This is a genomic window from Brumimicrobium mesophilum (genome assembly GCF_003025005.1).
GTDB classification, from domain to species: Bacteria; Bacteroidota; Bacteroidia; order Flavobacteriales_D; family Crocinitomicaceae; genus Brumimicrobium; species Brumimicrobium mesophilum.
In genome coordinates, this window is the sequence record NZ_PVSS01000002.1 from 57672 (window position 1) to 288357 (window position 230686).

Genomic DNA, 230686 nt, shown 5'->3' on the forward strand with positions numbered 1-230686 from the left:
AAAAGCGAATGCCATTATTACATAAACAAAAAACTATTTTACAATTCTGTAAATAGGTCTTTTAATTACAGGTTTAACATTAATAAAAGGGACAATTCTAGTTTCATCCAAATTATTGGTTGTAATCACCACTAATCTACCAGAAATCTTTATCATTTGACCCAAAAGTTTTTGATTCCAATCCTTTAGTTTTCCTACATAATAAATTGAATCTTGCTCTGTTTCGATAATCGCTCCACCTTTTGCATTTTCAGCTTTTCCAATTACCGTAATTCTATTTTTTCGTTCTGTTGTTATTTCAAAATCATTGTATATCACTTTACTGGGTTTACAACCAACAATTAAGAACAAAACTAAAATACAATACATAATAAATTTCAACATTTCATTCTAAAATTAGCCTATTGATTAAAACTACACTTCTTTGTGTATTGAAAAATACGCAAAAAGAAGAGATACAACTATAGTAACAATTGGCACAATTGGGAAGCTGATAAATAGTGATAAACCAATAGAACTATAGAGGTCATTGTCTAAATGATCCGAATCAAAATGTTCCTGTAGCAAAATATAACCAACTGTAAAAAGAATATAACAAAGGTAGCCAATCCAAATCAAGCCTACTACATTCCTATTTTTCCTAATAAGAAGAAAAGGCATACCATAACACATAAGTATTATGAGGATTAGCATGAACAGTACGGAGAAACTCATTTTACAATTTTAATTCAAAAAACAAATTCATCATGAAACCTTTGCCCATAAAAAAAGGCTTTCCAATTACGGAAAACCTTTTTTTAATCCTTGAATGGATATTATTTCTTTTTTGCTGCTTTAGAGTCCTTTTTATTAACCCATTTGTCATTTTTCAACTCACCTAAAACAGTAACATCTTTAATTCTGTTGTAATCTTCGATAGCCATTTGCATTTCTTCTTTAGTATCACGTCTAATTTTAATACCGTTTGCTTTTGAACCTTCGTTTCTTACTTCTATATAAAAACCATCTTTTAGCTTCGCTGGTCTTGTTGGCGGTCTACCCATAATATTTATTTATCTAAATTATTAAAAAAACACCGAGATTTCTCGATTTTACTAAGATAGAGAACTAAAATTGGAATACCAAACTTTAATTGAAAAAGTTTCATTAAAATCAAAATGAAACCTAAAAATTGAAAGAACAATACCGCAGTTCAATCAATTCAACAACTTTAATTCCTTTCTTAAATATGAATCTTCTTTGTTGTTCATCCTCCAATAAGGCATTACTTCCACTCCTTTCATTTCATAAATAGATTTTCGTAACGTCCCGTCAAAAACAGTTGGATAAGTTTCCTCCCATTTCATTATTCTGTTTTGATTATCATTAGAAACATGAATCTTAACAGACCTTTTTATTTCTGGAATAGTGTATTCATAAATAAAACCATTTTCTCCTGAAGAAATAGAACCATTGGCTAAATAACTTTTTACTTCTATATGAGATGACCTTAAATAAGATATACTAGGTAAGATTTCAAATTCACCAATGGGCAATAAATCCTTAGAAATCCGTATAAGGTTTAGCATATTATCTTCAGTTAAAACATAATCTAAATTGAATATTGTATCACCTTCCGATTCAAAATATGATTTTTGATTGAATTCAAATCCATTCCTGTTGTTGACTTGGTAAAATGATTGACCACACCAATCTTGACTTCCCATCGTAATTTTTATAGGATACTTAGCATCGTATTTTTGATAAGGAGTGAAAACAGACGTGAACTGAGAATAGTCATAAACTCCAGTTGAAAACCTATCTATCCTATTCATTTTTAAGACTTTCACGCTATTATCGGAATTAGGGCGATCTGCCTTCACTTGCTTTTCGCTTAAAAATGGTTCAGAAACAAACACTAAAACAGCTTCTCCGGGATGAATATCCTGATACCTCGCCTTTTTAAGTGTGTAAGTTGCAATTTCTGCTTGACCTGAGAAATAACTCATGTCATAATTTTCATCGCTTAAATTTATATCCTCTTTGAATTCTAAATCACCACCAACTTCGCTATTCTTTATATTAGAATCAGCTGTTTCAGGATTGATATGATTCGATTCTATATTTTCAGAATTGCAACTTAACAACAATGTAAATACACTAAATACTAAAATTTTTGCATTCATATCATGAGTTTTAATACTTAAAGCTAAGGAAATCTTAAGAATAAACACTTTAAAGATTTCAATAATTGCTAACTTTTATCATTAATCAATAGTGAGTATCACTCCTAAACCTAAAAAATTTCTATTTTTGATAAAAATACCAAAACGTCAAATATGACCGATTTTTATAACAATTTCTCAACATCTACCGAGGAGGAATGGCTTGAAAAAGTCAAAACTGATTTAAAAGGAAAAAATGTTGAAGATGCACTTCATAGGTTTCATCCAATTGAAGAAATAGACTATGCTTTTTATGGCCTAGCAAATGATAAAAATGATAATCATGGGATTCCAGGGCAATCAGATTTCTCTAGAGGAGGACAAATAAAAAACAACGATTGGATCAACAATGTGTATGTTCCAAATGATTCTCCTAAAAACATGAACGCTTTTGCATTAAAGCAATTGATGAATGGCGCCACAGGATTAACCATTGATTTAGCACAATTTGACACGAATGAATGTGAAATGATTGCAAACCAAATTGGTTTCGAACATATTGTTGCTAATTTTTATTACTCTACGAAAGAGCAACACGATTGGTTGAATACATTATCATCAACTAAAGGTTTAAACGGATCTATCATAAACACTAGTAATGAAGAATTTGTACACATATCCAGCTTACGAAATAATATTGTAAAAGGAATTGATGTTCAATACGCTGGAGGTAATATTCATCAAGAAATTGGTTACGCGTTACACAAAGGCCATGAACTTTTATTTGAATTAATGGATAGTGGATTATCAGTAGATGATGCAGCTGCTCAAATTAAGTTTAAATTAGGTTTAGGAAGTAATTTCTTCTTTGAAGTGAATAAATTCAAAGCCTTTCGTGCTTTGTGGTATTCTATTGTAAAATCTTACAACCCTGAACACAGTTGCTCTACAATTCCTTATGTTGAAGCAGAGACTGGATTTTTAAACAAATCTCTAAAAGACCCTCACAACAATTTATTACGACAAACAACTGAAGCTCTTTCTGCGGTTTTGGGAGGTATAGATGAACTCACTATTCGTCCATACAATACTTGGTCGACAGATGAAAATATTGAAAGAGAACAACGTTTAGCTTTAAACATTGCACTTTTATTGAAAGAAGAATCGTATTTGGATAAAGTAATAGATCCTGCTGGAGGAGCTTATATTTTAGATCAATTAATGAGTTCCATTAAAGATAAAGCTTGGAAAACATTTCAAAAGTTAGAAAGTGAAGGATTAGAATTCTTAAAGTCAGACATTCAAAGAATAGCAAAATTAAGAATTCAAAATACTGAAAACAAAAACGATACACACATCGGTATAAACAAATACTTTAATGACAATCCAAGTAAATCTTCTTGGAAAATTGTTGTAGAAACACCATTTGGGGCACCGATTATATTAGAAAAGGAAAGTAAAATTGAAGTTGGATTATGAAGAAAATAGATTTTAGTAATGTTTCTCCATTGGAGGCCAAAGCATCTGAAACTCATGAAGCAGTTAAAACTCATGACACAGCGGAAAAGATTGATTTGAAATCATTTTATCAATTCAAGGACATTTCTGCATTAAAACAACGACACTTTGTATCTGGAATCCCTCCTTATCTAAGAGGTCCGTACACTACAATGTACACTGCACGCCCGTGGACAATTCGTCAATATGCAGGATTTTCAACAGCTGAAGAATCGAATGCTTTTTATAGACGAAATCTAAAAGCAGGTCAAAAAGGACTTTCAGTTGCCTTTGATTTAGCGACACATAGAGGTTATGATTCTGATCACGAACGTGTTGAAGGTGATGTCGGAAAAGCAGGTGTAGCTATAGATTCTATCATGGATATGAAACTTTTGTTTGATGAAATTCCATTGGATAAAATGTCAGTTTCAATGACTATGAACGGTGCGGTAATTCCAATAATGGCTTTCTACATTGTCGCTGCAGAAGAACAAGGTGTAGATAAAAGCCTACTCTCAGGAACAATACAAAACGATATTCTGAAGGAATTCATGGTTAGAAATACGTACATCTATCCTCCACTTCCTTCAATGAAGATAATATCGGATATTTTTGAATATACATCTCAAAACATGCCAAAATTCAACTCGATTTCAATTTCGGGTTATCACATGCAGGAAGCCGGAGCGACAGCATCTATTGAGCTTGCCTATACCCTAGCAGATGGTTTAGAGTATTTGCGAGCTGGAATAAATGCCAGCCTAAAAATAGATGAATTCGCACCTCGCTTGAGTTTCTTTTGGGGAATTGGTATGAATCAATTCATGGAGATTGCAAAAATGCGGGCTGGAAGATTGCTGTGGTCAAAAATTGTAAAACAATTCAATCCTAAAAGTGATAAATCATTAGCCTTGAGAACCCATTGTCAAACTTCTGGTTGGAGTTTAACGGAACAAGATCCTTTCAATAATGTTGGAAGAACTTGTATTGAAGCAATGGCAGCTGTTTTTGGAGGAACACAATCTTTACATACAAACGCTTTAGACGAAGCAATTGCGTTACCAACAGATTTCTCTGCAAGAATAGCCAGAAATACACAAATTTATCTTCAAACTGAAACAGGAATTACCGACTTTATTGATCCTTGGGGAGGAAGTTATTATGTTGAGAAATTAACAGACGAACTCGTTGAAAAAGCTTGGGAATTAATTGAAGAAGTTGAAGGACTAGGCGGAATGGCAAAAGCCATTGAAACAGGTGTTCCAAAAATGAGAATTGAAGAAGCTGCGGCTCGAAAACAAGCACGTTTAGATTCAGGAAAAGATGTTTTAGTTGGTGTCAACAAGTACCAACTTGACAAGGAAGAGGAAATGGATATTTTAGAGGTAGACAATACGAAAGTTCGTTTATCCCAAATTGAAAGACTCAACGAACTGCGTAAAAACAGAGACGATGAGAAAGTTCAAGCGACTTTGAGGAATTTAGAAAAAATTGCCGAGTCAGGAAAGGGTAATATTCTAGAAGCTGCTGTTGATTGTGCTCGAGAGAGAGCTAGTTTAGGTGAAATATCTTCTTCATTAGAAAAGTCTTTTGGAAGATATCAAGCTACAATTCGTTCAATTAGTGGTGTTTATTCAAGTGAGTCTATGAAAGATAATGATTTCAATACAGCTAAAGAAAAGGCAGAAGAATTTTCCAAGCTCGAAGGAAGAAGGCCTAGAATTATGGTTGCAAAAATGGGTCAGGATGGCCATGATCGAGGAGCTAAAGTAATTTCTACTTCATTTGCAGACATTGGTTTTGATGTAGATATAGGTCCATTATTCCAAACACCTCAAGAAGCGGCCAAACAAGCAGTAGAGAATGACGTTCACGTTTTAGGAGTTTCATCCTTAGCAGCTGGTCATAAGACACTTGTGCCATTGGTGATTGCAGAATTAGAACGTTTGGGAAGAGGAGATATCATGGTTGTTGCAGGAGGTGTAATTCCTCAACAGGATTACGATTACTTGTACAATGCTGGTGTTTTCGGTGTGTTTGGGCCAGGAACAAAAATTTCTTCCTCTGCTATTAAAATTTTAAATTTATTAATAGAAAGTGCTAAGTAATTTATTTAGATATTTACATATTCAATTTCATGGGGAATTGAATCACCAATAACTAGATTAATTTTATAACTTTCTTATGACTAAAAAATTTAATGTAGATAGAGTAGCAAAAAGTCTTTTTATCGTAACGTTTATCGTGCTTGCACTTTATTTTTTCACGAATGTATTAATGCCAATTATTTTTTCTGGTATTGCCTCATTAATTTTATTGCCAATTGTTAAGTTTTTCGACAGAATCGGTATTAACAAATCTGTATCCGTTCTGTTAACAGTGCTAGTAATGCTTATTTTAACTTCTGGAATTATTTTCATTCTTGTTTTTCAAAGTCAGTCTATTGTAGTAGAATTGCCAAAATTAATGAATGAAAATGAGAATTTTTTAAAGATTGATCCTGACGACTTTTCAGCATCAAAAATTAGCGATATGATTTCCATTAAGACTGAATCTTTACAAGAATATCTATCTGCTATTAAAGGAGGTTTAATTTCGATGTTAGAAGGAGGATACAAAGGGTTATCTAATATGTTAATGTTCCTGGTTACATGCCCAGTATATATATTTTTCATGTTATTATATAGAAATAATGTTTACAGATTTATTAAGGAGTATCAGCGAAAAAGTAGCGGAAATAAAGACAGTGATGAAGTAATTGATGATGTTAAACACAATTTATATCAATATATCAAAGGAATGTTGATTGTAATGCTTGTTGTTGGTACATTAACCTATATAGGCCTCCTTTTCTTAGGAATTAAATACGCATTATTCTTAGGTATTTTGACAGCATTACTTACTCCTCTACCCTATATTGGTGTAATCATCAGTGCTTCAATTCCAATAATCATTGCGGTTTTAACCAAAGATTCTGCATGGTATATATTTGGTGTGGTTGCAGTATTTGCATTTGTACAATTTTTAGAAGGAAATGTAATTACTCCAAAAATAATGGGGAACAATGTAAATATAAATCCACTTATGATTATCTTAAGTTTAGTAGTCTTTGGAGCAATTTCTGGATTAGTTGGTATGATTCTAACTGTTCCAATCCTAGCTGTCATTAAAGTTATTGTGGACCATTCTCCTAACTTAACTCAATGGCAATATTTAATGGAAGATAAAAAAACATAATAATATGTCTCACTCTTTCACTATGTCTATAAAAATATGTATTATTAGACACTTAGGGAAATGTGTTAAATAGGATAATTATGAATTTAGGCACAGTTCTTGAATTTAGATCATTAAAATATAAAATGGATATGAGAAAATTGATTACAGTATTTGCAACGTTATTTCTAACATTAAGTGTTTTTTCACAAGAAACTTATGAGGATCTACTTATTGTTAAAGCTGATGCAGATTGGGAAAAACTAATAAAACAAGCCGAAAAATACACAGTTAAAGGCTCAACGAGTAAAGATGCTGAACCGTATTACTACATGGCTTATGGTTTGTATAAAATCTCATTTGAAGCAGAAAGAGATGATCAATATAAAAATGCTTACAAAGATGCCTTCACCTCTATCGGTAAAATGTTACGTTATGACAAATCAGGAGATATCCAAAGTAAATACAGTGAATTCATTGATGAAATGAAACTTTCATTACTTGAAATCATTCAAAATGAAGTTGGCAATGAAGAATACCGTCGGGCTTTCGGATGGTCTATGCGATTATATAAATTCGGTAGAGACTATATACCAGCATTGTATTTAGAAGGAGCATTGAGAAGTAGAAACAATGACCTTACGACTGCAAGAATTAAATGGGCTGAAGCTGATAAGTTAGTTCAAGAAGCGAATATCAAATCTTGGTCTGAAGCTGACAAGAAATTAATGATGTTGGCCTTATATCAATCAGCAAAAGCTCTAGTAGATGTTAGACAAGTAGACGCTGCTAAAGAAATAATGGATATTGGGGCTCCATATTTTGAAGACGACAAAAGATGGCAAGAAAATTATGATGAGATTGTAAACTAAGGTTTACCCATAAAATTTAATAATCCCGTAGCGAAAGTTACGGGATTTTTTATTTAATTGCAGTTTCTAATGGAAACTATACAAAATAAGTAAAACTAGAAATTTACGCCTAACAATACACAAGTATTTCTCTTAGTGATAATAAAACGCTTATGGAATTCATCAAATTAGTTAAAAGCCTATGCTGAATGAACCAAGAATTGAATTACACTAGCTCAATTTATTACAAAAAAAAGCTCACTCCTAGGAGCAAGCCTTAATAAAAAATATTAGAAAATAATTACAACTGTTCAGATGTAACTTCTTCGTTTTTTCTTTCTATCACATCCTTCCAAATTGTGTCGAGTGAAGCTTCTAAAGCTCTCTTCTCTTCTTCTTGGGCTGTATTCATAATAGAAGGCTCAGAGAAATAATGTTTTACAAAGTTAGTATCAAATTCACCACTTCTAAAAGCAGGGTGTTTCATCACATATTTCCCAAAATCAAGCGTTGTTCTTAATCCTGAAATTTCGTATCCATCTATAGCTTCAATCATTCTATCAATAGACTCTTCTCTATTTTCTCCCCAAGTAACAAGTTTTGCAATCATTGGATCATAATAAATTGGAATCTCCATCCCTTCTTCGAATGCATCATCAATTCTAATATAGTCAGCGACTGGTTTTTTATATCGTCTTAATGTACCAATGTCTGGCATGAAATTACTCAATGCATCTTCAGCATAAACGCGCACTTCCATTGCATGACCTTTCAATTTTACATCTTCTTGTTTGATTGGTAAAACTTCATTGTTGGCCACACGAATTTGCATTTCAACTAAATCTAATCCCGTAATTTCTTCTGTAACTGGATGCTCAACTTGCAAACGTGTATTCATTTCTAAGAAATAGAATTTTAGGTCTCCATCCAATAAGAATTCGACAGTTCCAGCACCAGAATAATCACAAGCTTTGGCAACTGCACATGCAGCTTCACCCATTTCTTTTCTTAATTCTGGAGTTAAAACAGCACTTGGTGCTTCCTCTATTACTTTTTGGTGACGACGTTGAATAGAACATTCACGTTCATGTAAATGAATTACATTCCCATGATTATCAGCGAAAATTTGAATTTCGATATGACGCGGTTTTGTTACAAATTTCTCAACAAACACAGCATCGTTTCCAAAAGATGAACGCGCTTCAGATTGTGCAAGTCCCATTTGTTCTTCCATGTCTTCCGCTTTTTCCACCAAACGCATTCCTTTACCTCCACCACCGGCAGAAGCTTTAATCAGCACAGGGAAACCGATTTCAATTGCTATTTCTTTCGCTTCAGCAAAATCAACAACCGCTTTATCGATTCCAGGAACTAAAGGAACATCATAAGCTTTTACAGCTTGTTTTGCACTTAATTTATCTCCCATCAGCTGCATTGCTTCAGCAGAAGGACCAATTAAAATAATACCTTCTTTTTTCAATCGTTGTGCAAAATCTGCATTTTCCGATAAAAAACCATAACCAGGGTGAATTCCATCAACTTTCAGATCTTTCGCAACCTGAATAATTTTATCTTGTACCAGATAACTTTCAGCAGATGGTGCTGGACCAATAAGCACTGCTTCATCAGCCTCATGGACAAAAGGAGCATTTTTATCTGCTTCTGAATAGACAGCTACAGATTTGATGTTCATTTTTTTTAAAGTACGGATTACCCTTCTGGCAATTTCTCCTCGATTTGCAATTAATACCTTCTTCATTCGTCGTTTTTTATTGCTTTTTCTTGTATATATTCTTTTGGGATAGGAACTCGTTTGTCTTTACTATCCTTTAAATCTACCCAGTCTTCCCTTTTTCTAAAAATATTCGCAAAAAACTGGAATAACTTAAAGTCCTCTAAAGTATGAAAATCTTCTTTATAACTAACCCCTACACCCTGAGTAAATTGTCCTCTTCCTTCATTTTGAAGAACAGTATGGTTATTTGACTCGTTGAAAACGTTCATTCTGAATGTTCCTGGTTCATTTAATAAATATTCAACTTTCACGTCACCTATTAAAGTATTTTGACTAGAATAATTTGTGTTTCCACTTGACGTAGAAGACATTGTACCCACTCCAAATGAACCTGAAATCAATAGTCTATCATCTAAAAACCCTTTAGACACACCAAATTCACCAGAAAACTGGCCAGAATATTCATCATTTTCTAAATTCACATTCATTATATAATCTTCAGAAATTTTCCCCAACAGAGCGTTAATTTGAGTAGCAGCTAGATCCAAGAACGCTCCACCACCTCCACCTGTTCCACTACCAGAACCCGAAAGTTGCATAAAAGATTTTGAAATCAAAATAGAAAAGAACTGTTTGTTCAGCTCATCCGGATCACTTCGAATTCTATTGATTACGGCCTTTCCTGATTCCGTTGCCCTAGGAGCTTCAAGGTCAAATGAGATTTCAGGACTCATCATACTCCCCTTTAAAGTTAAATAAGAATAAATTTCTTCATTATTAGAGGATGAATTTTCCACAACATTAGGCATAACAACGGATAAATTTGCTGTTGTTTTATAATAGGCATTAATGTCTAAGATGGCTTCAAATGGGTCTCCAGCCCATTGAACAGAACCTCCAGGTTGTATGTTGAAATTTTGCTTATAAGGGCCCAACGCAAAATTGTAAACCCCACTTGCCACAGTATAAGTACCATCCATGGCCAAATCATTAAATTGATCAACGCTTAGACTTATCTTACCATTACCGCGCGCTGAAATCTCATCTCCAATTTTTTCATCAAAGATTAATTTAGCTTCTGCATCTTCTGTAACATCAAAATTCAGTTGTAAATTAACTCCTGTTAAATCAACTTTTTTCTCGTTCTCTTCTTCATTTCCTTCTTTTTTGAATGAGATAAATCCATCTTCTTCAATTGTAGTTGGACCATACATGGGAAGTACAAATTTGGTTCCCCTGCGTGTTTTGGCATTTACAATTATAGATAAATCATCTAAGGTTCCAGAAATATTAGCAATTCCTGTTACGTAGGCATCTCCATAATAAGCGCTATTTATATCATATTTAGTATTCATAATTTTAAAACGATCTACGGGAAGTGCCCTAGAACGATCATTTGGCATACGGAGAGTTGGATGCTCTTCTAAATTCACGATAATTTCAAAAAGAAAATCTTTAAAGTTATTATGGAATAAAGATCCGGTGACAAAACCTGTGTTTCCTTCAACATCCTTAATGGGCATAAGGTCAATATAGAAACCATCTTTTACCGATTCTATTTCACCATTAAAAAACATGTCAGAACCTAAGATTGCCAAGTTTACCATTCCGTCATGGAAATCAATTGTACCGAGTAGTTGAGGCTCTTGGAATGTACCAGTCAATTTCAATTTTCCTTTTAATTTTCCTTGTAAATTACTTATGACATCTGGGTCCATAAATTCATTTACCGCACTAATATCTGTTGACTTAAATATCATGTCAAAATCTAGACGACCAATATTCTCATCTTCTTTCAATAGGTAATTTCCGTCAAAAGCGAATGTTTGTTCATTGCGATAGAAAATATCTCCGAACATTTTAATTTTATCTTCATCCGCCTGATAATTGGCACCAAAACTCACATTTCCAACCTCGGTATCATTGATGAAGAACTCTTCAACAATGGCTTCTCCAAAGAATTGAAGATTTGTAAGCGGTGTGGTAATGTACCCAGCTAGGTTAGCAATTCCGGACAAACTAATATCTGGTCCTAGAATATTTCCAAATTCATCTAAATTTAAGTCCATTATATCAACATATAATTTGTCATAAATAGAACTTGAAAGGTTTCCCTGAGCCGAAATATATTGATTTTCGTGTTCTAATTTTAATCCTTCAACCACAAAACAGCTATCAGCATAACTAATTGTGGCCATTTTCTTTAAATTCCATAAATGTTCATTGACATTGATATATGAAGGTAAAATATCAATGATAAAGCCACCTTCCTCTCTTAAATTTGTTAACCATTCTACATTAGACCTTGAGTCGGTTGGATCTTCAAAAAGTAATTGCGAATCAATTTCTCCATCTGCAGCTAAACCAGTAAAGTGAATGTCTTTAAAAGCCAAAGAATCATTGATTGTTATCGTGTCGATATCAATTAATGCCAAAAGTTCTTGGTTAGATACTTCCTGTAGTGCTCTAATATTTTTTATTCTAATCGAGTCATAAGAAATATAATCTGCATTAATATTTAATCCAAGGTTATTATCTTTTCCATTATAATAGCCGTCAATCTCTGCCAAATCTGCAATTTGAACAGCTGGATAGAAAATATCCAATAAGTCGTTCAATTTCTTAATTTGAATATCATAATCGAAATAAGTTAATTCATCAACAACTTCGGTATCCGAATCAAGACTAAATAGAGGAATAATTTGAGCGATTTGATAACTAATATTTTCAACCACATTAGAATAATCTACTTTTCCATAGAGCTCGGCATCAACTAAATCAGACTTTATAGAAATTGAATCTTTATTTGCTGATCTATCCATGAATGCATAGAAATTTGTTGTAGAAAAAGACTCCTCTCCCTCTTGGTAGAATAAGGTATCAATTAATAAATTTCCTTTAAAATCATCAAAATCTTTTCCTGAGATATCAAACTGAACATTAGTATTTAACTCACCTCTTTTAGCAAAAACTGGATTAATTTCTTCAAGCATTGCACACTCTAAATTAACTTGAGCCTTAATATCTAAAGTTTTACCTAGGCTAGCAAATCCTTTGAATGTCAAATCAAAATTCTCATCCCTTACATAAATATTTCCTTTAACTTCATTCTGCGATACTCCATATTTAGTAATCATATTATATGATAAGCGGTCTAAAGTGATATAGTCATAAGGATATCCAAAAAGTGTGGTTTCATTTAAAACTCCAGATAAATCAGTCGCTGAAAAGTCACCGTTTTTAATCACAGCAGACTTCATTCCAATATATCCATTTAAATTACCATAATCATTGCTTTTCAATAATAGATTCAAATCAAAATCTTTAATTATTATTTGATCTTCAATACCATTTTTAGGAATAATCCGCATGGTTACAAAGTTAGTATCTGATATAATTCTGAATTGATCCTTGAAGGTTAAAGAACCAACATTGGTAAATAGTTCATCCATACTAATATAAATATCAGTAATCGAACCTTGAGCAGTTATATTCGTTCCACTAATAGAGTTCAAACCATTTAAGGATTCAGGCCATTTTATGTGGTCCATTGAGGCGCTTTCCGGTAACTTAAAACTTTCTAGATCATAAATATTTAAAGCTATAAGTCCGATGTGTTGATTTATTTCAGCGTTAGAAATATTCATAAAATCAGGCAAAGAAAAATCTCCTTTTAATTTTGACCCAGTACCATATTGAAGATAAATTCCATCCATTTCCAATTGTGAAACAGAATTTTTAGTTGAACCAGTTAATAGGACCACATCATCCATACCTTTCAATTGTGGAGCAAAATATGAAACGTCTTTAAGTGAAACATAAGAGGTGTCGAAAAAACTTTCCATTTGCACCAAATCCACAAATTCAGCAAATTCTGACAAATCATTCGCTTTTAAAAGAAAACTATCGACTGCTAAATTTGAATTATTTGTATGAATAATAGTTTCTCTTAAATCTAATCCGTTAGTATTGAAAAGTGCATCAGCTGATAATCGTTGAATTTCAAATCCACTTTTTTCAATCAGAGATAAGGAATTGATTTTAGCGCTATAGCTTTCAGGAGTTATTACTACATTTTCTGCTTGTAAGTTTATTTTTCTACCGTTAATATTGTTAAAATCTACACCATAAGGAAGTAATTCGGCATTCTCATTTTCCATTGAAAAATGAGAATTTACAATATTGACTTTATAAGCATTAATATTAAAATCAGGAGATTCAGATGCTGTAGTGTCAGACTTAAAAGCATCCAAAACAAATTGTAAATTAAAATCTTCTTCACCTTCATAGGTCTTTAAAGCGAATCGGGCATCCTTCACTCCTACTTCATCAAGATGAAAATCCAATAACATTGCTCCTGCAAGATTAAAGTTTACAAAAAATTCATCTACATAAATTAAAGTATCATTGTGTTGATCTTCCACATACAATTTATCGAAATAAAGTCTATCCAAAAAGGTGATATCCACTTTACCAATTGAAACTTTTGTGTCTAGTTTTTCTGAGAGATATTTTGCTCCTTTATGGGCTAAATACGTTTGAAAATTTGAGGTTCTGATTAGAAATGCAAAAACTATGATTAAGATTAGTGAAATCTCAATCAACATAAGGGTGAAATTCCCTAGTATTTTCAGTAATTTTGCCATCAGTAACTAACAAAGATATTCAAAGTTGTCAAAAAAAGATATAATCATTCTAGGTATTGAGTCATCATGTGATGATACCTCTGCAGCAATCATCAAAAATGAGACCATTCTAAGTAATGAAATTGCTGGTCAAAAGGTTCATGAAGCCTATGGTGGCGTGGTTCCTGAGTTAGCGTCACGAGCTCATCAACAAAATATTTTACCAGTAGTTGATACAGCAATAAAAAATGCAAAAATCGAGCTTAAAGATATTGATGCAATTGCATTTACTCGAGGTCCTGGATTATTAGGAAGTTTAATTGTTGGTACTTCATTTGCGAAATCACTTGCATTAGGATTAGACATTCCAATAATTGAAGTTAATCACATGCACGGACATGTTTTAGCACATTTCATTGATGAATTAGAAAATGATGAGTTAAAAGAAAAACCATCCTTTCCATTTATCTGTTTGACAGTTTCAGGAGGGCATACACAAATCGTTTTAGTTAGAGACTATTTAGACATGGAAGTTGTAGGTACAACAAAAGACGATGCAGCCGGAGAAGCATTTGATAAAACTGCGAAATTACTAGGCCTACCTTACCCTGGAGGACCATTAATTGACAAATATGCTAAGTTAGGAAATCCTGAAAAATTCAAATTCACCAAACCTGAAATGGCGGATTTTAATTACAGTTTTAGCGGTCTTAAAACGAATGTGCTCCAATTCTTACAACGTGAAACCAAGAAAGACAAAGATTTCGTTGAAAATAATCTAAACGATATTTGCGCAAGTCTACAAAAAACAATTATTGATATTCTTTTCGATAAATTAATTAAAGCTACAAGACACTTCGACATCCATGAAGTTGCAATAGCTGGAGGAGTTTCAGCAAATTCTGGAATAAGACAGCGATTATCCGAAGAAGGAAAAAAAATGAAATGGAAAACCTACATTCCAAAATTTGAATACTGTACAGATAACGCCGCCATGATTGCAATAACCGGACGATTCCATTACTTAAATGGAACTTTTGCCGAACAAAACATCAGTCCAATGGCAAGGTTAAAGATTTAATATATAATTACGAATTTAGGGCTTCGTTAACAGGCCACGATAAACCTGATGCAACTTTTTACTTGCGAATCTATTTCACAAAAAGAGGAGGTGAATTCAATCAATTCGTAATTAACTAAACCAACTCAATCCCAGCATTAATCGCATTTGCAATGTTATTTCTCAAAGTAATCAAATCAGATTTCATCATATAACAAGGTGCTGTAACAATTTTATTTACTCTGTCTACATTAATTTCGTTATTCAGTTTCATTGTTGTTGCTACACCAGTTTTGGATAAACCATCAACAAATCCTCCAATATCATAATCAGATTCTGCTTTATCTGAACCTATCGTCATGAATGTTTTTACATCGGAACCTTCAAAAGCTTTCGCTACTACAACTGGACTCACACAAAGGGCTATCAACGGCTTTCCTACGTTTACCATATTAACCAAAAGTAATTTTACTTCGGGAAGAATAGATCCATCAGGTCCATCAAACGCCCAAGAAGTGAAGTTTTTTGCGCTTCCAAAACCACCAGGAATGATTAGCATATCGATATCTGCAGGAGAAACATCATTAATTTCAGTTACTTCTCCTCTCGCAATTCTAGCAGCTTCCACCATCATATTGCGTTTTTCATTTTGTTCTTCACCGTTCAAATGGTTTACCACATGATGTTGATCTTTATCTACACTTATACAAACTGCTTCATGACCTGCCTCAGCAATAGCCAATAAAGCAAACACTGATTCGTGAATTTCTGCTCCATCATAAACACCACATCCCGATAATAAAACTCCTATTTTCATATTTAACTTTTTTGTTCTTAAAATTTCTTCAAGTCTTCTAAGATAATCCATTAAATTTGTTTTCAAACAGAAATGATCTATGAATTTTGATGAGATTTTAAAATTAGAACGAATTGTTTTCTATGATGGCGATTGTGGATTTTGTAACACCTCCGTTCAGCTTATCCTCAAAAATCGTAAGAAAGATTTCTATTTCATTCCTTTACAAGCTGATATCTCACAGAAAATAATGTCGAAATTTAATGAGGAAATCAAAATGAATACTTTGTATTTATTTGAACACGGAAAACTATATAAAAAATCTACTGCAGCAATTCGCATAGCTAAAAACTTAAAAAGTGCTTATCCAGTTGTATTTTATTTAGGAATGATAGTACCTCGCGCTATTAGAGACTTAATTTATGACCAGATTGCGAAAAGAAGACACAGTATTCGACCAGGTTTTTGTGCGATGCCGCTAGAAGAAGAAAAAGTGTTCTTCTTAAAATAGATGAGCCTTTTTTGGGGAATTACCACGGCTTTTCTTTTCAAGGTAACCCGGTTCAACCTCAATTCAAAAATGATAAATTCTTAAAATAAGTAACTTGAATTTCAACGCCGGGTCGGGCTCCCCTTAAGCTGTCGGGATTGCTATATCATTTTAAAAAAAAGGATTCCGCTACAACTGCGAAGCATTCACGAGTACAAAATTTGTATTTTAGAAATAACGAGTAATCCCTAATGCGAAAGATCACTGTTGCAAGAATACCTTAAGCAAAAAATACATCCATTTTACTATCATTTTAATAACTTTAGCGTTAAATTTTATTTAAATCATGAAATACATTCTATTCTTCATTTTAGTGCTTCCTTGTTTTATTAACGCACAAGAAAAAAGCTGGCACCACCTCGACCCTATCGATGATGATGTGTTGGGAATTAGTACTCAAAAAGCCAATGAATTTCTAGCATCCAAAAAAGCAGACACAGTAATTGTGGCTATTATTGACAATGGTGTTGAGTTGACACATGAAGATTTACAAGGAACATTTTGGGTAAATCCATATGAAATTCCTGGAAATGGCATTGATGATGACCAAAATGGATACATCGACGATATTCATGGCTGGAATTTTATAGGAAATCAGAATGGTGAAAACCTTAAAATGGAAACAACTGGTTTGACAAGAATGTATGCCTTATTATCTAAAGAATTTGAAGGGAAATCAGAGGAAGAAATTGATTCAGAAAAAATGGATGATTTCAGGAAGTTTCAAACCGTAAAGGAAGTATATGAAGCAGAAGTAGAATCTAAAAAAGTGGATATTGCTTATTACAATAAAGTTTTAATGATACTTTCCCTTTCAGAAGAAGTCATGACGAAGTATTTTAATAAATCTGATTACACGGAAAATGAGGTGCGAAAAATTAAAACTAAGGACCAAGATGTTTTAGATTTTAAGGAATTTCTAATTCAAGTTTATGACAGTAATCTGGATAGAAAATCGATTGAAAAGAAAATTGAAGATTTAAATAAAGAATTAGAAACACGATTAAATCCAAATTTCAAAAACAGAGAAAATATTGTAGGAGATAATCCAGATGATCTAACTGATTCGATTTATGGAAATAATATGGTACATGTTAAAGGACCTTATCACGGAACTGGTGTTGCTAGTATTGTTGGGGCGCTCAACAATGATTTCGGAATAGATGGCGTTGCTAAGCACGTTAAATTAATGATTATTCGCATAGTGCCCAATGGAGATGAAAGAGACAAAGACATCGCTTTAGCTTTTCGCTATGCTGTTAAAAATGGTGCTGACATCATCAGTTGTAGTTTTGCTAAGAAATATTCAATGCATCCTGAATTCGTTGAAAAGGCAGTTGATGAAGCTGAAAAAGCTGGTGTTTTGATTGTTTTGGCCGCTGGAAACAATGGAAATAACAATGATGAAACACCGTATTACCCTACTGGCCTCAATGAAAGAGGGTCAAAAGCAAAGAATTTCATCACAGTCGGGGCATCTCGAGAAAATGATGATGAAGACTTAGCTGCCTTCTTTTCTAATTATGGCAAAAAGACGGTTGATATTTTCGCACCCGGTTACAACATAGACAATTGCGTGCTCAGCAATGGATATGGGAAAGGAAGTGGAACGAGCACCGCGGCACCTGTTGTAGCAGGAATGGCGGCAGTCTTAAAATCGTATTACCCACATCTATCAGCTCAAGAATTGAAAGAAATCATTATGAAATCAGCCTATATTCCCAAAACAAAAAAAGTAAATCTTCCCAATCTAAGTAAAAAAGAATTTATTGATTTTAAAGAATTATCTGTAGCTGGAGGAATAGCCAATTTGTATCGAGCAGTGATGTTAGTGGAAAAGGAATATCAAGACAATTAAAAACTTTCAAGAAAGATTACCTCCAATCTTTTTCAACCTCACCTTCCATGGCATTAATCCTTCTATTAATTTGGATTAAAACCAACTCTATCGTTTCGTATTCGTTATTTGGTCTTGGAGTTAGCGCTGGAGCAGCAACTACAACTCCTTGAGCATCCATAAGCAAGTAATGTGGATAAGTTGATACATTCAGTTTTTTCAAAATGTCATTGTCTTTCGAAATCACAGAAAAATCCCAAGCGATATTGTGCTGTTTTACGAAAGGAGTTGGATCTTCTAATAAGTCATCATTTTTTTCAACTACTAAAACCGTTAAAAACTGCGTATTTTTTGAGTATTTCTGCTGTAACTTATAGAGTAAAGGCATATCCTCAATTGAATTTTTCATGTCCTTGTTGACAAATTGAATGTAGACATGTTTCCCACTGTAATCACTCTGATATTTCTTTTCACCGTTTATCTTTAAACTGAAATCAGGCATTTTAGTTCCAGGAACTAAGTCAAGTAAACGGTATTTCAAATTTGAAGAAACAATTTTATTTTCATGAAATAACGCATGATTGGAGACACTATCCAACATTGTAAGAATATTTGTCTTCGGATAATCGTCTGTATAAAACACTTCTGAAAGCATTTTTAACATTATTAGTTCTCGTAACCTTATATTTTTCAGGGAATAATCTCCTCCTAAAGCATTTATTGCTAAACTTGGGCTACTTTGAATTACTGCTTCATAGAATTTTTCGTTTACCTTATTCGGGAGTTGTCTTTCATACATTTTAAAATAATGCAATATATAAGACATGTACCTATCATTCTGATACCAAACGGTTTCTGGTTTAATGTAAAAGTCAAATTTTTCATATTCATTTCTTTGACCCACAAAGGCTAAATCATCTAAGGAAGCAATAGAAAATTTCACATAGGTTTTGAAAAAATTACTTGTATCTCCTTTATATTTTTCGGTCACTCTTACCTTAAAAGTGTCTAGTTTACCCACGAAATTTGTAGATTTTACAGCTCTAGGGTTGTAATTGGCCTCAAGAAAATTGAACTGAAGGTCTTCAAACATTAAAATTTTATAATTAATATCCGTTGAATCCAGGTCTAAGAAATAAAACTCTACCTCTACTGCTTTTGCATTTTGATCTACATATGGTGAATTCTCTCCTACAAATAAGTTGTAATCGGCCTTTGGTTGAGCATAAATATGAAAATAATTCTCATCAACTTCTATTCTAATTTTTCGAGTTTGAGTATTATAGAAGCTTAATTCAAAACTAGAATCAGCTTGAACAACAGAACTTGCTATTTGAGTACGTATTTGGCTCAAGTAATCTTCTATGATAAAGACTTTCACCTCTTTCCCAACATAAGTATTTGCGACACCTTGAAGTGTTGTAACAGGTTGTGCAACTACAAATAAACTCAATGTTATGAAAAATAAAAATGCAAATACTTTGAACATAGTAATAAATTTAATCCCTTTAATATTGGGTATACTTACTTAACGAGTTTCCCAGCATTGGTTACAAACAAATCGATTTTACCTCCGCTTTTATGAATTTCTCTAACGATAGTTGAATTAATTGGCGTAAACTCAGGGTCAGTCATAAAGAAAACACTTTCTATGCCAGAAATCTCAAAATTCATTTGGGCAATACTTCTTTCATAACCGAAATCTTTAGAATCTCTCAATCCACGAACTATAAAATCAGCGTTTATTTTCTTACAATATTCTACAGTTAAACCACTATAGACATCAACTATTACGTTGTCATTTTCTGAAAAAATTGATTTTATGTGCTCTAATCTTTGCTCTAAATCAAACAAATAATTCTTAGAAGTATTTTGGCCTATAGCAATAATAACTTCATCAAAAAGCTTTGAAGCTTTATCGATTATACATTCATGACCTTTTGTGAAAGGATCAAAGGAACCGGGAAAAACTGCTGTCTTTTTCATAAAAAATTATTATTTGAATAGAATATTATTCACTGTGTTCGAAGAAACTAAACATCACATGTCCATATCTTCTGGAATGCTTAAATCCCTTTTGGTCTTCAAACTTGTTATGCTTACTATGTTCTAAGATAAACATACCATCTTTTGCCAATAGTTCTCCTTCCATTACTGCCTTGATTAAATCAACGTGTAATTTATCTTCAAAAGGAGGATCTGCAAATATCAAATCATACGATTGATTACTATTTTTAATAAATTTAAAAACATCTGCTTTCACCACATTCATTGATTTCTCAATGCCATGTTCTTTAATGAAGTCTTTAATAAATTTGGTACATCTAAAATTTTTATCCACAGAAGTCACCATTCCAGCTTCACGAGATGCAAATTCAAATGAAATATTTCCTGTTCCTGCACAGAGATCTAATATTTTTAGGTCTTGCAATGTGATTTCATTGTCCAAAATATTAAACAAACCTTCCTTCGCAAAATCAGTTGTTGGACGTGATGGAAATCCTTTTGGGGGATTGAATCGTTGTTTTTGTAATATACCACTAATTATACGCACAGTGTCTGAAGTTTAAGTATTGAATCAATAGTACTCGTTTTTATATTCTTAAATGGATTAATTTTATCGATGAGGTCTATTGTTTGCTTAGCAGCCAATTGTGTTTTATCATCAGTAAAATAGAAATTCAAATCTCCCTCTTCATGAGTAATTCCTTGCTGTTCTAAAACAAATAGTAAATGGTAAAGTACATCTTCCGCAGTTTGGTATTCAAACACATTACAAAAAATCAATTCATTTTTCTGAATTATTAATATGTTAACGTACTCATCATTAAAACTAACTGTAATTTTCCTTTTAAAAGTTCCCATTTGAAACAAGGCGCGCAAGGTAATTGCTTGTTCATGTTTAATTACGACTTGAGGGAATTTAATAATAAAGAAAGATTTCACCCAATCTGGAATTTCAAAAATGCTTACCATATTTAATTCCATCAACCGATTAAAATCTATAGTTTTTTCATCTGCCGACTCTCCAAACATCAATTGATGAATAGATTTTGCAGAGGATTCATTGAAAACGCTTAATGGAACTAATGTTTGTTTGGAAGTTGACCAAGCAACTGTATACTCAAGATATTCCTCTTTCAGCGTGGTTAACGATTCAAAAATCGATTTTAATTTAATATTGTAGGCAGTAGGTGAGCTTTCAAGCAATTCGAAGTGATGTTCTTGAATAATTTCTTGATTAGAACGAAGAACCTCAGCAACATGTACTGAGGTTCTTGAAATATGTATGGCAAGTTGTGTATTACTCACTTTAGTTTTTTATTACTATTCCCATGTCCCCTTATCTGAACTGGTATTAATATTTCCAAATCCAACTTCATTTCTTTGACCTTCCTCAAATCTAGAAACAGCTTCTTTTCCATAAACATGGATAGTAGAAATTGTATCATTTTGTAAATAAGGTACATTTTTACGTGTTTCCATTGTCCATTCCTCTCTTGGATCTGTCATTGGAATATATTTTATCTCATCGATATTAAAAGCTCCTAATCCTAATTGCTCACGGTCTCTTTTTCTCGTTCTTGAATTTAAAAATTCATCTTTATAGAAAACTTGAACTGTATCACGTTTAAAACCAGCTAAATCTTGAGCGTTTGCAGGATTACCCATTTCAGACAATAATGCAGCTTCTCTTTCAGTCATGTTTTGATCCAACGATCGTTTGTCATCATACAAAGCATCACGCTCAACAATTGTCAACCTACGAGAAGGAACAGAACCTAAAGACTCAATTTTTTGGATTTTATCATTTTCAAAGAAATTTTTTAATTCCGCAAAATCTTCCGCGTAATGCCCATTTTTCGCCTTATAAGCACGTTGAATATCTCTAATTTGAGTTAAAGAATGACGCATTAAAGTTTCAGAAGAAGCATAATCTAATTGGTGTTTTTGAGTTCTTTCTACAGACTTCACTGATTTGTAAATGAAGAAAACAGACAAACCTATACACAATACTCCTATTCCAAGAACAATATTTCGGCCGAGAATTCCAGCACTAAATAACATTGCCAATATTCCACCTATCAATAAGTTGATGGCAGCCATCATAAATAGAGAATCTTGATTGGAACTCAATCCAACACTAATCATTACTACACCAAATACGGCGATAACTGCTGCTATTAAGTAACGCTTTACAAATACAGAAAACTGATTATTCATTTTTCAATCTTATTTAAATTCATTTTAGTATCTCTACAAATCTACAATAATTTTGAAATGACGTGGGATTAAAACATAGATTTTTTCTACAGTTTAATCAACAGATTGACGTTAATAGAAAATTTAGAAGGATTTTCATAAAAATATTGAATGATAAATTATCAAATATGAATGTTTTGGACTGAAATCATTTCATGAATGCATCATAAAAAACACAAAGGATAAGGAATAATATGGGAATAAGCTTCTCGCCTCTACATCTTCTTCCACACCTTTGTATATTGTAGGGCAAAGTTGAAGTAGTATTTCGAAGAAAGTTTTGTTATCCTTAATCAAGGAAGTAAATATTGATTTTTCAGCTTTGACAGATTAAAGTCTCCTTTAAAAGCATTAAGAAATGAAAGACTTGATTCTCCTACTTTACCATAAACTTAAAAATACCATTAAATTAGCCACATGGCTATATATAAGGAACTATATAAATCTACTTTAAATCATTTTGAATTTGAAATTTCATCAAGTCAAGATGAATTACTAACGCAACTTTGTGATTTTTATGTTCAACCAAATAATCAGTCACTTTATATTCTAAAAGGATATGCTGGAACGGGGAAAACTACCTTATTAAGTGCTTTTGTAAAAGCTTTAGACGAATTGAAACGAAAATCAGTACTCCTAGCCCCTACTGGTCGTGCTGCAAAAGTCTTTGCGCAACGTTCAAATAAGTTGGCATTTACTATTCACAAGAAGATATACAGACGAGAAAAAGTTCCAGGCGGCGGAATTGTGCTTGCAGTAGCACCAAATTTACACACCAACACTTTGTTTTTGGTGGATGAAGCTTCAATGATTGGTGACTACACACAAAGTAATGATGGCGCAATCAGTTCTCAGAATTTATTACAAGACCTTGTAAATTTTGTTTACAATGGAAAGAATTGTAAACTAGTTTTAATTGGAGATGAAGGGCAGCTTCCTCCTGTAGGTTCAGATTTTAGTCCTGCACTAAATTTTGAATACATGTCCAATCATTATCCTCAATTGGATATTTCGGGATACCAACTTTCGGAAGTATTACGGCAAGCTGAAGGTTCAGACATTCTTAAAAATGCTACAGCTCTCCGCTCTGCACCAGAAAACTCTTATCCTTCATTTGATCTAAGTGGTAAAAATGACCTCATTCGTTTAGAAGGTGGCGATCTTGAGGATTTATTGGATTCCTCAATTTCAAATTATGGAGTGAATAATACTTTAGTGATTACGAGAAGTAACAAAAGAGCCAATTTATTCAATCAACAAATTAGATCTCGCATTTTTTGGTATGAAGAAAAAGTTGTTGCAAATGACTTATTAATGGTAGTAAGGAACAATTATTTCTGGTTGGGAGATAATTCAAAACTTGGTTTTATTGCAAACGGAGAAACAATCAGAGTAGTGAGGATACGTAATCGAGAAACGCTTTATGGTTTTGACTTTGTAGATGCGGTTGTTGAATTAATTGATTATCCCGAAGCTGATACTTTTGAAGTAAAAATTATGCTTGAAGTCTTGGATGAAGAAGGTCCTAATCTTCCAAGAAATAGGATGAAAGAATTGTTTTATGCCGTTGAAAGGGATTATTCGCACGAAAGAAACAAGAAAAAGCGCTACGAAATGATAATGGCCGACCAATATTTTAATGCACTTCAAGTCAAGTATGCATATGCCGTAACTTGTCATAAATCTCAAGGTGGTCAATGGGCATGTGTTTTTGTAGACCAAGGATTTTTAACTGAGGAAATGCTGGATAAATCTTATTTTAGATGGTTGTACACTGCGTTAACAAGAGCAACAGACAAGTTATATTTGGTCAATTTCAATGGTCAGTTTTTTGGAGATGATAAGGAAGAGTATTGAGTTTCGATCATGGCGTTTTGAGTTTGAAGTTTTTCAAATTGGAATATCATTGCTCTATTTTTCATAATAGTAGAAAGCTAGAATAATTGAAATAAAGCCTAATTCAACTATTCTAGCTCAATAAATTAACTTTTAATGAATGAATAACTTACAGCGCTAAATCACCTTCATTCCCCATATCCGGTTGTTTTCCAGTGATCGCACTCACCCCCATTTTCACTAATGATACTAGCTTTCCGCTTTTTGCTTCCCAATAATGTGCATCTTCTGGTTTAACGCAGATTGCAGTTAGATTTGGATCCTCAACACCTTCAAACCAGGCATCATCAGCTTTTCCATATAAATCCTCAAGAATTGCCATGTCATTTACGATAGATGCTTTTCCATAAACAGTTAAAAACTCAAAATCTTTACTGTTCGCATAGTTCAACAATACATTTTCATCTATTTGAATATTGATATTGTGTTGACTTGTTCGGCTGCTCAAAAACCATAAATTCCCATTAATATCCACCTTTTTGGTTGTCATTGGAATGGTGTGAAAAGGAGGTTTACTTAAATTAGAGGTAAACATTGCAAAATTAATGGTTTCAACTATCTCCTTCAGTTTCTGTCTTGATTCGTTTGAATTTAAATTTTTCTCGCTCATAATCTTTTTTACAGATAAGATATAAATTAGAAACGGATTTCATAATGGTGTTTTTATTTTCTTAACAAGTAATTTTGATAAAGGTCTAATTGATTACAATTATTAATGAATATAGTTTGTTATTTCTTATGAGCACATAATGAATTTATTTCTCAAACTTTTCATTGTTTTCAACCCACTTCACATGATTTCCTGCAGCTTTTTCCGCCCATTTACGTGGGCGATCCCCAAGACATTCCAAAATAGCATCCACTCCTATTACAGTTCCTTTTGCTAATCTTCCCAACAATGCAATTGGAATACTTCTGTCCTTATTTTCTGGAATTAAATATCCGTTTTCATCTGTTGCGACACCCAATTTATCATGCACAGCTTTGATAATTCCATCAGATAGCAAATTATTCACTACTGAAGTTTTTACAGATTTTATTCTGGGAGCATCCAAGACACAATCAATCATCATTGTAACAATACTAGATTTCTTGGAGTTACTTAACTCCCATCCATTTTGAGTCAACTCGATATTTGGATCAGTAACCAGATTTAAGTTCAAAACTTTGGCTTCAACTAATGCTATAATTTGCTGAATACTTTCGACTGGAGGACCGTAAGAATACCTTTTTGTAGATTCATCCAAAGCAATAATTTCTTCGAACACATCATCCGAACATTCATTATACGATAATTTCTTGTAAATCGAAGGCTGAAAGTGACGCCAAACTTGGCCAATACAAAAATCCAAACTGATTTCCTCCTCTCCTGTTGCCATTCCAACGAAATCACGCATACTTTTTTCTGCGGATTGAATTTTAGAAGTAATCGTGGCATGTTCAAAAGATTGATCCCTTAACCAATTCACAATTAGTTTTTCAACCTCAGTTTTCGAAATTTCTTGTGGCTTATTTGAATTAGACAATTCAAAATATATTTTCGAAGCAGTATCAGCAAAAGCTGTTAATAAAAAACGTGGGCTTTCAGCTGCTTTTTGGATTTGCTTATCACCTATTCTATTTTCAAATTCTTCGAGGTCAGATGATGTAGGTTGAAAAATTTTATCCACTTGTCCATTTATTGGTTTAGGAACAAGCGGTAATCCATCCAAAGAAAATGGCACTAGCATTCCTTCAATTGAATGTTTTGTTTTGTAAGTTATCAACTGAGTTTTCTCATTTTCGACAATAAATTCGCCAAACTCTTTAGCAATAGCGCGCATAACATCAACAAAAGCCAATCCAAAACCTCGAATTCCAATTTTAACATCCTTGTTAAAGCTTTTATGCGTTAGAAAATCTGATAAAGGATAAGGATATTTATATAAGTTGACACCCGCTAAGTTTTTTGCATAATTGTCCCATTCTTTTATTTGATCAGATAATTTAGTTTTTTGGTGACCAATGGTTAACAAAACTTCTTCGAAATCATCATAAACTTCTTTATTTGAAACAATTTGTATTTTATTGCTATTTAATAATTTAACATCAAGGACTTCCTCAACATGCAATGAAACAATTCCTTTTAGAATTAAAGGTTGAACTAAAGATTGAAAACGTTGAGTTAAAAACTCACCCATCTTTATTCTTGGAGGGTAAGAATCCTTGATTTCCTTCATAAAAGAAGCCTCATCCTTTTGAAGCCATTCATGATAGGAAGGGAAAGATGGGATTTTGAGATTATCAATTTCTATTGATTTTCGACCTTTTATATCCAAAACCCGCTCTGTAATATTGATCCAATTCGCTGGATTTTGGTTTAGGTTATAAACATGTCCATTCCCGAAATAACCTGTCGCTTCAAACAGTGAAATGTGAATATTCGTTAGCGATCTTTGTTTTGCTAATTCAAGAATTAATCTCTCTAATGCATAACCTCCTCTTGGTCCTACACCTACTATTCCAACTTTTCTGATTTCCATTAATTGATGTTTTAATCTTAATTTACTTCAAAGCAAACAGGTTTTATCTTTGATAGAAAATTGAACATTCGAAAATACAAACTTTTGGAATTTCAGGTTTCTAAAATAGATTTTTTTGTGAATTGAGATAATTAATGATATCAGGATTAAGAAATCGTGGTGAAATCTCGAAAATTACTTCAATTTATCTTTCTATTCACCAAAAGTTATAACTATAAGTGATTGTATTCACCAAAAGTTATTACTATAAGTGATTATATTCACCAAAAAGCATAACTAAAAGTGAATAAATGAATGATTTAGAAATAAAATTTAGAACATTCCTATGCTCTCAAAATTTGGTCTCACCTGTAATTCTAAATCTGATAACGCTCTATATTCTTTCAAATTCCCATGAATATCAAATATTTTCAAGGAATCTGTATCGTAATTGATAATTGCCCTGATTTCCTGATTTTCATAATAAACAAAATGCTCACCTATTGGTATTCCATCCTTTATAATTGAACCTTTGGAAAGTGTTTTACCTGAAACATAAGGCACTATTACATTTATTGTATCTTCCCCGATATAAATAAAGCCTTTAATAGGAACCAAATCTCGTTCAATCATATTTGGAAATGTGGACCAATTTTTTTCGTCATTTTCCCAATAGGTAACAAATTTTGAAACTGTGCTTTTTGGCTCGTAATGAAACGAGTAACCATTTTTAACTCCTTTCTCATAAAAAGTTTCGAAAACGTTTCCATTCGCTTGATATTCCAAACACTTACCATTTAATTCTCCTTTGTCATAATTCTCTAATTTCCACAATTTATGATGCAGGTATTCAATCCAGACTCCTTGTTTTAGTCCATTAGAATCAATTTTATTGAGTGTATCTTCAGTTTGAACGACATCATTTACCAAAAGACTGGTAATTACTGAATCCTTTGATAATATTTTACCTTTGGACTGCTTGGTTATTTCAGGTTTAACCTCTTCTATTCTATCAATACAAGCTGTCAGGGTAATTACAAGTAAGAAAAGAGAGGCAATTGATTTCATTTCTATAGTTATTCGGTTGTATGACAATATTTGTAATTGGATTTATGTTATTCCTGGATTTTTGAGGGTCCAAATTTTAGCCATCTCAACATGGTTATAAAACATAACCCAATTGGTTTCCTCAGAAATGATTGTGACATCATCTGAACTAGGATAACAAAAGTCATCCCAATATTTTAAGAATAATTCTTTTGTTGTTTTTAATGTAGTCCCTCTATTCCATGTAATTAAAACATTTTCTGTCCATGGTTCTAAGATTGAAGTAATTTTTTTACGAAATAATGCAATGTTATCTTCATGATCACTTGTGGCTCTAATCCAATCATGATTAATAAATTTTTTACTCAAATCATCCTCTAATTCAAAAAAATCTATCACCTTATTTAACCTTTTTGATTCCATTTCACTTACCGGTATAATTTGGTCTTTTTCAAAGTCAGAAATAATAGAATTATGACTTTTTTCCCAGCGCCAACTTAATTCAAAGTCACTCAGGGCAATAATTTCATTTTTATCTATCTCTATTCTCAAATCTTTGTTTGTTTGATCAAAAAGGAAAATTATTTTCAATCTGAATCGTGATTAATTATACACTTCTCATGGTAGCAGATGAGAAGTTTTAAATATAACTAAATTCTTTTAGATGTAAATAAGAATAACATATATAACAAAACAACTTTGAACAAAAAAGCAAGCAACTAAAATTTAGTTACTTGCTTAATCGATCAAACTAAGTATTTATTCTACTATTCTGAATCAATTATCCCCACAACTTCATATGCTCTGGTACCATCTATTTGAATTTTTTCATATAAAATATTAGCGTACTCATAGTAGATTACATTATTAATCACAACCTTTTCGTAATCATCAGGCAGCTCATAAACCACTGACCCGATTTCAGGGTTTACAACTTCATATTCGGTATTAATTTGTTTATAGAAAACTCCATTTGCATTATAATAGACATAGTTATTGTATTGGATTTTTCTATAATTGTTTGGTAAAAAGCCTATTCTAAATCCAACTATCGGGGCAATTCTTATGTAATGACCTCTGGATTGAGTATAGTATTTATTGATTGAATAATAATAATTATTACCTCTATGCACTATTACCTTTATGCACTATTACCTTTTTAGATGGTAATGTTCGAACGGAAACCACCTTTTTAGTTGGCTTTTTATAGACCACACGATTACTTTTAACCACTTTAATAGGCTGAGACTTTTCACAACTTTTCCCTTTCACTTGTGATTAATCTGAGCGTTAACTTGTGCTGTAAATGCTACCAAAAACAAAGTTGGCAGTACAAATGCTTTAATTAATGTTCTCATAATTTCTATTATGAATGATTCAACTTAATTATTAAAATCGTTTATTTTGATTCAAATTCTTTTCTTGACCTAAATATATATCATTGGGTAGATAAAAAAAAAAAACGATATACGATTGAGGAGATCCAATCTATGAATGAAGGGATTTTATAGATATGGTTTTATGGTAAGAAATAAATCTAATCATTAATTCCATTATCAGTCATTTTTCTATAGTCAATAAACTAACCTAAATCCTATCTTTGCCACATGAGAGGAATGGAAAGTCAAGATGCAAAAAAGGAGAAAAATAAAAACGTTTCGTTTAAATGGGCGTTCAAAGAATATATTTGGCCACGAAAGAAATTGATTTTCCTAGGACTATTTTTAATCTTGGTTAAAAGTGGAGCCGGTATAGTTTTACCCTATTCAACGAAATTTTTCTTGGATGATGTGATACCAAGTAAGAATATGGATAATTTAATGATTCTAGTTGGAATTGTATCCGCGGCAGTACTTGTTCAAGCGGTTACCTCCTATTTGCTTACTTTAATATTGAGTGTAGAAGCACAACGATTAATTTCTATTTTGAGAGCAGAGGTTCAACGAAAATTATTAAAACTACCGATTAGTTTCTTCGATAACAATAAATCTGGAGCTTTGGTTTCACGCGTAATGAATGACGTAGAAGGTGTAAGAAATCTAGTTGGAACGGGCTTGGTACAATTAATTGGAGGTTCACTCACAGCAATTTTGTCATTAATTATTCTTTTGAATATGAATTGGGTAATGACATTATTTACAATAGTTCCTGTTGCAATATTCGGAATCGTAGCATTGAAATCTTTTAAGAAAATCAGGCCTATTTTTAGAGCAAGAGGAAAAATAAATGCGGAAGTTACTGGTCGATTAACGGAAACTTTAAATGGAGTTCGTGTAATTAAAGGATTTAATGCCGAAGAGCAAGAAAGCGAAATTTTCGAAAATGGTGTTGAGCGTTTATTTCAAAATGTAAAGAAAAGCTTAACCACCACTTCATTCATAACAAGTTCTTCTACTTTTTTACTTGGTTTGGCTTCTGCTGGAATAATTGGTTTAAGTGGATATTACATGATGTTTGGAGATATGACCGCGGGAGATTTCATCATGTTTACATTGTTCCTTGGATTCATGATTGCACCAATTGTTCAAATGAGCAATATTGGTTCTCAGCTTACAGATGCAATGGCTGGTCTAGACAGAACTCAAGAACTCATGAAAATGAAAGAGGAAGACGACAACGAATTACGCACACATATTATGCAAAATTTAGTTGGTGATGTCGTTTTTAAAGATGTTCGTTTTAGTTACGAAGAAGAAAAAGAGGTTTTGCATTCAATCAATTTTGAAGCTGCTGCTGGAACTGTCACTGCTTTAGTAGGTTCTTCTGGATCTGGAAAGTCTACAATTGCTGGATTAGTCGCTACATTTTTGAATCCTTCAGAAGGAAAAGTAACAATTGACGGAATTGATTTGGCTACAGTAAATTTGTCTTCTTATCGTGCAAATTTAGGAGTTGTTTTACAAGATGACTTCCTTTATGAAGGAACGATTAGAGAGAATATCTTATTCCCACGCCCAAATGCTACGGAAGAAGAATTACAAAACGCTGTAATTGGTGCCTATGTAAATGAATTCACGGATAGATTTGAACTCGGATTGGACACTGTGATCGGAGAAAGAGGTGTGAAATTATCGGGTGGGCAAAGACAACGAATTTCTATTGCCCGAGCGTTATTGGCGAATCCTAAAATCATCATTTTAGATGAAGCAACTTCTAACTTAGACACACAAAGTGAAACATTTATTCAAAAAAGTTTAAATGAATTAATGAAGGACAGAACTACCTTTGTAATTGCCCACAGACTAAGTACAATTCAACAAGCAGATCAAATTTTAGTAATTGAAAAAGGAAATATCGTTGAAAGAGGAAAACATAGGGAATTGCTGGACAAAGAAGGTAGATATTATGAATTGTATACTTATCAAAGTAGGATTTAGGAGCTGGTAATCACCATATTTTCCACCACTTATTATTTGGCGACTTATTTTCAATGGTCTTATTCTGATTAATTTCAGTTATCTCCTCTTTAGGTCTAAAATCATCAAATTCAAGATATCCAAATTCACTTTCACTTATTTTTAGAACTATTTCTCCATTATTTAACCAGCGCAGTACCTTATCAATTTCACTGATGATATTTGGATAAAAGCGACCGATAATCGTTTCACGCTGTGACATAGTTAATTCCTCAAAGCTCTCGACACCATAAATGGTATAAGGGCAATCAAGAGTTAAACCATATTCAATGCCTAAGGTATACATGAAACCAAGTCCCTTACAATAGAGATCATAAAAATCGAGAATTGATTGATGAAAATCACCATTTTTGTATTTGACATTTTCAAGACTTGTTTTCAATTTCCAGTTGAGAAAATCCTCCATATCAATCTGGTTTCCAATTAACTTTTTTAGTTCATGGTATGCTCCACTTTTATGATAATTCAATGAGATAAAATCGATATATGCTTCTTCTACTAAAAGTATTTCTAACTCTTTTGAAGCATAAACCCATTCTTCAAACTCTTTTAGGTCTTGTTTCCTAAGCAATATTTCATAGAATTTAGATTTTATGTCATCTGGTAGATTCTTCATTCTTTTAAACCATAAAATTTTGGTTAATTTCTGTAATTCTTAACACTTTGAAATAATCATTCTTTAAAGCAATACTCTCATTTATTAAATCTATTTTTTTCCTACTCTTGAACTTGCTCCGGCTTTTACTTTTTCCTCAAGAACTAATATTACAGTCTTTTTCAAATCCTCATAATCGAAATCTTCCTCAAAACCATATAAGAACGTTGAATGTGTTCCATCTTTATCCATTCCAAGCATATATTTTGGACCACCTAGTTCAACGGACATAGGTGAATTTTCTGTTTGAATTGTAAATTCTGTTTCCCCCTTTTCATTTGTAATGAAAAAAATGTGTTTGTAATATAGTTCTCCCTCTTTTTCTTCAAACCTTTCGTACACGTAGATTAATTTTTCATTCCAATCAAATTGATCAAAACAAAACATATTTGTAAGATTGCCTGGTAATTTATCTTGTTCATATCCTTTATACAGTTTTTCTTTAAGTGGTATCGCTTTTTTATACTCCTTCCTTCCATAATAAATTTGAATTAATTTCACATAAGAATTGTAGTCACCTGGTGCTAATTCAATCAATTCTTTAAATGCAATTTCTGATTTATCATAGTCCTTTTTAAGGAACTCATAAACCCCAATATTATAAATTGCATTGAGATAAGAAGGAGATTCTTTTGAAACAGTTTCTTTCGCTATGTAATAGGCAATTAAAGCTTTTTCAGGTTGATTTAGTTCAGCATACATCTGAGGAATCATGGCGAAAGGTCTATCTATGGATTCACCTTTTTCAGTAGCAGTTAAATACGCAGAAAGTGCTTTTTCAAATTTGTCTTGGCTAAAATAAGCATCTCCTAATCCAACAAAATAAGTGGTTCTACTCGCGTCAAGCTTGATGGCCTCTTCGAAGGATTCAATTGCATGATCATATTCTCCCATAAAATTTAAAGTCATCCCTTTAAAGTAATGCGCATCTGGATCAGTCCGATTCTTTTTAATCGATAAATTCATGAGTTTAAGTGCATTATTATCATCAGCCTTCATATAATAAGCCAAACCAACATAGTAAATTGCTTTTGCGGGATATTCACTTACATTTTCGGAAAATTCAGAAATAATCTGTTCATATTTCTCCTCTGCGTAAGCTTTTTCTAACTGAACTATGATCTTATCTTGAGCATAATAATTTAAACTCAAAAGGATGAAAATTAAGGTATTTAGAATTTTTCTCATAAATATTAAATATAGTAGCGAATCTTAACGTTGCCTGATTAATTGATAAATCTAAGAATAATTATTTAGGTAATTCACCAAAATGCAAGTCATAAATTTTAAACAACCCTAATAGCATTGGAGTACACACCAACAATTGTCAAAGTTTTTGTCCATTAGATCTTGTTTTCTGATCCAGAAATAAAGTTTTCCATCATCTCCCCACATCATTCCTGTAGAATCTTCGTCGGAATCAATTTGAAAAAGTAAAATCCAATCTTCTTTCCCTGATTCAAGTTCCTTTCTTTTTGGGTCATTATAGCCGGTTGAATCTCCACAAAACAATCCATTAGTTACCAATTGACACTCCAATTCCATTGCACCTTGAACACAATCTGCATAACCTAGAATTTGATGTTCTATGTCACCACTAATTTCCATATATTCATCCAACTCATCGTCAGAAAGTAATCCATCAATACTATAATGTTCCCAACCAGGTAAACTTAAACTATTGTCAAATTCTATTTCGTTGGCTCGAAAAATAGAATGTTCTTCCAAATCACTTGGAAAATCGTGTCTCACGAGATCTGTATCTAAAGTTGTAAAAATTACTTTAAATCGGTCTTTATCTTCTGGGTCAAAACCCCAAGCTTCCTGATTAGCACAATAAAAAAATGAAATCAGTCCCTTTTCAGGAAGTAATTTAGATGCATCATAATTACGAATTTCATCGCAATTGATTTGTCCTATAAATGAAAGCGATTTGTTCGCATTATTAGTTGGCCAGTTTATGCCTGTTGCTAGGTCCGGCTTCCCTCCCATTTTGGAATTTCCAATTGGAATTTTAGCCTCATCACTTTCAACCAATTCAACATCAATTTTAGGTCTAATTAAGGATTCAAACAAATGAAACTTCGATCCTAAATCAAAAGTCTTAAATAGAGTTTCTATTTCTTTATTGGTTTTTGGCTCGCCTTCCAAAACATAACCAATATTCAATTCATTTTCTTCTTTATTGTTGTTTTCCATGTTGCTTGATTTAAAGTTATAATGTTGTCATGAAATTAATCATTTTTAAACCATTTCCTAATCGCTGATAATGACCATATTTTCCACCATTTTTTATTTTCACCTCTATTTTCTTTTGATACTGCTAAAAGGTTTATTGAAATTCTAGATTCACTTTCAATTATTTCTAAGGATATCAAACCTAATATTTCGTTTTTATCCTTTATTTGAATTTTATAGATATTGTTGTCCTTTTCTTCATTCTAATTGAACCAAAATTTAGATTTCGTGATTAAGTCAAAAATATCTGAATGAGCATAAGATTTTCCATCCTAAACATTAGATTTAATTATTTCTTTTGATAAACACGCAAGCCAAAACAAGGAGTAATATCACTTCCAAATACAGATTCAAATGGATGCCATATTTTATCAAGCTTGATTTTATCATTTTTGGTGATGAAAATGTATGATTTAGATTTCTCAATACGAGCGGTTGAATTGAAGTTGATACCTTCATTATTCATAGAATCCAATTCATCAATTGCACTAAAACTTTCTAATCCTATGAAAATACCGTTTTCAGGCACTCTAATGTTCTGACCTCCAACTTTGATTACACCTTCTTTCTTTAGACTATCGACAGATATCTTTCTGTGATATAATATTTTACTTGGCAATCCCATTGAGTCAGGTTCATATAAATAAACTCCATAATTCTCAGCATGTTGCTTTCTTTTTAATTCCAACAAGATTTCACCAACAAAGGTGTTTTGTGAATGATAGGGTATAAATACTGTTAATATTGAAGAGTTAATTAAAGCACTTTTGCTTTTACTTTTATTACGAATATTGAAATAACCTATATCAAATAGCTCATAAGAACTATAAGGTTTAATAATCATTTCTTCTATCTCTTGTGGTTTTCTTTGCATAAAAACCGTATCAATTTTCGAATCATATTGTATGAATTTCGGGAAATAATTGAAATGAAAAAGTGAAATTAAATCAGAGGAGTAATTTTTGATGATAATCTCTCCTTTCGAACTAGAAAGTAAAGTGTCCTTTTGCGATAAAATTAAAACTTGAGAAATAGGTGCTAGTGTAAGTGAATCCAAAACCAAAATTCGTTTGATTTGTGAATCTACAAATTGAGAGAGGGAAAAAAGAATAACAGTCGTGATTATATATTTCATGTGGAACTTTAATAAAGGTGCAAAAATGAGGCTCTTTCAGAAGGAAGAAATAGCCTCATTTATTGAATTTACCTTTTAGTATTTAAATTTTGAACCATGCAACATTAACAAGGATGTCCATATGTAGTAGATGAACACGCTTCTGATAAATTTAGGAGTAACAGAAACTAGCAATATTGCCATCTTCTCCTCGTTAGTCGCATACTTCTTACTCATTAACTTAAGCCTAAAGTTGGCTCTACTTTACCAAGTTTCTATTTCGTTATTTGCTCATAACTAAATTATAATGTTTAAACTTAGTAATTAAATTCAATTTTGCAAACAACTTCAACATTGTATTTCTCTTTAAATTCAAGTTTTATGCCTTCTGAGTCCACACCTATTCCAGTAGAAAAATAGACGAATTTATTTTGAGTTTTATCAAATTCGAATCGTTCTAACAATTCATCACAACTCTTGCCATGATAATTATTAGTAAAAACAGTTCTATTGTAAACTTCTAATGAATTGTAAGCCAAAATCATTTCGGATGAAATTAGTAGAATAGAAATAACCAATATGGACTTTATAAATTTAGGTTTCCGCAGTTTTGGAATCAAGGATAACAAGGTTAAAATCAAAATAACTCCCAATCCGATAAGCTGAATATCCATTATTAAAGCATCACTGTCGAAAATATAAAGATATTTTCTATTGAAAGCTAATAATGCAAGTCCAAGAAGTAGAAATAAAAGGATAAATATGTATTTTCTCATTTAGGTTACTTTATTAGCTTCTCTTCTTTCCTCCATCGTTCCCAAGACATCATTTGCATGGTGTCAGTGAATTTCTTTTCATTACTTAAATTTGGAGAAATATTTTCAACTGAACCATAAAAACTTCCGAATTCATATTTGTATATGTGGAGAGCAAAAATATTTGGAACACCGGTTATTGCACTGCGTGGTTCAATAAATTTTATTACCAATGTTCCAGCACTGTCAGAAAGATGGTAAGTTTTTAGCAAACTATCAGAAGAAAATCCATCATCGTAAAGCGAATCATTTTTAAATTTAATAAATCCCAAACCACCTTTTTTAAAAATCAACAGTACCGTGCTATCTCCCCATACTCGGATTTTATTCTTTAATAACTCTTTGTTTAAAACAATAGAATCTTTTGCTTGAACTGAAGAATATTCAGATTCTAAGGTTTGAACGTTATCATTAGTGCAGCATAAGATAATTATTAATAAACCCAGAAATAAAGGAAGGAATTTCATCTAAAGGCGCTTAATATGTTGAGGTATAATATTATTGATATATCATGTAATGAAGTAAATATACATTATTAATAAATCATAACATCAATTTTTCAATTACCAATTCTATATCAGTCATGAAAGAATCATATTTTGATGCGAAAAATTTTTGATAGAATTTTATTTGGGTTAATTTTTCTTGACGATGCTTAGGAAGTAAATCGAATAGTTTACTCAAAAGTCTTAAACTTCACTGATCTGGCCCCAACAGTGATCCTAGATTTATCAATTGCTTTGTTTAATTTATCAATCACTTTCGTTGCTTCTTCTCTTGGCAAATACTTACCTGCTAAGATATTCAATTCGCTTTTTAAAGTCTTCAAAGTCGTGTATGCTCGATAGGCACTCAACATTTGGTTTCCACTGAATTTATTTGAATTCATAAAGGAAAGTAAGTCGGGATTCGTGGGTTTGAAATTGCTTCTTACAGGATCGGTGAAACTGTTGACTTGTAATTCTACATTTCTTTCGATGTGAATGATTACTTCCGTCATTCTTAAACTTTTGAAAACAGAATCTTCTCTTGCAGCTTGACGTTCTTCGGCTGAATTACCAGGATAATCTGAAAGTTCATCTGGTGAATAATTGATCACCACTTTGTCATTTTTAAATTTCCCTACTCCTCCACCTCGGACAATGATATTGAAGTTTTTCTTTTTATCTACCAATGCCTCAAAAAATTCAACTACTGCAATAGAATCTTGCTGCTGAAATAGCGTAGCTTGATTCAGTTCATATTTGTCAACATCAAACAAATCATTAATGCGCAATTGAACTTGCGAAGTATATAATGGAATGGCATCAGTAATATTAATATGCAACATCACTTCATCGTGCTGACTGCTTAAATATGAAATAGGCATTGCCAAAAGAGTAACATCAAAACTTTCTTTATCTTCTGTAGCTGGAAAAACGAATTCTTGAGTAACTATATTGAATGTTGTTGAATCTGCGAAAAGGAAATATCCATCTTTCTCTACGTATGGAACCCACTTTGCTCCAATCTTATCATACATTTTTTGCGCTCGCGTAGAAAGTTCCATTTTTAACATCAAAGCATTTTCCTTATCTGCTTTTAACTTGGTAATTCTAGCTTCTATGCGTTTTAATCTATTGTAAGATTGAACAACCTTTTCCTGCCTGACCTTACGTTTATCACGTTTGGAATCCGTTTTATACTTCGTGTGATTTGTGGTAATTGTGCTGTAGCGAATGTCGTTTAATTCTTTTTCCGTTTTATCAATTTCTAGTTTGGTTTCATCACGTTTTTCTTCTAAAACTTTTATTTGATAATCAAAACCTTTTTTACCCGTGATCATCTCCTCCAATTCAGCAATATCCTTGTTTACTTGATTAATTAAAGAGTAGTAAGTCACACCACCTCCAAAAGCAGAATCAGGAGATAGAAATCGGGTATTGCTTGCACCAAACAAAGGGTAATAATCTCTCCCCTTTCTAACAACTACGGTAGTTTGTTTTTCTGAATTATATCCCCAAACATCCAAGTGAATATTTGTTTCTCTTCCCGCACCAGGAGTTTGAAAACTATGAGAAGTATATCCCATTGGAAGCACTTCAGGTTTTTTCTTTTTAGAATTGGGTTTTATTCCGATATAAGCATCATAAGGAAAAAGTCCTACTGCTTTTGGTAAGCCTCTATTCCATCTTCCGCGTTCATCTTTTTCTCTTTCTTCAAATAAACCAGAAGTAGTAGAACCATCTCCAGCAGCTGTTAAGATATTTTTAAAATAATCTGCTTTTCCACCCAATTGATAAAATATTTGCTCTGTTCTGTCTGAAACCCATTTATTCACCGCTGAATTATAGGCTAAAATCACTTGTAGCTTTTCTTCCTCTGTCCAACTACCAAAGCCATCAAGTATTGCGACTTTATCTTTAAAAGTTAAAGTTGGATTGGTTAATTTTTCAATTCTTTTATTTAGAACGACTTCATCTTTTTTTTCTCTTTTGGCTTGTTCTGGCAATTCATCCATCAACAATCCTTCAAACTGCTCATAATCTGACAAATTACCGTCTTTAATCAGGGTATTACTTCTATAAGATTGAAGCAATTGATTCAATTCCCATATCGCCATTTTATTGGACAATTCAGCAAGTAAACCTTTTGGGGAACGGCTAATTTCTTGTGAATAAATGACCAATAAATCGGGTTGATTGATAATTTTTTGTTCGGTAGAATCATAATTGATATCTCCGTTTGGCAGTCTCACCTCTTCTCCTTTAAAGTCAATATAACGACCGATATTTAATTCTAAAATCGGACTTTTTCTAACGGTATGATAGAGATAGGCTTTACTTTGAGGAGTTAGAAAGTAGTCTTCTTGCGCTTCAACTGAAAAGCTAGAAATAAGCATAAGAAGTAAAATCGTGCGAAAGTTATTCATATTACAAATATGGAAAAAAGTTTTAGGATTTTTTAAGGCATTTTAAGGAGTTATCAACAACTGTATGGTGGGTATAACGCTTAAAATTGCTGTGTGTTACATGAAAATATTGAATGAATAAATCTTTCTTTGCTCAAAATTTTTATTTGTGGTGGCACAATTTTTTATTTGTAGAGGCACAATGCATTGCACCTCTACAATAAATCACTATTTTCGCAGTTGAATTAAAAGAATGAAAAAACTCAGTATTTTTTTCATAAAATCATTTGTGGGGCCGTTTTTAGCGACCTTTTTCATTTCCATGTTTATGCTTGTAATGCAATTCTTGTGGAAATATATCGATGATTTGATGGGTAAAGGTTTGGAAATAAGCATTATTCTCGAACTCTTGTTCTATGTTTCTGCTAGTTTATTGCCATTAGCCCTTCCGTTGGCCATTTTACTTTCTTCATTAATAGTAATGGGAAATCTAGGTGAATCTAATGAATTAACAGCGCTAAAATCAAGTGGCCTCTCAATTTATAGAATCTTAAGACCACTCACAGGAGTAGTGATTTTAATTGCCATTGGAACATTTTATTTTTCCAACTACGTAATTCCAATTGCAAATTACAAATGGCATTCAATCATTTGGGATATTCAAGAAAAGAAAATGACTTCCTTCCTTAAACCTGGAACCTATACTCAGGAAATTGATGGATTTAGTATAAAAATTAAAGAAGGAAAAGACAACAGCTTTAAAGATATCATCATTCACGATAGAAGGGTGAGCAGCGAATTAAAAACCATAAGGGCTGATTCAGGTGAATTTTACCAATCTGAAAATGGAGAATTCTTATTCTTCAAACTTTTTAATGGAGATGTAATTGAAGAGTTAAGAAATGTTGCAAATTTTCAAGGAAAAAGCAGTTCTAAAGGAGGTGTTTTTCCAGGTAGGAAATCCGATTTTAAAACCGCAACCTATAAAATGGACATGACTGGTTTTAAATTACAACGCACTAAAGATGACATGTTCAAAAATGATTATGAAATGCTGAATGTATTTCAAATTAATGAAACAGTTGACTCTATGAAGATTCGCTATAGGGAGTTGATTGATGTGTTGGCAGAAAACACCAAAGTGAAACATGCATATTTCCAAGCCTTGAATTATGCAAATAAAGTTAAGCTTGACACGGCTAATCTACTTGCTGACATGCCAAATTATAATTCAATAAAAAAATATAAAGAGAATACTGCCAGAAATGACTCAGCAAATATTAAAAAATCTAAGCGTGATTCTGCAAACATCATAATCCCAGTTTATAACTTCGACGACATGACTGATGAAAATAGTGAAAACACTATCAATCACATGAAAACGCAATTAAGAAACAATATTAAATCAGCTGAAAGTCAAATCAGTATAGATGAAAACAGACATCGAAACTTAAGAAGATATGAAATTGAATTTCATCGAAAATTCGCTTTGTCCTTTTCAATTATTGTCTTGTTTTTTGTTGGTGCACCGCTAGGAGCTATTGTAAAACGTGGTGGATTTGGAGCTCCAGTTGTTATCGCTGCTCTTCTCTTTATGGTATACTTTGTATTGATCACAATTGGAGATGGGATGGCTAATAATGGGGTGATTACGCCTTTCTTCGGAATGTGGGGACCAAATATAATTTTGACACCTGTGGCTATCTTATTAATGATGAGTGCAGCAAGAGATAGAAGTGTTGTGACTATTCCTAAGATATTCAAAAAGAAGAAAAAGATTAAAAAGACTAATTAAATGCTTAAGGTTTTCCATTTTTCAAATAAGCCTCCATTTCCACTTAGAGACGGTGGTTGTATTGCGATTTCAAGCATTTTGAAGTCATTATTGTCTGCACCGAATGTAGAAGTTACACATTTTACACTTTCAACTCATAAACATTCCTTTAACATTGAGCACTATCCTGAATCATGGATAAAAAGAATGAAAATTGATTCGAGTAGAATTGATACAAAAACAAATTTATTAGATGCTATTATTCATTTAATAAAGAATAAATCTTACAATGTTACACGGTTTTATGATAAGAAAGTAGCTGCTAAAATCAAATTAGAACTAGATAAAGGAGAATACAATATTGCTATACTTGAAAGTATTTACCTCCTTCCCTATTTACAATTATTCAAGGACAAAGGCATAAAGGTAATTGCAAGAACTCACAATGTTGAATACCAAATTTGGTCTTCAATGAGTGAAAATACAAATTCGTTCATTAAGAAATGGTATTTTCAAAAACTAGCCAAGCAGTTAATGAAATTTGAAATTCAAGAACTTTCTAAGGTGAATGGGATTATTTCAATTACTGAGGAAGATGCAAAATTCTTCCAACAATTTGAACCAGAAGTAATGACAACTGCTATTCCAACAGCGGTAAAAACGAATTTTCCAGAAGCAGATTATTCAAAGTCTGACTTTTACTTTTTAGGTGCTATGGATTGGAAACCCAATCAAGAAGGAATTCAGTGGATGACGGAAAAAGTGATTCCAGAAGGTTTAAAGGGTACAAAATTCTATGTCGGAGGAAAAAGTTTGAAAAAAGAGGATTTGCATCATCCATCAGTAGAAAATTGTGGTGAAATCAAGAATGCAATTGATTTTATTACGAATCATGGAATTTGCATTATACCCATGCAATCTGGAAGTGGTTTAAAAATCAAATTATTAGAGAACATGGCCATGGGAAAACCTATCGTTACAACAACGGAGGGAGTTCGTGGAGTAAATATCACTCACAACAAAGAGGTGCTTATAGCAGATGATCCAAATGAATTTAGGGAATTAATGTACAAACTTCATTTGGATGAAAAATTGAGAAAAAAGTTGGGAACACAATCCAAATTGTATATTCGCAACAATTACAGTGAAGAAAAAATTACGAGAAGACTCCTTGCATTCCTTAAAGACATATAAAAAATTAGTGGTGATCACTTCTAGATTTCCTTTTCCTCTGGAAAAAGGAGATAAATTGCGTGCTTATCATCAAATTAAAGAATTATCTAAGCATTTCGAAGTTCATTTAATAAGTACATCTGAAATTAAGGTTGAAGAAGATCATATTCAAGAGTTAAATCCTTATTGCAAATCGATTAATATTTTCCCGATAAGTATTCTACAAAAAGTTTGGGGAGCAGGAACGAAATTATTCAACAGAAAACCCATTCAAGTTGGTTATTTCCATCATTATTCAATTCAATTAAAAATCAATAAATTATTATCTGAAATTAAACCAGATCATATTTATTGTCAATTGGTTCGTTCTTCAGAATACGTAAAAAACTATCATGATTGTCCAAAAACAATAGACTATATGGACGCATTATCGAAAGGATTAGAAAGACGTTCTTTGAATGCGAAAAGGTTGAGTAAATTTGTTTTTGAAAGTGAATACAAGCGTTTGATGAATTACGAAAATTCAATTTTTGAATACTTTGAGCATCATACTATAATTTCAAAACAGGACAAACAATACATTTTTCATAAGAACAGAGATGAGATTGTTATTATTCCAAATGGAGTTGATGATTCATTCCTCGAAATAAAAAACCAACATCCAAAAACTGTTGATTTAGTTTTCATAGGAAACATGTCTTACCCACCTAATGTTACGGCATCACAATTTATCGTCAATGACATTTTGCCTTTACTTTCAAATAATCTAAAGGTGAAAATCGCAGGATCTAATCCTTCCAAGGAAGTAATGAAATTAGCTAACACTCAAGTGGAAATTACAGGATACGTTGACGACATAAAAGAAGCCTACCGCAGCGCCAAAATATTTGTTGCTCCAATGTTTTTAGGAACAGGACTTCAAAACAAATTGCTAGAAGCCATGGCATTAGGAATCCCGTGTATAACAACTAGCATGGCTAACAATGCATTAGGAGCGAAACCGGAGAAAGAAATTTTGATAGCAGACAGTGCTGAATCATTTGCAAATCAAATAAAGCGTTTACAGGATAATCCAGAATTATACCAATTAATTTTAGAAAATGGTAGAACATTCATTATGGAAAACTATGAATGGAGTAAGGTAACAGACAAACTCATTCAACTAATACGTCAATGAGTTTATTATCCGGCTTAATTATCGTAATTTTGCAATAAATTTTAGAACACAGCAATGCAATATAAATTGAATACGATAGAAGAAGCGCTTGAAGACATCAAAGCAGGAAAAGTTATTATTGTTATTGATGATGAAGACCGTGAAAACGAAGGTGATTTTCTTACAGCAGCAGAAAATGTTACACCTGAAATAATTAATTTCATGGCTACACATGGTCGCGGATTAATCTGCACACCACTCGTTGAAGATAGGTGTGACGAATTAGGTTTAGACTTAATGGTGAGATCAAATTCAGCAGCGTATGAAACACCTTTCACAGTATCTGTAGATTTAATAGGTCACGGATGTACAACTGGTATTTCTGCGATGGACCGTTACAAAACAGTAAAAGCATTAATTGATCCAAATATTAGACCTGAAGAATTAGGTAAACCTGGACATATCTTTCCATTACGTGCAAAGCGTGGCGGAGTATTAAGAAGAGCTGGACATACTGAAGCAGCAATTGATTTGGCGAGACTTGCAGGATTCCAACCTGCTGGTTTAATCGTAGAAATTTTAAATGAAGATGGTTCAATGGCGCGTTTGCCTCAATTGGTTGAAATCGGGGAGAAATTCGGTATTAAAATCGTCACAATTGAAGACTTAATCAAATACCGTTTACAGAAAGAAACATTGGTTGAGCGCCAAGTTCAGATTAAATTGCCAACAGAATTTGGTGATTTTGACATGGTAGCCTACGAAGATAAAAACAGTGGAGAAGAGCATTTGGCCTTAATAAAAGGTGAATGGAATCCTGACGAAGCAGTTTTAGTAAGGGTACATAGTTCATGCATGACAGGGGACATTTTTGGATCGTGTAGATGTGATTGTGGACCTCAATTGCATGAAGCAATGCGCATGATTCAAGAAGAAGGAAAAGGTGCAATTGTTTACATGAATCAAGAAGGTCGTGGTATCGGAATGATGAATAAATTGAGAGCCTACAAGCTTCAAGAAGAAGGTTACGATACCATTCAAGCAAATGAAAAACTTGGATTTAAAGGTGATCAAAGAGACTATGGAATTGGAGCACAAATTTTACGTGATTTAAACGTAAGAAAAATGCGATTGATGTCTAATAACCCAACAAAAAGAACTGGACTAATTGGTTATGGTTTGGAAGTTGTTGAGAATGTGTCTTTAGAAATCGATAGCAATAAACACAATAAGTTTTATTTGGAAACAAAACGTGACCGAATGGGTCATACGATTGATGTGAAGGATAAAAAGTAATTGATAACAACAAATTATCAACGGATTCACTTGAAAATATTAAATCCGAAATTTATTTCGAAGTCACTAAGAATATAAATTAGAGCATATTTTAAAAGTCCGCCAATTGGTGGGCTTTTTTTAGTTTTAAAGGGTTTATACTTACTTACATAAATTCATTCCAGTGGCATCCTCTTCTAAGATTTATCGATAATTTATACATAGGAATATTCTCGTAAATCATTTTATATTTTCACCTTAGCGTGTAGCTTCAGAAAATATTATTTAAGATTTTGAATTCTGATTAATTAAGGTACAAACCGATATTGTCGTAAATCACAAAGAATTATAATATCTTAAAAATTGAAAATTAAATCTGTATATTAGTTTATCAGCACAAGTTTTACGAATTACGGAATTAGTATTTTTCATTGAGAATTACCGCAATAATTCCATCTTCAGTATTTGTTGATTTCACAAATTTCTTAAACTAAAAACCAAAACATGTCAGATAAAAAGATACAATTCAGTTCAGAAAAGCTTAAAAAATTCAAATCGATTATTGATGAGGAAATCAAAATTATTGATGAAGAGCTCACTAAATTGAAAAAAGAAAGAGAAATACAGAAACAAAAACGAGCAAATACAAACGTTGCATTTAATCAAAGCAGTAAGCATTTTCAAGAGCAAGCTAAAAACAAGCAATTAATGAATAGACTTCAATCTAAATCAAGGGAACTACACTCTGCATTGGAAAGAATTGAAGATAAATCTTATGGAGTTTGTGAAAGGACAGGTGAACTAATTCAAGAAGCTAGACTTAAAGCAAAACCGACCGCACGCTTTGATATTTTAAAGAAATGATTAAAATATTCTATACAAAGGCCAAGTTTAAAACAAGAATTAATTCTGATCTAAATTCACCCCACAGCAACAGTCTTCGCCATTCCTTCATTTAAAAAACCTTCAATTAAATCATTAGGATGGTCGGTTGAAGCTACTGGAAATTCGAACCAATGTTGCATTTCTTTATCATAACCTGAATTATTCAAATAGGAATTCAAAGCTAGATTTAATCCTTTAGAGTATTTTCTATGGTCTGCTCCTGTTGGATCTTCGTGGTATAAGTCGTTTTGTGCAAAACCTTTAAATGATGGACCTATAATTTTAATTCCAAAATCATCTGGATTTTTACCCACCGGACTGTGAATTGTCGTCGTGAATTGGTGCCAATAAGCCGATTGAATACAATTTTTCTCAAATAATTGCTTGACAACTTCAAGAGAATCAATGGTTTCTTGTTCATTTTGAGTTGGAAATCCGAACATTAAATAAGCATGAACCATTACTTTTGCTCGAGAAAAATTATTGGTTACCCTTGTGACCTGAGCAATGTCCACTCCTTTTTTCATTTTCGCCAGAAGTCTGTCAGAAGCTACTTCAAGTCCTCCAGTTACGGCAATACAACCAGAATCTGCCATTAATTGACACAATTCGGCGCTAAAAGTTTTTTCGAATCGAATGTTTGTCCACCAAGTAATCTTTACATTTCTCTCAATTAATTTAAGCGATAATGCACGACACATTTTCGGCGGAGCAGCTTCATCTACAAAATGAAATCCTGTGATTCCGGTATCTTTTATAATCTTCTCGATTTTATCTACCAAAGCATCGGCAGTGGTGTTTTGATAATTTGCAATGTAATCTAAATTCACATCACAAAACGAACATTGTTTCCAATAACAACCATGCGAAATTGTCAATTTATTCCACCTTGCATCCGTCCACATGCGGTGCATAGGATTTACAACATCTAAGAATGAAATGTACTTTTCGTATGGTAAATCAGCATAATTGGGAGCAGGTAAATTCTTGTGATGATAAATTGTATTTGGTGTTTTATCCTTGTAAACAACCCGACCATTTTCTAAAATGAAAGTTCTTTCCAAATCTTCTATTTCGACATTGCCTTCAAGATATTTTACAATTTTCAACAAAGGCCCTTCCCCATCGTCCAAAGTAATAAAGTCAACACTTTCAAAAATTCTTGGATCTTCAAGTGAGCGCAATTCTGTATTACAATATCCTCCACCAATCGCAATTTTAATATGTGGATAAAATTGTTTTATGAATTGAGAACAGCGCAAAGCAGCAAACAAATTCCCTGGGAAAGGAATAGTAAAACAAACCAAAGTTGGTGAATGCTTTTGAATAAGTTCCTCAAATATTTCCAGCATCTTGTCTTCTATAAGTGTTGGCTCATAGTTCAAAAATTCATCCAATTGATCGTAACTGCATGAATCATTTGAAATCTGTTCGGCATATTTAGTAAAAGCAAAAAACTCATCTACATTTGACTGAATAAAATCACCGATTTCCTCTATAAACAGCGTTGCATAGTGTTTTGCCTTGTCAATAACTCCAATTTCTCCCTTTTCCCATTGGATTTCGGTATTCACTTTTGACAAACGGTGTCCGCGTGGTAGAAAATTGTTTTCAAGAATTTTATTTGCTGTTACTAGATCACTTTTTTGGAGAAAAGCGATAACCGTTTCAACGCGCGAAATGTAAAGTTTCTTCAATTTTCTCACCAAAGGATAATTAAAACTCTGCATATCTTCCGCTTCTTGAAAAATAGCGCGAAGAAAGTCACTGGTGAAAATTTCAGTAAAAAGTTCAATACTTAAGTCACAATGAGCAGTGGCAATGTTGCGTTCCTCCAGAAATCCTCTAAGATATGCGGTTGCCGGATAAGCAGTATTTAACTGAGTAAATGGCGGAGTTATTAAAAGGAGTTTCGACTGCATTGTGCAAAGATAGGATACTCTATTCACATATTTATTGAATTAGAACTCAAATAATATAGTTGTATGATTAAATCTAATTCAATTCACATCTTATGGCTAAAAAGATTACTTTTAAATTATTAAAATTCACGAATATGAAATCAACAAGAATATTTTTAAAGCTATTAATAGTCCTGATATTCGCTGGTTGTGCTGAAAACGAAAATAATTCATTTGATGAACTAGCCATCCCTTCTTATGAAACTGCGCAGCAAGAAAAATCCTCAATGGATGAAAGCGATGATATAACTACCAACAGAAAATTAATCAAAAAGGGGAATGTAGAATATAAAACGGATGACATTTCCAAGACTAGAAAATTAATTTTTGAATCTGTAAAAAAACACAAAGGCTATATTTCTTACGAGGATGAACATAAATCTACCGGAAGATTAAGCAATACATTTGAAATTCGTGTTCCAGCAGAAAATTTTGATCAATTATTGCAAGATGCTACGGAAGATGTATCAAATTTTGATAGTAAAAACATAGAAGTTAAAGACGTTACAGAAGAATTTTTAGATATCGAAGCAAGACTTAAAACCAAAAAAGAGCTGGAGAATAGATATCTAGAGATTCTAAAAAAGGCAGTTGATGTTAAAGAAATCTTGCAGGTGGAAGAGCAAATTGGCAATTTACGATCTGAAATCGAATCAATTGAAGGCCGATTAAGGTATTTAAAAAGTAGAATTTCACTTTCGACCTTAAAAATTACGATTTATGAAACTAAAACAACCACCAACCAATTTGGTAATAAATTCTCAGATGGATTTAAAAACGGATGGGATAATTTGGTTTGGTTCTTTGTTTACTTGATTAATATTTGGCCTTTTATATTAATTGCTTTACTCGTTTTATTAGGAGTTAAAGGATTAAAAAGAGGAAAGAAATAGAGATGAATAATTTATAAATTAATGTTTCAATGATTGGAAATCATTTTTGTCGAATACATTTTTTGATTTCATCAATATCTTTTATTTTGACAAACCCTCCAAGCTTTTATGTACCTTTGTGGCTATAATTTTAACACATTTGTTTTGAAAAAATTTGAGGGATTAGGAATTAGCACAGGAATAGTAAAAGGACTTACAGAATTAAATATAGTTACACCAACTGATATTCAGAAGAAGGTAATCCCTATTCTTTTGGCTGGAAAAACGGATATTGTTGCACAGGCTCAAACTGGAACAGGAAAAACAGCAGCCTATGGACTTCCATTATTGAAACAAATTGATCCAAAACTAGAATCAGTTCAAGGCTTGATTTTATGTCCAACTCGAGAATTGGCAAAACAAGTAGCAAAGCAATTATTCAAATTCATCAAATATTCAGATAAGATTTTCATCGAAGCAGTTTATGGTGGTGAAAAAATTGATAGACAAATTTCAGCTTTACAGCGACCAACGCACATTATAGTAGCTACTCCAGGTCGACTAATTGATCTAGTTAATAAAAAAGCAGTTGATTTACGAAAAGTCAAGACCGTTGTTTTAGATGAAGCGGATGAAATGTTGAGCATGGGATTCAAAAAAGAATTGGATGAAATTTTAAGTTTTGTGCATTCAATTGATAACAAATGGTTGTTTTCCGCGACGATTCCTCATGGAATTCAACAAATTATATCAAAGCATATGTCCAAGGATGCTGTGAAAATTGAAGTAAAAAAGGCAGATGTTGTCAATAAAAATATCTCTCATCAATATTTAGTTTGTGATGAATCTGAAAAATTAGAAGCTTTACTCCTATTCTTAAAATCTCAACATAAAAACCGAGGCGTAGTTTTCTGTAAAACAAAAGCCGCTACTCAGAAATTAGCCAAGCAACTAATAGCGAAAAACATAGCTGCGGACGCAATTCATGGAGATTTACTTCAAAAGGAACGCGACAAAGTAATGCGCGCCTTCAAAAATGAAACTTTACGTATTCTAGTAGCCACAGATGTTTCAGCAAGAGGAATTGATGTTTCTGGTTTAACTTTCGTAGCGCATTATCAACTTCCTGAAAACGATGAATATTATACACACCGAAGTGGTAGAACTGCTCGTGCAGGAAAAGAAGGTGTATCAATCAGTTTTGTGAATAATGCCGAAGCTAAAACTTTGAAGAATTACGAACGAAATTTAGGAATTAGCTTTACAAAGATTAAGAAGACACGTTAGGAATGGAATGTTGTTCATTCAATTTAGCTTTATATAACTTGAGAAATAATGAATGTAAAAATTATTATATTATTTTTAATCGGTTTAGTTACTTTCGGATGCAATTCGATTGAAAGAGAAATGACTGAAGTCGAACAATATTTAGCCAATAAATATGACGCAGAAAGATTATCTATTGACTTTACAACTTTACAATCTCAAACTAATGGTGAAATGATGGAAGACCGAAAATTTATCAATATCGAAATTATAAATCCAATTGATATTGAAAAAATTATGTCTGATATTGAATATTCTAATAATCTTGGAGTAGCAATCACAAGCTTTGTGTTGGATTCAGTTCAATTTGACACAATACCTTTTCAGCCAAAAGAAATACAAGTTGACTTTATAAATGAAAGCGGTTTTTTGATCTTTAATAGTGAGAATAGAAAGACAATAAATTTGGAATTGAACTAAATACACTTGAATAATTTTAATGTTCAAAAAAATCTAAACTTCTCATATCCATTCAAAACAAAACCATAGCCGTTTATAACGGTTAAGTAACGACTAGTTATCAACAGAACGTCAAAAACTAAATTCATTCCTGAAAATGCAAACCTTCTACACCTCAATCATAGCAATACCATAGCCGTTTATAACGGTTAAGTAACGCCTAGTTATCAACAGCAAGTCAAAAACTAAATTCATTCCTGAAAATGTAAATCTTCTACACCTGAGTCATAGCAACTCCATAGCCGATTATAACGGTTAAGTAACGACTAGTTATCAACAGCAAGTCAAAAACTAAATTCATTCCTGAAAATGCAAAACTTCTACACCTCAGTCATAGCAATACCATAGCCGTTTATAACGGTTAAGTAACGACTAGTTATCAACAGCAAGTCAAAAACTAAATTCATTTCTGAAAATGCAGACCTTCTACACCTCAGTCATAGCAACTCCATAGCCGATAATAACGGTTAAGTAACGACTAGTTATTACCTGAAAGTCAAAAACCAAGTTCTTTCCTGAAAACATAAAACCGTTCATAACGACTAAATCCTATCGTCGATTATCAATATTTAATCGATAACGTGAAGAAAAATTTACCTAATAATTGGTAAATTTAAACCATAAATAACTATCCGTTGGTAGGTTTAGACTTATAAAATTTTATTTATGAAACCCTTTTCAACTGTTCTATTCTTTTTATTTCTTCTTATGAGTTGTTCTATTCAAAAAGATATAAGTGAAATGAAATCAAATGTTTTGAGACTTCCAATTCATCAAGCTGACTTAAATTCTCATTTCAAAAATGGAAATTACATCTTATCGATTCATGACAGTATTGGAATTTCTTTAAAGGAAAGATTTAAAAATGTACCAGATTCGGAATTCTTTAAAAAGGACACCATAGAATTATCGCTTCTTAATCAATTTTTCGCAGCGCATCAGATCAAAAGAGAATTGAGAATATGCTTCGAAAGCAAAAAAATAAATGTCTATTCATTATCAAATTCTGAATATTTATATAAAATAAAAAGAACCGTTTCTAAAACTAAATTTAACGATATTCACTCCTTTTACTTTTACTCAAACCCCGATGATAATGAAGAAATTCTAAATTCTCACTCCTTTAATACAGGAACACCTTCTTTTTAAGGAATTCAAATTTAATTAATATGAAATTTCAACTAATTTTGCTCATACTCATTCTTTGCAGCTGTGTATCAACAAAGAAATTAGAAAAATTAGGTCCGAACGAAGAATCTTACTCCGATTTTGAAAATTTGATTTACTCAAATTGCCCTAATTATTTAGATAATTCTTGTGATTATCGCTTTAACTTGGTTGATCAATTAAGACTGGAAGTTTTCTCCAAGGATACATTACCGAATTGGAATCATCTCTTAGTCGAAATTCGAAAAAATAAAAAATCACTTTCCATTAATGTTATTGATGGTGATCGATTAGTAGAAAATTTCGAATTAAAGGGAAAATGGAAAAACGATTCTTTTTATGTTCGTCGTTTTATTCGACCTATTGGAATTCCACTTTTGTTCTTCATTTATTACGAAAAAAAATTGATCTTAAAATTCCTAGAGGATGAATTATTGGTTATAAATGGAAGATTTGAAGCTATAATTGTACTTTTTATAAGCGGGGGAATAGATCCATATTCTAGCATGAAATACGAAAGGACATCCTGTTTTTCAACCGAATAGAATGTAATTAATCGAATAATTTTGGTCTTAATAAAAGAAAAGTGAATCCTACTTAATAATAAATTCTATTTCTTAATTTTAAGATGTCAAATTACACGGAGAGAAAAAATTAAAAATAAGAGAAAACTTAACTTATGAATTCAAGATTTCAGATTACTCAATTTCAAAAAAGCAATATTCGAATCAAAAGCTTAGTGATTAAAAATGATGTAATTTGTGAATTCTACGTCAGACTTTACTCCTTTCTTGGCGCAAACCCTGCAATACATTTCGAAGGATTTACTTTTCAAATTTTAGATAATAAAAATGATTTCTCTTTTGAAGCTAGTTTAACAGGATTCGGTGCTGGTTATTTTGCAGAAGAAGACAATCCAAAAACTAAACGGATCTTAAACGAATTCCATGAAGCACTTTATGCTAAAGATTTAGAATTAAAAGAATGTTCTTTTACCTATGAACATGATTTTGGTGAAACTAACTTTGGATATCAGAATGGTCAATTTTTAATTAATTAGGTCAAAAAAAATTATTAACTATCATGAAAATACTAATCGTTGGTGCAAGTGGAGCAACAGGAAAACATTTGGTTAGCCAACTCTTGTCTAAAAATAATAGCGTAAAAATTGTTGTTAGATCTCCTGAGAAGCTTCCTGTTTCCTGGAAAAACAATCTAAATCTAGAAATTATTACAGCAAGTATTTTGGACCTCAGTGATGTACAAATGAGAGATTTAACTTCAGATATCGATGCTATTGCATCTTGCTTGGGACACACTTTGAGCTTTAAAGGTATTTACGGTAAACCTAGAAAATTAGTCACAGAGGCAGTGAGAAGATTGTGTGAATCTGTAATTTCGAACAATCCAAAAACTCAGGTTAAATTTGTTCTAATGAATACTTCTGGTAATCGGAACAGAGATTTAGACGAAACTATTGGTTTTGCAGAGAAACTCGTTGTTGGAACTTTGAGGCTTTTGCTTCCTCCACATAGTGATAATGAAAATGCAGCTGATTATCTTAGAACGAAAATTGGTCAGGAGAATAAAAATATAGAATGGACAGCTGTTCGTCCAGATAGTTTGATTAATGATGATAAAATCACACCTTATCAAATTCACCCTTCTCCAATTCGAAGTGCCATTTTTAACGCTGGAAAAGTCAGTAGAATAAATGTTGCACATTTTATGTCACTTTTAATCCTAGAAAATGCTTTATGGAATAAATGGAAAGGAAAAATGCCTTTGATTTACAATAAATAAAATTAAAATGAAGTTTTGTAGTCTGTTTACCGCTAGAAATCAATTTTAAAATAGATAAATACGATGAAAATAAAGTTTTTTATAATTGCTCTTCTTATTGCAACTAACGTAGCTTGTAATGGGATTCCTGAAACACAAAACAATGTAGGTGCAGCAGAAGTAGTTCAAAATCAAACTCCAGAGGTTTTGGATGAAAAAGCTGATTATGGACTTAGTTCTATTTCTAGAAAGAAGAATTATGACATCATTTCTAAATTGTATAATGAAGCAATGGAGAAAAATTCAAAGTTGAATCAAGTCAATGAGAAAATTCTTAAAATGTATAATTATGAAAATGATAGCCTCAAACCATATTCAAAATATACTGCCACAAATGAGCGCTATTGGTTGTCAGTTAAGCAGCTAATCAGAAATATTCATGATTCAATTTTAAGGGAATCAACAGAAGAAACCTTCGAGTTGCTTGAAAGAAATTATCAATCAAAAATGGCTACTTACGAACAAAAATTGGAAACGATAAATGAAAAATCTATTTCACTGAAGGATCAACTTTTGTTAATGAAACTGTTTATTACAGCGCCAATGATGAAGAATTATCAAGTAAATGAACTTCCGCCAATAAAAGCTTTGGAAAATATTATCCAAGAATATGATAGTTTGATTAATGAATCTGAAGAAATTATTCACCCAAAGAAATAAGCCGCTATACTTTACTTTAACACCTATAAACATGAAAATTGCTTTAACCCTTTTCTTAGCGATATTTATTACTTCTACTCGAGTTATCGCACAGGAATACGAAAGTTATAATAAGCTTTTGGATACAACCATTTCCTCTAAGTTTCTTGGTTTCGATAAAAACATTTCAATCACTGTTCCTTATGAATGGCAGAAAAATATGGATCGTAAATTTCCTTTGATTGTAATTTTTGATCGTCAAAATCCAAGAAGTCATAATTACATCATCAACACCATTGACTATTTGACAAGCAATGACCAAATGCCTTCTTCAATTATAATCAGCATTGAATCTGAGCACATATTTAGATATAACGAAACTTCTCACTCTAATTACAATAGCGAAGCACAAGCTTCAGACAACGAAAAATTCATATTTGATGAAATTATTCCAATGGCGGAAAATGATTTAAACGCTTCGGATTATAGGATTTTAATTGGACATTCAAGATATGGCTATTTTACAACTTCTTTATTATTTTCTCAATTAGACGATGTTGATGCAATCATTTCACTAAGTCCATTTTTCACTCAAAAAAACGTAGATTTCACCGATTCTATTCAAAATTTAGCTGATTATCAATCTAAATCCACTAAATATTACCGATTTGGAATTGGAGGAGATTACCCAGCAGATTATCATAAAATGGACTCTTCACTTCAAGGGTTTCAAAACGCTTCCATTAATTCAAAAGGATTGTTGTTTAAGGAAGCGGGTCATAACGCTACACCAGGTTTAATAATTGCTCCAGCATTATACGAAATTTTTGAAGAATGGGCCAAAAGTCAAAACAAGTACTTTTCTAATGACTATGACAAAATTGAAGAATTCAACAAGTTTGAAAATGAAGTAATCGATCATTATGGAAGTAAAATCGATTTTTCTTTGGGAATTTTGAATGGTAAAGGTTGGTTTTTCTATAACGAGGAAAGATACAACAAAGCCATTGAAGCATGGGAAATTCAATTAAAATCGTATCCTAATTTTTCTGAAACTCATCTTTATATTTTAGATGCAAAAATGATGATGAACAAAGATTTACCAAAGGAAGAAATCGATGAAAGCATTCATTTTTTTAAAAATGAACTGGAAAAATCAGAGTTCTATTCTAATGAAGAAAAAATTAAACTTTTAAAGGAAGTTGAAACAGAATTTAAGTAGAGCAAGAATTTAATTTACTGAACATAAAGAACATGACAGAAATTTGGGAATCGATTTTTCAAAATAATAAAGAAATGTGGGGATTAGAACCCACTCCTTCTACTCTAATGGCTAAAGATTTTTTCGTGGCAAAAGAAATCAAAAACATTCTTATTCCTGGATTTGGTTATGGTAGAAATGCGCAAGTATTCATCGAAAATGGAATAAAAGTTACAGGAATTGAAATTTCCAAAACAGCCATAGAGAAATCGAAAATTCACTTTGGTTCCGACACAATAATCTATCATGGATCAGTAGCTGAAATGCCTTTTGATGATAAGAAATATCAAGGGATTTACAGTTATTCCTTGATTCATTTATTGGATAAGTCTGCAAGGCAAAAGTTAATCCGAGATTGCTATAATCAACTTGAAGCTGGTGGAATTATGATGTTCGTGGCAATTTCAAAAAAAGCCACGACCTACAAAACGGGAACTTTCATAAGTACCGATAGATATGAAATTCACAAAGGAATAAAAATGTTTTTCTATGATGAAGAATCAATCAAAATAGAATTTGAAAATTATGGACTAATTGAAATCAGTGAAATTGAAGAAGATTTTCCTTTTTATATAGTAAAATGCATGAAAAAATCCAGTTGAGATTAAAAATCACTCAATCATCCTTAAATTTGAAGTATGAAAATAGAATCGATTGCTACCATTAAAAAAGAATTAAAACATCTTTCTAAGGATGAACTTTTGGAGTTGTGCTTGCGTTTGGGGAAATTCAAAAAAGAGAATAAGGCAATGTTAACGTATTTGCTTTTTCTTTCTGAAAATGAAAACAGTTATATCGAAAGTGTTAAATCTACTTTGGATGAACTATTTGAAGAAATGAACACAAATAGTTATTTCTTCATGAAGAAGACTATTCGAAAAATCTTAAGACAAATTAGAGTTTATAGTAAATATTCATCTGAAAAATCAACCGAAGTTGAACTCCTCCTCTATTTTTGTGATCGTTTGTCGACCTTAAAACCATCGATTTTTTATAACACCACTTTAACCAATTTATATGAAAGACAAATTGAATCCATCCGTAAAAAAGTGAGTGTTTTACACGAGGATTTACAATTTGACTATAATGAGAAATTGGATGAGTTGGATGAAAAGTATGAGGAGTAGCCTTAAAAGGAGAATTTTAAACTCATATAAAAAAACACTTTTAATCCTGCCATAATTGAAACTTTTACTACGTAGAGCAAAATATCGACATGAACAACCTCATGGATTCACAAATCAATATTCATAATAGATCTGAAAATGAGCAGAATATGATTTGGGCCGAAGAAAGATTAATAGAATGAATAATTTCGAGAATATTTTCAGTTTAATACAAGTAATTTTTCATCCAACTATAACATCAAAACAATAAAACATGAAAAACCTATTGAATACAGTTTTTATGAGTATTTTCTTCATTGGAATATCTTCCAGCCAAGACGAATTGAAAATCGCTGAATTTGAAAAACTATGTAATTCCAATGGCTTGCAGTTTAAAATGCCAGATGGCTACAAGGTGGCAGATGTGAAAACCAATGGAGACTTAAACTACTCTTTTGCTGTAATAAATGCTGACTCTTCGATGGAAATTAGATATACCATTTGGTCATTAAAACCTGCCATTGAAGAATATGAAAAATCCTTAAAAGATGAAAACTCTATTATGATTCCGCCCAATAATATTTATAAAGGGCGAATTCAAGCCAATGTTTTAAATATGACAGGTGGAAAAATGTACAATATTGGTGCTTTTCCTCCTCTGGCAGTTCAAGAAGAATTTAATGCTAATAATGGAGGTTCTTGTTTTTTAGAATTTAACAGCGAGTTCGGAAAAGGATACAAATATGGTCAATTTATTTACCTCCACAAAGATGATAAAGCCGATGCAATTGTAACATTTATGAGCAACAATAAAGAAACTCATGCTGATTTAATGATGGTTGGATTTCATTCATTGACATTTAAGTAAAACGCAAACCAAAATATCGAAACAAAACCATTTAATCCACAAATTTAAAGTATGCACATCAATCGAATAACAATTCTAATAACTTGCCTAATTCTCATTAATAATATTGTCTTCGCTCAAGAAAATGTAATTTTTTTTGAAGGTCAAATTGTTTATGATATTGATTACAAGCCATACGAGCAAAATTTTTCTTCCGAAAGATTAAAAGAAATGATCGGATCAAGAATGATTCTCACATTTAAAGATGGAAACTTCAAAAAAGAATTCTTCTCTTCTGATGGAAGTAAATTAAGCGAAAGAACATTAAGCTTAAAGGATAAAAAACTTTACTCGAAAAGTAATGATTCAGACACAGTGTTATGGATAGATATTACAGTAACCTCCACGAAAGTCACTTTTGAAAAATTGAAAGATAGCGTTGTATTCGAGTATCCTTGTACAATTATCAGTACAAAGACTGTCGTTACCTTCGATAATGAAATCTATAATGTTGCTGCTTTATATAATTACGCTAAGGATTTACCTATTAATCCTGAATGGTATGTTGATTTCAAGGAAGGAAATTTTTATGAAATAATGAAAGTTGGAAAAGGAATAGCTGTAAGAGAAGTAAATAAAGGTTTATTTTGGGAACAAAAATTAGAAATGCGTTCAATTTCCCATAGAAAAGTAAAAAATTCAGAAATTAAGGTGAAATTGAATAAGAAATCGGCATTAAAAGAGTTAAAATAATGTTCATTTAAAACAATTAATTCCAACTAAAAATTATCAATCACAAAATATATAATTTGAACGTTTTTAAAATAGTTATTGGGTTTATTTTGCTTATTTCTTCCGGAGCTGAATATGTAAATGCAGGAAGACAAATTGGATCTTTCTATTCTCCCGTGATAATCTTCATGTGTCTTTTATCAATTTTAGCGGGAACCTGGCTAATAGGAAGTGGTTTTACAATTAAAAAGTTTAAATTTAAGTCTGTCAATTTCATAAAATTCTTAATTATTTCAATTGTTACTTTTGCTTCTTCTGCAATTTTCAATTTAGGTTCAGAAAGAACTCCATCTCATTTTATTAAGATCAATGGGCTTGAAATTCCTCTAGGAAATTGTATAATTGGAAACAAAAACATAATTCCTGATTTAGAGGAAAGAAAAGAGTATTGTAAATGTTTCGTTGAAAAAATTACAAATCAGCCTGAATTGAGGCAAAAATTCAAAAATCAGCTTGAAAACAATAAGGTTTTAGATGTTATCCAAGATGTGTATTCCAAGCCGAGTTACTCCTATTTAAAAATTGAGGATTGTATTAAATCAATCGAAATGAAATGGACAGACAAGCTTGTCAATTCAATGAAAAGTAACTGGAAAAAGCAGTTAACTGGAACTGAATTCGAAGAAACTAATGATATAGATTTATATTGCGATTGCTTAGCAGATGAATATCAAAAGTTTCCTTTAGATGTTGTAACAAAAGACAATTTTTTCGAAAGCGACAAAGCTAGCGATATAATGGATAAGTGTTCAGATCAATCCATTCGGTAATTTTGGATATTGTAACGAAGCCAGATCATGCTTTACTTAGAAGACATTTCTCATCAAGAATAAAACAAACATTATCTTAGTACTATTATGAGTGAACATTGAATCAAAATAGCTACTGAAATAGCGCTTTCAAACCTGATGTTTGAAAGCCATGATAAATCAGAACAAATTCTAATTGAATAAAAAATATATTAATGAAACAATTAACCAACAGAAATCTAATTATTATCAATTTTTCAATAGTGCTTTATTTCCTATTGCTATGGTTAATAGCACATTATGAAATTCATCATGTATTAATAGGAGTTTTTAGCGAACTATTGACAATGCCATTTTTAATAGCGCAAATAATATTTCTATTTCTAAGCATAAAATATTTGATCAACAATGAAATCCGTATTCTTTTAGTAGGGAGTATTCTGCTGCTCCTCATTTGTTCTACTTTAACAATTGGAAGCTTGTTTTAAACTCAGGAATATCTCACTATAAATAAATAGTAGATTAATTCTTCCCAATTTTCAATTTCAAAACTTATTAACTACTTTTAATTACCAAACGTTTAATTATGAATTCGGAAGTAGATAAATATCTCGATAAACTCAAAAATTGGAATGAGGAAATAACACTTCTTCGCTCTTTTGTGTTAGAATGCGGATTAACTGAAGAATTCAAATGGAAGCATCCTTGTTATTCACTAGGCAAGAAAAACATCTTATTGATTCATGAATTCAAAGATTATTGCGCAGTACTTTTTATGAAAGGAGCATTATTGAATGACGGTTCAAATATTTTAGTTCAGCAAACTAAGAACACCCAAACCGGTAGACAAATTCGATTTACAAATACTTCGGAAATCATAAAACTTAAGAAAGTCATTAAAGAATATATTTTTGAAGCAATTGAGGTAGAAAAAGAAGGTTTAAAGGTTAAAAAGAAAAAAACAACTGATTATGAGGTTCCTGAAGAACTTAAACTGGCTTTTAAGGATAATCCCCAATTTGAGATTGCTTTCAAAAATTTAACTCCAGGAAGACAACGTGGTTACCTTTTACATTTTGGAGGTGCAAAACAATCAAAAACAAGAACTTCTAGAATTGAAAAAAATAAAGACAGAATTTTAAAGAATTTTGGATTAAACGATTGCATTTGCGGCAGGTCCAAAAGAATGCCTAATTGTGATGGATCTCATAAATACATCAATAATTGAATAATAGAAGCGCTTTTAAAAATATATTCATGTAATTTATCCTTCGAAAATATTAAAAGACTAATAAATGAAATTTGGAGCAATAATATTAATCACATTCCTCATCTATGGATGTATTGACAATAGTTTAACTCAATCAAATTTTAATCAAAACGCATACAATCACGTTAGATCTATCACCTCATGTGATTCATTAATTGTTGATTCGGTTTTTATAGCGAATGAATCATTTACATTAGATAGTAAAACTCCAATTCCACAATCGATATTCGAAGCTGTAGTTCTTCTAGATGAAAATTCAAATTTATTCACAAAACATAAATTTTCAGTATGCAACCCTATTGAATTTCATCATGGATTAGGAACCTGGATAAGAAACAATTGGGGACTTTGGTCAGGTGGAAATTTGGCGGAGGAATTAATGACTACATTTGAAATAGAACATCCTGATGACATGTCCATGAGAATACTTGTTTTGAATTATATTTGTCAACAAAAAGACAAATACGCTATTACAGACTTCTTTAATGAATACGGCAGTCGTAAAAAAAACAGTTTAGCAGATTCAAAGCAAAAAGAACTAGAAATAAAATTACTTCGATGGAAAGAAGACAATTAGACTGAACATTATATGACTTTCCTTAAAGACTACAATTCAAAATTTTACGATTACTTTAACGAAGTTGGGGACAAAATTGTTTACAAGAGAAAAGGCAAAGACAGCATTCATATCATTCAAAATAAGAGGCATGATATTAAATGGGGTCTAATTTTTATCGCAATCGGCTTCGCTCTGTTCTTTTATCTAGGTAGAAATTTAATGCACAAACTTGATTTTGGAATCGTTTCCATGCTACTTTGTGTAACATTCTCTCCTTTCGCACTGGGAATTTATTACTTATTGAAATCAAGGTCAAAATATAACATTCAATTCGATTTAAAAAATTCAACCATGAGGATCAACAAAGATTCTCCTATTGATTTCAAGTTTATCCAAGAATTTTCCTTCACTCATTTATATGGAGTCAAAAACAATTATTCATATCAGTTAAATTTAATTCACGGATTTAAAGAAATCACTTTATTTACTGACGAAAAGCAAGCTTTAATTACAGAAACAGGAGAAAAATTGGCTAAACTTACAGGAATTCCATTGAACACTGAGTTTAAACCAGCTTAAATAATAATGATAATGCAATATCAAATAACTGAAAACCAAATCATTCTAAATGTAAAAAAATCAAATTTATTTGTTAGAGGAACGATGTTCTTATTTGCGTTTTTATTCTTTTTGTTTCCTTTAATATCCATAATTCTAAGTATTTCTTTAGGATTTGGTATGCACATTGGTTACTTCATTATCCTTTTTATCTTCGGAATTCTTGGGTTCTACCTTTTGAGAATAGCATTATGGAATACATTTGGGAAAGAAGTAATTGAAATCTCAAATACACAAATCAATTATATTGCTGATTATGGCTGGTTTAAAGATGGTAAAAAGCACATCGACATATTAGAAAGTAAATCAGACCCCATTGTATTTGAAATTCGAAAAATTGGATATGAAGAGGAACTTAAAGGAGCTTTGACAATCACATTGAATGAAAAAAGTATATTTTGTGTTACAAAAATGGATATTCCTGAAATAGAAGAAGTAATAGACCATTTGAAAAATCATAAAAAATTACAATAAAAAATAATATGGAAATTAAACCAAGAATTGGCTTCGATCATATAAAATTCGGAATGAACCGAAATGAAATTACCGAAATTTTAGGTGAACCGGACCAAATCATTGAAGATGCTTATGATGATGGTGAATTTATTCTGATTTGGAATAAATGGAAGATCAGCTTAACTTTTCAATCTGACGATAAATTTACTTTCTACTCTTCTAAAAACCGCGATTTAAAATTCAATGGAAAAACTTTTATGGATGCTGAAATTGAAATAGTTAAAAGGGAAGTTTTTGGTGATTTGAAAGATAATTGGGCCATTGAAAATTATGAAACCTTTCAAACTCATTTTTATGAAGAAATTTGGCTTACTTTACACTGTGAATATGGTGTTGTGAGTAATTTCGAATTGGGAGTTCCGTTCAAAAATGAAACAGAATTCGATTTCCCAAGCTAATTGTAATTTAAAAAAGTTTAAAATCAACAAAATACGATGGGCATTTTTAGTAATCTATTAAAAAGAAAGAACCTTCAAAAATTGGATCCTGATTTTGGTGAAATTGAAAGTATAAGCACCATTCGAAGAACCATTGTTTGGCGAGTAAAGTATCTGTTTTTAGAACAAAAAATTGAAATAAGAATCCATGGAAATAAGAATGGTTTAGCTAAACAACAAAAGGAAGTATTACTCAACGCGATAAAAAACGAAAAAAAAATTAAATCTGAGTCGGAGAAAATTCTAAAAGAACAGTTTAAAGATTCCGTATTGAAATTTGAATCTCTTGAAAAACACTTTGATGTTATCGGAATAACCATGGATAAGAAAGGGTTTGAGTTAACATTTCAAGAGAAGGATGGTCAATTTAGATTTTTCAATGTTTATTTCGAAAACAATATTCAACGTGGATTAACTATTGAAGAATTTTGATAGAAACCATGTCAAATTTCCAATTTGTAAATATTGATTTTAATTTATATCTTTATTTCAAACATCAAAAATATGACTAAAAAGAGAAAAAGAAATATTGTAATTATTGTTGTATTTGGTGTTATAGTAGCTTGGCAATTCGGACTTTTTAATCGCTTTAATTATTTAACTGCAAAAATTGCCATCATGCGAGACAACCCTCGAATGATCATTGTTGGAGAAGCGGATTCTTGTGGTCAACCCTGTATTGATTTAAGAGCAAAATACGGCTTTGAAGAGAAACACTTTGGTTATAAAGCAACTGGAGCTCAATTGAGAGGAATCAACGATTATAATTATGAAATTGAAAATCACTTAATTAAACGAAACGGTGAAGGTTGGAAGGAAAAATATGAAGCAGAACTTGCGGAATTAAAAGCGAATTAACTCCTCAATCCCTTTGAAGCATTATATTTTAACCTGACAAATGATGAAAATTTGTTAGCTTAGTTGAACTCGCCAACGCTATATCTGCTTTTAGCAAAATTCTTTGTTAAATTAAAAATTTACCTTTGAACTAGAATAGATTATATTACTTTTAAAGTATTTAAATCACAGTTCTACTTATTGATTAGTAGAATATTGTAAACCTAACATATCAAAACTAAATCATGTTCAACCGCAAAAACAATCAGTATAAACAATTTCTAAAAGATTATCCTCAATACAATGAAACCAAAAATTTAGACAAGCTAAGAAAGAAAGAATATAAGAGAATCGATCAAAAAAAACATGTTTATTTAGACTATACTGGTGGCAACTTATATGCTGAAAGTCAAATCAATAAACATTTGGAAATTTTAAAGCAAGAAACTTTTGGAAATCCGCATTCAACAAATCCTACTTCTCAATTAGCAACTAAACTATGTGAAGAATCTAGAAGTGCTATTTTAGATTTTTTCAATGCAAAAGATGAATATTTTTGTGTTTTCACACCAAATGCATCAGGTTCTTTAAAAATTATTGGTGAAAGCTATCCTTTTTGCAAAGAATCTTTTTTATTGTTGTCGCTTGACAATCACAATTCTGTAAGCGGAATAAGGGAATTTGCCAAAAATAAAGGATCTAAATTTTGCTACACCCCCATTCAAACAGAAGATTTAAAATTGGATGAAAAAGAATTGTTGAAACACCTCGATTCACATTCTGAATCTAAAAATAAATTGTTTGCTTTTCCTGCTCAATCTAATGTTTCAGGTATTAAACATCCTTTAGAATATATCAAATTAGCGCAAGAAAAAGGATGGGATGTTCTACTTGATGCGGCTGCATTTGCACCTTCAAATCGCTTAGATTTAAAAGAAATAAAACCTGATTTTGTAAGTATCTCATTTTATAAAATATTTGGATACCCAACTGGCCTTGGTTGTTTGCTCATTAAAAAAGATAAGTTCAACAAACTTATAAAACCTTGGTATGCAGGTGGAACAGTGACTTTAGCATCTTCTACTATCGACGCACATTATTTACAACCAAATCATGAACGGTTTGAAGAAGGTACAATCAATTACCTAGATATTCCAGCTATAAAAATAGGATTAGAACACATTAAAAACATTAAAATTGAAAACATATCAAAACGTGTTAAAACCCTTACACATTGGATGTTAGAAAACCTATCTCAATTAAAGCATAAAAATGGAAAAAAGCTAATTCATATATTCGGGTCTCATGATGTAAATGAACGAGGCGGAACACTTGTTATGAATTTTTATAATCAGAATGGAGAAATAATTCCATTTCAGCAAGTCGAAAAAGAAGCAAATAATCGGAACATTTCAATCAGAACTGGGTGTTTTTGTAATCCGGGAATAGATGAAACAAATTATGCTATTCCTTCATCAGAATTGGAAAAATATTTTTCAAATCATAAAATTGGAAATTATACAGAAATGGTTAATTTCACAGGAAAGTTAAGAGGTTCAATCAGAATTTCTGTTGGATTAGTAAGTAATTATGAAGATGTAGCTACTTTTAAAAATTTCGCAGAAACGTTTTTGGACAAATAGAAATATGCAACTTACATTATTTAAAAAGCTTAATAAATAATTTAAAATAATGAAAGCAGTTATTTGCACAAAATACGGAAAACCTGAAGTTTTAAAAGTTCAAGAAATTGAAAAACCAACTGCGAATAAGAATGAAATTCTTGTCAAGATTCATTCAACGTCAGTTAATTCCGCTGATGTAAGAGTGAGAAGTCTGGATGCAAAGGGAATTATGAAAACCTTTATGAAATTAGCCCTGGGCTTTTCTAAACCTAGAAACCCCATACTAGGTACAGTATTTTCTGGAATTATTGAAGAAGTTGGCGAAAAAGTAACCCGATTTAAATTAGGTGATAAAGTGTTTGGAATGACAGGCTTCAAATTCGGCACCTATTCAGAATATATTGCATTAAATGAAAAAAGTCTTACCTATGCAATGCCTGAAAACGCAAATTTTAATGAAGCCGTATCTTTAATTTTTGGTGGACAAACAGCAATTTACTTTTTAGAAAAAGCTAAAATTAGAAATCTCAAGAAACCTAAAGTCTTGATCATTGGTGCTACCGGTTCTGTAGGAGTAGCGGCGACTCAATTGTGTTTACATTATGGTCATGATGTCACGGTAGTCTGTAGTTCTAAAGGACTAGAATTAGTTCAAAAACTTGGAGTTAAAAACATAATTCTTTACGACAAACAAGATTTTACTAAAATGGATTTAAAATTTGATTTCATTTTTGATGCGCATGGAAAGTCAAATAAAAAACAATGTAAAAACCTGCTTAAAAATAATGGCGTGTTCAAAACAGTTGGAGGTTTAGAAATGGCATCAGAATCATTACAACAGCTGGAGTCATTGAAAAACTTATTTGAGACTGGAGCAATAAAATCAATTATTGATAGAACTTATTTAATGAAAGATGTGGTTGAAGCCCACCAATATGTAGATTCAGGGAGGAAAAAAGGAAATGTAATTTTGAAAATTCATAAATAATTAATCTTTTGATTTTTATGCCAATAATTCAGCTTAACACTAAAATCAACGCTCCAATTGATAGAGTTTTTGATCTCTCAAGAAGTATTGATTTACACAAATTATCAACTGCCCATACAAATGAAGAAGCAATAGCTGGAAGAATTAACGGTTTAATTGAATTGCACGAATGCGTTGTTTGGAGAGCAAAACATTTTGGAATTACACAGAAGCTCACTTCGAAAATTACAGAATTTAATGCTCCATTTAAATTTACCGACGAAATGCAAAAAGGCGCATTCAAAAGTTTCAAACACGAACATTTTTTTAAGGAAATATCTGGTATCACAGAAATGACAGACATTTTCAACTTTACCTCTCCATTTGGAATTCTAGGAAGAATGGCTGATAAATTATTTTTAAAAAATTACATGACCAAATTATTAGAGCAACGTAATAAAATGATAATGGAATTTTCAGAATCAGATAAATGGAAAGAAATTTTAACTTAATTATTTCATACAGATCATTTTTGAACATTTGAACATTTGAACCTAGTTAGAATGCTAATTCAAAGCATATAATAGATTTCAAGAAATTCAGAAAAAGTTAAGGAGTAAAAATCGATATAAGATATTAAAGATTAGATTTTTAGGCAAGAGTTCGACAATAAAAACTAAAAAAATAAGCACATAAATATTTGACATTTATTGACCAAATTCGCAAGTTAAAGCACTACTTTTGATCAGATTTAAATCAAGATGACTAAATGTTAAAAAACTGATTACTCCTAATTAATTTTAATGATTCTAAACAATTCTGCTACATTTATGTTTTCTAAGTATCAATTTAAATCAATAATTATTTAAACCGTATGATAGACACCCAAAAAAAAGAGAAATTAAAATCTCTAAAGCGTAGAAAAAGTTATTTATCTGAAGCCCAAAACCAGATAATTCTGCTTGAAAAAGATCAATTAGTTGGTACAAGATTCGTAGACAAACTAAGAGAAAACAACCAATTTCCTTTAAAAGCTAGAACAATAAATATTCTACAATTGAATTTGGGTTATATGTGTGACTTAACTTGCGAACATTGTCACGTTGATGCTGGTCCAGACAGAAAGGAAATTATGACCAAAGAGACCCTTCAACAGGTTTTAGACGTTATTGATATAACAGATGTACATACGGTGGATTTGACTGGTGGAGCTCCAGAAATGAATCCAAATTTTTTGTGGTTGGTGGAAGAGTTAACCAAACGAAACGTTAAAACTATAGTACGTAGTAATTTAACCATTTTAGTTTCTAATAAGCGTTACAGGACTTATGCAGAGTTTTTTAAGCAGAATAAAGTTGAAGTAATAGCATCTATGCCTTGTTATACTCAAGACAACGTTGATAAACAAAGAGGAGATGGCGTTTTTAATAAATCAATTGAATCCTTAATTATTTTAAATAAATTAGGATACGGAATGGAAGGTACAGGTTTAAACTTGCATTTAGTTTTTAATCCTGGTGGTGCAAGCTTACCTCCAGAGCAATCTGCATTGGAAAGAGATTATAAAGTAAGATTAAAAGCAGATTGGAACATTGAATTCAATTCCTTGTACACAATAACCAATTTACCAATTTCAAGATACTTAGACTTCCTTTTAGCTGCAAATAAATATGAAAGCTATATGGAAACTTTAATCAGTGCTTATAATCCAGTTGCTGCGGAAAACGTAATGTGTAAAGATACCGTTTCAGTAGATTGGGAAGGATATTTATATGATTGCGATTTCAATCAAATGTTACAATTGAAAGTACAGGGTGAACGTCAACACATCAGTGAATTTGATGAAGCAGAACTCTTAAAAAGAAATATAAAGATTGGACAACATTGTTATGGTTGTACTGCAGGAGCAGGATCAAGCTGTCAAGGAACTACAACTTAAAATAACACTTAACACCTTAGTAAACAAATATTTAAATCAAATCATTAAAACAATTACTTCACCAAATAATTTAAAAGAATGAATTCTAATAATGCCCTCATTATAATGACAAAAAACCCTGAATTAGGGAAATGCAAAACAAGATTAGCAAAAACATTAGGTGATGAAAAGGCATTGGAGATTTACATTCAATTGATCGATTACACAGCTGAAATTTCAAAAGAAATTAAAGCTGATAAATTTATTTATTCCACTGATATATTAACTGATAAAGGACGCTGGGAAAGTTCTAATACTTTCTTCAGCATCCAAAGTCAGGGTGATTTAGGTGATAGAATGAATAATGCAATTCAGAACGTTTTGGGTCTAGGCTATGAGAAAGTAATAGTTTTGGGATCCGATTGTGCTGAGATAAATGCAGACGATATCAGCAATGCATTCGAACAGCTTTCCAATGAGGATTTTATTTTAGGCCCTGCTTTAGATGGAGGGTACTATTTAATTGGAATGAAGAAAGTTAGCCCTACTCTATTTAAAGAAATGAATTGGAGTACCGAGACTGTTTTGGAGGATACAATTACAAGAATTAATGATAAAAATTCATCCTATTCTTTACTCGAAAGCAAATCCGATATAGATTTCGAGGAAGATTTAATGCGTGAAGGCTATGTAGATTTCCAATTGACAATTGATAAATCGTAATTTAAGAAGGGTCTACGTCAATTATCAACCTTACAGATTTATTATGAGCTAGACTATAAAATTCATCAATCTTCTTTTGCAATAGCTTTTTCACCTTCTTATTTGAAGCATCCCGCTCTACTTTCAATCGAATTACCTTCAAATAACTGTTTTGAATCCTTTTTACAACAGGAAACTCAGGTCCCAAAACACGACTTCCAAAGACTTGTTTCATTCGATCAGCTAAATCAGCAGCCATCATATCCAACTTATTTGGATCCTTATGCTTTAGAGTCAAATTAATCATTTTATAAAATGGTGGATAAAAATAATTCTTTCGCTCAATTAGTTCATTTTTATATAACCCCATGTAATCGTGATTGATCACATGTTGAATAATCCAATGATCTGGATCGTAAGTCTGAATTACTACAGTACCCCGCTTAGTTTTTCTACCGGACCTACCAGCAACTTGTGACATCAATTGATAACTGCGTTCAAACGCTCTAAAATCTGGTCTGTTCAACATCATGTCTGCATCCAAAATACCCACAAGACTTACATTATCGAAATCCAAACCTTTGGTAACCATCTGTGTACCAACAAGAATATCAATTTTTCTTTCATCGAAGTCATTCAAAATATTTTCATAACTATTTTTCTGTCTCGTTGTATCTAAATCCAAACGTTGAACACGAACTCCTGGTAATATTATTGATAATTCATCTTCGATTTTCTCTGTACCAAAACCAATCATTTTAAGTCGATTACTTTGGCATTTCGGACAAGCACCAACAGGTGGAGTGAAATAACTACAGTAATGACATTTTAAAATATTCGTATTCTTGTGATACGTCAATGAAACATCACAATTTTTACAATTTGGATTCCAACCACAAACTTCACAAGCCCAAACGGGATTATATCCTCTCCTATTTTGAAAAAGAATGATTTGCTCCTTGTTTTCGAGCGCCTTTTTCATGTGTTCAACCAAGAAACCTGAGAAATCTGATTGCATGGTTTTCTGCTGCTTCTCCTTCTTAATATTTGCAGTAAAAATTTCAGGCATTTGCAAATCTCCAAAACGTTTATCAAGTTTCACCAAACCATATTTACCTTCTTCGGCATTAAAATAGGTTTCCATTGCAGGAGTGGCAGAACCTAAAAGCACTTTTGCATCGTGAAAAGCACGTAAAACAATCGCTGTATCTCGACCATTGTATCTTGGACTTGGGTCATATTGCTTAAATGAGGATTCATGTTCCTCATCAACGATTATCAATCCTAAATTTTTAAAAGGAAGAAAAACAGAACTTCTTGCTCCTAAAACTATTTGAAATTTTGTGGTATCGTTATTCAATAAAGAATTCCAAATTTCAACGCGTTCATTTTGATTAAATCGAGAATGATAAACACCAATTTTATCACCAAAATATTTTTGCAAACGTTGAATCAATTGAGTTGTTAAAGCTATTTCTGGAAGTAAGAACAAAACTTGTTGACCTTTATCCAATTGTTCTTGAATTAGCTCTACATAAACTTCTGTCTTTCCAGATCCCGTAACACCATGCAATAATGTTACATCTTTTTCAATAAATGATTCTCGAATTTCATCTAAAGCACGTTGCTGATCTGGAGATAATTTTTTAAACGCGGAATCAGCTTCATCTCTCTCCGTTAAACGAGAAATTTCCAAGCGTTTTATTTCCAGAATCCCATCTTTATCCAAAGTATTAAATGACGAAGCTGAAGCTCCTTTCTCAACTAATTCTGATCTTAAAACTGGTTTAGAAACACCTTGTTTAAAACCGCCCATCTGCATGTAAGTCAGGATTGCATCCAATTGCTTCTTCTTGCGTTTGTCTTCGCTGTAAACTTCAATAAGCGCTTTGAGCTGTTCGTCAGACTGATATTCTTTTGCTAATTCAACAAAAAGTTGTGTTTTAGGAGCGTATTTTTGCTTTAAATCTTCCTGTGTAATTACCACGCGTTTTTCAATAAGGGCTTTTATTACAGGTTGGATAGTTTTTATTCCTAAGATTTCAGAAATCTCCTTTAAATCTAATTCACTTTGAACTTCAAGAGCTTCCACAACTTGATATTCTTTATCTGTCAAGATATCAAGATTTCCTTCGTATTCCGGATGAATCAAGACCTTAGTTTCACTTCCTAATTTGAAATTAGAAGGTAAAGCGGCGTTCATCACATCTCCAAGTGGTGCCATGTAATATTCTGAAATCCAATTCCATAATTTAAATTGTTTCCCCGTAATTATTGGGAATTCATCCAAAACAGCTTCAACATATTTTGATTGATATCCAACAGGAACAACCTCGTGAATTTTCACAATAATACCTGTTTGCAGTTTTGATCTTCCAAACGGTACTACTACCCTAACACCCGTTTTAATGTGGTCATTCATCTCGAATGGAACACGGTAGGTAAAAGCATTATTAATTGGAACTGGTAGAATCACGTCTACAAAATATGTCTTTCTTTCTTCCACGATTCAAAGTTAAGAATGAAGCGGGGATATCGAGGCGAATGATTGAAAAATTTATTTAATTAGAACATTATCGATGATTAAACTTTAATTGAAAAAATAACATTTATTTTAAATTCTTATTCATTGAATATCTCTCAAACTTCCTTATCTTTGTAGAACTAAATTAAATGGGGCTGACCTGGATTTGACAGCAACTGCATCTAATTAGTATAAGCATGTCGAGCCATGTGGTGAGTCTCGTTAATCTCTGGTCACACACGATAATTGACAACACGTCATATAATCTTGCAGCATAATAACCTCAGGTTATTAGCTTAATCCACTCCGAAGCACAGTAAGAGGGACAAGTTTCTCGCCAGTTCTCCCGTCTCATGAGCGCTGGACCCCGAGAAATCAACAATTTGAGAATAGTTTGTAAACGGCTTCTGTTTACTTGCGAATTTTAACGAAGATAAGTTATGGCAAGGGTGTTTGTGTCCGTTCCATAATCGAAAACCCAATCATAAACTAAACATGTAGAAGGCTGACTATTTCATTGTTTGGACGAGGGTTCGAACCCCTCCAGCTCCACAAGATTAAATTAGAAAATGAACTCTCCAATTTTATGGGGAGTTTTTTTTTGAAAGGAAACTGGGTGAGAAGTTTATGCTGAGCGACTTTAGGAGTCGAAGTAAACCCCTCCAGCTCCACAAAACAAAATTGAAAAGAAACTCTCTGAACTCAGGGAGTTTTTTTTTGTTAAGAATATCTCGGTGAGAAGTTTGCACTGAGTAACGACAAGAGTCGAATGTGACAATTAGTGGGAAATACTTGTATCGTTCCACGTCAGCTCGAGTGAATATCACAGTAAAACGGAGATATTTGTATCGAGAACACCCTACCTCCTTCAAACCAGCAATGCTTTTCAATAAACTTAAGAAAAAATAAAACAGCTTTAAACAAGAGCTATTTCAATTTTGAACTAGTGTAAATTTCTGTCTCCTTTTTACGCTTAATCAAAACTGTGTTCTTCATTTTATGAGGAGTTTTTTGGATGAAAATCGGAGTAAGCAATATAGAATTAATTTCTCTGTAAACAAAAAGCCAATTCACTACTCGAAACCTACTCTAGTTCTCCAAATAAAAAGGATTATCCTCCAAATCTGTTACTATCGAACTAAAATGGAATTTAAAAAACTTCGTAAATAACTCCCAAGTTAATTCCATTGGCCAATCTTCGTCATCTGTTGAGATATCAAAAAGCTCACTTTCGAATATAAATTCCCAATAATTTTCTAAAGCTTCTTTTGCATCTCCTTGAAAACTTTCTTCAGCAATTAAATATGTGTTGTATTCTTGGTAATGGTCCTCATTTGTTGGATCCTCTGGGAACACTGTGTTTGCCCAGTCAAAAAATGCTTGTTTCGGAATGATTAAAACTGCATTCCTATTTATTGTGATTGGCTCGTTCATATTTTACTCGGTCTTTATCAGTAATTAAAACGTAAATCTACTTATTATTTTTCTACAACTCTGACAATCCAATCACAATTCTCAACCAATTATAACCTACTCCAATCATTATGGCAAACCCGAAACTCAAAAGTGTTCCGATCAAAACATATTCTGTAAGATTTCTATCTTTTGAATTGGTTAAATCTCCAAATCTGAAAATTGATTTTGCTCCCAACAGAAATCCTATACCCGCCCAGAAATTTAATATGATAAATCCAAAGATGAATAAACGCTCTAACATTCCGATATATGCTCCAGCATTTTTAAGAGATTTTCCATCTTTCTGCATCGGTCCCCATTTCGAAATGAGCACGCGCATTAAGATTGAAGTGACCACAGTAACCAATAAAACAGCTACTGCCAAGAGTAATATTTGAGGATAGTATATTTCAAGTTTATTAAAATTGTAGGGCGCATAATATTGAACAACACCCAAAATTACAGCTAAATGCAAAAATTGATCGATAAAAAAGAGGGAGATATTATTCCATTTCTTTTCGGCATACAACTTTCCAATATCTATCACAAAATGTGAAAGCAAAACGATTAATATTCCCAACCAATAGCTAAAATCAAATTGTAAAGCAAGAATTAAAAATAATCCATGTATCAAAATATGTAAATACAATTTTGGCGATTTTAACTTGAACTTTCTTTTATTCTTCACCCATTTATCCGACTGAAAAACAAAATCTCCCAAAATATGCGCCAATAAAAATTTTAGTGTCAGTACAATCATAACTTAGTTATTTCATCTTTATAATAATTTAGTAATTTTTGTATCTCGTCAAACCCTCCTCTTTTTAACGCTATACTAATATTACTTTGACTTTTATCTAAAATTCTCGCCATCTCCAATTGAGTCATTTCAGGATTTTCTATACTTATTTGAATAATTTCTGAAGAAAGAGGTGTCCAATCATTCATCGATAATCCAGCAAGAGAAAACATCACATTCATTGTTTTATCAAAACTTTTTGAAGCTGATTTTATCATTAAAAGATCTTTCTTCAAATTCTCAAAACATTCTCCTGAGCGTAAAAATGCAGAGCCATTCGATTCTGTAATCTTTGGAGCATCGTACTCTACTTCACCTATTCCAATTGACATTCGAACATCTAATTCTTTAAATTTCTTGATCTGTGACTTTAGAAGAATTGTTGCAGTTAATGCATTCTCAGGTTCAACTTTCAATTGAAAACTATCTCCTCTATAAATTTCCCAATCCTTGGGTTCTTGGCCAAATAAGTTTAATTTTTGCTTGAGCTCCAATATCCACTTTTCAGCTTCTACAGCCCTAGAATTAACAATATCCCCTGTTATTACTGCTTTCATTTCTAATTCATCATTGTGTTCAAATATACTCAAATTTAAGTATATTGACCAATATACTCATTTTTAGGTATATTGTCAATTATACTCATTTTCGGGTATATTTACAAATATACTCGTTTTTAGGTATATTCACGATTATACTCATTTTTGAGAATATTATTTATCGAGAAACGATTCGCAAATAAATAAACCTAAGAATGACGAATTAAATATACTCAAACTAAAGCATACTGAACTAAATCTTCATTAAAAAGAGATAAAAAGAAAGCGGTGCTTTGACATCACACCACACTATTAACTGCTAAAAAATTTTTATGTTTGTAATATGGAATTTAAACTCGTTTCCCCTTTCGAGCCAATGGGCGATCAACCACAGGCAATCAAAGAATTATCAGCTGGTGTAAAAAGTAATATTGAGCACCAAACCTTACTTGGAGTTACAGGAAGTGGAAAAACATTCACTGTTGCAAACGTAATCCAACAAGTGAATAAACCCACGCTGATCCTTTCCCACAACAAAACATTGGCCGCTCAATTATACAACGAGTTTAAACAGTTTTTTCCAGAGAATTCAGTGGAATATTTCGTTTCCTACTACGATTATTATCAACCGGAAGCATACTTGCCAATTACAGATACATTTATTGAAAAAGATTTAGCCATCAATGATGAGATTGAAAAACTCAGACTATCTGCTACTTCAGCTCTACTTTCGGGGCGTCGAGATGTAATCGTCGTTTCCTCTGTTTCTTGTATTTATGGTATCGGAAACCCGAATGAATTCGAAAAAAGTATTATTCCTATTTCGGTTGGTGACACCATTCTACGAAATAAATTCCTTTTTAAACTCGTTGAGAATCTTTATTCCCGCGCTGGAGATGAATTTAAAAGAGGTACTTTTCGAGTAACAGGTGATACAGTTGATGTGCATTTAGCCTATGCCGATTATGCATTACGAATAGAGTTTTGGGATGATGATATAGAAGGAATTTATACCATCGATCCTGAAAGTAACGATGTAATTGACACATTAACTTCTATCAATATTTATCCTGCAAATATCTTTGTGAGTTCACCCGAAACCACCAAAGCGGCAATTGAATTCATTCAAGACGACATGGTAATTCAAGTAGAGAAATTTAAAGAAGAAGGAAAACATGTTGAAGCAAAAAGATTATTAGAAAGAACAGAATATGACTTAGAAATGATCCGTGAACTGGGATATTGCCAAGGAATTGAGAACTATTCACGTTATTTCGATAAAAGGCTACCTGGAACAAGACCTTTCTGCTTATTGGACTACTTTCCCGATGATTTCTTATTAGTTGTAGATGAAAGCCATGTTACCTTACCCCAAATCAGAGCGATGTATGGCGGCGACAGAGCCAGAAAAATTAACCTAGTTGAATTTGGATTTAGGCTTCAAGCAGCAATGGATAACCGTCCATTAAAATTTGAAGAATTTCAATCCATTGTGAATCAAATAATATACGTGAGCGCCACTCCAGCAGATTTTGAGATTGAAATGTCAGATGGGGTTGTTGTCGAACAAGTTATTAGACCGACAGGATTATTGGATCCAAAAATAGAAGTTCGACCAAGCTTAAACCAAATTGATGATTTAATAGAAGAAATTCAAAATCGAATTCTAATAAAAGAAAGAACTTTAGTAACCACTTTGACAAAAAGAATGGCAGAGGAATTACAGAAGTACTTGGATAGAATGGGAATTCTTTGTCGCTATATTCACAGTGAAGTGGATACCTTAGAACGTGTTGAAATTTTACAACAATTGAGAGAAGGAGTTTTCGACGTACTTATTGGTGTGAATTTACTCCGAGAAGGACTGGATTTACCCGAAGTGAGTTTAGTGGCAATCCTTGATGCTGACAAAGAAGGATTCCTGAGAAATGAACGCTCACTGGTTCAAACCGTTGGTCGCGCAGCAAGAAATGTCAACGGAATGGTAATCATGTACGCAGATAAAATAACTAAATCAATGGAACGTACAATAGACGAAACCAATAGAAGACGCGCTATTCAAGAAGCTTACAATGAAGCACATGGAATGGTTCCTACAGCATTAAACAAGACCAATCAGAATGCTTTCCAATATAGAACTGAAGAAGAAGACAACGGAATGATAGCGGCTGACCCTGTTGAGCAATACATGGATGTAAGGGAGCTAGAAAAAAGCATGAAAAATGCAGAACGTCAAATGAAAAAAGCAGCAAAAGATTTAGATTTTATGGAAGCAGCGCGATTACGTGACGAAATGTACCGTTTGCAAAAATTAGTTGACGGTAAAAAAGACTAGATTGAACAACTGAAATAAACTAAGGCACTCCGAGTGCCGAAGACAAACGCAGATGTATCTCGAAGAACTGCGAATGCACAGATGACAAATCTTGTTCTCGTTACAAATCCCTCCATTCTATTTCGAAAATCACTCGAACTGAAGAGAAAACGACACAAGCACTCTACTTCATTTCATAATATTAAGAACTGTAGCTTCTTATTTAGATAGCTGTAGTAAAACAAAAGTTTAAGGAGAACAAACCTTACTCAATCGCATTATTTCAATCAAAAAAAGCTAATTCCAAAGGAAAACAATTAAATTTGTAATAAAAATCGGCAATGATGTCTGCCCAAAACCGTCTTAATTGGACTGATGACTTCTATTTAAACTATAATCAAGGTCATAAATATGAAGTTGAAACTATTTAAAATCAGCCAATGGATCCTCATTACTCTCTTAATCTCTTTTGCCGCAGGATGTATTTCTGCGTTATTCTTAGGCAGCTTAACTGCCGTAACTCAAATTAGAACGAGTAACTCTATTTTCATTTACCTTCTCCCAATCGGCGGATTATTGATTGGCTTAATGTATTATTTTGGGGCAAAGGGAGTTGAAGGCGGAAACAATTATTTAATTCGTGAAATGAATAGTCCCAAAAAACCAATTCACTGGAAAATTATACCCTTGGTTTTTATTGGAACAGTGGCTACTCACCTATTTGGTGGATCTGCAGGTCGTGAAGGAACGGCAGTACAAATGGGAGGAGCTGTAGGTGATGCTATTCCGCAATTATTTAGTTGGACAAAAAAATATAGAAAACGCTTATTACGAATGGGTGTTGCAGCAGGATTTGCAGGAGTTTTTGGAACTCCTATTGCCGGTGCTATCTTCGCATTTGAATTAGCAAGAGATAAAAAATTCAAAATAGCTGACACAATTTGGGTAATTATCTCCTCATTTGGTGGGCACTTTTTCTGCATAGTATGGGGAATCCACCATTCTAAATATTCAATTGAGGATTTCCCTGCCATTTCATTTTATTCTGTTTTATCGACTTTAGTCGCAGGAATAGCTTTTGGAATAGCGGCCTATTCATTTATAAAATTTAAACATTTATTTACCCAACTATTCAGTAAAATCTCAATACCCTACTTGCGACCAATGATTGGTGGGATTACGCTTTTAATTTTATTTCTATGCTTTGAAATTGAACCCTATTTAGGATTGGGGATTCCAGAAATACAAAGTGCATTCAATGAGCAAATGAATGAATATGGTTTTTTAATAAAAATCTTACTAACTGCGTTAACTTTAGGAGCCGGATTTAAGGGTGGAGAAGCAACTCCACTATTTTTCATTGGTGCAATGTTGGGAAACCTCCTTTTCCTGATCATCCCCCTACCAATTGATGTTCTGGCTGGAATTGGATTTGTAGCAGTATTTGGTGCTGCAACAAACACCCCGATTGCAAGCACTTTAATTGGAGCAGAACTTTTTGGATTTAATGGAATTCTGTTTTATGGAATAGCAAATGGAATAGCCTATTTAATTAGTGGAAATTCCAGTGTATATAGTGTTCAACAAATATTACTCAAAAAAATTACAATTTTTAAAAGTGAAAAATCACTCAAATAAAAACGCCCTATTCAATGAAGAATAGGACGTTTTAAGAATTTCGGAATAAGAAATTAATCTTATTGCATTTTATTCAAACGGTTTGTCCAATCAATTCTTGTTTGTTCAACCTTAGCTTCGATAGCTTTGAAATCTTTTTTACTTTCAGCTCTTTTAATTTCACCCATTATTTCTTCTTGGAAATCTGCAGCATCATCGATAAAACTATCAGATTCAGCTGTTTTTGCGTCATTAAAAAGTTGAACGCTATAACATTCATCAACAACATCATATATCATTCCGTTGATGTTCTTCTTTAAATTTCTAACATTTGCCATTATTCACATTTTTTAAAGTGCAGAAGCACCATTATTAAATCGAAGTAAAGATAAACCTAATGTTTTAGTATTCAACATATTTTCTTAAAATGAATTAAATCATTTCGCAACAAGCAATACAATAGACTAAAAAACAGCGCATTACAATAAATACAACAACAATAGAATTATTCGCAGATAAAATGGATTTAATATCATGATATAGACTGCAAAAAATAAGTTGAATGGAAATTCAAAATTCTCCAATATTTAATTGGAGACTATAGTAAATGGTATTATTTTTGGAACGATTAAGAGAAAAATTATGAAAGGATTTTTATCAGATGATTTGTTATTAAATTTAAAGAATATTACTGAATCGAATATTTCATTAATATCGAAGAAATGTACTCATCTGGGTGAAAATCAAATGAATTGGAAGCCTTCAAAAGACAGTTGGAATATTCAAGAAGTGCTATCTCATCTCAATAGTTACTCCTCTTATTATCATCAAATTTTTGTTGACAAAATCCAAAACTCAAAGTTCTTGAACGTAAAAGAAAACTTCGTGCCGTCTCCACTCGGTAGAAGTGCCTGGAAATCAATGAAACTTGGCCGATTAAACAATATCAAAAGAAAGTTTCGCGCTCCTAAGAACATGAATCCGTCAATTAATCCAGAACTATTGGACCATGACCCAACAAACAATTTTATAAAGTATCAAACTCAACTTATAGACATATTAAAAGATGCTGAAAAAGTGAATTTGAAAAAAGTTAAAATTCCTATTTCAATTAGTAAGATTGTAAGACTTAGATTAGGAGATGCGTTGATGTTTGTCATTTATCACAATGAAAGACATATTCAACAAGTAAAAAACATATTGGCTCATCCAAATTTCCCTAAAAAACAATGAATATTGGATTAAATGCAATTTGCTGTCTAACCGTAATTCCCGTAAGAGATCAACATGATGATACTTCTGAAATAGTCACTCAATTACTCTTTGGAGAACTCGTATCAATAGTAGACATTCACAATCAATGGGTGAAAATTAAAATTTACCACGATAATTATGAAGGTTGGGTTGACAATAAACAATTATTGAAAATTACGGACCACGAATTGCACCTATTTCAAGATAAAAATAGACATCAACAAGAAGCTCTATTGGAGTTAAATACACCATGGGGAATACAAAACATTTTACAAGGGTCTCCAATTTTAACAAATGAAGTGAGTTTTACAGTTAATAATTTAGAGTTTTCATGGAAGGATAATCTACCCATGAAATCTAACCAAACTGTTTCTGAATTGGCGCTAAGCTATCTTAATGCTCCATATTTATGGGGAGGAAGAACTCATTTTGGAATAGATTGCTCTGGATTTACTCAATCAGTTTTTCATCAATTGGGCCATTATTTGCCAAGAGATGCTTCGCAACAATACCTTGAGGGAATAGAAGTTGGATTTGAACAACAAAAAGTTGGAGATTTAGCCTTTTTTAAATCTAAAAGAACAGGAAACATTCATCATGTTGGAATTATTTTACCTAATCAGCAAATAATTCATGCCCACGGAAGAGTCAGAATAGACACATTGACAAATGAGGGTATTTATAATGAAGATGAAAAATATTACTCACATCAACTTGACAGAATAAATAGCTTTGCTGATTAATTCAAATTACCATCACACTATTTTTTGAAAGTTCAAAATAAGAACAACTCTAGTTTGAATGTAAATAGATAAAGAAATAGCTGCTATTTCAATATCTGACTTAAAATTTGATTATATTGACCCTCCAAAAAGAATTACACTAAATGGAGTAATTGTAAACTCCATATGTATAGATAATTAAGTACTATTTATAATTTGAATAAAAAAAATAAGAATGAAAAGAGATAAGGAGATCTTTAATCTAATTGGGCTTGAGAAAGAACGTCAAATCAATGGAATTGAATTAATTGCCTCAGAGAATTTTGTGAGTGACGAAGTAATGGAAGCGATGGGTTCTGTGTTAACAAACAAATATGCTGAAGGTCTTCCCGGTAAAAGATATTACGGAGGTTGTGAAGTTGTTGATCAAGTTGAGCAACTGGCGATCGACAGAATATGCAAACTCTTTGGTGCCGAATGGGCAAATGTCCAGCCACATTCAGGTTCTCAAGCTAATGCTGCTGTAATGTTGGCGTGTTTAAAACCAGGTGATAATATTCTTGGTTTTGACTTATCTCATGGTGGTCATTTAACTCATGGTTCATCCGTAAATTTTTCAGGTAAACTATATAATCCGCATTTCTATGGTGTTGACAAAGAAACCGGTCGTATTGATTATGATGCTTTAGAGAAAAAAGCAGAAGAAGTAAAACCTAAAATGATTATTGTTGGCGCTTCTGCCTACAGTAGAGATTGGGATTATGCAAGAATTCGTAAAGTAGCAGATAAAATTGGTGCATTAATTTTAGCTGATATCTCCCACCCTGCTGGATTAATTGCGACTAACCAATTGGCTAATCCAATGGAGCATTGCCACATTATTACTTCAACTACTCATAAAACACTGCGCGGTCCTCGTGGAGGAATTATTATGTTAGGAAAGAATTTTGACAATCCTTTTGGTATCCGTTGGAACAATGGTAACTTAAGATCAATGGCATCCTTGTTAGACGCTGCAGTTTTCCCAGGAACACAAGGTGGACCACTAGAACATGTAATTGCTGCTAAAGCAGTTGCATTTGGTGAAGCTTTGGACCCAAAATTCACTGATTACCAAAAACAAGTAGCGAAAAACGCTAAAGTAATGGCTTCAGAATTTGTAAAATTAGGATATAAGATTATCTCAGAAGGAACAGACAATCATAGCATGTTGATTGATTTGCGTTCAAAAGGCATCACAGGAAAAGATGCTGAAATCGCCTTGAATGATGCTCATATCACAGTAAATAAAAACATGGTTCCTTTTGATACAGAATCACCGTTTGTGACCTCTGGAATTCGTATTGGAACACCTGCTATCACAACAAGAGGTCTAAAAGAAAATGATATTCCTAAAATTGTAGAATTAATGGATAAGGTTATGACAAACATGAATAACGAATCAGTTACCAAAGAAGTAATTGCAGAAGTTAAACAAATCATGTCAGGTTATCCGCTATTTAAATATTAGAGTTTATTAAAACTATTGAAAAGAGTAATTGAGCAATCGGTTACTCTTTTTTTTTCATGTTTTCACGTTTTAGATTCGAATATCCTTGCTAAGAATTCAGCACTATACAATTTAAATCAACTTATTTTCTCTTAATTCAAATTAACTTCCTATTCCGCTCAAAACACTTCCGTCTCTGCTTTGATGAGTCAAAAGACTTTAGTATTTTTGCTTGAAACAATATCAAAGCAAAATATAAAATGATTAAAGCAAACGACCCGTCATTAAAATCGTGGATTGAAGTAGATAAAAATTCAGATTTCCCAATTCAAAACTTGCCTTTTGGAATATTCAAAACAGAAAATAATAAACCTTCTGTTGGAAGTAGAATTGGTGACAAAGTAATTGACCTTTCTGCACTATATGTCTTAGGTTACTTTAAGAATTTACCTTTCGAACAATCTGATTTTAAATCTGATGCGCTTAACACAATAATGAAAAAAGGTAAAGAAGCTACCACAGACTTAAGAAATCGTTTGTCAAAGTTATTCAATATAGAGAACAAAGATTTATCAAACAACAATCATCATGTAGAGCAAGTTTTAATTGATGTTGAACAAGTGGAAATGTTAATGCCTGTTCAAGTTGGAGACTATACAGATTTTTATTCTTCTAGAGGACATGCTACAAATGTTGGAACTTTATTTAGAGATCCAGCAAATGCACTTTTACCTAACTGGTTATGGATTCCAGTAGGATACCACGGTAGAGCAAGTTCAATTATTCCAAGTGATCAAATGATTAAGCGTCCAAAAGGTCAAACAAGACCAAACGATGATCAAGACCCAATTTTTGGACCTTCGAAACTATTGGATTTTGAATTAGAGATGGCATTTGTAACATTTGATGGAAAACCATTAGGTGAAAATATTACAACTGAAGAAGCAAACGATTATATTTTCGGTATGTGTATCATGAATGATTGGTCAGCTCGTGATATCCAAAAATGGGAATATATTCCATTAGGACCTTTCCTAGCGAAAAATTTTGCATCTTCAATCTCTCCTTGGATAGTAACAATGGATGCTTTGGAGCCATTTAAAACAAAAGGTCCGGTTCAAGATCCAAAAGTACTTTCCTATTTAGAGTACAAAGGAGATTTCCATTATGATATTGATTTAGAGGTTGGAATTATACCTGAAAACAGCGAAGAAACTGTAGTTTCTAAATCAAACTACAAATACATGTATTGGAATATGGCGCAGCAATTGGCACATCATACTGTAAACGGATGTAACATTCGATGTGGTGATATGATGGCTTCTGGAACAATTTCAGGAGATGAACCAAGTTCTTTTGGTTCGATGCTAGAACTATCATGGAGAGGTACAAAGCCAATCAAAATGAAGGATGGATCAGAAAGAAAGTTTATCAATGACAATGACACTGTAGTAATGCGTGGTCATTGTAATGCCAATGGGGTAAGAATAGGTTTTGGAGAAGTTTCTACAAAAGTATTACCAGCAGAATAATTATTATACAGGAATTGAGTGGAAAATAAGCCGGAAATTGATTTAGAAAAAGAACGCAAAGAAATTCTAAATGCGTTCAGAAGTTTGTTACGTGTTACTAAAAATGATAGAACACGAGAAGAAACGAAGCAAATTCGTAAAGCATTTGACGTAGCTGTTGAAGCTCATAAAGATATGCGACGCAAATCGGGTGAACCATATATTTATCACCCGATTGCCGTTGCTAAAATTTGTGCTGAGGAAATGGAGTTGGGAACAACAGCCATTATTGCAGCATTACTCCACGATACTGTGGAAGACACCTACATTACTTTAGAGGATATTGAAGAATCTTTTGGAGAAACCGTTCGAAAGGTAATCGATGGTTTAACTAAGATTCCTGAAGTATTTGATGAAAATATTTCAATTCAAGCTGAGAATTTTAGAAAAATGATTCTTACAATCTCAGATGATTTAAGGGTTGTTTTAATAAAATTAGCAGATCGTTTACACAACATGCGTACTTTGGATAGTATGCGTCCTGACAAACAACTAAAAATTGCATCGGAAACAAATTTCTTGTATGCACCACTCGCCCATCGTTTAGGACTTTACACCATAAAGAGTGAACTAGAAGACTTGTGTCTGCGTTACATGAATCCTCAGGCATATCGTGAAATTAGCAGTAAATTGAAATCAACACACGCTGTTCGACAAAGATTTATTAGGCGATTTACACACCCTATTAAAGAAGCATTATCTAATGAAGGTTATGTTTTTGATTTAAAAGCAAGAACTAAATCTATCGCTTCTATTTATCGTAAAATGAAAAACAAAGAAATTCCTTTTGAGGAAGTTTTTGATCTTTTTGCGATTAGAATTATTTTGGATACTCCTGAAGAATTAGAAAAACCTGATTGTTGGAGAGTTTACAGTATTGTTACAGATTTTTATCAGCCAAATCCAGACCGACTTAGAGATTGGGTTTCCACTCCTAGAGCAAATGGTTATGAATCATTGCATACAACTGTGATGAGTCCCCAAGGAAAATGGGTTGAAGTTCAAATTCGTTCTGAAAGGATGGATCAAATCGCTGAAAAAGGTCTAGCTGCACACTATAATTACAAAGAGTCTAAAAGTGGTGAAAACAAATTTGATCGTTGGATTGGAGAAATTCGCGAATTAATTGGCAACCACTCTGAAGACGCTATGGATTTCGTAGATGAATTCAAACTGAATTTATTCAATGATGAAATCTATGTATTTACTCCAAATGGAGAATTGCGTGTACTTCCAACTGGCGCAACAACCTTAGATTTTGCTTTTGACATTCATACTGATATCGGATTGACCTGTATTGGTGCGAAAGTGAATAAAAAACTTGTTCCGTTAAGTCATCAATTAAAAAGTGGACATCAGGTTGAAATTATAACTTCTAGCAAGCAACGACCTAATGAAGAATGGTTAAAATTTGCTGTTACTGGTCGTGCAAAGCAAAAAATAAAGGCTGCATTAAACGAAGAACGAAATAAAATTGCTGATGATGGTAAGGAAATTCTTGACCGAAAATTCAAGCAACATAACATTCGATTTACAAGTGAAAACATTTCCATTTTAGAGAAATACTATAATGTAGCTGCTGCGACGGAATTATATATTCGAATTGCTAAGGGTAAAGTTGACTTATCGAAACTCCGAAAAATTAAAAATATTGGAGGAAACCTGCAAGTTGAAAAAGAAGTTAAGACGAATAAAGTTAAAAAAGCAACGGATATTTCTAAACGTATCGATGGAAAGAAAGATACCTTAGTGATTGGGGATGACTTTAAAGATATAGATTACGATTTTGCCAAATGTTGTAATCCTTTACCTGGTGATAGCGTTTTTGGATTTATTACTGTGAGTAGTGGAATAAAAATTCATCGAAATGATTGTCCGAATGCTGAAAACTTAATGGGGAAAATGAATTACAGATGTATTTCTGCTCAGTGGAAAAATCAAGCTGTTAAAGAACACCTTGCAAAATTGAGATTAATTGGAATTGATGACATTGGAATAGTAAACAAAATTACTCAAATTGTTTCCTACCAACACAATGTAAACATGCGATCAATCAGTTTCGAATCAAAAGACGGAATATTTGAAGGTAAAATTCAAGTCTTAGTAATGGATAAATATCACTTGGATGAATTGATTGAGAAATTTGAAATGACTGAAGGTATTCAGCGTGTTGAAAGATGGGATGATATTACGCAAGAAATTGAAGAAGATTACACCGAAGATGACAAATAACATTCAATTAAGAACTTTCTTAATTTTAAAGTGTTATTAAGTTCTTATTCAATTCCTAAATATGAGTTATCGCTATATAATGTTCTTTTCTATAATCTTAACCATTTTTTTGGTTCTTGATATTTATATTTGGAAAGCATTTAAAAGAACAGTCAACACAAGGTATTTTAAAGTATTGAAATGGTTAATACCTTTCTCTTCAGTTTTGTTTTTAACTGGATTCACTATTAATTTGTATCGCGGTTCTTTAGGAATTTACAACGCCAATCAATTCATCAATATATTCTTCGGAATCTCATTGGGGTTCTTTATTGCTAAACTAATTGCTGCCGCTTTTTTATTTACGGAAGATTTTGTAAGAGCTATATTATATATTAAGAATAAATTATTTTCTAGAAAAGATAAATCAAAGCATTTTCCGAGTAGAAGAAATTTTGTTAGGAATATTTCATTAGGAGTCGCTGCCATTCCCGTTTTAGGATCCATATATGCCGTGACCAAAGGGAAATACAATTTTCATGTAAAGAGATTAGACTTATCCATGAAAAGACTACCAGCATCTTTTGATGGACTAAAGGTTGTCCAATTCTCTGACTTTCACGCTGGTAGTTTTGATGATAAAGCAGCCGTTGAGGAAGGATTATCATTAATTAATGAGGCCAAGCCAGATATTATCATGTTTACTGGAGATTTAGTAAATAATCGCTCCACAGAAATGTTACCTTATATAGATGCCCTTAAAAATTTATCCGCTAAATATGGGAAATTTGCAATTTTAGGAAATCATGACTATGGTGATTATATCCAATTTGATAAGCTTGAAGACAGACAAACCAATTTAGATGATCTATATGCTATATTTAAAGAAACAGGTTTTCAGCTTTTAAGAAATGAAAATATTCAAATCAATAATGGGACGGACACCATTGATATAATAGGTGTTGAAAATTGGGGACAAGGACCATTTCCGAAATATGGAGATATTGATTTAGCCACTCAATCGACTTCAGATGAAAGATTCAATATTTTGATGAGTCATGACCCTGACCATTGGGAAAATATAATTAGAAAACATCCGAAACAATTCGACCTAACCTTAAGTGGTCATACACACGGATCTCAAGTAGGAGTTGATATTCCAGGCTGGCAATGGAGTCCAGTAAAGTATCGATACAAAAGATGGCTTGGTCTATACACTGAAAATGAACAGCATTTATTCGTTAGTAAAGGTTTTGGTTTCCTTGGTTTTCCAGGAAGAATTGGTATGTCGCCTGAAATCATTAGTTTCAAACTTCACAGTCAAGAAGCTTAGAGATTAAATCTAAATTGCTTATGTAGAAATAATGAAGAAATTCAAATTTTTGTTATTTTTCAGGGTAAAAATCTTTTAAACATTTCAATAACCTACACTTTTATATAATTTTGTATCTTATTTTTAAATTGAATCGTTAAAACAGCTATTTTGCGACAAATTTCCAAAATGAACAAAAACATAATATTTTTAGCAGCCTTATTCATTGGTATTAGTTTTAACGGCATAAGTCAAGATGAAGACAAAATCAATACTATTGAAGCACAATTCCAAGATTTAATTGAAAGTTCTAATGATTATCAAGCTTACAAAGTTATTGAGAAATCAAAACTGAAATCTCTTCAAAAAAACATTCAAGATTCAATAATAGTTTTTGAATCAGAAATTTTAGAATCATCTAAAAAAATCCAGGAACAAAAGAGTGATATCGATAGCAGTCATCAAGAAATTGAATCTTTGAACGCTGAATTAAAAGAGACCCAATCAAAAGTTGATAATATTGATTTTATGGGTATTTCTACTCAAAAATCTACTTTTACAACGATAATGTTAAGCATTATCCTCGTTTTATTAATAATTTCTCTAGTTATGTTCTTTGTATTTAAAAAAGGTCAGAAGAGCACAAAATTAGCAAAAGAAAAACTTACCGAGACCCAACTTGAATTAGACAATCACAGAAAACGATCATTAGAGCGTGAACAAAAAGTGCGTAGAGAATTGCAAGACGAATTAAACAAAAGGAGTACGAGAAAAGATTAGCAATGGAATAAATTTAACCATAACGGTTAAGTTTTACATTTCTAATAAAAGTAAAGAAACTGAATTATTGTAAATTTCTTATTCTTTTAACCAGAAATTAAAGAATACAATTTTCTCTGTGCATAACTTATTTATAAATCTATCGAAAACAATGGAACAGTCTTACTTTTTCCTTATTTTTGCCTTTTAAGGAATTGAATGCATGGAAAGCGTACAAGAAACAGTTAAGAATATTTTTTCGGCTTATTTAGAAAAAAACGGACACAGAAAAACACCTGAACGTTTTGCTATACTTGAAGAAATATACAATTACGAAGGTCATTTTGATATAGAGTCTCTTTATATTAAAATGAAAAACAAAAATTATCGCGTATCACGCGCTACTTTGTATAATACTATTGATTTGCTATTGGCTTGTAACCTTGTTCGTAAACATCAATTCGGGAAAAACATTGCTCAATTTGAAAAATCTCATGGATTTAAACAACATGACCATTTGGTATTAACAGATACCGGAGAATTAATTGAATTTTGTGACCCACGCATTCAAAATATTAAATCAACTATTGAAGAAGTACTAGGTGTAAAAATCAACCATCACTCCCTATATTTTTATGGAGTGAGAGATGAAGATGCAGCTAAAAATTCAACCGATAAATCTTAAATAGTGAGCTTTTCTATCCAATTAGATATACAATCTACAGTATGTATCCTTGATTTTTCAGGGACCATTCTGACGAAAAACAAAGTGGATGAAACGCTAGAAATGGTAGATTTTGAATTGGAAGATGGAAAAAGGAAATTCATAATTGACTTAAAAGAATTAAAACAAATCAACAGTAGTGGTTTGAATTTAATATTGCGAATTTTTACACATATAAGAAATAAAGGAGGAGAATTAATTCTTGTTCAGCCTAACAAATCAGTTAGCGAAATTTTTAAAATATCTAAGTTAAATACAGTTTTTAATATTTCGGCAGATAAACAAACTGCCATTAACCAATTAAATGCACCAGAGGCATGAGTAAAGTAGACGTATTATTAGGATTACAATGGGGTGATGAAGGAAAAGGGAAAATAGTCGATGTTTTGACTCCCAAGTATGACATCATTGCTCGATTTCAAGGAGGACCAAACGCTGGTCACACCTTAGAATTTGACGGAATTAAGCATGTTTTACACACAATTCCTTCAGGAATTTTTAGAAAAGACACTTTAAACATCGTTGGAAATGGGGTGGTAATTGATCCAGTTATTTTTCAAAAAGAAATTGAAAATTTAGCTAAATTCAACTTACCAATTAAAGAGACTTTATTGATTTCAAATAAAGCTCACTTAATTTTACCAACGCACCGTTTACTGGATGCTGCTTCTGAGCAAGCCAAAGGGAAATCTAAAATTGGTTCAACATTAAAAGGAATTGGTCCAACTTATATGGACAAAACTGGTCGTAATGGAATCAGAGTTGGAGATATAGCAACTGCTTCTTTTAGAGAAAAATATGACAATCTTGTAGCGAAACACAAAGGAATGCTAGATCATTACGAAGGTTTTGAATACAACGTTGAGGAGTTAGAAGCTGCTTTCTTTGAAGGAATTGAACTTTTGAGATCATTGACTACGATTGATAGTGAGCACTACATCAACCAAGCAATGAAAGAAGGAAAATCTATCTTGGCTGAAGGTGCACAAGGAACCTTATTGGATATCGATTTTGGTAGTTACCCGTTTGTAACATCTTCAAACACGATAACTGCTGGTACTTGTACTGGTTTAGGTGTTGCTCCAACGAAAATCGGTGACGTAATCGGAATTTTTAAGGCATATTGTACACGAGTTGGTTCTGGACCTTTCCCTACTGAGTTATTTGATGAAGTTGGCGAAGAAATCCGTAAAGCAGGTGGAGAATTTGGTGCAACAACAGGAAGACCAAGACGTTGTGGTTGGATTGACTTACCAGCATTGAAATACGCAATCATGATTAATGGTGCTTCTGAACTTTCTATGATGAAATCTGATGTTTTGGATGATTTCGAAGAAATTAAAGTTTGTACGCATTATATCATTGATGGCAAGAAAGTTGATTATCTTCCGTTTGATATTACAGATATCGAGATTGAACCAGTATATGAATCTTTCAAAGGATGGAATACTGATACAACAAAATTGACATCTTTTGCAGATGCTCCGAAAGAATTGAAGGAATATGTTGCATACTTGGAAAAAGAATTAGAAGTTCCAATTACAACTGTTTCTGTCGGTCCAGATCGAAGCCAAACTTTGAACAATAGAAAATAATTGAAAACAAAATTCAACATATTACAAATTGCGCTTCTCATTGGGAGCGCAATTTTTTTGTCAATGGGATCTTCCTTTTGTCAAGAATATATTGAATTATTAGAAGGATCTGAAGACATCAAAATTGATGGGAAAACGGGAAACTATATTGTTAAAGGAAATGTAGTTTTCAAAAAAGAAGAAACTAAACTCTACTGCGATTCAGCTTATTACAACCTGGTGCACAATACCGTTCGAGCATTTGGAAACATTCATCTCAACAAGGAAGACACCTTAAATATGTTTTGCGATTCCTTGTTCTTTGATACCAAAAAGGATTATGCCAAACTCTATGGCAATGTGAGAATACGTGACAACGAATATAAGCTCACAACAGATTCAATGGATTATGATTTAAAGAATAATGTTGGAATTTACAAAAACAAAGGTGTGATCACCAGTATTTCGTCAAGTGACCAATTAAGCAGTGATATCGGCTACTTCTATCCCAATTCAAAACAGTTCAATTTTAGAAAAAACGTAGTTTATACCAGCAATGATTTTACAGTAAAATCCGACACTTTACAGTTTAATGCAAATTCTAAGAAAGCTTATTTCTTTGGACCAACTTATATCACCAATCAAGATATAAAAATGTATTGCGAAAAAGGTTGGTATGACTTGAATGAAGATGAAGGAGTATTAGAAAATAATGCTTCAATTGAAAATGAAAACTTAAATATTGGAGCCGATAGTTTGTTCTACTCTTCAAAGGACAGTTTATATATTGCAAAAAAGAACGTATTGATAACCGATACCACGAACAAAATTGGTTTTCAAGGAGATTATGCAATCAATGACGAACGAAATAAATTTGCTTTTATCACCGGTCATGCGCTTGCAAAAAGATTTGAAGAGAAAGACACACTTTATATTCATGCAGACACATTGTACAATTATTCCGATTCTTTGGGAAAACCAATGTTAATGCAAGCTCATAAAAAGGTAAAACTATTCCGTGGTGATATGCAAGGAATATGTGATTCATTGATTTATGATAAAACCATTGGGGAAATGAACATGTTCACAAATCCTACTTTGTGGGCCCAAAATGCTCAATTAACAAGCGATACGATTACCATTTATGAAAAAGATAACCGAATACATCGTGCATTTTTACGGAAAAATGGTTTGGTAGCTACTCCAGTTGATTCAACGAATTATTATAATCAGGTTGCTGGAACCTTGCTGAATGCGTACTTTGATAGTACTCAAATTCGTAGAGTTGACATTGAAGGAAACGCTAAAACACTTTATTTTTTAGAAGATGAAGATGAAAGTGACACTGCCATAGTTGTCAATCGACAAGGAATGAATCGTATTTTCTCGTCAAATATTACTTTGAGATTTGTGGATGGAGATATAGAAACAGCAACTTATAGAGATAGTCCTGATGGGTTGGTTTACCCTATTTCTGATATCGATAAAAAAGAAGAACGCGTTGAACAATTCAAATGGAATGAGGAAAATCGACCTTTAAGTTGGCAGGACATGATTTATTCTGAAGATGAAAAGAAGATTATACTTGAACTTTATAGTCGAATATTTAGAAATATATAATTATTATTCAGGATATTCTTTCCTTTCAAAAAATCAAAAAACCTCCGATTTCATTGAAAAGTTTTAAATTTTCAAATCCAAAGTTTTCACAATCTTCAACATCCAAATCGTACTTCCCCAAAAAAGGACAAACATTATCCAAGAAATGATTTCAAACATTTCGATTTCAGAAAGCTCGAACCATTCCATAATATCTGGAAATAATGCAAAGCAAGATAATTGAATTGCAGTAATCAAATTACCAACCCAAAAGAACCATTTTAATTTACCGATAATGTTTGGAACCATAGAAATTGAAGAAGCAACAAAATTAGCCATTAACCACGGCGCAAGAGCTGCAGCAATCTCACCTGATAGTCTCCACTCCTCACCAAATACAAATGCAAAAATTGAATCTCCCCAAATGTAAATTATTGAAAATGGGACTATTCCTATCAAAGTCAAAAGAATCACGGAACGCTTTAAAATAGGATAAATCACTTTTTTTTGTGAAAAGTCAGCTGATATACGGTTATATAACACTTGTCCAACTGCCACTCCAATCAATAAAAGTGGAATTTTTAGCATTCTGAATGAATGATCATAAGAACCAAAAAGTGCGGTACTTAAATATAGAGTTAGGAAGAAAGCAATAAGTAATTCCCTACTTGCATCAATTAAAGAATGTGGAAGATTAACCTTAGGAAATTCTTTAAATTGCCTGGCTACAACTGCCCTTCTTAAATTTGAATTTTTATTATTTATTTTATAAATTCCAAAAGCGTCGAAAACATAAACTAAACTTCCTACTATCAGTCCGAGCAATGTAGAGACAGCTAAACCAACTACACCTAAACCTGCTAATCCTGCGAGTAATTTTGCAGTATTGGAAGTTGCTGAAGTTAACAAAGTAGAAATAGTAATGTTTTTGAACCATTTCATTCGAATAGCCCAATGTCGGCCAATACTCATAAAAACAGTAAAACCACTAATTGCGCTTATGAGAACAATGTAAAAAAGCAAATTATCTGCATCTGCTTTGAACAACCAAAAAATTCCACCCGCCAATAACGTTAGACCCACAGTCCATATTAAAATTCTAAGTGAAAGGCGATATATGTGAAAAGCGTGCTCATTTTTTTTAGGTAATGGAATGGCATATTCATATCTCGCTGCCCCAATAACAGATAGAAAGGCAACAATTCTCATGATAATTCCAAATTCACCAAAATCTTCCGGTGAATACAAACGTGTGATAAACGGAGTCAGTAAATAACTTATTCCTTGCGCCAAAACCGTTCCGGAAGAAAGCACGAGTGCCGACTTGATCAACTCAGACTTTAAATTGATTTTGGATCGCATTTATTGTTTGTTTAAGAATTTAAGTAGTTGTGAAAAGATAATTTACTCGAACCAAATGTCATTGATTACTTCAGAACCAGCAAATTGATTTACTCTTTGAATAATCACACTTCTTCCATAATGCAATTCATCACGCATAACTGATGAATTCAATTTTATGTGTAGCACTTTATTTCTGATATAAATCTTCTCTGTTCGATTGGCAATTCCTTGCCCCATCATTTCTGGCCAAGCATTGATGATGTCCATTTCCTTCATCTTTCCTTCTAAACCCCAAGCTTTCATCATTTTATCAATGATTTTATCTATTCCTTGGTCCTTTTGATTGCGTTCTTTATCACTCATACAGTAGTTTTAACTTCACTTTCTACAATTGAATTTCCTTCAATCTGAAATGCTTTATAATCAATTTGATTGTTTTCAAAAATAGATGCAATTCGTTCTTTATCAGTGTCTGTAATCAAAACTTGACCAAAATCTTGATCATTGACCATTTGCATTAATCGCTCAACTCTTCCATTGTCTAACTTATCGAAAATATCATCCAACAAAAGTATTGGCTTCCGATTTAATCGAGACAACAACCACTCATATTGTGCTAATCTTAAAGCTATTAAGTAGGATTTCTGTTGACCTTGAGAACCAAATTTTTTAATTGGGTGTCCTTTAATCGTAAAAATAAAATCATCCTTGTGGGTTCCAACAGTTGTATATTGCTTTCTCTGATCGTTGCGTTTAGCACCTTCCAACAACTCTTCGAAAGAATGATCGAATAATTGAGACCGGTATTCTAAACTCACCTCTTCCCTATTATCAGAAAGCCATTGATAGTATTTTTGAAATATTGGAATAAATTCTTCAACAATTTTCTTTCTTGCAACATGAATGCTTTTTCCACAAGCCACCAATTGTTCATCCCAAACACTGATACTTTCTTGGTCAAAAAAACCATAGCTCCCCATGTTTTTCAACAAAGCGTTTCTTTGGGCTAAAACCTTACCATACTTGATCAAATCCTGAAGAAAATCTCTATCAAATTGTGCAATTATTCCATCCATCCATTTTCTTCTGACTTCACTTCCTTCGAGTATTAAGTTTCTATCATATGGCGAAATCATTACTGCAGGAAAAAGCCCAATATGATCAGCTAACTTTTCATAAGTCACTTTGTTTTTCTTAAAAACCTTCTTTTGGCCTTTTTTTACCCCACAATAAACAGATTCTTGAACATCATCTTTATTCCAAATACTCTGAATAACAAAAAATGATTCATCAAATAAGATATTTTGACTATCAATTGGATTTAAGTAGGATTTACACATACTTAAATAATAAATAGCGTCTAAAATATTGGTTTTACCTGCGCCATTTGGTCCAATAAAACAATTAATATCGGGTGAAAGCGATACATCGGCCTGCTTATAATTTTTAAAATTAATCAAGCTTAACTTCGAAAGAAAAATATGATTGCCCACATTACAAAGATAGAGAAATTGTAAAGTATTTGCATGTTTAAATTGTAATACTTAGCACAATTTTCTTTTTATAAAATACATGAAGTCGCCATATGAAACAAATTTGTAATTTCGTAAAACTTAAATTCATAATAGTTGTTCATTTTTCATTGTCATCAACTGAATTTTGATTTTAATGTATACTTACTCTAAAACTTTTTATATGAACAGTTATTCTCCTAAAGAAGAAAAATTAAATGTGATTACCCATGCATTTGGATTTATATTAAGTTTTGTTGCTGTTATATTATTAATTCTAAAAGCATCGTTTTATGGTGGTATTTTGGCAACGGTTAGTGTTTCAATTTTTGGTGCAAGTTTAATTGTCTTGTACGCTGCATCAACAATGTATCACAATGCTAAAACAATAGAGTTAAGGATTAAATTGAAAATTTTTGACCATGCGGCGATATTTGTCCTCATAGCTGGTACTTATACTCCATTTACTTTAATAACCCTAGAAGGGAGTGTTGGTTGGTTAGTTTTTAGCGTGATTTGGGGAATGGCCTTAATTGGAATTACCTTGAAGCTCTTTTTTACAGGGAGATATAAAATCCTTTCTACTATTATGTATATTTTGATGGGTTGGGTCATTATTTTCGCCGTTAAACCATTGGTTGAAAGTTTATCTTCTGAAGGATTATTTTGGCTATTCGCTGGTGGTTTCTTCTATACAATAGGTGCAATAATATACAGCATCAAGAAAATAAAATTCAATCACGCGATTTTTCACTTATTCGTTTTAGGAGGCAGTTTCTGTCATTTTTATTCAGTTTATAACTATGTTTTACCTGGAGAATAAATAATTTAGATTGATTTTATTAGCCAAATAAAAGTCTATAAGAAACTTATTATAAATCCGTTAAAGTGCAGTACATTAAAAGTTGCACTACATTATTATTCAATATCTATTTCCTAAAAAGCCATATAAAATCATTAGTTTACAGACGGAATGAATACATTTATTGGATTATCACTTTTCACTAGATAGATATAGTTTTAAAAATCAAACAATTACAAATATATGTTCAAGAAAACATTGAAATTTCTAAAGAAAAATTATCACGATATTGTACAAAGTATTGCCTTCTACCCTATATTAATAAGTTTAGCCTTTCTTATTTTAGCATTGATTAGTATTAAAATTGAGAATATTGAAATAGTAACCAACGTTAAAAAAAATCTTCCATTTTTATTCATAGAAGATTATGAAACGGCTAGATCAATTCTTTCTACTATTATTGGTGGAATTTTATCCCTTACCGTTTTTAGCTTTTCAATGGTTATGGTCGTTCTTAATCAAGCTTCTTCCAACTTTTCACCTCGATTATTACCTAATTTAATTTCGAATAAAAGACATCAAATAATCTTAGGTTTTTATATTGGAACATTGCTATTCTGTATCATTATTCTTACTGCATTAGGTGCTTACGGAGCAGATTCTGAATCTATTAGTTTATCTACTATGATTTCTGCAATAGCTAGCTTGGTATGCATAGCACTGTTTGTCTATTTTATTAATAGTATTTCAGTTGCCATACAAATTCACAATATCATTGATAAAATCTATTTCACAACAGAGAAATATCTCAAGAAGGAAATTTCAGAACATAAAGAGGATAATGTTGAAATAAACACTGTTAATTCAGAAGATTGGACTACAATCAACATTAATAGAACAGGCTATTATAGAAATTTTGATATTTCTTTAATGAAGGATTCGATAAAAAACAAAGAAAATCATTTCATCATACTTCCTTATGTGAATCAACACATATGGGAAGACACTCCAGTTTTAAAAATTAGAGAATTTATTTCAGAAGAAGATTTGGAAAACATTCTTTTCTGCTTTGATATTTCTTCTGACCGTCATGAATCTGATAAAAATGTAACAGGTATGATAAAACTGATGGAAATTGCAGTTAAAGCTATGTCTCCTGGAATAAACGATCCCGGAACAGCAATAAATTCAATCAATAAAATTGGTCAATTACTGAATAAGTTTCTTGAATTCCCAGCGAAAACCACAAAAATTTCAGCCAATAATAAATTAGTCATAACCGATTATATAATAACAACTGAAGAAATCATGAGGTTAGTCATTCAACCCATTCGATTATACTCGAAATGTGATAACTCCGTATTGTTTGTTTTAATAAAATCACTTCAATTCATAAAAGAGAATCCTAAAATTTCTCTTCAAAACATAGCTGCAATAAATGTTGAACTTGAAGCTTTAAGATATGATATTGAACAAAATATTGACAATCCTTTTGATAGAAAAAGCCTGATTGATTTACTGGAGGAATAATAATTTAAGGTTTATTAGATATTTCTTTAATTATTCAACCGTCAAATCCACGTGAAAACCACTATATTTAAGGAAACTATTTTTAACCAAAAATTAGAACTTATGAAATTAAATAGAAAGTGGTTAACTGCAATTTATATAGTCGCAACAATTTTAATTATTATTGGAATAACGCTAAGATTAACTGAACAAGGAAATGGATTCATTGTAGGGTTTATCGGTATTACCATTGGAATTATTGCACTAATTGCAAATGGTATGGTGCCGAAAATTAAAAAATAGAATTTATAGGGAAATCAAATAAGTACTACGGTGATTGATAAAATGTAGTATGTCTTGGATTTAATTCTATATTTGTTGTAGATTCTTGACTAAATTTTTAGGCAATTCACATATTCGATTAAAATACTATTTACGATATATTACTCCCATGAAAAACACTATTCTATTATGCTTAATCCTACTTTTCATCAACTTTAATGGCACTTCTCAAGAAGAATCCCAGACAAAAGAATATTTAGAATATGACCAGGGCTTTAGTGCTGAAGTTTTTAATCAAGGAGCTTTTGGATTTGGAATTGGTGGTATAATTGGAAAAAATCTCGGTCACAAATCAAAACCTAACTTTTCAATGGGTATTTACACGGATGTTATTTTAGCTGATTCACCTATTTTTAGTCCACGTTTGAAATTCCTACTTAATCATTCCGGAATCTTAGGTCTTGGTGTGAATTTAGCCAGCAATTATAGAGAAGGTGAAACTGACCTGAGAATCACACCAGAAATCAATTTTTCCTTATTTGGGATAGTTAATCTATGCTTAGGCTATAGCATAAATGTTAATAATAATTCCTTCACAGATTTATCCGAATACAGAATTGGAGTGAATATAAATTTCATCTCCAAGAAGTAGAATTCACTTTTAAGTTAACTCCTCTATTCCATAAAGAAATCTAAATCCAGCCCAATCCACTATTTTCAACCTTGAAATTCAGATAATTAGAAACCTTTAATACTTCTTCATATTTCAAATAATTGATGCGTTCTTTACCTGAAGCAGTATAAATTACTAAATCTGCATGCTCATTTCTCTGTTGAAAAACATTTCTTTCGATAGCGATGGATTGTATCTTATGAACAGCAATATACTTTCTGTTCGTATGAATTGAACCCGATTGAATTTCTATTAAATCTTCATTCACTCCAACATGACTCTTTTTCACTTTACTAAAGGAGATGAAAATTAAAATAATCATCATAAAAATAGAAACAATTAGACTTAAAATCAATCCTTGTAAATAATACACAGCTATCCCAATTGAGGCAGAAATAATGATATTGGCTACCATCATTCTAATTATCAAACGCATGCTACTATTAATTTTTATAAAGGTTTGAGGATATGATAAATCAAAAATTGAATTGAAAAGAATCTTCATATTTTGATCCGTGATGCCGATAACACCAATCTTCTTTTTATTATTCAAATCTTGAGATGAAGCTTGACTAATAAATACGTTTCTGATATTAAAAAGATTTTTTATAGGATTCTCTTCAATTTCAAAAACTTGAGCTTTGTTTTTCTTAATTACCTGAATAACACGTTTCAAAAGTCCATGCTCCACTTCATATTCATGATCCACTTTCGTGACTTTTAAATCGAAATATTTAAAAACAGTTCTTCCTACAGTAACAACAAATGTCGCTGCCAGCAAAAGGACGATAAGGCTTAGAATAAACGCGAAAGTTCCTTGGATTTGACTTAAATACATCTCATCGAAATCTACATCAAACAAATTCTTAAAAACATCCTGAAGGTATTGAAAAAGAGTACTTATAATAAGCAGAACCAGTCCAAAACCTTTAAAATAATTTGAACTTATACCAACCTTCAATAATTGAATAAAATCAAGTTTGAATAAAACTTTTGATTTCTGTGGAATTGGAGATGCTGAAGGATCATTTTCTAAGACATCACTATTCTCAACAAAACCTTCAGCAATAAACTGGTCACCAGTTGACTTCTTCAGCAAAACCTCCTTCAACTCAATTGCAACTTCTTCAGTAAGCGCTTTTATTTTAATTTCCGCAGCCTTTTGTCCAGCGGTTTCAATCTCTAATCCTACAACATTTAAAACTTTTTGAATAAGATTCTGATTGATGTTTATGTTCTGTATCCGATCGAAAGGAATATCCGTGTCAGTTGAATTAAAAACACCTTGTTTTAAGAAAAAGCGTTGATTCTGAACATGAAACTTAAAATTCAAATAACTTTTATAGGAATAAAGTAATTGTAGAATTAGCAAAACTATGACAACAATAACGACCGTCCCGAGGTAATTCTCTCTTACTTTGCTGCTCAACAATGGCAATAAAACATAAAAATTCTGTCTTAAGCTTTTAAAAAGATCCATGAAAAATACTACAAGGATACCTCTTAGGTTTTGACGTCTAGGAATAGAAAAATCAGTTTTCATCAAGGTCTGCTACTTTTAGAATTTGAGCTTTAATTTTATCGGCTTCTATTTGATTCAATCCTTTTATACTTAAATCTCCAGTTGATGAACCAGCGGTATAGATTTTTAAACTAAAAATTTTAAACGCTTTGAAAATTAGATTTTGACGAAGTTCCACATGCTGAATTCTTTTATAGGGTACAATGGTTTGTTTAAAAACAAAAAATCCTCGTTGAAAAAGGATATCCTTTTCTCTTATTCCATATTTTCTTCTTTTAAACCCTTTTTCAATTTCAATCAATACAAGAGAAAATAAGAGAACTAAAACACCTGTCAATAAGTAAACAGTAGGAAAAGGTGGGTTTTTAAAGATGTGCAAAAAGATAATTCCACAGGATAAAACGACAAACCAAAAAATATAGATCAAGCGCAATAATTTGAGGTATTGAGTAGCAATAAAATGACCATCAACCGTTTCAAACTGCGGTAAATCATCAACATTTAATGTATTATTTTGAAAATCTAACATTTATTGTTTGTTTTAAATAGAAATCAAATTTAAGAAACAAATGATAAAAAGTTAGAATAGTTTGATTATTATAAAACAGGCTAGGTTAAAAAATGTGATCAATTGTTTTTTGTACATTAGCATACAAAATGTTGAAATATTTAACTTACATGAAAATCAATAACTACTTAATCTTCACATTCATTGCTATACTCACACTATTATGTTTTTCTGCTTGTTCTAAAAAAACAGAACCCAAAATTGCACGATTGTTAACTTATGAACAGCAGGTTGAAATTTTGGATGAATCGAAGAATGAAAATGTAAAAAACTACCTTTTACAAAAATATGGTGACAGTACTGCAGTAATTTATGACAGTCGTGGAAATATTCGAATGAATTATTATGGCTCTGGTAAAATGGGTATGGAGTATAACTTCTATAATGCCAACAAACATATCAATTGTGCAAAATGGAAAAATATGGATACAATTTTCTATCATGATGCATCTATTAATGAGTTCGATCTCGATTCAACTTCCCGAAAGGAAACCTTGAATGGTTTTTCGTTAATCTATTATTCAAAAAATCCGTCTGATACGAATGGCATAATTCAAGAGTTCCATTTTATCAATGACTCTTTAAAAGTTGACGCATCATTATATAAGAATTTTAAGGACATTTCCTTTAATGAAATCATCTTTGAAGCAGGCTTACTCCCCGTGAAAACCATTGTTACAGTTGAAGGAATTCGGATTTCACGTACTCTAATTCGAATGAAAAATATAACCGACCCTAGGGCATCCTATTTTGAATTAGATCCAAATCTACCTGCCAAGAAAAATTAGCTAGCTAATTGAGTGCAAAGATTAAATTCAATTCAAAAAATTCGTATTTACAAAACCATTAAATGCTAAAGGTTAAGAATTTACTTTATATGATATATTTGAGAATTCAAAATTCTTTAATCGTTGCAGTTAGCATGATGCCGATAAGACATGAAAAATGTTGGACCAGTAAAGAATAGGTTTTGAAGGTCCGTCGAAAGAAGGTGAAGACAAATTGAAGAATAAACATTAACTTTCAACATTATAAGGCTTCTCTATTTTAATAAAACTCAATTATGAATCCTGAAGAAAATTACAAAGAAATCAATCGAGAATCTTGGAACAACAGAACTGATTCCCATTTAAACTCAGAATTCTATGACATGGAAGGTTTTATGAAAGGAAACACTTCTTTGAATAGCATTGAATTGAATTTGCTAGGTGACGTAAAAGGAAAAACAATTCTTCATTTACAATGTCATTTTGGTCAAGATTCAATTTCTTTGGGTAGACTTGGAGCGGATGTTATTGGAGTGGATTTATCTGACAAAGCAATAGAAAATGCAAAACGAATTGCGAAAGAAACGAAATCAAACGCTCAATTTATTTGCTATGATATTTATGATTTACCGAATCATTTGGACAAGCAATTTGATATTGTTTACACAAGTTATGGAACAATTGGTTGGTTACCAGATTTGAATAAATGGGCTAAGGTTATATCCAAATTTTTAAAACCTAAAGGTAAATTTGTTTTTGTTGAATTCCATCCTGTAGTTTGGATGTTTGATGATAATTTCGAAAAGATCGCATATACTTATTCTAACTCAGGAGCCATCATTGAAACAGAAAATGGAACCTACGCAGATAAAAAAGCAAACATATCTCAAGAATATGTCATGTGGAATCATGGTTTGGCGGAAGTAATTACCAGTCTAATAAAAAATGGACTTGAAATGAAGGCTTTAGAAGAAATTGATTATTCCCCATATAATTGTTTCAATAAAACTGTGGAAATAGCGCCCAACAAGTATAGAATTAAACATTTAGACAACAAAATCCCAATGGTTTATTCTCTTGTTGCAACAATGAAATAATATAAGATTCACAAATTACATTTTTCGAATCTCATAAATTACATTATTCAAATTATCTTCATCAACTCTATCTTTCAGCAAATAGAACCCATTTTTTTCCAATAGTTTTCTAGAGTTCAGATTTTCTTTATGTGTACAAGCTTCTATTAATTCAAATTCTAAATCCGTGAAAGCATATTTGAGAACCGCACTAATAGCATTCGACATTATTCCTTTATTCTGAAATTCCGGTAATAACTCATAACCCAATTCTGCCTGCTTGTTAACTCTATCAATGTTCCAAATCGTAATTGTGCCAGCAAATTCATTATTATCAATTGTAGATATTAAATACAAATAGTTTTCTTTTCGCCATCTTACTATTGACCTGTCAATATCTTCTAAGGTAATGTTCAGATTTCGTTTTATATATTTTGTGACTACCGGGTGAGTTCTAAGCGTCAACAATTTCTCAGCATCAGATGATTGAACCATATTTAGATTAAGACGGTCTGTTTTGATGTTATGATTCATGTCCATATTGTTTAGCGAATGATATTTTTTTGTTGGTATTCGAAAATAAAGTAATATTTAGTTCTCATTCTAAGGTAGAAAATTATTAAAAATAGCTAATAAACAATGTTAACAGCACTATTGAACTCAACATTAAAATGAAGAATCTTTTCTTTTTTTTACTCTTTGCATATATTAAAACGAAAGGACTAAGAAAGATAGCAAATCCAATGAAAAAAAAGATATAATACAAGAGAATAAAAATAGATGCGTCACCGGCATACGCTAATCCATAAGGTATAACGTGAAATACAAATAAGAATTCGGACAAGTTTGATCCAGTATGATAAAATGATAACCAACCAGTCAATAGAATGAATAAAGCTGAAATCACGCAACTTATAACAATTACAGATTTTTCTTTCATATAATTTTATTCACTCAACAGCTTTAATTATCTGACATAAATAGACGGTACATCCTCTTTGGAAAATTGATTATTAATGCAAGCCGTTAAACATTAAAAATCATTCTTCCTCCTTCTTATTAATCACATCATCGCGTTTTTTATGAACTCTTTTTGACCAAGTTCTGGCGATGATTAAAATTAATATTAAAGCTCCACCAATAATCATTGCTGTAGGTGATTCCCAAAAATTGACCTGCTCACTGTCTGTTTGTTTAACGTGTTGTGGAGATTGAGCGAAAGTCATTAAACTCATTAATAATACTGCTAATACTGAATATACTTTTATCATTTTATAATAATTTAATCTGTGAAAATTCAAAATTGAATTTCTGGGTTTCAATCCAATAAATAGTTGTGCATTCCATCACTATACGCTCTTTCAATGCGACCTTGTTTATTCTCAAACAATAAATAAGCGTCTATGTTTAGCTCTGGGTGCTCTTTTATAAATTCTAAGGAAGATTCCAATCCCATAACCATGAATGCTGTGGCATAACCATCTGCTCTGGCTGCATCATCTGCAATTACAGTTGCACTCAATAAATTATGTCTCAATGGCTTACCACTAATTGGACTAATTGTGTGACTGTATTTTTTCCCATCTAATTCGTAGAATTTTCTGTAGTTTCCTGATGTTGCAACTGCCTTGTTAGTAATTTCAACATAGTTTTCTAACTCTCTTTTGTCTGCACCTTCAACACCCGTGTTAGATTCAACTGGTTCATCAATTCCAATTACCCAACTCTTCTTTTGGTCGTTCTTCCCTTTTACCCGAATTTCACCTCCAATTTCAATGAAGTAATTCTCTTGGCCTTTTTCATCAAGGTAATTTGCCACAACATCTATACATTGTCCTTTAGCTATTGCATTAAAAACCAATTTTAATCTCGGTTCCTTTTTGGTGAATACACCTTCTTCGTAAGAATAATTTTCTTCATTTAGTCCTACGAAACCTAAAACACTGTCAATTTCAGCTTCAGATGGTGCATTTTCAATGTCAGTAAAGAATCCCCATAAACTCACTAATGGATATACTGTGGGGTCAAATGAACCATTGGTTTTTTGATAAATTTCTAAACTTAGTTCGAAACATTTTTTAAAGAATTCACTTGAATTTAAATCAATGACTGAATCATTTTCATTAAAATTTGAAATCATTGAATTAGGAATATATGTTGACAATTCAAGATTAAATGACTCAATTAAATAATCTATCTCCTGAGGAATAGTTTTAAGAGAATCATCACTTGTCTTGATAATGAATGTTGTCCCTAAGGCATTTCCTGAAACAGATTTCACATCATTCCACCAAACGTTTTCTGTGTTATTTGGCAGCACAACATCCGCTTCTTCTTTTAAAGAAACTTCTTCATTAGGACTACATGAAAAGAGAATTATCGCTAACCCTCCAGCAATTATTTTTCTAGTAGTGCTTTTCCAATTTTGCATTCTCTGTGCCATAAATCCAAGTTTGTTCTGTTACTGGTGAACCGTTTTTACTGTAAGTTAGTCCAACTTTTGTTTGTGTTCTTATATAAACTTCTCCTCTTCCATCAGTAACAACAATTCTTCTTGTTACAATTTTTACAGGAATTCCCTTACTGTCTTTACGAACGTAATTCTCTTGTGTTACTCCTTCCGGATAATCATCTCCTATTGTGTTGGCAATTGTTTCGTTAAACTTAACCTTATTACTTTCTAAAGCATCAACATATTTTTGAGTTGCCTGCTTTTTCTTACTGGCTTGATCACCGCTCATTAAGTCAGCATTTTCTCTTCTAATTTCTTGATTTTTTAATTCATCATAATTCTCTTTAACGCTTTCCACTTTTTCTGAATGTAAGATGGCTTCTTTATTTTCAATTCTTAAAAGTTCATTTTCTGTGGCTTCAATCTCTTGGCGTTTTTCATTCGACAATTCTTTTCTTCCCCTTTCAAAAGTTTCCTCACGATTTTTGACATCGTTATCAATAACCGTTAAATCCTTTTCATTTTGTCGCGCTTTCTCTGCTTGAAGATCCAAAACAGCTTCAACCTCTTGGGAGTTTTCCTGTGCTTTATTAACTTGCTCAGTACTTCTTTCTACAACTTGATTGTATTGATCTTGGTCTACTTCCTTTAATTGTTCAACGGCTCTAAGTCTTTCGTCATCTTTACCAATTTGGGATTCTGTAAATTGTTTTTCAGCATCCGTTAATTGATCATCTATTTTTATTTGTTGTGCATGAACAGTTCCCGCTTCATCCGATAGTTTTCGTTGCAGCTCAGCCTCATAAGCAATAATATCTTCCTTTAATTGTTGTTGAACCACGGCCTTAGCTTTAGTAGATTCAGCAACTTTAATTTCGGCTAAAATAGATTCATCTTGCATTTCAACAACCTTATTGTATTCTTCTCTGGAATCCGTTGAAGGATTATACCCATCTTCAATTTTTTCTAATTCTTGATTGGTTGAAGTTACTTTAACTGCATTATGTGCTGCTTCAGTCAAATCATTGACATCTTTTTCATATTCAACCTCTTTGATTTGTTCTATAGCATCTTTATGCATTGACCTATAGTCAGCTTTCTCCTGGTCAAAATCGTCATTTATAAATACTAGGTCTTGACTCGCTCTTGAAAGTTCTCCTTCTTTATATTTATTCATCTGAGCTGATTTCTGTTCAAAACTGTACATTTGACCATCCACCTGATTCACAATTGTACTTTTCATTTCTTGCTCACCTTGATTGGCTTTTTCTCTTAGATCTTTCAAAGAAGTTACTTGATTTTCATATTGTAATCTTTCATCAAAATCACTTAAGGCACGATTGGCAGCCTCTCCCTCGTATTGGGTTAATTGTTTTGAAACTATTCCTTGTTTCAATCGCTCTCTATCAATTTCTCCTTGTTGCAATAATGCAGCTCCTTCAAGTATTGAAATATTTGATTGCTCACCTAAATATTCCACACTTCCTTGAGCCTTAGCATTGGCATTCTTTATAGATTCTATTTCAGCTAATTTTGTTTTTGGATATTGCTCATAGTCACGCAAACTAATAGCTCTTTTATATGCTTCAATCGCTTTTTCATATTCCTGACTGTTGAAAAATCCATCAGCTGTAGTTATGGTCTGATTGTAACGTTTTTCCTTATTTGCTGCAGCTTTTGCTTGCGCTCTCTCAATACTTAGTTTTATTTGCTTATTTGTGTAGGCATCATTAACATCAATATTTAAAGCTTTTTCGTATACCGACTTTGCTTCCAAATATTTCTCACCTTTAAACAACTGATCTGCTTCGGCAATAAATTGATTAAATTGTTCTTTTTGAGATTCGTTTTCTCTTTTTAATTTTAATAAATTATCAAGAATTTGACGAATTTCATCCGACTTATCTTTAGCATAAATATCATCTTCCTTTACTGACAATGCCGATTGATATGAATTTAATGCTTTGTCGTATTCTTTATTTAAGAATTGTGCATCTCCTTTATCCACAAAATTTTGGTATTCCTTATCCAAACTATTTGCTGCTAAATTTTTAATAGCCTCTTCTGCTTTTGCAATTTGAGTTTTAGGATAATTCTCAGCCGATTTCAACCCTAAAGCTTCATTGTAAAGTTGGATACTGTTTTCAAACTCTCCATTCTCGAAAGCTAAATCTGCTTTTAAAACAGTTGCTGTATAATTTGCATTTAATTCTTTTTCAGCTGAAGCATTGTCAATTATTGCTTGGAATTTCAAAATTTCATTCGATGGGAATGTTTCATTTGGTTTAATTTTTTGTGCTTCTTTTAAATATTCTATGGCATTTGCGTATTTACCATCAATCGCAGCAACACTGGCCAATTGCAATTGATCTTGATAATTTTGCTCAATTTCGGCTTCGTTACTTGAAGCTTTCTCCTCCTCTATTTTTCGCAGTAAATCATCTATTTCAACAATCTTATTTTGAGGCAAAGAGGCTTGTGGTCTAACATTTTGAGCCGATTCATAAATAGTTTTAGCTTCGCCCAAAGTTGCTGTATTGTTTCCATCTGCAATGGCTTCATCATATTTAATCTTCGCTGCTTCAATAAAAGCATTGTATTCTAATTCTTCCTCCTGAAGTTCTTTAATTTTAGACAATGCTTCTTCTTTCAAACGAGTAGCTTCTGGATCAGCTGGGATTTCAATTAAGGCATCATCAAATGCTTTCACAGCAAGTGAATAATCTTCATTAGTCATAGCAGATTTACCTTGAGCCATTGTTTCTTCATATTGCTCATTCTTACTATTTGCCAAAGCAAGTTCTTCAATTTTTTGCTGCATATCTTCAATTCGACTCATCGCCACTGGGTCGTTTTCCTTGATGTTTAAAGCCTCCTTGAATGAATTTAAGGCCGTTTGGAAATCCTCATTTGTTGCAGATTCTTCACCAGCGCTCATTTTCGTATTGTACTCTTCTTCTTTATTTTTTGAAGCCACAGCTAATGCCAACTTTTCTTCAATAATTTCTAAGTTGGCAGTAATTTCCTCATCCGATTGAATTTCAAGTGCTGATTCGTATTTAATTTTAGCCTCACTCCAATTTTCTTGAGTTAACAATTCATTTCCTTCAGCTTTTAACTCTTCAAATTGAACGCCTTGAGATTGAGCTGCATCAAATTCAGATTTACTTGCTTTAGCAGCAGCCAGCATGTCTGAGACATCTTGACGTTCTGTGTCAAGGGCCAATGCAGCTTCATACTTTGAAATCACATCATTCCATTTATTCTCTGGTTTTAATGCATCAGCTTCATCCAATAAAGTTTGAATTTGAGCCGAACTTTCTGCTTGTGATTGTTCTGCTTCCCAAGCTGTTTTACTTTCTTTTGCGGCAGCTAACATGTCAGAAACATCTTTTCTTTCTGAATCAATTGCCAAAGCAGCTTCGTATTTTGAAATGACATCATTCCATTTGTTTTCTGGTTTTAATGCATCAGCTTCATCCAATAAAGTTTGAATTTGAGCTAAACTTTCTTCCTGAGCAGCTGCGTTTTTTAATGCTGCTTCAACCTCTGTTAAACGGGTATTCACATGTTCTCTATCATCAAAAATTGCTTTTGCGGCTGTATACTTTTCCTTAGCTTCTGCCCAATTTTCTTGATCAAAAGCTTTATCTGCTTCTGCTACAACCTCATTAAAGGCTGATTCTTGCTGTTGTTGAGATTCTTTATCGGCCATCAACTGTTCAGCGTTCTTTTTACCTTCGATTGCTTCTTTTTGGTCTTCTTTCAATGCCAGTACAGCATCATAGTCTGTAATTGCACCAGAATAATTTTCTGATCCTACTTTCTCAGTAGCACTAGCCAGCAATTCTCCAATTTGCTCCTCCACCCCTGCTTGAGCAATCATGGCTTCCACTTCTATAATTCTATTATTTACATGTTCTCTGTCATCATAAATCGCTTTAGCCTCTGTATACTTTTCTTTAGCTTCTTGCCATGTTTTAGCTGTAAAGGCCTTATCCGCGGCAGTAACTAATTCATTAAACTGATTATCTTTTTCCTCTTGCGCTTGATTTTTGGCAAGTAATTCTTCTGCTTTTTTCTTTCCTTCAATGGCTGCTGGAAATTTGTCATTCAAGGCTAAAACTGCTGTATAGTCTTCAATTGCTTTTGCATATGTTTCAGCGTCCATATTCGTTTTAGCACTTGCCATTAAAGCATCAATTTGCTCTTTTTGTTCAGCATTCTTTTTTTGTTCAGCTAAAAGACTTTTCGCGTTATCCAATTTTGTTTGCACCGCTGGATCTTCAATTAAAGCAATAGCTTCGGTATATTTAGTTACTGCATTTTCAAATTCTGTAGCCACAACATGCGCATCCGCTTCGGCAACCAACTTATTAAAAGATTCAATTTTAGCAGCTTCGGCAGCTTTTCCATCAATAATTTCTTGCGCCATTTTGATTCTACCCGCAGGATAAGTGGCAGCGCTTTCAAAAGTTAAGGCCTCTTCATATTTCAAAATTGCTTCTTCAAAATTCTCTGCGGTATAAAGAATATCCGCCTCTTTAATTGCAGCGTTGTATTTATCTTTCTGCTCTTCAAGTGCTTTTTGTGCATCCAATTTCTCAGTCATATCTGCCAACTGCTTTGCTGGATATTCTTCTTTTGGGAAAATTTTAAGTGCAGCTTGATAAGCATCACGCGCAGCTTTTAAACTGTTTTGTTTCAAAAAACCATCCGCTCGTTTAACGATTTTATCATATTCTGCCCTTTTCTTAGCATTCGCCACCTCTTCCTTAAGTTCAGCTACTTTATCTTTAGGATATTGCTCATCTCCTTTCACAGCAATAGCTTCCTCATATTTAGCCATTGCTTTTACATAATCTTTAGCACTTGCAAAATTGTCCGCAGCTTCAATTAAATTCAGATAAACTTGATTTTCTTGCTTATAAGCCAATTCTTTTTCGTCTTGCTTTTGCAATAAATCTTCAATTTCTAGTAATCGAGAATTCGGGTGAGCTTCTTTTTGTTTGCCTGGCACTTGTAAAGCAGCAACATATTTATTCAATGCCTCTTTGTATTTTTTGCCAGAATACAAGGCATCAGCTTCTGAAATCAATTTGTTGTATTCGGCATCTGAGTTCTTCGCTTGATTGGCAGATTCAGCAAGTTTTTCCTCAATTTTTGACTTCATTGCCTGCATTTGACCTTTGTTGTAGGTCATATTTCCATTATCAAAAGACCAACTCACTACTGGCTGTGTTTCTAAAAAAGAAAAATCAATTCCAGGGCGTTCGGTAAACAAATCCAAGTTAATTGGAGGAAAAATTTTCCCCCCAGCAGGCATTTCTTCTCCGTTAACATCAGTTACATCAAGTGCTATAATTTTCGTGACATAACCAGATTTGGTGTATTTCACGGTATATTTTTTCCCTGGTGTAAAGCTAACTGTATAATCCCCATTCGAAGAAGTGCTTGCACTTGTCACAGTTGAACCTCCAGAAAGTACAGATACCTTTACGCCTGAAACGCTAGCTTTACTGTCCATATCAGAGATTTTTCCATAATAATTTATGTTTTGTCCAAATGAAAAAGCAGTGGAAACAATCAAAAAAGTTATAATCGAGAAAAAATTCTTCATTTTGAATATGTGTATATATTGTAACGCCAATAAGTATAATCTGTTACACCAGACGTTTATAGTTCTTTGTTTAACTCACAAATATCAGTAAAAATAAAATAAATCCATAGAATACTGATGGTTCAAATGGCTTCAATTATCAGACCATAATAAACATACTGTAATTCAGTAGATTAGCTCTACTTCAAATAACATTTACTATAAGGTTGTGAAAAGTGGAAAAAGTGAAACGAGAATATCCGAAAAATACTGAGTTGTGAAGATCATTAATAATGACAAATAATTAATGATTTTTCGGGTAGCTTCTCAGTTAAGCAAGCTTGGTTGAAATTAGCTTTACTGAGATTCAACTCACCTATTGAAAAACTTATTTTTTATTAGGGTTACCTCTGAAGTTGCCGATTGTAACAGCCAAATTACCTCCCTGCCAAGTTCACCACTTTACACTGATAATGAAAGCTTTGCCTTCTACTTATCAATTAGAATAAATCAAAACAGATCCTTCGGACAAAAAAACTGAGTTATTTTTATTTTCCGAAGGAAAGGATTTCTTCTAATCCATTTATTATCAAAGATTTTTACATTAAAAGATAAATAAATTTAAACAAAATTGCTTATTGCAATTTAAATGGATAACCCTTTTTTTTTTATAAAAACCCTACTAGTTATTCATCAAAACTCTAAAATTTGTTGCAATATTGATATCGTTACGCATAAAATTATAGAAAATCATTAAATTCGCCCTATGCAGAAAAATATTATTGAAGTTTGTTTCACCCCTAGCGACTATGATTATTTCAAAGGTCGATTTGAAATCGTTGTTGTAATAGATGTACTTCGCGCAACATCAGCAATTTGCTCGGCTATTCATAATGGAGTTAACAGCGTTATTCCTGTTTCTACAATTGAAGAAGCCAAGGAATATCAAGACAAAGGTTATTTGGTTGGTGCAGAAAGACAAGGTGAAATTGTTGAGGGTTTCGATTTTGGAAATTCACCGTATAGTTATATGAAACCTGAATTAGTAGGAAAGGATGTCGTACTTTCTACAACAAATGGTACAAGAGCAATTAATATAGCAAAGGAAGCTCCAATAGTTGTTATTGGTGCTTTAACGAATATAGATTTTCTTTGCGAATGGCTTATAAAACAAGAGAAAAATGTTTTATGCCTTTGTTCTGGTTGGAAAGATAAATTCAATTTAGAAGATACAATTTGTGGTGGAGCAATTGCAGATATTTTAATTAAATCTGGAAAATTCACATCGGATGAAGACACTTCTGTAGGTGCAAAATATCTTTTTCAAGGAGCAAAAGATAATTATTTTGGTTTTCTTAAATCAAGCTCTCATAGAAGAAGATTGAAAAGACTAAACTTGAATGAAGATATTAAATTCTGCCTTACTCCGAATCAAATGGATGTTATTCCGATTCTAAGGAATGGTAGAATTGAAAAATTAGAATTCTAAAATGAAAAATTTACTTTTATTCATTACGCTATTCATCCTATCTTCTTCCTTAATTGCGCAGAAAGATACAAGTAAAGTAGAATGGATAAAAGTGTATTTTAACAGCACTTCAGATCATAGTTTTGCTTTGCCTAACAATGAATCAAACGATTTGTTTGATATGATTCAACCACTTATCGACCGCATTGATAGCGCAAAATTTAGTATAGATTTAGTAGCTTATGATTTACAAAACATGCGGGTTGGACATGCTTTAGCAAACGCTTCTCGCCGAGGAGTTCGGGTGCGTGTAATTACGGATATTATTCACCGAAATCACGCGCCAAGATTCACTCAACCGATGTGGGACTCTTTAAGAGCTGCTGGAATTTATAACATTGATGACAGTGGAACGATTTATCACCCCGACGGTCAGATAATTGAACTTTACGAAAGCCTACCAAACTCTGGAGCAAATATGCACCACAAATTTGCCGTTTTTGATTTGTTAAATGAAGATCCTGAAGACGATTATTTATGGACAGGAACGATGAATATTACCTACACTGGGCCATGGAATACGAATGCCACTTTATTGATTAAAGACAGTGGATTGGCCGGAATTTATGGGGAAGAATTCCAACAAATGTGGGGAAGTAAAACCGAAATCCCTAACGCGAATAAAGCTCGTTTCCATAAAGATAAAAAGAATGTTTCTCAAAACATACACTTTGTAAATAACACCAAGGTTGAAGCTTATTTTGGACCTCTTGATAGAGATAATCGGAAGCCGAGTATTTCAAATAGAATTACTGAACTAATTAATGATTATGCAAGGCACGATGTTCATTTCTTGGCGTTTGCCATAAGTCCGAACATACCAATTAGTGAAGCTTTAATCGATAGATCAGGAAGAGGTGAAATTAATCTTCAAGGAATAATTGACCCTGCATTTTATGCCAGATACCGAAACAATGATCAAATCTGGGCCAAACCTGAAATGAATTTTGGTAATCGTAAAATAATGTCTGGTCGAGAAGTGAGAAAACTGCACTCCAAAACAATGATTATTGATACACAATATCCTTATCCTGAAAAACACAAATCTATAACCATCGTGGGTTCGTACAATTTTTCAGCCGCTGCTGAAATTGCGAATGATGAGAATATTCTAATGATTTATGACAATAAGATAGCAAATCAATTCTTACAAGACTTTAAAGGTGTTTTAAGTCGAGCAGAAGGAAAAACATACCATCACTACCCTGCAATTGACACCAGTGTTTGGTATGAAAATTATAGATTTGGAAGAAATGGAAATATTGAAATTGAATTGGAGACAAATATCTTTTATCCAGTTGAACTTTTAGGTGTTAAAATTCCAAGAAGTTGGGCCGGACACAAAGATTCAAGTTATTTTTACTCTGAAGAGTCTAATTCATATTTAGCAGAATTAATTGATGGAGCGAAATTAAAAGTTTCATCAGGAAATGAAATTCCATCGCATAGATTTAGCCGATATACTGCTTATATCAAGGCAAAAACCGATTCGGGAATTATTGATGTGAATCGTAATATGTTAGCTTCTGGACATGCCTCCTACTCTTCTTATGATCGTCAACCAATGGATTCAATCATGAGTTTTAAAGTTGCAGAATTAAAAGCAAAAGACAATAAATTTGGAATGTGGGCTTTTCCAGAATTATTCGAAACTAAAGTTTTGACACCGGATGCTAAAAAAATGATTGACCTATTTCCATTAGACTTGAATTTAGCAACTGTAGAGGAGTTAACTTTCATTCCTTCGATTGGATCAAAAACTGCAGAGATTATTATTGAATACCGAAATAAACATAAAGGATTCAATAGATTAGAAGAATTAACTCGTATTCCTGGTATTGGTGAAGCGACTTTAGAGAAGTTGAGACCTTTTCTTTTTGTAGAACTAGAATAGTCTTTTTTAGCAAACGTTAAAATGCCTATGATAATTAAAACAGTATTTAAACCTACTTTAAAGACTTTTTAAATAGTTTTGCTTTATCAAGAATTAAAGATTAAAATAAATAGAAAATGACAAACAACGATATATTACGCCAAATACGCTTCGCTTTTGATTACAACGACGATAAAATGATGGAACTTTTTGCATCAGCAGGACTTGAAGCAACACGTTCAGAAGTTTGTAACTGGTTAAAAAAAGAAGAAGATGAGTTATATGTAAAAATGGTCGATAAAGAAATGGCGACCTTCTTGAACGGATTCATTAACGAAAAAAGAGGTAAAAAAGAAGGTGCTCCAATGCGACCTGAAGATAACCTGAACAACAACATTATCTTTCGAAAATTAAAAATTGCTTTGAATTTGAATGATGTTGACATTCTAGATATTTTAGATTTGGCCAACATGCGTGTAAGTAAACACGAGTTAAGTGCGTTCTTCAGAAAACCAACCCAAAGACAATACAGAAAATGTAATGACCAGTTTTTAAGAAATTTCCTTTATGGAATGCAATTGAAATACAGGAGCGATATGAAACCTACCAAGAATACAGATTCTTGAACCAAAGACAATTCTATAAATTGAAATAAGTTTTCCTTTCAGGACATGTATAGATTAGTATTTCTCAACCCAACTCGGCACCTTGGGTTGAAATAAAATGTCTTTTAAGGACAAAAACAACCATAACGCAAACCCATCACAGGCTGAAAGACTTATTGAACTTAGCATAATGCTAGGGTATGCCGAATAACGTACATCCTCTTCTCGTTCTAGAAAAGGCTATTCAACAAGAACATGGAAAACAATGTTCATGAGAAAATAATAAATCAAAACAAAAATCTTATTTTAGCTCAGATTTAGAAATTGATAGATTACAAGAATATTATCTTATATAAAAACTTATGATTCAAGTACAGAACATACGCAAGGAGTTCGAATTGACAAAAAAGCAGCAGAAAGAAAACAATACTACTGATAAAGTAGCTTTGGCTGTTAAAGATGTTAGTTTTGAATGTCAACCAGGGCGAATTTTTTCATTGTTGGGACCTAACGGAGCAGGGAAAACTACAACATTACGTATGTTGGCTGGAATTCTGAAACCTACACAAGGCTCTATTAGAATTAATGATATTGATATTCAGAAAAATCCGAACGAAGCTAAAAAAGACATCGGTTTTTTAACAGGTTCAACAGGGTTGTACGAAAGATTGACTGCAAATGAAATCATTGAATATTTCGCCAAGCTTTACGGAGTTTCTAAAAGCGATTATGAAGAACGAAAGGAACATTTGTACACTTTGCTGGGAATGCATGATTTTCAAGAGAAGCGAATTGGTCGATTAAGCACTGGAATGAAACAAAAGGTTTCAATTGCCAGAACAATGATTCATGATCCTAAAGTTGTGATTTTTGATGAACCGACAAGTGGTTTAGATGTAATTACTGCTGAAAACATCATCAAACTCATTAGCGATTGTAAAACTCAAGGAAAAACTGTCATTTTTTCATCTCACATTATGAGTGAAGTTGATTTGTTGTGTGATGATTTAGCCATTATTCACAAAGGAAAAATTGTTCTTCGCAATACAATGCAAGAATTCCGAGACAATATGCAAACGGATAGTTTAACTGCAGAATTCATCCGTGTAATCAACGAAAATAATTAAGCCATGATATTTACAATATTTAAGAAAGAATTAAAAGACACGTTGCGTGATCGCAGAACGATTATCGCAATGATTGTTGTACCTGTTTTGGTGTTCCCTATTCTATTGGGATTGTCAACAACTGTTACAAAGTATTTTGCCGAAAAACAAAAAGAAGAAGTTTTAAATATCGCCGTTATTTCTTCAGATTCCGATAATCAATTTACCCAAAGACTTTCTGGCATGCCAGAGGAAATGGGGCCAAAAACATTGGTTTTTCGTGAAGACACTCTAGGGTTAAAAGAAGAAATCCAGGACGATTCAATTCAATTGGCTTTTGTTATTCCATCAGATTTTGATGCGCAACAAGATTCAAATCAACAATCTACAATTCAAGTTTATCATAAGGGTGTAAATGTAGGAAATAAGGACCGTGTGCGAACATATCTTTCTGAAATTGAGAATTCTTTCCTACTCGAACGTTTTGACAGATTAAATCTCGATAAAACTTTAATTGAACCTATTAATGAAGAATATATTGACATTTCCAGTCGAAAAGAGGTGATTGGTAAATTAGCTGGTGGTTTCCTCCCTTACCTTTTCATTATTTTTGGATTTATTGGGTGTATGTACCCAGCGATTGATTTATTTACAGGTGAAAAAGAAAGAAAAACTCTTGAAACATTATTAACAACCCCTGTTCCAAGATGGAAAATATTGGTAGGTAAAATGCTAGTAATTGTTCTTTCAGGAATAGCCGCAGCCAGTTTTGCTTTATTAGGAATGTTTGTTGGCTTGCGAGTATTTGATGTTGCATCAAATCCAGAAATTAAGGCGATAATTGATGGAATTCTTACACCAACATTCATTTTAGCGCTTTTAATATTGTTGCTGCCATTAACCATTTTCTTCGCAGGAATTATGATTCCAGCAACCATTTATGCGAAGTCATTTAAAGAAGCTCAAAGTGTTTTAACACCAGTAAATTTCATCATCATAATGCCAACATTTGTAGGTTTCCTTCCAAACATTGAATTGGATTACACCACAGCATTTATTCCGATTGTAAATATCGTTTTAGCGACTAAAGAAATCGTAGCAGGAACAATAGATCCAATCTTGATGGTTATAAGTTTCATGACCATGGTTGCAGTAGCAGCTATTTCTGTGTTATTTTCCTATAAAAGGTTTGGAAAAGAAAGTAATATAATAAGTTAAGGCTAATAAAATTGAAAATAATAAAGCACAACTCTGGTTGTGCTTTTATTATTATAAAATAATTTTGATTCTCGGGAGTCTTCAAAAAACTGTGTCATCTGACTTTTCACTACAAATATAGTTTTCTGTTTCCATATCTTAAACACCTCAAAGGTAATTTTTGGATTTGTCAAGTGCACCGGAGTGAAACGGAGGTGTTTATACACCCTTGATACTTCCAAAAATTGGACACCTTTGTGTTTTAGATTTGGATTACAGATACTGTTCATACCTATCACCGTATACATCCAGCAGATCCCTTTGAACAGCTACCCAGCTAAAAGCTTTCCGTTTCCAGCTTTTCTCATTATGCATTAAAGTTAAATAAAGTTGCTTAATGAGTGCGTTATCGGAGTTCCATGCACCTTTTGCTTTTGTAGTTTTTCGCATTACTCTGTGTACTGCTTCTACAGGATTAGTTGTATAAATCATACGTCTTATGTCTTTTTTGAAGTTCATAAACATCATTAACTCTTCCCAGTTGGCATTCCATTTCTTTGCTATTTCCGGATACTTTTTATTCCATTTTTCGCCAAAATTTTCCAACGCTAATAAAGCTTGGTGCTCATCAGCTGAAGTGTATATCGTTCGCAGGTCTTTACAGACAACTTTATAATCTTTGTAATGAACAAAACGCACAGAAGTCCTTACCATATGAACGATACAACGTTGTACGCTCGCCTTTGGGTAGACTTCGTCTATAACTTCTTTAAAGCCCTTTAATCCGTCTACACAAAAGATAATAACATCTTCAACACCTCTTCTTTGAAGGTCTTCAAGTACAAATCCCCATTGACGAGAACCTTCGCTTTGTTTTAGATATAAACCTAAAATATCTCTGTCTCCATGTTGATTAATGCCGTAAACTGTGTAAATAGCTTTTGATATAATTTGTCCATCTTCTCGAACTCGATAGTGTGTAGCATCAAGGTAAACAATAGGATAACATCTAGATAAGGTGCGTTCTTGCCAGGCTTGGATATCAACCCATACCTTATCAGTTATTGTACTGATGGTTCCTGCACTCACTTCTAAGCCATAAATGACTTTAAGTTGTTTACGAATGTCTTCTACTGACTGACCTTGCGCATAAAAACTTAATATCACTTCATCAAGACCAGTAGTAAGTTCTCGTTGCCATTTATTAACTAAAACGGGTTCAAAGCTTCCGTCTCGATCACGAGGAGTCTCAATGCTTAACTCTCCAGCTTGACTTCGTACTTTCTTTTGGCTCTTACCATTTCTTCGGTTTGTTTTGGATTTATTTTCTTGTAAATGAGCCTCTGCTTCACCATCCAAAGCTGTATTTACAAAGCCTTGGAGTAAGTCACGAAAAATACTTCCTTCACTATAGAGGTTTTCTTTTTTGTAAAGCTGTTTTATAAACTTTTCTCTAATTTTTTCATCAGGTATAATCTCTTCTAGATTATGACCCAAAATCTTGTTGTCTTTCTTTTTACTCATATGTCAAATTTAAAAGTTACTTATTAAACTTTCAAATGACACACTTTTCTGAACACACTCTGATTCTCGATCTAATTGTCCTAATGAACACGTTTTAACTTATAGGGCTTCTTTTAAAATCTATTTTAAACTCATCATACTTCCTTCATCCCAATTCCCTTCATAAATTATTTTCCCGTTTTTATTATAAAGAATTCCTATTCCGTTACGCTTATTGCTTTTCCAACCACCGACATATTTTTCACCATTTTCCCACATATAAGTTCCCTGACCTTCTCGTTCATCATTAATATATTCCCCAATATAGCGATGTCCATCCTTCCAATTGTATGATCCTTTTCCGTGTCGTTTATTGTTTTTCCAATCCCCTTTATAAACTCCTCCTGTATTAAAGATACCAATTCCAAAACCATTTGCTTTTTCATTTTTAACTTCTCCTAAATAGAAAATTGAATTTCCGTTCCCATTCACGAAAGTCAACATCTCTTTTTCCACCTTATTGGCTAATTGCTCTTCCTTCTCTACGTTGATTAATTGAAGATTTCTAATTTCATTCTCCAATTTCACAATTCCTGTTGAATAAATAGTTTCCAATAATTCTATTTTAGAAAGCAAAGAATCTTTGTCATGAGTGGCATTATCGTATGATGAAATATATGTATTTAAGCTATTTACCATCGAATCTCGTACTGAATTAACCTCTACAACTCTAGATTTTCTTAAGGCAATATTTGAGGGAATTGCTTTATTTATATACTCTTTTTCTATTTTATTATAAAAAAGTGATGCAGTATCATATTTTCCCTCTATAAAATACTTATCAGCTTTCATCAAGTCACTTTTAAAATCATTGTCTGCTTTCAAACTATCAATCATCAATTGATTATTTACGATTTCATTTCTAACTTCCTTAATTTCCGAATTCCCATTTTGGAAAATGATGTAAAACAAAATCCCTGAGATGACTAAATAACCCCAAAATAAATACTTGAAAACTCTCTTTTTGCTATTTGATTTTGATGTTGTCATAAAATTTTAATCTGTTAAATTTATCTGTGGCAATTTGTTTTCGAACTTACGGAAATCTAAAGAGACATATGCATTGATTCTCACAACATAGCGTCTTCGGTATTGAAAACCACCTGGATTTGATCGTTGCCCAGTGGTATACATTAAGCCCCCTCCTATTTTCAATTTCTTACTAAAAATATATCCTATTTGAGGATAAATACGAAGGTCTTCTAAAGGATTGTCAACTATAGACTTACCACTTTGAAGGATAACCTCGACATCCGGTGTAAAATAAAAGGCTCCAGGTTCTAAAGTCGGTTTATTCAATGGAATTGAAGCATATATTTTATACCTAAATCGATTTCTAAAAGAGTATTCTGAATCAAAATCAAATCCCCGTGACCATCGGTGTTCAATTCTTAACCTATGCGCCAAAACCATTCTTCCAAAAGGCATAATAAACATGTATTGATGCCAAATTCGCGGTTCGAGAATTAAATTTTCTATTGATTCATCACCTGGAGTTGGAGTAAAATCTAACCTCAAAACTCCACCAAGTGAAGCATTAAAAGCTTGATTAAAGATATAAGTTAATGCATGCCTATTATAGATTTGTGCCATTCGTCCAACGAAAGGAACATCTTTGTAATTTCCACGTCTATAATGTAATTGTGCATCCCAAACCAATCGCTCACCAATTCTTATTTTATTATATGATCCAACCCATAGGTACGAACCTAAATCTTCTTGAATTGCTTGATCTGGTATAGAATATTCTACTTCTTGAGACCTTACATTAAACCCGATAAGGATTGAAAGGAAAACGACTAAGTTAAAGGTTGTTTTATTGCTATTCATTTTTACTTCCACTCCGAAAATCTTACTTCAGATAATATTAGTTTGTTTCTATTTATTCCTCGTTAAGAAAAAATTTGAAATAATTCAGTTCATCCTTTAAATAAAAATAATCATCTAATGTATTCCAACCTACATCCTAACCTCAACAAAATTTGAGATGGCGAAAATAATAAAAACCGAAAAAAGCAGAGAATATGGAATAATAAATTGTTCCTATTTTTTGTTAACAAAAAAATAGAATATGAATTGAGTTTAGGCACGTGTCAATGAAATCAATTTTGGTTATTTAAACTTCTATAAACGCTAGAAAACTATGGTAGACACGGCAATTAAATTCAACACCCTGCTAATTTATGCGCATTTAAATTCAAAGCTCTTAACCTCCAAATACACTCTTCATAATTGCTTCAAATTCAACCAAACTTTTACAAGAATAATACTCCTTATTCCCTTCCTGAGAGATGAAAACATTCACCATTCCGGCATTTTTTCCAAATTCCATATCACTCGGCGAGTCTCCCACCATGATGGACTTATGGAATTCAACAGTTGGAAAATCTGCTTTGGCTTTTTCTGCCATTCCAATGTTTGGCTTTCTTAACTTATTACTTGGACCGGCCAAATCTGGAGCGAAATACACTTCGTCTATGCTTCCTCCGTTTTCTTCTATTCTGGAAATAACTTTTTCATGGACTATTTTAAGGTCTTCCTCCGACATTAGTCCTTTGCCAATACCTTGTTGATTAGTAACAATAAATACTTTATGGAAGTATTTGTATAATGTTGAGATGGCTTCCAAAGCACCTGGCAAAAATTCTAGTTCATCAAGGTTTTTTACATAGTCATTATCCCGCTTTTTATTAATAACTCCATCTCTGTCTAAGAATAAAGTCCATGATTTATCTATTTTGAAGAAGGATCCTATTTCTGTTTGTGCTCTTTGAAAGTCAGCCGGAATTCCAATATCGAGAAAGTAGCCATTCATCAAGAATCCCAGCATTTTTACTTCCTTCACATAGGCTTCGAAATAATCTCTTTCTACTGAGAATTTCTGTGGCCATTTTCTTTCTATAAAAGTTTTTACATTAAAAATATAGAGTCCAGCGTTGATAATGCCTTCTTTAATGGGTTGTTTTTCAATGAAATTTGTAATTCTTGAATTTGCATCCAAATTTACGGTGCCATAACGTTCGAAATCTTTCATTTCTTTCAAAGCCAACGTAACATCTGCTTTATTCTCGATATGAAAATTCAATTGTTTTTTGAGGTCAGTAACAACAAGAGAATCTCCATTGGCCACAATTACGTTTTCAGTAGTAGTAAAACGCATCGCATTTTTGATTGCTCCTCCTGTACCTAAAAGTTCTTTTTCAACCGCATATTGAACACTACAATTCTTGTAAGATTCCTTGAAATGTTTTTGAATTTGCTCAGATTTATACCCTATTGAAAGCACGAATTTATCCACTCCTTGTGCGATCAATAAATCCATTTGATATTCCAAAAATGGCCTATTCTGTATTAAAGCCATAGACTTCGGCATTTGCTTTGAAACGTCCTTTAAACGTGTTCCAAGTCCTCCCGCTAAAATAATTGCTTCCATAAATCTATTTATTTTTAATCTTGTGGAAAAAGTCCTTGTTCAACGATTTCACAAATTGAATGACCAATTAACATATGACATTCTTGAATTCGAGGCGTATTGGTAGATGGAACTTCAATCAGAATATCGCAAAGATCTTTCATCTTTCCACCACCTTCTCCTGTGAAACCTACGGTTAACATATCCGCTTTCTTGGCTTGAATAAGTGCATTCACCACATTTGTTGAATTTCCGGAAGTAGACAATGCGATTAAAACATCTCCTTTTCGCCCCATCGCTTTAATCAAGCGTTCGTAAACAACATCATATGAATAATCGTTTGCTACAGCCGTCATGTAAGAAGTATTCACGTTTAAGGCTTCGGAAAACAGTGGTGGGCGATCATAATAATATCTTCCAGAAAATTCAGCAGCTAAATGTTGAGCATCGGCAGCTGAACCACCATTTCCACAGAATAAAACTTTACCGTCTTTCTTGTAGACTTCGATAATTTTACCAGATAAATCAGTGATTTTTGTAAGAATTTCGTCGTCATTAAATAATTTCTGTTTGACTTCTATTGAAGCTTTTAAATTCTCTTTTATTGTTGACTTGTCCATGATTCTAATCCATTATTTTGAAAGCGATAACGTTGCCATTTCACACCAATTTCTCCCATTGCCTTTATAACATCAAAACGGCTGTTGAACGGACAATAGAAAATCATAAATCCTCCACCTCCGGCACCAGAAATCTTACCTCCCGTTGCCCCAGCTTTTATTGCGGTGTCATAAATTGTATTGATAGCATCGTTAGAAATTCCATTGGCTAATTTCTTTTTATTCTCCCAACTTACTTGTAAAGGTTCTTCAATTTTGGATAAATTTCCTTTCAGAATTGCTTCCTTCATTTTGAAAGCCTGCTCTTTTAATTGGTGTGAAGCTAAAATTGCATCAGAACCTTTCTTCTCGAAATTGGAACGCTGAACATCAATAATACTTGAAGATTCCCTTTGTGTTTCAGTATAAAACAGTAAAAGATGAAACTCTAAATCTCTTAATACTTCAGATTTAATTCTTAGCGGATTTACTACTACTCTATTTTCTTCGAAGAATTCCATAAAATTCATTCCACCGAAAGTAGCAGCATATTGATCTTGCTTTCCTCCGGTCATTTCTAAATCCTCACGTTCTATTTGAACCGCCAACTGAGCAATATCATATTCTCCCAAAGGTAATCCTAACCATTCAACAAAAGCACCAATGCACGCAACAACTAAAGTTGAAGAAGTTCCTAATCCTGAACCAGTTGGCACATCCATTGTCGTAATAATTTCACAAGGTAATGGCTTTTTAATAAAGTCCTTAACTATGCGATTATACACACCGATTTGCAATTTTAAATCAGAAAACTCCTCTAATTCATCCGTTGCTTTGAACTCATGTTTTACACCATTATTTATGGCATTGATTATTACTTTATCATCTTCTCTCGGAATAATTACAACTGTTGCATGTAAATCAATGGAGGCATTTAAAACTGCACCACCAAATTCGTCTGAATAGGGCGAAACATCAGTTCCTCCACCTGCAATTCCGATTCTAAAAGGGGCTTTACTAATATATTTCATTGTCCTTAAAGTTATTGATTTGATTGAATTTTATCCATTAAAGAGAAAGTATTTTGTACCAAAATAGCCCAACTGTATTTCTTTTTCTCTTCAATTATGTGCGCTATCATATTCTGTTGTTGGTCTCCATCGAAGAATTTTAATATCGCTTCAGAAAGCAAAGATTTATCTACTGGTACAACATATCCGACTTTTCCATCTGGACACATTTCTTTTAAACCACCGACATCTGTTACGATCATGGGTTTATTGAAATGATAAGCAATTTGAGTTACACCACTTTGAGTAGCTGTTTTATAAGGTTGAACAACGACATCCGAAGCACAGAAATAATATTTCACTTCCGAATCTTGTATGAATTGCTCAACATGTATAATTTTATCTTCCAATTGATATTTTTCAATCAACTCTAAATAAGGAGTTTTATCTGTATAATATTCCCCTGCGATAATCAACTTAATATTCTTGTCCTTCAATGTTTTTTCTGCGAAGGCTTCCAACAATAAATCGAGTCCTTTATAATCTCGAATCAAACCAAAGAAAAGCATGTATTTGAAATTCGGATCTAATTTAAGATGCTTTAGCGCTATCTCCTTACTCACCTCTTCACCGAAATTATCAAAAATCGGGTGAGGAGAAATCAATCTTGGTTTCTGTGTATCAAAAAACGATAAGTCATCATGAACCTTTTTAGACATAGCAACAAACCCGTCGATAGGCTTTACAAAATATTTGGTGAATTGTTTGTCTCCTATTCGAGATTCATGCGGAATAATATTGTCAAGAATTGAAATGACTTTTGAATGTTTATTCTTTTTAATACGATTAAGAATAGTTCCAAAAGCTGGTCCCATAAAAGGAAGCCAAAATTTACAAATAACAAGATCTGGTTTAGAATTTTTAATTTCATTCCCAACTTTCAACCAATTCAGTGGATTCACGGAATTAACAGCTCGAACAATATTGAGATTGTAAAGGGGGGCTTCTTCAACGAATTGACTTTTTCCTGGAAATAAAAATTTTGGATATTGTAAACTAAAGGTGTAAATTTTCACTGTGTGTCCTTTCTCTTCAAATGCTCTTGCCAAACGTTCGTTGTATGCAGCCAAACCACCTCGATAAGGATGTGCAGGACCAATAATTACAATATTCATAGAAATTTAAGTATACTTATTCATTTATTAATCAAGAGAAATACGCAAGCGCATACTCCATTGACAAACTTCATGATTTTTTTTCAGAAAAGGGCTAAAATAAGCACGAAATTAAGCTAGTCATCATCAAAACACACTACTCAAACAAGAATACTCCTTACTCATTTATGAATTATCCCCTAAATCCCATCATAAATCAATGAATATCCTTAATTTTAGCCCACGAAAAAAAATTATAAAACAATATGATAAAGAAAGTAGCGGTAATTGGTGCAGGTACAATGGGAAATGGAATTGCTCACGTTTTTGCACAGTTTGGGTATGAAGTTTCTATAGTTGATATTTCACAAGATTCACTAGACCGAGGAATGGCTACGATTGAGAAAAATCTTGATCGTATGGTGAGTAAGGAAAAAATTAGTGCAGATGATAAAGCTGCGACTTTGGGTAGATTAACAACTTTTACTTCAACAGAAGAAGGTGTTAAAACAGCAGATTTAATCGTTGAGGCAGCAACTGAAAACGAAAGTTTAAAGTACAAAATCTTTGAACAAATTGACAAAGCAGCAAAACCAGAAGCTATTCTTGCAACAAATACTTCTTCTATCTCAATTACAAAAATTGCAGCTGTGACTTCTCGTCCGGATAAAGTAATTGGAATGCACTTTATGAATCCAGTTCCGGTAATGAAATTGGTTGAAATTATTCGTGGTTACTCTACTTCTGATGAAGTAACAGAATTAATCATGGAGACTTCAAAATCATTAAAGAAAATTCCAGTTGAAGTAAACGATTACCCAGGATTCGTAGCCAACCGTATTTTAATGCCAATGATTAACGAAGCAATCATTACATTAAACGAAGGTGTTGCTGGAGTTGAAGAAATTGACACAGTTATGAAATTAGGTATGGCTCACCCAATGGGACCATTACAATTAGCTGATTTTATTGGTTTAGATGTTTGTTTGGCAATTATGGAAGTATTGTACAGCGGATTAGGTAATGACAAATACGCTCCTTGCCCACTACTTGTAAACATGGTAGCTGCAGGTAAAAAAGGTGTTAAATCTGGAGAAGGTTTTTATGACTGGAGTCATGGAACGAAGGATTTAGTAGTTGCAAGCAACTTTAAAAAATAGGCTGTATATAAATCTCGTTATCTGCGTTGCACCCTGTTTTTAAAGCAGTCATTGACAAAATCATAATCTGAAATTAGATTTTATAAAATAAATCCAATTCAAGCACCTTTTAATCGAGGTGCTTGTTTTTTTGGTAGATTTTCATCCGTTTACGTTGTGGACGATTGCCAATTGTCCCTTCATAATTCTTTATAAATAATTGGAATAAATTTTGTGTAACAAAACCCATCATTAAACGTTATATAATTATGAGATATACTGTTTTACTTTTTATCCTTGTATTATTCTCCTCCACTGGTTTTTCTCAGAAGAACGAAACAAAGCTGCGCGAGAAAGAGCAAGAGCTTTCATTGCTACTTAATGAATTGCGTTCCACAAAAGGAGATGATAAAATAGATGAGCTAAATGCAAAGTTCAAAAAAGAATTCGCTAAAGCTTTAGATATTGATGGAGCTTTTGACTTTCCATTCCTTTCCTTACGCTCCATTGGAAAAATTCATTCTCAAGATAAATTAGTGCGTGTAATTTCTTGGAATATTCAATATGAAGATTTGTCACACAACTATTTCTCTTTTATTATGAAGAAAGATGAAAGGAGAGACAAAGTTTACATCACTGAATTACAACGTGTAAAACAACCTTTCAGCATGATTCAAGACGAAAGTGTGACCTATGAAAATTGGTATGGAGCCTTGTACTACGAAATTATAGATATTGAACGTAGGAATAGAAAATTCTACACGCTTTTGGGGTATGACGCTAACAATCAAGCAAGTTCTATAAAATTAATTGATGTTCTTTATTTCACAGGAAGCAAACCAAACTTTGGCTACCCTTTCTTTTCAACAAATGAAGGGCGAGAAAGGCGTGTTATTTTTGAGCATTCTAACAAAGCTACGATGTCCTTAAAGTATGATGAACAAAGAGACAAGATAATTTTTGATCATTTAACTCCAGAGTCACCAGGTTTGAGAGAGTTTCGTTCGCACTACATTCCTGACATGTCTTACGATGCGTTAAGTTGGGATGGAAAGCAATGGGTTTTAGAAGAAGACATTATTGCTATTAACAAAGAAGAATCAAATAAGGTTAACTTAAAAGCATACGATTCTAAATTGGACTCTGTAGTAACTGTCACTGTAAAAAGAAAATGGATTGCTCCAGAAGGAAATGGCGAACATCAAGCAATTACTCCGAGTGATATAGACGGAAAAGAAAAAGGCAGAAAAAAGAAAAGCGAATTTGAATCAGTAAAGCAGTCAGAGAAAAATGTTGAAGGTGTAAGCTTTTCTAATATTAAGCGCAATAATAAAAAGCGAAAAAATAAAAAAGTTAAGCTTCCAGATGAGAATAAATAATTAAATCTTGTTTTATTTTGCTCAATTTTCGATCTTCAATGTTCATAAATTGTGAATTTTCAATTCCCTATCCCCCTACTTGTTTTGCTCAGCGTTCAGGTAGGTAAAATCAAATATAATACTTATCTTTGCACTCTAAAATTTTAACCTTATGTCAAAAAGCACAGTCCTTAAAGAGGAAACCAATAAAATAGATTTCGAAGGCTTCAAAAATGAAGTAATTGCTGATTATGAATTGGCTTGTGTTTCGCGTGAAGCATCTTTATTAGGAAGACGTGAAGTGCTAACTGGAAAAGCGAAATTTGGTATTTTCGGTGATGGTAAAGAAATCGCACAAATTGCTCTAGCTAAACAATTTAAAGATGGTGATTTTAGATCTGGTTATTACCGTGATCAAACCATCATGATGGCCATAGATCAATTAAATGTTCAACAGTATTTCGCTGCTTTATATGCAGAAACTGATGAAACATTAGAACCAGCTTCAGCAGGTCGCCAAATGGGTGGACACTACTCTACACGTAACATTGACGAAAATGGTGAATGGAAAAACTTGATGGCTCAGAAAAACAGTTCTGCTGACATCTCTCCTACTGCTGGTCAAATGGCGAGATTATTAGGTTTAGCGCAAGCTTCTAAAGTTTACCGTAATCACGACGAATTAAAAAACATAGAAAAATTTAAATCATTTTCAAATGGTGGAAATGAGGTAGCATTTGGTACAATTGGTGACGCAAGTACATCTGAAGGTCAATTCTGGGAAGCAATGAATGCTGCCGGAGTTCTTCAAGTACCAATGGTAATGTCAGTTTGGGATGATGGATACGGAATTTCTGTTTCTAAAAAATTCCAAACGATTAAAGAAAATATATCTGAAGCGTTATCTGGATTCCAAAGAACAGATGAAAAAGTTGGATTTGAGATATTCAAAACGAAAGGTTGGGATTACCCACATCTTTGTGCAACTTATGAAAAAGCTGTAAAAATTGCTCGTGAAGAGCATATACCAGTTTTAGTTCACGTTGAAGAAGTGAATCAACCACAAGGTCACTCTACTTCTGGTTCACACGAAAGATATAAAAACCCAGAGCGTTTACAATGGGAAAAAGATTTCGATGCGATTACAAAATTTAAAGAATTCATTCTTGGATTTAAAGGAGAAAATGGAGAAACTTTAGCAACAGCTGAAGAATTAGAAGCAATTGAAAAAGCAGCGAAAAAATCTGTTATGGCTCAGAAAAAAGCAGCATGGGCTGACTTTAGAGCTGGAACTGGTGCTGATTTCGATGTGGCCATCCAATTGATGAAAAATGTAGCGAATGAAAGTCCAAATGGAACTTTCATCAACAAAGAAATTGAAACCTTAGAAAAAGCATTTGAACCAATCAGAAAAGATGTGTTCAATACTTTGAATAAAATATTACGTTTGGTTAGAGGAGAAAACGGTACTGCCCGTACTCAATTAATCAATTGGTATAAAGGAAAATTAGCTGAAAATAAAGAACGTTATGGATCTCACCTCCACTCTGCTTCTAAATATGCCGTGGAGAATATTGAGGGAATCGCACCAACTTATGATGATGATGCGAAAATGGAAGATGGACGATTAATTTTACGTGACAACTTCATGAAGTTATTCGAAAAGCATCCAGAAATCATAACATTTGGAGAGGATACTGGAAAAATTGGTGGTGTAAACCAATCCATGGAAGGTATGCAAGAAAAGTTTGGTGAAGTTCGAGTTTCAGATACTGGAATCCGTGAAAACACTATTCTTGGTCAAGGAATTGGAATGGCAATGCGTGGATTACGTCCAATTGCAGAAATTCAATATTTAGATTACTTATTGTATGCAATTCAGGTCATTTCTGATGATTTAGCCACTTTACAGTACAGAACAAAAGGAGGTCAAAAAGCGCCAGTAATTATTCGTACACGTGGACACCGTTTAGAGGGAATTTGGCACTCTGGAAGTCCAATGGGAATGATCATTAATGCTGCCCGTGGAGTTCATGTTTGTGTTCCAAGAAATATGACACAAGCTGCTGGAATGTACAACACATTAATTGAAGCAGATGAACCTGCCTTGGTAATTGAGCCATTGAACGGTTACCGTGTGAAAGAAGCAGTTCCAACGAATTTAGGTGAATACAAAATTCAATTGGGTAAAGTGGACATCGTTAAAGAAGGAACAGATTTAACTTTAGTGAGTTATGGTTCTACATTTAACCTTGCAGCTGAAGCAGTAAAAGAACTTGAAAAATCAGGAATTAGTGTTGAATTAATTGATGTTCAAACATTGTTACCTTTCGATTTAGACCACGAAATTTCTAAATCTTTAGAAAAAACAAGTCGTTTAATGATTGTTGATGAAGACGTTTCAAGTGGAGCTTCGGCTTACATCTTAGATCAAATTTTGGTGAAGCAAAAAGCTTATTACTTATTAGACAGCGAACCTGTTACAGTAAGTGCAAACGACCACCGTCCAGCGTATGGAACGGATGGAGATTACTTCTCTAAACCAAATATTGACGACATTTATGCAGCTGCTTACAAAATTATGAATGAGGCAGATCCAAAAGAGTTTCCTTCTTTTTTGGACTAATAAATAGTTAAAGAATAAGTTATAATTAAGAGCGTTTCGAATGGAACGCTCTTTTTTTTTGCTTGAATTTTGAGGATAACGCTGAGTATACGGATAAGTTGATTATTATATGAATAATAAAGTGGTTGAAACCACTTTTGGATAGAAGTTCGCTTCTATTAGTGAGGAATGGATCCCTCACCAATAGCACGTTCAAAAATAATATCAATTATTTATCAGATATTTATCCTTTACATATTTCTATCTGATTTTAAAATTTCATTAATCATAAATAACTATTCGATTCCATTGTTGCGGGATTTATCCCGCATTCAATAAATTCAAGCTATACTTTAGCCGTTTCAACGGCTTTAAATATTAAGCTATATTGATTTTGAAAGAGGTTGAAACCACTTTTGGATAGAAGTTCGCTTCTATTAATGAGGGATAATCCCAAAATTTTCAAGACCTAACTGATAGGATGCTCAGAAAAAGAAATAATCTAAGAATTAGAATCTTTCACGCATTTATCCAAATTGATTACCTTTAAAGATTAAGTAAATAAGTTATCGTAATAAGAATAATTGTGGATCTTCTAATATTACATTGAACCCACTACCAATCAAACTGTACATCTTTAAAAAAGAACAATAGAACGCTAAAATGAAAACCCTACAAAAGTTAATTCTTCTACTCCCTTTCCTCCTCTTCTTTTCAGTTTCTTCCTTTTCACAACAAGGAAAAAATTCTCATTTGGCCTTTAAAACATTAGCCGGAAAAGACACTATTTTTAACAAAAAGGAAATTATTATTCGCAACACAAATAAAGATACTTTAGAAATTAGTGGATTTAAAAATGGAGTATTGCATGGAGAGAAAAGACTGTTTTATAACGACGGAAAAATAAAACTCATTGCGAATTACAAGAAAGGTTTACTCCATGGTAAAGTAGAGAGTTTCACACCACGAACTGAGCAAATTAGCAGAACTGAACATTATCTTGCCTTACCTGAAGAAAATATTTCAGTTATACATGGTAAAGTTATTATTTACTACATGGGAGGAGAAATTCAAGAAGAACTTAACTATGAAAAAGGATATAAAAATGGAAAGTACACAGTTTATCATTCCAACGGAGAAATCCGAGAAAGAGGTACTTTCCAAAATGATTTGCACATTGGAAATAAAATTGTCTATCAAAAAAATGGTAGACTTCGAAGTAATGAGAATTTCATAATAATTGAAAATCCTAATTATGTAAAAATCTTTGGAGAAAATAACAAAGAAAAAAAATCTTCTAATTTAAGAAAGGAAGTTCAGAACGTTCCTAAAAAGTTATCTGTGTTGGATGGGAATGCTAAATATTATCATTATAACGGGGATCTTTCATCTGATTTACAGTTCAAAAAAGGTAAAAAGGATGGATTATGTAAGGAATATCATCAAGACAAAATCAATTCATTAAAGTCTGAAGTTGAATTCAAAGATGGATTCGAACATGGTTCATTTATCCGCTATAACCAAAATGGTCAAATTGAACGACAAGGGATTTATTACAGGTTAATTACCGTTGACGACACTCTTTACAAAAATGTTTATGATGGTAAAATCACGATTTACAATTCTGGGAAACTCCAGCGCATCGAAAATTGGGAGAACTTCATGAGAAACGGTGTTCAAGAAGATTATTCTTATCACACAGGAGAGTTGACTACCAGAACTCATTTTAAAGACAATCTAAAATTCGGAATTGAAGAAAGATTTGATGCCGAGGGATTAAAAAGCTACGAAGCACATTTTGAAATCGTAAATCTTGATGGTAGGAAAGGTTCTCAGAAAACGGGAATTGAAACGTACTGGAATAAAGGAAAAATCAGTAGTAAAACAACTTGGATCGACGGAAAGAAAGAAGGTAAAACCATGACTTACTATGCAAACGGTCAAATTGAAAAAGTAATGTATTTCAAAAATGGCGAACTCGATGGGAAATATTTGACTTATTATGAAAACGGAAAATTGAGAGAAGATTATAACTATCACCTCATGTATAATTCTCGGAAATTTATTGGATGGAACCGAACTTATGACGAACAGGGAAATCTAACAAGAATATTCAATGCTCTAGGGAATGATAAAAACAGCTTAGACCTAAACTTTGAAAAGGGTAATTTAATTGACCTTGCCATTCATGATGCTTTTCAACTGTCTATTTCGAATGACCAAAATATTAAATCAATTCACCTACTAAAGCATTCTCGACCACTTTTTGGATATAAAACGTTTACGAATCAACAACTGAGAAGAATTCATTTTGTAGCGGACAAACATCATTCCAATACTGCGAATTTCACTACAAATGGTGAACTAAATCAAATTTATACAAGCACAGGTAATTCAATTGATGAACCTAAAATAAATAAAATTGCCGAAATTATTGCTGCTCAATACAATCCAGAGTGGAATGATGAAAAGTTAGTTAAAGAAGGTTTTAAAGACGGGAAACATCAATGGAAGTATAAAGATGGTTCAATATTTTTTGAAATGGAATTTAAAGACAGTCTGCCCAATGGAAAATGGATTTCTTACAACCCAATTGATGGTGACACTTTAATTCATGCTGAATATAAACATGGTTTACCAATTGGAAATTGGGTTGAGAAATCAGTTGATGGAGTAGTTAAATTACGAATTTCGTATTACCCTAATCACCAAATAAAAGAAAACTACAGTTTTGCTAACGAAGAAATGCTCAGAGAAGTAAGAAAATATGATAGTCAAGGAAAAGAAACTTATTATGCCGATTTCTACGAAAATGGAAATTTAAAAAGTATGCGAGAACCCGAGCTAAGCAACAGCATTTACATGTGGGATAATGGAGATACTTCAAACTTTAACATCTTATACACAGATGAGGATTCAATAAGAATAGAACGTCAATTTTATAAAGGGAATATCTTAAAATTACAACGAAAAACCAACTACTCCACTGGATTAGGAACTGTAGAAACATATTTTGAAAATGGACAATTAAAGACTTCTCACAAAATGAAAGATGGAAAGTCGAATGGAGCTTATCAACAATTCGATGAAAACGGTAAACTTTTGAATCAAGGCCAATTCAAGGATGGTAAGCGACATGGACAATGGATTAAATATGATGAAAATGGACTTGCAGAGATTAGTTTGTTTGACAATGGTGAATTTATAATTGACCGAAGTCAGGAAGACCCCAACGCATGTGTATGTTACGATAAATCCCTACAAAGTGGGAAAATAGGCTATGCCGGAGGACTTTATCATTTTGAAGAATTTGAAAATGTTAAAGCTTTTATTCCTAAGAAGGTAATTCCAATTGACGACTTTAACTACGGAAACATCTTTTATCTCAACTTACAAACTGATAATAACAGAGATGGTGGATATACGAGCATGAAACTTTTGATGTTTAAGGAATTTGCTTTTCATTACCCAGCGGTAGATTATCTAAAATTCAACCTAAATCCGTGTAAAACGGAAGGATACATTAGCAATATTGAGGGAAGTTTTAGATATGGTTTTAATGGAGAAGGAACAGTTTATGCTACTCTCATCACCAAGAAAATTGCTGTTACTTTACAAAACAATCCATTGGTCCAAATCAATAATGAGACTCCTTTTAAAGTGCTTTTCGACACCAAGGGAATGGATTTTGACAAAAATGGAATCAAAAATATTCAATTTGTAAATGAAGACAGCACTTGTTACCCGAAAGGGATAATAAATAATGTTTTTGAAATTGATATTCTGAATGCAAAATTAAATTTCAGACCATATTTGAGTGGATTTTATAATCTTCCTCTATTAACTAAAGAGTCAGAACGATTCTATGGACTTGTAATTAGTAAAGCAGATCTTTCTTTTGATTTTATAAATGGTAGTGATACGACTAAAATTGAAGCAACTTCAAACAACATTCTTGCAGGAGCGAATTATGTTGCCGCTAGAATTAACGTTGAAGGAGAATTAATTAATGACAAATCATTCAAACCTAAAAACAGTACTATTCCAATTGACATTGATGTTCTACAGCGATTTTTAGAGGAAAAAGGATTCTATCGCGTGAAAATAGAAATCGTAGAAGGAAACATGGCCATTGAATTTTTTACAGAAAAATAGTTTAAAGACAAAAAAATGAAAAAATTATCAACAATATTGACTTTAGGCTTATTCTCTATCATAGGTCATTCGCAGATTTTAGACGTTTATCAAAATAAAGAATATTCAGTTTCATCTTATGTTTTAAGCGCTGAGATAGAAAAGGATTACTCTCCAAGGAAATTGGAAATCGTTCATGACCAGAAAAAAGACAAGAACGAGGTTTGGTCAAAAATTGAAGATCAATTCTTCGCTATCGCAACAAAAACGGTAAATGATGAAGTTTCCTTCTTTCAGTTAAACAATAAAGCACTGAAATATCAAAGTCAGATTGAAAAATGGAACCGATTACAAGGAAATGAAAATAGGTATTCTGTTAATCCAAAATTCAAATCCGTTGACATCAGACTGATCAGTGTACTGAATAATTGCGGAATTTATTCCATCAATTATAATTTTGAATTCAACAATGGAGATCGTTATGGAAAAGATGAAATCCCAATGACAAAATATTATTTAGCTGACTTCGAGAAAAACAAAATAACTGAAATCAACGACGCTCCTACTCCTATTCAACAAAGTCAACTAAAGAAATTAACCCTTTCAAAATTCAAGACTTTATATTTGTTACAAACTCAAAAAATAGATTTAGATAATTTAGAAAGAATTGAAAGCATTAGCAAGAATGAAGAAAAAGGGGTAGAAATTGGAACTAAACTCTATTTCTCAGAAGCAGTGGTATATCCCTTTACAAATGGAGTTATTGTGGAATTCCCTCAAAATTCAAACTCAGCAGAACTCTTCAATAATGAATCTTTTCGTGTATACTTAAAAGGAGATGAAGTTGAGCAATTACTTTCTGTTTATCCAGAATTCAAATCTGCATTTAAAGATAAATTAGTTCAGCCTTCCAAAGAAAAAATTGAAGAATTGACAAATGACGATAATTTCGATTTGGCTAGATTCCAGCGTCATCCAAAAGAATTACAAATGCTTGATATTCTTGATTTCAACAGAAAAATTTACTCTATGGGAATCACGAGTTATCAACTCAATGACACTAACAGGAGATTTATGGGAACAAAGAAAATATTCCTAAACAAGTCGCAACAGGTTGATAAAATTGAACATCTTGGAGAAAACAAGAAGATCAGACGAGAAGAAATATATAATTACAATTCTGATAATCAGATAATAAGAAGAAACACAACGGATCGTGAAAAGTCGCTAAAACTATATCATTACAAAAACGACCTTTTAGATTATATTGAAGATTATGAATTAGATATTGAACCAAATTATGAAGGGAATCATGTCGATTTATATATTCAACAAGAGCATGTTGTTTACAGTAATAATTATAAATATGTCGTGAGAATAAATTTGGTTGGAGAGTTTAACACGCGAGGATACACGCACTATCGATTTGTCGAAAAGAATAAATTTTGCACCAATTCCTATTGTATTTTGACAGATGACGACCAAAATATCATTGGCGTCACACAGAAAAGGTCTGGATTAATCGATATTCTCACCAATGAAAGAAATCAACCGCTTGAATCATACATTGACAATGACAGGCACCAACATTTCTTTACTTATGATGCACAAGGAAGAATTATAGAACTAGACTCAAAATCTGACTCACGAAGTTCTTATTTAGTTACTTACAAATATCATTTAGATAAAACTAAAGCTTTAATAATTAAAGAAGTTAGACATTCTTATTCCAATGAAACTGTTATTGAGCATGTTTATGAATTTGAGTTTTGGGAGTAAATGGAAATAATTCTAAAAGAAAATGACCACGAGATAAAATCTCACGGCAGCATTTTATTTAGAATTCTATTAGGAAGAACAATAGTTTTTCAATTCCAAAATTATTCTTAAATTAATATCAGTTAACATTAATTGATTGTTCGGAGCAACTCTCCCTTTGGAGGGAGATACAGAGGGAGGATATGCAAAAATAAATCTTAATCTGAAACTCCGTGTTTTTCAATTCCAAATTAAAACCCTAAATTTAATCATCACAACAAAACACACAAACATGAAATCACTTCTAGTTTTCTCATTTCTACTTCCTACACTCCTATTTAGTCAAATCACGCATCACTTTTCGAATCAAGATTCAAAATGGAACGTAGCAAAATCATTCACTGCAGCCACCCAGGAACATCCGAGTTTTGTAGCAACTACAACAACAGTTTTTGGAATACAAGGAGACAGCACGATAAATAGCGAAGTTTGGTCAAAAATTTATTCTACAAGTGATTCTTTCTTCCAAAACAATCTAGTTTTTGAAGGATTAACAAGGGTTGATAATGATTTGATTTTGTACAAAAACGGAACAAACCCAATTGATACGCTTTATAATTTTGATTTAGTAATTGGAGATAGTGTATTTTATGATTTTGACTACTTCACTTCATGGATTCATGTAGATGAAATTGAAACCGTTCAGTTGAACGGAGAAAGTTATAGAAAATTCATTTTTACTGAACCAACTGGTCCCACAGCTTTTGATCACTTAAGTGAAGTTTGGATTGAAGGAATTGGGAGTGTTCATGGGCCACTTTTTCCAAATACACCAACTAAATTTAGTGGAGAAGTTCCAGATTCAATGTTAATGACTTGTTCTTTTTCAAACAATCAAGATTTCTTTCAGCATCCATCCTATTCTGATTGTTATGTAAATATCACTTTAGGAATTGAAAATCAAGATGCTTTAGATTTTAGCATATATCCAAATCCGGTAAGTTCGATTCTGACGATTGAGAGTTCACAAAATATAAATGGAGAAATCGAGTTTTTTGATGTGAATGGGAAGTTGGTAAAAACGATGGAATCTTTTGGTGAAAAGGTTACAATTGATGTTTCTGGTTTTGAGAATGGAATTTACTTTTTGCATTTTGATGTTGGTTCTGGGAAAGTTGTGAGGAAGGTATTAGTTGATTGAAAAACGAATTAAAAGCCTAAGCCAAAATTATTTATGGATTTTATCAATTTCTTCGTATTTTCATTAATGATAAAGGAACAAATTTAAATAACCCTCTCTAAATCAATAATTTTATGACTGGAAAAAAGAAACAAATTGAAGTTGAACAAAAGATCATTGCAATCACATCTCATAATGATGATGATTATATTTGTTTAACTGATATGGTGCGTGGAGAAGAAGGAAATGATCATATTAGAAATTGGATGAGAAATAGAAATACTGTAGAATATTTGGGCATCTGGGAACAATTAAATAATCCAAGTTTTAAAGGTGTCGAATTCGACACCTTTAAAAAAGAAGCAGGATTAAACTCATTTAATTTGACACCAAAAAAATGGGTAGACAACACTGATGCAATAGGGATTATATCTAAAAGTGGAAGATACGGTGGCACTTATGCTCATAAAGATATTGCTTTTGAATTTGGTGCTTGGATTAGTCCGATGTTTAAACTTTTACTAATAAAAGAATTTCAAAGGTTAAAGAAAATAGAATCTAATCAATATAATTTAGAGTGGGATGTGAAAAGAGTTCTTAGTAAAGTAAATTATCAAATTCATACTGATGCAGTTAAAAATCATATTATCCCTAAATCAACTCAAAAATTTGATAATTTATGGATTGAATATGCTGAAGAAGCAGACTTATTAAATGTCGCTTTATTTGGTTGCACAGCCAAGCAATGGAAAGAGGCTAATCCGAGTCTTTCTTTAAATGGTCAGAACATGAGAGATTTTGCGAGTATAAATGAATTAGCGGTTCTTTCTAATCTTGAATCTATAAATTCCGAATTAATTAGAAATGAAATAAGCAAAGAAAATAGGTTTGAGAACTTGAAAAGGATTGCTATTCATCAGTTAAGTATAATCGATAAACTAGACATAATAAAATCAATCAAAAAACAATCGGACTCAACCTTTTTGGATGCTCAAAATAAATTTAATAAATAGATTTTTTTTAAATTGAATAAATTATGAGATGGTCTTATTTTTTCAAACATTGGATAACAACTGTTCTAATAGGATCTTTGATTTACATCTTTCTCAATAATATTACTGTTCCATTTTTCTCTACCTCTATTGAATGGTTTTTAATCTTAATCTTGTTTAGCGCAGTATTTTCATTTCCAACATTTATAGTTTTAGCTTTTGTTTTCAATTACCTTGAAAATTTTGAAATCGAAATCAAAAAAGTAAAAGTAATTCAAATTTTATCCACAATTTCAGGAGTGGTTTTATCGGAGTTAGTAATAGTGCAAAATATTACTTTGGAGACAACTTTAGGCTATTCTCTTCCAGCAGTTATTTCAGGAATGTTCTTTAAATTAAAAAAGAAAGAAACTGAAAATATATCTTAATTTTAAATTTATGAGATGGTCTTATTACTTCAAACATTGGTTTACCACGGTAGTTTTGGGCTCTATGATTTTCATGTTTCTCAATGATTCGACAGTACCCTTTTCCTCTTCCTCTTTTGAATGGTTTTTAATCTATATCCTTTTTAGCGCTGCATTTTCATTTCCAACATTCACTATTCTAGCAGTAATATTCCAATATTTTGATGATATAGAGGTTGATTTAAAAACAGCAAAAGCCGTTCTAATTTCATTAACAAGTTTAGGGGTTGTTTTAACACAATTAATAATGACGAATGATATTTCTTTTGTTATATCGTTCAGTTATTCTATTGCTGCAATTATTTCGGGAATGCTCTTTAAATTAAGAAGAAAAGTCAATCAAGAAGATATTCCAAACCAATCAAAAATTACTCAAAATGAAGATTAGCAATAAAATTTGGAAGATTTTAAACATTCTAAGCATCTCAGCCATCCTAATAAATGCCATTTTATTGATTTTCAGAATCAAAGATCATATACAAAATCTCGATTCTCCATTATTACCAAAATACGTTTCAATTTATATGTATGGATCTGAGATAAACCTCACCTGTTTTACTTTAGGCGCTCTGATTCCTGCGCTATTTCTGACATTTAGAAAACTATACATCTTTTCAATTCTTGTGATGACTTTGTTTCTTATCGTAGGATTTCTAATTAAAGAAAAGGTCTTAATCCATGAGCACTTCTATTTTCTAACTCAATTTAATTAATTAACAGAAAGAAAAGTTATTTTTTTTATTCTACATAAAACTAATTTTTCCACTTCTTGAAAAAAGTCCGAAATGAAACCACTCTTCCTAAAGGTTACAATTTCCCTTGCAATATTATTGTGAACCTTAAAATATATTGATAGTAGAACATTTCGTTATGATGTTTTTAAAGAAATTTAAATAATTACGATGACACTCTAACATCCTTCTAATAATCAAAACCTTACCCTACTTCTCAACAATTTTTGTTCATAACTCCAAAATTATTTTCCTTCCTCCTCTTACATTCTTATCTATATTTGACCAAAATCCATTTGTTAAGACAACTTGATATTTCTATTAAGAATATTAAATGGAAAATGAGGAATCATGTGAAATTCATGAGCTGTTGCGCAACTGTAAGTGGTACAAAACCATAAGCCAGATACTCAATCTTAACAAGTAGAATTTTGTTTTCGCATGAAAAACAAGGTTCCGAAGCGAGTTAATTCTCCATCTTCTCTCCTATTTTTTATGCAATTGTTTTAACTATTTAAAAACTATTTGCAATGGGAATTTTCGACAAACGTATCAATTACAAGCCATTTGAATATCCAGAGGTAATGGATTTCATTGAAAACATCAACAGAACTTTTTGGGTTCATTCTGAAGTAGATTTTACTGCAGACACTCAAGATTTCCACTCTCACCTTCAGGAAAAAGAAAAACAAGCAATCAAGAAAAGTCTTCTGGCAATAGCTCAAATTGAAGTGGCTGTAAAATCATTTTGGGGAAATCTTTATGAACACATGCCAAAGCCCGAGTTTAATGGATTGGGAAGTACTTTTGCGGAATGTGAATTTCGTCATTCTGAAGCTTATTCTCGGCTTTTAGCTGTTTTAGGGTATGATGAAGAATTTGAACATATAATCGAAATTCCAACCATCAAAAAGAGATTAGAATATTTGGAAGATGCGCTCCAACATTCGAAATCAGACGATAAAAAGAAGTACATTTTCTCATTAATTTTATTCTCTATTCTAATAGAAAACGTTTCTCTTTTCAGTCAATTTGCAATTATTCTTTCATTCACAAGGTTTAAAGGATTAATGAAAAACGTGAGTAATATCATCTCATGGACTTCAATTGACGAGCAAGTTCACGCCAAAGCTGGAATTTTCCTTGTCAATAAAATCAAAGAAGAATATCCAGACTTTTTCGATGCAGAAACAATAGAGGAGATCAAAAATATCGTTAGACAATCAATTACCGTTGAATCAGAGATTCTAGATTGGATTTTTGAAGATGGAGAAATTGATTCGGTCAGTAAAGAAAACTTAATTCACTTTATGAAATTTAGAGTAGATGAAAGCTTAGATCAAATCGGTATTGGGAAATTATATCACATCAGCACAGAACAATATCGCCCAATGGCATGGTTCGAAGAAGAAATTTTCGCCAATTCTTTGGACGATTTCTTTGCTAAACGTCCTACAGAATATACAAAGCATGATAAAAGTATTAGCGCTGCAGACTTGTTCTAAAATGAGAATAATAATTGATGCCTGATTAAAAATCATATCATTAATTAAATTAGTATAAAGATTATTTTAAGCTATTGGATGGATTATCTTAAGTTTCATAATCGAAGGGTTCGGGGTTTCCAAGTGAAAGTGAGTTATCATGTGGAATTGCATTTCTCTTGCAGAGAAATATAGCATGGAGCATAGATAATCTCATGTTGCATAGCATTCACCTAGGAAATCACCTTGATTTTTTGTTTCGTTTTTTATCAAGAAAAAATGAAAAAGAAGAAAGAAGAAAGTTTAGAGGCTAGTCTATATATGTGAAACTTATTTTAATCAGAAAACATTTATAAAAATATACAACTATGGAAAACTTGTGGTGGCTCAATGATGAAAGTGAGCAAATTTTAAACCGAGGATATTTACTTAAAGGAGAAACAGTAAAAGGTGCAATAGAACGTGTTGCAACTGCGGCAAGTAAGCGCCTGTACAAACCTGAATTAAAAGAACCATTTATCGATCTTATTGAAAAAGGATGGATGAGTTTGAGTTCTCCAATTTGGGCGAATATGGGAACAGAGCGTGGTTTACCTATTTCTTGTTTCAATGTGCATGTTCCAGATGGAATTGAAGAAATCACACACAAACTAGGTGAAGTCATCATGCAAACCAAAATTGGTGGAGGAACTTCGGGTTATTTCGGTGAATTGAGAGCACGTGGTAGTGCTGTAACTGACAACGGACAAAGTAGCGGCGCAGTTTCTTTTATGAAACTTTTTGACACAGCAATGGACACAATTTCTCAAGGTGGTGTTCGTCGTGGTGCTTTTGCTGCTTATTTAGACATTGATCATCCAGATATTAAAGAATTCCTTCAAATTAAAGACATCGGGAGTCCCTTACAAAACCTATTTTCTGGTGTTTGTGTCTCAGATTATTGGATGGTTGAAATGATAGATGGTGATATGGAAAAACGTGAAATTTGGGCCAAAGTTCTAGAATCACGTCAACAAAAAGGATTGCCATACTTGTTTTTCACAGACAATGTAAATAAGAACAAACCTCAAGTTTATAAAGATAAAAGCATGAGCATAAATTCAAGTAATTTATGTTCTGAAATTATGTTGCCATCAAGCGAAGAAGAGTCATTCATTTGCTGCCTTTCTTCAATGAATTTGGAGCTTTATGACGAATGGAAGGATACAAATGCGGTTCAATTGGCTATATTTTTCTTAGATGCAGTTCTTCAAGAATTCATCGCAAAAACAGAAAACAATTATTATCTAGCTTCAGCAAATAGATTTGCAAAACGCCACCGCGCACTGGGATTAGGTGCAATGGGTTGGCATTCTTACCTTCAAAAAAACATGATTCCATTTGAAGGAATGCAAGCGAAGCAATTAACCTCATCAATATTCTCACACATAAAAAATGAAGCCGAAAAAGCGTCAAGAGAATTGGCTGATATTTACGGTGAACCAGAATTATTGAAAGATTATGGAATGAGAAACACAACGCTACTTGCGATTGCTCCCACTACATCATCTTCTGCTATTTTGGGACAAACTTCTCCAGGAATTGAACCTTTGAGCAGCAATTACTATAAAGCTGGATTAGCGAAAGGAAACTTTGTAAGAAAAAACAAATACCTTAAGAATCTGCTTGTTGAAAAAGACCTTGATAATGAAGAAACATGGAGAAGTATCATGTTGAACCAAGGAAGTATTCAGCATTTAAAAGAATTAACTGCTGAAGAAAAAGCTGTTTTCAAAACATTTAAAGAAATTAGTCAATTGGAAATTATCCAACAAGCTTCAATAAGACAGAAATTTATTGATCAATCTCAAAGTTTAAACCTAAATATCCCTTCAAATTTGCCAGTTAAGGATATCAATAAATTAATTATTGAATCATGGAAATTAGGTGTAAAAACTTTATACTACCAAAGAAGCCAAAGTGTTGGTAAAGAATTTGTGGTGAAGAACTTGGTGGAATGTGTTAGCTGCGAGGGTTAATTAATTTCGAATTTTTGAATTACGAATTACGAATTGAACACATTCGTAATTCGTAATTAATTTTACCATTCATTTCCTTTACCCGTTCTCTTTTCTTCTTCGGCCATCAATTTCCTCCAATCATTCGTTCCGTCTTCAGAATCTTCTAAAATGGCGCTATAATCTTGTTTTGAAAGATCATAAATTGCAATTTCAGTCCCATTGTAAGCCTCAATTGCTGATAATAAAATCTTTTCCCCTTCACTGCAAAATGAAATAGCGACACCTTTTTCTTTTCCACGTCCTGTTCTACCTACACGGTGAACATAATTTTCTGGTTCATCTGGTAAATCGTAGTTAATTACTGCTCCAATTCCAGGAATATCAATTCCACGAGCTGCAACGTCTGTCGCTACAAGAATTGAAACTTCATTGTCTTTGAATTTTCTTAAAACCTCAAATCGGTCTTTTTGCTCCACATCTCCATGAATTGTCACCGCTTCAATTGCCACACGCTCCAATGCCTTAACTACTCGTTCTGCACGAACTTTCGTTCTAACAAAAACCATAATTTTCAAACCTTCATTTTCTTTTACGATGTTCTCTAAAAAGAAACGTTTATCGTCCATTTCAACAAATGTAACGGCGTGTTCAATATTTTTAGCAACAGGATCTTTTGGTGAAATTTGAATACGAATGGCATTTCTCACCAAGTTATAAGCGATTTTCTTAATGTTCTTGTCAATTGTAGCTGAAAAGAACAAAGTTTGACGTTTCTGAGGAATATGACGCATCAAATCTTGAATGTCCTTGATAAAACCTAAATCCAACATGTGATCGGCTTCATCTAAAACCAAAGTCTGTAAGCGATCAACCTTTAAAACACCTTGTGAAATCAAGTCGAACATTCGTCCAGGCGTAGAAATAACAACATCAATTCCGTTGTCCAAATCTGCTATTTGATCATCTTGTGAAACACCTCCCATTAAAGAGCGAGAACGAACATCAATTCCTTTTCCTACTTCAGCAAATACCTTTTGAACTTGTTCAGCCAATTCTCTTGTTGGAACCATCACCAAAGCACGAACAAAATGCTCAGAATTCTTTTCTAATTGATTGTGAATTGAATTTAAAATAGGAATCACAAAACTCGCTGTTTTACCAGTTCCCGTTTGTGCGATTGCCAAAACATCCTCTCCATTCAAAATCGGTTGAATTGCCTTAAACTGAATATCTGTGGGCCTTGCCCAACCTAGATTCTTAATTTCAGTTTTTATAACTTTCGCTATTTTATAATCTTCAAATTTCATGGTGCAAAATTACGATTTAAAGTTGGGATTGGGATTGTATGGTTGAATATAAATGTAGCGCTGTAAAGGAACGCGGATGACACGAATCTCCGAACGCGGATTGGTCGCGGATTTAAAAAATCAAAGAATGTAATAATTACATCTAAAATTTCGATTCGAAGCCTTTCCTTCTTTGAAGAGGGATTAAGGAAGAGGACTCTAGTTTCTAAATCTATTTAAATTCATGTAATCCTAAAACTCAATTTACTAAAATAAATAATTTCGATTTTTTTTTGTGTATTTGATAATATGGGAGTTCAAGTAAAAATAGGATTTAAAGAATTACTGAAAATAGTAAAAACACTGCCTAAAAATCAGTTGGATAAACTTTTGGATGAAATTGAAAAAGGAAAAATGACTAAAAAATCAGAATCTATTCTTGAAGAACTACTTTTAATAGGACCTGTTGCAACTAAAAAACCTTAAGTTTCTTACTAAGATTCGGAAATAAATTAATTTTACTGCCAAATCAAAGTAGAATAACTTAATCGACTAAAACATAGTATCTAATTCACTTTACCCTTTAAATAAACTCATAAAAAAATCCGTGTATATCCGCGTTGCTTGCATCCGCGTCATCCGCGTGCCATCATCCACAAAAAAAATAGCGCAGAACTTCCGTCCTACGCTATTAAAATATATATAACGTTTTTATCTACTGATCCAACAAGTAAGCAAACACCAACGGCGCTACAATCGTAGCATCCGATTCAATAATGAATTTTGGTGTATCGATTCCTAATTTACCCCAAGTAATTTTCTCGTTTGGAACTGCTCCAGAGTATGAACCAAAACTTGTTGTAGAATCAGAAATCTGACAGAAGTAACTCCAGAATGGTGTATCCTCACGTTCTAAATCTTGCGCCAACATCGGCACAACACAAATTGGGAAATCTCCTGCGATACCTCCACCGATTTGGAAGAAACCAATTCCTTCTTCACCAGCGTTGTTTGTGTAGTAATCTGCCAACCACATCATGTACTCAATTCCTGACTTCATTGTCGAAGGTTTCAACTCTCCTGTGATGCAGTAAGAAGCGAAAATATTACCTAAGGTTGAATCTTCCCAACCTGGAACGATAATCGGTAAATTTTTCTGCGCAGCTGCAACCATCCATGAATTTTTAGGATCAATCTCATAGTATTGCTCTAAAACTCCAGATAAAACCAATTTGTATAAAAATTCATGCGGAAAATAACGTTCTCCTTTATCTTCAGCATCTTTCCAAATATCAAAAACATGTTGTTGTAAACGACGGAATGCTTCTTCTTCAGGAATACATGTATCCGTAACACGATTTAAACCTCTTTCTAATAATGCCCATTCGTCTTCAGCAGTTAAATCACGGTAATGTGGTACACGTTCGTAACTGTCGTGAGCTACTAAATTCATTAAATCTTCCTCCAAGTTTGCACCTGTAGTTGAAATCATGTGAATTTTGTCCTGACGAATCATTTCTGCTAATGAAATTCCTAACTCAGCTGTACTCATTGCACCAGCAAGTGAAACCAACATTTTCTTTCCTTCTGCAAGGTGTTTTTCATACCCTTTTGCCGCATCTACAAGCGCTGCAGAGTTGAAATGTCTGTAATTGTACTCGATAAACTCTCTAACTTTCCCCATTATGAATTAAATTTATAGGATAATATTTTATATAATAATTTTGCTGCCATAAAATCTGGCGCTGGAACTCCTTCTACTGGAGCCAACTCTACAATATCAAAACCAACTAAGGTTTTCTCTTCTATTACTCTTCTCACTAAAGTGATTACATCATACCAATACAGTCCTCCTGGTTCAGGCGTTCCTGTTGATGGCATAATTGACGGATCAAAAACATCCAAATCAATTGTTAAGTAAACTTCTTCCCCTAGCTGATTGATTACCTCATCCATCCAGTTTGAAGTTGAATTAATGCGGTACATGTCAAAGAAATTCTCCTCTTTTACGAATGGTAATTCTACTGAATCCATACTGCGAATTCCAACTTGAACAAGATTCGTATTTTTTGAAGCTGCGTGTAAAGCACAAGCGTGATTACAAGCTGATCCATGAAATTCAGGTCTTAAATCTGAATGTGCATCCAACTGTAAAACGGAAAGATTCTCGTATTTCTTTTTGAATGAACGAATCGCTCCAATTGAAATAGAATGTTCTCCTCCGAATAAACTGACAAATTTCCCAGTTTCGATATATTCATCTGTTGATTTTTCAACGGCGTCACACATCGCTTCTGGTGAAGATTCTTCTGTTACTGTGGGAGCAATGAAAATTCCTTGTTCATAAACTTCAGAATTCGTTTCAATGTCATACAACTCCATGTTTTCAGAAGCATCCATCAATGCTTCAAACCCTTTGTCAGCTCCTTTTCCATAAGTCGAAGTTCCGTCATAAGGCACAGGGATAATCACTACCGCTGCGTTTTCTAATTTCCCTAATTCTTCAGGGATTCCTCCAAATGTTCTCATTAGTATCCTAATATTTTAAGCATTTCTTCACTCGTTTGTTGTGGAGCAAATAGTTCATCAACTAATTCTCCGTTTTCATCATGACTCAATAATATATGTTTTGGACTTGGAATCAAACAGTGCTTAATTCCTCCATACCCTGAAATTGATTCTTGATACGCTCCACAGTTAAAGAATCCAACATGCATTGGCTCTTTTTTATTATAAACCGGCAAATAAATCGCGTTTGTATGTTGCTCTGAGTTATAATAATCATCACTATCACATGTCAATCCACCAAGGAAAACACGTTCGTATTTCTCATTCCAGCGGTTAATTGGCAACATAATAAATCGTTTGTTAATCGCCCAAGAATCTGGAAGTGTAGTCATGAAAGAACTGTTAATCATATTCCATTTCTCTCTATCGTTTTGCTTCTTTTGATCGAGAATAGTGTACACCATACCTCCTGCTTCAGCGACTGTGAAAGAACCAAATTCCGTAAAAATATCTGGGTGACGTGCATCTACATGATCTGCTGACAATTTAATTTGCCCAATAATTTCATCTACTAAATATTCATAATCGAAGTCAAAAGCTAATGAGTTTTTCACTGGAAATCCTCCTCCAACATTTAAATACGTAATGTCAGCGTCATTCTTTATCAAATTTTCATAAACGCTCAAGAATTTATGTAATTCGTTCCAATAATAGGCATTATCACGAATCCCTGTATTCACGAAGAAGTGTAACATGGAAAGTTTAAACTTCTTGTGATCTTTTAGTTTCCAGTTGTAAAATGAAACAACGTCTTTATATCCGATTCCTAAACGAGAAGTATAGAATTCAAATTTTGGATCTTCCTCAGAAGCGATACGAATTCCTATTTCTAACTCAGCATCAATTTGCTCATCTAGAATATCAAACTCTTGAAAGTTATCAATTACAGGAATTACTTTAGTAAATCCAAGCTCCAATAACTCTTTGATTTTCTTAATGTACACTTCGGTTTTGTAACCATTACATAGAATGTAAGCGTTCTTATCTAGCTTTCCTTTCTTGTGTAAAGCAATCAAAATATCGATATCAAAAGCAGAACTCGTTTCAATATTGGTTTTGTGTTTTGTGCACTCCTCTAACACAAAATTAAAGTGTGAACTTTTTGTACAATAACAGTATTCGTATTTTCCTTTATAATCCTGTTTTTTGATACTTGTATTGAACCAATTTCGACAGCGTTCAATTTGCTTCCCAATTACAGGAAGGTATGTAAATCGAAATGGAGTTCCGTATTTTTCAATCAATGCATTCATGTCAATACCTCTGTATGACAATTCACCATTTTCAACACTAAATTCCTCTTGTGGAAAGTCAAACGTTTGCTCTATAAGATCTTGATATTTGTTCTTCATTTTATATTTTAGAAATTAAACTTTTCATTTAAAGTTTTGATTTTGTAAAAGATTAAATCGCTGCAAATTTGATTCAAAAAAGTGATATAAAATACTAATAGATAAAAATTAGTATATTTTACTACTTAACCTTATTTTTACAGCTAAAAACACTAAACATGGATAATATTGATCAAAGAATCCTTGAAATTCTCCAAACGGACTGTTTAAAGACCGCTAAAGAAATGGCTTCAGAGCTTTCCCTAACCACTACTCCTATATATGAACGGATAAAGAAACTAGAAAAAGCTGGATATATCAAGGAATATGTTGCTTTATTGGATGCTGATTTACTCGGGAAATCAATTGTTGTTTTCCTTAACCTTACTGTGAAAGACCATCACGCATCTAAACGAACAGAATTCATTCAACAAATGGAATCTTTAGAATCAATCACTGAATTTTATCACATTTCTGGGTCTTATGACTTCTTGGCCAAAGCTAGATTTTCAAACATTAAAGAATACCGTGACTTCTTGGTAAATGATGTCGCTTCGATTTCTAATATTAGTGATATTGAATCTCAGATTGTGTTGGAAGAGTTGAAGTATACGACTAAGGTGATTATATAGAATTAACCGCGGAGGACGCCAAGATTTCGCTGAGGTGACACCTTTGGTGTTGAGGACACTGAGGATAAGCCTCTGCACACTTCGCGAAAACTCTGTTCCCTCTGCGGTAAAAACGGTTAAAACTTCCCATTAAAAACAAAATCAAACAAACATTTCCCTCAGGTGAATCCTTTGTGAACTCAATTCCCTGTGAACTTCGCGTATAACTCTGCGCCCTCTGCGGTTAAACAGTTAAAACTACAATAACATAATTTTTNATTCCAAACAAACATTTGCCTCAGGTGAATCCTTTGCGAACTCAATTCTCTGCTTACTTTGCGTATAACTCTGTTCCCTCTGCGGTAAAATCAGTCAAAACTTCCCATTCAAAACAAAATCAAACTAATATTTACCGCAGGTGAATCCTTTGCGAACTCAATTCTCTGCGTATAACTCTGCGCCCTCTGCGGTTAAACAGTTAAAACTACAATAACATAATTTTTTACCGCGAAGAACGCCAAGGTTTCGCTGAGGTTACACCTTTGGTGTTGAGGACACTGAGGATAAGCCTCTGCGGTTAAGTTAAATCACAACATACCAAACCAATATTCAACGAACTTGAACTCTTTGTGAACTCAACTCTCTGCTTACTTTGCGAATAACTCTGCGCCCTCTGCGGTTAAACAGTTAAAACTACAATAACATAATTTTTTTACCGCGAAGAACGCCAAGGTTTCGCTGAGGTTACACCTTTGGTGTTGAGGACACTGAGGATAAGCCTCTGCGGTTAAGTTAAATCACAACATACCAAACCAATATTCAACGAAGTTGAATTCTTTGTGAACTCAACTCTCTGCTTACTTTGCGAATAACTCTGCGCCCTCTGCGGTTAAACAGTTAAAACTACAATAACATATTTTTTACCGCGAAGAACGCCAAGGTTTCGCTGAGGTTACACCTTTGGTGTTGAGGACACTGAGGATAAGCCTCTGCGGTTAAGTTAAATCACAACATACCAAACCAATATTCAACGAAGTTGAATTCTTGGTGAACTCAACTCTCTGCTTACTTTGCGAATAACTCTGCGCCCTCTGCGGTTAAAACTGAACTCAATTCTCTGTGAACTCTGCGGTAAAAACTACTTCAAACTCTTCTTCAAAGCCTCCAACTCCACTCCCAGCCCATTAAACATTTGAATAATACTACTCAATTTCAACTCATGTTCTTCATACTCCTGTGTATTGATACTACATGTAAATTTCCACAATTCTAAAACCTCCGAAACAGGTACTTCATAAGGTGGGTAGCTTGGGTTATCTGGCTTCAATAAAAAGGATTGCTTCTCTTCTACCAAATTCACCAATCGCTTATAAGTCATTCCGTCATCTTTTGTGACTACAATATAGGACAACCCGCTTTTTGCTTCTTTGATATTCTCTACAAATTCTGCCACTACATAAGAACCATCTTTCATCGGTAACATGGAATCTCCTTTAATGGGAAAAGCCCTGTGTTTTCCTGTGGGTAAAAATGGCAACTTTATCTTCTCCAATTGCTCGATATATTCAGGATCGTCATACCCCAACAAATATCCTGCAGAGGCTTTTGAAGATATAACCTCAATCAGATTCTCGTTATCATTATCTACAGTAATCGGAAACAAAACCCTTTTATTTCCCACTTCGATGAATGAAACATCTTTCGCTTTTGTTAAATCATTTTTAATGATAATATCAATTGGAATTTTAAAATAAGCCGAAAAATCAATCAAAAACTCAATGGTTGGCGAAGATCTGTTTTCTTCATAAGAACTTATTCTTGATCTTGTTACAGACAATTCCTCAGCCAAGACTTCTTGTGTTAACTTCTTTAAGCGCCTTAAATGTTTTATGTTTTTTGATAAATTATTCATAATGCTACAATATTGAGCAACAAATGTATGAATTTGTAGCTAATTTTGCACTATGGAAAAGAATATTTTACATCTTGATTTAGACACTTTCTTTGTTTCCTGCGAACGACTGATTGATAGTAGGTTACAAAAAAAACCACTATTGGTTGGCGGAACTGGAGACAGAGGTGTTGTGGCAGCTTGTAGTTATGAAACAAGAAGATTTGGTGTGCATTCTGGTATGTCAATGAAGATTGCTAGAAGGTTGTGCCCAGAAGCAATTATCATTCGAGGAAACACCGGTACCTATTCTAAATACTCCAATATTGTTACAGATATCATTAAAGAAAGTGTTCCCATTTTTGAAAAAGCAAGTATCGATGAATTCTATGCAGACCTTTCTGGAATGGACACCTATTTTGGGAGCTATAAATATGCTTCTGAATTGCGTCAGCAAATTATCAAAGAAAGCGGATTACCAATTTCTTTTGGGATGTCTCAAAATAAAATTGTTTCTAAAGTAGCCACTGGCGAAGCAAAACCAAATAACCAATTATTGATCAACGCAGGTTTTGAAAAAGACTTCTTAGCGCCTTTATCTATCAAGAAAATACCTTCTGTTGGTTCAAAGACCTATACTATTTTAAGAAATCTTGGAGTAGATAAAGTAAGGGTAGTTCAAGAAATGCCTTTAGAAATGATGATTAGTGTCTTAGGTAAAAATGGAAAAACGATTTGGAAACGAGCGAACGGAATTGACAACCCACCAATTATCGCCTTTCACGAACGTAAATCTTTATCAACCGAAAGAACGTACAGTAAAGACACCATTGATATGGTAAAACTAAAAACAACCATTTTTGCAATGGCGGAAAACCTAGCCTATCAATTAAGAAAAGGGAATAAACTAGCAGGAACAATTAGTGTGAAAATTAGATATTCGGATTTCAACACCTACAACAAACAAATAAAGATACCTTATACAAGCGCAGACCATATTATCATTCCTAAGGTTTTAGAATTATTTAAAAATTTATATCAAAGAAGGTTACTCATTCGGTTGGTAGGTGTTAAGGTTTCTGACATTGTAAGTGGAAATTATCAAATCAACCTTTTTGATGATACAGAGCAAATGCTCAAACTGTACAACGCCATGGATACTGTTCGCGATAAATATGGAGAATTAAGCATTATGAGAGCTTCTTCTATGGGCGCAAAATCTATAGGAAGATTTAAAAATCCCTTTAATGGTGAACCACCTTTAGTTTTAGCCCACAGAAAACAGTAAGTGTATGTATATCAATTGTCATACATATTACTCTTTGCGTTACGGAACATTTTCCGAAATTGAATTGCTGCAGCTTGCAATCGATAATGATATTGATTCTATTGCGCTGACAGACATTAATAATACGTCTGCTTGTATGAATTTCATACAGGAAGCAAAAAAGCTGAACATAAAACCCGTAATTGGCATCGATTTTAGAAACGGTAACAAGCAGCAATTTGTGGCACTTGCGAAAAGTAATGCTGGCTTTGAAAACATCAATCGTTATTTGTCCTCTTTTTTAGAATCTAAAACCGCTATTCCAGAAAAACCAAAACAATTAGAAGACGTTCTTATTATTTATCCCTTCGAGAAAGTTTTAGAACTCAATCTCAACACTTTCTCAGAAAATGAATTTATTGGTATTTCTATTGCTGAAATAAATAAACTTCGGTTTTCCTACGTGAGAAAATTTGAAGATAAACTCGTCATTCAGCAACAAGTTACGATTAGAGATAAAAAAGATTTCAATGCACACCGATTACTGAGAGCAATTGACAACAATACTTTATTGAGTAAACTCCCTACTTCCGAGGAATGTTTGCAAACCGATAAAATACATTCTAAATCAGAATTAAAGGAGTATTTTAAAGAATTTCCTTCTATTATTTCAAATACTGAATCACTACTCCAACAATGCAATGTCAGTTTTGGATTTAATGATAAACGTGAAAATCAAAATAAAAACCTATACCTGAATAGTTTTGAAGAAGACTGTAAAATGTTGTTGGACTTGTGTGATGAAAAAATTCACGAACGCTATAAAAATCCGACTCAAAAAGTACTTGATCGTCTTCAGAAAGAATTGAAAGTCATCATTGATTTAAAATTTGTTTCTTTTTTCTTGATCAATTATGATATCATTCAATATGCAAAAAGGAATAACTTCTTTCATGTGGGAAGAGGAAGTGGTGCAAATAGTATAGTTGCTTACATTATGGGAATTACAGATGTAGATCCTGTAGAACTCGATTTATATTTCGAAAGATTCATCAATCCTTTTAGGGCTTCCCCACCCGATTTTGATATTGATTTTTCATGGAAAGATAGAAATACCGTTACCCAATATATTTTTGATCGCTTTGATCATGTGGCATTGATGGCAACTTACGTTACTTTCAAATATAGAGCTGTAGTTCGAGAATTGGGAAAAGTGTTTGGCTTACCGAAAGAAGAAATTGATAAATTAAGCAAAGGCACCGTAGAAGGTCAACTAGATGACGTTTCTAAACTTGTTTTAAAATACGGAAAGTTAATTGAAGGTTTCCCAAATTATGTGAGTGTGCATTCTGCCGGAGTTCTAATCTTAGACAAACCTGTTCATTATTATTCTGCCACAAGCCTCCCTCCAAAGGATTTTCCAACAGTTCAATTTGATATGAATATTGCTGATGATGTAGGTATTTTCAAATTTGACATTTTAGGTCAACGTGGATTAGCGAAAATCAAAGATGCTTTAGAAATAATTAAAGAAAACAATCCGAATGCGCCAGAAATTGACATCACAGATGTTGAGCGTTTCAAAAACGATGAGAAAATAAATAATCTTTTAAAAACGGGTGGAGCAATTGGAGCATATTATGTTGAATCTCCTGCCATGCGCGGATTAATGCAAAAACTAAAAACCGAAGATTACATTGGTTTGGTCGCTGCGAGTTCTATCGTTAGGCCTGGTGTTTCAGGTTCTGGAATGAAAGATGAATTTATAAAAAGACATCGTTATCCTGAAAAAAGGAAAGAAGCCCATCCTATTTTATTAGAAATTATGCCTGAAACTTATGGCGTGATGGTGTATCAAGAAGACGTCATGAAAGTAGCCAGTAAATTCGCGGATTTAACTTTAAGTGAAGCAGATGTTCTCAGAAGAGGAATGAGTGGTAAATCACGCTCAGCTTCTGAATTTAAAGCTGTAGAGGATAAATTCATTGCTAATAGTAGAAAGAAAGGACATGAAGACAAGCTGATTTTTGAAATTTGGAATCAAATCAAAAGCTTTGCAGGATATGCATTTGCTAAAGGCCACTCGGCTTCTTATGCTGTGGAAAGCTACCAAAGTTTATTCTTAAAATGTTATTATCCAATTGAATTTATGGTAGCTGTATTAAATAATGGTGGTGGTTTTTACTCCGCTGAACATTATATCCACGAAGCAAAAATGTGTGGTGCCAAAATTGAATTACCATGTATAAATACCAGTGAACATGTAAATAGAGTAATCGGTAAAACTATTTACTTAGGTTTTGGATATTTAAAAAGTCTAGAACAATTGGTTATTCAACGGATTTTAAATGAAAGACAAGTATTTGGAGAATTCAAATCTTTAGATGATTTCATGGATCGTATTACCATATCCATAGAGCAAATAACCATTTTAATTCGCATTAATGCTTTTCGATTTCTCTTAACACCAAAAACAGAACTACTCTGGAAAGCTACTTTTAGATTAAATGCAACGAAACAACGTCAAGTTCAAGAGCAAGTACAATTATTTCGTGTGCAAAATCAAGATTTTACAATTCCAAAATTGAATTCACATTGGTTAGAGAATGTTTACGATGAAATGGAGTTATTAGACTTCACCATTCACGATTACTTTTCTTTAGTAACAGAAGAATTTAAATCACATATAAAAGCCAGAGAGATGAACCTGCATGTAAATAAAAAAGTGCTTTTATATGGAAAATTAGTGACTACTCGTTTCAATAAAACATCACAAGGCAAAATCATGCGATTAAGCACTTTTATTGATCAAGAGGGTAATTATTTTGACGCAGTTCATTTTACAGATGTAGTTCATCAATACCCAATTGTAGGGATGGGAATTTATGGTTGTTATGGTGAAATTACAGATCGTTTTGGTTTTTGCAGTATGAATGTAATTCAATCTAAAAAAATGAGCATTGCAGGTGATCCTCGATTAGGAAAATAAAAATATAGACAACACAATCTTCAACCCTCTAAGAGACACTTTTACTGAAACTAAAAGTAAAACCTGAAATTGTAAAAAAACTTAAAAAATAGGTGTGACGCTAGAATATATGTATATTTGAGCAAATTAAAAAAATAATATTATGAATAAAATTTACTTATCTGCATTGGCTTTATTAGCAAGTGCTGCAATTAGTGCTCAAATTTCAAATCCAAGTTTTGAAAACTGGACAGCTGGAGAACCAGATAGTTGGGTTACAAACCAAGCTTTTTCTTCAAATGGAGATGTAACTGATGGATCTATGACTGTTGAACCATCAACAGAAATGACAAGTGGATCTACAAATGGATCAAGTCACATTAAATTGACTTCATTCAACATGGCAAACACAACAGACGCTACAAACTTTCCAAACGGAGATTACGGTGCGTATGCAATCCAAACAGTAGCAACTTCAGATAAATTTGTTGATTTCACTTTTGATGTGATGTACGACGTGGCAATGAATGACACAGCAATCATCTTGGTTCAAGCATATAATGCAAATGGATCTTTGATAGGTCAAGGGTTCGAAACATTCGCCGGAATTCAAGCTAACTTCGCAACAAGCACCGTTACAATGCAATACCTTGCAGGAGCAGTTGCTGAATACGATATCTTTATCGCTAGTAGTGAAGGTGAAATTTTTACAACAGTAAATTCAACACTTACTCCTGGTTCTGTATTAGAAGTTGATAACATTACAACTGGAGCAGTAATTCCAGATGCACCAAATGTAACAAATGTGGCTGCAAATGACGTTTCTGATAATGGAAATGGTTCAGATTTAGAAGTTTCTTTCGACACTCCAGACGAAACAAACGTTGCTAGTTATTATGTTCTTGCAATGGAATCAAGTGTTACTCCTAACATGTTGAATAGTCCATTAGGATTTTTACAAGGAAGTGGTGTTCAAATAGCTACAACTGGTGCATCTCAAACTTATAATTTCACAGCAGGAGGTGTTTACTTTAGATTAAATGCAGCAGGAACTGCAGTTGAAAGCGCTCCAATCGAAGAGAATGTTGAAATGATAGTTTATGTTCTTGTTGAAGGTGCTACTGGATATTCTAGTGTATTTGGAGAGTCAAATCCAATCATATTAACTTCTCCAGTTTCTGTAACTGATCAATATAAAGAAATTAGCATCTACCCTAACCCAGCAAACAATTTTGTAAACTTCAAAATTGATGGTTTAGAGAATGGTACTGTTATCATTAACTCTGTTACAGGTCAACAAGTTGTAAATACAACTATTGCAAACGGAATGAAGAAAGTAGATGTAAGTCACCTAAACAATGGTGTATACATTTATACTGTACGTAATCAAAACAATGAAGTTGTTAAAACTAACAAACTAGTTGTTCGTAAATAATTGAAATTTACATTTCATTTTAAAGGAGAGATCACCAATGGTGGTCTCTTTTTTTTGCCATATATTAAGCGACACAATTAATAACTACTTAAAATATACTATTATAATTGTTATAAATGATCAAGTATAAAACTAAAACCTACTCGAAGATTAAATTAATCATAAGGTTATTATAACATTTTATTACACCGCGAAAGCCTGTGCTTTGAAATAATAATACATTAAATCCACCTAAATGATTTTAATTTTTTTTGTGATTTTCAACTTTGAATAGCATGTTTAATTACGTACCTTTAATAAAACAGTATTAACAAAAAAATATATTATTATGGACGAAAAATCAAAAATCATTGTAGCAGCATTAGCAGGAGCAGTTGTTGGAGCAGGAGTATCATTATTATTAGCACCGCAAAGTGGTAAAGATACACGCGACGTAATTGCTAAGAAATTTGGTGAAGCATCAGATGCAACGAGAGACGCATTATTAAGCGCTAAAGATGCAGTAGTAGAAAAAGGAGACGAACTGTTAAAGAAAGCGCATATCAAATCGTAAGCATAGAATACAAGGCTTTCACTAACTACACAGAACTATGAGGGAAAAGAACATAACCAAAGAAGGAATACAAGAAGTTAAAAACCTAGCTGAGTCATATTTTGAATTGGGAAGAATAAAGAGCGTACAAAAAACCTCTCAACTTCTATCAAGAGCAACTCATGGGTTACTTACTGTCATACTTATAATGATAGGAATGTCTTTTTTTGGTTTTGCTTTGGCAATATATTTAGGTGGAGTGCTTGATTCTTATTCTCTAGGTTTTTTAATAGTTGGTGCTATTCCGCTATTAACAATTCTACTCATGCGAATATTCTATAAAGGAACACTCGGATATTTACTTAATTTTTTCACACGTGCAATGACAAGAAAGATATGAAGACAATTAACAGTTATAAGGATTTATTAGAGGAAGAAGAGCGAATCAAAAAAGAGATCGAAATCTCTAAAGGAATCATTGAAGTCTATGGTAAAGAATACATTAAACCTAAAAATCTTTTTGGATTTATAGAAAGTAAGGTAGAGAAAACCGTAGATCATCAATTTTCTGGTGAGTTCGAATTCAATAAATACCTTGTAGGGTTATCGTTAGACTATCTTTATGATAAAGCGGGACAGAAAATTATGGAAAATTCTCCTAAACAATCTTCTGGCATGGACTGGAAGTTGATTGGGAAATCTTTGATCGACAAACTATACATTAACAATAAGGTGGCCTTAACTGATGCAGTTTCAGGTCTTATTGACAAAGGATTAGAAAAAATAAAAAAATAAGGGTTTTCAATTTATTAATGATACAAAAGCGGCGCAATTAAAATTGCGCCGCTTTTGTATTTATATTATCTTAAATTTCTCATTGACTCATGTAATCGTCAAATGGACTTAAATATTAATCTGCTAATTTTCCATATAGATCGTAATGATCAGCTGATGTAATTAGAATTGGTGCAAAATCTCCAATTCTCACATAATTATCTTTGGCCTTAATCAAAACCTCATTATCAACCTCAGGAGAATCAAATTCTGTTCTACCAATAAAGTATTCTCCCTCTGCTTTATCAAACAAAACCTTTCTTACTTGTCCCACATGTGTTTGATTCAAATCATAGCTAATTCCAGATTGTAATTCCATGATTTCATCAGCTCGTTGTTGTTTAATGGCAGCTGGGACATTGTCTTCGAAATTGAAAGCATGCGTGTTTTCCTCATGAGAGTAAGTAAAGATTCCTAAACGCTCAAACCTAGATTTTTCAACCCAATCGTACATTTCTTGGAAATCAGCATCTGTTTCACCAGGATAACCTGAAATCAAAGTAGTTCTAATTGCAATTCCTGGTACTCTATCGCGAATATCAGATATAAGTCTTTCTGTCTTTTCTCTTGTAGTTCCTCTTCTCATGGCTTTCAACATATTCGTTGAACCATGTTGTAATGGCATATCTAAGTAATTACAAACATTACTTCTTTCTCTCATTACATCTAAGACATCCATTGGGAATCCAGTTGGAAAGGCATAATGCAATTTAATCCATTCAATTCCTTCAACATCCGCAAGTCGATCTACAAGTTCAGCTAAGGCACGTTTTTTATATAAATCTAACCCATAATAAGTTAAATCCTGTGCAATCAACATCAACTCCTTTACTCCTTTTGCAGCTAATCCTTGTGCTTGTTTCATCAAGTCCTCAATTGGAGTAGATCTATGATTCCCTCTCATGATAGGAATAGCACAAAAAGAACATGGTCGATCACAACCTTCTGCTATTTTAAAATAAGCATAATGAGATGGCGTTGTCAATAACCTTTCACCAACTAATTCATGTTTATAATCCGCTTTTAAAGTTTTTAGCATTCGTGGCAATTCACGTGTACCAAAATAAGCATCAACTTCTGGAATTTCTTGTTCTAGCTCATCTTTATATCTTTGAGATAAACAACCTGTTACGTAAACTTTATCAACTTGACCTTCCTTTTTTGCTTGAGCATAACGCAAAATAGTATCTATAGATTCTTGTTTTGCATTATCAATAAATCCACAAGTATTAATGATTACTATCTCAGAATCATCCTGCTTTGCTTCATGCTCAACTTCAAATTTATTGGCTTTCAATTGTGCCATTAGCACTTCTGAATCATAAATATTCTTTGAACACCCTAAAGTGACAACATTCACTTTGTTTTTCTTCAGCGTTTTTGTCTTCATGCCGCAAAGTTACAGCTTAAAAAAGATTTACAAGCAATCCGGTCTAAAAAGAATGTGAAAGTTAGGAATCTATTTATTATACTTTTCTAAATTGGATAAGTTGATAGTGATTCAAACAAATTTTTATCTTTGTTGTAATTGAAAGCAATCCAACTATGTAATTCATAAACTATGACAAAAATTAAAGCTTTTAAAGCTATCCGTCCTGTGCGTAGTAAAGCTCATTTAGTAGCTTCTCGTGCAGTGTCAACCTACAAACATTCAATTCTTGAAGCCAAGTTAGAATCAAATCCATTTTCATTTATTCATATTATTCACCCAGAATTTTTTGAAAATGACAATACGAGAACTTTACCCAATACTATAGAACGATTTTTAAAGGTTAAAGATAAGTATGAAGAGTTTTCTGCCAGAGGAATTCTACTTCAAGATGAAGATGAGGCATTTTATGTTTATAGACAATCAACTCCAAATCACTCCTACCTCGGAGTTATTGGCGGGGCAAGTGTTCAAGAATATAAGGACAATAAAATAAAAAAACACGAAGCTACATTGGCATCTAGAGAAGCTATGTTTACAAATTACCTTGACATAGTAGGATTTAATGCAGAACCTGTGCTTTTAAGTCATAAGAAAAGCGATGAATTAGATTTAATTCTTACGAAAATTGTAAAGAAACGTCCTGAATATGAATTTGCAACAACCGATGAATCAGTACATGAATTATGGATCACTACGCGTGAAGAAGTAAAGCAAATTCAAGATGCTTATGCGAATATAGAAACTTGTTACATCGCAGATGGTCATCATAGATCTGCATCATCAGTACGTTTACATGACTTGATAGCGGCCAAAGGAGATTATAACAAAGATAAAAATTACAACTCCTTTTTGAGCTTTTTTATTGATGAAGAGAGATTAAATATTATGCCTTTCAATCGTTTATGTAGCACCTTAAATGGTCATTCGAAAAAGGAATTAATAAAGTTAGTTGAAAATCATTTTGAAGTGAAAGAATTAGAACGACCAAAAGCTCCAGAGCAACTTCATGATATTCACATGTTCATTGATAGAAGTTGGTACAGATTAAGGTTAAGAACAGAAAAACACAGTAAATTAGATGCCGTAAGCAGCATTGATGCTGAAATTTTAACACGTTACATCTTATCTCCTGTTTTAGGAATTCATGATTTAACTACGGATGAAAATATTTCCTTTCAAAGCGGTGAAGATGGAATTTTAGCCTTAGAACATTCTGTTAATTCTGGTGAAAATCAAGTGGGATTCTTATTGTACCCCGTTACAATGGAACAGCTAAAAGCAGTTGCTGACGAAAATGCAATTATGCCTCCTAAGTCTACATTTATTGAACCTAAAATGCGTAGTGGATTAACTATTTATAGAATTGACGAATGATTGCAGTAAATTTATTAAAGGTTAAAGGCAGTATTCCTACGGATGTAACACTTGTTGCTGTTTCTAAAACCAAGCCTAATGAGGCAATTTTGGAAGCTTATCTAACTGGTCAACGTATATTTGGAGAAAATCGTGTTCAAGAATTAGTAGACAAACATGAAGAGCTTCCTAAGGATATAGAATGGCATTTTATTGGTCATTTACAAACCAAAAAAGTAAAATACATCGCTCCTTTCGTGTCTCTTATACATGGAGTAGACAGCTTTAAACTTCTTTTAGAAATTAATAAACGTGCAAAAAATGAGGACAGAATAATTGATGTTTTAATCCAATTTCATATTGCACAAGAAGAAAGTAAATTTGGTTTCGATTTCGAAGAAGCCAAAGAAATGTTCGAAAAGAAAGAATTTGCTGATCTTGAAAATGTTAATGTTCGTGGAGTTATGGGAATGGCGACATTTACTGAAAATAAAGAAAAAGTTCAAGATGAATTCAGAACATTAAATAACTATTTCGAAGTTTTTAGAAGCCATTTCTTTAAATATAATGAGGATTTCTCTATCATTTCCATGGGAATGAGCGGAGATTACGAAATCGCCATTGGTGAAGGAAGTAATATGGTAAGAATTGGAAGTACAATTTTTGGGGCAAGAAACACTTAAGTTCAATAGAAAAAGAAATAATCAATCAATTAATAGATTCCAATATGAAAACCATAACATTAGCTCTTCTACTATTCTTGCCTACAATGGTTGCATTTACCCAAGTCAATTATATAGAATCGATTCAAACCGAAAGAGATAAATTTGAAAATAAATTATTAGCTACAGATTCAATTTTAAATTCAGAAGAACAGGAAAAAATAAATCAATTGAATCATTTCAAAATAGATTCAAGTTGGGTTTTAACTGCAGAATTCGAAAAGAAAAAAGGTAGAAAATTTGAAATGCCTACTACCACAAGTAGGACTCCAAAATATCAACGTTTAGGATATCTTCATTTTAATCACTCCGGGAAAAAATTCAAATTAGCCGTATATAAAAACCTTGGATTGAAAGGTTCGGATTACAAAAACTATGTATTTGTTCCATTTAAAGATGCCAATGCCCCAGAATTAACCTATGGCGGAGGAAGATATTTGGATATCGAAATGTCTATCAAAAGCAAAGAAGTAAGAGTGGATTTTAACAAAGCGTATAACCCTTACTGCGTATATTCCTATCGCTACTCTTGCCCAATAACTCCAGAAGAAAATCACATAGATGTGAAGGTGAATGCTGGCATCATGAATCCTGATAAAAAATTGTAGACTTGCCAAATTGGATAAACCTACTACATTTTTTTATTCACATTCTAATTTGTAATCCCAATCAAAATCTTTAAAAGTGATTCTTGATTCGAACCAAATTGTTTTTGCGTTTACTTCGACAGTATCGCTTTGCACAAACTGTATTTGCTGAACTGCTTTTGTTAGCATTAAATCGCTTCTAGAGAAATCAACTCTTCCTGTTGATTTCAATGCTTTTACAATATCTTGCTGTTCAGTTGAAGCCAGCCCTCTGGATTTACATTGAGTATAATTTGATTTATCAATAAAAACCAAAGCTGAATCTTTAGGTAAACGCACCATTGTTCCCCACCCCTCTAACTGCTCATATCTTTTCGGTTTTTCATTCTTATCTAAAACATGAGCGATTGTGATATAACTATCTTCGTACAGTGAGAATTGTAATCGTCTATCTATCGAGTCATTTTCTTCAACAATATAAACCTTAGGAAACTTATCTTTTAAACTATTTGAAAAATCAACATCTGCCTCTACTAAAAATTTATAAATGCTTTCTTTATTCAATCCTAATGCATCGAACGATTTAATCTGATTTTCTGGAAACACAATAATCTTATCTTGAATGGAATTTTTAACTCTATTGGTTGGAGTCCAAGAACACCCTCTGTCTCTGAATAAAATACTTACGAAAATAGTTCCAATAAGAAAACCAATTAAATAATACCTAAGTCTTTTCCAAATTCCTTTCATAATCACAATTATTAGAATGCAAAAATAGGAGGAATATTAATAAGTTCTTCAAAAGCCTAATAAGATTCTGAATTATCTTTAACTTTTAGAATAAATAAATTGGACGCCTATCATCTTCTCATTCCTATGATTATTTCAGCTGATAAATTCGAGAACAGATATGCAGGTAGACCAAGAAAAAAAGCATTTTTCCTGTGCTCATTCTATTTAAAAAAGAAATTGGACACAGGCAAGTATTTTGAATTCATGTCATCCTTAGAAGTGCAAAAGCTAATCGATTACATTCCCATCAACAAAAGCTCAATTTCTTTGTAATTAAGATCAAACACCTTACCCAATACTTCACTAGTTAAAGTACCTTTGTACATATACACACCACTTCTAAAACCATGATCTCTTTTAATTAATTCTTTATCACCTCCTTTGTCACCCATTTTAATTAAAACAGGAGCAAAAATATTCGAAATAGCGAAAGAGGCCGTTCTAGAAACACGTGAAGCAATGTTAGGCACACAATAATGTGTTACACCATATTTGTCAAATGTTGGCATTTCATGATTTGTTAACTCAGAAGTTTCAAAACATCCTCCTTGATCTATACTTACATCAATAATTATGGAACCTGATTTCATATTGCTTACCATATCGGCAGAAACGATGCAAGGAGTTTTTCCAAATGGTGACCTTACGGCACCTATTACTACATCAGCTCTCATTAAGGCCTTATTCAAAACTTTTGGTTGAATAATAGATGTGAATATTCTATGTCCTATAGCTGTTTGAAGTCGTCTAAGTTTTCCTAATGAATTATCAAATACTTTCACAGAACACCCTAATCCTAAGGCAGAACGAGCAGCAAATTCCCCTACTGTTCCTGCGCCTAAAATAACCACTTCCGTCGGTTGAACACCAGCAATTCCTCCTAGCATTACACCTTTTCCATTTTTAAATGCATTAAGTAACTCTGCAGCAATATGAATTGATGTATTACCTGCAATTTCTCCCATCGCTCTAACCACAGGAAAATGCCCTTCATCATCGCGCATATAATCCCAAGCGATAGCAGTAATTTTCTTTTGCATCATTTTTTGCAAAATCTGTTTAGGTTGTAGATTAATTTGAAGCGCAGAGATTAAAGTTTGACCTGTTCCCATCATATCCACCTCTTCCTCTATTGGAGGTGAAACCTTAAAAACAATATCGCATTGAAAAACCTCTTTTCGATCGTAAACAATTTCGGCTCCAGCTTCAGAATAAGCCCTATCAGAGAAATTAGCATTTTCACCAGCTTTCGTTTCAACTCTAATATCATGACCATTGGCCACCAATAAAGAAACAGCTTCGGGAACAAGCGCTACCCGTCTTTCTTGATAAGAATACTCTCTTGGAATCCCAATTTTCAAATTACCTTTTTTACGGGCAATTTCTAACATTTCCTCTTGAGGAAGAAGTCTACCCTCCTTCATTAGGCTTTTAATTATCTCTGGATCTGTCTTCATATATCTACTTCAATCTCACGACCGTCTTGATCATTCTTAGTAATATTAACCCATACGCAATCTTCAGGTAAAAGGTTCTCAATATTTTCTGCCCACTCAATCAAAATAATGTTATCGTCATAAATATATTCCTCAATTCCTATATCATAGGCTTCATTTTCATCTTCAATTCTATACAAATCAAAATGATAAATTGTACCGAAATAAGGACTTTCATATTCGTTAACATAACCATAAGTAGGGGAACTAACTTGATCAACAATTCCCATTGCCTTAGCAAGATAAGAAATAAATGTGGTTTTTCCGGCACCCATTTCACCTTTAAAGGCAAAGCAATTATATTCCTGCATTAAATCAATAAATTCTTTACTGATATTAATTAAATCTTCTTCGGTTCTTGCAACAAACTTCATATTTGAGGATTTTAACCAATTAACATTGCTGTAGTCAATTGATATTTTGATTAAAAAAGAATACGAAGATACTAAATTAGCAGCTTCGTATTCAAATTCTAAATCCTATTTTTTTCCTCTCATCTCAACATATGGAATCAAAATCTCCTCTAAAGAAATTCCACCATGTTGGAAAGTTTCCGAGTAATATTTAGAGTAATGGTTATAGTTGTTTGGATAGACAAAGAAATCATTATTGCGACTAAAAACGTAGAGGTCTGAAATATTGTCCTTCGGTAGATATGCTTCATCAGGATTTTTTACTTCAAATACTTCTTTATCCTTATAATTCAAATTCTTTCCAATTTTATATCTCAAATTGGTATTTGTTTCTTTAGGACCAACAACTTTTATAGCATTATTCACTTTCACGGTACCATGATCAGTAGTTAAAATAACTTTTGCACCCGTTTTAGCGATCTCTTTCATTATATCTTGCAAAGGTGAATGTTCAAACCAACTCGAAGTTAATGAGCGATATGCAGCTTCATCATCAGCTAATTCACGTATCACCTTCATATCCGTACGAGCATGAGAAAGCATATCCACGAAATTGTACACAATCACATTTAAATCGTTATTTTTTAATTGATTAAGGTTTTCATATAATTTCTTACCAGCCTCTAAATTTGTGATTTTTCTATATCCAACTTTAGCTTCAATTCCAAGACGTTTCAATTGTTTTTTCAACAGATCTTCCTCATGAACATTTTTACCTCCTTCTTCCTCTTCTCCTACCCATAGATTAGGATATTTCTTTTTTATTTCACTCGGCATTAAACCAGCAAAAAGTGCATTTCTCGCATATTGAGTGGCTGTAGGTAAAATCGAATAAACAATTTCTTCCTTATCAAAAGAAAAATATTTACTTAATGCAGGACGAAGCATTTGATATTGATCATAACGTAAATTATCAACCACCAGCAAATAAACTGGTTCTTTCATGTGCGGAGCTATCCTATCCTTAAATAAAGTATGTAGCATTTGAGGCCCCTCTTCAACCCCATTCAACCAATCCAAATAATTTTCTTCAATAAATTTAGAAAATGAGGAATTGGCCTCTTTCAATTGCATATCAAAAACCTCCTGCATTCCTTGATCCTCCATTTTGGAGAATTCTAAATCCCAATTGACCAATTTTTTATACATGCTACTCCACTCCTGCGCATCTAAACGATCACTTAAGTCCATTCCAATTTGCCTAAATTCTCTTTGGTAATTGGTATTTAATTTTTCAGAGACCAATTTACTTTGATCAAGATTCTTTTTTAAACTCAAAAGAATTTGATTTGGGTTTACAGGTTTAATTAAATAATCGGCAATTTTTCCACCTATGGCCTCCTCCATAATGCTTTCTTCCTCACTTTTGGTAATCATCACCACAGGAACCATTGGTCTGAGCTCTTTTATTTTCGCCAAAGCGTCTAAACCAGAAATTCCCGGCATATTTTCATCTAAAAAAACGATATCATAAGCCGTTTCTTCGCATTTTTCAATTGCTTCCCCTCCACTGCGAACGGGTTCTACCTCGTACCCTTTCTGTGTTAAGAATATAATATGTGGCTTTAATAAGTCGATTTCGTCATCTGCCCAAAGAATTTTCACTTGCATTGTCTGATTATTTTTAAATTTACATGATATTCATAAAAGTAAAGATTTGCGTCCAAACCTCAACATAAATAACAAGAAGAAAATTATAAACGACCCTGTGTATGGTTTTATTTCCTTACCCAAGGATATAATTTTCGATTTAATTGAACATCCATTTTACCAAAGACTAAGAAGGATAAAGCAATTAGGAATGTCACACCTCGTATATCCAGGGGCTTTGCACACTCGTTTTCACCATGCAATTGGAGCCACACACCTAATGACAAAGGCTATTCAAGCACTGCGGTATAAAGGGATTGAAATTACTGAAGAAGAAGAAACAGCCGTTTTAATCGCCATTTTGTTGCATGATATTGGTCATGGACCTTTCAGTCACACTTTAGAAAGAGACATTGTGAAAGGAGTTAGTCATGAGGAAATTTCTTTACTTTTTATGCAACGTTTGTCTAAAGAATTTGGAGGAAAACTTGATTTAGCGATTGAAATTTTTGAAGATAAATATTCCAAGTCGTTTTTACATCAATTGGTTTCCAGCCAATTGGATATGGACAGAATGGATTATTTGAATAGAGACAGTTTTTACACAGGTGTTTCGGAAGGCGTGATCGGAAGTGATAGAATAATTGCCATGCTTGATGTTGTAGATAATCAACTAGTTGTGGAACAAAAAGGCGTTTATTCAATCGAGAAATTTTTGGTTGCACGTCGTTTAATGTATTGGCAAGTATATATGCACAAAACAGTGGTGTCATCAGAGGTGATGCTAACCTATTTATTAAGACGGGCTAAAACACTAGTTAAATCGGGAAAAGATTTATTTGCTAGTCCACCTTTCAAAATATTTTTAGAAAGAGATATTGAATTAACTGATTTTGAAAATGACGATAACCTTTTAAATCAATTTGCTTTACTTGATGATTTCGACATCATGGGGGCCGTTAAAGTTTGGCAATTTAATGATGATAAAGTATTGTCACTGTTAGCAAAACAACTTATTAATAGAAAATTATTCAAGATTGAAATTTCATCTACACCTTTTTCAGAAGAGAGGATTCAATATGAAATCGATTTAGTTAAAGACCATTTTAAATTAAATCAAGAGGAGGCCGAAAATTTTATTAAAACCGACATTTTAAGAAACAATGCTTATAATGAGCAAAGAGAAAACATAAATCTTTTAATGAAAGACGGTAGTGTTAAAGATATAAGTCAAGCAGCAGATAATTTAAACATTCACGCTTTATCAGAACCTGTAGAAAAGTACTTTTTATGTTACCCAGCTCCAAATTTACACTTATAAATGTTGAATTGTGAATAAATAAAGCTAATCTAAGGGGTTTGAACAAACTCTTTTTATATTTTTGAGGAATGGAATTTTCAGCAGAACAAATTGCAGGCATTTTAGAAGGAGAGGTTCATGGAAATGAACAAGTTACCGTTTCAGGACTCTCCAAAATTGAAGAAGGTCAGCCAAACACACTTACTTTTCTATCAAATATGAAGTATGAACCTCATATTTATGAAACTAAGGCTTCGATAGCCATTGTTGCCAAAACTTTTATTCCAACAAAATCAATTCCTTCTACTCTTACTTTAGTAAAAGTTGAGGATCCATATAGTTGTTTTGCTAAACTTTTGGAAGTGTACAATCAGATGCATCAAAAAGCACCTCAGATTGAAAGAAATGCATTTATTGCAGATTCAGCAAAGATTGGTGAAGAAGTTTACATTGGTGCAAATGCCTATATTGGTGAAAATGCTGTAATTGGAAACAATGTTAAAATCTATCCTAATTCATTTATTGGAGACAATGTTAAAGTAGGAGACGGAACAACTATTCATCCAAATGTTTCAATTTATCATGAATGTGTGATTGGAAAATCATGTTTAATTCATGCAGGCGCAGTGATAGGATCGGATGGATTTGGATTTGCACCTAATGAAAAGGGTGAGTTTCAAAAAGTTCCACAAATTGGAAATGTAATTTTAGAAGACCATGTTGATGTTGGTGCAAATGCAACCATTGACAGGGCCACATTAGGATCTACAGTTTTACGCAGAGGTGTAAAAATTGATAATTTAGTTCAAATTGCACATAATGTTGAGATTGGAATTAATTCTGCGATGGCAGCTCAGGCTGGAGTAGCTGGTTCTACTAAAATTGGTAAAAGTGTTCTTGTAGGTGGTCAAGTAGGAATAAGTGGACACATCAAAATTTCAGATTACACACAAATTGTTGCCCAATCAGGAGTACCGGGAAGTGTCAAAAAACCAAATACCACTTTAATGGGATCTCCTGCAATTCCAATGGACGATTATAAAAAATCATTTGTTGGATTTAGAAGATTGCCTTCTATATTGAAACGTTTACAAGAAATTGAAGAAAAACTTAAATAAAATTCATCTGAATCAGATAATAAAAAACTATGGTTGAGAATCAAAGAACATTAAAAAGTGAAGTAAAACTTATCGGTATAGGGTTGCATACTGGTGAAAAAGTTACATTAGAATTATGTCCAGCACCAGATAATCATGGATACAAATTCCAGAGGATTGATTTGGAAGGAGAGCCAACTATTGATGCAGATGCAGATTTAGTCGTTTCTACGGAAAGAGGTACAACATTAGAGCAAAATGGTGCTAAAGTTTATACAACTGAACATGTTTTAGCTGCATTATATGGAATGCAAGTTGATAATGCTTTAATAAAAATCTCTGGTCCTGAAATTCCAATTATGGATGGTAGTTCGTACCCTTTTGTTCAAGCCATAGAGTCAGTAGGATATGAAGAACAAAAATCTGTTAGAGAATATCTGGAGTTAGACGAGGTTATTCCATGGGAGGACACTGAAAAAGGAATTGAATTTTTAGCAGTTCCTGATAGCGTGTATCGTTTAACTGTTATGGTAGATTATAAATCTCCAGTTTTAGGTACTCAACATGCTACTATTTATAAAATTGAAGAATTTAAAGAAGAAATTTCTACCTGTAAAACATTTGTTTTTCTTAAAGAACTAGAATATTTAGCTACAAATGGTTTAATAAAAGGTGGAGACATCGACAATGCTATAATTTTAGTTGAACGTGAAGATGTAAAACAAGAGGAACTTGACCGATTAGCAAAAATATTAGGGAAAGAAGGATTAGAAGTTAAATATAAGGGAATTGGAACGCTGAATAACTATCAGATGAAATTTCAAAATGAACCTGCTCGTCACAAATTATTAGACATTGTAGGAGATTTAGCTTTGGTTGGAAAACCTATTAAAGCGCATATTTTAGCAGCACGACCTGGACATTCAGGAAACACGCGTTTTGCAAAAGTTTTAAAGGATCAAATTAAGAAGCAAAAAAATGCACCACGCAAATTTGATTTAAGTAAAGCACCTTTGTATGACATCAATGACATTGAGAAAATGTTACCTCACCGTTATCCATTTTTGTTGGTAGACAAAGTGATGGAGATTTCTGAGGATACAATCGTTGGTGTAAAAAACATCACAATGAATGAGCCTCAATTTACTGGACATTTCCCTGGGAATCCAATTTTCCCTGGAGTTCTGCAAGTTGAAGCAATGGCACAATGTGGTGGAATATTTGCATTAAGCAAAGTAGATGAGCCACACCTCTACTCCACTTACTTTATGAAAATTGACAATGTTAAGTTCAAACAAAAAGTGATACCTGGAGATACTATCGTTTTTGAACTGAAATTATTATCTCCAATGCGCCGTGGTTTAGTAAATATGGGCGGAAAAGGTTATATTAACGGTGTTTTGGCGGTAGAAGCAGAAATGTTGGCACAAGTAATTAAAGACAAAGTAGAACATGATAAGTAATCTAGCATCTGTTTCTTCTGAAGCTCAGATTGGATCTGATGTTACAATTGAAGCTTTTACATCCATTTATGATGATGTTGTCATTGGTGATGGTACTCACATTGGACCTAATGTCACGATTTTTCCAGGAACACGAATTGGAAATAATTGTAAAATTTATCCAGGAGCCGTTATTGGTGCAATTCCTCAAGACCTGAAGTTTGATGGAGAATATACAACCGTTGAAATTGGAAACAATACTACTATTCGTGAATGTGTAACTATACACAGAGGTACGACAGATAAAATGAAGACATCTGTAGGAGACAATTGTCTTTTAATGGGCTATGTTCATGTCGCACATGATTGTACTTTAGGTAACAATGTAATTCTTGCCAATTATGTTGGATTATCAGGACATGTAACCATAGATGATTATGCTATCATTGAAGGAAAAGCAGCAGCTCAACAGTTTGTTCACATTGGAGCACACTCTTTTATTGGAGGAGCAAGTTTAATTAGAAAAGATGTACCTCCGTTTGTTCGTGCAGCGCGTGAACCTTTAAGCTATGCTGGAATTAATGCAGTTGGACTACGACGCAGAAACTTTTCAGACCAAGATGTAAAAACGATTGAAGATATATATAGAATTCTATTCGTTCAAAACAACAATGTAACGAACGGATTGGCAAGTTTAGCGGCTGAAATGCCGGATCATCCTTTAAGAACTCAAGTTATAGAGTTTGTAAAAAGTAGTGAAAAAGGAATAATTCGTGGATTAATGTAATCCATTTTTTACTCATTCACTTTCATAAATTAAAATTTCAAAATAAATTGGTAAAACGCGGTCAAACCATAGAACTAACCATCGAAGATTTAGCCTTTGGTGGTAAAGGAATAGCTCGTCTTAAAGATGAAAATGGTTCCTTTGTTCTTTTCGTCCAAAATTCATTTCCCGGTCAAAAAGTACTTGCAAGAGTAACTAAAAAAAGAAAGAAACATGCCGAATGCAGTTTACTGAAAGTTTTAGAAAGATCTCCTCAAGAAGTAACATCTGAATATCAAGAAATTAGTGGTGCACCATATATCCATGTTCCACCTTCAATTCAGGAGGACCACAAAGAAAAAGTAACTCTAGAAGTATACCGTAGGTTAGCTAACCTTCAAAATATCGATGAATTATTTGATGAGTTTATTCCTTCTCCTGAGCATTATCACTATAGAAATAAAATGGAATATTCTTTTTCTTGTATTGAACACGATATTCATACAGACGAAGAAATTGATGATGCTTTTGCATTAGGGTTTAAACACCGTGGAACATGGTGGAAAGTTGAAAGTCTAGATAAGGCATCAGGATTGTTTGACGAGCAATGGGAAAACTTCTTAAAAGAATTTAGAGAATTTCTATTCAACACAGGATTACCGGCTTGGCATCCACCGAGAAAAGATGGTTTTTTCAGACATATAGTTGTGAGAAAATCTTTCTATGAAGACAAATTATTAATAAATCTTGTCACTTCTTCTGAAGGCCTTGAGAACTTTGACTTACAAGCAGTTGCTAATTATCTTCAAGAAAAAATGGGCGATAGAATTGCCGGTTTTCAACATACAATTAATGACAATGTTGCAGATAGAGCGAAGATTGAAAACGGAGATTGCAAATTAGCATTTGGAAAAGACCATGTTATAGAAGAACTCAATGGGTTGTTCTTTGAAATAAGCATGGAAAGTTTTTTCCAAACAAACCCAAAAAGCGCAGAACGTTTATACAACAAAGCTTTGGACTATGTTTTTGAAGGTAATCGTTCTTTGAAAGGAAAAGTTGTAATGGATTTATTCTGTGGAACTGGAACTATTGGACAACTGCTCACTCAACGCACAGTAGATACTAAAATTGTTGGAGTTGATATAGTCGCAGAGGCTATTTCTGATGCTAAAAGAAATGCTAAGAGGAACAATATTACTGGTGTTGAATTTTACGCTGCAGATGTCGGTAAGTTCTTAAAAGCTTATCCAGATTATGAAGGGAAAATAGATACCATTGTGTTAGACCCACCAAGAGCAGGTATTGCTCCAAAAACATTGCTCAAAGTAATTCAATTGGGTGCTGAAAGAATTGTATATATTTCATGTAATCCTGCAACTCAGGCAAGAGATATTAAAACATTGGAAGAGAATGGCTACAAGACGAAAAAAATCAGTTTAGTTGATCAATTCCCACACACTAGTCATATTGAAGCTATTGGCCTTTTTGAAAGGTAACGAATAAATTAATAAAAAAAACCAGGTAAAAGCTACTCTTCTGGAGTAGCTTTTACTATTTATACATTTTCCAATCAGCTATAAGTCGGTCAAAAATTATTTTATTTTCTTTAATATAAGATTCTCCATCTACAATTAAAGATGCAATATTTTCAGGTAAAGCATTGTCCATCTGAGGATTCGCCTTAACAATATCAGGTTGAAACCTATAGTAAATTAAATTATCATTTAATTCTGATTTCTGTAAGAGCTTTTCATCAACAGCATCAACATCTTTCTCAATAGAATCATACATAGCTCCTTTCAAATTTCCTGTTCCGAAACTTAACAATAAATAAACATCATCTGGAAAATAAGTTCTTGCCTGCTGATAAGCGATATGTGCAGGGTTTTTAGCAGCCATAATTCCATCAATCAATTCGTACTCATTAATTTTCACTGGATCAAAATACCCTGGTACAGCACTACATGCTGCAAGTGCCGTGCTTAAATCTACACCTGATAAAGATCTCCTATGACGACCAAAAACAAAAGGTAATTTGGATGTCTTGTCATAACTAACAAAAGCGAATTTAGTATTTAAATCAGACAGCATAATCCCTTTAAACTTTCTTTTTAAAACTAATCTAAGACCTTCAGATCTTCGGTTTGATGGATTTGCTAAATTGAATAATTGAGGACCTCTGGCAACATATAGTCCCAGAAGGTCATTAATCGAATAAATGTTCTTTTTGTCTTTTGTAACAATTAATCCAGCAGAAATTATTGCACCTGTTGAAGTCCCTGAAATTAAATCAATATTACTTGATAAATCATCACCAAGCCCATGCCGTTGAATCAGGGAATTGATATGGTTCAGTATTAAAAGGGGTAAAACACCTCTTATCCCACCACCATCAATTGAAACTATAACTTTCAGTTTTCTTTTATTCATTTGATTAAGATAAATAAAAGATATTATAAAACTAAGTTAATTACTGATTTTTCAAACTATTTCACTCTTAGCCTACGACCAATTTTTAAAGTTGTAGTACTCCTGATGTTGTTCAACTTACACAACCTAGAAACAGTAGTATGATTTTTTCGTGCAATGTGACCTAAAGTATCTCCACCTTTTACGCGGTAATACACTGCATTAGAAGCGATTGCTGATGAAGCGACAGCGGTATGACTTGTTGTGGTAGCCAAAGGAGAATGGCTTGGTGCAGCTCCAGGTCTAAACAATCCATTATGTACAAATAAATTTTGGTCTCTAACTTTCTTTGTTTTGAAATCTATAACTTCTTCAGGATTCATAGGTGCATCATAAAAGCGCATTTCGAAATGCAGATGAGAACCATAAGAATTTCCAGTATTTCCTCCCAATCCAATTAAATCACCAGCTTTTACAAATTGATTAGGCACCACATTTAACTCAGAAAGATGAGCATAAAAAGTTTCCAAACCATTATAGTGACGAATGATCACCAAATTTCCGAAACCCGATGAATTGTATTTAGAATATCTAACCTTTCCGTCGAAGGCTGCCACCACAGGGTCTCCTGTATTTAAATTAATATCTATTCCATTGTGATATCGTCCTCTTCTATAGCCATACCTTGAAGTTACTTTACCATCAAAAGGCATTACGAACTCTGAATTTGTTGAATCTGTAACACACAACCAAAGCGTATCTTTTAACAGTGATAAATCGTTTGTTCTATTTGATGAATAGCAAGACTCACTATCCCAAGGCCATTTATAATCAATTAATGAATCTTTTAAAAAGTATTCATGAACAAAATCATTTAAAACACCATCGAAAGCTAAATCTTCCAAGTACTCCCACGTGTGATTATCGTACATTAAAATTTTCCCATTTGGAGAATCAATTGTGTCCCTAACTGTCTGAGAAGACAAAGGTTTAACCATTGCAAAAAGAACAGTCACGAAAAAAAGATACTTCATTAAATGCTTTATTTCTCAATTTTCAATAATTAAAAACTGAAATTAGTGAGACAAATTTAAAACATAAATTATTGGATTAATTAAACTAATGTTAAAGTTTTAAACAGTTTATTTATGAAAACTAAATATTAACAATAAATTAAGTTTTGCTCTTAATTTAAAGAATACTCATCAATAGCATATTGTAATTTCATTTGTGTTCCATCTTGAGAACCAAAAAACGAATAGAGAATATCGCTTTTGCCATTCATCAAAATCCAATGAGGTGTCCCTTCACAATTAAAAAAATCGTAAAGCTTATGATGGTCCTCTTTATAAATTTCAATTGGGCTATACTGCTCTGTAAAAATAGATAAAATCTCTTCTTGTGTAACGAGTTTCTTTCCAAAATTAGAATGAATTACGGATAAAGCAATAAATGAATGTTGTTTAAGTAAATTGTATGCCAAAGGAATTGCCCTTCCCGTACAACCCAAACAATTTGAATTATAAAAGAGTATTAAGTTAAGTTTATCTGATTTTATCAAATCAGAAAGTATATGTTTGTTTCCACTTAAATTGGTTAATGAAATATTCGGAATTTTCATGTTGAATTTTTCAAATTATAAATTAAATCATGGAGAAAACAAAAATCAATTAGAACATCCTATTTTACCTGAACAGTAATTTTGGAGGACGCTGCTGCAGAAAGACTTAACATTTTATCGTTAATGAGTACTTCTGTAGAATGATCGAATTCGAACCTATCTATTACCTTAACTGCTACTCCCAATTGAATACCATGTTTGTCTAAATATTTCAAAAAAGAAGCAGAACTATCTGAAACCCCAATAATAATTGCCGGAACATTAACTTCCAAATCAATTAACTTAAACGACTCTTCTCGTTGTGCGAGCTTTCCATTTTGATCTGGAATAGGGTCTCCATGTGGATCAAATTTCGGAAAATCTAAAAATTCATCCAACTTATTTGTCAACTTAACAGACTGAATATGTTCTAGTTGTTCTGCAATTTCATGAACCTCTTCCCATCCAAAATTAAGTTTTTCTACTAAAAAGGTTTCCCAAAGTCTATGTTTTCTAATGGTTTTCAAAGCAGCTTCTTGACCAGTAATAGTCAATTCACATCCCTTATATTTTTCATATATTATCAAATCCTTCTCAGAAAGTCGACGCACCATATCAGTAACAGAACTGGCTTTTGTGTCCATCCTATTCGCTAAATCATTCGTTCCAACAGGCTTATCCATTACTTTCTGAAGATAGTAAATGGCTTTTATATAATTTTCTTCGCTTTGAGTTAGCTCTTTCATTTGTCACAATTAATTCCACAACAAATATAAATATGTATTTAGATTAATCTAATCATTTATTAGCTAATCTTGAAAAGAACGATATTTTACTATCAACTGAGATTAAAGAAAAAAAAAGACCGTTATAATAACGGTCTTCAGTAGTTAGAATTATATCATCTTATTTCAAAATCAGGACATTTCCTTTAAATTCATATTTGTTATCAGTTTCAAAATCGAAAGCTTTTATTGTCCATATATATGTCCCATCTTTTACAACTTTACCTCCATAAGTCCCATCCCATTCACCATTTGGGTTAAAAGATTCAAATACTTTTTCTCCCCACCTATTGTAAACTTGAAGGTGAAAATTTTGAACATCTATACCTTGAATGTTTACTCTCCATGTGTCATTTGTTCCATCTCCATCCGGTGTAAATGTATTAGGTGAGAAAATTAAAACTTCATTTTCTATTCTCACTATCTTCGTTAAAGTATCAGTACAACCATAAACATTTTCCACAACTAAAATCAATGGATAATTTTCAATTACATTTGGATATTCAAATGATGGATCTTGTAGCGAAGAAAACTCAGGTTTAGCTCCTTCTGCAAGCCAATTATGAGAAACAATATCACTAGAAGTTTGACTATATGCCTTAACTTTTGGTTCGAATATAGAAGCAGGATTTGGAGTTACATAAAAGTCTGCCTCTGGATAAGGATAACCTTCAATTAAACTAGGAAAGTCAGTTATATATCTACATCCTCTGGCAGTGACTACTTCCATTTGTATATCATAAACTCCTAAACCAAATTCATGAGTTGTAGGGTTTTCTCCTGCAATTGTATCCACCTCACCGTCACTATAAGTCCAAATTGTATAATTAATAGTTTCTGTAGTATTCGTGATGTTTTCAAAGACAACCTCAACTGGGAAACATGCACCTGTTTTATCAGGTGATAAGTTTGGAATTACTTCAGCTGGATAGTCTACAGTTACGCATTCTACAGCCACTGGGGATCCACAAACCTCACTTACCGTAACGCAATATTCCGTACTTGCCGAAGTAGGCGTTACATTAATTATACTGCCATTACCGACAACAACATTGTTTTCTGTCCATGTATAAATATAAGGACTACTTCCACCCGCTCCTTGTGCAAAAAGTTGAACAGGATCACCAATACATATAATGGTATCTTTCGACATATCCCCTACACTTAAAGCAACTGGTTGTCCTAAAGTTACATCTTGAGTAACAATACAACCATTAGCATCTGTAACCGTAACTGTGGTAGTACCAACAAACAAATCATCGGCAATTTCTGTTGTAGAACTTGAACCAGTCCAACTATATGAGTAAGGTCCAGTTCCATCTGTAACAGCAATCTCTACTATTCCATCATTTCCACTATTGCAAGTAACATCAACTTGATTAACAACTTGAACAACCATGCCCGGAATTTCAGTTACAACAACGGTAACTGTGTTAGTACAACCAACACTAGATGTAATAACACAATCATAAGTTCCAGCAGCTAATCCTGTTGCTGTACTTGTAGTTTGATTATTAGGGTCATTCCATTGATAAGTCACAGTCCCAATCACTGGAAGCATTTGTGCGGTAGCTGTTCCATCAGAACCTCCTGGACAAGAAACTGGAGTTGTATTTGTAGGATATGTTGCAGGTGTATCACCAACCACAACTGTTCCTGATGATGTACATCCATTTCCATCAGTCATTTGAACAATGTATGTTCCTGCTGAAACATTATTTACAGTTTGCGTAGTTGCGTTCCCCAACCCAGGCCACAAGTAGGTATAAGGTGCGACTCCAGTATTTGGAGTTGCTGTTACACTTCCAACACCTGCAGAACACAAATCATCAACCGCGGTTGCAGAAACACTAGAAGTTAAGCCTGTAATAAAAGTAGTGTCAGAAATTGCACCCACTTGTGAGTTACAACTTGTTCCTTGAACCGTTAAAAAATAACCAACCGTTCCAGCCGCAGCACTCGGAATATTTAAAGTACCGTTATTATATGGAAATGTTTGACCTAGTGTATTTTCCCATTCATAAGATGCATTACCAGACAAAATTAATTCGAAAGGAATAGTTGAATTGGTATAAGCCGTTGTATTCGTTGGACTTGTAGGTAGAAATATTTGTCCATCATTAACAGCTGTCCATTGTGAGTTGTTTCTCCCTGGAGTAAATGTTCCAATGTTTCCTAAGTTATTTTGAACACCTTGAATTGCAACTCCTCCATTCCAAGTGAAATTTATTGTTTTGTTAGAAATATGATATTCAACTGAGTTACTCGTTTCATTTAATATTAGAGTCATATAATTACAATCTGTAGCACTAAACATTGGCACGTTAGCATATACTACATAGAATTTTCTATTAGGCGCAGTTCCTTCAGTCTTATAAAATATAGCACCTCCAGCACCTGGATTAATATCTGAATAAGCTATCATAGCGGAATTTTTGGCATCATTTAACCCAGTACTAGGCAATTGACCAAAACCACTTGTTGAGTAAGTATTATATGCTCCTGCATTACTCAAATTAAATGAAACTAATCCATTAGATCCAATAACACATTGAGTATATGTATTACCGTAAAAATCAAATGAAAATCCAATATTTACAGCTTGTGACCAAGAATCATCACTCAATGAAATTGCTGTGGTATTTTGCAACACAGTCATATTTCCTCCAGGAACACCTACTCCTGAACAGTTATCTATTTGAACATTTGTTCCTTGACAAACTGAAGCATCAGTACCAAGGCAAACTGTGGTCTGAGAATGCGCGAAAGAAGCGACAATCAACGTAAACCCTAATAATAATTTCTTTACCATAATTTTGTGTGTTATTCCGTTAATATAACGTTAGTAAAAGTGCAAGGTTGTCTTTTCTTGAAAAATTCCATGATTATTTTGTAATAAATGACAATATACTGTCAGAATAAACTTCTAACCCCATAAAAGTAGGAACATCACTATGATTAGCTCCAGGCACTTCATTTTTCTGCTTCCAGCTTTCACTATGGTTTTTATAAACCGTTCTCCCATGTGATTCTATGGATAAAAAATCATCATTTATACCATGTAACCAATAAAAAGGTACCTCGCATTTCTTTATTTGCTCTGCATTTTCAATTTTAGTATTTACAAAATATGAAGCGGGCATATTTAAAATAGAGGCATCTTGAACCATTACAGAACTGCTTGCAAAAGGTGCTTCTAAAATCAATTTACTTGGACTCAAAACAAATGATTGATCACCAACTGATTTTGTTGCTGGAGCACTTCCTAGAGAATATCCATAAATTACTAAACGATCATCACTAAGTCCGTTGTTCTTCAACCACTTCATAGCTCCATTTGTAGATTCATACATATTTTGTTCTGTTGGCTCACCTTCTGAGAGTCCATACCCAGGATAGTCAAACATTAAAACACCAAATCTGCCTTGTTCTCCTAGATGGCTCAATAATTTTTGTCTGGGCCAATAATGATCCATATGGTCTTTATTACCATGACAATATAAGATTACAGTATCTGAACTAATCTTATTTAAATCACCTACAAAAATGGCTGAAATATTTAAATCTTCTCCTTCATCTTCTATTTGGTATTCAAAAAGGTGAATATCATTGTTAGGAACAAGATAATCTATTGGAATATCTAACGCTAACTCTCCTCCATAACTATCCAATTTATATTCTATAATTGAATTATCATTATTAAAAAGAAAACTATCGAGTCTTTTTCTACACGCCGTCAAAACGAACAGCGATCCAATGACACAAAAGATTTGTAAATTTTTCATTTGATTAAAATTTTCTAATTAAACCTAAATAAACCCCTGTTGAACCCTTATCCCCCGTTAAACTAACGTAATCCAAAACGATATTCTCATTTGAAGAGAATGGGGCAATCAACTTAACCTCAGTTTTTAAAGTCCATTTTTTCCAATTTAAATCATGTCCAATATTTAACATCGGCACAACTATATCTTGTTGTTTTTCGCCATGTGCTTTTACACCTTCTAATTCATACCACGTTCCTACACCTACATAGAGTAAATTAGATCTTTTTCTACCATTTTTAGTCAACAGATCCTCCTGTTGTTCTCCCTTATAATTGTATTTAAAGTAATAGTGAGCATCCAGTTGCGGCCAGAATTTGAAATTTTTCTCATATACGTCAAAGGCAGTATTGAATCCTAACATTGCAGAAATACCATGTTTTTGTCTTTTACTTTTCCAAACCCCATAAGTGGCTCCTGCTCCTATTTGAGCTACTCCGAATATTGCAGCAGTTGTGTACCAACTTCCATGAAGAGTCAATTTATCAGACCACCCATGCCCATAAGTAATAGAAGAAAAAGGTATAGGCATACTAGCCACATCTGGAATAGTAACCATTGGACCACCGACATCAATTGCAATTGCGTTCTCAAACTTTTTCAATGGTTCTACAAACTTCGCAGGTCCACAAGCACTAATTCCAACGACAAGCACCATAATTAGGCAGATTATAAATGTTGATCTCATCTTTCAAAAATAGGAAATTTAATTAAGATTAAGACCGTGGAGAATGTAATCTTTCTTTATACATTGGCTTTAATAGCCACATTTTAATGAGTTTATAATGATGTCTTGTCATTTCTAAACTTTTAAAGTCATATAAAAGATAATTTTGGTATTTTGTCGGATTGAAGAAACTATAAAAAGAAAATCTATGTTGAAAATCGATATGCATACTCACATCATTCCTAAAACCCTTCCAAACTGGACAAAAAAGTTTGGATATGGTGATTTTATCTTTTTGGAGGAAAGAGATGATGGGAAAGCAGATATGATGCAAGGAGGTAAATATTTCCGCACCATAAAAGAAAATTGTTGGGAAGAAAATCTGCGTATAGAAGAATATAAAGACTTTAATACATCTGTCCAAGTAGTTTGTACCATTCCAGTTTTATTTTCTTATTGGTCAAAACCAAAAGACGGACTTGAGGTTAGTCAATTTTTAAATGATCATATTATAGATTTAGTAGATCGATATCCAAAAAACTATATTGGATTGGGAACAATTCCTATGCAAGATACAGAGTTATCAATTCAAGAATTGGAACGTATAAGCAAATTAGGAATGAAAGGAATTCAAATTGGATCAAACATAAATGGCCTTAATTTAAGTGAAGAAAGGTTTTTTCCAATTTTCGAAGCGTGTGAGCGCTTAGGTTTAGCTGTTATGATTCATCCTTGGGACATGATGGGATTTGATGATATGAGGAAATATTGGCTTCCATGGTTGGTAGGAATGCCAGCAGAAACGTCGCGTGCTGCATGTTCCTTAATTTTTAGTGGAACTTTGGAGAAATTACCAAATTTAAGAGTTTGCTTTTCCCATGCAGGAGGATCCTTCTTATCTACGATTGGAAGAGTTGAACATGGATTTAATTGTAGACCTGATTTAGTAGCTATAGATAATCCAATTAATCCTCGTGAATACATTGGTAAATTTTGGATCGATTGTATTACACATGACATTGATATGTTAAAATACCTTTTAAAAATGCAGGGAAGTAAAAAAATATGCTTAGGTTCAGACTATCCTTTTCCTTTGGGTGACCTCGAAATTGGTAAATTTATTGAGGACAGTGATTTATCACAACAAGTTAAGGAAGATATTTTCGCCAACTCCACTGTAGATTGGCTTAAATTAGATAAGAATAATTACATTTAATATTAAAATAATAGAATGAAAAAAATTACATTGATTTTAATGTCAAGCACTCTCCTAATTCTAGGGTCGTGCGGCAATTCAAAAGAAAAAATGGATGACAAGGTTGAGCAATTAACTTCTGAAGTTATGCATCAAGATATGAGTAACGTAGATTTTTACGCAAATGCCAAGGATGAATCTTGGAAATTATCAGTTAGTTATAATGGAAAAATTGTTTTTACAGATACCAAAAACAATATTGCTTTCATTTCAGAAGATAACGAAAAGCAAGTTGCTCAAGGAGCAGATGTACTTAATATAAATGCTAAAAATGAGACGCATGTTATTCGTGTAAATGTTGATATCGCTGATTGTATGGCAACCGGTAAACAAGTGAACATCATGGTGAGAGAGATTAGCAAAAAAGAAGGATTTGACTATTCAGGATGTGGATTTTATCGTGGAAAGCCTCAACTTCATGACATTTGGGCTCTAAAAGAATTAAACGGACAACCTATAACAGCGGATCAATTTCCAAGAGAAGCTCCACATTTTGAGTTCAATTTAACTACAAAACGCATGAGTGGATTTGCTGGATGTAATCAAGTAAATGGAAACATTTCTTTTGGCTATAATAAAATGATTATTGATAAACTATCCTCAACTAGAATGTATTGCGGTGAAACTTCAAAAATAGAAGAAGAGATTTTAACTATTTTAGAAAGTGAACCGGTTTATGATCATCATAACTTAAATCTCACAATCGAATCCAAGGCAGGTAGTCTTGTATTAAAAAAAGTTGATTAATGGAAACAATAGATAAAACACCTGGTAAATTTGATGGAAAAGACTCAAATCTAGGCATGAAAGCAAATAAAGTTGAAGTTCAAAAAAAGCCATTTTGGAAGAAGCACTTTTTGAAGCTTTTTTTAGTATTGCTAATTATCGCAAGTCTCGTATGGGGTTTTATTAATAATAGATCCACCGTAAACACTTATGAAAAGCAGATTACTGAAATAAACACGACTCATGAAGAAGAATTACAATCTATAAAAGCAGAACACCTAAAACAATTGGTTAGCACTTTAGCTTTAGCGGTTCGAAGTGAAATGATTGCTGAAAACATGAACCAAGTAAATCAATATTTTGTTCAGTCTTTGAATAATGTAAAAGTTGAAAGATTGATTTTGGTTAACCAAAGCTCAGGAAAAGCAATATTAAGCACGAACAAAAAAGATGAAGGTACTATCTTTGGTATGAAAGAACTTGTTGGCGCCAAAAGTCCAATGACCAAAGTTTATGATGGTAAAACTTATGCTGCCACTCCGATTATGGGATTAAATATGCAATTAGGTGTGCTGATAATGCAAGTCGACTAGGTTAAATTTTAAATAAGCTTCAATTTTGTTTAAAAATATTATTAATCATCAAATGACCTTTTAATATTAAACATCCTCTTTATGAGGATGTTTTTTTTTAAAATTGCACTTTTTTTTGAAGTAATCAAGGAAAGTTAAACAAAATTATTAAAATTGGAATCATTCTTGCTTGACTATAACCAAACTTAGAAATTATGTATTTAAAAGAGAATAAAATACCGAAATGGAAGGTCAAGGAAGAGTTAATAAAAACTCAATCTTTTGATTCGTCATTGGCAGAATTAGGAACAAATGGTGAATTTTTGAACGCCAAAAAAGTTTCAAAAAAATTAAATAAAGTAATTCCTGACTCTTGTACTGCAGAATAGCTTTTTAATGACCCTGTAAAGGTTCATCCAACAGATAATAGTCAATAAATTCACGGACGCAACCTCGACCTCCTTTACTATTCAAAACTAAATCTACTTGTGCCTTTACAATAGGAACTGCATCTGATGGCGCAGCAGAAAAACCAACACTTTTCATCACGCCCATATCATTGATGTCGTCGCCTATAATTCCAACTTCTGACAAATCAATTTTCAAATTTTCACACCACCCTTTAAGAATATCGATTTTTAGATCTCTTCCAACATAGAGGTGTTCAATTTTCAAAAGTTCTGCTCTTGCTTTCACCATTTCCAGCTTAAAACCAGAAGAAATAATTCCTACAGCAATACCTATTTTTTTCAAGGCCATAATTGCCATTCCGTCTTTGGCATTGTATTTCTTTATTTGATCTCCGTTTTCAGTAAAAAACATTCCAGCGTCAGTCATAACACCATCTACATCCAAAATAAGTAATTTGATTTGCTTTGCTTTTTTAAGATCGACAGTCATATTATAAGAAAGTAAATTGGTTAAATCTACTTCATTTCTGTAGCAAAAAAGTTCGAGGGAACCTAAAGTCAATTTCTCGACTTTAGACACCTCGTTTTCTTTTAAAAATTGTGCTAAACTGCTATTATTCTTAATTAAAACAGCCTCTAAATTTTTGGATAATAATTTCATTATACGATGTTATAACCTACACTATTTGCAACAGGTTCGATTGCTGATTTCAAAGATTTAAATTGGTCATGAGTGAGTTGTTGAGCAGCATCTGACTTTGCAACCGAAGGATTTGGATGAGCTTCAATAATTAACCCATCAACTCCCATCGCAACACAAGCTTTCGCTAATCTTTCAACTCCATAACGGTAACCTAAAGCGTGACTTGGATCTAAAACAATTGGTAAATTTGTATATTCTTGCAAGTATGCAACTCCACAAAGGTCAAGTGTAAATCTCGTATTTGTTTCGAATGTTCTGATTCCACGTTCACATAAAATAACTTGATCATTTCCTCCTGCAAGAATAAATTCAGCCGCTTGAACAAACTCCTGAAGTGTGGAACCAAATCCACGTTTTAAAAGAACTGGTTTATTAATTTTGGCACAAGCTCGTAAAATCCCTTGATCATACATAGCTTTTGCACCAATTTGAATGATATCACTGTGTTCGATAACTTCATCAATATGTGTTGCATCTCTCACCTCGGTAATCACACTTAAACCATGCTCTTCTCGCATTTGAGCAAGTAATTTCAATCCTTCAAGACCTAATCCTTGAAAACTATATGGAGAAGTCCTAGGTTTATAACATCCTCCACGTAAAGTTGTCAACCCCATAGACTTGATCATCTTTGCACTTTCTTGAATTTGCTCCAAAGATTCCACAGAACAAGGTCCACCTATAAGAATTGTGTTTTTTGAATTCCCTCCTATTGTCAAATCACCGATTTTTACCTCACGTGTTTCCTTTTGGAACTCACGAGATGACAATTGCATATCATTAGCAAAAACCCAGTCCTGATCAACTTTGTCCGTAATAGATGATGGCACTTCTTTCAATGAAGAAGATGTAATTAAATGTTCACTTCCTTTATAAGTGATGTGAAAAGCTTTGTGCTCCTCTGCTAATTTTGCAGCATCTGCACTATTTACTGATGAATTTAATTTTAAAATCATATTTCTCCTTTAATTAAGTTAACAAAGGTAACAATTCCCTCTGCTTTTTTATTCTTGTTGATTACTGGCAAATACATTACCGGAAAACTCTTTTCTCGTACTAAATGTAGCATTTCATCCACGTTTGCTTCTGAATCGATTGTGATTGGATTACTGTTGACCATTTCTTTAACATGTAATCCAGGAATATTTTCAAAGTTATCAATCAAAGCTTTCCTCACATCTGCATTTGAAATAATCCCTTCGAAATTTTCATTTTTCTCAACCAAAGTAAATCCTTGCTTTCCATTGTCGATAGCCTCAAGAACTTCTTTAAAAGTCATTGTTTCAAAATCAACAACTGGGCATTCTTCTATTGGAATCATGAAATCTTTAATCATGAATCTAGATTGAATAGCACGTTTTGTTAAATCCATCAACGCGTGACCAACACTTGCACCTTTAAACAAAAAACTTCCAGAAACAGAAGAATGAACTCCCATATTTCTCAGAATGAATGAAACTTCTCCATTTACTCCACCATCAACATGGACGTTTTTATTGGGATACTTCTTTTTGAATGCTCTTATTTTTCTAAAATTTTCAGGATCAAAAACACCTCCACTTTGTCCAGGAATTGTTGCCATGAATAGTACAAAATCAAAAGAGCTATAATCATCGAAGGCAGCCACAGGAGTTGGTGTAATTAAGGCTAAACCTTTTTCACCCTTGATATCTTCAGGAATTTCCAGTTTTTCTGACAATTGTTCAAATTGAAAAGTCACATACTCCACAGGTTGTTTTCTTAACAAATCGAAGTATTTTTCTGGGCTTTCAGTAATGATGTGCAAATCAATCGGCATATCACACCAAGTTCTAATTTTCGCAATGTCATCAAAAACACTCACATCATCATTACAATCTACATGTAACAAATCAACTTGATGTGCTTCAAGGTCCAGAATAGTTTCTTTAAGCGTACGATTTTTATCAGAGTAAATAGATCCTGAAATTTTCATATAATTATCTTTTTATTATTGGTCGAAAGGTATTGTCAGTAATCAAAATATTCACTTCTTCAATAAAAACTTCCTTCTTAAGGTCCCTTTCTAAATCTTGTAATAATGCTTCCTCTTGAATGGTGAATGCATCTTTGTGGTACAATTCACGTTCGATAAGTTTAACTGTTATAGCATTATCTTCCCTTTCCAATTGAATAACTTGCTTTTTATCACCGATAAAGCCATTGTTTTTCCAATATCGCGCAAAGCTTATTGCTTTATCTTTATTAACCCCTTCAAGAAAATAAACACTTAAGTTTCCATTATCAATTCGATCTCCCATGGAGATTCCGCAAGCTTGAAAAAGAAAGACAACCAAGAATATAACAATCCAATTTCTCATGATGTTCAAAAATATAAAGATAATCTTAAAGGAATCCCTTTTGTGAAGGAAAAAGAAGGGAAAAATGCGAAATAGTTAGGACTATTTAAATTATAGAAATCCTCAAACAACCTCTCTTTACAAAAGAAATTAACCAAGGTTCTCAACACTAGCATTAATTTCTTCGAAAAGCTAATTGAAGTATTTAAAATCTGCTAAATTTACAGAAAAGAAGGAAAGTAAAATGAAGCTAATAAATAAGACATACATTGGCGCTAATGGCCGTGAATCTCTAATTGATTTTCAAGAACCAGATAGTTTAAACTATAAAAATATTGTTTTGTTTATTCATGGTTACAAAGGATACAAAGATTGGGGAGCTTGGAATTTAGTGCAAAAGTATTTCGTTTCAAACGGGATGGGTTTTTGCAAGTTTAATATGTCCCACAACGGAGGAACTGTAGAAAATGGCATTGATTTTCCAGATTTAGAAGCTTTTTCGTTAAACAGGTATTCTTATGAAGTTGAAGACCTTGAGCATGTGTTGGATTGGTTGGCAACAAAAGTAGATCTTAAGAAAAGAAATATTCACCTTATTGGTCATAGCCGTGGAGGAGGAATTGCTATTTTATCTGCTAAAGATCCTCGTGTAAAATCCGTTACCACTTGGGCGAGTATCTCTTCAATTGAAAATAGATTTCCCCAAGGTGATAAGATGAAAGCCTGGAAAGAAAAAGGATTTTATACGGTCAAAAACTCACGTACGCAGCAAGACATGCCTCACAAATATGTCATGTATGAAGATTTCTTAGAACACAAAGAGCAACTTGACATTGAGTTTAGTGCAAAAAATATTAATATCCCTACTTTACATATTCATGGTGATGCTGATGAAGCTGTTTCCTTATCGGAATCGGAGGATTTAGAATTATGGACGGGTGGGAAAATGATCATAATTAATAGCGCAAACCACACATTTAAAACTTGCCAGCCATATATTAATGAGGAGATGCCCAATAAACTGCATGAAGCTTGTATTTTAAGTCTTCAGTTTATAGAAGCTCAATAACAAAAATAAGAAAGATTAATATTTGAATATGCTAGAATCATTAAGGAAATCAGTTAGAAAAATGTCTTTAGGAGTTAAATTCATTGTCAGAATTATATATCCTGTATTAATTTATTTGATGTTCTTTTTTGTTTTTCATCTTAGTTTCAAAATTGAATTACAAACTGTACAAGTAGTTTTTATTTTATTATGGCTATTGATTGAATGGCAGATTTTCTTTAAGAAACCTATAGAAAAATAGAAACCTGTTCTCCTTGGTTTATTTAACCACAGTGTAAACTTCTCTATCAACATGAATCAAATAAATTCCGGAGGAAAGGAAATAACTATTGATCTTAGCTGAATTCTCATTAAAACCAACTTGAATTTTCATTCTCTTTCCGTCAATTGAATACATTTCAATCGAGGTAGAATTATTTACACCTTCAATTGTTATCTGATCTTGAAAAGGATTCGGATATACTTTTACGTTTTGGGAAACAGTGCTTTCTTCAATGTTATTTAGCGCACTGCCATCAGTAATATAGAAGTTATCAAATGCTGCGTTTGTAATATTATTTGTTGCTTCATAATTAGAAGTTTGAATAAAAATCTGCATTGTAGATGTAATGGTAATATAGTCTGAAAGTTTTCTAAAAATAGGAATCCAAGTAGCAATAGTGGGGAAATCATAACCTTGTAAATCCAATACCACGAAATCCGTTCCATTTGAAATTGATACTTGTAATGTGTCATTATATGGCTCAAATCCATAGTAATTAAAAAACCATCTTTCATAGTTCAAATATGGCTCTGTGTACGAAGTCAAATCAAAAACGGGTGAAATCAAGATCACCTCTCCATCGGTTATACTTTCATCAATAGTATTTCCTGTAATAAAACAAGATTCTCCACAATCATTTTGGGAATCGCTCAAAGGGGAAACACTGAACCCAGGACTTGCAACAAAAAATGGAACACCTCTTTCCCAATCTCCAGAAGCAGCCGTAGATGCTTCAGACCAGCCAAAATCGAATGAAAAGTCATCCATATATCCTTCCTCTAAAATCAAGGTTAACTCATTATCTACTGGTGAAAAAATAAAATCTTCACAATCAGTTATTTTACCCCAAGTTCCTGCAATTACATTGAAAGTATCGGCGTAACTAACACTTTGTATCGCTTCACCTAACCCATTGGTTTGCAAATCAAAAATCTCACCTTCATGAGATATTTTAACATCTGCTCCTAAAATTGGATTGTTGCTTTCATCCAAAACGGTAATTGTAATATCATACTGTGGCAAAGGAACCATTTGAATATCTTGAGTAACAACCATTCCAGTGGTTAAAGTTAAAGAGACCTCTTGAGTAACGAACCCATACTTTTCATATTTTACAGTATAAACTCCTGGTAAACCCTTTCCGGTTTTGTAATTACCATTCACTTTTGACAATTCAACTTGAACATCTCCTAAAATCGTTACTTCCACTCCTTGTATTGGATTTGAGTTTACAGCATTTGTAATTAAACCTTCAATTCTTGCAGCATAGTCATAATCGGAACCTAGAATAAAAAGTCCATTTTCTATGTCTGTTGCTAAAATAATTCCTGAGGCAAAATAAGGAAATGCACCCCAGTTTCCAATTGTAAAATCGGCTGTACCTGGATATGTATCATATCGTGCTACTTCCACCATGTTGCTAGGGTCTGATATATCATGAACTGTAAGTCCATCAGCATAATATGATGTGATGAGAAAATCACCTTTAACATGAACATTGTGAGGCACTACTCCACTTCCTGGACTCGACTGAATTCGATCCACTTCAACAATATTACTTGGATCCGAAACATCATAGGCCGTCAAGAAAGCTCTAGTAACCTCATCAGTTGTAAAAACAAAGTTCTCATTGTCAGTAGGCCAAATGTTATGAGCAAAACTTGATGGAGTAGTTTGAGTTCCCAAAATTACTGGATTTGCTTTATCTGATACATCAACAATTGTAAAAAAGCCATCATTAATATGCGCGGCATACAGAATATCATTGACTACAAATCCATCGTGCACGTACCAATTGTCATAAACTCCAACTTCAATTGGCGCCATAGGGTTGGTAAATAAATCTAGAATTATAGTTCCTCCATTTCCTCTGTTACTTCCAAAAATATAGCCATATCCATTCTCATCGATGTATAAATTATGCGCTGAAGACCAAAAATTTGGTAAACCGAAGTAATTGGTGGTATTCGTTATAGGATTTGCAGGAAGAGGTGACAAATCGATAATTAACAAACCATCATCAGCCTCTGTAGTAACATATGCAAAATCACCATTGGTTTTAATATCTCTCCAAACACTTGTTGACCCAGCGTGCCAATAAACCTCAACTGGATTTAATGGATCAGAAATATCAACAACACTTACACCTTTTTCGGCTCCAACTAAAGCATATTCGTTACCAAATTCATCGGTATAACCCCAAACATCATTTAATTCAGTGTTATGCAATGAAGCATAATCAACATGAGATAGAGAGTCTAAATTGAAATTTTGCGCCCAATTTGAGAAGGAAATAAAGAATGTTAAAACAATGAGGAATCTCATAGGAAATCTATTTTTTAAGGAAAAATATACTGTACATCAATAAAGTAGTTCCAATAATACCTTATTTTTTCCACAGTATGAATTTAGTTCAATTTTTTAAAATCATTGAACTCTTTGAAGGATAAATCAGGGTATTTATCTTTAAGTATACCAAATGCTGTTTTACCTGTATTCTTTTTTGGTTTAGGATAAATTATTTCAATAGAATAATTTGGTAAAGCATTAAAAATCAACTCTAATTCATAGCGCTTTTTATTCAAACTCGTTTCACTTAAATCAAAATCAATTCCCTTGATTATTTTCATCTTCTTTTTGTTGGCCAAATCGATTTTAAAACTAAGTAAAGAAGAAGGTATAAGTTCTGAGATTAAAATATCTCTATCCCAGGTTTTGAACCTACTGGACTGATAAAATGCTTTCCACTTTAAATGAAAAACAGGTCTTTTCTTTGGTAATATATTTATTGATTCACCGAAAAACGATTGCGCTAAAGCACTAAAAAACTGAGTATCCAACCATTCATTTATCGTTGTTGGCTGACTATAAACGATTGCATTTTTAGAATGCTTAGCAAGCACCTCCATTTGCTCAACAGAAAACACAGGATCAAAGAGTAAAAGTCCAGCTCCATCATTTCTGTGCATACCAACTTTTTCGAACAGAAATTTCAAGTGTCTTCTCACAGATAAAAATGTATTAGGATGTAATACTTTCTTCAACAAATCCAACCTGGCATTCGAAATATACATGAAAGGTCCTTCACCACCACCTGCCAAAAGTCCAATGCTTACCATTTCATCGGTGAGTGAGTTAGTTTTATAATAAATGACTGAATAATAAGATTCCATTCTAAAGTTTCAATAGATAATTATCTGCTTCTGCTTTTGCAAAAGTCTTAAAATCTTGATCAAAGCATTGTTTTAACTCATTCCAATATTTGTTTCTAATTGAAGGAAATAAGCTCACTTGATACTTTAAATCTTTGTATAAATTATCGTGATGCAAAATTAAAAAATCATCAATAACTTGTTCCATTTCCATTGAAATATAACCAAAAAGCTTCCTAAACTCGATTTTAGTAATTCCTAATTTATTAAAATCTGTTGGTTGAAATTGAATACCTTCTTTTTTAGACAAATTTGGATAGGCATCAATAACAAATCTGTCTTTCTTCCCAGGAATCATTAATTTTTTAGTTGATGCAAAAACTGGGAAAAATAGATTTACTAAATACATTTTAAACAATGATTGGGGATTTAATAAATGATTAAACTTTCGTTTAGAAGTCCACAAACTATCCATCCAATCATCAACTGTCAGTATTCCTTCAGGTTCTTCGGCAAGTAAATATTTAACTTCTTTTAATTTGAACATTCCTGCTTCCAACATTTCAATCTTAAAATGCTTATGGATTAGCGAATATATCGTTTGAGCAAGAATAAAATCTTGCGTTAAAGGTTGAACAAAAACAAATTTCTCAAGTTCAGGAGTTAAAAGAACAGATGGAGCTGATTTTATACTATTAGAAATTGTTAGAGGCCTTAATTCCCTCATTATTTAGCAGTTTTCTCCAACATAGGGACAAAACTAAAATCGCCATAAGTTTCAGTTTCAAAGTCTCCATTCTCCAATTTAATTAACCTTGTCATGATTTGCATTTTCCCTTCCCCTACTGGAATAACAAGTTTCCCTCCTACTTTTAATTGTTCTTTTAAATCTTGAGGAATAAATGGAGCCCCACAAGTTACTAAAATGGAATCATATGGAGCGTATGATGCTTTTCCCTTAAAACCATCTCCAAAAAATAAATTTGGAGTGTAGCCTAGGTTAAATATTTTAGGTTTTGCGTTAATAAAAAGTTCTTTTTGTCTTTCAATTGAGACAACTCTCACACCTATTTCACATAGAATTGAAGTTTGAAAACCACTACCGGTTCCAATTTCTAAAACTTTATGCCCGCGCTGAAGTTCCAATAAACTAGTTTGAAAAGCTACAGTAAAAGGATGGCTAATTGTTTGTTCAGCGCCAATTCTGAAAGCTTGGTTTGTATAGGCTTGATTCATAAATGATGAATCCAGAAAAAAGTGTCTGGGCACTTTATCAAAAGCATCTAAAACTGCTTTATCAGTTATCCCTTTTTCTTTCAACTCATCAATGAGCTGCCTTCTCAATCCTTTATGTCTATAACTGTCAATCATCGGAACAAAAATACTGAAACAATTAACATTTATTTGAATGCACAAGATTTCTTTTCCGTAGCGAGATGTTAATTACTCAATTGGTTCTCCGTTTAATTAGCCAAACTTATATTTCCGATTTTAAACTGCTAGTGACTGGGTCACATTAGAGCAAAAATAATAATTCTACGTTGCAATTTAAAGGATAAGCCTATTAGTAAATTGAAAAAATTAAGCGACTTTCAATTTCTATCATTAAATATATAATTGCTATTGGATTATATATTTAACAAAGCTTAAACACCTTAACAATTTGATATATCATTCATTAAAACTTTATTTAATTGATTTAGATTTCTATTTTTGTCAAAAAAACTTATTGGCCGCATTAATCATCATATTATATACCCTTGCCTTTTTATTTCTGTGTTATTGGATCAATAAAAAGTTTATTAAAGTCGTTCCAAATTACACACTTACTATTCTATTTTCATTGAAAATAGCTTATGCGTTATTCTTTCTTTATGTATATACCTATCATTATGGAGGTGGAGAGTTAACAGCAGATGCAGGTGCGTTTTTCAAAGAAAGTATCGTTTTACATAATGTCTTTTATGAATCACCTTACGATTTCTTCCAATTCTTTTTTGGACTAAATGAAAATCCTGAATTCATTGATAAATATTTATCAAGCACAACACATTGGAACGGAGGTAAAACTCTATTGTTCAACGACTCTAGAAATGTAATTAGAACGAATGCATTATTACTTTTTATAACAGGAGGCCAAGTTATAGTTCACTTTATCATTTTTAGTTTTGCTTCATTTATAGGCGGTGTTGATCTTTTTCAATGGCTTAAAAAGAAATCTAATATCCCTCCTCCCATTTTATTATCCATGCTCACTTTAGCACCTAGCTTAGCATTTTGGAGCAGCAGTCTCATTAAAGAACCACTCATGATTCTTGGACTTTTTTTGTTGATCAGAGGAGTTTTTGATACGATTTCTATTCCAAGAAGAACTTGGCGAATTCTTGTTGGTTTTATTTTAACATTAGGTTTTAAGCCTTATGTTTTGATTTGTTTTGTTATAGTCTTAATTTTCTATCTCTCATTCAGCAAATTATTCAAGCGTCAATGGTTGACTCTTTTAACATTTAGCATTTTTGGAATTAGTGTATTATTATCCACAGGGTATTCAGATAAAATTGCATACATTATTGCTAATCAACAAGAAGATTTTATCAATTTAAGGGATGGTGGATTATACTTGCAAGGAGACGATGAACATTATTACTATATATATTATGCGAATAGAGATCATTTTAAACTTGAAAATGGAAATGCTGTTCTATTAGAGCCTGTTGGTGCGCATTATTTAAAAAAGAATGAAAATTTTGAGCGTTTTCCAATGAAATTAGAAGAAGTTGGAAGAACCTACAAAATACATCTACACCTTCATGAAACAAGCAGTAAAGTTGAGGTGACCCCAATAAGAGATAATTTTTGGCAAATGCTTTTGAATATTCCTGAATCCTTTATTAATTCATTTTTTCAACCTATTCCTAATAAACAAAGTACATGGTTACAATATCCTGCTTTTTTTGAAAATATTCTCTTTGCGATACTTGCAGTTCTAACTTTCATCCTTTTTCCGAGAAAACTAAATCAGAGTGATAAAAGAATAGTGAGTACTTTATTACTTTTTGCAGCATTCATAGCTATGATTGTTGGTTGGACCACTCCGGTTTCAGGTGCAATAGTTAGATATATAATCCCAGCCTACATTGCTATTCTTGCTGTTTTAGCCATTAAGCTAGATTATAAGAAAATGATGTTGATATTCTCTAAAAAAGGCAGAAAGAAAACTAAAGTGTAACTTTAAACTCTGTTCCTTTTCCTTCTGACGAATTAACTACTACTTTACCTTTGTGCATATTAATTATATTCAAAGTTGCCGTCATTCCTAGGCCTAAACCATTTTTACGGTTTGTAAAATAGGGATCAAAAAGACTATTTTGGGTTTCTTCGTCCATACCTTTTCCATTATCGCGAATATAAACTACAGGAGAACCATCCTCTTCTGTTAAAATAATCATGATTTCTGGCCGGGGGGTTTCATCCATAGCTTCAATAGAATTTATAATGATATTTACAAAAGCAATTTTTAATTTCTCAGGGTCCCAATCCCCTTCAATTTCTTTATCACAAAAAGCTTTAATCAAATTTACATTTAGCAGTTCTACACGATCTTGACAAAAGTCAATTGCAGAATTGATCACAACTTTTAAGTTAGCAGGAACTATTTCTAGCTCAGGTGGTCTTGCTGATTTTAATAAATCATCAATTAAATCAGCAATTCTAACGGTATTTCTTTCAATCATTTGCTCTAAAAGCTTCGCATCTTCATTTTCACTTTTCGCGTCTGATAAAGCAGATAATTCACCCACAGCCAATCTAATATTGGTTAGCGGATTTCTTACTTCATGAGCAATCATTCGTGCCATTCTAGTGGATAAATTGATTTTCTCTGCCTTTTTTAGTTCGGCTTCTTGCTCCATGATTTTTGTCAAGTCACTTATGGCTACATGAAATGTATTTCCATCGATATTAGCCTCTTTTGGAAGATGAGCAATAGAGAGAATTGATACAATATCATTATTATTATTCAACAAAGTAGTTTTAAAACTTTTCACATAACCATTGACATCTAATTGCTGAGTTAAGGCTTTAAAATCAAAATCATATTTAAAAAGTTCTTCAAATTCTTTACCTTTCAATTGCTGCAGAGGTGTATTTTCATTATGAAAAACATCCAAGAATGCTGCGTTATATTCGGTAATTTTCATGTCATTATCTAAAACCAAGAAAGGCTCTAAACTCAACTCAAATAAACTCCTGTACTTTTTTTCTTGCGCCCTAATAAACCTTTGTTGATTGTATCTTTCCAAAGCGTAACGCATTGCACGTTCGATAGTATCGACACGTACTTCTTTTTTTACCAAGAAGTCAGACGCTCCTTTAGCCATTGCCTTTTCATCAACAGAGTAATCGCTAGAACCGGTCAATAATATCATTGGCTTAAGTACATCCCTAGATCGAATTCTTTCAATAATTTCAATTCCTTCTCCTTTACCCAAAAAGTGATCAATTAAATAAATATCATGCTCATCATTAAGAATTTCTTGTTCGGCAAAGTCATAATCATTACACCAATAAACGTCGTATTGTTCAGTTTGAATCTTTGACAAATAATGGCTCATGATTACATAATCATCTTCATCATCGTCGATTATAAGTACTTTGACACTCATTTTTCTATTTTATAGGTAAGTAAATAGTAAAAGTTGAACCTTGCCCATCAATTGCATTGGCAATAATAGTTCCCTTGTGGTTTTCAGTAATCTTTTTACAAATTGACAAGCCAATACCAGTACCTTCATATGCAGATCGACCATGTAACCTTTGAAAAATAGCGAAAATTTTATCTGCATATTTATCATCGAATCCAATTCCATTGTCACTTATCGAGATCTTCCAAAACTCATTGAATTTAAAACTATTGAGTTCCTCCAAATCAATATTTGATGAGCTCACAATTTCACTTTTTATATCTACAACGGGTGATAAATTGGGTTGCTTAAATTTAATCGCATTGCTAATAAGGTTCTGAAATAACTGTCTCATTTGAATTTCATCTGCATAAATTTCGTCCGGTAAATCATGAATATTAATAACAGCTGAATTTTCCTGAATACGAAACTCTAAGTCACTGATAACATCTTTTAATACAATATTAAGGTTGATCTTGTTTTTAATATCATATTGCTTAGATATCCGTGAATAAGATAATAAATCCTCAATTAACTCTTGCATTCTTGTGGAAGCAGCTTGCATTCTATTAACATGCGCAACAATTGTATTGTGGTCTACATTCTCATTGGCTAACTCAATTTCAATTAGATCACCGAAAGTTTTAATTTTTCGTAATGGTTCATTGAGGTCATGAGATGCAACATAAGCAAAGTTCTCCAGGTTTTCATTCATAGAACTCAATTCTATATTTATTTGATTAATTTCCCTTAAATAGCGTTCACTTTTTTGAATTTCCTTTCTCATCTTAAAGAAACTTATGAATACAATCAAAAACATAATTACACCAAAAAAAGACAACACAATCAAAGCATTACGATTGGCTATTTTGGCTGCCAATTGATTGCTTTCACGCATTTCACTATTTACGCTTCTTATCTTCTTTAAAGTATTTAGAATCTCCAAAGTTGTCTCATTTCCAAAAGACATTTCTTGAATTTGTTTAGATGTAGACATGGAATCATGCAACATCATATTATCCAAAGTTGAAATCCTTTGAGAGATTAATCGATTTAGCTTTTTAGTTTCTGCACTGGCTATATGATGCGCATAACAGTGATCCTTTAATTGTGTTACATATTCAAGTAGTCGAACTTTCTTGTGAACATAAATGGCTTCACTTTCTCGGGATTTTGTAATAACGTAACTATAAGCGGAGGTTTCTAATTGTGTTATTTGCTGAATTACGGCATTTGTCCTTTCAACCGTCATTCCAAAACTCTCGGCCTGTTTTCCAGATTCTCCTGCCCGATTCAGAAAAAATAAAGATGTAATGAAATAACCAACTATTAACGTCAGTGACAACATTAGAAAATAATTAAAATAACTTAAATTTCTATCCTTTAGCATTCTTCAATCAAACCATAGATACTTAACCTAACTCAAAGACTAAATAACTAACAATAAATACAATACAACTCAATCCATTATCTTATTCAAAATAGGAAAAACAATTCCGCCCTTGAAGGAATAATAATTGGTCATTCAATTTTTTAAAAGTAACAATTTCACCTATTAATTAATAACATCTAACACACAATTTTTGTTCTAAATTCAACCGTAAACCCTTATTATTTGAGTAACTTTTACAAATTTTAGTTTAATAGCTACTCACGAATGCCTTGCCGCTCAAAAAATCAATTAGTACTTAGAAAATTATTTATTTCACCATAAAAGTTCAACATTATTTTCTAAATTTAGTTCGACAGATTAACCCAAGAATTAAATTTTAGACTTATGAAATGGTTATTATTTTTAGGAACCCTTACTTTCAACATCTTACTCACATATTCACAAGACTATTGGCAACAAAAAGTCAACTTTGAGATAAATGTTGAACTCGATGATAAGAACCATTTTCTAAACGGAGTAGAAATTTTCGAATATTTTAATAATTCTCCCGATACATTAAATTTTATTTACATTCATGTTTGGCCGAATGCTTATAAAAATGGAAAAACTGCACTTGCGAAACAACTTTATATAGACGGCGACAAAAAATTGAAGTATGGAAATGACAGTATCAAAGGATATATAGATTCTTTAGATTTTAGAAGTAACGGAAACCAACTGTCTTGGGAATATGATAAAGAGCACATCGATATCATTAAATTATTCCTCCCTTCACCACTTACACCAAAAGAATCTATTCGAATTTCCACACCATTTAGGGTTAAAATTCCAAGTGGGAGCATTTCTAGATTAGGACATATTGGTCAATCTTATCAAATTACCCAATGGTATCCTAAACCGGCTGTTTATGATAAAGATGGTTGGCATCAAATGCCATATTTAACTCAAGGTGAATTTTATTCAGAGTTTGGCGATTATAGCGTTGCAATCACCTTACCTGAAAACTATGTAGTTGGTGCGACAGGTGATTTACAAACGCAAAAAGAACTAGATTTTTTAGAGGAAAAGGTTAAGCTAACGGAGGAAAAAATCAAAGATTTAATGCCAGCTCGAAAATCTAAACAACGTACTCCATTTCCACCATCATCAAAAAAAATGAAAACAATCCGTTACGCTCAAAGTAATGTTCATGATTTCGCATGGTTTTCTGACAAAAGATACGATGTTTTAAAAGGAGAAGTTGAACTCCCAAATAGTGGAAGAAAAGTTACCACTTGGTCGATGTTCGTTCCTGAGAATATAAATGTTTGGAAAAATTCGATTGAATACATTAACGATGGTGCATATTACTATTCAAAATGGAATGGTGATTATCCATACAATCAAATTACAGCCGTTGATGGCACAATTAGCGCTGGGGGTGGAATGGAATATCCGAATGTCACTGTTATTGGAAATACAAGTGATACAATCTCACTTGAAGTCGTGATTGTTCACGAAGTAGGACACAATTGGTTTTACGGAATTTTAGGATCGAATGAACGTGATCATGGATGGATGGATGAAGGCTTAAATACCATGAACGAAGTACGGTACATGATGACCAAATACCCAGAGAACAAACATTTGGCTGATATGATAGGGAATGGTGCTTTCAATTTTCATGGTTTAGATTATCAGGATAACAATGATGTTTTTACAAGGACAGTTTCAAGTTTAGGAATTGACCAACCAATAGATACAAAATCTGAGGAATTTAAAGGACTGAATTATGGAGTTACAATGTATTATAAAACTGGAATAGTATTCAACTATCTTCGTTATTACCTTGGTGATGAACAATTTGATAAAGTAATGAAAACGTATTATGCACGCTATGAATTTAAACATCCTCAGCCCGAAGATGTTCAGGAGGTTTTTGAAGAGATAACAAAAGAAAATTTGGATTGGTTTTTTGATGGACTAATTAGAACTTCAGACAATGTTGATTTTAGATTAGGACATATAAGTGCAAAACAAGGAGAAACTAACATAAAAATTAGAAATATAGGGAGTATAAAAGCGCCTATTCCGGTTTCTGCAATGATTGGTGATAGTATATTAAAAACGAAATGGATATTAGCGAATGAGAAAAAAGCAAAAGTAACTTTCGATGAGGAACATGAAAAAATAATGATAGATCCCTTAAGAAAGATTCCAGAATCAAACAGGCAAAATAACCTTTGGCGAAAAGACGGATTAATCAATAAATGGGAGCCCTTGAAATTAAACTTCCTAACTAGTTACAACAGGGCCGAAGAAACTAATATGAATCTTATGCCTGCAATGGCTTGGAATACAAACGATAAATTTATGATTGGTTTAGCATTTCATAATTTCTCATTAGCACCTAATCCTTTTAAGTATTTTATTGCCCCAATGTACTCTTTTGGCAGAAGAAATGTTTCAGGAATTGGGGAATTGAGCTATACTTTCTATCCTAAAAAGGCAAAATTAACAACCCTAGGATTGTCATTAAAGTCATTTAAAGATGAATCCTTTTTCGATAGAAATAATTCATACTATGCCATTGCATCACCTTATCTCAGATTTGATTTTACGAATGAATCTAAAAGACAAACTTTTCAGCACACTTTATTATTTCAAGGTATGTTGAAAAACACAAGAAGAGGAAATATAGATGAAATAGAAACTGGTGGTTTTGCAAATTGGAAGACCACTTATAAGATGTTGGATCATAAGTTGAAAACTAACTTACGATCTGATTTAATAATAAATAATAACGGTGGCGATCAAGTAGGTAGAATTTTCGGTTCTGCCGAATACACATATAAATACATAAAGCAAAAATGGGAGAGCAATGTAAGTATACGCGTTTTTGCGGGCTATAATTATTTATTTGATGTAAATAACCTTCAAAACCTTAGCAAATATGGAATTCCGCTTTCTGGAAATTCTGGAATTCAAGATGTATTTGTTGAAGATTATTACTTGAATAGAAGTGGTAGTGTTTTCAATTCATACCACACTCAACGCGCTGAAAACAGAGGTGGATTTCTATCAGCAAGTAGTTTTGGCTACGGTACTTCGTGGATGACAACTTCTAGTATTTATATTGATCTTCCTATTCCAATCAAAGGATTTGGAGTGTTTGGAGATATTGGTTCATTTGAACAAAACGGAATATTCCAAAGTGCTTACAATGTAGGTGTAGGATTTAGAGTAGGTGATATTTTCGGTATATATTACCCAATAATGGAGTCACAAAACATAAAAAATGGATATGCAGGGAATAAATTCTTTGATAAATTGAGATTGACCTTAAAATTGAACCCTGTGAATACTGGATTTATTAAAAACTTGATCAAATAAATGAATGTTCATTTATCTGTCAAGTAAGTCATAAATATTCAATTTATTATAGAGCGTTTTCCTATCGATACCTAAAATATCTGCAGCTTTTGTTTTGTTGTTACTCGCTAATGATAAAGCTTCGATGATAGCTTGTGTCTCAGCCTCAGCGGTAACGTCTTTTAAAATTAAAGACTTTGGTTTTGATGAATTAGAATTTTCCTTCTGATTATTATGTTTAAACCATTCTTGCGGATTCAAAATATCATTAGGTAAATCATTCTTTTCAATCATGTCATTATCAGACATTAACACGGCTAATTTTATTATGTTTTTTAGCTCACGAATGTTTCCTGGCCATGAATAAGAATTAAAAATATTCCATACCTCATCATCAAGACCCTTAACGGTTTTTGAAAGTTCTAAATTAGCCTTGTGTAGAAAAAACGCTACAAAATCTGTCAATTCCGCTTTATTTTCTCTTAATGGCTTAAGTTCAATTTGAAACTCATTAATTCTATAGTAAATATCTTCTCTAAAAGTACCTTTACTCATTGCTATTCTAAGGTCCTCATTTGTCGCAACTATGATCCTCACATCAATAGGTAAATCCTTCTCTCCTCCTACTTTTCGAATTACTCTTTCTTGTAAAACTCGTAAAAGTTTCACTTGATTTTCATAAGACAAGTTCCCTATCTCATCCAGAAATAATGTTCCTTGATTGGCCAATTCAAAACTCCCTTTTTTATCAGAAGTTGCACCTGTGAAAGCACCTTTTAAATGTCCAAATAATTCTGACGCTGCTAATTCTTGAGTTAGCGCTCCACAATCTACAGGAATAAAAGGTCGACTGCTTCTATCCGAATTTTCGTGAATTCTACGCGCCACTACTTCCTTTCCTGTCCCACTTTCGCCTAATATAACAACAGTCATATTTGTAGGCGCAACAAGTGAAATTAATCGCTGAATTTTAGTTGCACAAGTACTTGCCGGAATTAAGAATTCATCTTTCTTACCCTTGTCGGTGGTATGGATTTGTTGGTCATTGGACTTTTGATTGGATTGCGTAGACTTAGTTAATTTGGCTGACTCTACTTTTAACTTGTCAAGGGCATCATGCACTAAAAGCAATATTTCTTCAGGAAAAATGGGTTTAGTTACATACTCAAAAGCTCCCAAACGTATCACTTTTACGGCTTGATTTACATCTGAATAACCCGTTATCACAATTATAGGAAGATGAGTGTTGATGCTTTTAATGGCTTCAATCATTTCAAGACCATCTTTATCTGGGAGTCTAAAATCCGTTAAGACGAGGTCAATCTTTTCATTTTTTATTATCTGAAGTCCTTCTAAACCTTTGAATGCAATTTTAACATTAAAATCATTTCGTTCGAAGAAACGCTTGAGTAAGTTGCAAATATCAACATCATCATCAATAATAAGAATCGTCTTTTTATTCATTTACCCTAAATTATGCATCATATTAAGGTGTTGTATAAAAGCATCTTTTTCAAAAGGTTTGGCTAATAAACCCACTGCACCAAGCTCGGTAGCTTTACGTTTTTCCATACAATGACTGAAAGCTGTGATTACCAAAATTTTTACAGATGAATTTATCTTTTTTAATGCTGGAATCAGATCAAAACCATCCCCATCTTGCAAACATAAATCCAGTAAAACATAATCAGGAGTATGATTTTTCAGCACTTCTTGAACAGTTTTTACAGAGTTTGCTTCAACAATTTCAAATTCGAAATGTCTATTAACGATAGATTTATATAATGCCTTTATATCACATTCATCGTCAATAATAAGTAAAACCGGTCGTTTCATCAGAAAAATTTAATGCTTTAATAAGAAACAATACAACACATACTTAGTTCAAAAATAACATAAAATAAAGTAGAATGAGACAAAACGATAATAATTGTAGAAAAAAGTCTACAACAATAAATAGGATTTTTAGTTGAAGAATTGAAAATTCAGTTGCTTTACTTCGAAGTGTTTTTTAACCAATGGCGAAATTTGATCTGTTACATGTGGAGATCGATAAACGTTGAGTTTATTAATTCCACTAAAATCTAAATAGGGATTTGTAATTTTTGGAATTCCATCAATAACTTTAACTATTAGTTTATGATGGTTTGTAAAGCATATTTTAATCCAATTGTTAACCTTTTTTATTACTTTATCTATTCTGATTTTTTTCAAATCATGAATCATTGGTTGAGACCCCAAAGGATATGCCTTCAATTGAATAATGATAAATATGGGAGCAGTCGATTTACTGAACATACTCAATCGCCATTGAAATTCAGGCTTGAGTTCATCTTCTAATATGTATAATAAGTTTGCTTCCACTCCGGCAAAACTCAACAAAAAATTAAGTCCTCAAAATGATTTCAGTGGGTAAATAAAATGATTTATGTCAGTATTGTTAAAATTAAATCAGTTTTAAGGATAATCCATTAAGTTCGTACTTTATATTAGATAAACAACATGATCAAGATTAGAAAAGTTAAGGTCTAAATCCCCCAAAATTAAACAAATTTCATCTTACTTATTTTTAAAATTTAAAACCGCTTTTCGCACTGAACCATGCTGTAATAATAGAATTTTGGCTTCCTCGAATTCAATTTCACATTGTTCTGCTACCATTTTAGCACCGCGAATTACGAGTTTTGCATTACTTAATTGCATATCCACCATTTTATTTCCTTGAACCCTTCCCAAACCAATCATCAAGCTCGTAGAAATCATATTCAAAATTAGTTTTTGAGCCGTTCCAGATTTCAATCTTGTACTTCCAGTAACGAATTCTGGACCAACGATTGCCACTAGAGAATGCTGTGCAGTATTACTCAATGGACTATCAGGATTACATGTAATTCCAGCAGTTAAATTTCCAGCTTCATTCGCTTTTTCTAGTGCACCTAATACATAAGGTGTTGTTCCAGAAGCGGCAATTCCTACAACTATGTCATTCTTTTGAATATTGTGTTTTTGAAGCTCCGCCCATCCTAATTCTGTATTGTCTTCGGCGTTTTCAACCGCGATTCTTATTGCAGCATCTCCTCCAGCAATTAATCCTACAACTAATCCCTGTTCCACTCCAAATGTAGGAGGACATTCAGAAGCGTCTAAAATTCCTAGTCTTCCACTTGTTCCTGCCCCAAGATAAAACAAACGACCTCCCCTTTTCATGCGAATCAAAGCTGCTTCTACAAAGGACGTAATTTGAGGTAATATTGCTTCTACAGCCAACGGAACTAATTGATCCTCCTTATTCATTGCAGTTAACTGTTCTAAAACAGTTAATTCTTCAAGCTTATCGTAGTTGCTAGATTTTTCAGTTATTTTATTCACTAGAAATATTTTAAAATTTGATTTGATAAATAATAATTGGTTGCTATTCTAAGAATTGCTTTTTTGTCGATGTTATCCAACCAGCCTCACTTTCAAAATCAACAAAATAGATTTTTATATCGGCTTTGCTTTCTAAATCAACGAAGAAAATACTTTTATCCGATTGACTTTTGAAATTAACAAAAAACCATTTCCCATCATTCTCGCCTAATTCACTTTCGAAATCTACGGCATAAACCAATAAGTCGGCCGCACTTTTAGAATCAACAACCATTGCTGTTAGGTCTGCTGCGCTTTTAAAGTCCGATTTATGGATTTTTTGAGCGTTAGAAGCAAAGGAAAATAACAATATGAAAAACGAAATGAAGTATTTTGAGCTCATAAATTTATATCTTAGGCCTACTAAATTAAGAAAAAATTATCTATAAAGCATTTTCAACTCTTTAATAGTAAGAGACCATACAAATATAAAAAATGAATATTTTAATTATAGAAGATGACCCTATACTAAACGCAAACATTAAAGATGCTTTATTATTAGAAAAACATAAAGTTGAAACTGCGTTTGATGGTCAAATAGGGTTGAAAATTTTAAAAAAGAATAATTTTGACTGTGTAATTCTTGACATAAATCTACCATTTATTAATGGTTTGGAAGTGTGTAAATTATTTCGTGAATTTAATAAACATACTCCAATTATACTGCTTACAGCTTTTGGTGAAATTGAAGATAAGGTCGAAGGTTACTCCAAGGGTGCAGATGACTACTTAACAAAACCATTCTTTATGAAGGAATTAATCTTAAGAGTTGATTCTTTAATCCGTAGAGGTGGAAATTCTAATCAGAATATTCAAAATGAGACTTTGTTTGCCGATGATATAGTTCTACATAGAAAACCAATGAAGGTGCTTAGAAATAATCAAGAAGTCATCCTAACACAAAGGGAATATCAAATTTTACTTTTGTTAATGGAAAAAAAGGAGGAAATAGTTTCAAAAAAGGAGATGCTCGAAAAAATCTGGAATACAAATTACGATATAAACACCAATACTATAGAGGTTTACATTAATTTTCTAAGAAATAAAATTGATAAACCATTTGGTAAAAAAACCATTAAAACAAAGGTTGGTTATGGTTATTATCTAGAAGTAAATGAAGATTAAACATAAAATTCTTGCTAATATTTCAGCGATTGTAGTGCCAATTATTGCAGTCGCCTTTGCATTTATTTATATACTTTTTTCAGAAAATAGGGAGGAAGAATTTCAACAGCAACAGAACTCTAAAATTAAATCTTCAATTAAATTAATTGAACAATTTAAATATAAATCTGCGGAAATTTCTTACCTATTAGATGAACAAGACATCAATGATTTTTATGATGAAAAGCTTCTTGTTTTTGATAAAAATAAAATCGAGATTTTTTCAAGTTTAGATGATTTAGAAATTTTAAAAGTTAATTCAGTTTTAGACAATTTAACTCATGAGAACCCATGGATAGAAACGAAAGAAGGAGAATATGATTTAATTGGGGTCTACATTGAACGAAATGGTATTGTGTATTATGCGATTAGCAAGGCATTTGATGAATATGGTTATACGAAATTACAATTTCTACGAAATATTCTGATTTCGGTATTTATTCTAATCACCTTAGCCATCATTTTTGTATCAATTTATATTGCAAGAACAATTTCAAATCCAATTTCTAGTTTAGAATCAAAAATTTCAAATTATGAGTTAGATAAGATCAATAATCTACCTATATCACTTCACTCTAACACTATCGAGATCAACTCTTTGACGACACGATTTAATGAATTACTAATTCACACAAATGAGGTTTTTAAATTTCAGAAACATACAATCAATCATATCTCACATCAGTTAAAAACACCTATCACAATATTGGTTTCTGAATTAGAAAGAATTCAAAATCAGTCAAATGAAGTTGAAATTCAACAAAAAATCAACCTACAAAAGATAAAAGCTCAATCTTTAGGAAACATAATAAATGTTCTTTTAGAAATTTCAAAGATTGATTCAGGTCAAACCATTGAGAACAAAAAATTAAGAGTTGATGAATTACTTTATGATTGCATTAATGAGTTAAATATAATTTATCCAGATTTCATTTTTTACGTTAATTATTCTCAAATGAATATCGAAGAAAACACATTAATGGTGGAAATGAATTCCATTCTTTTGAAACAAGCATTTTCAAATTTACTTTCCAATGCGATCTCCTACTCCAATAATAATCATGCTGAAATTTTTATTGAAATAAATTCTGATAAACAATTAATAATTCGATTTACAAATTGTGGAGATCCAATTACTGAAGAAGAAGAAAAAATGATTTTTAAACCCTTTTTTAGAGGTCAGAATAGTATCAATAAATCTGGCCAAGGATTGGGGTTAATACTAACAAAGAGGATTATCGAAATCCACAATGCATCCATTTACTATTCTAGAAAAGGAAATCTCAATAATTTTGAAATCAAATTCCCTTTAAGCTAAATTTAATTCATTTTAAGTTTATTTTAAGTTCGTTCTAATGATGTTTGCCATGTTCAAAAATGGTAAATAAATGATTCGAAAATTAATTAAAGTATCTCTTCTTTTTAGTGTAGCTTTTTATGCTAAAAATAGTTTTTCTCAAGACACGCTCAATTTAAATAAGGCTGAAGCTGAGACAGTCTTCCTAAAAAACAATCTTGTTCTTCTGGCAGAAAACCTGTCTATCTCCAAAGCAGAGGCCAGAATAATTCAAGCAAAAGTATGGCCTAATCCTACTTTTACTATTGATCAAATAAATTTGTGGAGACCAACCAATCCCACCGCAGAGCCAATTCCGCCAATTTTTGGAAATTATAATAATCAACAAGTTGGTATTTCAATAGAACAGTTAATATTAACAGCTGGTAAACGAAAAAAACTTATCGCTTTAGAAAAAGTTGGTCGAGATCAATCCAAGCATTACTTTGAAGAAGTGCTTCGAGGATTAAAAATAGAGTTTAGAACTTTATTAAATGAACTCAGCTATTATCAAAGTCAAAATGAAATATACCAAAGTCAATTAGAGTCAATCAATCAACTAGTTACATCTTATAAAAACCAAGTTGAATCAGGATTTCTAAATAAAGGTGAATACATCAGATTAAAAGCTGTGTCACTCGATTTAGTTAATCATCTCAATGAAATTGAAAGTAGTTTGAACGAGGTTGAATTAGATTTAAAAAACCTGATGAATCTACCATCTACCTCTCAATTTACACTTGCAGAAAATAGGGATGAATCAACACAACTGAACCAACTAATAAACCTTGAATTTTCATCATTGGTGGATACAGCCTACACGCATAGACCCGAGTTTCATATTTCCAAACTACGGCAAGAATACACCCAAAAGCATTTAGCTGTTGAACGCGCTGAAAAAGTACCAAATCTCACATTAATTGGAAGTTATGATCGCGGAGGAAGTATCTATACCGACTTCATAGGTTTTGGAGTTGCTTTGGATATCCCTGTTTTTAATCGCAATAAAGGAAATATTAGAATAGCTGAATTAAACATAGAAGAAGCTAAATTCAATCAAGACCTAGTTTCTTCTGTAATTGAAAAAGAGGTGAGTTCTGCATTGTTTAATTATAGAAAATCGTTGAATTTAAATCAACAAATTGAGGAAGGCTACGAGAATGAGTTAGACGAAACTATAACGTCTTACACCGCTAACTTTAAAAATCTAAACATAGACTTAATCCAGTATCTAGATTTTTTCGATGCATATCTAGAAAATAAAAACATTATTCTTCAAGCCACTTTAGAATTAAAAAACAGAGCTGAGGAATTGAATTATGCTGTTGGAAAAGACATCATTAAATAACCGAAACAAAAAAGTTTTACATAAATATAAAAATCATGATTATTTGGAATAAAAACATCCCATTAATATTAAGTAGCACGCTGGTAATATCCTTATTAATATCCTGCTCAGAAAATACAGATCAAACCCAAATTGACAAAATTAACAAAGACAAGTCCTTCTGTTTAGATGAAAATTTCGAAATAGAAACCGTAAGTCCAATTCAAGAAATGATGATGAACGAGATTCCAATGACCGGAGTTGTTGAAACCGTTCCAGATAAGGTTATTCATTTTAGTAATTTGGTGAATGGGATCATAGTTGGAACTAATTTTTCACTTGGAGACTTTGTTCAAAAAGGTCAGGTTTTAGCAAGAGTAAAAAGCACTGAACTTTCCGAATGGAAATCTCAACAAAAAATATTGACTTCACAATTAACAGTTGCAAAACAAGATTACAAATCAATTCTATCGATGCATAATGATGGAATTGCATCCTTAAAACAACTGAATCAAGCTGAAAGCACTGTCATTTCATTGGAATCTGAATTGGAAGGGATAGGTTCAAATTTAGAACTTTACAATGCCAGTACAGAAAATGGTGTGTTTTTAATAAAGGCACCTGGTTCTGGCTATATCACTGAAAAAAACATTACATCAGGAAGTCATGTTTCGGCCTATGATGAATCATTATTTACTATTTCTGATTTAAGTGAAATTTGGGTCCAAATCAGTGTTTATTCTTCCAACATTCAAAACATAAGTCAAGGTATGGAAGTAAATATTCGTTCACTTTCCTATCCAGACACAGTTTTCTCGGGAAAAATAGATGCAATTCCTTACGTCATTGACAATGATTCAAGAGTTTTAAAAGCCCGTGTTTCAATTGAAAATAAAGACATGTTATTAAAACCAGGAATGTTTGTTGACGTAATCGCAAGACAAAAAACGGGGCTAAATGTAATGTCCATTCCTACAGATGCATTGATTTTTGATGATAATAATAACTACGTTGTGGTTTACAAGGATGATTGTAACCTCCTAAAAACACCTGTTAATTTCATCAGTCAGAGCAATGAAAAATGTTATATCGAGGATAATTTAAATCCTGAAGATAAACTTATAGTAAAGAATAATTTACTCTTATTCGAACAAATTAAGAACTTTCAAAAACAAGATTAATGAATAAGTTGATACAAAATATAATAGGTTTTTCCCTGAAGAATTCATTCATCGTTATTTTCCTTACAGGAGTTTTAATTGTGGCGGGAATAATAAGTTTGATCAATACCCCGATTGAGGCTTTCCCGGATGTAACTAATACACGAACGAGAATAATTACACAATGGCCAGGTCGAAGTGCTGAAGAAGTAGAGAAATTTGTAACACTTCCTTTAATGAAGGAAATGAATACAATTCCGAAAAAAGCTGAAGTTCGTTCAATTTCATTGTTTGGACTATCTGTGGTTACGGTATTGTTTGAAGACGAAGTCGAAGATTTTTTTGCACAACAATACACTTCAAATCGCTTACAAGGAATTGGACTTCCCGAAGGAGCTGAAGCAGAAATCGAACCTCCTTTTGGTGCAACAGGTGAAATTTTCAGGTATATTATTGAAAGTGATCGCCCGATTAAAGAACAGTCTGCAATCCAAGATTGGTTAATAGAAAGAGAGATAGTCTCTGTTCCTGGAATTGCAAATGTTGTAAGTTTTGGTGGTGAAGAAAAAATTTATGAGATTAAGATTAATCCCCAAGAACTCGAGAGTTATGGTTTATCACCTTTAGAAGTTCATGAAGCAGTAGCCAAAACAAATATTAATGTTGGTGGTGATGTTATAGAACGCGGTTCGCAAGCTTATGTCGTACGTGGGATAGGATTACTAGAAAAAATTGAGGACATTGAAAACATCATTATTGAAGTTAGGGATAACGCTCCAATCTTAGTAAAACACGTGGCTGAGGTAAATATTTCATCCAAGCCTAGATTAGGACAAGTTGGTTTCCAAGACCAAGACGATGTGGTTCAAGGAATTGTTGTGATGCTACGTGGTGAAAATCCAGGAGATGTTATTAGTAGTTTAAAAGCCAAAATTGAAGAACTCAACAATACTATTTTGCCAGATGATGTAAAAATTGTTCCTTTTATTGACAGAACTGACTTGGTAAATACAACCGTAACTACAGTAAGTAAAAATATTGTTGAAGGTATACTTTTGGTTTCATTTATTGTGTTTATTTTCCTGTTCAATTGGAGAACCACAGTAATTGTGGCTTCAGTTATCCCATTATCTTTTCTTTTTGCAATAATCATGTTGAGAATTCAAGGTTTACCCGCTAATTTAATTTCTATGGGAGCAATTGATTTTGGTTTACTGCTCGAGGGAACCTTGGTCATTGTAGAAACCGTTTTCGTAGGAATGGCCACACAAGCAGAGAAACTAGGAATGAAACGTTTCAATAAAGTCAGCAAATCTGGAATGATTAAAAAGAGCGCTGGAAGCGTAGCTTCTTATATCGTCTTCGCTCAAATTATATTGATTGTTGCACTGCTCCCAATTTTCTCCTTCCAAAAAGTTGAAGGAAAAATGTTCTCTCCCCTAGCCTTTACTCTCGGTTATGCGCTTATCGGTTCTTTACTTTTAAGCATAACATTCGTTCCTGTCATGTTAAAAGCTTTACTTAAAAAGAATGTAAAAGAAAAAGAAAATTTTGTGTCCAGAGGATTCCAAAAATACATGAACAAAATGTTTCTTTGGAGTAGCCGAAATAAAAAAATAACTATTTCTGCATTTATAGGACTTCTGGTACTTTGTTCTACAGCATTTATGAATTATGGAACTGAGTTTATACCTAGTTTAAATGAAGGAGCACTTTATGTAAGAGCAACTTTACCAAACAATATTAACCTAGAAGAATCGGTGAAGCTTTCCAAGAAAATGAAAGCTGAAATTAGAAGCTTTGAAGAAGTTGAGTTTGTTCTTACACAAACAGGAAGACCAAATGATGGCTCTGATCCTACAGGTTTTTTCAATAATGAATTTCACATTCAATTGCATCCCGAAAAAGAATGGAGTCGAGATGTTTCAAAGGAACAGCTATTGAATGAAATGAGAAAAAAGCTAAACATTTTCCCTGGAGTTGTCTTCGGTTTTAGCCAACCCATTCAAGATAATGTTGAAGAATATGTTGCAGGAGTAAAAAGTTCTTTAGTCATAAAAATATTTGGAGATGATCTTTTCCAACTTGAAGAATACGCAGATGAAGTTGCGAAAAACATAAATAATGTAGAAGGAATTACTGACATTAATGTATATCGAAATATTGGACTTCCTGAACTAAGAATTCAACTCCTTGATCATAAAATTGCGAGGTATGGAGTTGACATTCAACATGCTCAAGCAGTCATTGAAATGGCTATTGGAGGAGCAGAAGCAACAAAGTTTTATGAAGATGAGCGTGTTTTCGATGTTCGTTTGCGCTTCCAAAAAGAGTTTAGGGATGACGCAAATAAAATTGGAGATATTCTAATTTCATCATCAAGCGGAAGAAAAATTCCTTTAAAAGAGATTGCAACAATAGAATACTTAACTGGTCCAGCATTCATTTATCGTGAAGGAGGAGGTCGATTTATTGCCATTGGATTCAGTATTGAAGGTAGAGATTTAGGATCTACGATTGAAGAAGCTAAAGGACTAGTTGAAGCAAATGTAAATCTTCCAAAAAAGAACAAAATGGTTTGGTCTGGTGAGTTTGAAAGTAAAGAACGCGCTACAAAACAATTAGCGATGATTGTTCCAGCTGTTTTAGTTTTAATTTTATTCCTCTTGTATTTCAATTTTGGAAGTACAAAAGATACGCTTATCGCAGCAAGTACAATTCCTTTTGCATTTATTGGTGGATTTGCTTCGCTTTGGATTACAGGAACAACATTCGGAATATCTGCTGGAATTGGATTTATTATTCTCTTTGGAGTAAATACAATTAATAGTATAATTTTAATTGCCGTAATGAAAGAAAACTTACGCTTTATGAATTTAAAAGATGCCATATCCCGGGGTGTTTACAGTAGAATTCGACCTATTGTTATGATTGCTTTGATGGGATCTATGGGATTATTACCCGCTGCACTTTCAACAAGTATGGGATCCGAAATTCAAAAACCTTTGGCCATAATGATTGTTGGAGGACTAATGATTTGTATGGTGCTTTCATTAACCGTGTTACCGCAAATCTTTTATTGGGCTTACAGGAAGTCAAGTAACCTTCCTCAAACTAAACAAAAAACTATTGAATAATTCAATAACAATTAATAATTAATCAGAAGTGGTTCTGTTACTTTGTTTCAAAGGTCGAGTTGATTTTAAAACAAAGCTTCAGAACCATTTTTAATTTTCACCCTTAAACCTTTTGATTTTAAGTAAACATTCATTTGTGATTAGCTTTTTTAAGTCTATTTTTGCACCCCATAAAAATAGAACGATGAATAAATTTATTCGAAAATTTACAACGAATCCCAAAAACGATGTTTTAAGTGGAATTACTGTGTCTTTAGCAATGATTCCAGAAGTTGTAGCTTTTGCTTTTGTTGCACAAATCGATCCGTTAATGGCGCTTTCTGGAGCCTTTATTGTTGGTTTGATTGCTGCTATTTTTGGAGGAAGACCTGGACTTATTTCTGGTGCAGCGGGTGCAGTTGCAGTTATTTTCGTTACAATGATTGCTGATGGACATGCAAAAGGAATGTTGTTCGATCAACCTATAGAAAATATGGGATTCTTTTACCTCATGGCCTGTGTGATTTTAATGGGTGTGATTCAAATTTTTGCTGGTGTTTTTAAACTCGGTCGATTTGTACGATTAATTCCGCATCCAGTAATGATGGGATTTGTAAACGGTTTAGCAATCGTGATTTTCTGGGCTCAGGTAAAAATGTTTTCTCACAAAGAAATGGTCATTGGAGAAAATGGTGTAAAAGAATACGTGAGCACTTTTATGTTCGGAACAGAGTTGTACATAATGATTGCTTTAGTTCTTCTTACTATGGGGATTATCTGGCTATTGCCTAAAATCACAAAGAAAATTCCAGCGGCTTTAACAGCAATTTTAGTTACAACATTATTGGCAATTGGAATAGATTTAGACGTTTCAACTGTGGGCTCTTACATTATTGAAGGTGGTGGAACTGGCTTAAAAGGTGAATTACCTACTCCAAACATGGAGTTATGGCAAAATCTACCGCTTAATTTAGATACCTTAAAATTCATTTTACCTTATGCATTCCTAGCTGCATCAGTTGGATTAATTGAATCTTTAATGACCATGAATTTGGTTGATGAAATGACTGATACCAGAGGAAATGGAGACAAAGAATGTATCGCTCAAGGAACTGGAAATATCATGTCAGGACTTTTCGGAGGTACTGGAGGTTGTGGAATGATTGGTCAAACCGTAATTAACCTCAACGCTGGTGGCCGTGGACGTTTATCTGGAATCATGATGGCACTCACTTTATTAACTTTCATTCTATTTACAGATAAATTAATTGAACAAGTTCCAATCGCAGCGCTTGTTGGGGTAATGTTTATGATGGTAATTCAAACATTTGCTTGGTCTAGTTTCCGAATTTTAAAGAAAATCCCAAAATCGGACGCCGTAGTTTTAATTATCGTTTCTGCAGTTACTGTAATTTTTGATTTAGCCATCGCAGTATTCGTTGGTGTAATCATTTCTGCCTTATCATTTGCTTGGCAGAACGCAGTGCGTATTCGTGCTAGAAAACGTGTAAAAGAAGATGGAACGAAAGTGTATGAAATTTGGGGGCCACTATTCTTCGGTTCTATTCAAGCCTTCAATGAGAAATTTGACCCTAAAAACGACCCAGAAAAGATAGAAATCGATTTTGTTGAATCACGTGTAAGTGACCATTCTGCGTTGGAAGCCATTTTCAATATCGTTGAAAAATACGAAGCCGAAGGGAAAACAATTAAATTAAAACACTTGAGTCAAGACTGTAAAGCGTTAATGTATAAAGCCAGTCCAAAATTCAAGGAAGTTATCGTCGAAGACATAGAAGATCCAAGATATCACTTGGTGGCCAATCCGGAAGACTTTCCTAAGCCACTGTCGGAGTATAAGTTGTAATTTTTAATGGTTAAGATTTTGTGGATAACATCGTGTGAATTTGAATTCGTTCTGCGAAGTATTTGTAATAATTTAACCCACAGAATAATAAAGCGTCTAATGCATTGATCTCTATTAATTATCAATAGACGTGCCGCGTTTTCTTATACCGGGTGAAGAGAAACATAGAAAGAAAGCTCGAGCTTTTATTATAGAATATCAATTATTTGGTGGCCTCATTCTGCCTTCACCTCCAATCTGTTTCTTTGTTTTATTACACTGCAAAAAATACTAATTAAGGCGCTTACTCTGGTCGCGATTAATTAGTATGCAGCTGAATCAACAAATTCATCAGGATTTCCGGTTACGTCAGGACCTATTTTAATTATAAATTCAATTTTAACAAAAATAAAAAAGGACAATCTCAAATTAATGAAATCATCCTCTTTATACTAAAACTTATCTTTGAAAATTGAATCTGATTTAGGGATTGATGTTATTGTGAATTATGGTGATTAAATCTAGTTTTCAATAACATTTTTAATTTCATCAAGATAGTCTTCTTTTTTGTTGACTTTTGTGGCTACGGTAATGTCTTATGATATTTATATTTTTTGTGTTGTTCAATAGTGCAAATATAGCGGCAGCATACAGAAATATATTGGTGTTTTTAATGCAGAAACTAGGTAAATTTAAAGCTAAAAAATACAACCAAAAATGTAAATACTTGAAATACTTACAATTACAATTTAAAGTCATTATTTTATGAGAACTGAAGTTACATTATAACTTCATAAAAAAACAGTAAAAAAGGAGTGAAATATTATGCATTCAATCTAATTACGATGTCCCAAACAAGCAAAACCTTAGATTAATGGCTATATTTGGACGACGTAACTCAAAACCTACATATTGCAGAAATATCGTTTTTTAGGGTAGGATCAAAAAATATTAATCTACATGAATGACAAATATTTAAATTTAGAAAATCAAAATAAGTCTCATTTTTTACAGTTTACATTATTAATTAAACTCATATAGGTATTATTTGTTTCTTATTAATTATTTTTTTACTACTATCTTACAAAAACTGCAAATGACCTTCTATCGCAACTTTTATATTTCCCTTCGATTCTTTTCAATTGTTTTTATAGCTCCATTGTTTTTAATTACCATTGAAGCACAATCAGAAAATGGAATTAGGGAGATTCAATTGCAAAAGATCCACAGTATTAAAGCTGAAATTAACGATGATAAAAAGGATTTAAATTATGTTTATCAACATATAGAATTAAGTCAACTATTATCGAGTATTGAAATGTATGAAGAAGCACTCTACTCTATAAATGTTGCTATGGAAGTTTCCGAAAGTCTTAATCAAAAGAAGGCCACAGCTAGTGCCCTTACAACCTTGGGGTCAATTTATTTTGATCGCGAGGATTATATAAATGCGCTTCCAATTTTAATTGAAGCCGATAAAGAATTAACAAAATATAATCAGGAAAAAGATCTCAGTTTTAATTATCAATACCTTGGAGAAACCTATTTAGAATTAGGGGATACGGTTTCGGCAATCAGTGCCCATAAAAAGGGGCTTGCATTATGCGAAAAATTGAATTTTCAATATCGAGAAGCGTTTTACTCAGATTATTTGGGACACATTTATTTTCATCAAGATAATTTTGAATTAGCTATTGAAAATTTTAAAAGAGCTTTAAGAATTCATCAACAGAAAAAAGTATCTTTCAAAATCTCGCTATCTGCTGGAAACCTGGGTCTTTCACATTTAGAAATAGGGAATAAACGGGAAGCTATTCATTATTTACTTATTTCAAAAAAATACTATGAACATGATAAAAATGTCAAAGGCGTACTTTGGATGAATTCTTTAATATCAGATGTTTATAAAGAAATTAGAGAATTTGAGAAAGCACTAGAATTCAACAACAACAATATTGAAATCTGTAAAGATATAAGTGACACTTTGAGATTGGCCATTGCCTATAAACAACGAGGTGAAATTTCCACTGCCCATCGGAAATACAAAAAATCGGAATATTATCTCGATAAAGCCCGTTTTATATTCGAGAAGCTCAATGAAGATAAACACATTACTGAATTACTTATCAGTACAAGTAACTTGTATTTTGAGAGCAAGAATTACCCTAAGGCTATAAAATTCTTGAATCAAGCAAGAATTTTAAATGATAAAAATATCAAGGATCATAAATTATCTATTGATATAAGTAGAATATATGGTGGAATACTTGCCAAAACAGGACAAGCTGAGAAAGCAAAGGTTGAATTAGAACACGCACTTGCACATTATATCTCCTCTAAATCAAGATCTCACCTCCCATTTATCTATCAACATCTTTTTATTGCCGACAGCATTTTAAACGACTATCCTTCTGCATTGAAGAATTACAAATTATATACAGCCAATTTTATAAAAGAAAATCGCGACCAACTAGATACTGAAAGGTTGGCCTATCAATTTGAATTTGAAAAAAAGGAAGCCATTGCGGAGGTTAAATTAGAAACTAAAAATGCAGAAAGAAATCTTGCTATAGTTCTTTTGGTACTCACCTCACTACTTACTATCATAATTATTTATTTCTTTAGGTTAAGACAAAAAAACATTAAAATTCAACAAAAAAACATTGAATTTGAAAAGAGAGAAGTCGACCAGATTAAAAAGACGGAAGAATTTAAATCGAGATTCCTTACCAACATCACTCATGAATTTAGAACACCACTAACATTAATTAAAGGACATTTAGAAATTTTAAAAACCAATACGGAAATTGGCGAAGAAAAAAGATTAGTTGAGATGGAAAACAGCAGTGACAGGTTGCTTCAGCTCATTAATCAGTTAATGGAGTTATCAAGAATGGAAGAAGGAAAATACCAACTTCATTATCAAAAAGGATTTCTAATGAAAACTTTGTTAAAGTCAAAAGAGACCTTCGAAACCCTTGCCAAACAGAAAAACATCACTTATAATTATCAAAACAAATTAGATGAAAATTTTGACATTGAAAATTTCGTTTATTCCCAAGAAGCTATAGCTACCATAGTTTCTAATCTGTTATCCAATGCATTGAAATTCACCCCTAATAATGGTCAAATTGAATTAATTCTAGGAAATATAGATGAGGAAACAATATTTATCCATGTAAACGATTCAGGATTAGGAATTTCACCCGATGATATTAATAACATTTTTGAAAGATTTTATCAGGTTGAAACAGAAAAACAAAGAACTTTTGAAGGTTCTGGAATAGGTTTAGCTTTTGTAAAAGAACTTGCGCTTTTACATGGAGGAAGTGTAAAAGTTGAGTCAATAGAAGGTGATGGCGCTAAATTTACAGTAACTTTAAAAAGTGGTCAATTTGACGTGGATTCACTTCAACCCAAAATAGAATCAAGTTTAGCAGCAAACATTTCATATTCTGACACCTCACAACACAACTCCGAAGAGGCAAAGTCCGATAAACCAATCATTCTAGTAGTTGAAGATCAAATTGAAATTCGTAAACTAATTACGGAAAGCTTAAATGAAAATTATCAATTCTTAGAAGCTGAAAATGGAAGAAAAGGAATAGAATTAGCAGAAAAATGCCTTCCAGACCTCATTATTAGCGATGTTATGATGCCCGTCACAGATGGTTTGGAATTAAGTAAAGAATTAAAAAACAATATTGCTACATCTCATATTCCGATTATACTGTTAACAGCGAAATCTGACATGAAGGATAAAATTTCAGGGTTGGAAATAGGTGTTGATGATTACCTTACCAAACCATTTTTGATTGCTGAAATCAAATTAAAAATTAGAAATATTTTATTAACCCGAGAAAATTTCAGAAGGTCATTCAACAAAAACACGATAATTTCTAAGGATGAGAACATCAGTAAATTCAATGATAAAGAACGAGAATTTATAGAAAAAATTGAAAAAATAGTATTCAGTAATATCAACAATCAACAATTTGGAGTTCCAGAATTAGCAGAAGAGATGTACCTCTCCTCTAGCCAGATTACCAGGAAACTCAATAGTTTGATCGACACTTCACCAGCAAAATACATTAGAAACATTAGACTTGAGAAAGCGAAAGAACTTTTGAAAAACGGTTACAATGTTTCAGAAACGGCTTGGGAAGTGGGTTATGAAGATCCAGTTTATTTTAGTAAAACCTTCAAAAAACACTTTGGTGTCGCTCCTTCGTTGGAAAAAAAATGATATTCAATTTATAATAGCTTTAGTTCTTTCACAAATCCAATTTGTGGGATGCCAAGAATTTTCGGAATTATCCCCATTAATTAGAGTCAAGAGTTTTCTAAAGTAATTTCAACCACTAAATTTAATAGATTAAAACTATTTCTCCACCTACAAAATATCTGACAGCCATCTAAAATTAAGACTTCCACGTTCAAACAAGATGGTCAAATAGTAATTGCGATTTCATAAATTAAAAACCTAATTAATTGCCCTCCAATTTTTCTAAAAAATATAACCCAATCCATAAAAAAATCCTGAAACCGAACTTCGATCTCAGGATTAATATTCACTAATTCACTACTTTAAATTTACGCAATTATCTGCCTCCTGATCTTGGAGAGGTTGGAATTCTCGGTGATGTACCTCCAGTTCTTCTTGGAGTTGAAGGACTTGGTTGAGTTCTTGGATAATTTCTTCTTGGTGGTGATACACGCACTCCTGTACCGATAAAAATAGAAGGTCTCACTCTAATTTGTGAATTGGTAGATTTCTCTTCATTCTCCTTTAAACCATCACCATCTTTATTTAATATAGGCTCTTTTGAACGATTAGCTTCTTTTGGAGCAACATAATCGTCAGTCATAGCGATTGGTTCCAAACCTAAATGACCGTAATCATAAACGGCTTCAAACATATCTTCTTCTGCCACTCCAGCTTCTCTAGCTTTTCGTAATCCTTCTTCAATTTGCTCGTCTTCTAATTGTGCCAGAGTTAATAATTCTTTCGGGTAACGAATACTATCAGGTATATTAACCATTTGCTCTCTTAATAAAGAAGTGGATTCATCCAATTGAAATTCTCCTCCATAAGTTCTAGTTATGAAAAACAATTCTTTTGAAACTCTTTCCAGAACAACAGGGTTTCTTCTGTTACTTCCAAAAACATCTTCTCTGTTCATTTCACCCGACTCTCTTGTCAATTCAGAATCTGTTTCACGGTCATAAACAACCAAATCATTTTTTCGGTCTCCATCATTGTTTCCCAATAAACCGTAGTAATTTGAATTACATTGAGGAACATAAACATTTAAATCGAATAATTTAGAATCTTTAAATGAACGTTCAGAAATACTCAATTGCTCACCAGTAGGCCATTTTACAAGATATTTTCCTTTTGAATAATTCACTACTCCACCTTGAGGAAGAGCAAGGTCAGTTTTTTCTGTTTGAATTTCTTCACCGTTAATATGAATCATTTTTTCCTCACTATCTTTCGAAACTGATGTAAAAGTTAACAAATCTCCATTTATATTCATTGCAACAGCACTATTTAAAGCAACGCTACTACTTGTTCTCATTTGTTGTGTTTGAATCATAAATGAATTGTCTTCCGATGCAGTTAATAAATAATCACCTGCATTCTGAAAATCAAAACTTTCTCCATCGAATGTTCTCATGTGAGGATCACCACTCGATTTTCCATCTCTATTCATTTCACATCTAGAAGATTGTAAATAATCAGACCATTCTTTCCAGTAATATCTTTCACCAGAATGGGTGTTTCTTTCGTTTTGTAATTCTGTTGCGGCAATTCGCTCCATTCTATCAATACGATTATCATCCATTGTTTGTAATAATTCGTATGATGTTTGATTCACTCCAAAAGGTCGCTCTGGTTGTTTTTCATGCATTACAATTGCAGCCATGCTTTCATAAAGGTATTCCCCTTTTTCAGTATTCCATGCTTTTAAAATTTCTTTTATATGATCAGAGTCTTGCCTTTCGAAAGGAACAGGGTCTGATTGAATATTTGCCCATAGTGATAAGGCAAACAGCTGTACGAGTAACAAAGTAAAGTATTTCATATTTCTAAATTTATGTTCAAATATATGCAATCCAATTTTTATACCAAAAAAGCCCCGACGAATCCGTCGAGGCTTTAAAATATAATTAATCTAATTTTTATTTTACCATCACCTTAGGCGCAGCGCTCAAAATTTCTTCTGATGCATTGCTTTCAAAAGTTTCAAAGTTTTTCACAAATGCTTGTGCTAACTCATTCGCTTTTTTATCAAATGCTGCCTTGTCTTCCCATGTATTCACTGGATTTAAAATTTCAGTAGGCACGTCTGGACATGAAGTAGGCATATTTAAACCAAATATTTCATCTGTAATGTAATCTACTTTATCCAACTCACCAGTTAAGGCTGCAGTAATTAAAGAACGTGTATATTTCAATTTCATTCTTGAACCAGTTCCATAAGCACCACCTGACCAACCAGTGTTGACCAACCATACATTTACATCATTACTTTCAATTTTATTTCCTAGCATCTCAGCGTATTTCGTTGGATGTAAAGGCAAGAAAGGAGCTCCAAAACATGCAGAGAATACAGTTTGTGGCTCAGTAATTCCAGCTTCAGTTCCAGCAACTTTTGCAGTATAACCAGAAATAAAGTGATACATCGCTTGACCTGAAGTCAATTTAGAAATTGGAGGCAATACTCCAAATGCATCACATGTTAAAAAGAAAATATTTTTTGGATCATTTCCTTTAGAAGGAACCATAATATTGTCAATGTGGTGGATTGGGTAAGAAACACGAGTGTTTTGTGTTATCTTATCACAATCGTAATCTGGAGTTGAAGAATCTTCATGGAAACCAATGTTTTCCAAAATTGCTCCAAATTTAATTGCGTCATAAATTTGTGGTTCTTTCTCAGCTGAAAGATTGATCGTTTTTGCATAACAACCTCCTTCGAAGTTGAATACACTTCCGTTATCAGCCCATCCATGCTCATCATCACCAATTAAACGACGATCTTCATCAGATGATAAAGTTGTTTTTCCTGTCCCTGAAAGACCAAAGAAAATTGCAGTGTCTCCATCTTTTCCAACGTTAGCTGAACAGTGCATAGAAAGTACATCTTTCTCGAATGGAAGAACATAATTCAATACAGAGAAAATTCCTTTTTTGATCTCTCCTGTATATCCTGTTCCACCGATGATTATCATTTTCTTAGTGAAATTTATCACTGCGAAGTTAGATTGTCTTGTTCCATCAATTTCTGGATCAGCCATAAAATTTGGAGCGCATACTACATGCCATTCAGGTTTGAAATTTTTAATTTCTTCATCTGTTGGACGTAAAAACATGTTATAAGCAAACATGTTAGACCAAGGCAATTCAGTTACTACACGAATATTCATTCTGTAATCATCATCTGCACAAGCATAAGAATCTCTAACATACATGTCCTTATCCGTAAGGTATGCTTTCATTCTATTGTAAAGTGCATCAAATTTATCTGCGTCAAATTTCTTGTTAACTTTTCCCCACCAAACAGTGTTTTCAGTTTTTTCATCGCAAACGATAAAACGATCTTCTGGTGATCTACCTGTAAATGTTCCAGTATCAACAGCGATTGCTCCCGAATCAGTCATTATTCCTTCACCTAATAGAATTGTATCTTCTACTAATTCCGCTGGAGTCATGTTCCAATAAACATTTCCTAGGTTTCCTAATCCAATGTCCGACTTTAAATTGGTATTCGAACCTCTTTTACCAAATTCATTCATAATTTTATATTTACGTTGAGCTTTATTTTTACAAAAATAAGCGATATTAATCGCATATACTTAATTTATCTTGTATTTTATTCACAATGCTTTTTTAAATGTTGAAAAACTATGACTTATAAGTCCTTAAGTATTTAATCAACATGGTCAACCATCCGAATATCATAATCATTCCTCCAATCGGAGTAATTGGTCCAATAAATTTATTGATTTCAACTCCTGCAATAGGCAATAAGACCAATGCGAAAATTGAACCGGAGAATAAAATCGTTCCCCAAAGAATTAAATTAAATTGAAAAGAAATTTCAAAATCAAATTTATGGGCAATTCCAGCAACTGCCAATGCAGCTATTCCATTATAAAACAAATAATTAGCACCCGTGTCAAAACTATCTATTTGACTTTCAGAAACTCCAATTATTTTTAGATAATGGGCTCCCATCGCGCCAAGAATAATTCCAAGTACAATAAATATTAATCCTATTAAAATAAACTTTTTATCACTCATTCATCAAGTTTTTTGCATTCATTAAAGCGGCTTCATTAATTTTACTCCCACTCATTAATTTGGCTATTTCCTCAACGCGTTGATCATTTTCAATTCGATTTAGATAGGTTTTCGTAATCCCCTCCTCATCTTGTTTTTTAACCAAAATGTGATGTGTCCCCTTACTTGCCACTTGTGGCAAATGGGTTATCGCCATTAATTGCATGGTTTCTCCCATTTTCTTTAAATGATCTCCAATTTTTTGAGCTACTTCACCAGACACTCCCGTATCAATCTCATCAAAAATAACTGTTGGTAGTTGTTGTTTCTGAGACAATAAATATTGAATCACTAACATCAATCTAGATAATTCTCCCCCAGAGGCAGATTTTTCAATTATCTGAGGAGTCATTCCTTTGTTAGGAGCAAAATAAAGCGAAATATTATCTGTTCCAAATTCTCCTAACTCAATCGGTTCAAAATCAAATCGAATTGTTGCTCCAACTAGTTTTAATTGATTGAGCAATTCAGCAACTTCTTTTTCAAGTTTTTTAGCTACTTTTTTACGAGAAGCAGATAATACTTCAGCATATTTTAATGCTTTAGTGTTCACTATTTGAAGTTCAGCATTCATTTCTTCAATTCGCTCGTCTATATGTCCAGAATCCTCAACTTCCTTGACCAGAGAGTTAAACAAATCTAGTAATTCACTTTGAGAATTTAAGTTGTGCTTTCTCATAGCAGAATTGTAAGCGTCCAATTTATTGATATAACTATTTAAAGTTTCTGGCTCTAAAGTCATTTCAGATAAATCATCTTCTGCAATTGCAGCGATATCGTTAAGTTCTAACCTTACCGATTGAATACGTTCTATTAACTCTCCTACTTTTGGATCATTGACATTGGCATTTTTAATTAGTTTACTTAGTATACTAATCACTCCTTCATCATCGTCATTTACCAAATGAGAAATTATTTGATAAGCGGATTTAATTTCTTCAAATTGCTCTCCTCTTTCAACTTCTTTCTCTATGCTTTCGTAATCCTGTTGTGTTAAGTTAAGTTTTACAAGTTCATCCAATTGGAAAGAATTAAACTCATGTTCTAATTCAAGTTTTGATTTACTTTCTTCTAATCTTTTAATTTCCTTTTTCAACTTTCTAGCTGAACTATAAACAGATTTTAAGTCGGATAAAGTGGAACTATTTTCTGCGATAACATCCAAAATTGACCTTTGAAATGCAGTATCTTTTAATGCTAATGTATGGTGTTGAGAATGAATGTGTATTAATCCTTGAGTTAACTCCTTTAATACATTCAGTTGAACTGGCGTGTCATTAATGAAAGCCCTTGACTTCCCTTTCGCATGAATTTCTCTTCTGATAATTGTTTCTGACTCTAAATCTAAGTCATTTAACTTAAAAAAGTCTGCATAAGCTTTTTCATTGATCTTAAAAACAGCTTCAACGATAGTCTTTTTCTCAACATCTCGAATCACTGAATAATCGGCACGTTCGCCTAAAATCAATTTAAGTGCACCAAGCAAAATTGATTTCCCTGAACCTGTTTCACCAGTAATTACGGTGAAACCACTTTCTAATTCAATTTGTGCATTCTCTATTAATGCAAAGTTCTTTACCGATAATCGATTAAGCATTATTCAAGTATTTCTTGGTATTTAGAAGAATTGGCTGGATCTAATCTTTTCAAAGTATTCACCAATTCAATTTTCTGTTTTCTATCTGCTTCTCCATAAATCCCTTTCAATTCATCTCTTTTAGACTGAACAAAATTGAGAATATTTACAGATCCAGGACGTGAATTATTTACGGCTAACAATTTATTTACAGCTGCAGAAATGTTTGTTTTTGCCAACTCTTGATTGTTAAACATATTATCTAAACCATCTCTGTGATATTCATAGAAAGTTTCTCTTAAAGGTGAGAAAAGCTCCTGTAAAGTATTATCTATTAGCCAATATCTATTTCTTCTCCCTTTTTCACTTGATCTCCAACCTAATCCACCACCACTTTGAGCCAAAGTAACAATATTCTGAGCCTTATTAAAGTTAGGGTCTCCCGCTCTAAGCGAAAAGGAATCTGCGTCTAATCCAATAATGTAATAAGCATAAAATGCCAATATTGAGGTAAGATTACTGGTAAATTGATTTTCTGAAAATAATATTTGTGCATTTCTTTGGTATGCAAAACTCACATCCTCATCAAGGAAATTGATTAATGTAGTATTATAGGTAGAATTGTAAACTGGTCTTGTAGCCTGAACTTGAAGTGAACCTTCAAACACACCATTCCCAGAAACCTTTGTGATAGACAATTGAAACACACAATTTATACGTTCTTCGACTTCATATTGATCTTTCGTCCAGCTTGTACTATTCATCAATTCGAAAATGGATTGCTCTAATTCACTTAGAACTTCTTGCTCAGTTGTTGTGATATCTACACCTGGCTTAGTTACCACATTCACTTGACAATTCAATTCTTGTCCAGAAACATACAGTATTGATAGCAAAGATATTATAGTTAGGATAAATTTCATTTCTTTAATTTAATTAGATAATCCAATATATTATTGGCAACTACTTTCTTTGAAGATAACTCAAATTTAGTAGTTTTATTGTTGAAGTCCAACAGTGTAATCTTATTTGTATCGTGACCAAATCCAGCACCCTCATCCTCAAGGGAGTTCACAACAATTAAATCTAAGTTTTTCTTCTTGAGTTTCTCAGCGCCATATTCGACTGCATTGTTTGTTTCTAAAGCAAATCCAACTAAGAATTGATCCTCAGATTTTGATTGACCAATTGTTTTAAGAACATCTGGATTTTTAATCATCTCTATGGTCATTTCATCAGATGATTTTTTGATTTTTTGTTCTGCAATAGATTTTGGTCGATAATCTGAAACTGCTGCTGCGAAAATTCCTCCTGTACAATTTGGAAAATTCTTTTGAGCAGCTGCTAGCATTTCATCCGCAGTTTTAATATCTATTCTTGTAAGGTTTTCGTGATGAATTTCACATTGGGTTGGGCCAGCAATTAAAATAACTTTAGCTCCTCTTTCCAATAAACTTTCAACAATTGCAAAGCCCATTTTTCCGGTAGAATGATTCCCTATAAAACGAACAGGGTCAATTGCTTCGTATGTAGGTCCGGCGGTTACCAAAACTTTATGACCTTCCATAGTACTTGAAATACTAAAGAAAGATTCCAATTCTTCAACTATGGTTTCTGGTTCAGCCATTCTTCCTTGACCAATTAGCCCACTGGCCAAGAATCCTTCCTCTGCGGGAATCACCTTAACACCATGACTTTCTAATTTCCTAAGATTTTCAGTAGTGGTTTCATGTGAATACATGTCTAAATCCATAGCTGGAGCCACAATCACAGGACATTTAGCTGATAAATAAGTAGCGGTCAACAAATTATCACAGTACCCATTCGCGATCTTCGCCAAGGTATTTGCCGTTAAAGGTGCCAATAAAATGACATCTCCCCATGCTCCCATTTCCACATGATTAGTCCACTCCCCATTGTCTTTATTCCAGAAATCAATATAAGCAGGATTTTGTGACAGCGTAGAAACGGTTAAAGGTGTGATAAAATCAGAAGAGGCAGAAGTTAAAATACATTTAACTTCTGCCCCTTTTTGTTTTAATATTCTGATTAGAAACGCAATTTTATATGCAGCGATACCTCCTGAGATACCAATAACAATGCGTTTTCCTTTTAACATTGTAGTTTTTTACTCTTCAATTTTACGCTCAATTGTAATTTCTCCTCTTTCGAATTCATCTATTGCCATAGAAACTGGCTTAGGAAGACGCTCATAGAAACGAGAAATTTCAATTTGCTCTCTATTTTCGAAAATCTCTTCTAGATTATCTGTAGTAGATGCGAATTCTTGAAGCTTATGAGTTAACTCATCTTTTAAATCAACATTAATTTGATTTGCACGCTTTGAAAGCACAACGATTGATTCATAGATATTGTTAGTTCCTTCTTCTAAGTCTACTGTATCCCTAGTAATTGTTGAACGTTCTGCTCTACTATTTTTAAAGCTCATATTTATAAAAAATTATTTAACTATTGACTATTTCCTTTTCTGCTCTTTTTTGATAAGCCCTTGCCTTTTCAAGTAATTCTGAGTCAGGATATTTTTTGGCAAAGTTATCAAATCTTTTCAATGTTTCCTCAAGATAGTTTACTTTTTTCTGTTGCGAAGATGTTCTTGACATTTCATATGCATCAACAATATCATTATAGGCATATTGCTCTGCAACAAATATTAATTCTTGAGCCAGTTCATCATTGTATCTACTTGTTCGTCTAGCGTATGATTCATCTGCAAAAAGGTAACTATACTTTGCATAGGACTCCATTGCATTTTCTATTCTTTCTTTCTTTTTATCAAGAACACTACGCATCGCTAATTCGTGGTAATTTCTGAATTGTATAAATGCAGCCTCTTTGATAAAACTTGATCGTGGATAATCTTCAAGAAATGACTCGGAGGAAGCTACTGCTGCCCTACTGTTTTCTGTTCTATCATATAGTTCTACAGCTTCAAATCTTTTCGTTTCCAATTTAAATCTTAATCGATCCATAGTTCGATTACAAGAATCTATCAATTCACTTTCTGGATAACGTTGAACAAACAACTGAAGATCATTTAATGCTAATTCCGTTTCCTCTTGATCTAAAGATGGCTTTGGACTGTTTTTTACTGAACAAATTGCAGTCATAAACAAAGCTTCTTCGGCATTTTCACTAAAAGGATAACGCATTGTGAACTGGTTAAAATAATATCCAGCCATATAATAGTCTTCAACTTCGAAATATGATTTTGCGATTCTATAATAAGAAACCTCACCCTTATCCGTTTTTGGATAACGCTGATAAATCTGCTCATACAAAGTCATTGCTTTGGTGTAAGTTCCTTTTTCATACATACGGTTAGCATGCAAGAACTTCTCGTCGTAATTGTCTCCCTTTACAATCTTCTGATAATCACTACAAGAGAATAACACACTCATTAAAAGTGATGCGGAAAGTATTTTAAAAATCATTTTCATCGCTGCAAAAGTATAATATTTATGCCTGTAAATGCAAATTTTTGAATAGTTTAACTAAAAGCGCTTTGTTAATAGTACACTTAAACGAAATTTAGTCATTTAAATTTAAGGTTTAATTCGGCGTTTTAAATGAACGAAGCAATTTGCTAGGAATTGTGTTTAATTCCTAAATGTTTTTGATAACTATTACATTGTTATGATAAAAAAACATTTCCAATTGGTTTGGGATTCATTAAGTCTTAATAAACCCACTTCATAAATATCACACATGTTATCCACAAATATGTATTACAATAGTTTCTTTTATTTTCGAAAAAAACATAGTTTAGCACCATGAAGAAAATATATCATAATAGTATACTATTTACTTTGCTTACGTTTATAAGCTTACAGACAATAGTTGCTCAAATTCCACCTGGATATTATACTCCAGCAGATGGTTTAAATGGAAGTGCATTAAAATCGGCTTTAAATAACATTATTAAAAACCACAATGAATTCCCATACTCTAGTAGCGGAACAGATGTATGGGATATATTAAAAGAAACCGATAGAGACCCAAATAATTCTAACAACGTAATTATGCTTTACACCGGGAATTCTGTGAATGGACCTGCCGAATATGACAACAACAATGGTTGGAATCGTGAACATGTTTGGGCAAAATCTCATGGTGATTTTGGAAATGCACAAGGTCCAGGAACTGATGTCCATCACCTTAGACCATCCAACATTCAAGTGAATTCAGATAGAGGTAATATGTGGTTTGGAAACGCCACTACCCCACATCTTTTAGGAGGTACACCAACTGGTAATTTCTTTAATTCTTCTCAACACCTTTGGCAACCAAGAGCAGAAGTAAAAGGCGATGTTGCAAGAATGATATTCTACATGGCTACGCGTTATGAAGGACAAAACGGAGAGCCAGATTTAGAGGTCATCGATTATTTACCATCAAACAACAATACCTCCGACCCTGTTCACGCACTACTTTCTGATCTATTGGAATGGCATTTAGAAGATCCTGTTGATGATTGGGAAAGAAATAGAAATGACATTATCTACTATGACTTTCAGAACAACAGAAACCCATTTATTGATCACCCAGAATATGCTCAGTTAATTTGGGGTGACCAAACTTCATCCAACGTAATAAATCAATTGGAGCAAACACACAAAGAAATACTTAAAATAATCGATATTACTGGTAGAGAAGTTACACCTAAAAGCAATACTATGCTCATCTATATCTATAATGATGGTTCAAGAGAAAAGAGGATAATCACCCAATAATCAAGTTTATAAAAAATCATAAAATAAGTGTCACACGAAAGTCAATCCAAATAATTGTATTAATTTAAAATCGTAAAACTAAACTTTTGAAATCTTGACTGTAAGTAGCATTTTACGAAAAGGTGAACATTTCAAATTAATACTCACTATTAAAACTATATATTATGCTTAGATTATCGATTGGATTAATTGTCGTTGCGATTATTGCAGCCATTTTTGGATTTGGAGGAATTGCAGCCGGTGCAGCTTACGCGGCTAAAATTGTTTTCTTTATTGCAATTGCACTTATTGTTCTTAGTTTAATTTTTGGAGGATTCAGAAAAAGCTAAGGAAAAAATTTAAATTATATTTATATGAAGACGCAATTTGATTGCGTCTTTTTTTTTGACTAAACTTTTATTTATACAAAAAACCTTAAAAAGTAATGGTTTTCATTTCAAATTATAAAATAAATGGTATATAATTTTGGACATCTTGACATAAGCCATACCTTTGCACAAGATTTAGGTAATTAGACCTCAATCAATATTAATACACAAACAATAGTTGTTATGAGTCAAGTTAAACAAAATGACAAAGTAAAAGTACACTACACAGGGAAATTATCAAGCGGTGAAGTATTCGATAGTTCAGAAGGACGTGAGCCAATGGAATTTCAAGTGGGTACAGGTCAACTTATCCCAGGATTTGAAAATGGTGTAATTGACATGAAAGTTAATGAGAAAAAAACAATAGTTATACCTTCAGCTGAAGCATATGGTGAACCACGTGAAGAATTAATTCAAGAGGTGCCAAAAGATCGTTTACCGCAAGAAATTCAACCAGAAGTTGGAATGGGATTAGTTTCTAAAACTCCAGATGGTAACGAAATTCAATTGATCGTTAAAGAAGTTAAAGACGAAGCTATCATCGTTGATGGAAACCACCCTTTGGCTGGTCAAGAATTAACTTTTGATATTGAAGTTGTTGGAATCAACGCATAATTATTCTACTTATTAGAATAGAAAACATAAATTTTATTTTTAATAAAATTGAAAAGGTGAGATTAATTCTCACCTTTTTTTTTGCCCTAAATTTTCCTAATTATTTTATTGAAGACCCTGTCTTTATTTAGATTCGGTCTATTTTATTACTGACATAAATCATCTTTTCTTCGGGCTTACATCATCTTTCTCCCAACACATACTTCCTACATTTGTGCCATGGAAATTATGTTTGTAATGCTACTCGTTAGCTTATTTCTTGCTTTAATATTTTTAATCTCATTTATCTGGGCTAATAAGTCTGGTCAATACGATGATGATGTAACACCTGGGATACGTATTCTCTATGACGATGAAGAGGTTGTAAAAGAGAAATCAATTAAAGAAAAAAAACCAAATAAAGAATAATGGAAAAAATAGAAGTTAAGTATGACAATAAGATTGTAAAGTACTTTGCGTATGCTACAGTTACTTGGGGAATAATCGGTATGCTGGTCGGTTTAATTGCCGCTTTGCAATTAGCTTTCCCAGATTTTTTTAATGACTATCTTGGATTTAAATATATCTCTTTTGGAAGAATACGACCATTGCACACTAATGCAGTGATTTTTGCTTTTGTAGGTAATGCAATTTTCACAGGAGTTTACTATTCTCTTCAGCGTTTATTAAAGACAAGAATGTGGAGCGATAAACTCAGTTATATCAATTTTTGGGGTTGGCAATTAATTATTGTTTCGGCAGTAATCACCCTACCGATGGGCTTCACCTCTTCAAAAGAATATGCAGAACTTGAATGGCCTATTGATATTGCAATTACTCTACTATGGGTTATATTTGGATGGAACATGTTCGCAACAATTTTAGTTAGAAGGGTGAAACACCTTTATGTTGCCATTTGGTTCTATATCGGAACATTCGTTACTGTTGCTGTATTGCATATTTTCAATTCATTTGAAATTCCAATTCATTTTATGAAAAGTTACTCTTGGTACTCAGGGGTACAAGATGCACTTGTTCAATGGTGGTATGGTCATAACGCGGTTGCGTTTTTCTTAACAACTCCTTTCCTAGGTTTAATGTACTACTTTGTGCCTAAAGCGGCAAATCGTCCAATTTATTCGTATAAATTATCTATTATCCACTTTTGGGCATTAATTTTCCTTTATATCTGGGCTGGACCGCACCACTTATTATATTCAAGTCTTCCAGACTGGGCGCAATCATTAGGTGTAGTTTTCTCTATTATGTTAATTGCTCCATCTTGGGGAGGTATGCTAAATGGATTACTGACCTTGAGAGGTGCATGGGATAAAGTAAGAGATAGCGCAATCTTAAAATTCTTTGTTGTTGCACTTACAGCTTATGGTATGGCAACATTCGAAGGTCCATTATTATCACTTAAAAATGTAAATTCAATCACCCACTTTACAGATTGGATCGTAGCTCACGTTCACGTTGGTGGTTTAGGCTGGAATGGAATGTTAATCTTCGGGATGATGTATTATTTATTCCCAAAATTATTTAAAGTAAAACTTTACTCTGAAGCATTGGCAAATACACATTTCTGGATCGCGACTTTAGGAATTTTATTATGGACAATCCCTATGTATTGGGCAGGATTTAGCCAAGGATTAATGTGGCAAGAGTTTAACCCAGACGGAACACTAGCTTACCCTGACTTTTTGAGTACCGTGACAGCGCTCAAACCTTTTTATATCATGCGTTCACTAGGAGGTTTGATTTACATTAGTGGTGTATTCTTAATGGCATACAACATTTATAAAACTGTAAAAAGCGGTGTTTTCTCTAAAGATGAAGTTGTTCTTATTGCAGACACATCCAACAAGCATCACAACGAAAAAGGAGAATACTGGCACAAGGTAATTGAACGTAAACCAGTTCGTCTTATGGTATTTAGTTTAATTGTGATTGCAATTGGTGGTATTGTAGAAATCATTCCTACAATGGTAGTTGAATCAAATATTCAAAAGATTACACAAGTTAAGCCATACACTCCGCTTGAAATTGAAGGGCGCGATATTTATATCAGAGAAGGTTGTGTAGGTTGCCACTCTCAAATGATTCGACCACTGCGTTTCGAGACTGAGCGATATGGAGAATATTCTAAAGCTGGTGAATTCGTTTATGATCATCCATTTTTATGGGGTTCTAAACGTACTGGACCAGATTTAGCACGTGAAGGTGGATTGAGAAGTGACTCTTGGCATTATAGTCACATGATTATGCCTAAAGAAATCTCTCCTGGCTCTATCATGCCTGCATACCCTTGGTTGGCGGAAGATGATTTAAATACAAGTCATATTGAAAAGAAAATAAAGGTATTGCAAGGATTAGGTGTTCCTTATCCAAAAGGATTTGAAAAACAAGCTAAAACTGATTTAGAAAAACAAGCATTAGGAATTGCTGAAAATATCGTTCAAGATCTTAGTAAGAAAGAAAGTACAACAACTGCTTCTGACATTGCCAATAAGGAATTGATTGCATTAATCGCATACCTTCAAAGATTAGGTACAGATATTAAAGCTGTTCCCGCAACAGAAACCGACGTAGAAACTTCAATTAAATAATTGAGATATGCTTAGATACATTAAACACAACATGTCAGAAATAATAGGGATAGAGATTTTCCCTATTATCTCCCTGCTCATTTTTACAATATTCTTTGCAGGTGTACTTTGGAGAATGTACAAAATGACAAAATCAGAAACAGATATTTACAGTCAGATTCCACTTTTAGAAGATGACGAAGTTATTGATACTAACGACACTAAAGATTAATTATGAAAAGAATGATGAACTTAAAAAAATCAATCCTTTTTAGTCTTTTGACAATCGGATTTGCTGTGGTTGCCAAAGCACAAGATGGAAAAGAGATTTTCGAATCCAAATGTAGTGTATGCCATATTTTAGGAAAAGATGCAACTGGTCCAAACCTAATTGGCATTAAGGCGAAATGGGAAGGTGAAGAAGATAATTTGTACAAATGGGTACTTAATCCGCAAGAATTAGTTGAATCTGGAACAAGTGAAAGAGCGATTGAAGCTGAGAAGTTTAGTGTTGCATTCATGACGCCCCAACCGATTTCTTTAGAAGAGGCAAAAGCAGTAATTGATTATGTTGACACTTACGTTGTTCCTGCTCCTACTCCAACTCAAGGTACAGACCCTTTGGAATCAACGGGTAGCGACACTTCTGAAAGAGAAGAAGTAATTTATGTGGATAATTACGAACACAACTTAACAATCTTCAAAATCTTCATATTTATTATTCTCGTTTTATTACTAGCTATTTACGTTATTTCTCGCAGTACATCAGCTTTAATCAGTTCACTTATGTACCGCAAAAAAATTGCAGAATTACACAATAAATCTAAAAAAAATGGAAAAGCGTTGTCTATATTATTAGTTATTGGATTTATAGGAACAAGTCAAATTGCAAGCGCATTAAGTTTCACAGGACCTACCGCTGCGGCTAAAGAATTAGAATTATGGGCCTATGTTACAAGTGCTGATATTAATGCTTTATTAATTATCACACTATTATTGTTGACTTTCTTGTTACATATGGTGAATATGTTTTACAAGTCTTTAAGATTAATAAAACCTAAAGTTGTTAAAGTAAATGCAGAAGGCAAACCCCAAACAAACTCATTTACTCAAGCTTTAACCGGTGCTACACCAGTTGAAGAAGAGTATAAAGTAGACATGGGTCACGATTATGATGGAATTCGTGAATTAGATAATCCGATGCCGCCGTGGTGGGTCGCATTATTTGTAGTTACCATTATTTTCGGTGTAGTTTACGTTTTTCATTATCACATTTTAGGTACTGGTGATCTACAACAAGCAGAATACGAAAGATCAATGGCCAATGCCAAAATCGAAGTAGCCGCTTACCGTAAAGCTAATGCGATGAATGTAGATGAAACCAATGCAACCTTAATGGAAGATAATGCCGACCTAATGGCAGGAAAAGCATTATTTCAAAATAAATGTGCCTTGTGCCACACTGAAGATGGACGTGGTGAAATTGGACCAAACTTGACAGATAATGCATGGATTTATGGTGGAGACATCAAGGATGTTTACAAAGTAATTAAGCTTGGCGCTCCTAAAGGAATGCCTGCACATGAATCTACTTTCAATCCTATCCAGATACAGCAAGTTGCTTCTTATGTTCTTCACTTCGAAGAAGTAAGTGCAGCCGATGGTGGAAAAGCACCTGAGGGAAAATTAGTTGAATAAATTCAATGTTATATAAAATGCGACAATGAAAGAAGAGGAATTATACGAAGATGAATTTAGAGATTCAATTTCTACAGTAGATAAAAGTGGAAAAAGAATCTGGGTTTATCCAAAGAAGCCTAAAGGATTTTTCCACAAGTGGAGAGTAATTCTAAGTATCTTCTT

198 protein-coding genes, 1 other RNA gene and 2 riboswitches (1 of these 201 running past the window's edge) are annotated in these 230686 nt (G+C 32.8%); of the genes, 114 read left to right on the plus strand and 85 right to left on the minus strand.

The window, feature by feature from the left end; translation table 11 throughout:
- Positions 1-33: 33 nt before the first annotated feature.
- The 3 genes from C6368_RS01950 to C6368_RS01965 all read right to left on the minus strand — a co-directional run bounded on the left by C6368_RS01950 (position 34) and on the right by C6368_RS01965 (position 2165).
- The gene (locus C6368_RS01950) at positions 34-384 is read right to left on the minus strand and encodes a hypothetical protein (protein WP_107037498.1); all 351 of its coding nucleotides are present in this window, start codon (positions 382-384) and stop codon (positions 34-36) included.
- Between the two features lie 431 nt (positions 385-815).
- Entirely contained in the window at positions 816-1043 is a 228-nt protein-coding gene (locus tag C6368_RS01960) for a hypothetical protein (protein WP_107037500.1), read from the minus strand.
- A gap of 153 nt (positions 1044-1196) precedes the next feature.
- A complete protein-coding gene (locus tag C6368_RS01965) occupies positions 1197-2165 on the minus strand; it encodes a septum formation inhibitor Maf (protein ID WP_159038380.1) in 969 nt (322 codons plus the stop codon).
- A gap of 153 nt (positions 2166-2318) precedes the next feature.
- Between C6368_RS01965 and C6368_RS01970 the strand changes: the two genes are divergently transcribed.
- The 4 genes from C6368_RS01970 to C6368_RS01985 all read left to right on the plus strand — a co-directional run bounded on the left by C6368_RS01970 (position 2319) and on the right by C6368_RS01985 (position 7732).
- Positions 2319-3623 carry a methylmalonyl-CoA mutase family protein gene (locus C6368_RS01970; RefSeq protein ID WP_107037502.1) on the plus strand — a complete coding sequence of 435 codons (1305 nt, stop codon included), beginning with the start codon at positions 2319-2321 and terminating at the stop codon, positions 3621-3623.
- Positions 3620-5752 carry a methylmalonyl-CoA mutase gene (scpA, locus tag C6368_RS01975; protein ID WP_107037503.1) on the plus strand — a complete coding sequence of 711 codons (2133 nt, stop codon included), beginning with the start codon at positions 3620-3622 and terminating at the stop codon, positions 5750-5752. The genes C6368_RS01970 and scpA overlap by 4 nt, the downstream gene beginning before the upstream one ends.
- Before the next feature lie 76 nt (positions 5753-5828).
- Positions 5829-6881, plus strand: coding sequence for an AI-2E family transporter (locus C6368_RS01980; protein ID WP_107037504.1), 1053 nt, complete (start codon positions 5829-5831; stop codon positions 6879-6881).
- 80 nt (positions 6882-6961) lie between these two features.
- The gene (locus C6368_RS01985) at positions 6962-7732 is read left to right on the plus strand and encodes a hypothetical protein (protein WP_107037505.1); all 771 of its coding nucleotides are present in this window, start codon (positions 6962-6964) and stop codon (positions 7730-7732) included.
- Between the two features lie 280 nt (positions 7733-8012).
- On the opposite strand, the gene C6368_RS01990 is transcribed toward C6368_RS01985, so the two are convergent.
- Both C6368_RS01990 and C6368_RS01995 read right to left on the minus strand, forming a co-directional pair.
- On the minus strand, positions 8013-9470 hold the full coding sequence (locus C6368_RS01990; protein ID WP_107037506.1) for an acetyl-CoA carboxylase biotin carboxylase subunit: 1458 nt from the start codon (positions 9468-9470) through the stop codon (positions 8013-8015).
- Complete coding sequence (locus C6368_RS01995; RefSeq protein ID WP_107037507.1) at positions 9467-14092, minus strand: translocation/assembly module TamB domain-containing protein; 4626 nt, start codon at positions 14090-14092, stop codon at positions 9467-9469. Before C6368_RS01995 ends, C6368_RS01990 begins: the two co-directional genes overlap by 4 nt.
- Before the next feature lie 25 nt (positions 14093-14117).
- On the opposite strand from C6368_RS01995, the gene tsaD reads away from it, so the two are divergent.
- A complete protein-coding gene (tsaD, locus tag C6368_RS02000; protein WP_107037508.1) occupies positions 14118-15152 on the plus strand; it encodes a tRNA (adenosine(37)-N6)-threonylcarbamoyltransferase complex transferase subunit TsaD in 1035 nt (344 codons plus the stop codon).
- A 115-nt stretch (positions 15153-15267) separates the two neighbouring features.
- Here the strand turns inward: tsaD and elbB are convergent, their stop codons facing one another.
- Positions 15268-15948, minus strand: coding sequence for an isoprenoid biosynthesis glyoxalase ElbB (elbB, locus tag C6368_RS02005; RefSeq protein WP_107037746.1), 681 nt, complete (start codon positions 15946-15948; stop codon positions 15268-15270).
- 79 nt (positions 15949-16027) lie between these two features.
- Here elbB and C6368_RS02010 point away from each other — a divergent pair, with 79 nt between their 5' ends.
- Positions 16028-16438: a thiol-disulfide oxidoreductase DCC family protein gene (locus C6368_RS02010; RefSeq protein ID WP_107037509.1), complete on the plus strand. Its 411-nt coding sequence runs from the start codon at positions 16028-16030 to the stop codon at positions 16436-16438.
- A gap of 325 nt (positions 16439-16763) precedes the next feature.
- Positions 16764-18335: a S8 family serine peptidase gene (locus tag C6368_RS02015; protein WP_107037510.1), complete on the plus strand. Its 1572-nt coding sequence runs from the start codon at positions 16764-16766 to the stop codon at positions 18333-18335.
- Positions 18336-18351: 16 nt separating this feature from the next.
- On the opposite strand, the gene C6368_RS02020 is transcribed toward C6368_RS02015, so the two are convergent.
- Genes C6368_RS02020 through C6368_RS02040 form a run of 5 tightly spaced genes read right to left on the minus strand, consistent with a single transcriptional unit; the run spans position 18352 to position 22538 of the window.
- The gene (locus C6368_RS02020) at positions 18352-19803 is read right to left on the minus strand and encodes a TlpA family protein disulfide reductase (protein ID WP_107037511.1); all 1452 of its coding nucleotides are present in this window, start codon (positions 19801-19803) and stop codon (positions 18352-18354) included.
- Between the two features lie 35 nt (positions 19804-19838).
- A complete protein-coding gene (coaD, locus tag C6368_RS02025) occupies positions 19839-20300 on the minus strand; it encodes a pantetheine-phosphate adenylyltransferase (RefSeq protein WP_107037512.1) in 462 nt (153 codons plus the stop codon).
- A gap of 25 nt (positions 20301-20325) precedes the next feature.
- On the minus strand, positions 20326-20868 hold the full coding sequence (locus C6368_RS02030; protein ID WP_107037513.1) for an RsmD family RNA methyltransferase: 543 nt from the start codon (positions 20866-20868) through the stop codon (positions 20326-20328).
- Positions 20859-21626 (minus strand): DUF3822 family protein, encoded by a 768-nt coding sequence (locus C6368_RS02035; RefSeq protein WP_107037514.1) that lies wholly within the window; start codon positions 21624-21626, stop codon positions 20859-20861. The genes C6368_RS02030 and C6368_RS02035 overlap by 10 nt, the downstream gene beginning before the upstream one ends.
- Positions 21627-21641: 15 nt before the next feature.
- A complete protein-coding gene (locus tag C6368_RS02040) occupies positions 21642-22538 on the minus strand; it encodes a DMT family transporter (RefSeq protein WP_107037515.1) in 897 nt (298 codons plus the stop codon).
- A gap of 456 nt (positions 22539-22994) precedes the next feature.
- Here C6368_RS02040 and C6368_RS02045 point away from each other — a divergent pair, with 456 nt between their 5' ends.
- Entirely contained in the window at positions 22995-24434 is a 1440-nt protein-coding gene (locus tag C6368_RS02045) for an ATP-dependent DNA helicase (RefSeq protein WP_107037516.1), read from the plus strand.
- 148 nt (positions 24435-24582) lie between these two features.
- On the opposite strand, the gene C6368_RS02050 is transcribed toward C6368_RS02045, so the two are convergent.
- The 5 genes from C6368_RS02050 to C6368_RS17430 all read right to left on the minus strand — a co-directional run bounded on the left by C6368_RS02050 (position 24583) and on the right by C6368_RS17430 (position 29154).
- Positions 24583-25083 carry a pyridoxamine 5'-phosphate oxidase family protein gene (locus C6368_RS02050; protein WP_107037517.1) on the minus strand — a complete coding sequence of 167 codons (501 nt, stop codon included), beginning with the start codon at positions 25081-25083 and terminating at the stop codon, positions 24583-24585.
- Between the two features lie 145 nt (positions 25084-25228).
- Entirely contained in the window at positions 25229-26995 is a 1767-nt protein-coding gene (locus C6368_RS02055; RefSeq protein ID WP_107037518.1) for an FAD/NAD(P)-binding protein, read from the minus strand.
- 312 nt (positions 26996-27307) lie between these two features.
- Entirely contained in the window at positions 27308-28042 is a 735-nt protein-coding gene (locus C6368_RS02060; RefSeq protein ID WP_107037519.1) for a toxin-antitoxin system YwqK family antitoxin, read from the minus strand.
- Between the two features lie 42 nt (positions 28043-28084).
- Positions 28085-28612 carry a hypothetical protein gene (locus C6368_RS02065; RefSeq protein ID WP_107037520.1) on the minus strand — a complete coding sequence of 176 codons (528 nt, stop codon included), beginning with the start codon at positions 28610-28612 and terminating at the stop codon, positions 28085-28087.
- 176 nt (positions 28613-28788) lie between these two features.
- On the minus strand, positions 28789-29154 hold the full coding sequence (locus C6368_RS17430) for a DUF6515 family protein (RefSeq protein WP_234369067.1): 366 nt from the start codon (positions 29152-29154) through the stop codon (positions 28789-28791).
- Between the two features lie 474 nt (positions 29155-29628).
- On the opposite strand from C6368_RS17430, the gene C6368_RS02075 reads away from it, so the two are divergent.
- On the plus strand, positions 29629-31398 hold the full coding sequence (locus C6368_RS02075; protein ID WP_107037521.1) for an ABC transporter ATP-binding protein: 1770 nt from the start codon (positions 29629-29631) through the stop codon (positions 31396-31398).
- Positions 31399-31408: 10 nt separating this feature from the next.
- Here C6368_RS02075 and C6368_RS02080 read toward each other — a convergent pair whose 3' ends face one another.
- The 7 genes from C6368_RS02080 to C6368_RS02110 form a co-directional block, all read right to left on the minus strand.
- Complete coding sequence (locus C6368_RS02080; RefSeq protein ID WP_107037522.1) at positions 31409-32053, minus strand: hypothetical protein; 645 nt, start codon at positions 32051-32053, stop codon at positions 31409-31411.
- Positions 32054-32143: 90 nt separating this feature from the next.
- On the minus strand, positions 32144-33280 hold the full coding sequence (locus C6368_RS02085; RefSeq protein WP_107037523.1) for a tetratricopeptide repeat protein: 1137 nt from the start codon (positions 33278-33280) through the stop codon (positions 32144-32146).
- A 108-nt stretch (positions 33281-33388) separates the two neighbouring features.
- Positions 33389-34291 carry a YwqG family protein gene (locus C6368_RS02090; RefSeq protein WP_107037524.1) on the minus strand — a complete coding sequence of 301 codons (903 nt, stop codon included), beginning with the start codon at positions 34289-34291 and terminating at the stop codon, positions 33389-33391.
- A 328-nt stretch (positions 34292-34619) separates the two neighbouring features.
- On the minus strand, positions 34620-35465 hold the full coding sequence (locus tag C6368_RS02095) for a hypothetical protein (RefSeq protein WP_107037525.1): 846 nt from the start codon (positions 35463-35465) through the stop codon (positions 34620-34622).
- A gap of 296 nt (positions 35466-35761) precedes the next feature.
- Positions 35762-36220 (minus strand): hypothetical protein, encoded by a 459-nt coding sequence (locus C6368_RS02100; RefSeq protein ID WP_159038382.1) that lies wholly within the window; start codon positions 36218-36220, stop codon positions 35762-35764.
- A 5-nt stretch (positions 36221-36225) separates the two neighbouring features.
- On the minus strand, positions 36226-36726 hold the full coding sequence (locus C6368_RS02105) for a hypothetical protein (protein ID WP_107037527.1): 501 nt from the start codon (positions 36724-36726) through the stop codon (positions 36226-36228).
- 209 nt (positions 36727-36935) lie between these two features.
- Complete coding sequence (locus C6368_RS02110) at positions 36936-39170, minus strand: hypothetical protein (RefSeq protein ID WP_159038383.1); 2235 nt, start codon at positions 39168-39170, stop codon at positions 36936-36938.
- 232 nt (positions 39171-39402) lie between these two features.
- Here C6368_RS02110 and C6368_RS02115 point away from each other — a divergent pair, with 232 nt between their 5' ends.
- The 5 genes from C6368_RS02115 to C6368_RS02135 all read left to right on the plus strand — a co-directional run bounded on the left by C6368_RS02115 (position 39403) and on the right by C6368_RS02135 (position 45391).
- Positions 39403-40944, plus strand: a complete 1542-nt coding sequence (locus C6368_RS02115; RefSeq protein WP_107037529.1) for an LptF/LptG family permease — start codon at positions 39403-39405, stop codon at positions 40942-40944.
- Positions 40945-42117 (plus strand): glycosyltransferase, encoded by a 1173-nt coding sequence (locus tag C6368_RS02120; RefSeq protein WP_107037530.1) that lies wholly within the window; start codon positions 40945-40947, stop codon positions 42115-42117. It begins immediately after the preceding gene.
- Positions 42068-43273, plus strand: coding sequence for a glycosyltransferase (locus tag C6368_RS02125; protein ID WP_107037531.1), 1206 nt, complete (start codon positions 42068-42070; stop codon positions 43271-43273). Before C6368_RS02120 ends, C6368_RS02125 begins: the two co-directional genes overlap by 50 nt.
- Before the next feature lie 54 nt (positions 43274-43327).
- Positions 43328-44548 carry a bifunctional 3,4-dihydroxy-2-butanone-4-phosphate synthase/GTP cyclohydrolase II gene (locus C6368_RS02130; RefSeq protein WP_107037532.1) on the plus strand — a complete coding sequence of 407 codons (1221 nt, stop codon included), beginning with the start codon at positions 43328-43330 and terminating at the stop codon, positions 44546-44548.
- A gap of 483 nt (positions 44549-45031) precedes the next feature.
- Complete coding sequence (locus C6368_RS02135; RefSeq protein WP_107037533.1) at positions 45032-45391, plus strand: TraR/DksA family transcriptional regulator; 360 nt, start codon at positions 45032-45034, stop codon at positions 45389-45391.
- Positions 45392-45447: 56 nt separating this feature from the next.
- On the opposite strand, the gene C6368_RS02140 is transcribed toward C6368_RS02135, so the two are convergent.
- Positions 45448-47334 carry a B12-binding domain-containing radical SAM protein gene (locus tag C6368_RS02140; RefSeq protein WP_107037534.1) on the minus strand — a complete coding sequence of 629 codons (1887 nt, stop codon included), beginning with the start codon at positions 47332-47334 and terminating at the stop codon, positions 45448-45450.
- Positions 47335-47468: 134 nt separating this feature from the next.
- Between C6368_RS02140 and C6368_RS02145 the strand changes: the two genes are divergently transcribed.
- The 26 genes from C6368_RS02145 (at position 47469) to C6368_RS02270 (ending at position 67903) form a co-directional block, all read left to right on the plus strand.
- Complete coding sequence (locus C6368_RS02145; protein WP_159038384.1) at positions 47469-48266, plus strand: DUF4349 domain-containing protein; 798 nt, start codon at positions 47469-47471, stop codon at positions 48264-48266.
- 144 nt (positions 48267-48410) lie between these two features.
- A complete protein-coding gene (locus C6368_RS02150) occupies positions 48411-49532 on the plus strand; it encodes a DEAD/DEAH box helicase (protein ID WP_234369068.1) in 1122 nt (373 codons plus the stop codon).
- 48 nt (positions 49533-49580) lie between these two features.
- Positions 49581-49991 (plus strand): hypothetical protein, encoded by a 411-nt coding sequence (locus C6368_RS02155; RefSeq protein ID WP_107037537.1) that lies wholly within the window; start codon positions 49581-49583, stop codon positions 49989-49991.
- Positions 49992-50696: 705 nt separating this feature from the next.
- A complete protein-coding gene (locus C6368_RS02160; protein ID WP_159038385.1) occupies positions 50697-51179 on the plus strand; it encodes a hypothetical protein in 483 nt (160 codons plus the stop codon).
- 20 nt (positions 51180-51199) lie between these two features.
- Positions 51200-51742: a hypothetical protein gene (locus C6368_RS02165; RefSeq protein WP_107037539.1), complete on the plus strand. Its 543-nt coding sequence runs from the start codon at positions 51200-51202 to the stop codon at positions 51740-51742.
- Positions 51743-51876: 134 nt separating this feature from the next.
- Positions 51877-52257 carry a hypothetical protein gene (locus C6368_RS02170; protein WP_107037540.1) on the plus strand — a complete coding sequence of 127 codons (381 nt, stop codon included), beginning with the start codon at positions 51877-51879 and terminating at the stop codon, positions 52255-52257.
- Positions 52258-52280: 23 nt separating this feature from the next.
- The gene (locus tag C6368_RS02175) at positions 52281-53000 is read left to right on the plus strand and encodes an NAD(P)-dependent oxidoreductase (RefSeq protein WP_107037541.1); all 720 of its coding nucleotides are present in this window, start codon (positions 52281-52283) and stop codon (positions 52998-53000) included.
- Between the two features lie 63 nt (positions 53001-53063).
- Complete coding sequence (locus tag C6368_RS02180; RefSeq protein ID WP_107037542.1) at positions 53064-53699, plus strand: hypothetical protein; 636 nt, start codon at positions 53064-53066, stop codon at positions 53697-53699.
- Between the two features lie 31 nt (positions 53700-53730).
- Positions 53731-54900 (plus strand): alpha/beta hydrolase-fold protein, encoded by a 1170-nt coding sequence (locus C6368_RS02185; protein ID WP_159038386.1) that lies wholly within the window; start codon positions 53731-53733, stop codon positions 54898-54900.
- A 32-nt stretch (positions 54901-54932) separates the two neighbouring features.
- Complete coding sequence (locus tag C6368_RS02190) at positions 54933-55541, plus strand: class I SAM-dependent methyltransferase (protein WP_107037544.1); 609 nt, start codon at positions 54933-54935, stop codon at positions 55539-55541.
- A 36-nt stretch (positions 55542-55577) separates the two neighbouring features.
- Complete coding sequence (locus C6368_RS02195; RefSeq protein ID WP_107037545.1) at positions 55578-56066, plus strand: hypothetical protein; 489 nt, start codon at positions 55578-55580, stop codon at positions 56064-56066.
- Between the two features lie 253 nt (positions 56067-56319).
- Entirely contained in the window at positions 56320-56913 is a 594-nt protein-coding gene (locus C6368_RS02200; protein WP_107037546.1) for a hypothetical protein, read from the plus strand.
- A 51-nt stretch (positions 56914-56964) separates the two neighbouring features.
- Positions 56965-57645, plus strand: a complete 681-nt coding sequence (locus C6368_RS02205; protein WP_107037547.1) for a hypothetical protein — start codon at positions 56965-56967, stop codon at positions 57643-57645.
- A gap of 56 nt (positions 57646-57701) precedes the next feature.
- Positions 57702-58454 (plus strand): hypothetical protein, encoded by a 753-nt coding sequence (locus C6368_RS02210; RefSeq protein WP_159038387.1) that lies wholly within the window; start codon positions 57702-57704, stop codon positions 58452-58454.
- 565 nt (positions 58455-59019) lie between these two features.
- A complete protein-coding gene (locus tag C6368_RS02215; protein ID WP_107037549.1) occupies positions 59020-59661 on the plus strand; it encodes a DUF1801 domain-containing protein in 642 nt (213 codons plus the stop codon).
- A 67-nt stretch (positions 59662-59728) separates the two neighbouring features.
- Positions 59729-60280: a DUF6794 domain-containing protein gene (locus tag C6368_RS02220; protein WP_107037550.1), complete on the plus strand. Its 552-nt coding sequence runs from the start codon at positions 59729-59731 to the stop codon at positions 60278-60280.
- A 12-nt stretch (positions 60281-60292) separates the two neighbouring features.
- Positions 60293-60841, plus strand: coding sequence for a hypothetical protein (locus tag C6368_RS02225; RefSeq protein ID WP_107037551.1), 549 nt, complete (start codon positions 60293-60295; stop codon positions 60839-60841).
- Between the two features lie 12 nt (positions 60842-60853).
- Positions 60854-61354 (plus strand): hypothetical protein, encoded by a 501-nt coding sequence (locus tag C6368_RS02230; RefSeq protein WP_107037552.1) that lies wholly within the window; start codon positions 60854-60856, stop codon positions 61352-61354.
- Between the two features lie 8 nt (positions 61355-61362).
- On the plus strand, positions 61363-61794 hold the full coding sequence (locus tag C6368_RS02235; protein WP_107037553.1) for a hypothetical protein: 432 nt from the start codon (positions 61363-61365) through the stop codon (positions 61792-61794).
- A 36-nt stretch (positions 61795-61830) separates the two neighbouring features.
- Positions 61831-62265, plus strand: coding sequence for a hypothetical protein (locus C6368_RS02240; RefSeq protein WP_107037554.1), 435 nt, complete (start codon positions 61831-61833; stop codon positions 62263-62265).
- A 72-nt stretch (positions 62266-62337) separates the two neighbouring features.
- Complete coding sequence (locus C6368_RS02245) at positions 62338-62691, plus strand: FEKKY domain-containing protein (protein ID WP_107037555.1); 354 nt, start codon at positions 62338-62340, stop codon at positions 62689-62691.
- A 224-nt stretch (positions 62692-62915) separates the two neighbouring features.
- On the plus strand, positions 62916-64313 hold the full coding sequence (locus tag C6368_RS02250) for an aminotransferase class V-fold PLP-dependent enzyme (protein WP_107037556.1): 1398 nt from the start codon (positions 62916-62918) through the stop codon (positions 64311-64313).
- A gap of 49 nt (positions 64314-64362) precedes the next feature.
- The gene (locus C6368_RS02255) at positions 64363-65283 is read left to right on the plus strand and encodes an NAD(P)-dependent alcohol dehydrogenase (protein ID WP_107037557.1); all 921 of its coding nucleotides are present in this window, start codon (positions 64363-64365) and stop codon (positions 65281-65283) included.
- Between the two features lie 17 nt (positions 65284-65300).
- Complete coding sequence (locus tag C6368_RS02260) at positions 65301-65774, plus strand: SRPBCC family protein (RefSeq protein ID WP_107037558.1); 474 nt, start codon at positions 65301-65303, stop codon at positions 65772-65774.
- A 362-nt stretch (positions 65775-66136) separates the two neighbouring features.
- Positions 66137-67201 carry an arsenosugar biosynthesis radical SAM (seleno)protein ArsS gene (arsS, locus tag C6368_RS02265; protein WP_107037559.1) on the plus strand — a complete coding sequence of 355 codons (1065 nt, stop codon included), beginning with the start codon at positions 66137-66139 and terminating at the stop codon, positions 67199-67201.
- Positions 67202-67279: 78 nt separating this feature from the next.
- Positions 67280-67903, plus strand: coding sequence for a TIGR04282 family arsenosugar biosynthesis glycosyltransferase (locus tag C6368_RS02270; protein WP_107037560.1), 624 nt, complete (start codon positions 67280-67282; stop codon positions 67901-67903).
- A gap of 1 nt (position 67904) precedes the next feature.
- Here C6368_RS02270 and priA read toward each other — a convergent pair whose 3' ends face one another.
- Positions 67905-70388: a replication restart helicase PriA gene (gene priA, locus C6368_RS02275; RefSeq protein WP_107037561.1), complete on the minus strand. Its 2484-nt coding sequence runs from the start codon at positions 70386-70388 to the stop codon at positions 67905-67907.
- A gap of 169 nt (positions 70389-70557) precedes the next feature.
- Here priA and ssrA point away from each other — a divergent pair.
- Positions 70558-70961, plus strand: a transfer-messenger RNA (tmRNA) gene (ssrA, locus tag C6368_RS02280).
- 534 nt (positions 70962-71495) lie between these two features.
- On the opposite strand, the gene C6368_RS02285 is transcribed toward ssrA, so the two are convergent.
- The 3 genes from C6368_RS02285 to C6368_RS02295 are packed head-to-tail and all read right to left on the minus strand — an operon-like array spanning position 71496 to position 73250.
- On the minus strand, positions 71496-71840 hold the full coding sequence (locus tag C6368_RS02285) for a hypothetical protein (RefSeq protein ID WP_107037562.1): 345 nt from the start codon (positions 71838-71840) through the stop codon (positions 71496-71498).
- A 52-nt stretch (positions 71841-71892) separates the two neighbouring features.
- Positions 71893-72621, minus strand: coding sequence for a DUF3307 domain-containing protein (locus C6368_RS02290; protein ID WP_107037563.1), 729 nt, complete (start codon positions 72619-72621; stop codon positions 71893-71895).
- Positions 72618-73250: a SatD family protein gene (locus tag C6368_RS02295; protein ID WP_234369069.1), complete on the minus strand. Its 633-nt coding sequence runs from the start codon at positions 73248-73250 to the stop codon at positions 72618-72620. Before C6368_RS02295 ends, C6368_RS02290 begins: the two co-directional genes overlap by 4 nt.
- A gap of 292 nt (positions 73251-73542) precedes the next feature.
- Here C6368_RS02295 and uvrB point away from each other — a divergent pair, with 292 nt between their 5' ends.
- Together uvrB and C6368_RS02305 are read left to right on the plus strand one after the other, a co-directional pair.
- Positions 73543-75534 carry an excinuclease ABC subunit UvrB gene (gene uvrB, locus C6368_RS02300; protein WP_107037565.1) on the plus strand — a complete coding sequence of 664 codons (1992 nt, stop codon included), beginning with the start codon at positions 73543-73545 and terminating at the stop codon, positions 75532-75534.
- A gap of 307 nt (positions 75535-75841) precedes the next feature.
- A riboswitch (Fluoride riboswitch) is annotated at positions 75842-75905 on the plus strand.
- Positions 75906-75924: 19 nt separating this feature from the next.
- Positions 75925-77151: a chloride channel protein gene (locus C6368_RS02305; RefSeq protein ID WP_107037566.1), complete on the plus strand. Its 1227-nt coding sequence runs from the start codon at positions 75925-75927 to the stop codon at positions 77149-77151.
- A gap of 59 nt (positions 77152-77210) precedes the next feature.
- Here the strand turns inward: C6368_RS02305 and C6368_RS02310 are convergent, their stop codons facing one another.
- Positions 77211-77468 carry a hypothetical protein gene (locus C6368_RS02310; RefSeq protein WP_107037567.1) on the minus strand — a complete coding sequence of 86 codons (258 nt, stop codon included), beginning with the start codon at positions 77466-77468 and terminating at the stop codon, positions 77211-77213.
- 304 nt (positions 77469-77772) lie between these two features.
- On the opposite strand from C6368_RS02310, the gene C6368_RS02315 reads away from it, so the two are divergent.
- The 11 genes from C6368_RS02315 to C6368_RS02365 all read left to right on the plus strand — a co-directional run bounded on the left by C6368_RS02315 (position 77773) and on the right by C6368_RS02365 (position 90366).
- Positions 77773-78363 carry a DinB family protein gene (locus C6368_RS02315; RefSeq protein WP_107037568.1) on the plus strand — a complete coding sequence of 197 codons (591 nt, stop codon included), beginning with the start codon at positions 77773-77775 and terminating at the stop codon, positions 78361-78363.
- Positions 78360-79127: a C40 family peptidase gene (locus C6368_RS02320; protein ID WP_107037569.1), complete on the plus strand. Its 768-nt coding sequence runs from the start codon at positions 78360-78362 to the stop codon at positions 79125-79127. The genes C6368_RS02315 and C6368_RS02320 overlap by 4 nt, the downstream gene beginning before the upstream one ends.
- Before the next feature lie 214 nt (positions 79128-79341).
- Positions 79342-80616: a serine hydroxymethyltransferase gene (gene glyA, locus C6368_RS02325; RefSeq protein WP_107037570.1), complete on the plus strand. Its 1275-nt coding sequence runs from the start codon at positions 79342-79344 to the stop codon at positions 80614-80616.
- A 239-nt stretch (positions 80617-80855) separates the two neighbouring features.
- Positions 80856-82127, plus strand: coding sequence for a fumarylacetoacetase (gene fahA, locus C6368_RS02330; RefSeq protein ID WP_107037571.1), 1272 nt, complete (start codon positions 80856-80858; stop codon positions 82125-82127).
- A gap of 18 nt (positions 82128-82145) precedes the next feature.
- Positions 82146-84398, plus strand: a complete 2253-nt coding sequence (locus tag C6368_RS02335) for a RelA/SpoT family protein (protein WP_107037572.1) — start codon at positions 82146-82148, stop codon at positions 84396-84398.
- Between the two features lie 61 nt (positions 84399-84459).
- Entirely contained in the window at positions 84460-85710 is a 1251-nt protein-coding gene (locus C6368_RS02340; protein ID WP_107037573.1) for a metallophosphoesterase, read from the plus strand.
- A gap of 168 nt (positions 85711-85878) precedes the next feature.
- Positions 85879-86469, plus strand: a complete 591-nt coding sequence (locus tag C6368_RS02345; protein ID WP_107037574.1) for a coiled-coil domain-containing protein — start codon at positions 85879-85881, stop codon at positions 86467-86469.
- Between the two features lie 202 nt (positions 86470-86671).
- Positions 86672-87133, plus strand: coding sequence for a Fur family transcriptional regulator (locus tag C6368_RS02350; RefSeq protein WP_107037575.1), 462 nt, complete (start codon positions 86672-86674; stop codon positions 87131-87133).
- A gap of 3 nt (positions 87134-87136) precedes the next feature.
- A complete protein-coding gene (locus C6368_RS02355; protein ID WP_159038388.1) occupies positions 87137-87493 on the plus strand; it encodes an STAS domain-containing protein in 357 nt (118 codons plus the stop codon).
- Positions 87490-88767 carry an adenylosuccinate synthase gene (locus C6368_RS02360; RefSeq protein WP_107037577.1) on the plus strand — a complete coding sequence of 426 codons (1278 nt, stop codon included), beginning with the start codon at positions 87490-87492 and terminating at the stop codon, positions 88765-88767. Before C6368_RS02355 ends, C6368_RS02360 begins: the two co-directional genes overlap by 4 nt.
- A 63-nt stretch (positions 88768-88830) precedes the next feature.
- Positions 88831-90366 carry an OstA-like protein gene (locus C6368_RS02365; RefSeq protein WP_159038389.1) on the plus strand — a complete coding sequence of 512 codons (1536 nt, stop codon included), beginning with the start codon at positions 88831-88833 and terminating at the stop codon, positions 90364-90366.
- 63 nt (positions 90367-90429) lie between these two features.
- Here C6368_RS02365 and C6368_RS02370 read toward each other — a convergent pair whose 3' ends face one another.
- Genes C6368_RS02370 through recF form a run of 3 tightly spaced genes read right to left on the minus strand, consistent with a single transcriptional unit; the run spans position 90430 to position 93182 of the window.
- A complete protein-coding gene (locus C6368_RS02370; RefSeq protein WP_107037579.1) occupies positions 90430-91707 on the minus strand; it encodes a lipopolysaccharide biosynthesis protein in 1278 nt (425 codons plus the stop codon).
- Between the two features lie 42 nt (positions 91708-91749).
- The gene (locus tag C6368_RS02375) at positions 91750-92052 is read right to left on the minus strand and encodes a DUF721 domain-containing protein (protein ID WP_107037580.1); all 303 of its coding nucleotides are present in this window, start codon (positions 92050-92052) and stop codon (positions 91750-91752) included.
- Complete coding sequence (recF, locus tag C6368_RS02380) at positions 92049-93182, minus strand: DNA replication/repair protein RecF (RefSeq protein ID WP_317045960.1); 1134 nt, start codon at positions 93180-93182, stop codon at positions 92049-92051. The genes C6368_RS02375 and recF overlap by 4 nt, the downstream gene beginning before the upstream one ends.
- A gap of 202 nt (positions 93183-93384) precedes the next feature.
- Here recF and trhA point away from each other — a divergent pair, with 202 nt between their 5' ends.
- The 4 genes from trhA (at position 93385) to C6368_RS02400 (ending at position 96445) form a co-directional block, all read left to right on the plus strand.
- On the plus strand, positions 93385-94023 hold the full coding sequence (gene trhA, locus C6368_RS02385) for a PAQR family membrane homeostasis protein TrhA (RefSeq protein WP_107037748.1): 639 nt from the start codon (positions 93385-93387) through the stop codon (positions 94021-94023).
- A 222-nt stretch (positions 94024-94245) separates the two neighbouring features.
- A complete protein-coding gene (locus tag C6368_RS02390) occupies positions 94246-95532 on the plus strand; it encodes a DUF2254 domain-containing protein (RefSeq protein ID WP_107037581.1) in 1287 nt (428 codons plus the stop codon).
- A gap of 102 nt (positions 95533-95634) precedes the next feature.
- Entirely contained in the window at positions 95635-95814 is a 180-nt protein-coding gene (locus C6368_RS02395; RefSeq protein WP_107037582.1) for a hypothetical protein, read from the plus strand.
- A 148-nt stretch (positions 95815-95962) separates the two neighbouring features.
- On the plus strand, positions 95963-96445 hold the full coding sequence (locus tag C6368_RS02400) for a hypothetical protein (RefSeq protein ID WP_107037583.1): 483 nt from the start codon (positions 95963-95965) through the stop codon (positions 96443-96445).
- Positions 96446-96485: 40 nt separating this feature from the next.
- On the opposite strand, the gene C6368_RS02405 is transcribed toward C6368_RS02400, so the two are convergent.
- Together C6368_RS02405 and C6368_RS02410 are read right to left on the minus strand one after the other, a co-directional pair.
- Positions 96486-98009: a PH domain-containing protein gene (locus C6368_RS02405; protein ID WP_107037584.1), complete on the minus strand. Its 1524-nt coding sequence runs from the start codon at positions 98007-98009 to the stop codon at positions 96486-96488.
- Positions 97999-98517, minus strand: a complete 519-nt coding sequence (locus tag C6368_RS02410; RefSeq protein ID WP_107037585.1) for a PH domain-containing protein — start codon at positions 98515-98517, stop codon at positions 97999-98001. Before C6368_RS02410 ends, C6368_RS02405 begins: the two co-directional genes overlap by 11 nt.
- Positions 98518-98645: 128 nt before the next feature.
- Here C6368_RS02410 and C6368_RS02415 point away from each other — a divergent pair, with 128 nt between their 5' ends.
- Positions 98646-99344, plus strand: coding sequence for a hypothetical protein (locus tag C6368_RS02415; protein WP_107037586.1), 699 nt, complete (start codon positions 98646-98648; stop codon positions 99342-99344).
- Positions 99345-99619: 275 nt separating this feature from the next.
- Positions 99620-100420 (plus strand): class I SAM-dependent methyltransferase, encoded by an 801-nt coding sequence (locus C6368_RS02420; RefSeq protein ID WP_107037587.1) that lies wholly within the window; start codon positions 99620-99622, stop codon positions 100418-100420.
- Between the two features lie 15 nt (positions 100421-100435).
- Here the strand turns inward: C6368_RS02420 and C6368_RS02425 are convergent, their stop codons facing one another.
- The 4 genes from C6368_RS02425 to C6368_RS02440 all read right to left on the minus strand — a co-directional run bounded on the left by C6368_RS02425 (position 100436) and on the right by C6368_RS02440 (position 108378).
- Positions 100436-100933 (minus strand): GNAT family N-acetyltransferase, encoded by a 498-nt coding sequence (locus tag C6368_RS02425; RefSeq protein ID WP_159038390.1) that lies wholly within the window; start codon positions 100931-100933, stop codon positions 100436-100438.
- 506 nt (positions 100934-101439) lie between these two features.
- Positions 101440-101670 carry a hypothetical protein gene (locus C6368_RS02430; protein ID WP_107037589.1) on the minus strand — a complete coding sequence of 77 codons (231 nt, stop codon included), beginning with the start codon at positions 101668-101670 and terminating at the stop codon, positions 101440-101442.
- 47 nt (positions 101671-101717) lie between these two features.
- Positions 101718-102842, minus strand: coding sequence for an FAD:protein FMN transferase (locus tag C6368_RS02435; RefSeq protein ID WP_107037590.1), 1125 nt, complete (start codon positions 102840-102842; stop codon positions 101718-101720).
- Positions 102805-108378: a hypothetical protein gene (locus C6368_RS02440; RefSeq protein WP_234369071.1), complete on the minus strand. Its 5574-nt coding sequence runs from the start codon at positions 108376-108378 to the stop codon at positions 102805-102807. Before C6368_RS02440 ends, C6368_RS02435 begins: the two co-directional genes overlap by 38 nt.
- Positions 108379-109216: 838 nt before the next feature.
- Here C6368_RS02440 and C6368_RS02445 point away from each other — a divergent pair.
- From C6368_RS02445 to C6368_RS02465, 5 genes are all read left to right on the plus strand, one after another.
- Positions 109217-109939 (plus strand): 2-phosphosulfolactate phosphatase, encoded by a 723-nt coding sequence (locus tag C6368_RS02445; protein ID WP_107037592.1) that lies wholly within the window; start codon positions 109217-109219, stop codon positions 109937-109939.
- Position 109940: 1 nt separating this feature from the next.
- Positions 109941-111872 carry a phospholipase D-like domain-containing protein gene (locus tag C6368_RS02450; RefSeq protein WP_107037593.1) on the plus strand — a complete coding sequence of 644 codons (1932 nt, stop codon included), beginning with the start codon at positions 109941-109943 and terminating at the stop codon, positions 111870-111872.
- Between the two features lie 116 nt (positions 111873-111988).
- Positions 111989-112477, plus strand: coding sequence for a YehS family protein (locus tag C6368_RS02455; protein ID WP_107037594.1), 489 nt, complete (start codon positions 111989-111991; stop codon positions 112475-112477).
- A gap of 341 nt (positions 112478-112818) precedes the next feature.
- Positions 112819-113583, plus strand: coding sequence for an ABC transporter ATP-binding protein (locus C6368_RS02460; protein ID WP_107037595.1), 765 nt, complete (start codon positions 112819-112821; stop codon positions 113581-113583).
- 3 nt (positions 113584-113586) lie between these two features.
- On the plus strand, positions 113587-114780 hold the full coding sequence (locus C6368_RS02465; RefSeq protein WP_107037596.1) for an ABC transporter permease: 1194 nt from the start codon (positions 113587-113589) through the stop codon (positions 114778-114780).
- A 252-nt stretch (positions 114781-115032) separates the two neighbouring features.
- Here the strand turns inward: C6368_RS02465 and C6368_RS02475 are convergent, their stop codons facing one another.
- The 7 genes from C6368_RS02475 to C6368_RS02505 form a co-directional block, all read right to left on the minus strand.
- The gene (locus tag C6368_RS02475) at positions 115033-116283 is read right to left on the minus strand and encodes an IS256 family transposase (protein WP_107037598.1); all 1251 of its coding nucleotides are present in this window, start codon (positions 116281-116283) and stop codon (positions 115033-115035) included.
- 120 nt (positions 116284-116403) lie between these two features.
- Positions 116404-117312, minus strand: coding sequence for an MORN repeat-containing protein (locus C6368_RS02480; RefSeq protein ID WP_107037599.1), 909 nt, complete (start codon positions 117310-117312; stop codon positions 116404-116406).
- A gap of 6 nt (positions 117313-117318) precedes the next feature.
- Complete coding sequence (locus C6368_RS02485; protein WP_107037600.1) at positions 117319-118152, minus strand: DUF2490 domain-containing protein; 834 nt, start codon at positions 118150-118152, stop codon at positions 117319-117321.
- A 376-nt stretch (positions 118153-118528) separates the two neighbouring features.
- Positions 118529-119755 (minus strand): HAD-IIIA family hydrolase, encoded by a 1227-nt coding sequence (locus C6368_RS02490; protein WP_107037601.1) that lies wholly within the window; start codon positions 119753-119755, stop codon positions 118529-118531.
- Between the two features lie 14 nt (positions 119756-119769).
- Positions 119770-120354: a D-sedoheptulose-7-phosphate isomerase gene (locus tag C6368_RS02495; protein WP_107037602.1), complete on the minus strand. Its 585-nt coding sequence runs from the start codon at positions 120352-120354 to the stop codon at positions 119770-119772.
- Positions 120336-121364 carry a GHMP family kinase ATP-binding protein gene (locus C6368_RS02500; RefSeq protein ID WP_107037603.1) on the minus strand — a complete coding sequence of 343 codons (1029 nt, stop codon included), beginning with the start codon at positions 121362-121364 and terminating at the stop codon, positions 120336-120338. The genes C6368_RS02495 and C6368_RS02500 overlap by 19 nt, the downstream gene beginning before the upstream one ends.
- Positions 121365-121375: 11 nt before the next feature.
- Positions 121376-122518 (minus strand): glycosyltransferase, encoded by a 1143-nt coding sequence (locus C6368_RS02505; protein ID WP_107037604.1) that lies wholly within the window; start codon positions 122516-122518, stop codon positions 121376-121378.
- 248 nt (positions 122519-122766) lie between these two features.
- Between C6368_RS02505 and C6368_RS02510 the strand changes: the two genes are divergently transcribed.
- From C6368_RS02510 to C6368_RS02560, 11 genes are all read left to right on the plus strand, one after another.
- Positions 122767-123657 (plus strand): 3-hydroxyacyl-CoA dehydrogenase family protein, encoded by an 891-nt coding sequence (locus C6368_RS02510; protein WP_107037749.1) that lies wholly within the window; start codon positions 122767-122769, stop codon positions 123655-123657.
- 248 nt (positions 123658-123905) lie between these two features.
- Positions 123906-125015, plus strand: coding sequence for a hypothetical protein (locus tag C6368_RS02515; RefSeq protein WP_107037605.1), 1110 nt, complete (start codon positions 123906-123908; stop codon positions 125013-125015).
- 151 nt (positions 125016-125166) lie between these two features.
- The gene (locus C6368_RS02520; RefSeq protein WP_107037606.1) at positions 125167-127620 is read left to right on the plus strand and encodes an alpha-ketoacid dehydrogenase subunit alpha/beta; all 2454 of its coding nucleotides are present in this window, start codon (positions 125167-125169) and stop codon (positions 127618-127620) included.
- Positions 127621-128262: 642 nt separating this feature from the next.
- Entirely contained in the window at positions 128263-131754 is a 3492-nt protein-coding gene (locus tag C6368_RS02525; protein ID WP_107037607.1) for a toxin-antitoxin system YwqK family antitoxin, read from the plus strand.
- Between the two features lie 15 nt (positions 131755-131769).
- Positions 131770-133512, plus strand: coding sequence for a hypothetical protein (locus C6368_RS02530; protein ID WP_107037608.1), 1743 nt, complete (start codon positions 131770-131772; stop codon positions 133510-133512).
- A gap of 271 nt (positions 133513-133783) precedes the next feature.
- Positions 133784-134692, plus strand: coding sequence for a T9SS type A sorting domain-containing protein (locus tag C6368_RS02535; RefSeq protein WP_159038391.1), 909 nt, complete (start codon positions 133784-133786; stop codon positions 134690-134692).
- A gap of 113 nt (positions 134693-134805) precedes the next feature.
- Entirely contained in the window at positions 134806-135684 is an 879-nt protein-coding gene (locus C6368_RS02540) for a KilA-N domain-containing protein (RefSeq protein WP_107037610.1), read from the plus strand.
- A gap of 23 nt (positions 135685-135707) precedes the next feature.
- Positions 135708-136091, plus strand: a complete 384-nt coding sequence (locus tag C6368_RS02545) for a hypothetical protein (protein WP_107037611.1) — start codon at positions 135708-135710, stop codon at positions 136089-136091.
- 10 nt (positions 136092-136101) lie between these two features.
- Complete coding sequence (locus C6368_RS02550) at positions 136102-136518, plus strand: hypothetical protein (protein ID WP_159038392.1); 417 nt, start codon at positions 136102-136104, stop codon at positions 136516-136518.
- A gap of 639 nt (positions 136519-137157) precedes the next feature.
- A riboswitch (cobalamin riboswitch) is annotated at positions 137158-137293 on the plus strand.
- Between the two features lie 98 nt (positions 137294-137391).
- On the plus strand, positions 137392-138366 hold the full coding sequence (locus tag C6368_RS02555; RefSeq protein ID WP_107037613.1) for a ribonucleotide-diphosphate reductase subunit beta: 975 nt from the start codon (positions 137392-137394) through the stop codon (positions 138364-138366).
- Between the two features lie 347 nt (positions 138367-138713).
- Complete coding sequence (locus C6368_RS02560; protein ID WP_107037614.1) at positions 138714-140363, plus strand: ribonucleoside-diphosphate reductase subunit alpha; 1650 nt, start codon at positions 138714-138716, stop codon at positions 140361-140363.
- A 62-nt stretch (positions 140364-140425) separates the two neighbouring features.
- On the opposite strand, the gene C6368_RS02565 is transcribed toward C6368_RS02560, so the two are convergent.
- The gene (locus tag C6368_RS02565; RefSeq protein ID WP_107037615.1) at positions 140426-141652 is read right to left on the minus strand and encodes a DEAD/DEAH box helicase; all 1227 of its coding nucleotides are present in this window, start codon (positions 141650-141652) and stop codon (positions 140426-140428) included.
- A gap of 288 nt (positions 141653-141940) precedes the next feature.
- Between C6368_RS02565 and C6368_RS17200 the strand changes: the two genes are divergently transcribed.
- A complete protein-coding gene (locus C6368_RS17200) occupies positions 141941-142117 on the plus strand; it encodes a hypothetical protein (protein ID WP_159038393.1) in 177 nt (58 codons plus the stop codon).
- Between the two features lie 229 nt (positions 142118-142346).
- Here the strand turns inward: C6368_RS17200 and C6368_RS02570 are convergent, their stop codons facing one another.
- The 3 genes from C6368_RS02570 to C6368_RS02580 are packed head-to-tail and all read right to left on the minus strand — an operon-like array spanning position 142347 to position 145551.
- On the minus strand, positions 142347-143315 hold the full coding sequence (locus C6368_RS02570; protein WP_107037616.1) for a deoxyhypusine synthase family protein: 969 nt from the start codon (positions 143313-143315) through the stop codon (positions 142347-142349).
- Positions 143315-144160, minus strand: coding sequence for an agmatinase (gene speB, locus C6368_RS02575; protein ID WP_107037617.1), 846 nt, complete (start codon positions 144158-144160; stop codon positions 143315-143317). The genes C6368_RS02570 and speB overlap by 1 nt, the downstream gene beginning before the upstream one ends.
- Positions 144160-145551, minus strand: a complete 1392-nt coding sequence (locus tag C6368_RS02580; protein ID WP_107037618.1) for a type III PLP-dependent enzyme domain-containing protein — start codon at positions 145549-145551, stop codon at positions 144160-144162. The genes speB and C6368_RS02580 overlap by 1 nt, the downstream gene beginning before the upstream one ends.
- Before the next feature lie 158 nt (positions 145552-145709).
- On the opposite strand from C6368_RS02580, the gene C6368_RS02585 reads away from it, so the two are divergent.
- Positions 145710-146162 carry an Lrp/AsnC family transcriptional regulator gene (locus tag C6368_RS02585; protein WP_107037619.1) on the plus strand — a complete coding sequence of 151 codons (453 nt, stop codon included), beginning with the start codon at positions 145710-145712 and terminating at the stop codon, positions 146160-146162.
- 1117 nt (positions 146163-147279) lie between these two features.
- Here the strand turns inward: C6368_RS02585 and C6368_RS02590 are convergent.
- Positions 147280-148053, minus strand: a complete 774-nt coding sequence (locus C6368_RS02590) for an XRE family transcriptional regulator (protein WP_107037620.1) — start codon at positions 148051-148053, stop codon at positions 147280-147282.
- Positions 148054-148105: 52 nt separating this feature from the next.
- Here C6368_RS02590 and dinB point away from each other — a divergent pair, with 52 nt between their 5' ends.
- From dinB to C6368_RS02620, 6 genes are all read left to right on the plus strand, one after another.
- Positions 148106-149320 carry a DNA polymerase IV gene (gene dinB / locus C6368_RS02595; protein WP_107037621.1) on the plus strand — a complete coding sequence of 405 codons (1215 nt, stop codon included), beginning with the start codon at positions 148106-148108 and terminating at the stop codon, positions 149318-149320.
- A 4-nt stretch (positions 149321-149324) separates the two neighbouring features.
- Positions 149325-152288 carry a DNA polymerase III subunit alpha gene (locus C6368_RS02600; RefSeq protein ID WP_107037622.1) on the plus strand — a complete coding sequence of 988 codons (2964 nt, stop codon included), beginning with the start codon at positions 149325-149327 and terminating at the stop codon, positions 152286-152288.
- Positions 152289-152430: 142 nt separating this feature from the next.
- Positions 152431-153702, plus strand: a complete 1272-nt coding sequence (locus C6368_RS02605; protein ID WP_107037623.1) for a T9SS type A sorting domain-containing protein — start codon at positions 152431-152433, stop codon at positions 153700-153702.
- A gap of 328 nt (positions 153703-154030) precedes the next feature.
- A complete protein-coding gene (locus C6368_RS02610; RefSeq protein WP_107037624.1) occupies positions 154031-154255 on the plus strand; it encodes a YtxH domain-containing protein in 225 nt (74 codons plus the stop codon).
- 37 nt (positions 154256-154292) lie between these two features.
- Positions 154293-154634 (plus strand): hypothetical protein, encoded by a 342-nt coding sequence (locus tag C6368_RS02615; protein ID WP_107037625.1) that lies wholly within the window; start codon positions 154293-154295, stop codon positions 154632-154634.
- Positions 154631-155029 carry a hypothetical protein gene (locus tag C6368_RS02620; RefSeq protein WP_107037626.1) on the plus strand — a complete coding sequence of 133 codons (399 nt, stop codon included), beginning with the start codon at positions 154631-154633 and terminating at the stop codon, positions 155027-155029. The genes C6368_RS02615 and C6368_RS02620 overlap by 4 nt, the downstream gene beginning before the upstream one ends.
- 115 nt (positions 155030-155144) lie before the next feature.
- Here the strand turns inward: C6368_RS02620 and rimO are convergent, their stop codons facing one another.
- Positions 155145-156458 (minus strand): 30S ribosomal protein S12 methylthiotransferase RimO, encoded by a 1314-nt coding sequence (gene rimO, locus C6368_RS02625; protein WP_107037627.1) that lies wholly within the window; start codon positions 156456-156458, stop codon positions 155145-155147.
- 171 nt (positions 156459-156629) lie between these two features.
- Here rimO and C6368_RS02630 point away from each other — a divergent pair, with 171 nt between their 5' ends.
- The 3 genes from C6368_RS02630 to C6368_RS02640 are packed head-to-tail and all read left to right on the plus strand — an operon-like array spanning position 156630 to position 159183.
- On the plus strand, positions 156630-157874 hold the full coding sequence (locus C6368_RS02630) for a DUF1015 domain-containing protein (protein WP_107037628.1): 1245 nt from the start codon (positions 156630-156632) through the stop codon (positions 157872-157874).
- Entirely contained in the window at positions 157871-158536 is a 666-nt protein-coding gene (locus C6368_RS02635) for a YggS family pyridoxal phosphate-dependent enzyme (RefSeq protein WP_107037629.1), read from the plus strand. The genes C6368_RS02630 and C6368_RS02635 overlap by 4 nt, the downstream gene beginning before the upstream one ends.
- A gap of 44 nt (positions 158537-158580) precedes the next feature.
- Positions 158581-159183, plus strand: coding sequence for a DUF1684 domain-containing protein (locus C6368_RS02640; RefSeq protein WP_107037630.1), 603 nt, complete (start codon positions 158581-158583; stop codon positions 159181-159183).
- 33 nt (positions 159184-159216) lie between these two features.
- On the opposite strand, the gene C6368_RS02645 is transcribed toward C6368_RS02640, so the two are convergent.
- The 4 genes from C6368_RS02645 to porX form a co-directional block, all read right to left on the minus strand.
- Complete coding sequence (locus C6368_RS02645) at positions 159217-159912, minus strand: hypothetical protein (RefSeq protein ID WP_107037631.1); 696 nt, start codon at positions 159910-159912, stop codon at positions 159217-159219.
- A gap of 278 nt (positions 159913-160190) precedes the next feature.
- On the minus strand, positions 160191-161411 hold the full coding sequence (locus tag C6368_RS02650; RefSeq protein ID WP_107037632.1) for an alanine dehydrogenase: 1221 nt from the start codon (positions 161409-161411) through the stop codon (positions 160191-160193).
- Positions 161408-161824 (minus strand): tRNA (adenosine(37)-N6)-threonylcarbamoyltransferase complex ATPase subunit type 1 TsaE, encoded by a 417-nt coding sequence (gene tsaE, locus C6368_RS02655; protein ID WP_107037633.1) that lies wholly within the window; start codon positions 161822-161824, stop codon positions 161408-161410. Before tsaE ends, C6368_RS02650 begins: the two co-directional genes overlap by 4 nt.
- A 105-nt stretch (positions 161825-161929) precedes the next feature.
- The gene (porX, locus tag C6368_RS02660; protein WP_107037634.1) at positions 161930-163474 is read right to left on the minus strand and encodes a T9SS response regulator signal transducer PorX; all 1545 of its coding nucleotides are present in this window, start codon (positions 163472-163474) and stop codon (positions 161930-161932) included.
- Positions 163475-163664: 190 nt separating this feature from the next.
- Between porX and C6368_RS02665 the strand changes: the two genes are divergently transcribed.
- From C6368_RS02665 to rlmD, 5 genes are all read left to right on the plus strand, one after another.
- The gene (locus tag C6368_RS02665) at positions 163665-164774 is read left to right on the plus strand and encodes an HD domain-containing protein (RefSeq protein WP_234369072.1); all 1110 of its coding nucleotides are present in this window, start codon (positions 163665-163667) and stop codon (positions 164772-164774) included.
- A gap of 68 nt (positions 164775-164842) precedes the next feature.
- Positions 164843-165871 (plus strand): UDP-3-O-(3-hydroxymyristoyl)glucosamine N-acyltransferase, encoded by a 1029-nt coding sequence (gene lpxD, locus C6368_RS02670; protein ID WP_107037636.1) that lies wholly within the window; start codon positions 164843-164845, stop codon positions 165869-165871.
- Between the two features lie 29 nt (positions 165872-165900).
- Positions 165901-167313 carry a bifunctional UDP-3-O-[3-hydroxymyristoyl] N-acetylglucosamine deacetylase/3-hydroxyacyl-ACP dehydratase gene (locus C6368_RS02675; RefSeq protein ID WP_107037637.1) on the plus strand — a complete coding sequence of 471 codons (1413 nt, stop codon included), beginning with the start codon at positions 165901-165903 and terminating at the stop codon, positions 167311-167313.
- The gene (gene lpxA / locus C6368_RS02680) at positions 167303-168079 is read left to right on the plus strand and encodes an acyl-ACP--UDP-N-acetylglucosamine O-acyltransferase (protein ID WP_107037638.1); all 777 of its coding nucleotides are present in this window, start codon (positions 167303-167305) and stop codon (positions 168077-168079) included. The genes C6368_RS02675 and lpxA overlap by 11 nt, the downstream gene beginning before the upstream one ends.
- A gap of 47 nt (positions 168080-168126) precedes the next feature.
- The gene (rlmD, locus tag C6368_RS02685) at positions 168127-169557 is read left to right on the plus strand and encodes a 23S rRNA (uracil(1939)-C(5))-methyltransferase RlmD (RefSeq protein ID WP_107037639.1); all 1431 of its coding nucleotides are present in this window, start codon (positions 168127-168129) and stop codon (positions 169555-169557) included.
- Positions 169558-169612: 55 nt separating this feature from the next.
- Here rlmD and C6368_RS02690 read toward each other — a convergent pair whose 3' ends face one another.
- From C6368_RS02690 to C6368_RS02720, 7 genes are all read right to left on the minus strand, one after another.
- Positions 169613-170491: a patatin-like phospholipase family protein gene (locus tag C6368_RS02690; RefSeq protein ID WP_107037640.1), complete on the minus strand. Its 879-nt coding sequence runs from the start codon at positions 170489-170491 to the stop codon at positions 169613-169615.
- Positions 170492-170547: 56 nt separating this feature from the next.
- Entirely contained in the window at positions 170548-171504 is a 957-nt protein-coding gene (locus C6368_RS02695) for a M23 family metallopeptidase (protein WP_107037641.1), read from the minus strand.
- A gap of 152 nt (positions 171505-171656) precedes the next feature.
- A complete protein-coding gene (locus C6368_RS02700; RefSeq protein WP_107037642.1) occupies positions 171657-172091 on the minus strand; it encodes a hypothetical protein in 435 nt (144 codons plus the stop codon).
- Between the two features lie 59 nt (positions 172092-172150).
- Complete coding sequence (locus C6368_RS02705; RefSeq protein ID WP_107037643.1) at positions 172151-172816, minus strand: metal-dependent transcriptional regulator; 666 nt, start codon at positions 172814-172816, stop codon at positions 172151-172153.
- A gap of 160 nt (positions 172817-172976) precedes the next feature.
- On the minus strand, positions 172977-175667 hold the full coding sequence (locus C6368_RS02710) for a T9SS type B sorting domain-containing protein (RefSeq protein WP_107037644.1): 2691 nt from the start codon (positions 175665-175667) through the stop codon (positions 172977-172979).
- Between the two features lie 73 nt (positions 175668-175740).
- Positions 175741-176640 (minus strand): alpha/beta hydrolase, encoded by a 900-nt coding sequence (locus C6368_RS02715; RefSeq protein WP_107037645.1) that lies wholly within the window; start codon positions 176638-176640, stop codon positions 175741-175743.
- 4 nt (positions 176641-176644) lie between these two features.
- The gene (locus C6368_RS02720) at positions 176645-177367 is read right to left on the minus strand and encodes a hypothetical protein (protein WP_159038394.1); all 723 of its coding nucleotides are present in this window, start codon (positions 177365-177367) and stop codon (positions 176645-176647) included.
- 187 nt (positions 177368-177554) lie between these two features.
- On the opposite strand from C6368_RS02720, the gene C6368_RS02725 reads away from it, so the two are divergent.
- The 4 genes from C6368_RS02725 (at position 177555) to C6368_RS17205 (ending at position 180288) form a co-directional block, all read left to right on the plus strand.
- Positions 177555-178562, plus strand: a complete 1008-nt coding sequence (locus tag C6368_RS02725; protein ID WP_199851580.1) for an amidohydrolase family protein — start codon at positions 177555-177557, stop codon at positions 178560-178562.
- A 15-nt stretch (positions 178563-178577) separates the two neighbouring features.
- Complete coding sequence (locus tag C6368_RS02730; protein WP_107037647.1) at positions 178578-179348, plus strand: META domain-containing protein; 771 nt, start codon at positions 178578-178580, stop codon at positions 179346-179348.
- Positions 179348-179920 (plus strand): hypothetical protein, encoded by a 573-nt coding sequence (locus tag C6368_RS02735; RefSeq protein ID WP_107037648.1) that lies wholly within the window; start codon positions 179348-179350, stop codon positions 179918-179920. The genes C6368_RS02730 and C6368_RS02735 overlap by 1 nt, the downstream gene beginning before the upstream one ends.
- Before the next feature lie 194 nt (positions 179921-180114).
- Complete coding sequence (locus C6368_RS17205) at positions 180115-180288, plus strand: hypothetical protein (protein WP_159038395.1); 174 nt, start codon at positions 180115-180117, stop codon at positions 180286-180288.
- Positions 180289-180292: 4 nt separating this feature from the next.
- Here C6368_RS17205 and C6368_RS02740 read toward each other — a convergent pair whose 3' ends face one another.
- Genes C6368_RS02740 through C6368_RS02755 form a run of 4 tightly spaced genes read right to left on the minus strand, consistent with a single transcriptional unit; the run spans position 180293 to position 183351 of the window.
- A complete protein-coding gene (locus C6368_RS02740; protein ID WP_107037649.1) occupies positions 180293-180970 on the minus strand; it encodes a KdsC family phosphatase in 678 nt (225 codons plus the stop codon).
- A complete protein-coding gene (gene aroF, locus C6368_RS02745; protein ID WP_107037650.1) occupies positions 180970-181968 on the minus strand; it encodes a 3-deoxy-7-phosphoheptulonate synthase in 999 nt (332 codons plus the stop codon). The genes C6368_RS02740 and aroF overlap by 1 nt, the downstream gene beginning before the upstream one ends.
- Positions 181965-182966 carry a CBS domain-containing protein gene (locus C6368_RS02750; protein WP_107037651.1) on the minus strand — a complete coding sequence of 334 codons (1002 nt, stop codon included), beginning with the start codon at positions 182964-182966 and terminating at the stop codon, positions 181965-181967. Before C6368_RS02750 ends, aroF begins: the two co-directional genes overlap by 4 nt.
- Before the next feature lie 4 nt (positions 182967-182970).
- Complete coding sequence (locus C6368_RS02755) at positions 182971-183351, minus strand: hypothetical protein (RefSeq protein WP_159038396.1); 381 nt, start codon at positions 183349-183351, stop codon at positions 182971-182973.
- A gap of 175 nt (positions 183352-183526) precedes the next feature.
- Here C6368_RS02755 and C6368_RS02760 point away from each other — a divergent pair, with 175 nt between their 5' ends.
- Entirely contained in the window at positions 183527-184399 is an 873-nt protein-coding gene (locus C6368_RS02760; protein ID WP_107037653.1) for an alpha/beta hydrolase family protein, read from the plus strand.
- 259 nt (positions 184400-184658) lie between these two features.
- Here the strand turns inward: C6368_RS02760 and C6368_RS02770 are convergent, their stop codons facing one another.
- From C6368_RS02770 to C6368_RS02785, 4 genes are all read right to left on the minus strand, one after another.
- Positions 184659-186986 carry a choice-of-anchor B family protein gene (locus C6368_RS02770; protein WP_107037655.1) on the minus strand — a complete coding sequence of 776 codons (2328 nt, stop codon included), beginning with the start codon at positions 186984-186986 and terminating at the stop codon, positions 184659-184661.
- 83 nt (positions 186987-187069) lie between these two features.
- Positions 187070-187834: a hypothetical protein gene (locus C6368_RS02775; RefSeq protein WP_107037656.1), complete on the minus strand. Its 765-nt coding sequence runs from the start codon at positions 187832-187834 to the stop codon at positions 187070-187072.
- Position 187835: 1 nt separating this feature from the next.
- Entirely contained in the window at positions 187836-188540 is a 705-nt protein-coding gene (locus tag C6368_RS02780; RefSeq protein WP_107037657.1) for a hypothetical protein, read from the minus strand.
- Complete coding sequence (locus tag C6368_RS02785) at positions 188540-189184, minus strand: protein-L-isoaspartate(D-aspartate) O-methyltransferase (RefSeq protein WP_107037658.1); 645 nt, start codon at positions 189182-189184, stop codon at positions 188540-188542. The genes C6368_RS02780 and C6368_RS02785 overlap by 1 nt, the downstream gene beginning before the upstream one ends.
- Before the next feature lie 358 nt (positions 189185-189542).
- On the opposite strand from C6368_RS02785, the gene C6368_RS02790 reads away from it, so the two are divergent.
- A complete protein-coding gene (locus C6368_RS02790; RefSeq protein WP_159038397.1) occupies positions 189543-191042 on the plus strand; it encodes a hypothetical protein in 1500 nt (499 codons plus the stop codon).
- Here C6368_RS02790 and C6368_RS02795 read toward each other — a convergent pair.
- Both C6368_RS02795 and C6368_RS02800 read right to left on the minus strand, forming a co-directional pair.
- Positions 191032-192477 carry a hybrid sensor histidine kinase/response regulator gene (locus C6368_RS02795; protein ID WP_107037660.1) on the minus strand — a complete coding sequence of 482 codons (1446 nt, stop codon included), beginning with the start codon at positions 192475-192477 and terminating at the stop codon, positions 191032-191034. The genes C6368_RS02790 and C6368_RS02795 overlap by 11 nt on opposite strands.
- A 4-nt stretch (positions 192478-192481) precedes the next feature.
- A complete protein-coding gene (locus C6368_RS02800; protein ID WP_159038398.1) occupies positions 192482-193843 on the minus strand; it encodes a sensor histidine kinase in 1362 nt (453 codons plus the stop codon).
- A gap of 429 nt (positions 193844-194272) precedes the next feature.
- Here C6368_RS02800 and C6368_RS02805 point away from each other — a divergent pair, with 429 nt between their 5' ends.
- Positions 194273-197260 carry a M1 family metallopeptidase gene (locus tag C6368_RS02805; protein WP_107037662.1) on the plus strand — a complete coding sequence of 996 codons (2988 nt, stop codon included), beginning with the start codon at positions 194273-194275 and terminating at the stop codon, positions 197258-197260.
- Positions 197261-197272: 12 nt separating this feature from the next.
- On the opposite strand, the gene C6368_RS02810 is transcribed toward C6368_RS02805, so the two are convergent.
- From C6368_RS02810 to C6368_RS02830, 5 genes are all read right to left on the minus strand, one after another.
- Entirely contained in the window at positions 197273-198703 is a 1431-nt protein-coding gene (locus C6368_RS02810) for a sigma-54-dependent transcriptional regulator (RefSeq protein ID WP_107037663.1), read from the minus strand.
- Positions 198704-199075, minus strand: a complete 372-nt coding sequence (locus C6368_RS02815) for a response regulator (RefSeq protein WP_107037664.1) — start codon at positions 199073-199075, stop codon at positions 198704-198706.
- A 129-nt stretch (positions 199076-199204) separates the two neighbouring features.
- Complete coding sequence (locus C6368_RS02820; protein ID WP_159038399.1) at positions 199205-199603, minus strand: hypothetical protein; 399 nt, start codon at positions 199601-199603, stop codon at positions 199205-199207.
- Positions 199604-199798: 195 nt separating this feature from the next.
- On the minus strand, positions 199799-200608 hold the full coding sequence (gene murQ, locus C6368_RS02825; protein ID WP_107037666.1) for an N-acetylmuramic acid 6-phosphate etherase: 810 nt from the start codon (positions 200606-200608) through the stop codon (positions 199799-199801).
- Between the two features lie 43 nt (positions 200609-200651).
- Positions 200652-200990 carry a DUF6150 family protein gene (locus tag C6368_RS02830; RefSeq protein WP_107037667.1) on the minus strand — a complete coding sequence of 113 codons (339 nt, stop codon included), beginning with the start codon at positions 200988-200990 and terminating at the stop codon, positions 200652-200654.
- Between the two features lie 92 nt (positions 200991-201082).
- Here C6368_RS02830 and C6368_RS02835 point away from each other — a divergent pair, with 92 nt between their 5' ends.
- The 7 genes from C6368_RS02835 to C6368_RS02865 all read left to right on the plus strand — a co-directional run bounded on the left by C6368_RS02835 (position 201083) and on the right by C6368_RS02865 (position 214842).
- Positions 201083-201772, plus strand: a complete 690-nt coding sequence (locus C6368_RS02835) for a response regulator transcription factor (protein ID WP_107037668.1) — start codon at positions 201083-201085, stop codon at positions 201770-201772.
- A complete protein-coding gene (locus tag C6368_RS02840; protein ID WP_107037669.1) occupies positions 201762-203129 on the plus strand; it encodes a sensor histidine kinase in 1368 nt (455 codons plus the stop codon). Before C6368_RS02835 ends, C6368_RS02840 begins: the two co-directional genes overlap by 11 nt.
- 70 nt (positions 203130-203199) lie before the next feature.
- Positions 203200-204495, plus strand: coding sequence for a TolC family protein (locus tag C6368_RS02845; protein ID WP_107037670.1), 1296 nt, complete (start codon positions 203200-203202; stop codon positions 204493-204495).
- A gap of 35 nt (positions 204496-204530) precedes the next feature.
- The gene (locus tag C6368_RS02850; RefSeq protein ID WP_107037671.1) at positions 204531-205655 is read left to right on the plus strand and encodes an efflux RND transporter periplasmic adaptor subunit; all 1125 of its coding nucleotides are present in this window, start codon (positions 204531-204533) and stop codon (positions 205653-205655) included.
- Complete coding sequence (locus C6368_RS02855) at positions 205655-208771, plus strand: efflux RND transporter permease subunit (RefSeq protein WP_107037672.1); 3117 nt, start codon at positions 205655-205657, stop codon at positions 208769-208771. Before C6368_RS02850 ends, C6368_RS02855 begins: the two co-directional genes overlap by 1 nt.
- A gap of 184 nt (positions 208772-208955) precedes the next feature.
- On the plus strand, positions 208956-210617 hold the full coding sequence (locus tag C6368_RS02860; RefSeq protein WP_107037673.1) for a SulP family inorganic anion transporter: 1662 nt from the start codon (positions 208956-208958) through the stop codon (positions 210615-210617).
- 1075 nt (positions 210618-211692) lie between these two features.
- Positions 211693-214842 (plus strand): tetratricopeptide repeat protein, encoded by a 3150-nt coding sequence (locus tag C6368_RS02865; protein ID WP_107037674.1) that lies wholly within the window; start codon positions 211693-211695, stop codon positions 214840-214842.
- Positions 214843-215197: 355 nt separating this feature from the next.
- Here the strand turns inward: C6368_RS02865 and C6368_RS02870 are convergent, their stop codons facing one another.
- The 8 genes from C6368_RS02870 to C6368_RS02905 form a co-directional block, all read right to left on the minus strand.
- Positions 215198-216685, minus strand: a complete 1488-nt coding sequence (locus C6368_RS02870) for a VWD domain-containing protein (protein ID WP_107037675.1) — start codon at positions 216683-216685, stop codon at positions 215198-215200.
- Positions 216686-216782: 97 nt separating this feature from the next.
- The gene (gene pckA, locus C6368_RS02875; protein ID WP_107037676.1) at positions 216783-218399 is read right to left on the minus strand and encodes a phosphoenolpyruvate carboxykinase (ATP); all 1617 of its coding nucleotides are present in this window, start codon (positions 218397-218399) and stop codon (positions 216783-216785) included.
- Positions 218400-218508: 109 nt separating this feature from the next.
- On the minus strand, positions 218509-218907 hold the full coding sequence (locus C6368_RS02880; protein ID WP_107037677.1) for a DUF423 domain-containing protein: 399 nt from the start codon (positions 218905-218907) through the stop codon (positions 218509-218511).
- On the minus strand, positions 218900-220543 hold the full coding sequence (gene recN / locus C6368_RS02885) for a DNA repair protein RecN (RefSeq protein WP_107037678.1): 1644 nt from the start codon (positions 220541-220543) through the stop codon (positions 218900-218902). The genes C6368_RS02880 and recN overlap by 8 nt, the downstream gene beginning before the upstream one ends.
- Complete coding sequence (porD, locus tag C6368_RS02890; RefSeq protein ID WP_107037679.1) at positions 220543-221445, minus strand: type IX secretion system protein PorD; 903 nt, start codon at positions 221443-221445, stop codon at positions 220543-220545. Before porD ends, recN begins: the two co-directional genes overlap by 1 nt.
- Positions 221442-222641, minus strand: a complete 1200-nt coding sequence (gene coaBC, locus C6368_RS02895; RefSeq protein ID WP_107037680.1) for a bifunctional phosphopantothenoylcysteine decarboxylase/phosphopantothenate--cysteine ligase CoaBC — start codon at positions 222639-222641, stop codon at positions 221442-221444. Before coaBC ends, porD begins: the two co-directional genes overlap by 4 nt.
- A 9-nt stretch (positions 222642-222650) precedes the next feature.
- Positions 222651-222971, minus strand: coding sequence for a DNA-directed RNA polymerase subunit omega (locus C6368_RS02900; RefSeq protein WP_107037681.1), 321 nt, complete (start codon positions 222969-222971; stop codon positions 222651-222653).
- 16 nt (positions 222972-222987) lie between these two features.
- Complete coding sequence (locus tag C6368_RS02905; protein ID WP_159038400.1) at positions 222988-223974, minus strand: outer membrane protein assembly factor BamD; 987 nt, start codon at positions 223972-223974, stop codon at positions 222988-222990.
- Between the two features lie 339 nt (positions 223975-224313).
- Here C6368_RS02905 and C6368_RS02910 point away from each other — a divergent pair, with 339 nt between their 5' ends.
- From C6368_RS02910 to ccoG, 8 genes are all read left to right on the plus strand, one after another.
- Positions 224314-225273 (plus strand): endonuclease I family protein, encoded by a 960-nt coding sequence (locus C6368_RS02910; RefSeq protein ID WP_107037683.1) that lies wholly within the window; start codon positions 224314-224316, stop codon positions 225271-225273.
- A 164-nt stretch (positions 225274-225437) separates the two neighbouring features.
- Positions 225438-225602 carry a DUF1328 family protein gene (locus C6368_RS02915; protein ID WP_107037684.1) on the plus strand — a complete coding sequence of 55 codons (165 nt, stop codon included), beginning with the start codon at positions 225438-225440 and terminating at the stop codon, positions 225600-225602.
- A 222-nt stretch (positions 225603-225824) separates the two neighbouring features.
- Positions 225825-226256, plus strand: coding sequence for an FKBP-type peptidyl-prolyl cis-trans isomerase (locus tag C6368_RS02920; RefSeq protein ID WP_107037685.1), 432 nt, complete (start codon positions 225825-225827; stop codon positions 226254-226256).
- Between the two features lie 219 nt (positions 226257-226475).
- Positions 226476-226664: a cbb3-type cytochrome oxidase assembly protein CcoS gene (gene ccoS, locus C6368_RS02925; protein WP_107037686.1), complete on the plus strand. Its 189-nt coding sequence runs from the start codon at positions 226476-226478 to the stop codon at positions 226662-226664.
- A complete protein-coding gene (gene ccoN / locus C6368_RS02930; RefSeq protein ID WP_107037687.1) occupies positions 226664-228844 on the plus strand; it encodes a cytochrome-c oxidase, cbb3-type subunit I in 2181 nt (726 codons plus the stop codon). Before ccoS ends, ccoN begins: the two co-directional genes overlap by 1 nt.
- A gap of 7 nt (positions 228845-228851) precedes the next feature.
- Entirely contained in the window at positions 228852-229055 is a 204-nt protein-coding gene (locus tag C6368_RS02935; protein ID WP_199851581.1) for a CcoQ/FixQ family Cbb3-type cytochrome c oxidase assembly chaperone, read from the plus strand.
- A gap of 11 nt (positions 229056-229066) precedes the next feature.
- Positions 229067-230521, plus strand: a complete 1455-nt coding sequence (locus C6368_RS02940) for a cbb3-type cytochrome c oxidase N-terminal domain-containing protein (protein WP_159038401.1) — start codon at positions 229067-229069, stop codon at positions 230519-230521.
- A 25-nt stretch (positions 230522-230546) separates the two neighbouring features.
- Positions 230547-230686, plus strand: the 5' portion of a protein-coding gene (ccoG, locus tag C6368_RS02945) for a cytochrome c oxidase accessory protein CcoG (RefSeq protein WP_107037689.1). Its footprint extends 1270 nt past the window's final position; the window shows 140 of its 1410 coding nt (coding positions 1-140); it begins with the start codon at positions 230547-230549; the stop codon falls past the right edge of the window.

Coding starts and splice junctions, on each gene's coding strand:
- C6368_RS01950 (WP_107037498.1), bottom strand. CDS start 384: ATGTTGAAATTTATTATGTATTGTATTTTAGTTTTGTTCTTAATTGTT.
- C6368_RS01960 (WP_107037500.1), bottom strand. CDS start 1,043: ATGGGTAGACCGCCAACAAGACCAGCGAAGCTAAAAGATGGTTTTTAT.
- C6368_RS01965 (WP_159038380.1), bottom strand. CDS start 2,165: ATGAATGCAAAAATTTTAGTATTTAGTGTATTTACATTGTTGTTAAGT.
- C6368_RS01970 (WP_107037502.1), top strand. CDS start 2,319: ATGACCGATTTTTATAACAATTTCTCAACATCTACCGAGGAGGAATGG.
- scpA (WP_107037503.1), top strand. CDS start 3,620: ATGAAGAAAATAGATTTTAGTAATGTTTCTCCATTGGAGGCCAAAGCA.
- C6368_RS01980 (WP_107037504.1), top strand. CDS start 5,829: ATGACTAAAAAATTTAATGTAGATAGAGTAGCAAAAAGTCTTTTTATC.
- C6368_RS01985 (WP_107037505.1), top strand. CDS start 6,962: ATGAATTTAGGCACAGTTCTTGAATTTAGATCATTAAAATATAAAATG.
- C6368_RS01990 (WP_107037506.1), bottom strand. CDS start 9,470: ATGAAGAAGGTATTAATTGCAAATCGAGGAGAAATTGCCAGAAGGGTA.
- C6368_RS01995 (WP_107037507.1), bottom strand. CDS start 14,092: ATGGCAAAATTACTGAAAATACTAGGGAATTTCACCCTTATGTTGATT.
- elbB (WP_107037746.1), bottom strand. CDS start 15,948: ATGAAAATAGGAGTTTTATTATCGGGATGTGGTGTTTATGATGGAGCA.
- C6368_RS02010 (WP_107037509.1), top strand. CDS start 16,028: ATGAATTTTGATGAGATTTTAAAATTAGAACGAATTGTTTTCTATGAT.
- C6368_RS02015 (WP_107037510.1), top strand. CDS start 16,764: ATGAAATACATTCTATTCTTCATTTTAGTGCTTCCTTGTTTTATTAAC.
- C6368_RS02020 (WP_107037511.1), bottom strand. CDS start 19,803: ATGTTCAAAGTATTTGCATTTTTATTTTTCATAACATTGAGTTTATTT.
- coaD (WP_107037512.1), bottom strand. CDS start 20,300: ATGAAAAAGACAGCAGTTTTTCCCGGTTCCTTTGATCCTTTCACAAAA.
- C6368_RS02040 (WP_107037515.1), bottom strand. CDS start 22,538: ATGAATAATCAGTTTTCTGTATTTGTAAAGCGTTACTTAATAGCAGCA.
- C6368_RS02045 (WP_107037516.1), top strand. CDS start 22,995: ATGGCTATATATAAGGAACTATATAAATCTACTTTAAATCATTTTGAA.
- C6368_RS02050 (WP_107037517.1), bottom strand. CDS start 25,083: ATGAGCGAGAAAAATTTAAATTCAAACGAATCAAGACAGAAACTGAAG.
- C6368_RS02055 (WP_107037518.1), bottom strand. CDS start 26,995: ATGGAAATCAGAAAAGTTGGAATAGTAGGTGTAGGACCAAGAGGAGGT.
- C6368_RS02060 (WP_107037519.1), bottom strand. CDS start 28,042: ATGAAATCAATTGCCTCTCTTTTCTTACTTGTAATTACCCTGACAGCT.
- C6368_RS02075 (WP_107037521.1), top strand. CDS start 29,629: ATGAGAGGAATGGAAAGTCAAGATGCAAAAAAGGAGAAAAATAAAAAC.
- C6368_RS02080 (WP_107037522.1), bottom strand. CDS start 32,053: ATGAAGAATCTACCAGATGACATAAAATCTAAATTCTATGAAATATTG.
- C6368_RS02085 (WP_107037523.1), bottom strand. CDS start 33,280: ATGAGAAAAATTCTAAATACCTTAATTTTCATCCTTTTGAGTTTAAAT.
- C6368_RS02090 (WP_107037524.1), bottom strand. CDS start 34,291: ATGGAAAACAACAATAAAGAAGAAAATGAATTGAATATTGGTTATGTT.
- C6368_RS02095 (WP_107037525.1), bottom strand. CDS start 35,465: ATGAAATATATAATCACGACTGTTATTCTTTTTTCCCTCTCTCAATTT.
- C6368_RS02100 (WP_159038382.1), bottom strand. CDS start 36,220: ATGAGAAAATACATATTTATCCTTTTATTTCTACTTCTTGGACTTGCA.
- C6368_RS02105 (WP_107037527.1), bottom strand. CDS start 36,726: ATGAAATTCCTTCCTTTATTTCTGGGTTTATTAATAATTATCTTATGC.
- C6368_RS02110 (WP_159038383.1), bottom strand. CDS start 39,170: ATGAATAACTTTCGCACGATTTTACTTCTTATGCTTATTTCTAGCTTT.
- C6368_RS02115 (WP_107037529.1), top strand. CDS start 39,403: ATGAAAAAACTCAGTATTTTTTTCATAAAATCATTTGTGGGGCCGTTT.
- C6368_RS02120 (WP_107037530.1), top strand. CDS start 40,945: ATGCTTAAGGTTTTCCATTTTTCAAATAAGCCTCCATTTCCACTTAGA.
- C6368_RS02130 (WP_107037532.1), top strand. CDS start 43,328: ATGCAATATAAATTGAATACGATAGAAGAAGCGCTTGAAGACATCAAA.
- C6368_RS02135 (WP_107037533.1), top strand. CDS start 45,032: ATGTCAGATAAAAAGATACAATTCAGTTCAGAAAAGCTTAAAAAATTC.
- C6368_RS02140 (WP_107037534.1), bottom strand. CDS start 47,334: ATGCAGTCGAAACTCCTTTTAATAACTCCGCCATTTACTCAGTTAAAT.
- C6368_RS02145 (WP_159038384.1), top strand. CDS start 47,469: ATGAAATCAACAAGAATATTTTTAAAGCTATTAATAGTCCTGATATTC.
- C6368_RS02155 (WP_107037537.1), top strand. CDS start 49,581: ATGAATGTAAAAATTATTATATTATTTTTAATCGGTTTAGTTACTTTC.
- C6368_RS02160 (WP_159038385.1), top strand. CDS start 50,697: ATGAAACCCTTTTCAACTGTTCTATTCTTTTTATTTCTTCTTATGAGT.
- C6368_RS02165 (WP_107037539.1), top strand. CDS start 51,200: ATGAAATTTCAACTAATTTTGCTCATACTCATTCTTTGCAGCTGTGTA.
- C6368_RS02170 (WP_107037540.1), top strand. CDS start 51,877: ATGAATTCAAGATTTCAGATTACTCAATTTCAAAAAAGCAATATTCGA.
- C6368_RS02175 (WP_107037541.1), top strand. CDS start 52,281: ATGAAAATACTAATCGTTGGTGCAAGTGGAGCAACAGGAAAACATTTG.
- C6368_RS02180 (WP_107037542.1), top strand. CDS start 53,064: ATGAAAATAAAGTTTTTTATAATTGCTCTTCTTATTGCAACTAACGTA.
- C6368_RS02185 (WP_159038386.1), top strand. CDS start 53,731: ATGAAAATTGCTTTAACCCTTTTCTTAGCGATATTTATTACTTCTACT.
- C6368_RS02190 (WP_107037544.1), top strand. CDS start 54,933: ATGACAGAAATTTGGGAATCGATTTTTCAAAATAATAAAGAAATGTGG.
- C6368_RS02195 (WP_107037545.1), top strand. CDS start 55,578: ATGAAAATAGAATCGATTGCTACCATTAAAAAAGAATTAAAACATCTT.
- C6368_RS02200 (WP_107037546.1), top strand. CDS start 56,320: ATGAAAAACCTATTGAATACAGTTTTTATGAGTATTTTCTTCATTGGA.
- C6368_RS02205 (WP_107037547.1), top strand. CDS start 56,965: ATGCACATCAATCGAATAACAATTCTAATAACTTGCCTAATTCTCATT.
- C6368_RS02215 (WP_107037549.1), top strand. CDS start 59,020: ATGAATTCGGAAGTAGATAAATATCTCGATAAACTCAAAAATTGGAAT.
- C6368_RS02220 (WP_107037550.1), top strand. CDS start 59,729: ATGAAATTTGGAGCAATAATATTAATCACATTCCTCATCTATGGATGT.
- C6368_RS02225 (WP_107037551.1), top strand. CDS start 60,293: ATGACTTTCCTTAAAGACTACAATTCAAAATTTTACGATTACTTTAAC.
- C6368_RS02230 (WP_107037552.1), top strand. CDS start 60,854: ATGCAATATCAAATAACTGAAAACCAAATCATTCTAAATGTAAAAAAA.
- C6368_RS02235 (WP_107037553.1), top strand. CDS start 61,363: ATGGAAATTAAACCAAGAATTGGCTTCGATCATATAAAATTCGGAATG.
- C6368_RS02240 (WP_107037554.1), top strand. CDS start 61,831: ATGGGCATTTTTAGTAATCTATTAAAAAGAAAGAACCTTCAAAAATTG.
- C6368_RS02245 (WP_107037555.1), top strand. CDS start 62,338: ATGACTAAAAAGAGAAAAAGAAATATTGTAATTATTGTTGTATTTGGT.
- C6368_RS02250 (WP_107037556.1), top strand. CDS start 62,916: ATGTTCAACCGCAAAAACAATCAGTATAAACAATTTCTAAAAGATTAT.
- C6368_RS02255 (WP_107037557.1), top strand. CDS start 64,363: ATGAAAGCAGTTATTTGCACAAAATACGGAAAACCTGAAGTTTTAAAA.
- C6368_RS02260 (WP_107037558.1), top strand. CDS start 65,301: ATGCCAATAATTCAGCTTAACACTAAAATCAACGCTCCAATTGATAGA.
- arsS (WP_107037559.1), top strand. CDS start 66,137: ATGATAGACACCCAAAAAAAAGAGAAATTAAAATCTCTAAAGCGTAGA.
- C6368_RS02270 (WP_107037560.1), top strand. CDS start 67,280: ATGAATTCTAATAATGCCCTCATTATAATGACAAAAAACCCTGAATTA.
- C6368_RS02285 (WP_107037562.1), bottom strand. CDS start 71,840: ATGAACGAGCCAATCACAATAAATAGGAATGCAGTTTTAATCATTCCG.
- C6368_RS02290 (WP_107037563.1), bottom strand. CDS start 72,621: ATGATTGTACTGACACTAAAATTTTTATTGGCGCATATTTTGGGAGAT.
- uvrB (WP_107037565.1), top strand. CDS start 73,543: ATGGAATTTAAACTCGTTTCCCCTTTCGAGCCAATGGGCGATCAACCA.
- C6368_RS02305 (WP_107037566.1), top strand. CDS start 75,925: ATGAAGTTGAAACTATTTAAAATCAGCCAATGGATCCTCATTACTCTC.
- C6368_RS02310 (WP_107037567.1), bottom strand. CDS start 77,468: ATGGCAAATGTTAGAAATTTAAAGAAGAACATCAACGGAATGATATAT.
- C6368_RS02315 (WP_107037568.1), top strand. CDS start 77,773: ATGAAAGGATTTTTATCAGATGATTTGTTATTAAATTTAAAGAATATT.
- C6368_RS02320 (WP_107037569.1), top strand. CDS start 78,360: ATGAATATTGGATTAAATGCAATTTGCTGTCTAACCGTAATTCCCGTA.
- glyA (WP_107037570.1), top strand. CDS start 79,342: ATGAAAAGAGATAAGGAGATCTTTAATCTAATTGGGCTTGAGAAAGAA.
- fahA (WP_107037571.1), top strand. CDS start 80,856: ATGATTAAAGCAAACGACCCGTCATTAAAATCGTGGATTGAAGTAGAT.
- C6368_RS02340 (WP_107037573.1), top strand. CDS start 84,460: ATGAGTTATCGCTATATAATGTTCTTTTCTATAATCTTAACCATTTTT.
- C6368_RS02345 (WP_107037574.1), top strand. CDS start 85,879: ATGAACAAAAACATAATATTTTTAGCAGCCTTATTCATTGGTATTAGT.
- C6368_RS02350 (WP_107037575.1), top strand. CDS start 86,672: ATGGAAAGCGTACAAGAAACAGTTAAGAATATTTTTTCGGCTTATTTA.
- C6368_RS02360 (WP_107037577.1), top strand. CDS start 87,490: ATGAGTAAAGTAGACGTATTATTAGGATTACAATGGGGTGATGAAGGA.
- C6368_RS02365 (WP_159038389.1), top strand. CDS start 88,831: ATGGGATCTTCCTTTTGTCAAGAATATATTGAATTATTAGAAGGATCT.
- C6368_RS02370 (WP_107037579.1), bottom strand. CDS start 91,707: ATGCGATCCAAAATCAATTTAAAGTCTGAGTTGATCAAGTCGGCACTC.
- C6368_RS02375 (WP_107037580.1), bottom strand. CDS start 92,052: ATGAGTGATAAAGAACGCAATCAAAAGGACCAAGGAATAGATAAAATC.
- trhA (WP_107037748.1), top strand. CDS start 93,385: ATGAACAGTTATTCTCCTAAAGAAGAAAAATTAAATGTGATTACCCAT.
- C6368_RS02390 (WP_107037581.1), top strand. CDS start 94,246: ATGTTCAAGAAAACATTGAAATTTCTAAAGAAAAATTATCACGATATT.
- C6368_RS02395 (WP_107037582.1), top strand. CDS start 95,635: ATGAAATTAAATAGAAAGTGGTTAACTGCAATTTATATAGTCGCAACA.
- C6368_RS02400 (WP_107037583.1), top strand. CDS start 95,963: ATGAAAAACACTATTCTATTATGCTTAATCCTACTTTTCATCAACTTT.
- C6368_RS02405 (WP_107037584.1), bottom strand. CDS start 98,009: ATGAAAACTGATTTTTCTATTCCTAGACGTCAAAACCTAAGAGGTATC.
- C6368_RS02410 (WP_107037585.1), bottom strand. CDS start 98,517: ATGTTAGATTTTCAAAATAATACATTAAATGTTGATGATTTACCGCAG.
- C6368_RS02415 (WP_107037586.1), top strand. CDS start 98,646: ATGTTGAAATATTTAACTTACATGAAAATCAATAACTACTTAATCTTC.
- C6368_RS02420 (WP_107037587.1), top strand. CDS start 99,620: ATGAATCCTGAAGAAAATTACAAAGAAATCAATCGAGAATCTTGGAAC.
- C6368_RS02425 (WP_159038390.1), bottom strand. CDS start 100,933: ATGAATCATAACATCAAAACAGACCGTCTTAATCTAAATATGGTTCAA.
- C6368_RS02430 (WP_107037589.1), bottom strand. CDS start 101,670: ATGATAAAAGTATATTCAGTATTAGCAGTATTATTAATGAGTTTAATG.
- C6368_RS02435 (WP_107037590.1), bottom strand. CDS start 102,842: ATGGCACAGAGAATGCAAAATTGGAAAAGCACTACTAGAAAAATAATT.
- C6368_RS02440 (WP_234369071.1), bottom strand. CDS start 108,378: ATGGACAGTAAAGCTAGCGTTTCAGGCGTAAAGGTATCTGTACTTTCT.
- C6368_RS02445 (WP_107037592.1), top strand. CDS start 109,217: ATGCAGAAAAATATTATTGAAGTTTGTTTCACCCCTAGCGACTATGAT.
- C6368_RS02450 (WP_107037593.1), top strand. CDS start 109,941: ATGAAAAATTTACTTTTATTCATTACGCTATTCATCCTATCTTCTTCC.
- C6368_RS02455 (WP_107037594.1), top strand. CDS start 111,989: ATGACAAACAACGATATATTACGCCAAATACGCTTCGCTTTTGATTAC.
- C6368_RS02460 (WP_107037595.1), top strand. CDS start 112,819: ATGATTCAAGTACAGAACATACGCAAGGAGTTCGAATTGACAAAAAAG.
- C6368_RS02465 (WP_107037596.1), top strand. CDS start 113,587: ATGATATTTACAATATTTAAGAAAGAATTAAAAGACACGTTGCGTGAT.
- C6368_RS02475 (WP_107037598.1), bottom strand. CDS start 116,283: ATGAGTAAAAAGAAAGACAACAAGATTTTGGGTCATAATCTAGAAGAG.
- C6368_RS02480 (WP_107037599.1), bottom strand. CDS start 117,312: ATGACAACATCAAAATCAAATAGCAAAAAGAGAGTTTTCAAGTATTTA.
- C6368_RS02485 (WP_107037600.1), bottom strand. CDS start 118,152: ATGAATAGCAATAAAACAACCTTTAACTTAGTCGTTTTCCTTTCAATC.
- C6368_RS02490 (WP_107037601.1), bottom strand. CDS start 119,755: ATGGAAGCAATTATTTTAGCGGGAGGACTTGGAACACGTTTAAAGGAC.
- C6368_RS02495 (WP_107037602.1), bottom strand. CDS start 120,354: ATGGACAAGTCAACAATAAAAGAGAATTTAAAAGCTTCAATAGAAGTC.
- C6368_RS02500 (WP_107037603.1), bottom strand. CDS start 121,364: ATGAAATATATTAGTAAAGCCCCTTTTAGAATCGGAATTGCAGGTGGA.
- C6368_RS02505 (WP_107037604.1), bottom strand. CDS start 122,518: ATGAATATTGTAATTATTGGTCCTGCACATCCTTATCGAGGTGGTTTG.
- C6368_RS02515 (WP_107037605.1), top strand. CDS start 123,906: ATGAGATATACTGTTTTACTTTTTATCCTTGTATTATTCTCCTCCACT.
- C6368_RS02520 (WP_107037606.1), top strand. CDS start 125,167: ATGTCAAAAAGCACAGTCCTTAAAGAGGAAACCAATAAAATAGATTTC.
- C6368_RS02525 (WP_107037607.1), top strand. CDS start 128,263: ATGAAAACCCTACAAAAGTTAATTCTTCTACTCCCTTTCCTCCTCTTC.
- C6368_RS02530 (WP_107037608.1), top strand. CDS start 131,770: ATGAAAAAATTATCAACAATATTGACTTTAGGCTTATTCTCTATCATA.
- C6368_RS02535 (WP_159038391.1), top strand. CDS start 133,784: ATGAAATCACTTCTAGTTTTCTCATTTCTACTTCCTACACTCCTATTT.
- C6368_RS02540 (WP_107037610.1), top strand. CDS start 134,806: ATGACTGGAAAAAAGAAACAAATTGAAGTTGAACAAAAGATCATTGCA.
- C6368_RS02545 (WP_107037611.1), top strand. CDS start 135,708: ATGAGATGGTCTTATTTTTTCAAACATTGGATAACAACTGTTCTAATA.
- C6368_RS02550 (WP_159038392.1), top strand. CDS start 136,102: ATGAGATGGTCTTATTACTTCAAACATTGGTTTACCACGGTAGTTTTG.
- C6368_RS02555 (WP_107037613.1), top strand. CDS start 137,392: ATGGGAATTTTCGACAAACGTATCAATTACAAGCCATTTGAATATCCA.
- C6368_RS02560 (WP_107037614.1), top strand. CDS start 138,714: ATGGAAAACTTGTGGTGGCTCAATGATGAAAGTGAGCAAATTTTAAAC.
- C6368_RS02565 (WP_107037615.1), bottom strand. CDS start 141,652: ATGAAATTTGAAGATTATAAAATAGCGAAAGTTATAAAAACTGAAATT.
- C6368_RS17200 (WP_159038393.1), top strand. CDS start 141,941: ATGGGAGTTCAAGTAAAAATAGGATTTAAAGAATTACTGAAAATAGTA.
- C6368_RS02570 (WP_107037616.1), bottom strand. CDS start 143,315: ATGGGGAAAGTTAGAGAGTTTATCGAGTACAATTACAGACATTTCAAC.
- speB (WP_107037617.1), bottom strand. CDS start 144,160: ATGAGAACATTTGGAGGAATCCCTGAAGAATTAGGGAAATTAGAAAAC.
- C6368_RS02580 (WP_107037618.1), bottom strand. CDS start 145,551: ATGAAGAACAAATATCAAGATCTTATAGAGCAAACGTTTGACTTTCCA.
- C6368_RS02585 (WP_107037619.1), top strand. CDS start 145,710: ATGGATAATATTGATCAAAGAATCCTTGAAATTCTCCAAACGGACTGT.
- C6368_RS02590 (WP_107037620.1), bottom strand. CDS start 148,053: ATGAATAATTTATCAAAAAACATAAAACATTTAAGGCGCTTAAAGAAG.
- dinB (WP_107037621.1), top strand. CDS start 148,106: ATGGAAAAGAATATTTTACATCTTGATTTAGACACTTTCTTTGTTTCC.
- C6368_RS02600 (WP_107037622.1), top strand. CDS start 149,325: ATGTATATCAATTGTCATACATATTACTCTTTGCGTTACGGAACATTT.
- C6368_RS02605 (WP_107037623.1), top strand. CDS start 152,431: ATGAATAAAATTTACTTATCTGCATTGGCTTTATTAGCAAGTGCTGCA.
- C6368_RS02610 (WP_107037624.1), top strand. CDS start 154,031: ATGGACGAAAAATCAAAAATCATTGTAGCAGCATTAGCAGGAGCAGTT.
- C6368_RS02615 (WP_107037625.1), top strand. CDS start 154,293: ATGAGGGAAAAGAACATAACCAAAGAAGGAATACAAGAAGTTAAAAAC.
- C6368_RS02620 (WP_107037626.1), top strand. CDS start 154,631: ATGAAGACAATTAACAGTTATAAGGATTTATTAGAGGAAGAAGAGCGA.
- rimO (WP_107037627.1), bottom strand. CDS start 156,458: ATGAAGACAAAAACGCTGAAGAAAAACAAAGTGAATGTTGTCACTTTA.
- C6368_RS02630 (WP_107037628.1), top strand. CDS start 156,630: ATGACAAAAATTAAAGCTTTTAAAGCTATCCGTCCTGTGCGTAGTAAA.
- C6368_RS02635 (WP_107037629.1), top strand. CDS start 157,871: ATGATTGCAGTAAATTTATTAAAGGTTAAAGGCAGTATTCCTACGGAT.
- C6368_RS02640 (WP_107037630.1), top strand. CDS start 158,581: ATGAAAACCATAACATTAGCTCTTCTACTATTCTTGCCTACAATGGTT.
- C6368_RS02645 (WP_107037631.1), bottom strand. CDS start 159,912: ATGAAAGGAATTTGGAAAAGACTTAGGTATTATTTAATTGGTTTTCTT.
- C6368_RS02650 (WP_107037632.1), bottom strand. CDS start 161,411: ATGAAGACAGATCCAGAGATAATTAAAAGCCTAATGAAGGAGGGTAGA.
- tsaE (WP_107037633.1), bottom strand. CDS start 161,824: ATGAAGTTTGTTGCAAGAACCGAAGAAGATTTAATTAATATCAGTAAA.
- porX (WP_107037634.1), bottom strand. CDS start 163,474: ATGCAAGTGAAAATTCTTTGGGCAGATGACGAAATCGACTTATTAAAG.
- C6368_RS02665 (WP_234369072.1), top strand. CDS start 163,665: ATGTCACACCTCGTATATCCAGGGGCTTTGCACACTCGTTTTCACCAT.
- lpxD (WP_107037636.1), top strand. CDS start 164,843: ATGGAATTTTCAGCAGAACAAATTGCAGGCATTTTAGAAGGAGAGGTT.
- C6368_RS02675 (WP_107037637.1), top strand. CDS start 165,901: ATGGTTGAGAATCAAAGAACATTAAAAAGTGAAGTAAAACTTATCGGT.
- lpxA (WP_107037638.1), top strand. CDS start 167,303: ATGATAAGTAATCTAGCATCTGTTTCTTCTGAAGCTCAGATTGGATCT.
- C6368_RS02690 (WP_107037640.1), bottom strand. CDS start 170,491: ATGAATAAAAGAAAACTGAAAGTTATAGTTTCAATTGATGGTGGTGGG.
- C6368_RS02695 (WP_107037641.1), bottom strand. CDS start 171,504: ATGAAGTATCTTTTTTTCGTGACTGTTCTTTTTGCAATGGTTAAACCT.
- C6368_RS02700 (WP_107037642.1), bottom strand. CDS start 172,091: ATGAAAATTCCGAATATTTCATTAACCAATTTAAGTGGAAACAAACAT.
- C6368_RS02705 (WP_107037643.1), bottom strand. CDS start 172,816: ATGAAAGAGCTAACTCAAAGCGAAGAAAATTATATAAAAGCCATTTAC.
- C6368_RS02710 (WP_107037644.1), bottom strand. CDS start 175,667: ATGGTAAAGAAATTATTATTAGGGTTTACGTTGATTGTCGCTTCTTTC.
- C6368_RS02715 (WP_107037645.1), bottom strand. CDS start 176,640: ATGAAAAATTTACAAATCTTTTGTGTCATTGGATCGCTGTTCGTTTTG.
- C6368_RS02720 (WP_159038394.1), bottom strand. CDS start 177,367: ATGAGATCAACATTTATAATCTGCCTAATTATGGTGCTTGTCGTTGGA.
- C6368_RS02725 (WP_199851580.1), top strand. CDS start 177,555: ATGTTGAAAATCGATATGCATACTCACATCATTCCTAAAACCCTTCCA.
- C6368_RS02730 (WP_107037647.1), top strand. CDS start 178,578: ATGAAAAAAATTACATTGATTTTAATGTCAAGCACTCTCCTAATTCTA.
- C6368_RS02735 (WP_107037648.1), top strand. CDS start 179,348: ATGGAAACAATAGATAAAACACCTGGTAAATTTGATGGAAAAGACTCA.
- C6368_RS17205 (WP_159038395.1), top strand. CDS start 180,115: ATGTATTTAAAAGAGAATAAAATACCGAAATGGAAGGTCAAGGAAGAG.
- C6368_RS02740 (WP_107037649.1), bottom strand. CDS start 180,970: ATGAAATTATTATCCAAAAATTTAGAGGCTGTTTTAATTAAGAATAAT.
- aroF (WP_107037650.1), bottom strand. CDS start 181,968: ATGATTTTAAAATTAAATTCATCAGTAAATAGTGCAGATGCTGCAAAA.
- C6368_RS02750 (WP_107037651.1), bottom strand. CDS start 182,966: ATGAAAATTTCAGGATCTATTTACTCTGATAAAAATCGTACGCTTAAA.
- C6368_RS02755 (WP_159038396.1), bottom strand. CDS start 183,351: ATGAGAAATTGGATTGTTATATTCTTGGTTGTCTTTCTTTTTCAAGCT.
- C6368_RS02770 (WP_107037655.1), bottom strand. CDS start 186,986: ATGAGATTCCTCATTGTTTTAACATTCTTTATTTCCTTCTCAAATTGG.
- C6368_RS02775 (WP_107037656.1), bottom strand. CDS start 187,834: ATGGAATCTTATTATTCAGTCATTTATTATAAAACTAACTCACTCACC.
- C6368_RS02780 (WP_107037657.1), bottom strand. CDS start 188,540: ATGAGGGAATTAAGGCCTCTAACAATTTCTAATAGTATAAAATCAGCT.
- C6368_RS02785 (WP_107037658.1), bottom strand. CDS start 189,184: ATGATTGACAGTTATAGACATAAAGGATTGAGAAGGCAGCTCATTGAT.
- C6368_RS02795 (WP_107037660.1), bottom strand. CDS start 192,477: ATGAGTGTCAAAGTACTTATAATCGACGATGATGAAGATGATTATGTA.
- C6368_RS02800 (WP_159038398.1), bottom strand. CDS start 193,843: ATGTTGTCACTGACGTTAATAGTTGGTTATTTCATTACATCTTTATTT.
- C6368_RS02805 (WP_107037662.1), top strand. CDS start 194,273: ATGAAATGGTTATTATTTTTAGGAACCCTTACTTTCAACATCTTACTC.
- C6368_RS02810 (WP_107037663.1), bottom strand. CDS start 198,703: ATGAATAAAAAGACGATTCTTATTATTGATGATGATGTTGATATTTGC.
- C6368_RS02815 (WP_107037664.1), bottom strand. CDS start 199,075: ATGAAACGACCGGTTTTACTTATTATTGACGATGAATGTGATATAAAG.
- C6368_RS02830 (WP_107037667.1), bottom strand. CDS start 200,990: ATGAGCTCAAAATACTTCATTTCGTTTTTCATATTGTTATTTTCCTTT.
- C6368_RS02835 (WP_107037668.1), top strand. CDS start 201,083: ATGAATATTTTAATTATAGAAGATGACCCTATACTAAACGCAAACATT.
- C6368_RS02840 (WP_107037669.1), top strand. CDS start 201,762: ATGAAGATTAAACATAAAATTCTTGCTAATATTTCAGCGATTGTAGTG.
- C6368_RS02845 (WP_107037670.1), top strand. CDS start 203,200: ATGATTCGAAAATTAATTAAAGTATCTCTTCTTTTTAGTGTAGCTTTT.
- C6368_RS02850 (WP_107037671.1), top strand. CDS start 204,531: ATGATTATTTGGAATAAAAACATCCCATTAATATTAAGTAGCACGCTG.
- C6368_RS02855 (WP_107037672.1), top strand. CDS start 205,655: ATGAATAAGTTGATACAAAATATAATAGGTTTTTCCCTGAAGAATTCA.
- C6368_RS02860 (WP_107037673.1), top strand. CDS start 208,956: ATGAATAAATTTATTCGAAAATTTACAACGAATCCCAAAAACGATGTT.
- C6368_RS02865 (WP_107037674.1), top strand. CDS start 211,693: ATGACCTTCTATCGCAACTTTTATATTTCCCTTCGATTCTTTTCAATT.
- C6368_RS02870 (WP_107037675.1), bottom strand. CDS start 216,685: ATGAAATACTTTACTTTGTTACTCGTACAGCTGTTTGCCTTATCACTA.
- pckA (WP_107037676.1), bottom strand. CDS start 218,399: ATGAATGAATTTGGTAAAAGAGGTTCGAATACCAATTTAAAGTCGGAC.
- C6368_RS02880 (WP_107037677.1), bottom strand. CDS start 218,907: ATGAGTGATAAAAAGTTTATTTTAATAGGATTAATATTTATTGTACTT.
- recN (WP_107037678.1), bottom strand. CDS start 220,543: ATGCTTAATCGATTATCGGTAAAGAACTTTGCATTAATAGAGAATGCA.
- porD (WP_107037679.1), bottom strand. CDS start 221,445: ATGAAATTTATCCTAACTATAATATCTTTGCTATCAATACTGTATGTT.
- coaBC (WP_107037680.1), bottom strand. CDS start 222,641: ATGTTAAAAGGAAAACGCATTGTTATTGGTATCTCAGGAGGTATCGCT.
- C6368_RS02900 (WP_107037681.1), bottom strand. CDS start 222,971: ATGAGCTTTAAAAATAGTAGAGCAGAACGTTCAACAATTACTAGGGAT.
- C6368_RS02905 (WP_159038400.1), bottom strand. CDS start 223,974: ATGATTTTTAAAATACTTTCCGCATCACTTTTAATGAGTGTGTTATTC.
- C6368_RS02910 (WP_107037683.1), top strand. CDS start 224,314: ATGAAGAAAATATATCATAATAGTATACTATTTACTTTGCTTACGTTT.
- C6368_RS02915 (WP_107037684.1), top strand. CDS start 225,438: ATGCTTAGATTATCGATTGGATTAATTGTCGTTGCGATTATTGCAGCC.
- C6368_RS02920 (WP_107037685.1), top strand. CDS start 225,825: ATGAGTCAAGTTAAACAAAATGACAAAGTAAAAGTACACTACACAGGG.
- ccoS (WP_107037686.1), top strand. CDS start 226,476: ATGGAAATTATGTTTGTAATGCTACTCGTTAGCTTATTTCTTGCTTTA.
- ccoN (WP_107037687.1), top strand. CDS start 226,664: ATGGAAAAAATAGAAGTTAAGTATGACAATAAGATTGTAAAGTACTTT.
- C6368_RS02935 (WP_199851581.1), top strand. CDS start 228,852: ATGCTTAGATACATTAAACACAACATGTCAGAAATAATAGGGATAGAG.
- C6368_RS02940 (WP_159038401.1), top strand. CDS start 229,067: ATGATGAACTTAAAAAAATCAATCCTTTTTAGTCTTTTGACAATCGGA.